The organism is Promicromonospora sp. NFX87 (genome assembly GCF_048564965.1).
Lineage (GTDB): Bacteria > Actinomycetota > Actinomycetes > Actinomycetales > Cellulomonadaceae > Promicromonospora.
This window is the reverse complement of the sequence record NZ_CP183413.1, coordinates 111,522-337,437: the sequence shown is the minus strand read 5'-3', so window position 1 is coordinate 337,437 and position 225,916 is coordinate 111,522. Positions and strand designations below refer to the sequence as shown.

Genomic DNA, 225,916 nt, shown 5'->3' with positions numbered 1-225,916 from the left:
CAGTGCGGTGGTGAGCAGGAACGGGATCGCGAGGCGGGTCAGGGCGCGGAGCACGGGGTGAATTCGACACCACGCGGCCCGAGCACACAAGCCGAGCACACGAGCCCAGGCGCCGCGCCGCTCGTCCGCCGAGCTCCTGCCGCCGTGCCAGGGCTCAGCGCAGGAACACGTGGGCGCAGATCATGACGGGCGCGGCGGGGTCCCCGCCGTCGGGCACGCAGGCGACCGCGCCCCTGGTCAGGTCGCCGTTCAGGATGTTGGCGCGGTGCCCCTCCGAGTCCATCCAGCCCTGTGCCGCCTCGGGTGGTGACCACCCACCCTTGGCCAGGTTCTCCGCGACGGCGGAGGTGGGGCAGGTCTCGAAGATCGGCTCGAGCGGCGCGTGCGCCAGCTCCTTGCCGATCAGCGCCTGTGCCCGCTCGAGCGCGACGTCGTAGGCGCAGGTGTCGTGCGCCAGGGCGGCCAGGCCGTTGGCGGTGCGATGGCCGTTGACCGCGTCCTCCAGCGCCGCCGCGTACTGCACGGCGTCGGTCAGGTCGGGTTCGGCGCCGCCGCCGGCGCCCCCGCCGGCGCCCCCGCCAGAGCCGCCACCGCCTGTTCCGTCATCGCCCCCGCCGGAACCGCCTCCGGTGCCGCCCGACCCCGCGTCGTCGTCCGACCCGGGAGCCGGCGTCCGGTCCGCGCCGCGCGACGCCGAACCGCTCGGCGCCGGCTGCACGTCCACCGCCGCGGCCTCCTGGGTGTGCTTCCCCCTGATCGGGCCCACCGAGGAGGGTCCAGGAGCAGGCGCCAGCCGGACGGGCACCGCCTCGGCGACCACCCCGGGTGCGATCCCCGGCGCGGGCATCGGCTCGGCGCCCGGGCTGAGGAGCCCCGCGCACGCCGTCAGGCAGGCGGCTACCGCGACGCCCAGGACGGCACGGGTGACTGCCCCGCGCAGGGCAGGCCCTGGCCGGGACGCGGACGACGTCGTACAGCGCGCTGGGGACACAGGTTCGGACAATAGCGGCGGACAGTCCGGAATGGCCAGAAAGTCGCCGAGATCGGGCGGGAGGAGCGGGCAGGAGGAGCGGCTCACGCCCACAGGTCGAGCGGGAAAGCGGCCAGCAAGGCGTCGCCGTCCCATACGGGTGGACGGACACCGCCCATCTCCACCGCCTCGTCGACCGAGGCCGCGACGCGGAACTCGTCGCGCCCGGTCCCGGCGTAGTAGTCGTGGTACTTGTGCATGGGCTCGGCCGACGGCGGGACCAGCCGGGCGGGGATCCCGAACGACTCGGCGAGCACTATGCCGTGCAGGGACGTCGCGACCACGAGGTCGCACCGGGCGATCTGCCCGGCGATCGTGTGCAGGTCGCCCTGCGGCGCGATCGTCCGCGGGTCGTCGCGGTGCCGCGCCCAGTCGTGCAGGTTGGGCACGAACCCGACGGCCCGCCGCTCGCCGTCGGCGTAGCTCTCCCGGGGCCAGAACCGGCTCCAGAGCAGCGCCGGGTCACCGAAGACGCGCGGGGCCGCTATGCCCGCCTCACGCAGGAGCCGGTGCGTGATGGGCCCCCGGACGGCGCGCACGTCCAGCTCCAGGCCGGGCGGCAGGTACGCCTCCTTGCCGTTGACCCCGGACCCCCAGACGACGTCGCCGGGCGCGGCCAGGTGCAGGATCGAGCCGACCGTGAGCAGCCGGCGGGCGCCTCCGCCCGCCGGATCGATGCCGCGGGCGGCGAGGACGTGCTCGACGAGCGCGGGGCCGATCAGGTCGCCGAAGTTGTTGACCCGGCGCCGGACGGGGACGAGCCTGCCGAGCTTCCCTGGCACCACCGGCCGCCGGGGGTTCCAGTGGACCACCTCGACGGTCACGCGCGTCCACCCGCCGTCAGCGCTCGACGGAGCACCGGTCCCAGCGCCCGGCGGCCCACCGTCAGCGCCGTCTCGGCCGCCGCCCGGGGGCCGACGGCGGACCACAGCGCCGCGGTCGTCCGGCGGACCGGCGGGAGGCCGAACTGCGCGGTGAACTCCGGGTCGAGCGGCCTGGCGAGCCCGCGCAGCCGCTTGCCGGAGTGGTTCTCCCCCGTGTCCACGTGGTAGACGGCACCGCGGAACGGCAGGGGTTCGAGCGTCCTGCCCTGGTGGCGGGCGTACCACTCGAGCGCGTGCCGGTGCGCGCCCATGACGTTCTCGAGCCGGTCGCCGAACCCCGCCACGACCTCGTCCTGCGTGGCGGTCACGTCGAGGTCGTCGGGTACCCCGTACGCCTCGAAGGGGACGACGAAGCTGCTGCCGCACGTCCGGTGGAAGTCGGGCTGACGCCGGTAGACCGACCGGGCCCGCGAGTACACCCAGCCCTGGTCGACCACCCAGCCGGGGTGGTCGCGGCGCCGCGCGGTGAACTCCGCGAGGCCGCGGTGCACGAAGTCGTCGGCGTCGACGATCATCACGTGGTCGGGCGCGTAGGGCCGCGCGGCCAGCAGCCCGACGCCGATCTTGCTGCCCTTGTCCCGGACGAACTGCGACCGGCCGGCGTGCGGGCCGTCCGCCGACTCCGGGGCCGCGAAGTCGACGGGCACGAACCGCACGCGCTCGGCCGGCCCCGGCTCGATCTCCGGAGCGCGGTTGCCGACCACGAACACCAGGTAGTCGTCGCTGGTCTGCGCCGTCAGCGACCCGAGCGTGAGCCGCAGCAGCTCCTCCACCCGGCCGTAGTCCGCGGAGTTGTGTGGGTGGCGCAGCGACGTCACGAACGCGAGCATCAGGTCCCCCAGAGCCGGGTGGCGAGCTCGCGTGCCTCGTCGAGACCGGACACCTGGTGGGCGGTGCTGAACTTGCCCGTGTAGTCGTCGTAGATCGCGCGCAGCTTGCCGTAGCTGTTGTCCAGCAGGATGTGCTCGATGCCCAGCAGCGTGGCCATGACGTGCGCGTGCAGGCGGTCGACGACGGCGCCGCGGGCGGGCGCGAAGAGCAGCACGCCGCTGTCGATGTTCACCGTGTTGATCGCCGCGAGCGCCGCGGCGACCGGCTTGTTCGCGGCGCCGAGTGCCGGCAGCGGCATCCGGCGGCCGACCCGGGCGCGCTGGTGGCTGAGGGTCGCGACGAGCCGTGCCGCCCTGTGCCGCCAGTCGGCGGCGGTGTCGGGCCGCCAGTCGGTCCGGTCGGCGACCAGGCCGGGCGCCCAGTCCGGGGCGACGTCCTGGAGCCCCGAGGCGTTCTCCTTGTCGGCGCGGGCGAGCACGAGCATGCGCCGGGTGCTGCCGGCGAGCTGGTCGAAGAACGGCGGCTCCCAGCCCAGGGCCATGTCGTGGCAGTACGCGGCGCGGACGCTGGGCAGCTGTTCGGCGGCGCGCGCCTGCGACGGGGTGTCCCGGACCAGGAGCGTGAAGTCGCGGTGGGCGCCGATGATCCGGTCGGCCTCGGCCGCTCGGCGCTCGGACCGGAACCAGACCGACTGGGGCAGCTGGACGATCTTGTGGCCGGGGAAGTCCTGCACTATGCGTTCCCGGTGCTCCTGGTGCCCGAGCCAGAGGTCGCCGAAGTTGCCGCCGCCGTGGATCAGGATGGTGCCGGTGGGCATGGCCGCGCGGACGTCCGCCGCGAGGTAGCCGCGCAGGTCGCTCACGTGCCGGATCTCGATGCCCAGGCGCCTCAGGTATGCCAGCTCACCGGCCCAGATGAGCGAGTCGCCGACGTTGCGCTGGTTGGGCGCGTCGAGGAGCGCTACCGGACCCGGGCCGATGGTCTCGGCCAGCACGGTGGTGGTAGCGGAGCGCAGCCCTGCGAGGTACGCGCCGTCTTCCGGACGCATCATCGGGTGCCCCCCTGGCTCGCGGTCGTGACCATCATGCGGGCAGCGCTCCGATACCGCAGGTCGGGGCCGGTCACCCCCGCAGCGCCGCCTGGATCCGCTCGACCACGTACGGGCCGAGGGTCCTGGCCCAGGTCCCGGTGATGTGCCCGCCGGTGTCGCGGTAGACCACCACGTTGCCGATCACCGACGGGCACTCGCCCGCCGCGCAGTACAGGTCGGTCAGGTCCACCACGTGCGCGCCCGGCACGTCGCGGGCAGCCGCGGCGAGCAGGTCCGGGGCGGCGAGCGCCCGGCCGGCCGGCGTGCCGCAGCCGTCGTCCACGGCGAAGGACACCGCCGCCACGCAGCGCGTGGAGCCGGCGTCGGCGTCGGGGTTGTCCTCCAGCACGACCACCTGCGTGCCGCTCCGGGCGACGGGCGCCATGGCGGCGACGTAGTCCTCGTGCGCCACCTCGCCGTGCGCCCGGGAGGCCGTCGTCACGACGACGTCGTACCCGCCTCGCTCGAGCGCCTCCTGGATCTTCGGCAGGCCGGGGCACAGCGGGTCGCGCTCCACGAGGCGCCATCGGCAGCCGTTGCCGACGTAGGTGTCGACCCGCCAGCCGGCGGCGTCGAGCTGGGGCCGCAGCATCGGCACCAGCTGAGCGGCGTGGCTGTCACCGACCACGGCGACCCGGGTCGCCGTCGGCCCGGCGCTGCCGAACGTGCAGGTCTTCATGGGTTCGCCCTGGTAGGAGTAGCAGGCGAAGGCGTCGCCGGTGTCGTACGAGGCACCGGACGGGTCGGGCGCGACGGCGGTCCCCGCGTTCAGCGCGCAGTCGTGGCGCGGGTCGAGCGCGGCCGCCCCCACGCAGTCGGACGGGTCGGCGGCGGTGCTGCCGGCCAGCACGACGTCGGGCAGCGCGAGCCGGGGTGGGGCGGCCGCCCTGGCCGCCGCGAAGCCCCCGGCCCCGAGCAGCACGACGACGACGCACGCCGCCGCGTACCGGTACCACCCCGCGCGCGGCGCGAGCCGGGCGCGAGGACCGCGGCGCCGGAACCACGCGGCGCGGCGGGCGGGCGCCTCGAGCCAGCGGTACGACGCCGCCGACAGCACGAACGTGAGCCCGAGCGCGAGCACGAGGTAGGCCGCCGAACCCTGCGGCACGAAGGCGAGCAGCAGGACCGCCACCGGAAAGTGCCACAGGTACAGGCTGTAGGAGATCTCGCCGAGGTACTGGCCCACGGGGTGCGTGAGCGGCCAGAGCGCCACCGGACCGCCCACGCCCGCCGCGATCACGAGCGCCGTGGACAGCACGGGCAGCAGTGCCCAGGGCACCGGAAAGCCCTCGCCCTCGGGCGTCACCAGGATCGCCGCGGCGATACCGGCCAGTCCCAGCCAGGCGAGCGCCGACCGCACGCGCCCCGAGCGGATGTCCAGCCGCGTCGACAGGACGGCGACGAGCGCGCCGGCGCCCAGCTCCCAGGCCCGCGACGACGTGGTGAAGTACGCCCAGGTGGGTTGCGCCGTCGTCTCGGCCAGGCCCCAGGCCAGGGACAGCAGGCAGAGCACGCCGACCGCCACCCCCGCGACCGCGCGTGCGTGCCCGCGCCGCCAGCCCGGGTGCCGCGCGCCGACGATCAGCAACCCCAGCAGGAGCCACGGCCAGACCAGGTAGAACTGCTCCTCGACCCCCAGCGACCAGTAGTGCTGGAGCGGGGACGGCGGCAGCGACTCCTGGAAGTAGTCGACGCCCTCACGTGCGAAGTGCCAGTTGCCGACGAAGAGGAACGAGTAGAGCGCGTCGCCCACGACGCTCCGGAACCGCTCGGTCCCCAGCAGGGCGGCCGATGCGCAAACCGTGACGAGCAGGACGAGGACCGCCGCCGGCAGGATCCGCTTGGCCCTGCGCACGTAGAAGGCGGAGAACGAGATGGTCCCGGTGCGCTCGTACTCCCGCAGCAGCAGCCCGGTGATGAGATACCCGGAGATCACGAAGAACACGTCGACGCCCACGAACCCGCCCCGCGGCCAGCCGATCACGTGGTCGGCGATCACCGCGAGGACCGCAACCGCCCGGAGCCCCTGGACGTCCGCGCGAAAATCCACTGCCATTTCCTTTTCCCCCGTGATATGCCCGTGTGACGGTGCGGCACCATCCTGGGGTGACAGCCGCCGTCCTGCAGTTCGTAAATGACGCGGCGACCGGACGATTCGGGTCGCACGCGGCACATTCCTCGCATATTTTTGCGGGGCACCAGCGATCCCCATTCCAGCCGACCAGCTTAGGTTTCCCGATGTCCGGTACGCGCACGAGCAGCACGCCCTGGTACGACCGTCGCATCACCTTCGTCGGTGGCCTTCACCGCAGCGGAACCGCCCTTCTCGCCCGAATAATCAGTGCGAGCCCGGACGCTTCCGGACTGACCGGAACGGGCGCCGTGATGGACGAAGGTCAGCATATCCAGGACACCTATGTCGGCGGTCTGGGCAATACGTCCGAATGGTCGTTTCACCCGCAGGCGCACCTCACCGAAGAGGACGCCCGCCGCGTGCCCGACGCCGGAGCTCGGCTCTGGGCGAGCTGGTCGCCCTACTGGGACCTCGACGCCACGGTGCTCGTCGAGAAGTCGCCGCCCAACCTGACGAAGATGCGCTACTTCCAGGAGATCTTCCCGAGGTCCCGCTTCATCGTCGTGACGCGGCACCCGATCGTGCAGGCGCTGGCCGTGCGCAAGTGGGCCACGAGCACCCGCGGGCGGTTCACCTACGGCTTTCCCAGGCTCGTCGAGCACTGGGTGCACGCGCACGACGTGTTCGCCGAGGACGCGCTGCACATCCAGAACCTGCTCGTGGTGCGGTACGAGCACCTGATGCGCGAGCCCGAGCGCGAGCTCGGCCGGGTGGCCGAGTTCCTGGGCATCGAGGTCGACACGGCCGCGATCGGCGCCGTCGACGCCGGGCGCAGCAACCGCTACGCCGAGCTGTGGCGGACCGGCGGGCGGGGGGAGCTGGCCGGACGGGTCCGGAGCCATGTCGGGAACCTCGGGTCGCGGCGCGGGACGCCCCGCGCCGACCTGCTCCGCGACGTCACCGACGCCGCCCTGCTCCCCCGTTACCGCAACGTCGTCAACGAGCACCTCGGGGACCGGATCCGCGCGCACGGGTACGACCTGAACGCACTGGACGAGGCGGCCGGGTGGGCCCCCGTGGTGCACGGCACGCCGGTGATCCTGGCGGCTGACCGCCGGTGAGCGCCCCTGTCCGTGTCGTCTACGTCACCGGCTCCGGTCGCAGCGGCACGAGCCTGCTCACCGGGGTGCTGCGCGAGTTCGGGCTGCACGTCCCGGGGCCGGAGGTCGCGTCGGACACCTCCGCCCCGCACGGCTTCTCCGAGCCGCAGTGGGTGGTGGACTTCCACAACGGCATCCTGCGGGCGGCAGGCGTCCAGACGTCGGACGCGCGGCCCATCGCCTGGCACCTCGTCGACCGGGCGAGCGTCGAGGGCGACGCGCGCGGCCAGATCCAGGAGTGGCTCACCGCCCAGGTCCGGCAGCACGGGAATCTCGTCATCAAGGACCCGAGGCTGCTCTGGTTCTTCGAGCTCTGGCAGGAGGCCGCCGTGGCGGCGGGCACCGCGGCGGCGTGCCTCACCATGCTGCGCCCGCCCGCGGAGGTGGCGGGCAGCAGGGCCGCCTTCTACAAGGGTGGCGGGCTGGTCGACCGGGTGTCGGGGTGGATCAACCTGATGCTCGGGACCGAGCTCACCACGCGGACGACTCCCCGGGCCTTCGTGCGCTACGGCGACCTGGTCCGCCGCTGGGACGAGCCGGTGTTCGCCGCGGCAGATGCTCTCGGCCTGCCGATGATCGACCCGGACGACGCGGCGGCGGTGGCCCGGGCGGACGCCTTCATCGACCCGACGCTGCACCACGCCGCCGCCACCTGGCGGGACGTGCCCGTCCCGGCGCCGCTGCGCGCGCTGGCCGATGACACGTGGGCCGCGCTCGACGCCCTCCCCGGGCACGACGACGCCGGGACGCGCGCCGAGTTCGACCGGCTCCGTGCCCTCTACCCGTACGTCCACCGCAAGGTAGCCGCGTCGCCGGCGCGGCGGATCGCGCGCATGATGCCGGCCGAGGTGGTGCCGACCGGCGTGCGGCAGAGCGTCGCGGGGATGCTCTGGGGCACGTCGACCGCCACGGGCCGACGCCACTGAGGTAGGGCGGCTCTATCGGATGGCGGCCCGGACGTCGGCTTCGACGTCGTCGTCCGGAACCTCCACGGAGGTACCGGACGCCGGAGTGTCCAGCCCACCAAAGGTCCGCGGCCGCCACAGGATGACCGCCAGCATCAGCGGCAGCATCGGCGTCAGGTGCCGCACGTACGACCCGTAGTCGGGCTCGAACACGCTCTGCACGACGGTCAGGCTCAGGACCAGCGCCACGAGCCGCGCCCAGCGCGGGTCGGTCCGCGACTCGGCGGACGACAGGTGCACCGCCCGGGCGAACATGAACCACAGCACCAGCAGGAACGCCGCGACCACCAGGTAGTACGGCGAGAGCCGTAGGAACAGCGGTAGCGGCACCGCGAACGTGACGAGCACTATCGCCGAGTTGAGGAGGCTCCCGACCGGGCCCTCCAGGTCGAAGAACGGCTCGATGAGGGTGCGCGTGTCCACGTCGCCGATCCGGACCTCGTTGACCTTCGTCCGGTAGAAGTCGAGCTCGACCCCCAGATAGTTCTGGAACACGACGGAGAGGACGACGAGCGCGGCCAGCGCGGTGCCGATCATCCTGCGCACGGAGAACCCCCGCGCCATGACCACCCGGAACCCGATGTAGCCGCCGATGACGAGGTACCAGTAGTCACGGAACTCGTGGGCGTAGTACGCCATGGCGCCGACGAGGACGAGCTCCGGCCAGAGCCCGCGGCGTCGCCACAGCGCGATCAGCGCGATCGGGAGCACGAACACGTCCTTGGAGTACGTGCCCACGTAGACGACGGCGAGGACGATCGCGCCCGCGATCAGCGCGAGCGACATGAGGCCCGCGTTGCCGATCCGCCCGCGCAGGGAGAGGAGCAGCACGGCCACGAAGAGCACGTAGCCCAGCATCGCCGCCCACATCGGCTGGTCGGCGAGGCCCAGCGCGCGGTAGATCGCGCCCACCGTGCTGAAGGACTTGTCGGAGTCGTAGCCCTGGTAGCCGCCTGCGATCGTCGCGATCTTCTTGCTGTCGTACAGGAACCGGGCCGGGATGAACGGGCTGCCCAGCAGCACGTAGCAGGCGCTGCCGACCAGGAGCAGCGCCACGAGCACCTGCTTGACGGTGCGGTCGGGGTCGACCTCGCGCACGTCCACGGCCCCACCGGCCGTCACGGCACCAGCGCCCCTCCGGTGGCCTTCGCATACGCCTCGACAACGCCGTCGTGCAGGGCCGACTCGTCCATCTCGCCGACGAGCCGGTCGCCCGACGCGATCATGCGGAGCCGCTGTTCCACGTCCGCGACGGCGGCGTAGGCGGCGAAGGCGGCCTCTGCCGGGGTCCGGGCAGTGGTGAGGCGGGTCCCCTCGAACGCCGGGATCCGGCGGACCACGGTCGGCAGCCCTACCCGGGCGGCGTCGAGCACGCTGATCGGGAACCCCTCGTACGCGGCGCAGTGCAGGTAGACGTCGGACGCCACCAGCTCGCGCATGACGTCGTCGGCGGTGAGCCAGCCGGTGACCTCGACACCCGCGTCCCGCAGCTCGCGCACGAGCGCCTTGTCACCGTCGCCCAGCCAGCGGAAGGACAGCCCGAGGCCGGACTGGTAGGCGTACCGCGCCGTCTCCGCGAAGAAGCGCGGATCCTTCTGGGCGACCACGCGGCCGACCATCGTCACCGTCCTGCGGTCCCCGGCCGGCGCGCCGGAGCGGGCCCCGGCCTCCCGGACCGCGGCCGACGAGGGCGCGTTGGGGATGCGCACGACGTCCCGCACACCCATCGACAGCGCGATGCTCTCCTCGCGGCGGCTCACAGCGGCGACCACCGAGCCGTTCGCTGCCAGCGCCCGCTCCAGGACCCGGACGGCGCCGCGCACCGGCGCCGAGAGGTCTGCCCGCTCGAAGTAGTAGCAGTGCGGCTGGTAGACGACGGGCACCGGCAGCCTCCGCAGCCGCGTGTACAGCCCGGCCCAGCTCGAGTGCGCGTGCACGACGTCGGGCGCCACCTCGTCGATGAGCCGGCGGACCGCCCGCACCCGGGCCGATATCCCGTCCGGAAGCCGGGCGGCGGTGCGGTAGACACCGCGGCCGTCAATGCTCTCGATACCGGTGGACAACAGATGATGTTCGGCCTCGGGAACCAGTTCCGTAATGCGGTCGATCGCACGGCCTACGCCGCCGGAATATCGGTCCGTGACATGCAGAATTCGCAACTGCGCCCCTCCGCTGCGTGCCATAATCCACCCCGAAAAGGACATATATCCCTGCGGGCGCGGTTCATCCGAACGTCCGTTAGATTACCAACGGAAGCGCAGGTAGGCGCGGGAACTAAGCCCGATATGCAACTCTGCCTGACCCTGTAGGACGCAAATCGGCAGGACGCAGATCGGCGCGCTTCTCGGCCGACGAAACCGAACGATCGTGCATCATCAGGGGAACGCTTTGAACGTTACCGAATACCTCCGGATCACCCGTGAGCACTGGGCTCCTGTGGCCGCTGTCGCGCTCGCCGGAATCATGTTCGCCAGCCTGTTCGCGTTGACCAGGACGCCCGCGTACACGACTTCCTCGCAGGTATTCGTGTCGTTCCACGGGGCGGAGTCGACGTCCGAGCTGGCCACGGGCACCAGCTATGTCCAGCGCCGCGTGGTGTCGTACTCCAACCTGGTGCGGAGCCCCCAGGTGCTCGACCCGGTGATCGTGGAGCTGGGCCTGAGCACGACGGCCGGCGAGCTCGGCACGCGGGTCCAGGCCGCACCGGTGACCGACACCGTGCTGATCGACATCACCGCCACCGACGCCGACCCGACGGTCGCCGCACGGATCGCGAACACCGTCGCCGAGAGCCTCGCGGAGCGCGTCGACGAGCTGGAGACGCCGCAGCAGACCGTCGACTCGCCGGTCCAGCTGCAGATGGTCCGCGAGGCCGCCCCGCCCGGCTCCGCGAGCTACCCGAACATCCCCGTCATGATCTTCGTGGGCTTCCTCCTCGGCTCGGCCGTCGGGATCGCTCTCGCCGTCCTGCGGGAGATCGCCGACACCCGGGTGCGGTCGGAGCAGGACGTGCGCGCCGTCACCGACTCGGCGGTCATCGGTGCCATCCCCGTGGACGACGAGGCGGAGAAGAACCCGCTGGTCGTCCAGACGAGCCCGTACCACACGCGGTCCGAGGCGTTCCGGAGGCTGCGGACGAACCTGCAGTTCCTCGACCTGGACGGCGGCCCGCAGGCCTTCGTCGTCACGTCGTCGGTGCCGGACGAGGGCAAGACGACGTCCGCGATCAACCTCGCCATCACGCTCGCCGACGCGGACTCGAGGGTCCTCCTGATCGATGCCGACCTGCGTCGCCCCTCGGTCGCCGGGTACCTCGGCATGGAGGGTTCGGTGGGGCTCACGACCCTCCTCATCCAGCGGGCCACGATCGACGACGTCATCCAGCCCTGGGGCTCCGCGGGCCTGTTCGTCATGCCGTCGGGCGTCGTGCCGCCGAACCCCGCCGAGCTCGTCGGCTCGAAGGCCATGGCCCGGCTGGTCCACGAGATGAGCGAGCAGTTCGACTACGTCATCATCGACACCCCGCCGCTGCTGCCCGTCACCGACGCCGCGCTGATCGCCCGGATGACCAGCGGTGTGCTCATGGTGGCCGGCGCCGGCCAGATCCGCCGCGAACAGCTGCGGCAGTCGCTCGCGAACCTGTCGACGGTCAGCGCCCGGGTGCTCGGGATAGTCCTGAACAAGGTGGGCCGCAGCGCGGACACCTACGGCGCGAGCTACGGCTACGAGTACCAGCCGCGCACCGAGGACACCGGCGGCAAGTCGGGCAAGCCCGGCAAGAAGAACCGCGGGGCCGGCAGGAAGAAGCCGGCGCGGGTGGCACACGTGGCACAGCCGGCGCAGGTGATGCGGCCCGCGCGGCCGGCACCGGTCCAGGAGCCGGCGGCGGGCGCCCGGGCGGCGGACCCCGCCCCGGCCGAGCGCACGGCGGAGCCGCTCCCGGTCGCCCAGCCGGCACAGCCCGCGGGGACCAGGCCGTCCGCCCAGCCCACGGAGCGCACCTCGGTCACCACTGCCGACGGCGGACCGACGAACGGCATCCCCCCGCGCCGGTCCACGGTGCCGCGGATCCCCCGGATCGCACCCGTCTGGGCACCGGTCCGGAGCGACGACGCGGGCTCCGGCCTCGCCCCGACGAGCAAGCTGCAGACGGTCCAGCTCTCGGACGGCTCCCTGAGCACCCAGAACGGTCCGGGAAGCCGCTGAGCTCACGGACTGATCCGACGGCCCCAGGCTCAGGACGGCCGTAACCCCCGGGGGTTACGGCCGTCCTGAGCCTTGTGGACGTGGGTCAGTGCCGGAGCACGACCGATCTCGTCAGGCGATGATCCGAGCGGGGACGCCGACGGCGGACGCGTCGTCCGGGACGTCGGTGAGCACCACCGCGTTGGCGCCGATCCGGGCCCGGTCGCCGACGCGTACCGGACCGAGGACGCGAGCACCGGCGCCGACGTAGACGCCGTCGCCGAGCACGGGGTCGCCCTCCTTCCCCGTCCGTGACCGGGCGGCGCCCAGCGTGATGCCCTGCTGCACGCGGGCGTCGCGGCCGACGACCACGCGGGGGCCGATGACGACGCCCGTGGGGTGCCACAGCACCAGCCCCGGTCCGATGCGTGCGGACCAGGCGATGTCCGCGCCGGTGATGGCGTGGTTGAGCTGCTTGAGCACCGAGCCGAGCACGGGGACGGAGCTGCCGGCTCGTGCGGAGACGCGGTACAGGAACGTCGCGAGGAAGCGCAGCGTGAGGACGGTCGGCAGCACCCCGGCGGTGCCCGGGCGGCGCGGGTCGTCGCTCGTCCGGTTGGCAGCGAGGTCGGCGAGCAGGCCGAGGGGCCGCGCGTCGTCGGCGACCCGTCCGGTGTCGCGCGCCGCGTCCCCCGTCGTCTCGTCCGTCATGTCCTTCGTCGTGTCATGCGTCATCGCGTTTCGACCAGGCCTTCCGTCGTCGAGTCGGTGGGGCGCCCCAGGCCCCAGCGGGGGCGGCCGACGGCGCGTGCGGCGGCGGCGATCACCGCGCCGAGCAGGTCGCTCCCCGCCGTCCAGTCGTAGGCCGCGACGCGCTCGACGGCGGACTGCCGCAGCCGGTCGCGGTAGCCGCCGTCCGCCATGATCCGGGCCGCCGCCGCGGCGAGGGCTGCCGGGTCGCCGGGTGGTACCACCACGCCGTTGCCGAGGTCGCGCACCACCTCAGCCTGACCTGGCACGCCGGTCGCCACCACCGGGAGGCCCGCGGCCGCTGCCTCGATCACCTTGAACGGTGAGGTGCCGCGCGCGCTCGCCGTGACGGCGCCACGAGTGGCGAGGGCGAGCGTCGCCCCGCCCAGCACGCGTGCGACGTCCGCCCGGTCGAGCGTGCCTCGCCACTCGACGCCGTCGGCCCGGGCGGCCAGGACCCGCTCGCGTTCGACGCCGTCGCCGACCACGACGAGCCGCAGCCCGTCCGGCCAGGCCGGCTGCCGGACGGCGGCCACGAGGTCGCCGATTCCCTGCCACGGCGCGAGGTTTCCCACGAAGACGCAGTAGGGCGGCTGTTCAGGGGCCCGTCGCGCGGCGGCGAACAGGCCGACGTCGGCGCCGTTCTCCAGGACCGTCACCTCGTGGGCGGGCCGGCCCGTCACCTCGACCACCCAGCGCGCGATGCCCGCGGAGGGCGCGACCACCCGGTCCGCCACGACGAGCGGGCGCAGCGCCAACCACCGCATGAGGCGGGAGCGGCCGACCCACGGGTGGACCGCCTCCACCTCGGCCAGCACCCCCTGGGCGCAGACGACGGCGGCCCCGCCCCGCAGCCGTGCCGCGACCAGCGCCGGCAGCGCGAACGGGTGCCAGCGCACGACGACGAGGCCGTGCCGCGGCTGCCGCACGGAGTCGACCAGCAGCCGGACGAGGCGGGCGAGCCGTCCACCCGATCGTCCACGCCGGGCGACCACGCGGTCGGGCTCGATACCGAGCGCGGCGAGGCGCTTCAGCGTCCCGTCCAGGTGCACGCCGGCGGCTGCCGACTCCGCCGCGCCCTCGAGCCACACCAGGGTCGTCCGGGGTACCGCGTCCATGTGCTGTCTCCTGGAGGTCTCAGGTGCGGGAAGGCTCACGGGCCGCCCCCTTCCGCGAGAGCAGGCGCGCGCCGCGCAGCAGCACGCCCAGGTCCGTCCGGAGCCTGCGCCACAGCAAGGCCTGCACCGCGACGGCGCCCGCCCAGACGAGGAGGCCCACCGCGAGGGTGGGCCACGAGCCCAGGTCCGCCAGGCGGCTCGCGACCAGCCCCGCGGCCGCGGCGCCGGCGCCGTGGCTCACGAAGGCCCGGACGCCGTTCCAGAACAGCGCCCGCGCGGGCGCCTCGGTGACCCGGCCGACCCACCACAGGCCCAGCGGCCACACCACCGCCGTCGACACCGCATAGCCGAGCGCGGCACCCGTCATGCCGAAGAAGCTGCCGCCGCCGATCGCGAGCAGCACCACGGGCCTGGTCACCAGCGTGAACCGCAGCAGCTCGCCGGTCCGGCCCGCCGATTGGAACACCCAGCCCGGCGCGAAGCCCGCGGCCTCGAACACGCCGCCGACCGCGAGGATCGCGAAGGCCGGGGCGGCCGACGACCACCGCTCGCCGAGCACCACGTCGACGACCGGTCCGGCCAGCGCCGCCGCCAGCATCAGTGCGGGGACGATCGTGTGCAGCAGGATCGTCTGACCGAACAGGAGGAACTCGCGGTAGCGCGCCGGATCGTCGTGGACGCGGGAGAGCACAGGGAGCGCCACGCGGTTGGCCGGCCAGGTGGCCTGCCGGATGGGCAGGGCCATGAGCTGGTACACGCGGCTGTAGAGGCCCGCGACGCCCGCGCCGAAGCGGACGCCGAGGATCGCGGTGTCGATGTTCCGGGTGGCGTAGCCGAGGAGCTGCGCACCCAGCAGGTTCGAGCCGTACCGCACGAACGGGCGCACGGAGACGTCCCGTCGCGGCAGGCCGGGGACCCACCGGCCGGCGGCGACCACCCCTGCCGACATCACGAACGCACCGACGAGCTGCTGCGCCACCAGGGCCCAGTAGCCGCCGCCCGCGACGGCGACCAGGATCGCCACGCACAGCCCCGCGACCGGCCCGGCGACGTCCGCGACGGCGGCCGCGCCCAGACGCATCCCGCGCACGAGGCTCGCCCGGTGCTGCGTCGCCACAGCGTTCAGCAGGAAGCTGAGCGACACCCAGCGGGTGACGTCCGCGAGCTCGGGCTGGCCGTAGAACGCCGCGACCAGCGGCGCACACGCGATGCCTGCTCCCGTGAGCACCGCACCGATCAGGGTGTTCAGCCAGAAGAGGTTGTCGCGCTCGGCGTCGGAGAGCGTCTTCGCCTGGACGGCGGCGTTGGCCAGCCCGAAGTCCCGTACCGTCTCGGCGACGCCGACCAGGGCGAGCACCATCGCCAGGTAGCCGAAGGCCTCCGGCGCCAGCAGCCGCGCGAGCACGACTATCGAGACCGCCTGGACGCCGACCTTGAGCAGCTGTCCGCCCATGGTCACGGCGCCGCCCCGGGCCGCCTGCCTGCCGAGCGGAGCCGGGTCCGTGCCCACGGGTGTCCTGCTCACAGGCGCCCGTCGGCCAGATGCGGCACTACCTTGCGGTACGCCTCCGCGTGGCGCCTGCCGACCAGCTCCCAGTCGCGCTCGTCCAGGTGGGGCCGGGTCCCTCGCTCGCGGGTCATCCGCGCGACGGCCATCGCCCGCAGCAGGTCGGCCGGCTGCAGCACGCCGTCGTACATGATGACCCAGCCCTCCCCGACCTCACGGGCGAGCCCGTCGGTCGCGGCGCCGCGCGGCACGAGCACCGGCCGGTCGAGGGACAGCGCGAGCAGGGCGGCGCCCGAGTTGTGCATCTCCTGATAGGGCAGCACCACGAGCTCCGCGCGGCGCACCTCGCGCGCCAGCAGGTCGTCGGGCACGAACTCCAGCCTGGCCGCTATCCGGTGGTCCGCCGCGGCGACCGTCCTGATGTGGTCCGCGAGCGCCGCGTCCTCGGGCCTGCCGACGATCGTCAGGCGCATCGCCGGGTCGTTGACCGCGCGGAACACGTCGAGCAGCCGTTCGATCCCCTTGTAGCGGCGGATCAGGCCGAACTGGAACAGCCGCCCCGGCTCGGGCCGGGCGCCGGGGTCGGGCGGGAAGACGGACCGGTAGTGGCCGTGCGGGATGGTCACGTTCCGCACCCCGGGCGGCAGCGGCGTCGTCGGGTTGAGCCTGATCCACAGCACCGTCCGGCGGTCGAGCGCCGCCAGGAACGACCGCTCCAGGCGGCCGCCCGACTCGTGCGGCGCGACGTTGTGCGCGGTGCGCACCACCGGCGTCTCCATGAGGTCGAGCCGCAGCAGGAGCAGGTGGGCGAGGATCGCCTTGACGAACCGGCCGACCGGCGTCCGCTGTCGCACGAGGAACTCGGGCCAGTGGACGTGCAGCACGTCGTACGCGCCGAGGATCGCGCGCGGCCACGAGAACGTGAGGATCTGGATCTCGGGCGGTGCGCCGCCGATCATGTGGTCCACGTACTGCGTGGTGCCGTTCGGGGCGGGCAGCACGTGCAGCACCCGGATCCGGACGCCGACGGCGGTCTCGACGTCCGCGGGGTCGTCACCCCTGCTCCTGCGGCTCGTTGAACGCACCATTCCCCTTTCCCGCTCAAAACAAATGCCCACTTATCACCCCAAGAAATCGGCGAACCAACCGACCGGCAATAGTTTTAAATCGTATTGCCGTGCTTAATGCCGCGCATCCGGGCGATCAGTAGGCACCGCTCGGCGCGAACACCTCGCGAGCGGTCCGCAGCATGATTCCGATGTCGCCGAGCAGGCTCCAGTTCTCCACGTAGTAGAGGTCCAGCCGCGTGCCCTGGTCGATGGTCAGGTCGTTGCGGCCGCTCACCTGCCACAGGCCCGTCAGCCCCGGCTTGACGAACAGGCGGCGCCGCAGCGCGTCGTCGTACTGGGCCACCTCGAGCGCGACCTGCGGCCGGGGGCCGACCAGGCTCATGTCGCCCTTGATGACGTTCAGCAGCTGCGGGAACTCGTCGAGGGAGTACTTGCGCAGGAACCGGCCGAGCGAGGTGACGCGCGGGTCGTCCTTGCGCTTGTAGTAGATGCCCACCTCGCCGTCGAGCACGTCGGTGAGGCTCTCCTCGGCGTCCTGCCGCATCGACCGGAGCTTGTAGAGCGTGAAGGGCTTGCCGTTCAGGCCGATCCGCTGCTGCCGGAACAGGGCCGGCCCGGGGCTGGTGAACCGCACGCAGAGCGCGAGGAGCAGCATCGGGACGGCGACCACCGCCGCGATCAGCGTCGCGACGACCAGGTCGAACACACGCTTCATCGCATGCTGGAGGCCGGTGTAGCCGGGCGGCGAGACCTGCACCACCGGGACGCCGTCCACCGGCGTGATCAGCATCCGCGGACCGGCGACGTCCGCCAGCGCGGGGACGACCACGAGCTCGGCGCCCGTGACCTCGAGGTCCCACGCGAGCTGCTTGAGCGCCGCGGGGGTCGCGCTGTCGGACGCCGTCACGGCGACGACGTCGACGTCGATCGTGCGGGCCGCCTCGGCGGCGTCCTCGACGCGGCCGAGCACCGGGACGCCGTCGACGGGCGACGGGACACCGGCCCCGCCCGGTATGCAGATGCCCACCACCAGGAAGCCCGCCTCGTGCGCGCGGTCCACGCGGCGGCAGAGGTCGAGCACCGCGTCCCGCCCGCCCACGATCAGCGTGCGGCGCTGGAAACGGCCGTGCGCGCGCTCGGCGTGCAGCCGCGCGGCGAGCACGCGCCGTCCGACGACGAGGAGCACCAGGCCGACGGGCAGGGTCACGGCCACGTACGAGCGGGCGAGGTCGAACTTGACGAGGTAGCAGACGATCGCGGCGAGGCCGAAGAGCGCGAGGGAGCCTCGCGCGACCCGTACGTACTCCTCGCGGCCCGAGCCCAGGATGCGCGGGCTGCGCGCGCCGGCGAGGCCTATCGCGATGACCCAGGCCTCGGCGAGCGCCACCGAGATGAGGACGTACTGGCCGCCGCGCGGCTCGAAGAGCTCGACCTGGACCTGCCGGTCGAAGCGGAGCACGTAGCCGAGGGTCACGGCGGCCACCACTGCCACGATGTCCACGAACAGCGCGCGATCGGTGACGATCTCCTGCCACGGAGCGGCCGGGCCCTTGCGCGGCGCCGGTGCGGTCATCGACGCGGCGAGCCGTGCCGCCTCGTCGTCCAGCTCCTTGAGCGCGGCCGCTTCACGATCGACGTCAGCGGCCTTCGGATGGTTCTCGACGGTCAAGGCACACTCCCCCTGGACAGGTACATCGAGGCTGGTGCAGTGAGTCTGGAGGACCAGCTCTGCTGGATCAGCTCTGCCGGGTCCGGATCCGGCTGACGACGATCGCGGCCACGCCGGCGACGACCAGCCCGCCGGCGATCGCGAGGTACGGGAAGCTCGTCGGGCCGGTGGCGGCGATGCCCATCCGGCCGCCCGCACCGCCGGTACCCGCACCGGCGCCCGGCCCGTCCGCGCACTCGGTGCTGACACACGGCTGCTCGCGGTGGTCGGCGCCCGCCGGGCCCGCATACGCGGCTCCGGCCGGCGCCAGCACGACCACCATGGCGATCACCAAAGCACTGATGAAGCGTCGAAGCATTGCCCTGTCCCCTGGATAGTGACTTTTGATCAGCCGGTCGGCGTCACTTTCCGACGGACACTTCAGCAGGTCGTGTACCCGGTGTCGTACGAAGAATGACATCGCCGTCCTGGTGCTTCCCAGTGATAATTGCATAGGTCACAGAAACTGTCTTGCCAGGGTGAATTTCTATGTCGTCGAATGCCCTGGACAGACCGTCGTGCTGCTGCGGAGAGATCCCGGTTTTCTCCGAGTTCTCGGACGCGTCGAGAACGGCGCCGCCCGCGGGCGCATAGACGATCGAACGGAGCCGGATCAGGCCCGGCTCGCTCGCGTCCTGACCGGCCAGGTAGTCCGGCGGCGAGCCCGCGCCGGGCTCACCGACGCGCGACGTGTAGGCGACGGTCACCTCGAGCTCCCGCGCCCCGTCGGGCCTGGCACCCCGCTCGACGACGTCGACCGCGGTGTCGAGGTAGTGGCCGACCTTGGCCGTCTGCAGGCCCTGGGTGAAGACGCCGACCACCGGCCGGGAGCCGTTCACCCCGCGCAGCCCGCCGTCGAGGACCGTGCCCTCGAGCAGGTGCGCCTCCCCCTGGTGCGCCGACCACAGGAGCAGCCGGCCCTCCCGCGCTGCCGCCGCCAGGGCGTCGACCATCCCGCCGGGCTCACCGGAGCCCTCGGACAACGACTCGAACGCCGACTCCGCGAAGTCGGCGAAGATCAGGTCGGCGCTGTCCGCCGTCTCCGTGAGGTAGATGCCGTTGACGAGGTAGCTCACCAGCTCCTCGCCCAGCAGCCCCGCCCCGGCCCCGTCCGGGGCGGACCCGTCGACCTCCAGGAGCCCGGCCAGCGCGGTGGGGTCGACGGACAGCACGCCGTCCACGAGCTGCCCCGTCTCGCTCTCCCACATCGCGCGAGCCATCTCGGCGGCCCGCGGGAAGTCCGGCGTCGACGTCACGTTCTGCATCCAGCCGCCGACCGCGTCGCCGAACATCGCCTCCTCGCCCTCCGTCAGCGTGCCGGGCGGCGGCGTGTAGGACCCCACCTGGCTGGCGTGCATCTGGTCGGTGAGCTCGATCCTGCCGCGGTCGGCGTGCAGCACCAGCACGGTGCCGACCACTCCGCCCAGCGCCCGTGGTTCCGCGTTGTTCTGCACCAGGACGAGGTAGTCCCTGGGCCCGTCGGCGCCCAGCATGGGCGGGATGAGCTGCGCCGCGCGGGCCGCCGTCGCCGTCGACATGCGCAGGTCGCCGAGCTGCCCCTCCAGGTCGGAGACGGCGGCGGACACCTGCGGCAGCATCGGCGACCGGTCGATGTCCTCGACGCGCTGCTGCGCGTACCCGACGGACTGGTCGGCGCGCCGCACGTCCGGCGCCACCCCTTCCAGGGGCGCGAGGTCCACGCGGCCGCCGTGCGGCGCGAAGGTCGCCGGGTCGGCCACCTCGACGACCGAGGCGAGCTGCGGGAGCGGACCCTGCGCGAGGCGGTCGACCACGGCGGCCATGGTCGCCACGGCTTCCACCGTCGGCCCGACGCCGGGCAGCCTGCTTGCCAGCGTCCAGTGCGGGCCCGCCGTCGCCGCCTGGGCGTCGGCGGCATGGTTCTGCAGCTGCGCCACGGTGGTGTCCAGGCTCTCGATGCGTCCGGCGACGGCATCGGCCTGCAGCGTGGAGACACCGCGGGCGGCCTGGGCCAGCGAGTCGCGGGCCCGCACGGCGTCGAACGCCACCCAGGCCATGAGGACCGCGAGGGCGACGAGCAGCCCGGTGAGGCTCAGCACGACGATCTTCAGGCTCCGGCGCCGCGACCGCGTCCAGTACACCCGTCTGGGCAGCGGCGGCTTCTTCCACGGCGCCGGTGCGGGAGGCGCGGGACGCACTCTCGTGACCGTGGCGAGACCCCCGCCCCCCGGCGGGGAAAGATCGTTCGTCCCGGGCTTTCTGAGGGGCAGGACCTTGGCGCCTTCGTCGGCACCATTGCCCACCTGCGTACTTCCCGTCCACGTACTTTGAGCAGGGCTGTTCGCAGGCGAGAACACCGGTGCGTCCGCCCACTTGTCGCCCCATCCAGGATGTGTCACCAGACCCCCTGATGGCTATGTCCGCACGATCCGCGTCACGTTACCTGCGACCCGTCAAGAGGGCACGGCAGAATTCACCCTCAGGCTTTCAGGGGCTGCATTAGGGGGTGATTTAACTCGTGAAGCAGCGACAAACCGGTCAAGGCAAAGTAATGCATGCTTAGAATGGCGCCGGACTTAACAGACTTTTCGAGAGGGGTATCCCTTATGTCGCTTACCGTGCTCGCCGTCTGCACGGGCAACATCTGCCGCTCTCCCGCCGTCGAGACCCTGCTGCGCAGCGTCCTCGACTCGTCCGTCACCGTCAGCAGCGCCGGGACGCACGCGCTGGTCGGCCAACCGATCGCCGAACCCATGGCAGAGCTCCTCACCGCCGGTGGCTTCCCGCCCACCGGGTTCGCCGCGCGGCAGCTGACCAGGGAGCTCGTCGAGCAGGCGGACCTGGTCCTCGCTCTCACCCCGGACCACCGCACCCGGGTGGTCGAGGCGGTGCCGTCCGCCGTGCACCGCACCGTCACCGTCGCCGAGCTGGGGCGGCTGTCCAGCACCCTGCCCCCGGGCACCGTCTTCGGCCAGGACGACGCCGCCCGGCTCGCCACCCTCGTACCCGCCGCGCTCCTCGAACGGCCTCACCACGTCGGCCGGCACCACGACGACGAGGTGATCGACCCCTACCGGCGCTCGGCCGACACCTATCGCCGCAGCTACGACCAGATCCTCGACGCGCTGACCCCGATGATGGCGGCGCTCCGCGCCTGACCGGCACAGTTGTCCGTAGACTGGCGAGGTGCCAACGATCCGCTCCCTGCTGGCTCATCCCGAGGAGCGCCGGCCCAGCCCGCCGGCTCCGCGTGCCGATCTCTTCCGCGTCTTCGGCGCGGGCATCGTGCTGTTCGCCATCGGGATGATCGTGACGCTGATCCTCCACCTCACCGGGCGGGGCGGCCTTGAACCCGTGTGGATCTGCGGCACGGGCATGGCGCTCGGCGGGCTGGGCCTCCTCTGGGCCCGCCGCCACCGCTGATCACTCCCAGACGCGCTCCGCGCTCAGCTCCTCCGCGCGTGCCGGGTCGCGCAGCGCGGCCTCCAGGAGGAGCGGGTCCACGCCGGTGAGCTCGGCCAGCGCTCGGGCCAGACCCTCTGGCGACGCGGCATGCGCGACGCCGACGCCGCCCACGCCGCCCGGCGTCTCAGTCACCCACCACGCGACGTTCTTTCCCTCGACGGTCAGCCCGTCGTGGCGCCGCCAGGTCGACGGCGCGTCCGGCGCGAGCGCCCGCACCCGCGGATCGAGCTCGACCGCCTCGCCGGGCTCGTCGGGGGCGATACCGGTGTCGCCCTCGAACGGGAGGTCCAGCAGCTCGGCGAGCGCCTCGGCGACGTCGGCCGGGGCGGGGACCACCGGACCGAGCTGGGCCCAGCGCGCCGAGGCGGCGACCGCGAGGTCGTCGACGCTCTCGACGGTGACTCCGGCAGGTCCCAGCGCGGGCAGCCGGGACGGGGTGATCGCCCGGGCGTCGTCGACGCGGGCGAGCGCGGCCAGCCCGGCCCAGACGGCGCGCGCGACGTCGGCGGGCACGGTCCGGCGCCCGTCGGTCTGCGACTCGGGCAACCGCTCCAGGACGGCCGGCCAGTCGTGTCCGGGCAGGTCAGCCAGGTTGTGGAGCCCGCCGAGCGCGGCCAGGACGTCGTCGTCGAGCCCGGCGGTCACGGGCGGAGCGGGCGGCAGCAGGGGCGTGTCGCCGAGCGCGAACGGCGCGCCGACCCGACGTCGCAGGAACCACGCCGTGTACGACACGGCCTGCCGGTCGGGGGCGTCCGGGGAACGCACGGGAGTCAGGAGCGTGCGGCGCAGGCCGGGGTCGGCCGACACCCTGCCGAGCGCCGCGGCGAGCGGGCCGGGTCCGGCGTCCGTCGGGTCACGCAGCGCGTCGAGGTCCGAGACCGCCTCGACGTCGCCGATCCACGCGCCCGGACCGAGCTGGTCCGCGAGGTGCTCGAGGTACTCGTCCCAGTCGGAGAGCCATCCGGCGGGGTCGTCGGGCCCGTAGTCGGCGTCGTCACCGTCGGCGGCCACGACGTCGGCGACCCGGTAGACGACCAGCTCGGCGCGGGCGCCGGCGGCGGTGAGGGCGGCGCTCCCCCAGTGTTCGACGACGTCGTCCCGCACCAGCGCGAGGTCCACGTGCTCGGCCGCCCACGTGCCGGGCAGTGCCGCCTCGCGCAACGGCACCACGTCGCCGTCCGCCACGACCGGCAACTCGCCCAGCCAGAACGGGAGGTCGGCCGAGCCGGTCTCGGCCGCCAGCCGGACCAGCTCGAGCACCGCCACGACCACCTCCGCCGCGGTCGGGTCGTCGAGCACGCCCAGGTCCGGCGCCATGTCGGACGACGACCCGCCCGCCGTGGACGCCGCCGACAGAACCGCACCGAGGTGTTCGGCGTCGCCGTCGTCCAGCACGACCTCCGCGGCGGCGAGCGCCGTCGACCGGACCGCCGGGTCCGCGAGGAGCCCTTGCGGGGTGGTGGAGGCGGCGCCGGCCCGTTCGAGCAGCGGATGCGCCACGTCCGGATGCACCACGCGGACGCCGAGCGCGCGGGCGATCCCGGCGAGGTGCGGTGCGTCGAGCAGCACGGTGCCGCGGGCGCCGCGGGTCACGCGGCCGTCGGCGAGCGGGATCGGCGCCCCGGCGACCGCCTCGACCACCGTGGGCTCGCCGGCATGCGGGGCGATGGCGTCGAGGGCCGCGCGGATCACGCCGGGTTCGGGCGGCAGCGTCTCGACCACGTCCGCGAGGCCGACGGACTCGGCACCCAGCGAGCGCGCGAGCGTCTGGTGCCGCACCGGCACGGTGACCAGGGCTGCGGAGGTACCGGCGGCGAGCGCGGAGGCGAGAGCCGGGTCCTCGCCGAGCGGTCCGGCGAGGAAGGCCGCACCCCTCGGTGCGATGCGCGGCGGGGCGCCGGGCGCACTCAGCCGGAGGAGCGGGGTGTCGCGCAGGGCCGCGTCGGCCGACGCGCGGACCGCGGCGTCGACCTCGCCGGCGGGGAGCCCGGTCGGCACGAGGCCGAGGACCTCGCGCTCGGCGCCGAGCTCGCCCAGGAACGCGGCGTAGGCGCGGCCGGCCTCGGCGGCCACCCGGTCCGACGTCGGGCCGGGGAGCACACCTCGCCGCCCGGGGTCGACGGGGAACGAGGCGATGAGCAGGGCCGGGAACGTGAGCCGGACGTCGGTGGGGGTCGGCGCGTGCAGCGCCGCGCCCTCTGCCGCGCGTCCGCCCGTGGTGGGCAGCGCCCAGAGCACCGACCAGTCCGGGCGGCGCGCCTCGGACGGCAGGCTGTCGTCGGGCCCGAGCGCGCCGGACGCGCGGTGCACGCGCCACCGCGAACCGACGTCGCGCAGCACGCGGCGGCTCGGCGACGGCGTCGCACCGTGCGGTTCAGAACCCGGCTGACCTGCGAAGTCGTCCTCGATGACCACCTCGTCGAGCGCGGGCAGGGCGAGCAGGAGCGCGTCGTCGAGCGCTGCGAGCTGAGCGCGGACGGCGGCCACGGCGTCGGCGTCGCGCAGCACGAGCTCGACCACGGTGTCCGGCTCGTCCGGCGTCGTCGCTGGCGCGGGGAACGGGAGCCGCAGCACGGGCAGCGCGTCGCCGCGGGACCGGGCCTCGCCCCTGAGCCCTACCTCACCGGCAGCACCGGGAGCGAGATCGGCACCTTGCTCGACGCCCTGCTCGAGCCCCAGCTCCGCGCGCGTACCCGAGAGCGAGAACCGCACGCCGCCGGTGCGCGAGCGGACGACCACGTCGTCGGACACCGAGCGGACGGCGGCGAACCCGACGCCGAACCGCCCCACGGCACGCAGCGCCTCGCCGGCGCCCGGATCGACGGCGGCGTCGGCATCGGCGTCGGCCGAGACCTTCGCGGAGGCGCGGAGCGACGCCAGCGACGCGACGCCGTCGGCGTCGAGCGGCGCACCTGTGTTGGCCGCGACGAGCCGCCCGCCCCCGCCGGCGTCCGGCTCCAGCCGGAACGTCAGCCGGCCGGGGACCCCGGCGCGTGCGGCGGCGTCGGCGGCGTTCTGCGCGAGCTCGACCACCACCCGGTCGCGGTAGTAGCCGCGGGCGTGGTCCTCCTCGGAGTTCGCGTCCTCGCGGAAGCGCGTGGGCGACGCATGCCACGCCTCGGTCACCGCGCGCCGCAGCGCACCGGTGCCGAAGGGGTCGCGGGTCACGCGGAGGGTTCGTCCTCGGCGGGGGTCGTCTCGACAGGCTCGACCCGCGAAGAAGGCTCGACCCGCGAACCGGGCTCGACCCGCGAGACAGGCTCGATCTCGTGCTCGTCGATCAGCGGCGCGGGCGCGGGCCAGTCGGTCGGGTGCTCCTCGACGTCGGTCTCCGAGTGCGCGCCGCAGCCGTGGTCGAGCGAGACGACCTTGCCGTCGTCGGGCGACCACTCGTTGGCGCACACCCCGAAGAGCTGCCCCATCGAACCGGACAGGGGGATGAGGAACGCGCAGCTCATGCACTCGGCCGCCGCCGCGACGGCGCCCGCCGTGGTGGGGCCGCGTGTGCCGCGGTACCAGCGCTCGGCGGCCTCGGCCCTGCCCTCCGGGGACAGCACGCGGGTGCGGGCGAGCGCCAGCTCGTCGATCGCCACCTCGTCCACCTCGGCGTCACCCGTGGGGGTGTACCCGGGCTCGAGCCGCGGGTCGTCGGCGCGGAACGGCAGCACGTCACCCGGGCCGACGTCGCCCGGGCGCAGCCGCTCGGACCACGGCAGCCAGGCCGGGGCGAGGATGGCCTCGTCGCCGGGCAGCAGCTCGACCTCGCTGATCGTGGCGGCCCGGCCGCGCGGCACGCGCGTCACGGTGACCGTCCAGTGCCAGCCGCGGTACCCCCGCATGGTCGCGTTGAAGCGGTGGGAGACCACACGCTCGTCCTCGAAGAAGGTGCCGAGGTGCTCCCCGACGTCCTCCGGTCGCTCGGCGACCTCCTGTGCGGCGGCGCGCGCGAGCTCCGCGGCACCGTTCAGCACGGCGTCTCGGCTCGAGCGTGCGGCGATCCGCCTGGTGAATGTTCGTATGGCGGGCGCGATGGTCGTGACCATGTTCCTCGGGACCTCGTGTGGTTTCAGGCGTCGAAGTCGTCTGCGACCTTGCGCAGCATCTTGGCGAGCAGCTCCGGGTTCTTCGGATAATGCCCCTTGCGCAGGTCGTTGGCCACGCGGTCCAGCATCTGCGTGAGATCGCCGACGATCACAGCCATGTCGTCGGCGGGCTTCCGCTTCGCCTTTGCGACCGACGGCGCGGCGTCCAGCACCTTGACCGCGAGCGCCTGGGGACCGCGGCGGCCGTCGGCCACCCCGAAGTCCACCCGTGCGCCCGGCTTGGGGACGACGCCGTCGGGCAGCGCGGAGGCGTGCAGAAATACCTCGCCTCCGTCCTCGTTGGCGATGAAACCGAAGCCTTTGTCGGTGTCGAACCACTTGACCTTGCCGGTGGGCACTGCGACCTTCTTCTGTGCTTGTCGGAACTGCTCATTGACTGCTCGGGTACTGCTCGGGGATCTGCCCGGACCGGCCCTGGCTGCTGCGAGCTGAGCGCGCCACCTGGACCGGAAGTACCAGGTTACCGGGCGGAACCGTGCCGCGTCGCATGCATTGGGCACTCTTCGCCCGCGCGACCTGCCCAGGGCCTCGTCCCGGAGGGCCGTTTGCCGGGTTTCAGGCCTGGATGCCCAGGTCCGCGGCGAGGCGTAGCGCCACCTCGTCCAGCCATACCTCGGGGTCCGCGATCGAGCCCACCTGGTGCCCGAACAGCTCGAACGAGATCACCCCGAACAGCTCGGTCCATGCCATGACGGCGCGCCGGACGGTCTCCGGCAGCTCGCCGTCCGCCGGGCCGGCGCTCTCGATGAGCCCGTGCTGCGTGACGAAGGCGATCGCCGGCGCGACGGTCCCCGGGTCGGCCACGGCGCCCGGCACCGCGGGCGGGCGCGCCCCGGCCGCGTAGCCGTCGCCCACTATGCGGATGAGTACGCGGACCACCCGGGTCGCCGGGTCGACAGTGTCGCGCGGGGCGGCGTAGCCGGGCACCGGCGTGCCGTAGAGCAGCCCGAACTCCCCTGGGTGCGTGACGCACCAGGTACGGACGGCGCGGAAGGTGGCGAGCCAGCGCGCGACGACGTCCGAACGGTCGGCGACGCCGGCGTCGGCGGCCTCGGCGGCGGTGCCGAGCTCGTCGTACGCCTCGATGAGCAGGGCGGTGAGCAGCGCGTCACGGCTCGGGAAGTACCGGTAGACGGCCGAGGAGACCATCTCGACGTCGCGGGCGACGGCGCGCAGCGACAACCCGGCGGCGCCGTCGGTCGTCAGCCGCGCGCGGGCCGAGTCGAGGATCTCGCGGGTGATCGTCTCGCGGGCGAGGGCACGTGCGGTTCGGGCCGGGCTCATGGGCCCAGGGTGCCACCGATGGATCACCGCACACAAACGCGAGCACTGCTCTTGCCAAGGTGCACCCGCTCGTGCCACGCTTACGACACGGAACGAGAGCACCGCTCTCAGAATGGAGCAATGATCATGACTGACCGCCACCTCATCGTCGGAGCGGGCCCCATCGGCACCCACGTCGCCGCCCTGCTGGCCGAGCGCGGTTCGCGCGTCACCGTCGCGAGCCGTTCGGGCCGCAGCACCGGGATCGACGGCGTCGAGCACCTCGCCCTCGACGCCTCGGACGCCGACGCGCTGTCCCGCGCCGCCGACGGCACCGACTACCTCTACAACTGCGCCAACCCCGGGGACTACACGCAGTGGGAGCGCGTCTGGCCCTCGCTCGCCGCGTCCCTCCTGTCGGCCGCGGAGCGCTCCGGCGCCGTCTACGCGATCACCGGCACGCTCTACCCGTACGGCCCCGTCGACGTCCCGCTCTCCGAGGACCTGCCCGACGCCGCGACCGACCACAAGGGCCGCCTCCGCGCCCGGATGTGGGCGGACGCCAAGGCCGCGCACGACGCCGGGCGGCTGCGCGCCGTCGAGATCCGCGGCTCCGACTACATGGGGCGCGGCGTCGGCGGCAACGGCCACATCTCGCGCCAGGTGCCCACCGCGCTGCACGGCAAGCGCGCCGTGATGATGGGCCGCACCGACCTGCCCCACACCTTCACCGACGTCGCGGACGCGGCCCGCACCCTGGTCGCCGCCGCCGAGGACCAGGGCGCCCACGGCAGGGTCTGGCACGTCCCGAGCAACGCGCCACGGACCCAGGCGCAGGCGCTCACCGACGTCCTGGCGAGCGTCGGCAAGCCGCCGGTGAAGGTCTCCTCCCTGCGCGGCGCCGCTCTCGGCGCCACCGCCCTGGTCTCCCCGTTCATGCGGGAGATGCGCGAGATCATCTACCAGTGGGAGCGCCCGTACGTCCTGGACGACACCGCCGCCCGCGCCCGCTTCGGCATCACCCCGACGCCGTGGGAGGAGGTCTGCCGCCGCACGGCGCAGGTCTGAGGCGGCCCCGGGCGTGGACCGGCCGAACTCCAGGCCCGGAAACCCGCGTAGCATCGTCAGGATGGCCTCCTCGCTCCCCGCAGCGCCGGCGGCGGCCACGCGGCACTTCGCCGACGACCTCCGGCAGCGCTCGGACACCGCGCTCGCCGCGCTCCTGCGCGCCCGTCCTGATCTAGCCGCACCCTCTCCCTCCACGCTGCGCTCGCTCGCGGCACGCGCCTCCAGCCGCACCTCTCTCGAGCGCGCACTCGCCCGCTCCGACGCCCTGACGCTGCAGGTGCTGGAGGCGGTGCTCGCCCTCGAGCCCGTCTTCCGCCCGCCGTCCGGCCCGCCGGAGGAGAGCTCCGCCGGGTCGCCGCTCGCCGGGCCGCTCAGCGCCGAGGTCGTCACCTGGGCGCTCGGCGGGTCGGCGGAGGACGGACCCCGGGTCGACGCGGCCGTCCGCCGCGCCGTCGAGCAGGCACTGCTCTGGGACGCGGGCGGCGAGTACGGCACGACGCTCGACCTGCGCACGGTGCCGGGCCTCGACGAGCTGCTCGGCCCGAACCCCGCGGGGCTGGGGCCGCACCTCGACCCCGTACCGGCCGGGCTGACCGAGGCGGTGGGCCACGCGCTCGGGCCGGCCGCCGGCCGGACCGGGACAGCGGCGGCGCTGGGCGCACTCCTCACCGAGGCGCCGCCCGGCGCCCGGGCGATCCTCGACGCGCTCGCGTGGGGTCCCCCGGTCGGCGTCGTGCCGCCCGCGGGCACCCGGCCGCGGGACGCCGTGAACTGGCTGGTCACCGAGCACCTGCTGGTCCGGTCGGACGCCAGGCACGTCGTGCTGCCGCGCCTGGTCGGGCTCGCGCTCCGCGACGGGCACACGCATCGTGAGCCGCGCACCCTGCCGCCCGAGCCGCGGGGCCGGGCGGTACCGACCGCGACCGCCGACGCCGAGGCCGCGAGCGCGGCGCTCGAGCTCGTCCGGCGTGTGCGGCTGCTCCGGCAGTCGTGGGACGAGAGCCCGCCGTCGGTCCTCCGCGCAGGCGGCCTGGGCGTGCGCGACCTGCGCAGGGTCGCCGCCCAGCTGGAGACGGACGAGCGGGCCACGGCGTTCGTGGTGGAGGTCGCCGCGCTGGCCGGCCTCGTCCGGGACGACGGCGAGGCGCCGCCGTCGTACGTGCCGACCGTCACCGACTGGGACGACCTGGACGACGCCGCCCGCTGGGCGCGGCTCGTCGAGGCCTGGCTGGCCTCCCGCCGGGCACCGTGGCTCGTGGGCTCCCGCGACGACAAGGGGGCGCTCCGGGCGCCGCTGTCGCCGGACCTGCAACGGCCGTGGGTGCCCCGGCTGCGCAACGGCGTGCTGGGCGTGCTCGCGGCCGAGCCGGCCGGCGGCACCGTCCTCGCGCCCGCACCCGAGGACGTGGTCGAGGTGCTGACCTGGCACACGCCGCGCTCCGTGCCGCCCGCGACCGCCGTCGAAGGTCTGCTGACCGAGGCCGAGTGGCTGGGCGTGACGGGGGCCGGCGCGCTCTCGACGCCGGGCCGCGCGCTGCTCACCGACGTGTCAGACCCACAGGTCACCCGGGTGACCCGTACGTCTGACAGGTCGGCGGGCGATCCCGCGGAGGCGCTGCGCGCCGTCCTGCCCCACGAGGTGGACGAGATCCTGCTCCAGGGCGACCTGACGGGGATAGTCCCCGGCCGCCCGTCGCGCGGGCTCGCGCGGCTGCTGGAACGGTCGACGGACATCGAGTCGCGGGGCGCCGCGACCACCGTGCGGTTCAGCCCGGCGTCCGTCACGCGCGCACTCGACCAGGGCGAGACCGCCGACGGCATGCTCGACGAGCTCGCCCACCGGTCGCCGGTGCCGGTCCCGCAGCCCCTGGAGTACCTGGTCCGGGACACCGCGCGGCGGCACGGCGCGGTGCGGGTGGGTACCGCATCGTCCTACCTGCGGGCCGCCGACGCGACGGTGCTCGCCGGCCTCGAGCACGACCCGACGCTCGTGGGCCTCGGCCTGGTGCGGCTCGCGCCGACCGTGCTCGCGGCGTCCGTCCCCGCGGCGGCGCTGCACGAGGCGCTGCGGAAGCGCGGCCTGGTCTCGGCGCTCGAGGGGCCGGACGGGCGCGTGCTCGTCGCCCGCCGGGGCGTGACCGGCCGGGCGATGCCGGCCCCCCGCTCGGCGGCCGCCATCCGGATGGGTACGAGCGCCCCGGCCGAGGTCGTCGACCGCACCCCCGACCCGGAGGCGCTGGTCGCCGACCTGCGCGCCGTGGAGGAAGCGGCGCGCGCGGGCGCCCGGGCCCGGGCCGACGCCGCGGACGTCGCCCGCTCGGTCTCGACGTCCGGCAGCGGCATCCCGCTGCGCGGGTACCGCGTCGTCAGCGCCGTGCCGCCTCGGCCGGAGCCGCCGGCGGACCGGCCGCGGCCGGGTGCGCTGGAGCCGCTCGCGGCTGCCGACGCACCGTCCCTGGACCGCCCGGTGACGTCCGCCGCGGACGTCGACGCGGGGGCCCTGGAGGAGGACGCGGGAACACAGCACCCCGCTGACGGGTTGGCACTTCTGCGCGACGCGCTCCGCGACGGCACCACGGTGATCGTCGAGGTGGCCGGCCACACCGGCCGGCTGGAGCGCCGCGAGCTGAAACCCCTGAACCTCGACGGCGGGCGGCTCCGTGCTCTCGACCCGGATCGAGAGGCCGAGCTGACGATCGCCGTCCACCGCATCGCGTCGGTCCTGCCGACGTCGTCCACGCCGTAGAACTGAGGGAGACCCCCATGCCCGACGGCCCGTTGATCGTGCAGAGCGACAAGACGCTCCTGCTGGAGGTCGACCACCCGGACGCCGAGAGGGCGCGGCGCTCGATCGCGCCGTTCGCCGAGCTGGAGCGCGCGCCCGAGCACGTGCACACCTACCGCCTGACGGCGCTGGGCCTGTGGAACGCGCGCGCCGCCGGCCACGACGCGGAGCAGGTGGTGAGCACGCTCCTCGAGTTCAGCCGCTACCCGGTGCCGCACGCGCTGCTGGTCGACGTCGCCGAGACGATGGCCCGCTACGGGCGCCTCGTGCTGTCGCAGGACCCGGCCCACGGCCTGGTGCTGCGCACCACCGACCGGGCGGTCCTCGCGGAGGTGCTGAAGTCACGGCGCACGGCCGGCCTGGTCGGCGAGCGGCTCGACGAGTCCACCGTCCTGGTGCACCCCTCCGAGCGCGGCCACCTCAAGCAGGTGCTGCTCAAGCTCGGCTGGCCCGCCGAGGACCTCGCGGGCTACGTCGACGGCGAGAAGCACCCGATCCAGCTCAGCCCGGTCACCAAGCCGCGCACGGAGCACGAGCAGGCCAAGCCGTGGGAGATGCGGCCCTACCAGGCGCAGGCCGTCGACGGGTTCTGGCACGGCGGCTCGGGCGTCGTGGTGCTGCCCTGCGGCGCCGGCAAGACGATCGTCGGCGCGGGCGCCATGGCGAAGTCCGGGACGACGACGCTGATCCTGGTGACCAACACCGTGAGCGCGCGCCAGTGGCGCGACGAGCTGGTGCGGCGCACGAGCCTCACCGAGGACGAGATCGGCGAGTACTCCGGCGCCCGCAAGGAGATCAAGCCGGTCACCATCGCGACCTACCAGGTGCTGACGACCAAGCGGAAGGGCGTCTACACGCACCTCGAGCTGCTGGACGCCCGCGACTGGGGCCTGGTCCTGTACGACGAGGTCCACCTGCTGCCGGCCCCGGTCTTCCGGATGACGGCGGACCTCCAGGCCCGGCGCCGGCTCGGCCTCACCGCGACCCTGGTGCGCGAGGACGGCCGCGAGGACGAGGTGTTCAGCCTCATCGGGCCCAAGCGGTTCGACGCGCCGTGGAAGGACATCGAGGCGCAGGGCTACATCGCGCCCGCCGACTGCGTGGAGGTGCGCCTCACGCTCCCGGAGAGCGAGCGCATGACCTATGCGACCGCCGAGATGGAGGACAAGTACCGGCTCGCCGCGTCGGCGTCGGGCAAGAAGAAGGTGGTGGAGCAGATCGTGGCGCGCCACCCCGACGACCAGGTGCTCATCATCGGGCAGTACATCGACCAGCTCGAGGAGCTGGCCGAGCACCTCGACGCGCCGATCATCACGGGCGCGACCACCAACAAGGAGCGGCAGCGGCTGTTCGGGGCGTTCCGCGAGGGCGAGATCTCGCGCCTCGTGGTGAGCAAGGTCGCCAACTACTCGGTGGACCTGCCGGAGGCCTCGGTGGCGATCCAGGTGTCGGGTTCCTTCGGGTCGCGGCAGGAGGAGGCGCAGCGCCTCGGGCGCATCATGCGGCCCAAGGCGGACGGGCGCACCGCGCACTTCTACGCGGTGGTCGCGCGGGACACCGTCGACCAGGACTTCGCGGCGCACCGGCAGCGGTTCCTGGCCGAGCAGGGTTACGCCTACCGCATAGTCGACGCCGAGGACCTGGACGGGTCACCGGCGGACTCCGCGGCTTCCTGACCGTCGGGGCGTGGGCTCGGCCCGCTGCTCAGCAGGGCCCTGACCGGGTTGTGAAAATGCGCTTCACGCTGGGCGTTTACCTGGGGATTCGTTGCAGATCTGCAACGTCACGCTCTCCGATTGCGTGGTCCTGAACCCGGGGTGACTATCAGGACGTGATCGAGTCCCCAGCTAGGCACGAGCATCAGCACGAACCCAGTACCCGGGCATCCGGGGGCTGGGCGATCGTGGCCTTCGCCGGCTTGGTCGGTGTCGTGCTGGCGGCTACCTCCCAGGCCGCCAACGCCACAGTCACCCTGCCGTCCGAGCCGGCGCCCTCCGTCTCGCCGCGGCTCTCCGCGGCGACCCAGGCGCAGCTGATGTCGGACGTGCTCCCGGCGTCGCCGCCGATCACCCTCACCGCCCAGGTGACGGACGACGCCGAGGTGCTCAGCGAGACCGAGCGCCAGGACGTCGACGCCGCCCTCGACCGGCTCGCCGACGAGTCGGACCTGCGCATGTTCGTCGTGTACATCGAGAGCTTCGACGGCACGGAGCCCGTGGACTGGGCCAACGCGAGCGCCAACCAGTCGGGCCTCGGCCCGGACGACCTGCTGCTGGCCGTTGCCACCGTCGACCACGAGTTCGGGCTGTCCGCCGACACCAACGTCCCCCTCACCCCGGCGCAGCTCCGCTCCATCGACAACGCGGTGGCATCGGCGGTCGAGGACGAGCGCTGGGCGCCCGCCGCGACGGACGCCGCGGACGCCGTCCGGCGGGCGGGCACCGGCGGGGCCAGCCCGCTCCTCGTCGTCGGTGTCGTGGTGGCCGGGGTGCTCGTGCTCGCCGTCCTCGGGTACGTCCTGTGGCGCTTCGCCCTCCCCCGGGCCCTGCCCCGCCTGCCCCGGCTCTCCGGCCGTTCCGCGGCGACCGGCGGCCCCGCGCCGGACGAGCTCGCCGACCTACCCGTCGCCGAGCTCGACGAGCGCGCGTCGGGCTCCCTGGTCCGCATCGACGACGCGCTCAAGACCTGCGAGCAGGAGCTCGGCTTCGCCCGCGCGGAGCTGGGCGCCGACGCGACGAGGGACTTCGAGCTGATCCTGGCGCGGGCCGCCGCCGACGTCCGGCAGGCCTTCGCGATCCGGCAGGAGCTGGATGTCGCCGCGCAGGCGGAGCAGGCCGACGGCGGCCCGGGGGCCGACCGTCATCAGGAGGCCGAGGAGCACCGTCCGGTGCTCGGGGACGCCGAGCGGCGCGCACGCCTGAACCAGGTCATCGCGCTGTGCGAGAGCGCCGCCGACACGCTCGACGCCCGCACCCGCGCGTTCGACGACCTGCGCCGCCTGCAGCAGCGCACGCCCGAGCTGCTGGCCGACGTCGCCGCCAGGGAGCCGGAGGTCACCGACCGCGTGACCGCGACCCGCGCGACCCTCGAGCGGCTCGGCGGGCGGTACCCGGCGGACTCGCTGGCGATGGTCTCGGGCAACCCGGAACAGGCCGAGCTGCTGCTGGTCAACGCCGAGGCCGCGGTGTCCGCCGGGCGCTCCGCCCTGGAGGCCGGGCAGAAGGCGGTGGCCGTCGCGCACGCGAGGGGCGCGCAGAACGCGCTCGGCCAGGCGGTCATGCTGCTCGACGCCGTCGATGCCACCGCCGCATACCTCGACAGGGCGGCGGGGCGGCTCGACAAGGCGATAGCGTCGCTGACCCAGGACGTGGTCGCCGCCCGGTCCGTCGAGGGCGACTTCCGGGTGACCCTCGCGCGCACCGCCGCGCAGGCCTCGCTCAAGCATGTCGAGGTCACGCGGGAGGGCGGTGACCCGCTCGCCGGGCTGCAGCGCATCGCGGCCGCTGAGGCGGCGCTCGACGCCGCCCTCGCCGGGACCCGGGACTTCACGGAGGTCGCGGCGCGGGCGTCCGCTCTGCTGCGGGACACCCTCGGCCGGGTCGACGAGCAGCTCCGGCAGACCTCCGACTTCGTCGCCACGCGCCGCGGCGCCGTCGGCTCTGCCGCACGGACGCGGCTCGCGGAGGCGGCAAGGCTGGCCGACGCCGCCCGCTCGCTCCAGCCGATCGACCCCGCCGCGGCGCTCGGGGAGGCCCAGCGCGCGAGCAAGCTCGTGCAGGAGGCCGCGCGGCTCGCCCGCGAGGACGCGGACGCCGTGGTCATCGCAGCCGCTGCCAAGGCAGAGCCCGGCGCGGACGGCTCGGACGAGAACGGCCCCATCACCGGCGGCATGATGCTCGGCGGCATCCTGCTCGACCCGAAGGTCGTGCGTTCCCGCAGGCACGCGGCCACGGCGCGGATCGGTGGCGGGTTCGGTGGCGGCGGTTTCGGCGGCGGGCGCCCTGGCACCCTCAGGCGGCTCGGCACGGTTCGTGCCTGGTGGCCGACGCCCGCGAGATAACGCGTCGTACGTCACATCCGGGGTGGGTGCCTCGGGCAAGGAGATCGGGAGTAATTTGTCCTGCCGGTCCCCTGGACCCGGGCGATCGGCTGATCCCCACGAGAGGTAGCCACATGAAGAAGCTCACCCTGCCCGCGCTCCTGCTCCTTGCCCCGCTGCTCGCGTCCTGCGCGGCGGGCGGCTCCCCCGGTGCGGCCGCGTCGTCCGCTCCGCCACCGGCCGAGCACGCCGGCGAGGTGCACTGGTCGTACGACGGCGAGGAGGGCCCGGACGAGTGGGGCCACCTGGCCAAGGACTTCACGGAGTGCGAGGCCGGCGACGCGCAGTCGCCCATCGACCTGCCCGACCACGCCGAGACGAAGCTGACGGCGCACCCGAAGATCTCGTCGTCGCCCACCGTCGGGGAGTCGGTCGACACCGGCCACACGATCCAGCTCGTACCGGACGGTGACGCGTCCGAGGTCGAGTGGAAGGACAACGAGTTCGACCTGGCCCAGGTGCACTTCCACATGCCGTCGGAGCACACCGTGGAGGGCAAGGCGCTGGACGCCGAGTTCCACTTCGTCCACACCACCGAGGACGGGCAGGCGCTGGTCCTCGGCGTCCTCGCCCAGCAGGGTGACGAGAACAAGGCGTGGCAGCCGTTCATCGACGGCGCGGCCGAGCCGGGCTCCGACGAGCTGCCGATCGACGTCGCCGCGATGCTGCCGTCCGACCCGACGTTCGAGGAGTACGCGGGCAGCCTGACGACGCCACCGTGCACCGAGGGCGTCGACTGGGTCGTCTACCACGAGCCCATAGAGCTGTCGGCGGAGCAGATAGCGGTCCTGGAGCAGACCTACGACAACAACGCCCGCCCGACCCAGCCCCAGGGCGACCGCGAGGCCTACGAGGGAACGGTCACTATCTCGAACGACTGACTGATGCGGGATAAGTCGAAGTAGAGCGCTTGTCCGGTCTCCCTGGTGCACCAGGGAGACCGGACAAGCGCTCTACTTCGACATATCCCGCATCCGGCCCCAGTTAGAGGTAGCGGAGCGGGTCGAACTCCTCGATCGGGATGATGCGGACGCGCGGCAGCATGGTGGTGAAGGCGTCGGCGTCGGCCTCCAGGTCGTACATGACCAGGCCGCGCTGCTCCAGCTCCGTGAACCGGGCGTTCACGAACTCCCGGAAGCCGAGCAGGCCCACCCGCCGGTCGTCGTCGTCGAGCAGCGCCTCGATCTGCGGCAGGAAGTCGCCGTCGTGGCTCGCGAGCAGCACGTCGCCGGGACGGTCCATCAGCGCGTCGAGCGTGCGCTGGATACCGACGTCGACCACCTTCTCCGAGCCCTGCGCCGCAAGCGGGATGGGCTTGTAGCCCATCGCGAGCAGCGCCTGCACGAACGGCATGGGCATCTGGCCGGACGTCGCGTTCAGGAAGAAGAGCGGCACGACCTCCTGCGACCACACCTTCTCCGCGAAGGCGGAGATGCGGTCCCAGCGGGGACGCTCCTCGGGTGCGGGACGGCGGTTCAGCACGTTCATGCCGAGCGTGGCGTCGATGTTCTCACCGTCGACGATGAGATACGTGCGCCGGGGCGTCTGCCCTGGAACCTGCGGGAACGGTGCTGACATGCCCCCCAGCCTAGCGGCGTGCCAGGTAGCGGGCCCTACGTGTCACCTCTTCGGGGCCCGGGCGATTTCCCGGGCGAATCTCAGGCATCGTCCAGGAACCAGTCGCACACTGGAAGCATGGCTACTCCTGAGGCGCGTCTCGTCGTGGTCGACGACGAACCGAACATTCGCGAGCTCCTGTCCACCTCCCTGCGCTTCGCGGGCTTCGAGGTGCACGCGGCAGCGGACGGCAACGGCGCGCTTCAGCTCGTCCGCGACGTCGAGCCCGACCTCGTGGTGCTCGACGTGATGCTCCCCGACATGGACGGCTTCACCGTGACCCGCCGGATGCGCGCGACCGGCCGGCACACCCCCGTCGTCTTCCTGACCGCGAAGGACGACACGCAGGACAAGGTGCAGGGCCTCACCGTCGGCGGCGACGACTACGTGACCAAGCCCTTCAGCCTCGAAGAGGTGGTGGCCCGGATCCGCGCCGTGCTGCGCCGCACCGGTGTGCCCGCCCCCGAGGAGGAGGCCGTGCTGCACGTCGGAGACCTGGAGATGGACGAGGACTCGCACGAGGTGCGGCGCGCCGGCGTCGAGGTGGACCTGTCCCCCACCGAGTTCAAGCTGCTGCGCTACCTCATGCTCAACTCCGGCCGCGTCCTGTCCAAGGCGCAGATCCTGGACCACGTGTGGCAGTACGACTGGGGCGGCGACGCGAACATCGTCGAGTCGTACATCTCCTACCTGCGGCGCAAGATCGACACGCTGGAGATCGACGGCGAGACGCTGCCGCCCCTGATCCACACGAAGCGCGGAGTGGGGTACCTGCTCCGCGCGCCGCAGCCCGCCCGTGCTTGAGCGCATCAAGGAGCGCCTGTCCGGCATCCCGCTGCGCGCGCGGCTGGTCGCGATCATCTCGCTGCTGCTCGCGGCGGGGCTGGGCATCGCTGCGGTCGCGACGACGACGGTGGTGTCGTATTTCCTCGTCCAGCAGGTGGACGGCGAACTGCGAACCGCGGCCCTCAGCCTGACCAGCGACGTCCCGCAGGGCCCCACGCAGGGCCTGCCCAGCAACTACTACGTCCAGATCACCCGCGAGAGCGGCAAGGTCGAGGCGTACGCCACCGAGGCGGTAACACGCTTCGGCAAGCCCGCCCTGCCGACCACCACGTTCGACGAGGCCTCGGACGCCGCCGTCAAGGCGTACACCGTGCCCGCCGAGACGGACACCGCGGGCAGCGAGAGCTGGCGTGCGATCACCATCGCCGCGACGGTGCGAGCGACCGGCGAGCCGGTAGTCATCAAGGTGGCACTACCAATGGTCGGCATGGACAAGACGATCTCGATCCTGACCCGCACCCTGATCCTCTCCGGCCTCGGCATCGTGCTGCTCGGCGGCCTCACCGCATGGGTCCTGGTCGAGCGGTCGCTCCGGTCGCTCCGGTCCGTCGAGCACACCGCGGCGCAGATCGCGGCGGGCGACCTCTCGCAGCGCGTTCCCGAGGCCCCGGCCGGCACGGAGATGGGCTCGCTCGCGGCGTCGCTCAACGCCATGCTGACGCAGATCGAGCGGGCCTTCGCCGCACAGGAGGCCTCCGAGGTGCGGATGCGCCAGTTCGTCTCGGACGCGTCCCACGAGCTGCGTACGCCTGTCGCGACGATCCGCGGGTACGGCGAGCTGTACCGGATGGGCGCCCTGGACAGCACGGAGAAGGTCGACGACACGATGCTCCGCATCGAGGACGCCGCGCGCCGCATGGGCACGCTGGTGAACGACCTGCTGGTGCTCGCCCGGCTCGACGAGGGCCGCCCGATCGCCCGGGCCGACGTCGACCTGGTCGCCCTCGCACGCGACTCCGTCCAGGACCTGCACGCCCTGGACCCGACGCGAGAGGTGTCCCTGGTACCGCTCGACGCGGCCGCCGCCCCGGACGACCCGGCAGGCGAGGTGCCCGGCACCCTGGTCGTGGAGGGCGACAGCGACCGCCTGCGGCAGGTGGTCACCAACCTCATCGGCAACGTCGCGCGGCACACCCCCGCGGGTACGCCCGCGGAGATCGCGCTCGGCGTCCGGAAGGACGACGGCGTGGCGGTGCTCGAGGTGCGCGACCACGGCCCCGGCCTCAGCGAGGAGCAGGGCCGCAGGATCTTCGAGCGGTTCTACCGCGCGGACTCGTCCCGCACCCGCGAGTCCGGCGGCTCGGGGCTCGGCATGGCGATCGTCGCGGCGATCGTGGGCACGCACGGCGGGCACGTAGAGGTCACGCCGACCGACGGCGGCGGCCTCACGGTCCAGGTCAGGCTGCCGCTCTGAACCACGACGCGACGTGTCGGAGTCGTGACCAGCATCCAAGACGGTGGTAGCCGCCGCTGACCCATTGGGTAATAGGCTGGCGGTGCAGTGACCGACATCGACCGTTAGGCAGAATTCACATGGGCGTGCTCACGTCTGACGCGCCGCAGTGGTTGCTCACGTCCTTCGTCCGCAGTGCGCTGGGCGCGGGAGCCACGGCGGGGACCGAGGCGATCGAGGAAGTCGGGCAGGCCCTGCTGGGCCGCTGGGCCGACGAGCACCGGGCGTTCCACAACCTGCGTCACCTCGCCGCCGTCCTGCACCGGGTGGACCAGCTGGCCGAGGAGACGCACGAACCCGACCTGGTGCGCCTCGCCGCCTGGTACCACGGCGCGGTGTTCAGCTCCGAGAAGAAGGTGGCGGAGGCCTCGCAGGGCGGCGAGCAGTCGACCGCCTCGGCCCTCCTCGCCCGCGACGAGCTGACCGGGCTCGGGGTGCCCGCACGCGCCGCCGACCGGGTGGCCGCACTGGTCAACGCCATAGTCCGGCATGCGCCGAACCCCACGGACTTCGACGCCGCGGTGCTGAACGACGCCGACCTCGCGATGCTCGCCGCCGAGCCCCAGCGCTACAAGGAGTACAAGGCGGCGGTGCGTGCGGAGTACGCGCACATCCCGGTCGAGGACTACCTCAGGGCGCGGATCCGGGTCATCGAGCGGCTGCTCGCCCGCAAGTCGCTGTTCCTGAGCCCGATGGGCGCCGCGTGGGAGGAGCCCGCGCGGCAGAACCTGGACATGGAGCTGCACCGGCTGCGCAAGGAGCAGTCGAAGCTCGACGCCGTCTGAGCCGGACCCTCCCGACGGCCGCGCAGCGGTCGGAGCACGACCACACCTCCGGCTGACGCACGCCTGTGCACAGCCGGCCCGGGACACGCCCCGCCGTCGGGCCGCACGTACCTAACGTCGGACGGACGACGCCGGACGGGCCGGCGCGCGGGAGGGATGACCATGCGGTTCGAGGTCGACAGCGACCAGGTGGAGCAGGCGGGCGCGGCAGTGGCGGGCTCGGTGGCGGCCGTGCGGACGGAGGTGGGGGCGCTGATGCGCAATCTCGACGCCCTGCAGGCGAGCTGGCAGGGTCCGGCGGCCGCCGCGTTCGGCGGTACCGTCGCGCAGTGGCGCGGCGCGCAGGCGCAGGTGGAGGGCGCCCTGGACGCGATCCAGGCGGCCCTGGCGGCCGCTGCCCGCACCTATGCGGAGGCGGAGGCGGCAGCCGTTCGCATGTTCTCCTGACGCGTTCGCACGACAAGCCTCACGAACAAATGGCCGACGCCGGCCGGTCGCCCTCCGTAGGGAGGGTGACCGACCGGCGTCGGACAGGGTGCCTGGGCCGGGGCCCGGGCGGGTCAGACCGGACTCAGAAGTCCATGCCACCCATGCCACCGGTCGGGTCGCCGCCCTGGGCGCCCGCGGGCTCCGGCTTGTCGGCGACGACTGCCTCGGTGGTGAGGAACAGCGCGGCGATCGAGGCCGCGTTCTGCAGAGCAGAACGGGTCACCTTGACCGGGTCGTTCACGCCCGCGGCGAGCAGGTCCTCGTACACACCGGTCGCGGCGTTGAGGCCCTGACCAGCGGGGAGGTTGCGCACCTTCTCCGCGACGACGCCGCCCTCGAGGCCGGCGTTGATGGCGATCTGCTTGAGCGGCGCGTCGATGGCGGCACGAACGATCGAGGCACCGATCGCCTCGTCGCCCTCGAGCTCCAGCTTCGCGAACGCGACGGCACCGGCCTGGATGAGGGCCACGCCACCACCGGCGACGATGCCCTCCTCGACGGCAGCCTTCGCGTTGCGAACGGCGTCCTCGATGCGGTGCTTGCGCTCCTTGAGCTCGACCTCGGTGGCCGCGCCGGCCTTGATGACGGCGACGCCACCGGCCAGCTTGGCGAGGCGCTCCTGCAGCTTCTCGCGGTCGTAGTCCGAGTCGGACTTGTCGATCTCGCTGCGGATCTGGTTCACGCGACCGGCGATGAGGTCGGCCTCGCCGGCACCCTCGACGATCGTGGTCTCGTCCTTGGTGACGACGACCTTGCGCGCCTGGCCGAGCTCCTCGAGCGTCGCGTTCTCCAGCTTGAGGCCCACCGTCTCGGTGATGACCTGGCCGCCGGTGAGGATCGCGATGTCCTGCAGCATGGCCTTGCGGCGGTCGCCGAAGCCCGGAGCCTTGACGGCGACGGACTTGAAGGTGCCACGGATCTTGTTCAGCACCAGGGTCGCCAGGGCCTCGCCCTCGACGTCCTCGGCGATGATGAGGAGCGACTTGCCCGACTTCATGACCTGGTCGAGCAGCGGCAGCATGTCCTTGACGTTCGAGATCTTCGACTCGACGATCAGGACGTACGGGTCCTCGAGCACGGCCTCCTGGCGCTCGGGGTCCGTCTCGAAGTAGCGCGCGAGGAAGCCCTTGTCGAAGCGCATACCCTCGGTGAGCTCGAGCTCGAGGCCGAAGGTGTTCGACTCCTCGACGGTGATGACGCCTTCCTTGCCCACCTTGTCGAGGGCCTCGGCGATGAGCTCGCCGATCGCCGGGTCACCGGCCGAGATCGCGGCCGTGGCGGCGATCTCTTCCTTGGTCTCGATGTCCTTGGCGGCGTTCAGCAGCTGCTCGGTGACGGCCTCGACGGCCTTCTCGATGCCACGCTTGATGGCGATCGGGTTGGCACCGGCGGCAACGACGCGCAGGCCCTCCTTCACGAGCGCCTGGGCGAGCACGGTGGCGGTGGTGGTGCCGTCACCCGCGACGTCGTCAGTCTTCTTGGCGACCTCCTTGACGAGCTCGGCGCCGATCCGCTCGAACGGCTCCTCGAGCTCGATCTCCTTGGCGATGGAGACACCGTCGTTCGTGATCGTGGGGGCGCCCCACTTCTTGTCAAGAACGACGTTGCGGCCCTTCGGGCCGAGCGTGACCTTCACGGTGTCGGCGAGCTGGTTGAGCCCGCGCTCCATGCTCCGACGAGCAACCTCGTCGAAAGCGATGATCTTGGCCATGGGGATGAATCCTCCGCTGGTGGCTTGTCCAGGCCGGCCGGTGCCCGCGACGGACGGCCTGCCGTCCCGACGATCATGTCTCGCCGCGACCGGAGGCCTCACCATTCGACCCTTGCTGTCACTCTCGAACGGAGAGTGCTAAGACATTATTGGCACTCGGACCATGAGAGTGCAAGGCGCGTCCGGGTCAGGTGGGTCACGGGCGGAGGTCCGGCAGCGAGCGGACGTCGAACTCCCGCAGCAGCGCCCGGCGGGCGGCGTGCCAGCCGCCCATCCCGTGCACACCCGGCCCGGGCGGGGCCGAGGCGGAGCACAGGTACAGCCCCTCGGCGACCTGGTAGGGATCGGGTGCGAGCGTCGGGCGCGCGACCATCTGCCACATCGTGGCCGCCCCCGCGGAGATGTCACCACCCGGGTAGTTCTGGTTGTGGTGCTCCATCTGCGCGGCGGGTATGCACCGCGAGCCGACGACGACGTCGCGGAAGCCGGGCGCGAACCGCTCGATCTGCCTGGTCACCGCCTCCGTGACGTCCTGCGTGGACCCCGCCGGCACGTGCGCGTACGTCCACAGGGGCCGCACGGGACCGCGCGGCCGGCTCGGGTCGGCGACGCTCGGGTCACTGACCAGGACCACCGGGTGGTCGGCATGCAGCCCGTGCGCCACGCCGTCCTCCGCGGCCACCAGCTCGGCCCGCGTCCCGCCGACATGCACGGTGGAGGCGCGCCCGACGTCCGGCACCCGCCAGGGGACCGGGCCGTCGAGGACGAAGTCGACCTTGGCCGCCGCGTTCCCGTACCGGAACCGCCGCAGCGCCGCACGGTGCCCCGGCCGGACCCGGTCCCCGGCGATCCGGAGCAGGGTGCTGGGCGTGGTGTCGAAGAAGACGGCGCGCGCGGGCGGCAGGTCGGACCAGCTCTCGACCCGGCGGCCGGTCTCGACGGTTCCTCCGTGCGCCTCGAGGTCGCGGACCATCGCGTTCACTATCGCCTGGGAGCCGCCGACCGGGATCGCCCAGCCGCTGTCGGCGTGCGCGAGCGCCGCGAGGAGCAGGGCCGTCCCCGCACCCCCGAGCGACGGGAGCGGTGTGATGTTGTGTGCCGCGACGCCGGTGAGCAGCGCCTTGGCCTCGTCCGTGAGGAACCTGCGGTCCCAGCGGGGCCCGCCCTGCTCGAGGAGCGCGGCGCCGAAGCGCAGACCGGGCCGGACCATCGAGGCGAGGGCCCGCACGGGCAGCGTGTGTCCGCCGGAACCGGGCACGCCCTCCACCATGCCGTGCACCGTCCGCTTGTCGCCCAGGGCGAGCGCCGTGACCTGCCGCCAGTGGGCGGTGAGCGGGCCCAGCAGCTCGCTCCAGGCGTCGCCGTCGGGCCCGAGCCGGTCGGCCGTTCGGGCCAGGTCGCGGAAGGCGATGCCCGCGCGGTCGCCGTCGAGCGGATGGGCGTAGGCGACGTCAGGCGCGACGAGCTCGACGCCACGTGCGGAGAGGTCGAAGGACCGGAAGAACGGCGACGCCCAGGCCATGGGGTGCACGGCGGAGCAGAGGTCGAACAGCATGCCGTCCGCGAGCTCGGGGATCGCGACGGTGCGGGCGCCGCCGCCGATCGTCGGCTGGGCCTCGAGAACCCTGACTCCTAGCCCTGCGCGGGCGAGCGTCACCGCGGCCGCCAGGCCGTTGGGTCCTGAACCCACTACAACCGCGTCGAGCAGGGTCACTCCCCCATCGAATCACGGTATCGGCCCGGACGGCCGATGGCAGGGGTAGTCCTACCGGTCGAGGCTCGCCTGGCGGGGGACCAGGTGCCAGTACGAGCAGCCGCGGTACGGGCGGCTGCTCGGCGGCGTCGGGCATCATCGTCCGGCTGCGCAACAACGACGGTCGTCGTCGACCGTCCAGTTCGGACGCCGGGGTCTGGGTCCCGGCGATCCTGGGGGGCGGCGGGCGACGGGCGGGCCCTTCCCGCCCGTCGTCCCATCGAATCAGAGTGGACGAACCTGCTCTGCCTGCGGGCCCTTCTGCCCCTGCCCCACCTCGAATTCCACTTCCTGCCCCTCGTCGAGGGACCGGTAGCCATCGGACTGGATCGCGCTGTAGTGAACAAAAAGGTCCTGGCCGCCGGCAGTCGGGGTAATAAAGCCATACCCCTTCTCGGCGTTGAACCACTTGACGGTGCCCTGGGCCATGCGTAGTTCTCCTTGTACCTCTGCACGGGACACTCGGTCGACCCGTGGTGGTTCGAGCCTAGTGGTCCGGCTCACACCAGGGAACCCTCTATGTCCCGTATGAGGTATTAAGCGGATGGCGAACGGGCAGGTCAGAGACCTGAGGCGCGGTCCGGCCAGGCGGATATCAATCTGGTGGTACGAGCCGGACGGAGAATCGGCCACACTCCGGCCCTTCCCGGGAGCCGACCAGTGGTTGACCGAAAGCCGACGACAACGCTGCCATCGGCACGCTCAACCGGCCGGCGCCGTCAGCCTGTCGGTGCCGTGAACAGGAAGACCCAGACAGCCTGGGCGGAGCTCGTCACGGCGGCGTTCTCGACGACGTTGGCCTCCGGGATGCCCAGGATCGCGGCGGCCGCCTTGGCCTCCTTGTCCCGTCCCTCGCCGTACCAGACGACGTTGGTCCCGGCCGCGGTGACGGCCGAGAGGTCGGCCTCCGGGGGTGTCGCGGTGGCTTCCGACCCACCGAGACCGCCGGAGACGAGACTGTCGCTGGAAGCGCCTGCGAGGCCCTGGACGGTCCCGAGGTTGTACACCATGTACTTCGCAGCAGGGTCGGCCGCAGCGACCAGATCTGCCACGTTCGGCTCTGACGTCTCTGCCGACGGCGAAGCGCTCGGCGAAGCACTCGGCGCCGAGGCCGAGGGCGAGCCGGACGCCGAGACCGAAGGCGACGCGCCACCCTGCGCCTCTGCAGGGTCGTCACCTCCGGACAGCAGCGTGATGCCGCCCCACGCCACGGCGGCGCACACTACAGCGACCAGCAGGAACGGCCAGGCCGAGCTCCAACCGCTTCGCGGTGCACGGTGCACACCCACAGGTGCGCCCCCGGGGACAGCGACGTCGAACTCGTCGGGCGGGTAGGGGTAGCCACTCTTCGTCACGGCAGAGAGAGTAGCGGGTCGTTGTGTCGGATCGGTGCCCGCTCAGTGGTTCTCATCGGCCAACCGTCGTGCAGAGCGTCCCCGCTGGCGGGTCGATCGGACCCTGCGCAGGCGCTTGACCAGCATCGGGTCGTGCTCGAGGGCGGCCGGAGTGTCGATCAGCGCGTTCAAAACCTGGTAGTAGCGCGTGGCCGTCAGATCGAAGAGTTCCCGTGCCGCTTCCTCTTTGGCGCCCGCATACTTCCACCAGCGGCGCTCGAACGCGAGAATCTCCCGGTCGCGGTCCGAGAGCTTGTTCTCGGCACCGTTGGCCCGCTCGACATCAGGGCTGCCGACCCCGGGAGCCAGCACCTCGCTCATCGGCTCACCGCGTACCCGAAGGACGTGACTGTTCTTCACTCTTCCCCTTTCACAGTGTCAACACGCCGACCCGCCCCTCGACGCCGAAACAGGACCCCCGCGGCGGTCCCTACGGGAGGCGCCAGTCGACCGGCTGCGCACCCTGCTGCTCGAGCAGCGCGTTGGCCCGCGAGAACGGCTTCGACCCGAAGAATCCGCTGCGCGCCGACAGCGGCGAGGGGGTGCGCGCTCTCGACGATCGGCACGTCCCCGAGCCACGGCTTCAGGTTGCGCGCCTTCGCGCCCCACAGGATCGCCACGAGCGGACCGCCCCGCGCCACGAGCGCACGGATCGCCGCCTCCGTGACCTCCTCCCAGCCCTTGCCCGCGTGGGAGTCGGAAGCGCCGGGCCTGCAGGTGAGGGTCCTGTTCAGCAGCATGACCCCCCTGATCGGCCCACGGCCGCAGGTCTCCGTTCGACGGGAGCGGGGCGCCGAGGTCGTCCTGCATCTCCTTGTAGATGTTCGCCAGCGACCGCGGCACGGGCCGCACCTCCGGCTGCACCGAGAACGACAGCCCCATAGCGTGGCCAGGCGTCGGATACGGGTCCTGGCCCACGATGAGCACGCGCACGTCCGCGAGCGGCCGCTTGAACGCCGCGAGGACGTTCTCTCCCGCGGGCACGTAGGTGCGCCCCTGGGCGACCTCGGCGCGCAGGAAGTCACCCATCGCGTGGATGCGCGGTTCGACGTCTGCCAGTGCCTCCGCCCAGTCCGGTGCTACCACCTGCGACAACGGGGGCGGGGCCGAGGCAGCGGCGGTGTCGACAGGGGGCGTCGGGTTCACGATGGTCTCCACGTCCAGGAGGTTACCGGCACCCTCTGACACTGCCAGTTTGTGCTGCCCGTCACACCCCCGAGCCCGCGAGTTCCGCGCTCCACGCGGGAGAATGGGCGCTGTGAGCGCCACGACGACCCCAGAACCGGAAGGCCCGTCCCCCGACCTCCCCACCGCCGCCCCCGTCCGCTGGGCGCGGTACATCGCCATGGGCGACTCCTTCTCGGAGGGCCTGTGGGACCCGTACCCCGACGCCCCGGACGTCCAGCGCGGCTGGGCCGACAACCTCGCCGCCATCCTCTCGGCGCGCCGCATCGCCGCGGGCGAGGCGCCGCTCGAGTACGCGAACCTCGCGATCCGTGGCCGCAAGCTGCGCCCGGTCATCGCCGAACAGCTCGACATCACCGTCGAGGCCAAGCCCGACCTGGTCTCACTCGTGGCGGGCGGTAACGACATCCTGCGCGCCTCCGCGGACGTCGACGCGCTCTCGGCAGCGCTGGAGGACGCCGTCGTCGCGCTCCGGGAGACCGGGGCCGACGTCCTGATGGGTACCGGGTTCAAGGCAGGCGCCGCGCTCAGCTGGACCAACGGCCGCACGGCGATCTTCAACTCGAACGTCTGGTCCATCGCCCGCCGGACCGGCGCGCACGTACTGGACCTGTGGGGCATGCGGGCGCTGGGCGACCTGCGCCTCTGGTCCGACGACCGCATCCACCTCACCCCGGAGGGGCACCAGCGGGTGGCGAACGCGGCGCTGGACGCGCTCGGGCTCGAACCCGACGACGCCGCCTACGACGCCCCGCTCGACGCCGCCCCGCCGGCAGCCTTCCGCGAGACGGCGCGCGCCAACGCGGCGTGGATGCGCCAGCACGTGGGTCCGTGGGTCAGGCGCCGCCTGACGGGCACCTCCAGCGGTGACGGCCGCACCGCGAAATGGCCGACGCCGCAGCAGTGGCCGCGGGCGTAACCGCGCGTCCGGCCGTAGGATCGGCGGGTGAATCTCTGAGGCTCTCCGGTGTTCGCACCGGGGAGCCTCCGCCGTTCCGGACGGCCCCTGCTCGCCGAGTAACTTAACCTTCTAGATGGTACAGTTACTCGCATGACGATGAGCCCTCCGGTCGACGCTCCCGTGTCGCTGCTCGGCCCCCGACGGCGCTGGACGCTCCTGGTGACGGTGGGCGCGGGCCTGCTGCTGATCACCCTGGACAACTCGATCCTCTACACGGCGCTGCCGACCCTCACCCGGGAGCTCGACGCGAGCTGGACCGAGAGCCTCTGGATCATCAACGCGTACCCGCTGGTGATGACCGGCCTCCTGCTGGGCACGGGAACCCTCGGCGACCGGTTCGGCCACCGGCTCATGTTCCTGGCCGGTCTCGCCGTGTTCGGGCTCGCCTCCTTCCTCGCGGCCACGGCACCGACCCCGGAGGTCCTGATCGCCGCGCGCGGCCTGCTGGCCGTCGGCGCTGCGGCGATGATGCCCGCCACGCTCGCCCTGATCCGGGTGGCCTTCGTCAACGAGCGCGAGCGCAACATCGCGATCAGCGTGTGGGGCAGCCTCTCGGTGGTGGGCGGCGCGCTCGGACCGATCGTCGGCGGCGCGCTGCTCGAGCACTTCACCTGGGGCTCGATCTTCCTGATCAACGTGCCGGTCGTCCTCGTCGCCCTGGTCCTCGGGGTCGCCGTCGCACCGCAGGACGAGCCGCACCCCGGCACGAAGTGGGACTTCATCTCCTCCGTGCAGGCCCTGATCACGCTGGTCGGCCTCGTGGTGCTGATCAAGGAGGTGGTCAAGATCGACCGCTCGGGAACGGTGCTGCTCAGCGCGGCGCTGGCGACGGTCGTCGGCTGGTGGCTCTTCGTCCGCCGGCAGCGGCGTCTGCCGTTCCCGCTGCTGGACCTGTCGATCTTCCGCAACGCCGCGTTCGCCTCCGGCGTGCTGGCCGCGGCGTTCGCCATGTTCGCGATGGGGGGCCTGCAGCTGGCCACCACCCAGCGGTTCCAGCTCGTGGCGGGCTTCTCGCCCCTGGAGTCGGGAATGCTGGTGGCCGCCGTCGCGATCGGCTCCCTGCCGTCGTCGATCCTCGGTGGCGCCTTCCTGCACGTCGTCGGCCTGCGGCTCCTGATCGGCGGGGGCCTCGGCGTAGGCGCCGTCGGAGTGGCCTGGACCCTGGTCGCGATCCCGCACGGGATGGGGTGGCTGCTCGGTGGCCTGCTCGTCACGGGCCTCGGCCTGGGCGCGGCGATGTCCGTGGCCTCGACGGCGATCATCGGGAACGCACCCGCCCGCCGGGCGGGCATGGCCTCCTCGGTCGAAGAGGTCTCCTACGAGTTCGGCAGCCTCGCCGCGGTCGCACTACTCGGCTCGCTGCTGACCACCATCTACACCCTCACCGTCCGCCTGCCGGTCGGGGCCCCGATCGAGGCCCGCCGGTCCCTGACCGACGCCCTGGCCGCACCCGGCAGCGGGCCAGAGGTCCTCGACGCCGCGTTCCGCGCGTTCGGCAACAGCTACTCGACGGTCATGGTGGTCTGCGCGGGGGTCCTCACGGTCGGCGCGATCATCACGACCACGCTGCTCCGCGCCTACGGGCCCGGATCGGCGTCCTCCGCCTACGGCTCCGGCCACTGACCCCCGACCGAGCACCCCGGAGAACCCGTGCGACCGAGCAACCGCGACCGCATCCTCGACGCCGCAGTCCGCGTCATCCAGCGTGAGGGCGTCACCGCCGTCACCTTCGACTCCGTGGCGGCCGAGGCAGAGCTGACGCGCGGCGGGATCATGTACCACTTCCCGTCCCGCGAGGGCCTGCTCGTGGCCATCCACCAGCACCTCGCCGACAGCTGGGAGGCTTCCCTCCTGGCCGAGGCCGGCCGGCCCGTCGACGAGCTCACCGCCGACGAGCGCCTGTCCGCCTACATCCGCGTGAACGCCCGGTCCGCGACCCGCGCCGAGCTGCAGCTCATGCTGGAGTCGGCCACGCACCCCGAGTGGGCAGCGCCGTGGAACGGCGTCCTGGAGCGCTGGGCGCCCGTTCCCACCGATGTCGGGACCGACGCCGCGTCCATGGCCCGGCTGGTCACCAGGCTCGCCGCCGACGGGCTGTGGATGTTCGAGGCGCTCGCCTACCGCGATCTGCCGGAGGCGCAGCGCCGCGCGGTGGCGGAGCATCTGGTGCGAACGATCGCCGGCTGATCAGCAGACGACCGGGTCTCGCGAGTTCGGTCGCTTGCTGGTTCCCGCGGCGTGAGATCGGTCAATTGCCATGAGATCGGTCGGTTGATTGACCGATCTCATGGCAAAGGACCGAAGTCGCTGAGTTCGGTCAATTGCCAGGCGCGAGGCTCTGGGGGTCGGGGTCACAGCCAGGCACTTTGTCAGGCAGAGTCCAGCTCGCCGACCTGGAAACGACAGCAGGCCAGCACCGGAATGGTGCTGACCTGCTGGAACGTCTGGAGCCGCCTGTCGGGTTCGAACCGACGACCTTCCGCTTACCGAACGACCGTACTCGTCGGATAACCGCCGGGTCTCGACATGTGCCAATCAGTACAGCGGTGCGGCTGGCGCCGGTGCTGTAGACATACGTACATGCTCATCGATTGCCGCTCATTCCGCCGGATAACCGCCGGGAATCGACTACGCGCGGGGCAGTAGGCGTGCCACGCTGTCAGCAAGGCTGACCCACCATCCGGGTCACCTGTCCGGCTTAGGCACCGGGACGCTGCTGGCCTCGGCGTCGGGGCGAGGGCGTACGAACCTCAGCAGGTGCCGGAACGAGCTCCCGTCCCAAGCCGCATCGGCAATCACCTCGACAACGATCGGCTCGACCAGAGTCAGGTCTATCTCCCCTCGGGCAGCACCGAAGCGACCCAGCATTGTCGTCGTCACCGTGCTCGGCCATGGATGTGTGCCGGCCGGTGGCACTAGCCACGGCGCCAACGCTCTGCGGCCCGATGGTGACAGGGGCGCCGTGCGACCCACGATGCGCAAGGCGCCGCCGACCGGCAGCCCTGCCACCACTTCCTGAGGAGCCGAGCGCGTACCGATCACCGCGCCGCACACCACGTCCAGCGTCGTGCGGCGCTTGACCTTGAGCCACCCGCGCAGGCCCGCCGGGTAAGTTTGAGCGCCGCCTTTGACGACAAGCCCTTCGATACCTGCCGCGCCGTAGATCTCGAACCACTCAGCCGCGATGTCCCGGTTGCTGGTCACCGGTGAGAGGTTGAGCGGCGGCCGCCATGCACTGGAGAGCTGTTCAAGGAGGCCACGTCGCTCGTCGTACGGCAGTCGACGGGTGTCCCGGCCCGCCCGAGCCAGGATGTCGAACGCTGCGTACGACGCCGGATGCGTGCGCCGCGGCGCTGCGCGGTCCACGGCCCATGCGTGTTTGGAGTGCCGCGAAATCCAGACGGCTGCCCGACCAGATGACGAGCTCGCCGTCCAGCACCGTTCCGGTTGGGAGCTGGGCAGCGGTGGCCGCCGTGATCTCGGGGAACGTCCCGGTGAGCTCGGTACCTCGACGTGACCACAAGTGGACACCCGACCGGTCACGTGTCACGACGGCGCGGAAGCCATCCCACTTCAGCTCGTACCTGCACCCACCCGGCAGGGCACCCGCTTGCGGGATCTCCCCGACAGCGCGAGCGAGGGCGACTTGGACCGGGCCGTTCAGCCCGGAAGGCAACGTCGTTGGCATGCCGGGGCCTCCGTTCGGAGACTTCCACGATCGCCCCCCGCCGAACTTCCTGCATCTGCATGGAAGACGCGCCGCGCCACCGACCCGGGCATATCCGGAGTTATCCACAGCGGTTATCCACACTGTGGAACACGTGTTCGAAGGCCACCCATACTGGTCTCATGAGCAACGAGACGAACGCTCCGGGAGTTAAGCCGTCGGAGCTGAGCCCGATGCAGGAGGCGCTGCGGGAGGAGGTCAAGAAGCTGGCAGCGGCGCGCGGGAAGCTCATCCAACACCAGACCACCGGCCGTCGTTCGAGGAAGCTGCCAAGGTCGATCTCAACGCGCTGTACGGCCCTGGCCTACGACGGCACTGTGGTGACGATGGTGGGCGAGGTGACCAGCATCAGCGGCCCGTGGCGCTGGTTCGTTGCCAACTATCCCGGGTGGGGCGAGTGGGTCGCCGTCGTGCACGTCAACGCCTGCGAATACCTCGACCGGTGACGCTTGCTGGGCTGGTCAAGGAATCCGACATGCATCGAGTGGACAGCAGCACTAGGGCGAGTCGTTAGGCCCGTCGCTGTCCTCGTCGCTTTCATCACCAGTGTCAACCGGATCCTCGGCGACGCTCTTCGGCTCGTCGAGTGCGTCGAGTGCGGCGATGAGCTTCCTCCCGCGTGCCGCGTCGAGGGCGTCCAGGATGTCCTGGTCCGTTGTGGGCATGAGCGGCGTTCGCCAATGGAAACTTCCCGATATCTTTTCCAGTGAACTATTCACCTCGGCCGACAGTTGGACTCTTTCGAGCCAGGCCTTGGTTTGCAACAATTCGCTCAGAACATGCTCCGCTTGGGACTCGTAATCCTGCGTCTCCTTGTTAACCGCCACGATTTCATTGAGCGTGCTCTGCTTGGCCCCGGCCCCCGCTGCCTCGGTTGCCAAGCGCACGAAGGTCTCCATGCCCACCTGGTGATAGCGCCGGCCAGGGCCGGTGGCACGTTGAAACTCCAGCACCAGGGAACGATGGGGACGCCGCTGACCGTCGACAGTTTCCCACCAGTCGTCCTTCCCATCCTCCGTGACAAACAGAATGTCAAGATTGTTCGCGGCGGCGTGCTCAAGAATCTCCGCCCAGATGAGGAAGTCTCCGGCCGACTGGGCCTCTCCCGGCTTACCGGCGTCTTCGAAGCCTGGCGGGATGAGGCTGGGAACGCGCCAGTTCACGAAATCATCGGTTCGAAGGCGGATAGTCGCCGGATCCGGAGCTGCGGCTGCCCGTCCGGCGAACGCGGCCTCGATCCGTTCAAGCACGTCGTCGGCGCTGGGTGTGGTGATGGCGGTGTCTGCGAGCTGAAGCTGCTCGATCCCCTTTTTGATGCCGCTGACGGCATCTCGGACAACACGCGCGACGTCTTTGCGCAGATCCTCGTGCATCGTTCCCTTGCCGAGGTGCTTGGTGACGAGCTGCTCGAACTGATCCGTCGGCTTGGCCGCAGCCTCGTAGGCCTTGGAGCGCAGGTCTCGGTTGGAGGCATGGTTGCGGTAGAACTCCACGCCGACCTGATGAGGGAGCCACAAACGTTCTGCGCTGAGCTCGATCGCGCGCAGCACATCTTCGCGCGCCGTCACGGACAGCTTGTAAGGAGCCAGCAGCACGTTCGTGTCCAAGACGACCGTGGCGCCTCGAAGGAAGGCGGCCTCGTCGGCTGGTAGGGGCGGAATGAAGTCATCGCGGCGCACGATTGCACCGTATCGCTCGAAACGGACCTACGCCCGCGAGGCCACTCGATGCCTGGACCATCGGGCGAGGGGTGATGTGATGGGCTTGGCTGAGGGCGCGCATTGGAACGCGGGCTTGCTTCACGTACGGCTACGCGATCCGCGCGGTCGGTACCCGGGTGAAGTGCCGGTGGGCGACACCCTTCCACTCCGCCACGCGTTGCCGCATCCTGTCTACATGTCCGCAGAGCCAACCTCACGCAAGATACCCGCAGAGGTGAAGCGCGCTGTCCGGCAACGGTGTGGTTTTGGATGCGTTGCGTGTGGGATGCCGCTCTTCGAATATGAGCACATGCTCGAATTTGCAACTGTCCAGAGACATGTTGCTGAGGAGATCACTCTGCTATGTCCTGACCATCATGCTGAAAAGACGCGCGGTGGAATAACGGCCGATCTGGTTCGCGAGTGGAACGCGTCCCCCTTCAATCTGAGAACCGAAATGTCGAAGCCCCGTCCACTGTATTTCCACGGGAATTCATGCATCTTCACTTTAGGCTCCATCTCGATACGCAATGAGATGGAGGAGTCGCATCCCCATTTCCAAGCCATCACGGTTGATGGAAAGGAACTCCTCGGCTTTGAGTTCGATGGAGGGCGACCACTGCTCAATCTTTCCCTCTACGACCACCAAGATCAGCCGCTCGTCCAGGTCGAAAATAGTGAGCTTATGTATAGGACTGACCAGTGGGACGTGGAGTGGGTGGGCCAGACCCTAACCGTCAGGAGGGCGCAGCGGCAGCCAACCATCGAGATCGACTTCGTGGTCCCTGACCAAGTGGTCATTCGACGGGCCCAGTTCCGCTATCGGGGCATTGAGTTCTGCGTCGAGCCAACCTTCGCCGTGATTACCAACACGGGAGGCCTGATCGTCAATAGTTATATCAAGCAAGCATGGACCGCTATCGCAATAGGGCACGACTCCGAGTCTGCTGGGCCAGGAGGTTTCCGATTCACCGACGTGCCACGCCATGTTCCCTCTGCGGTCCGTGCGCAGCATCTGCAGGAGGCTAGGGCCACCGCAGCGCTATTTAGTGCTTAATGCTCGAAAGAACGGGGCACCGGAGAAGATCTCGACAGATGAGGCCCGTTCATGACTGGGCAATCTCTGCCGCGAGGCTCATCGGGTCCGTGAGGTCGTCACCGTCGATCCCTCGCGCGATGATGCCGGTCTGAACGGTCTCGTCCTTGGACCTCCAAGAGGCTTGCCCGCCCGCAGCTGTTCTCGTCTTGCAGCTCGCTGAGATGATGTGGGCAGTGCGGCACTAGCGCAGAAGAGGCCCCCCACCCGATCAGGTGGGGGGCCTCTCGGCTTGAGTGCACATTGTTAGTTCAGATCCCCAGTTCGCACAAGACGCAACATGCTCTCGATGACGGCGTCGGCACCCGCCTCGCGCAGCTCGGTCCCGCGCTGTTGTGTCGTGGCGTAGCCGATGGATTGGACGTCGGCCGCTCGCGCCACCTCGATATCGGACACCGAGTCTCCGATGAGAACGGCATCCTGGGCAGCGACCCCCGCCATCTCCAGGGCACGCCGGACGGTGTGCGGGTGCGGCTTCATGAGGTCTGGACGCATGAACGGGCGCCCGACAACGTCGCGCACGTACCCCATCAAGCCGTGACGTCCGAGATATACGCGGATCGGTTCAGCGGCGTTGTTGCTGACGATGACGACCGGCGTTCCTGCGGCGTGGAGAGCAGCGAGGAGTGCGTGTGCGCCAGGGGTGGGTGTGCAGGTTCGCGCGGACTCGATTTCCGCCGCGGTGCATGCGTTTTCGACGTCGGCGAGATCGCTCGGTGCGTATGTTCCGGTCCAGCGGATGACGGCTAGGTGGTCCGACGTCGTGGCGATGTCGTTGGGTGGAGTGGCCCCGTGGGCGGTGAGCGCCTGCCGACCGGCGTCGGCGGCGTGCATGTTGGCCGGCGCTGGCATGAGCGGCGTGACAGGGCCGTCGAAGTCGAGGAGTACGGCGGCCGACTCGTTGAGGAGCTGCGCGGCGTCGGTCACGGAGCCACCTCGGTCGCCACGCTGTTCCAGACGCTGTCGAACCACTGGCGCACCTGCACGACGAAGGTTGATTCAATGGACTCGGGGTCGCCGTCGTCTGTGTAGTGGAAGAGGACAGCATCCTTGCCCATCGGGTCGTAGATGCTGACCTTCTCGCCGTTGACCCTGACGTCGTGCGTAACGACTGGGTAGAAGCCGAAGAAGACGAGAGTTCCGTTGATGACGTACGCCTTGAAGACCGGAGCGGACCCGAACGAGCGGGCCTCAACCGTGACCGTAGGTACGAGTTCGAGGTCTGCGAGTTCGAGTACCGAGTCCCTGACGGCGTTGATGTGCCGGTGCCCGATGTCTGCCATCCGCTGCCGGGTACCGGCGTTGTCGTCGTCGTCGCCGCTGACGGCGGCTGGTAGCGCAAGCGGCTTACTCATGTCCGACATGAGTAGCCGGATGTGGATCGACTGGGGCGTGAGTCGACCGGTCCGGATCTTGTCGAGCGGCTCGGCGATCGCACCGTGGAGCGTCTCGGCGGTGTAGCCCACCACGTCGATCCTGACGTCATCCGCTTCGAAGGCCATTTCGAGATGTGGACGGAGCCCAACGGGTCGTTCGGTCCGCTCGCGTGCGTACATCCCGCTCCCCTGCCGAGATGTCACGAGCCCATCGTCTTTGAGGATGCGTAGTGCCTGCTGAACGGTCATGCGGGCGACGCCGTAGTGCTCTCCTAGTTCCTTCTGGGAGGGCAGCTTGTCGCCTGGCGCGATGGTGCGCGTGAGGATCGCGGCACGGAGTGCTGCCGCGACTTGCTGGTAGGGCGGACGCGGGTCGTCAGGGTCGAGGGCGCTCATGCCCTCAACAGTACCCGCATGGATAGCCAAGTCAGCCAACTTTCGTTCATCTGTTGACATGGCTAGCCAGCCTGTGCAAGTCTCCAACCACACGGTCAGATGGCTAGCCAGGCTAGCCCAATCGAGAGGCGAGACATGTCGATCTACCGCACCGGGGCGCTGAGCGAAGCACGCCGCTACCTGTTTGAGGCGGCACTGGCCCTGGCCGGGGCCGCCCGCACGCTCGTCACAGACGGCCACGGCCGCCAGCACGACGGCACCGCCCACGTCGGCCAGGAGGCGCAGGACATGTCCGAGCGCGTCAAGGAGATGAAGGAGACCGTCGCCACGGCTCACAGCGCGGCGCTCGACGCCGAGGCCCAGAACGACGAGAACACCGGGGGCAACCGATGAGCACCTACACCACCCTTGCCGCCGCGTTCGACGACGAGCCGACGCCGAGCGAGCTCGCGGCCATCGCCGCTGAGGAACCCGTGATCGACGCCGAGGTCGCTGTGGTGGACGCCGAGTGCGCCCTCGCCATGTCGCCCGACGAGGTCACGATCCGCCGTCACCGCCGCGCCGTCGTCGCTCTCGGCGTCGTCCTGCGTACGGCGGTCGAGAGCAGCACCAACCGTGCCACGTCCACGGCCCCGACGTACACCGCCGGTAGCCCGCTCTCGACGGCCCGCCGGGTCGTCATCCGTCCCGCCACCCGCACCGCCTGAAAAAGGGAGTAACCGCCATGGTCACCATGCCCCTGTTCTTCATCATGTTCGTCCTCGTCGTCGCGGGCCTCGCGTTCAAGAAGACGTCGAACGGGTCCCTGATCCTGGGGATGCTGTTCGGTCTGACGCTGGCCACCACGGCATTCGGCGCCCCCCTCTTGAGCGCGCTCGGGTCCTTCCTCGACGGGCTCGTGTCCGCCGCCTCCTCTGTGGCGGGTGCCTGATGACGACGCCGAACGACGAGCACACGCCGTCCGGGCGCACCCCGGACGATGACGAGCTGCAAGCCATGTTCGACCGTCCCGCCGCCGACCTCACGGTCCGTTCCGCCGGGCTGCTGAACCAGAGCACGGTCACGGCCGCCGAGAACAACTCGCTCACCGGCGAGGTCATCGACGCCCCCACCGCACCCGAGGCCGACGCCGCCCCGCGTGCGCCGCGTGTGGTCGAGCACCGCGGGGACCACGAGCCGCTGACGATCCTGCCCGAGTGGGCCAAGTCGCCCGAGGTGTTCGTCGGCGCGGTCCGTCGCGAGAGCGCGTTCCTGGCGTCATGGGTCGGGCACCACGGCATCCGACTGCCGTTCGTCTACCTGCCCAAGTTCCTGGCCCGCGCCGGGCTCGGGTTCGGACTGTGCGTGCGGGACCTGGCCCGGTGGGTGACCGACGCCGAGAACAAGACCACCCGCGCCGCGCTCATGCTCGGCGTCAAGGGCACCGCCGAGTGGAAGACCCTGCGCAAGGAGCACGCCGACGGCGTCCGCGCCCGGCTCGGTGGCCTGGCCGCCGCCGGGTTCACCTCCGGTGTCGCCGGGGTCACCCTCTACACCTACACCGGCCCGGAGGGCCTGACCGCTGCTGCCATCGCGACCGGTACCGCAGCGCTCACCGCGTTCGGTGTCGTCGGCACCCGCCACGCCGCCACCCCGATCGCCGAGACCCACAAGAGCGACGTCCCCAAGCTCACCGTGGACGTCGTCACGGACGCGCTGCTCACGCTCGGGCTGGGTTCGATGGGCGAGGCCAAGCGCGGCAACGCCGAGATCAAGGTGCTGCGGATCTTCCCGACCACGGGCGGCGTCGAGATCCACATCGACCTCCCGCCCGGCGCGACCGCTGCGGACGTGATCGAGCGCAAGGACCGTCTCGCCTCGGCGCTGCGCCGCCCGGAAGACACGGTCTGGCCCGAGGGGAACCCCAAGGCTCACCCCTCGCGGCTGAACCTGTTCATCGCGGACAAGGGCCTTTCCGAGCGGGACGTCGCCCAGTGGAAGTACCGCAACAAGGGCACGGTCAACGTGTTCGAGCCGTTCGTCATCGGCGAGGACCAGCGCGGGCGGCACGTCTCGACGAACCTCATGTACAACAACGGGATCGTTGGCGGCCTGCCTGGCATGGGCAAGACGTTCCTGCTCCGCGTGCTGATCCTGGGTGCCGCTCTGGACCCGCGCACGGAGCTGCACATCCACGAGCTCAAGGGCACCGGCGACCTCATGCCGTTCGCCCCCATCGCCCACGTGTGCAACGCCGGTGACGACCCGGAAGATCTCCAGGCCCTGCGGGCCGACCTCCTCGCGGTCAAGGCCGAGATGCGCCGCCGGGCACGGATCATCCGCGAGCTGCCCCGTGACGTGGCTGCCGAGTCCAAGGTCACCGACGAGCTCGCCGCGGTCGGTAACCCGTACGGGTTCAAGCCGCTGCTGTTCGTCATCGACGAGTCACAGCTCGCGTTCACCGACGGCGACTACGGCGACGAGATCACCGCCGCCGTCGAGGACATCACCCGACGCGGCCGCGCCCTGGGCATCATGATGTGGCTCGCCACCCAGCGCCCCAACAAGGACGCCATCCCCACCGGCATCTCCGCGCTGCTGTCGCTGCGCATGTGCCTGCGCGTGGGGGACCAGACGACCAATGACATGGTCCTGGGTACCTCGATGTACAAGGCGGGGCACCGGGCCACGATCTTCTCCCAGGAGGACAAGGGCATCGCCCTGCTCGCCGGTGAGAAGTCGGACCCGCAGCTCGTCCGGGGCGCGTTCATCGACGGTTCCATGGCCGACAAGATCGTCGAGCGCGCCCGCGCCATCCGCGAGGCCAAGGGCCTGCTCACGGGCATGGCCGCCGGCGACGAGCCCGCCGACACGGACCACTCCACGATCCTGGACCACCTGCTCGCGGTGTGGCCCGAGAACGACCCGGAGTGGGCCAACGGGAAGATCTGGTCCGACGTCCTGGCCGAACGCCTGGCCGAGTCCAAGCCCGCCCTGTACGCGGGCTGGACCGCCGCCCAGGTCAACGCCGCCGCCAAGCGCCACGGCGTCACCTCCAAGAACGTCAAGCGCGGCACCAACGTCCGCAAGGGCCTGGTCCGCGCCGACGTCACCGCCGCCGCCGGCGACGTCATCGCACTGCCCGACACCACCACCGAGGAGGACTGAACCATGAGCACCCACACCACCCGACCGGGCTCGCGTCGCCTGGTCCTCGCCGGAGCAATCTCCGTCGCCCTCATCTCCACCGGCTCCGCCTACCTCGCGATGGTCTCGTTCGGCATCGACGTCCTGGGCATGAACCAGGGCACCGCGTACACCACGGCGGGCGTGTTCGAGCTCTCGCTCATCACCGTCGCGCTGCTGGCCCGCGAGGCAGCGCGCGACAACCGCCCCGGCGGAGTCCTGCTGTCCCTCACGTGGGCGCTGTCGTCCGCGTCCGGCGTGTTCGCCGCATGGCACGAGCTCTACATGGGCCACCCCGCCGGCGCGGTCCTGTTCCGGTTCATCGTGCCGCTGCTCGCGGCCCTGATGTGGCACCTGGCCCTGATCGGTGACCGCCACCTCGCGTCCGGCGCGACCTGGTCCGGCATCCGGCAGTCCATGCGGATGCACGCCCTGTTCCTCACCACCGAGGACGCTGTCCGGGCGCACGCCGCCGACGACGGCACCCCCGCAGCCCGGCGCGCCATCGACAAGGCCGAGGCCCGACGCCGGGCCGCCCGGGCGGTCGCGCTCAAGTCCGTACCCCCGGCCGAGATGCGCACCCGGACCGCCGAGTGGCTGGACTCCCTGTCCGCCGTCGCCGACGCCGTGACCGACGTCGCCCGCCTGCACATCGAGGCCAACAACCGCGTCGCTGGGCTCGCCGCCCCGGTCCTGTCCGGGCCGGACTACACCGAGCGCGTCGACGACGCTGTCCGGGCAGAGCTGGCGGATATGGCCGGACTGTCCGCCACCCCGGCGGCCGGACAGGCCACGTCCGCTGTCCGGGCCGCTGTCCGCCCCGCGCCGCGCCGGACTGTCCGCCCCGTGTCGAACGGTGACCGGGCTGTCCGCCTGAACATCGTGTCCGGGCTGCTGTCCACCAACCCGGACGCCACCGCCCGCGACGCACTGTCCGCCCTGGCCGACGCCGGGCACCACGTGACCGACCGGACCGCGCGCCGCCTGCTGTCCGAGGCACGCCCTGCGACCACCGCCACCGCCATGGACGCCGACTCCGAGGCCGACGCCGCATAGCCGACCGAGCACACCACCGCCCGACCCACACCGCCCGCCGATCGTAGGAGGAACCGTGAACCGCAACGACAACCTCAGCCCGACCGAGTACGCCGAGCTCGTGCGCGACGCTCGTGCGCTCGTGGCCGCCGTCGAGCGCGCCGTCCGCCGCACCGGAGCCGTGTTCGTCGTGACGATGGGCCTCAGCGTCGCCGCCACGGCCCTCGGCCTGGACCTGATCGCCTCCCTCACCGCAGTGATCACAGTCATCGCGTTCACTGCCGCGCTGGTCTCGCTCATGGCCCGCATCGCGATCGGTCCGATGCCCGCCGAGGTAGCCACCACCACCCCCGCCGAGGCACCGCCGAGCCCGGCGAACGGTAGCGCAGGCCCCGCTACCGGTAGCGGCACCGCTACCGCCACAAACCGCAGAATCCTGCGGAAGTAGCGGGGTAGCGCCCCCACACGGCGCACCCCGAAACCCCCACCTCACGCACTGCTGAGGGCACGGCCGGCCGCTACCGCTACCGCCGCGCCCCTACCCCACCCATGCCAAAAACAGGCCGCCCAGCGGCCCAGGAGGAACCCACCATGACCAGCCTCACGTTCAACACGACCACCCCGAACGGCCCCGACACCACCGACCCGCGTGACATCGACTGGGCCGAGCGTCAGGCCCGCGCCGTCGTCCCGTTCGACGTCGTGGACGGCCTGCCGGTCAACCCGATCACGGGCGGCCTGCCCGAGGGTCGTAACGGCCTGTGGCACTGGGGCGAGGCGGTCGCCGCCGATGCCATCGTGCTCGCGTTCGACATCAACAACCGCCGCCGCGTGCTGCTCGTCGAGCGCGAGGACGGCCACGGCTGGGCACTGCCCGGCGGGATGCTCGACCCCGGCGAGACCCCCAAGGCCGCCGCCGTCCGCGAGCTCGCCGAGGAGACCGGCCTGGTCCGGTATCCGGGCGAGTTCTACATGCTCCCCGCCCGGGGCGTGAACGACCCCCGCGCCGGAGCCAACGCCTGGATGGTCACCGTCCCCGCCGTCCTGACCATGCGGTGCCTGCCCTTGCCCGAGGTCCACGGCATGGACGACGCCCGCTACGCCGGCTGGTTCCCCGCCGACTCGTACGCCGAGCTCACCACCGCCCTGGAAGGCGAGGTGTTCCCCGCTCACGTCGCGCTGCTGCGCGAGGTCCTGGACGCCTGACACCCGCACCGCTGCCCGGCCCACGGGCCGGGCAGCACCACCCCCGCTAGCTCGCACCAGGAAGGGACCCGTCATGGACCGCACCCACTCCCGCCAGGTCATGGCCGCGTGGCTGCACGGCTACGAGACCGGCCACGCCGACGGCCGCACCGACGGCCGTGTCGCCTGGTTCGCCGAGGGGTACGACGTCGGGCACGCCGATGGCGTCTCCGTGGGCCGACGCCTGGCCGACGACGAGGCCGCCGCGCGGTGGCGCGCCTACCGCGCCATGTCCGACGCCGTCCGCCCGAACCTCGCCCGCCCCCGCCCGTGGGGCGAGGCCAAGCCGCTCCCGACGCCTGCCGACTGCCTGGCCACCTGGCCTGCCACGCCCGCCCTGTCCTGCGTCCGCGACGCCGCCTGACCCCGAGGGAGACACGACCATGAAGCACACCACCCGCCACCTGACCGCCGTGCCGGCAAAGCCTGCCCACCGCGTCGAGGCGTTCGTTCTCGAGGTACACCGCACGCACACGAGCTGGTGCTACTGGCCCGCCCTGCCCGGACAGCGCGAACGGTTGGAGGACTCCGAGGCCCAGGCCGGGACCTACCCGGTGCGCGCCGAGACCAGCCCCGACGGCGAACAGCTCGCCGTCGTTGACCTGGACACGCTCGTCACACGCCGCACCACCTGGTGGTGGATCTTCCCCCGGATCGAGCGGCCCTACGCCCGCACGGTGTCCGACGTCGCTTGGAGCGCCGACGAGGTAGCCGATGGCATGGCCGCGATGACCGACGACGACGGCACGCCCCTTGCCACCTGGCGTCGCCTCAACACCGAGGAAGCGACCCGATGACGCCCGCCATTGCCCTGCCCCTGGGCCGACCGCTGCGGGCCGGTGGACTGTTCGCCGGATACGGCGGGCTGGAGCTCGCTCTGCAGCTCGTGTTCGGTGCCGTGGACCTGGCGTGGGTGTCCGAGGTCGATCCCGCGGCCTGCCGAATCCTCTCCACCCGGTTCCCCGGCGTCCCGAACCTCGGCGACGTCACCGCCGTCGACTGGGCCGCCGCGGCGCCGATCGACCTCCTCGCGGGTGGGTCGCCGTGCCAGGACCTGTCCCAGGCCGGCAAGCGCGCCGGCATGACCGAGGGCACCCGCTCCAACCTCTGGGTCGCGATGCGTGAGGCCATCGCGATCACCCGTCCCCGACTCGTCATATGGGAGAACGTCCGTGGAGCCTATTCAGCCTGCGCCCAGTCAGAGGTCGATCGCGAGCTGGGATCCTGCCCGCGATGCGTGGACCCGGACACCTCAGCAAGACATGCTCCCCATCTTCGAGCCCTCGGACGTGTACTCGGAGACCTTTCCAGTCTCGGGTATGACGCTGCGTGGACAGGCCTACGCGCTGCCGACGTCGGCGCCCCGCACGGCCGCTTCCGTGTCTTCGTCCTCGCCTGGGACACCCGCACCGCCGATCCCGCCTGGATGGGCTGGGGAGCCGCTGCTGCCGACGCCGAAGACCACCGACTCCAAGGGAGCCTCGCCGGGCGACCTGCGCCGCTCCGAACCGGGACTGCGGGCGCTGCCGCTGCTGCTGGCCACTCCGACCGCGCAGCTCGCGACGAACGGTGGGAGCCAGGCACCGGCGAAGCGCCGGCGGGGCGGACATCAGCCGACGCTGGCCGACCAGATGGAGCACCTGTAGCGCTGCTGCCCACGCCGCGCGCCACGGACGGCACCAAGGGTGGACCGAACCAGCGCGGTTCCTCCGGGGACCTGATGCTGCCCAGCGCGGTCACGCTGCTGCCGACGCCGAAGGCGAGCAACAACGAGAACCGCCAGAGCGCCGACCGGTACGGCCCAAACCTCGGCACGGCCCTCGGGACTACGCCGGGCTGGGACGACCGGCCCGTGTTCGGGACCTACACCCCGGCGATCGAGCGGTGGGAACCGATCCTCGGACGTCTCGCGCCTGCGCCCACCGAGCCGACCGGCCGCGGTGGTGCGCAGCGCCTGGCCCCACGGTTCGTGGAGTGGATGCAGGGCCTACCCGCGGGATGGGTCACCGACACCGACACGACCCGCAACGAACAGCTCCAAGCCCTAGGCAACGGAGTCGTCCCGCAGCAAGCCGCCCACGCGCTGCACCGCCTCCTGGCCGTCCGCGCCTCGGTCCTGCCCGCTACCTCGGTCGCATCACCACGCGACATGGCCGCATGACCTCGCCCGCCCAACCACGACCACTCACGCCGCAGAGGGAGACCGCCATGACCCCGAACACCACAGCCGCAGTCGCTCACGTGCTGCTCACGCCGCAGGAGGTGGCCGACATGCTCCGCATCCCGGTCCGCAGCCTGTACGTGCAGCGCTCCGCCGGTCGCCCGACGCCGCCCGGCGTCAAGATCGGCCGCCACCTGCGCTACCGCCTCGCTGACGTCGAGGCATGGGTCGAGGAGCAGTTCACCCGGAGCGCGGCAGCATGAGCACCCCGCAGCCGAACGAGACGGCCCCTGACGCCCCGACACCCGACCCGGCAACCGCCGCCGTGTCAGCTGACGGGGCACCGGAGAAGAAGACCGCCGCGGCGATCCTGGTGGACCTCGCGTTGGAGCGGTACGACCTCGGATGCACGCCCGACGGTGACGCCTACGCCGTGCCGCGTACGGGCGGGAACGTGGTGCGGATGCTGCGCGGTGGGCGGTCCTCACTGCGTGGCGAGCTGGCCAAGGCGTACCGGGAACGCACCGGGGCAATCGCGGGACAGCAGGCGCTGGCTGACGCGCTGCTCGTGCTGCAAGGCACCGCGACCGAGTCCGAGCCGGTAGAGGTTCACGTGCGCGTCGCCGAGCACGCCGGCGCGACGTGGATCGACCTGGGCGACGCCGCCGAACACGTCGTGCGCGTCGGCATCGACGGGTGGTCCGTCGTCACCGAGGCACCCGTCCTGTTCCGCCGCTCCGCCTTGACCGGCGCTCTGCCGATGCCCGAGGAAGGCGGGAGCCTGGAAGACCTGTGGGCGCTGCTGAACGTCACCGAGGCTGACCGGCCGCTCGTGCTGGGCTGGCTCGTCGCAGCCCTGGGTTGGGCGCACATCCCGCACCCGATGTTGGCGCTGCTGGGTGAGCAGGGCACCGGGAAGTCGTCCGCGACGAAGAACCTGGTGCAGCTCGTTGACCCGTCCCCGGTGCCGCTCCGCAAACCGCCACGCGACGCTGACGGGTGGGTCACCGCGGCGTCGGGTTCGTGGGTGGTCGGGCTGGACAACCTCTCCACGATCCCGCCGTGGCTGTCCGACTCGCTGTGCCGGGCCGTGACCGGTGACGGCGACGTGCGCCGCGAGCTGTACTCCGACGACGGGCTGTCCGTGTTCGCGTTCCGCCGCGTGATCCTCATGAACGGGATCGACGTCGGCGCCATGGCCCCCGACCTCGCCGACCGTTCTATCGTCGTCAACCTCGACCGGATCACCGAGGACCGACGCCGCCCGGAATCACAGCTCGCCACCGCCTGGGAATCAGCGCACCCACGCGTGTTCGGCGCCCTGCTCGAACAGGTCCGGGTCTGCAAGACGCGGATGCCCTCGGTCCGTCTCGACACGATGCCGCGCATGGCGGACTTCGCCATGGTGCTGGGAGCGCTGGACCAGGTGCACGGCACCGACTCCCTGACTGCGTACAGCGATCAGGCGAACAGTCTGGCGCTGGATGCGGTGACCTCTGACCCGTTCCTCGCCGCCCTCACCGAGACCCTGACGGAGCCGTGGCAGGGCACCGCTGCCGACCTCCACTCCCTGGTCCAGCCCGACGGACTGCCGCCGCGCACGTGGCCTCGCAGCGTGCGGGCCGTGGCAGGTGTGCTCAAGCGGAACGCCCCGGCGCTGCGGTCGGCGGGCTGGACCGTGGACGACCTCGGAGCCCGCAACCGGCAGAAGGTCACCGTCTGGGCGATCACTCCCCCTGAGGTGGTCCGTATCCAACCCCCGCAACACCCGCAACCCCCGTCATCGCAGGTCACAGCGATTTCGGATGCGGGGGTAGGCGGGGGTACGCGGGTCAAGCGCGGGGGTTCAACCCCCGCATACCCCCGCCAACACCCGCGTACCCCCGCACGATCCGACGCTCTGACCAGCGCAAACGGGGGTGCGGGTGTTGCGGGGGACGAATACGGGCCGTCTCAGGTCGTCGCCTGCGACGACTGCGGTGAACCCCTAACTGGCCCGGGCTATACCGCCCGCTGCCGCCTCAACCACGAAGTAACCGCCACCCTGGAGGTCACCAACCATGTCGCGTAAGCCAATGCCCGTGGGATCCCACGGCAATGTCACCCGCACCCCGTACTACAACGGCGTCCGGCTCGTTCGGGTGGGCAAGTCCTGGAACACGCCGGATGGCAAGGACGTGCCTCCCAAGAAGATTCGGTGGGCAGCGCGTGCCCGGTTCCGCGACAACGACGGCCGCACCCGCAAGGTCGAGGCGTGGGGTGGCTCAGGTGCGGAGGCGGAGCGCCGCCTGAGGGACGACCTGACCATCCGTAAGCGCACATCGTCGGACACGATCACGGCAGACACGCGGCTGGAAGTCCTCGCGGACTACTGGCTTCGAACCAAGATCGACCCGAGCGCCCTCGCCGTGAACACGCGGCAGCGGTACCGGTACACCACAGAGCAGTACGTGGTTCCGGGTCTGGGCGGGCTGATGTTGCGCGAGTGCACGGTGTCACGCCTGGAAGCCTGGGTGGCCGGAGAGGTGGAGAAGCACGCGGCAAACGCGCGAGTGTCGCTGACGTGCTTGAAGGGCATGCTCGACGTCGCCGTACGTGAGGACGCTCTTACGGCGAACCCCGCCCGCTCAGTTACCCCGGTACCGGCGACCATGAGCGAGGACGTGCGGGCGCTCGGCGTGCCGGATGTCATCGAGCTCCGGGCGGCACTCGCCACCGACGAGAAGGCGACCGTGATCGACCTTCACGATCTGGTGGACGTCATGCTCGCTACGGGGTGCCGTCCCGGCGAAGCCCTCGCGCTCCGGTGGGATGAGGTCGACCTCACCAAGCACGTTGTCTACCTCACCGGGACTGTGGTTCGTGAGAAAGGCGTGGGCCTGTTTCGACAGGACACCACCAAGGGCAAAAAGCCACGCGGGCACCTGGTGCCGGAGTTCGCGGTGCGGATGCTCGAAAGGCGGGCTGCCGAGGCGTCCCCGGGAGAACTCAACCTCGTGTTTCCCTCGGAGCGCGGTGGGCTGCGCGAGGTGACGACCGTTGACCGGCAGTGGCGTACCTTCCGCGAGCGGCACCCGGAGTGGACGTGGATCACTCCGAAGACGTTCCGCAAGAGCGTCGGCACGGCGGTCGAGCGCGGTGCCGATATCGAGGCCGCCGCGGCACAGCTCGGGCACTCGCACTCGGCTGTGACGGCGAAGCACTATGTGGTGAGGCCTGCCGTCGGTCCCGACCACCGCGACATCCTGGAGCGCTTCGGCGCCTAAGTAGGGATCAATGCGGGGCTCTGGCGACCCATTCGTCAGGGTCCCGCTTGCTCCTCGCCGTACTCAGAATCTGCCGGACACCACCTCGGTGGGACAGGAACCGTCTCGCATTTCCGTATGTCGAGCAGAGCGTCAAAGCCCACCGAGAATAGTTCGGTATCGGGCATCTCCTCGACGGGAAACCCAAGTTCGTAGAGTGTGGGAGGCAACGCTGATGCGACGGTGCGCATCGCAGCTATACCGTCTTCGGAGCCGACTCGGTGCACCTCGTTGATGGCGCTCTGAACGTCGTAGCGCGAGCCCTCGTAGGTGGAAAGCAACGGCACAACACACGGCTGGTCTTTACTCAGTGGTTCGTCCGTGCCGGGCTTGCATGTTGCGATTCGGGCGATCGCATTCCTTTCATGCGCCTGTGATGCATCGAGGAATGCCTTGTATGCGTCCTCCCGCAAGGCCGCCTGCTCGTCACGGTTTTCCTCCGCGAGCCGCGCAATCTGACGCTCGGTCTCGCCGTCTTGCTGCATGTCACCGACCCAAATCGTCGTACCGCCGGTGATGACACCGCCGACGATGGCGCCAAGAAGTGCAGCGGCACCGCCGTTACCGACGATGCGCTGAACCCAGTTTCCGCGTGGAGCTTCGCGACGCCGCCGCTGGCGACTGCTACCAGCAACTCGCAGGTGCCGATCCATAGCCGGAAGCTACACCCGGATCCGATAGCGCCACGCAGTGAGCGGGCTCCGAGTCTGGGTGAAGAATCCTCGGTATAGATTCCCGGCATTCCGTATTCGCTGACGCATCAGGCATCCGTGAGCCGACTGCGACCTCCAAGGCGGAGGGTGAATCTTACGGATGACGCCCACCGTGTGGGGCAAATGAGCGAAGATGCCGTAATGCCCGTCCCACAGACCTGCTCCAGCGACGGCTGCACAAACCTCGCGGCCTTCACAACTCGCACCCGCCCCGCCTGGTGCGAGTCCTGCATCGCCGAGCTCTATCGCGTCGGGGGCATGGAGCCGCTCGAACCGTTCACTACAACCAAGGCGCACCGGCGCGCACGCTGCCTCGAGTGCGGGCAAATCACTACGGCTCGGTTCGAATACGTCCTGGACAAGAACGGTTGGGCCGAGCCCGTCTGCCGGGTCTGCCACTGGGAGTCATGGGCCGAGCTGGGCTTGCGCGCCCACCACACCGATCTAGACCGCGCAGTCTGGGCAGCACTTGCCGCGAACCCTGCCGATCCGGAGCTCGCGCGCCTCATTGAAACCGAATCCACGGTGCGGGAGGCCGTGGCACGCGTGTGGTGGCCCACTGTTCGAACAGAGGCGATGTTCGACAAACTCCACCACGACGTCTTGGTCGACACCGTCGAGCACAACGATGGGACCCACCCCGTCATTACCCGTTGCCGATTGTGTGGACACATCTCCGTGCAACTGCCCGCCCGGATGGGTTCAGAGCTTGCCGGGCGTTGGTGCGCCTGCCAGGTCTGCCATCAACGTAACGGCGGCTCGTGCGCACAGGATGTCGCGATGGGCTTCGAGTCTCACGGGATGCACGTCGCTGACCCGTTGGCGAAAGTCGACCGCGAGCAGGAGGCGACGTGTGCGCGGTGTAGTTCCCCACGCCTGGTGAGCCTGCGCCAACTCAACCTTGGCCAGGTGCCGTGCTACGTCTGCGACGGGGCCGCGGATCCATACGCCGAGCACCGCGTGTATCTGTTCCACTTCCCCAGATGGGGCTGTTTCAAGGTCGGAATCACCAACACGGGCAACGACGCCCGCCTGGTCGCCCACCAGCGCAACGGCGGCGAGCTCGTCGAGCTCATAACCGTGTTGAACCGTGCCGCGGCCCTATGGGTAGAGGCTCGCTCGCTCTCGATGGTGACGGCTTGGCCAGCCACGGGTGAGCCTGTCGAACGACGAGTCGTGGGCTGGACGGAGATGTGGGACCAGGCCGCCCCGGTCAACATTCGGCTCCAGCAGATCGCCGCCCAGCTGCCGCCCGAGTTCGCGCCGAAATCTGCACCTGCACGGTCAGGGCCAATCGAGCTCGCCGATCGAGTCGTACTCGCGGAGGGAGGGACTGTCTGCTTCACCGGTGCAGGTCCGGGGCGCACGCGTACCGAATGGGTGCAGGCGGCTGAGGCGGTCGGCCTGGTGGCAGTCGGGTCAGTCAGTGAACGGCTCGGCATACTCGTCGTGCCTGATGCCACCACGCACACGTCCAAAACCCGCAAGGCCGCCGCAGCCGGCATCCCAATCGTCGACTACTACCGGTTCGCGCAAGCGCTCGGAGCCACGGGCACCCAGCGTGCGGTCAAACCGCCGTCATAGCTCAGTGGGGTCAGCCTCACGCCGACGCCTGCCGAAAGTAGGTTCCGACACCACCACGTCGGTGCAACCCTGCTGGCAGCAGGCTCGCCCTCCGTCAGGTTCCGCGGGAACTTGCACCAGTCAGTGACGCACGGCATAGGCGCGATAGCGGTGGGTTTCCGCTCGGTCGGGACCGTGTAAGGGGAGCGGCAAGGCCCGGGATCATTGGGATCCCGGGCCTCTGGAGCCGCCTGTCGGGTTCGAACCGACGACCTTCCGCTTACAAGGCGGGAGCTCTACCAGCTGAGCTAAGGCGGCGGGCGGGGACCAGCCTAACGGGTCCGGACACCAGAATCCGAGTCGAGGACACAGGCAGGCCGGAAACATACGGCGGGGCCCCGGGCCGCAGCCCGGGACCCCGCCGTCCACACCCTGTGGATTACTCGGATGGCTCCGCGGACGGCTCCGCGGAAGGCGCCTCACCGGTGATGGCCTCGGTCAGCCCGCCGGGGACCTGCCAGTTCTCGAACCGCTCGCCGTCGATCACCACGGTCGGCGTACCGAAGCCGCCCTCGGCGTTCAGGAGGGACTTGGTGCTGCCCGCGACCTCCGACGAAGCGGTGACCCACTCCTCGTAGGTCTCGTGCGCCTCGCCGCTGGCGATCCCGGCGGCGACATCGGCGGGTACGCCGGCCTGCTCCGCGACCTGGGCGAGCTGCTCGTCGGACAGGCCGGGGGTGTTCTCCTCCGGCTGGCTCGCGAACAGCGCCTCGTGGAACGCGTTGAACTGCTCCGGCGCCTGGTCGGCGACCCACGCGGCAGCCGACGCCGCACGCGTCGAGTACTCGGTGCCCTGCGACACACGGTTCAGGATCGAGACCGGGTGCACGACCAGCGTGAGGTCACCGGCCTCGCGCATCTCGGTAATGCTTGCGTTGTTCAGCGACTCGAACTGGCCGCAGATCGGGCACATGTAGTCCACGTACACGTCGAGCGTCTTGGCGCCCTCGTTCTCGGTACCCGCGACGCCGTCGGCACCGACCGGGATGCCGGTCTGCTCGACGACACCGGCCGGGAAGCTGTCGACCTTCTCCATGGGCGTCTTCTGGCCCTCGAGGAAGATCAGCACCACGGCCACGACCAGGACGACGAGTCCGAGTCCGAGCGCGCTCAGCACGATCAGGCGGCTGCGCTTCTCGCGCGCCTGCTGCTTCTTCTGGAGTGCAAGGGCCTCGGCACGCGCGGCGTCTCGACGCTGTGCCTTGGTCTGATTCGTCGACATCGGGGTCCTTCGAGATGCGGGCCAATGGGGCGAGGCGCCGCAGGCGCCCAGCGCAAGACTACAAGTCCTCGCTGGGAGACGGCTGGACGTTTCGTTACGATCCCGACACCCGGCCTGTGGATCACCAGACGACGTCGGGCCGGTCTCCCAAGGGCCACCACAGCACGTCCACCGAGCCGTCGAACAACGGTTGCGCCGCGATCACCGCGAGCGCCAGCACGACCACGACGAGGATGACCTTGGGCCCCTGGCCCGGTGCGATCCGGCGCAGCAGCGGCCCGGCGCCGACGCGCGTCCCGTACGACGCCGGCCCGAACCACGCGACGACCACGGTGACCAGCATCGCGATACCGAGCACGAGGCTGTCGACGATGGGCTCGTTCATGCCGCCCACCGAACGCGCCTCGACGGTCTGGATCGGGGCGATGATCACGTTGCCGGGCGCGAACACGATGAGCCCGAGCAGCACGATGATGACGTCCGCGCAGATGGCGACCGCCGCGGCGGGCAGCACGCCGAGCACCGCGCGCAGGAGGTGCCACGGCGACAGGAGGGTCGCCACCAGCGCGTCGGCCCGGCTCGGGCCGCGTCGCGCACGGCGGTTGCGGAACTCGTCGACGGCGATCCCCGCCAGGCGGGACACGATCATCAGTGCGACGAGCAGGACGACGGCGATCCCTGGCCGGGTGGTGGCGAGCGCGACCAGCGCGAGCCCCACGACGACGAACAGCCCCCGGTAGCCGGTGACGTGCGTGGGATTCGTCTGCGCCGGGGTGAGCACCGGTTCGACGGACGGCGGAGCCGGGCGTGAGGCGCCGACCGCCCGTCCGGTGACCGACCGGCCTCTGGCAGCGCCCGCGACGGCGGCCGCACCTGCCGCGGCACCGACCCCCACGCCCCCGGCGGCCTCGGACACCGGGTGCGACAGGAGGCCCTGCGGCATGACCCGCGTCGAGCCGAGGTCGGCGGGTGTCGAGGCGGTGCGGCCGTCACTGGAGGCGGAGCCGAGCACCACCGTCGCGCCGCCCGAACCGTCGGAACCCCTCGTCGCGGCGACGAACGCCGCCGACTCGGCCTTGAGCGCTCTGGCCACCTCGTCGGGCCCCCAGCGCTCGACGGGCACTGCCCGGAGCGCCGCCCCCAGTGCTCGGGCCGTGCGCGGGGACAGTCCGTCCAGGTCCGCCTGGCCCTGCCGCGAGCGCCGCAGCACGAGCTCGGTGGGCCGGACGCCGAACGGTGCGCGGCCGGTGCCGGAGAACGCGAGCACGGCGGCCCAGGACCACCAGTCGGTGTCGGGTCCGGGCTCCGCGCCGTCGAGCAGCTCAGGGGCGAGGTAGCCGGGGGTGCCCATGACGAACCCGGTCCGGGTCGCCCGGACGTCGCCCGGTCCCTGGGCGAGCCCGAAGTCGATGAGGACCGGCCCGCTGCGCGCGATGAGGACGTTGGACGGCGTGAGGTCGCGGTGCACGACGCCGGTGCCGTGCACGGCCTCCAGCGCGTCGGCGAGCTGGTCGGCGAGCTCGAAGAGGTCGCGGGAGTCCAGCGGACCGCGTTCGTCGATCTCCTCCTCGAGCGTGGGCCCCTCGACGAGCTCGGTGACGATGAAGGCCTCGGGCCCCTCGAGCTCGGCGTCCAGCACGCGGGCCACGGCGGGATGCCGCAGGCCCTGGAGCGCGGCGGCCTCCCGGCGGAGGCGTTCGCGGGCGGCGGGGTCGTCGAGGTGGCGGTGCAGCACCTTGAGCGCGACGGGGTGCCCGCCGTCGTCCTCGGCGCGGTAGACGGCGCCCATGGCGCCCGACCCGATCTCGCGCACGACCGTGTAACCACCGAGCTTCGAGCCGGCCGCAGGGCCGGCGCCGTTCGGGATCGAGATCGAGGCCTTCACCTCCTTCATGAGGCACACCGTAGTCGTCGCGGGCAGCCGACGCCCGGCATTCCCGTGCACGCGTGCGGCGAGTGAACAGGCCGCTCGTTACCCTGAGCAGGCAAGAGGCGCCGCTACTCTTGGCACTGGACAGCGAGACTCTTCTACAACTAAGGAGCAGTACATTGCCGGGTAAAGACGGGTACGATCTGGTCGTCGTCGCGAACCGACTTCCAGTTGACTTCTCGGTCGGCCCAGACGGCGATCTCACCTGGCAGAGGTCTCCTGGTGGCCTCGTCACCGCGCTGGAACCCGTGATGCAGGACGCCGACGGCGCCTGGGTCGGCTGGTCGGGCGCCCCCGACCTCGCGCACGAGCCGTTCGAGGCGGACGGCATGCTGCTGGTCCCGGTGACGCTGACCGCGGTCGAGATCGAGCGCTACTACGAGGGCTTCTCCAACGGCACGCTCTGGCCGCTGTACCACGACGTCATCGAACGCCCCGACTACCACCGCCAGTGGTGGGACGCGTACCGCCGGGTCAACCAGCGCTTCGCCGACGCCGCCGCCGAGCAGGCGGCCGAGGGCGGCGTCGTGTGGGTGCACGACTACCAGCTCCAGCTCGTCCCCCGCATGCTGCGCGACCTGCGCCCCGACCTCCGCATCGGGTTCTTCGACCACATCCCGTTCCCGCCGGTCGAGCTGTTCGCGCAGCTCCCGTGGCGCCGGCAGATCATCGACGGCCTGCTGGGAGCCGACCTCGTCGGGTTCCAGCGCACCGGCGACGCCGCGAACTTCGTGCGGTCCGCACGCCGCCTCACCGGCTACACCACGCGCGGCCCGGTCATCACGATCCCGGACGCCGACGGGCGCCCCGGCCGGCACGTGCGCGCGTCGTCGTTCCCCATCTCGATCGACTCCCACCGGTTCGACACCCTGGCCCGCACGCCCGAGGTGCAGGCGCGCGCCAAGGAGATCAAGGCCGACCTCGGCAATCCCGAGACGCTGATGCTCGGCGTCGACCGCCTCGACTACACCAAGGGCATCCGGCACCGCATCAAGGCGTACGGCGAGCTGCTCGACGACGGCCGCCTCGACGTCGAGCACGCCACGCTCGTGCAGGTGGCGAGCCCGAGCCGCGAGAACGTCGGCGCCTACCAGGAGCTCCGCGAGCACGTCGAGGTCCTGGTGGGCCGGATCAACGGCGAGTACGGCGAGCTGGGGCACTCCGCCATCCACTACCTGCACCACTCCTACCCGCCGGAGGAGATGGCGGCGCTCTACCTGGCAGCGGACGTGTTGCTCGTGACGTCGCTGCGCGACGGCATGAACCTGGTCGCCAAGGAGTACATCGCAGCCCGCTCCGACGAGCGCGGCGCCCTGGTGCTGAGCGAGTTCACCGGCGCGGCCGACGAGCTCTCCCCCGGCCCGCTGCTGGTCAACCCGCACGACATCGACGGCATGAAGGACATCATCGTCGCCGCCGCGACCATGGACCCGAAGGAACAGCGGCGGCGCATGCGCCGCCTGCGCCGCAAGGTCCTGTCCGACGACGTCGCGAAGTGGTCGGAGACCTTCCTCGGCGTGCTCACCGCCGTGCCGCCCCGGCCGCTCACGGTGGACCCGCGCTCCGCGGAGCCGCGCCACCACAACCTCAGCGACGCGCTGACGGCGTTCACCACCGTGCCCGACGGCGCACCCGTGCGCGGCCGGCTCGCCCGCATGGGCAACGGGAACGGACGGCGCAGGAAGCCGACCACCGGCTGGCTGCTCGCGTGCGACTTCGACGGGACCCTCGCGCCTCTGGTCGACGACCCGAAGGCGTCCACCATGACGCACGCCGCGCGCGCCGCCATCGAGCAGCTGCACGCGCTCGCCCAGGACGCCCCGGTGCGCCTGGCCTTCATCTCGGGTCGGGACCTGTCCGACCTCGCGGAGCGGACCGTCGCCCCCGACGGCACGTTCCTGGTCGGCAGCCACGGCGCGGAGGCCGGCCGGGCCACCGCCACCGGCGTCGAGCAGGTGCCGTTCCACCTGAGCACCGTCCAGTCCGGGCAGCTCGACGCGCTGGTCGCGGGGTTCGAGTCGGCGGTCTCGGGCCGGGAGGGCGCGTGGGTGCAGGTCAAGCCCGCCGCCGCCGTCGTGCACACGCGCCTGGCGAGCGTGGACGACACCACCGCCATCACCGTGGCCGCCGAGGAGGTGGCGGCCAACCTGGGCCTGCCCCCGATGCACGGCAAGGACGTGGTGGAGGTGTCGGTGGTGCCGACCAGCAAGGGCGAGGCCCTGCGCCGGCTGCGGGGCACCGTCGCGGCCGAGCTCGGGGTCGAGAAGGTGCGCGTCCTGTACGCGGGCGACGACACCACCGACGAGCACGCCTTCGGCGCGCTCGAGTCCGGCGACCTGTCGATCAAGGTGGGCACCGGCGACACGCTCGCCTCGCACCGCGTCCCGGACCCGGACGCACTGGCCGCCGTCCTCGCCGACCTCTCGCGCACGCTGCGCGCCGATGGGTGAGTCGGAGGGCTGACCCGATCGTGACCTGGTCGATACCGCGGCCTTGACGAACCGGGGTACGATCGCGCTGCAAGTGTCACAGCCGACACGTGAGTGGAAGCAACGACACCCGACCACAACGGATCGTCCGGCACGTACCTGCCGGTGGAGGGATGTACTAGTCATGGCTACGGTCACTTTCGATCACGCGACTCGCGTCTACCCGGGCACTGAGCGCCCGGCTGTGGACCAGCTGAACCTGGAGATCGAGGACGGCGAGTTCCTCGTCCTCGTCGGCCCGTCCGGCTGCGGTAAGTCCACCTCGCTGCGGATGCTCGCAGGCCTCGAGGACGTCAACGGCGGGCACATCTTCATCGGTGACCGCGACGTCACCGACGTGCAGCCCAAGGACCGCGACATCGCGATGGTCTTCCAGAACTACGCGCTGTACCCCCACATGTCGGTGGCGGACAACATGGGCTTCGCCCTGAAGATCGCGGGCACGCCCAAGGCGGAGATCCGCCAGCGCGTCGAGGAAGCCGCAAAGATCCTCGACCTCACCGAGTACCTGGACCGCAAGCCGAAGGCCCTCTCGGGTGGCCAGCGTCAGCGTGTCGCCATGGGCCGCGCCATCGTGCGTCAGCCCCAGGTGTTCCTCATGGACGAGCCGCTGTCGAACCTCGACGCCAAGCTCCGTGTCCAGACCCGTACGCAGATCGCGTCGCTGCAGCGTCGCCTGGGCGTCACCACGGTCTACGTGACCCACGACCAGACCGAGGCGCTCACCATGGGTGACCGCATCGCCGTCCTGAACCACGGTGTCCTCCAGCAGGTCGGTACGCCGCGCGAGATGTACGACCGCCCGAACAACGTGTTCGTCGCCGGCTTCATCGGCTCGCCCGCCATGAACATCGGCACGTTCGACGTCAAGGACGGCGTCGTCAAGGTCGGCTCCGCCGACGTCCCGCTCGAGCGTTCCATCGCGAGCGAGCTCACCGAGGCCGACGGCGGCAAGGTGACCCTGGGCTTCCGGCCCGAGGCCCTCGACGTCGTCTCGGTCGGCACCCCCGGCTCGTTCGACGTCGAGGTCAACCTCGTCGAGGAGCTCGGCTCGGACGCGTTCGTCTACGGCACCCTCAAGGGCGACACGGAGCTGAACCTCACCGCCGGTGAGACCAACCAGCTCATCGTGCGCATCGACCCGCGCAGCGTCCCCGACAAGGGCGACGTCATCGCCGTCGCGATCGAGGCCGGCCACTCGCACATCTTCTCCGCGAACACGGGTGAGCGTCTCGGCTGATCCTCAGCCACCGTCGCCGAGGTAGAACCGTGGCGAAGTAGAACCACAGCGAAGTAGAACGTCAGCGCGAGCCGGCGTTCTACCTCGCCACGGTTCTACTTCGCCACAGTTCTACCTCGGCGTTTCCGTCAGTCAGAATGGTGCCCATGCCCCAGCAGAACCTCCAGATCACCGCGGTCGCACCCGACCCCGCTCTGCTGGATCTCCCGTGGGACGTGCCCCTGGTCGACTGGCCGGAGGACGTCCTCGCCGCGCTGCCCCAGGGCATCTCGCGGCACATCGTCCGCTTCGTCAACCACGAGGGCCGGGTGCTCGCGATCAAGGAGATCGGCGAGACCGTCGCCTACCGTGAGTACGAGCTGCTGCGCCAGCTGCACCGCATCGAGGTGCCCTCGGTGGTCCCGGTCGGCGTCATCACCGGCCGCAGGGCGCCCGACGGCGAGCGGCTCGAGGCGGTGCTCGTCACCGAGCACCTCCAGTTCTCCCTGCCGTACCGCGCGCTGTTCAGCCAGGACCTGCGCCCCGACACCGCCACGCGCCTCATCGACGCCCTCGCGGTGCTCCTGGTGCGGCTCCACCTCGTGGGCTTCTACTGGGGCGACGTGTCGCTCTCGAACACCCTGTTCCGGCGCGACGCCGAGACGTTCGCGGCCTACCTCGTCGATGCAGAGACCGGCGACATCCACCGCACGCTGACCGACGGCCAGCGCAACTACGACGTCGACCTGGCACGCACCAACATCATCGGCGAGCTCATGGACCTCTCGGCGGGCGAGCTGCTCGACGAGGACGTCGACGAGGTGGCCATCGGTGACGCCCTCGTCGAGCGCTACCAGGAGCTGTGGAACGCCCTCACCGGCTCCGAGGCCTTCGACTCCGGCGACCGCTGGCGCGTCGCCGCGCGCATCGAGCGGCTCAACGACCTCGGCTTCGACGTGGGCGAGCTCGAGATCACCACCGACATCGACGGCACCAAGGTCCGCATCCAGCCCAAGGTGGTCGACGCCGGGCACCACTCCCGCCGTCTGCTCCGCCTCACCGGGCTGGACGTGCAGGAGAACCAGGCCCGGCGCATGCTCAACGACCTCGACAGCTACCGCGCGGCGACGGACCGGCAGAACGACCAGGAGCAGATCGTGGCGCACGCCTGGGTCCGCCAGGTCTTCCGCCCGACCATCGACGCCATCCCGCGCGAGATGCGCCGCAAGCTGGAGCCGGCGCAGCTCTTCCACGAGATCCTCGACCACCGCTGGTTCATCTCGCAGCAGGCGCAGCGGGACATCCCGCTGCCCGAGGCCGCGGAGTCGTACGTGGAGAACGTGCTCCGGCACCGCCCGGACGAGGACGCCCTGCTCGGCCTGCCGCCGGGCGAGGCCGAGCAGGAGTAGCGACCCGGCCGGGCCGTGGTACTAGCTGGCCGGCGTCGACCGCTGCTTCGCGACCTCGTACAGGGTGATCCCCGCCGCGACCGCCGCGTTCAGCGACTCGGTGGTCGTGGCGATCGGGATGGAAACGATCGCGTCGCACGCCTCGCGCACCAGGCGGGACAGCCCCTTGCCCTCCGAGCCGATGACCAGCACCAGCGGGTCGGTGGCGTAGGCGAGCTCGCCCACCTGCATGTCGCCCCCGGCGTCGAGCCCGACCACGAAGCAGCCGGACTTCTTCAGCTCGGCGAGCTCGCGGGCCAGGTTCGTCGCACGCGCGACGGGGACACGGGCCGCCGCGCCCGCCGAGACCTTCCAGGCCGACGCCGTCACGCCCGCGGCGCGCCGCTCCGGGACCAGCACGCCGTGCGCGCCGAACGCGCCGGCGGACCGCAGCACCGCGCCGAGGTTGCGCGGGTCCGTGATGTTGTCCAGCGCCACGATGAGCGGCGGCTCGCCGGCCTCCGCCGCGGCGTCGAGCAGGTCCTCGGCGTCCTTGTAGTCGTACGGCGGCACCTTCATGGCCACGCCCTGGTGCACCGCGCCCTCGGTGATCTTGTCGAGGTCGAGCCGCGAGGCCTCGAACATCGGGAGGCTGCGCGCGTGCGCGATCTCCAGGATCTCCTGGGTGCGGTCGTCCGCGTCCAGGTGGGTGGCCAGGTAGATGCCCTCGACGGGCATCTCGGCGCGCAGCGCCTCCAGCACCGCGTTGCGGCCGGTGACGACCTCGGTCGCCCCGGCGGCCTTGCGGCCCGCGGTGCGGCCGCCCGGCCGCCGTCCGGCCGCCGCCGCGCGCCGCTCGGCCGCCAGCTTGCGCTCGTGCGCCGGGTGGTAGGTACGGTCCTCCGCCTTGGGCGTCGGCCCCTTGCCCTGCAGCGCCTTGCGGCTGTGACCGCCGGTGCCTACCTGGGCGCCCTTCTTGGAGCCTGCCTTGCGTACCGCACCGGCGCGCTTCGAGTTTCCTGCCATGGTGTGTCTCGTCTCTCAGCCGGTGGTCGAGCTTGTCGCGACCACCGCGGGTTCGGTAGTGGTGGTCATGACAAGCTCGACCACCAGGGAAAAGATCAGGACAGCGTCCAGCGGGCGCCGTCGGCGGAGTCCTGTACCTCGATGCCGGCGGCCGCGAGGCGGTCCCGGATCGCGTCGGAAGTGGCCCAGTCCTTGGCCTCGCGCGCTTCGGCGCGGGCCTTGAGCTCCGCCGTGACGAGCCCGTCGAGCGCCTTGGCGTACCGGTCGTCGGTGGACGTCGCCGCCCACTGCGGGTCCGCCGGGTCGAGCCCCAGTACGTCGAGCATCGCACGCAACGTCACCAGCTCGGTACGCACCGCGGCATCGGCCCCGGACGCGAGCGCCGTGTTCCCGGCCCGCAGGTGCTCGTGCACGACGGCGAGCGCCTGCGGCACGTTCAGGTCGTCGTCCATCGCGGCGGCGAACGCCTCGGGGACGTCGGCCTTGGCGACCTCCTCGGCCGGGACGTCGCCGACCCGCTCCGAGGCGCGCGCCACGAAGCCCGACAGGCGCTCCCACGTGGTGCGCGCCTCGTCGAGCGTGTCGGGCGCCCACTCGAGCATCGACCGGTACTGCACGGCGGCCAGCGCGTAGCGCACGACGGGCGCGGGTGCCTCGTTCAGCAGCTCGCTGACGAGGAGGCCGTTGCCCAGGGACTTGGACATCTTCACGCCGGACTGCGTGACCCACGCGACGTGCATCCAGCGGTTCGCGAAGCCGTAGCCCGCCGCCCGGGACTGCGCCTGCTCGTTCTCGTGGTGCGGGAACCGCAGGTCGAGGCCGCCGCCGTGGATGTCGAACGTGTCGCCCAGGTAGCGGCGGGCCATCGCCGAGCACTCCAGGTGCCAGCCGGGGCGCCCGCGCCCGTACGGGGTGTCCCACGACGCCGACTCGGGCTCGCCGGGCTTGGGGGCCTTCCACAGCGCGAAGTCGTGCGGGTTCTTCTTGGCGTCGCTCGCCGTGCCCGTCGTGGGTTCGCCGCCCTCCTCGGGGCTGAGGTCCTCGACCTTCTGCCGCGTGAGCCCCCCGTAGGCGGGCCAGGAGTGGACGTCGAACCAGACGTTGCCCTCGCCGGTGCTGTAGGCGTGGCCCTTCTCGACCAGGCGTTCCATGAGCGCGACCATCTCCGGCACGCTGCCGGTGGCGCGCGGCTCGTAGGTGGGCGGGAGGACGCCGAGCGCGTCGTACGCCTGCGTGAACACGCGCTCGTACAGCGCGGCGTGCGCCCACCACTCGCGGCCGGCGGCGGCCGACTTGGCCAGCACCTTGTCGTCGATGTCGGTGACGTTCCGGATCAGGGTGACCGTCAGGCCCCGCCGCGTGAGCCAGCGTCGCAGCACGTCGAACGCGACGGCCGGGCGCAGATGGCCGACATGCGGGGGTGCCTGCACCGTGGCGCCACACAGGTAGATGCCGACCTCGCCCGGGGTGATGGGGTTGAGGTCGCGCACCTCGCGCGTAGCGGTGTCAAACAGGCGGATGGTCACCTGTCAAGGGTACCGGCGCTTGCGCTCCCCGCCTCGACAACTGCCCTGGCCCGTTCCAGGGTCTGGCGCATCCCGCGCACGTTGACCCGACGGCGGTGCCAGCCGGCCAGCGCCCAGTACACGCGGGCGACGCCGCGCTGCTCCAGCTCGAACGACTCGGTGACGTCGCACCCGCCGTCCGCGGGCACCAGCTGGTAGCGCCAGTTGTTCAGCCGCTTTCCGCCCATGTACACGGTGAAGCCGAAGTCCCGGCCGGGTTCGCAGTGGGTCACCTTGCACTGCGACCAGTACACGGGGCCCACCCCGTTGCGCCGGACATGGCCCCGGAAGTGCGCCCCCACGGCGGGGCCGGTGGACCCGTCGGTCCACTCCGCCTCGAACGTCTCCGGGCTCAGCTCACCCACCCGGGTGACGTCGCTGAGCAGGTCCCAGACCACAGCCGGGTCCGCCTTCATGTGCACCGTCACTGCTGCTCGCATCCCAGCAGGCTACTGCCTCGGAGTCAGTAGCTCGTCTCCCGGCCCGGGCTCGCTCTCGAGCAGACGGGCCACGTGCCGGTGGCCCCGCACCTCGTAGCCGACGATCGTCACGACCGGCGCGAGCGCCACCAGGAGCAGCGACCAGGCCATGTGGAAACCGGCCGCGGCCGTAGCCACGGATGCGGCGAGCACCACGACGGTCCCGGTGACCAGGAGCAGGTGCAGCCCGTCGAACGACCGGGTCAGCACCCAGAACAGCGTGTAGTCGGCCAGCACGGCCACGAGCACCGGCACGGCGACGGCCAGCACGGTCCCGACGGCGCCGATGTGGGCGTCGCCCTTCAGGTAGTACGCCGCCACGTGCAGCCCGGCGCCCACGCCCGCGAGTCCCGCGAAGACCAGGATGTTCCCGTAGCCCCAGATGTACGACCGCTCCCGGTGCCGGTGCAGCATCTCGGCGTCCGGCGTGAGGTAGTACGTCCACCAGAGCCCGAACGTGATGCCCATACCAGCGAGCGCCACGAGAGCGGCGTCGAGCGTCCAGCCGGACTCCCCCGTGACGGCGGACAGGGTCGCGACCGTGCCGATCACGCCCTCGCCGAGGGTGATGATGGCCAGCAGCCCGTACCGCTCGGCCATGTGGTGGGCGTGCCACGGGGTGCTCCGCGCACCGGGGCGGTCGGCGCGGAACCGCTCCGACAGGTAGGGACCCGTCATCTCCGCGACGCCCAGCAGCGCACCGCACACGAAGAAGACCGCCACGCTCACGGGCGCGACGGCGAGGACGATCCACCCGATCTGCGTGACGACGAGCGTCCCCACGTACCCCATGCAGGTCGCCCGGTACTCGGGCGCCTGCCTGGCCGCGCGCAGCCACTGCACGAGCATGGCCAGGCGCATCACGATGTAGCCGGCGACCATCACCTCGTTGTCCACCCGGTCGCCGGCGACTACGGAATGAAACATGTCCGGCAGGCCGAGCGCCAGCACCACGACGCCGATCATCTGCACCATCGTGGTGACGCGGTAGAACCAGTCGTCGGTGTCGAAGGCCGAGGCGAACCAGGTGAAGTTGATCCACGCCCAGCAGATGGCGAACATCGAGAACGCGAACCCGATCACGCCGGCGGCGGCGTGCCCGTCCGCGACCAGGTGGGCGGCCTGCTCCGCGGCCACGCCGAACCCGACGACGAACGCCAGGTCGAACAGCAGCTCCAGCGGGGTCGCGGTGCGCGCAGGCTCGTGGGGGTCGCGGCCCGTCATGAGGCGGCGGTGGTGGTGATGTGTCACGGGCATGGCCCTGTTCTACCCGATTTCTACCCGACGGGCCGCCGCACGCCCTACCCGAAGTTCTTCTGCTCGCCCCGGTAGGTCGGCACCGTCTCCACGACCTCGTCGCCCCGGACGAGGTGCACCTGGTCGAACCGCTCCATCATCTCGCCCGCCTTGGCGTGCCGGAGCCAGACGCGGTCGCCGATGCGCAGCCCCGCGCCGGACGCCCCACGGGTCGCCCGCAGCGGCGTCTGCACCTCGCCGACGCCCTCGGGACCGTTCAGGGCGTAGCCAGGCGTGAACAGGCGGGGCACCCGCGCCGCTCCCGCCTTGCCGGACGCCACGTACCCGCCAGCGAACGCGGTCACCCAGCCGGGTGCGGGCTCGCGTACGACGTCGAGCCCGAAGAACGACGCCGGACGAGGCCGGAACGAGCGGTAGCCGTCGAACAGGCCGGGCGTGTACAGGCCGGAGCCCGCGGTGACCTCGGTGACGCCGGGCGCACTGCCGCTCACCTCTATCGACCCGGTACCGCCCGCGTTGACCAGCTCGACCTCCTGCCCGACGGCGTCGCGCACCGCCGCGAGGATTCGCACCCGGCGGTCGTTCACCTCGCGCATCGTCAGGTGCTTGACCAGCCGGACGGCGGGGCTCGTGTCGGGCAGGCCGGCCACCTGGGCCTCGTAGAACATGAGGCCGCGCACGGCCAGCCCTCTCGCCTGGGCCACCGTCGCGAGGGCGGCGACGTCGCCCGGCTCGCGCAGCGGCGACCGCCGCGTGCCGAGGTGGGCGGTCAGCGCCCCGGCGCCGACCCGCAGCGAGCAGTCGACGTCCAGGCACACCTGGAGGGGGTGGGCACTCGCCGGGCCGCTCGCGCCGGCGGCCTGGTCGGCGTCCGCGATCAGGCCGAGATGGACGACGTCGTCGACCATCAGGGTGATCTCCGCGCGGGCCGTGGCGTCTGTCGCGAGGGCGGCCAGCGACTCCTTGTCCACGGTCGGATAGCCGACCAGCACGTCGCGCACACCCTCGCTGACCAGCCACAACGCCTCGCGTACCGAGTACGCCATGACGCCCGCGAACCCGTGCCCGGCGGCACGCGCGACCAGCGAGCGCACGCGCACGGACTTCGACGCGACGCGGACCGGCACGCCGTCGGCGCGCTTGAGGAGGTCGAGCGCGTTGGCGTCGAACGCGTCCAGGTCGACGACGGCGAGGGGGGCGGGCAGCCCGGACGTGGCGGCGGTCAGCCGCGCGACGGTGTCTGCTGCGGAGCTCATGTCCGAACGCTACTCCCCGGCCCCACCCTGCGACAGAGGTCTAGTTAACGGGCACGGCGCCGTGGGATAGTGCATCCGTGATCTGGACGAACTGGGCACGCAACGTCAGCGTGACGCCCGCGCGGCAGGAGCAGCCGGCCTCGGAGGACGAGCTGTCCGACGCCGTGCGCCGTGCCGTCAAGGACGGCCACACCGTCCGGGTGGTCGGCGGTGGACACTCCTTCACCCCGGCCGCGGCCACCGAGGGCGTACAGCTCAGCCTGGATCGCCTCAACGCCTTGCACCGCGTGGAGCGTGACCCGGACACCGGGCACGCCCTCGTGACGGTGGGGGCGGGCATGCGCCTGCACCAGCTCAACCAGGTCCTCGCCGAGCGCGGCCTCGCGATGCAGAACCTCGGCGACATCGACAGGCAGTCGATCGCCGGCGCCATCTCCACGGGCACGCACGGCACCGGCGCCAAGTTCGGCGGGCTCGCCACGCGCGTCCGCGCCCTGACGGTCGTGGGACCCGACGGCGAGGTCACGCACGCCTCGCCCACCGAGCAGCACGACCTGTTCGAGGCCTCGCGGCTCGGCCTCGGCGCCACCGGCGTACTCAGCACCGTGACGATCGAGGCGGTCCCCGCCTTCGACCTGCACGCCGTCGAGGAGCCCTGGCCGCTGGACCGCGTCCTGGAGGGCGTGCACGACCTGGTCGCCGACCACGACCACTTCGAGTTCTACTGGTTCCCCACCACGCGCCGGGCGCTCACCCTGCGCAATACGCGCGTCGACGCGGGCACGAGCGCCGGCTCAGGCGTCGCCCACCGCGCACGCAAGGCCGCGGGGGCGGCCCGCTCCTTCCTCGACGAGGAGGTGCTGTCCAACGGGCTCTTCGAGGCGGTGAACCGGGTCGCGACGGCGCTGCCCGCGTCGACGCCCACCCTGAACGCCGTCGCGGCCCGCGCCCTGAGCGCCCGCCGGTACACGGCGCCGTCGCACGAGGTGTTCTGCACCAACCGGCGGGTGCGGTTCCGCGAGATGGAGTACGCGGTGCCGCGCGACGCCGTCGTCGGGGTGCTGGGAGAGATCGACGCCTGGCAGCGGTCCACCGGTGAGAACGTCCCGTTCCCGATCGAGGTGCGTTTCGCACCCGCCGACGACGTGTGGCTCTCCACCGCGTACGGCCGCGAGACCGCGTACGTGGCCGTCCACCAGTACTGGCGCCTGCCGTACGCGCGGTACTTCGACGCCGCCGAGCAGATCCTCACCGCGGCGGGCGGGCGACCCCACTGGGGCAAGCTGCACACCCGCGACGCCGAGTACCTCGAGGGCCAGTACCGGCGGCTCCCGGACTTCCGCCGGGTCCGCGATGCCGCGGACCCCGAGGGCGTGTTCGCGAACCCGTACACCCAGCGGGTCTTCGGCTGAGGCTCTTCGCCTGAGCCTCAGAGCTCCTGGGCGAGCTCCAGCTCGTCCGCGGGCTCCATGTCACCCCAGACGGCGGCCGCGAGGTCCGCGAACCCCCCACGCGCTGCCTCGTCGTCCTGGTCCACCATCCACGCGAGCTCGATGCCGTCGATGCGGAGCGCCGTCATCCGCGCCAGCGCCCCGATATCCGTGCGGAACCTGACGTTCGCGACGTCGGCGAGCCGCTGCAGGTACTCGCGCGTCATCGCGATGCTCTGCTTCAGGTGGGCCTGCGCCACCTCGCGCAGCACCGGGGTACGCGCGCCCGAGACCGCGAACTCGAAGGTCAGCAGCCGCATCTCCTGGTGCTGCTTGAGGCCGCCCAGCATCGCGTCGACGGTGGCCTCGAGCAGGGCCGTCCGGTCCGGACCCGCGTCGAGCGCCGCCAGCACCTGCTCCGACGCACGCATCGCGATGGCGCGGCCCATGGCGCGCAGCATCGCGTCCTTGTCGTCGAAGCAGTAGTGCACGGTACCCAGCGAGATCCCGGCCTCCTGCGCCACGCGGCGCACGGTCACCGACTCGACACCCTCGCGCATCGCCACGCTCAGGCCCGCCTCGACGATCTCGGCGCGCCGCTCGTCGAGCGGCTTCCGCTTGTTCATGCCGCGCTCCCGGACTCGGGCACGACGAGCGCCGTCGCGATCGCCGCGACGCCCTCACCGCGGCCGGTCAGGCCGAGCGCATCGGTGGTGGTCGCGGTGAGGGACACGGGCGCGCCGGCGGCGGCGGACAGCGCCGCCTGTGCCTCGTCGCGCCGGGTGCCGACCCGCGGATGGTTTCCGATCACCTGAACTGCCACGTTACCGATCATGTACCCAGCAGCCCGAACGCGCCTCGCGGCTTCGGCGAGCAGGGTGGTCCCGGACGCGCCCGCCCACTCGGGACGGCCGGTCCCGAAGTGCGAGCCGAGGTCTCCCAGGGTGGCCGCGGAGAACAGTGCGTCCGCTGCCGCGTGCGCCGCGACGTCGGCGTCGGAGTGGCCCGCCAGGCCGCGCTCCCCCGGCCAGTGCAGGCCCCCGAGCCACATCTCACGGTCCGAGCCGTCCGGCGCGAACGCGTGCACGTCGACCCCGATGCCCGTGCGCGGCAGGAGGTACACGGCCGGAGCCGGTCGCGCGGGCTCCGGGGTGCTGGACGGGTCGGTCATGCGATGGTCTCCTGCAGCACGAGGGACGCGAGCCACAAGTCGCGTTCGGTGGTGATCTTGAAGGCTGCCGCGTCGCCGGGGACTATGTGGACCGGCTCGCCGAGAGCCTCGACGAGGCCCGCGTCGTCAGTGGCGGCGAGGTGTTCCGCGGCGGCACGCTCTGCACCCGTGTGGTGCGCGCGCACGAGCAGGTCGCGGGCGAACCCCTGGGGTGTCTGCACGGCCCGCAGCATCGAGCGGTCGGGCGTGCCCGTGACCAGCTCAGCGGAGCCGTCGGGACGCACCTGCTTCACCGTGTCGGTGACCGGCAGTCCGGGGACGACGGCGCCGTGACCGCTGCGTACGGCGCTCACGACCCGCTGGACGAGCTCTGGCGGGACCAGCGGACGCGCGGCGTCGTGCACCAGCACCACGTCGTCCTCAGGACGCGCGAGAGCGAGGCCCGCGGCGACGGACGCCTGCCGGGTGGGCCCGCCGTCGGTCACCCGGACGGGGATCCCCACGTGCGGGTCGCCTGCCATGAGATCGGCCATGACGCCGACCAGGCCGTCAGGCGCGGTCACCACTATCGAGTCCACGACGCCCGACGCCGCGAGGCGTCGCGCGGCGTGCAGCACCAGTGGAAAGCCGTCCAGCTCCACCAGAGCCTTCGGCAGGTCGCGCCCTAGACGGGATCCCGAACCAGCGGCCGTCAGGATTGCAAGGGTCGTCATCTGGTCGGGGTCCCCACAGGATCATGATTGAAGCGAAGGATCCCGTGGGGCGCGAGCACCGGGTCCTGACAGTGACGTCAGACGGATCCTGTGGGTAAGTCAGGAAGCGAGAACCTCGTCGAGGATCGCTTCCGCCTTCTCCTCTTCGGTGTGCTCGGCCAGAGCGAGCTCGGACACGAGGATCTGGCGAGCCTTGGCGAGCATTCGCTTCTCACCTGCGGAAAGACCGCGGTCGGCGTCTCGGCGGGACAGGTCGCGAACGACCTCGGCCACCTTGATGACATCGCCGGACGCAAGCTTCTCGAGGTTCGCCTTGTACCGGCGCGACCAGTTGGTGGGCTCTTCGGTGTACGGCGCACGCAGCACCTCGAACACGCGGTCGAGGCCCTCCTGGCCGACGACGTCGCGCACGCCAACCAGGTCGACGTTCTCCGCCGGGACCTCGATGGTGAGGTCGCCCTGAGCGACCTTGAGCTTGAGGTACATCTTCTCTTCGCCGCGAATCTTGCGGACCTTGATCTCTTCGATCAGCGCCGCGCCATGGTGCGGGTAGACAACCGTCTCGCCTACTGTGAACGTCATCTGCAGATGTCCCCTTTCCCTGAAACCAGGTTACCACGGCGTAATCAGGAGAACTTGCGCCCTTGGGGTTGTCCTGGAGTCATTCCGATAGGCGTTTCCGCAGGTCAGAGCGCTGCGGCGGGTGAATGTTCGGACGCTTACCACCTGGTCCGGCACTATCGGATCGTTCCGGAGACGTGACCCTCGCCACGCCCTGACCGGGCATTTCGCCTGTGGTCGCGATGCGCGGGCATACCCCGAGGCCCACTAGGATATGGCGGGGATCCGCCCCCGCCCGAACCAGACGAACATCAGGGAGTTCACCGTGTCCCGTCGCGCCACCGCCGCTCGAGGCGCCCGCACCATCGCCCTCGCAGCGGTCTCCGCAACGGGAGCCCTGCTCCTCGCGGCCTGCGCCCCGACCACCACGGACCTGAACTACGACCCGTCCGACGGCGTCGGTATCTCCGTGCTCGGCGAGGAGAACAGGGACCTGCGCGGCATCAACCTCATGGTCGTGTCGGCCGCCGAGGGCGAGGCAGGCAACGTCCTCGGCGCGCTCGCCAACGAGACGGCGGACGACGCGTCGTTCACCCTCGAGGCTCCTGGCGCCGCTCCCGTCACCGTGGACGTCCCGGCCGGCGGCACCGTCTACCTGGGCACGGAGACCGGCGAGGCGGTCCAGCTCGACACCGTGGGCGCGGCGCCCGGCGAGTACGTCGACGCGACGCTCACCGTCGGCGGCGACTCCAAGGAGTTCCAGCTCCCGGTGTTCGACGGCACGCTGCCGGAGTACGCCGACTACCTGCCGGTGGCTGCCATGCCGTCGCCGTCGGGTTCGCCGTCCGCCTCGCCGTCGCCGTCCGCCTCCCCCACGGAGTGACCACGCCGCCGAGATAGAACCTTGGCGAGATAGAACTCTGGCGAGGTAGAACCGCAGCTGCGGTTCCGCCTCGCCAGAGTTCTATCTCGCCAGAGTTCTACTTCGCCAGGGTTCTACCTCGGCGAAGGGGTGAGCGTCACCCGAAGCGGCCCGAGACGTAGTCCTCGGTGGCCTTCTCGGCGGGCGACGAGAAGATCGCCGCGGTGTCGTTCATCTCGATGAGGCGGCCGGGCTTGCCGGTGCCCGCGATGTTGAAGAACGCCGTCCGGTCGCTCACGCGCGCGGCCTGCTGCATGTTGTGCGTGACGATGACGATCGTGTAGTCCTTCTTGAGCTCCTGGATGAGGTCCTCGATCGCCAGGGTGGAGATCGGGTCCAGGGCCGAGCACGGCTCGTCCATCAGGATCACCTGCGGCCGCACCGCGATGGCGCGGGCGATGCAGAGGCGCTGCTGCTGGCCGCCCGAGAGGCCCGAGCCCGGCCGCTCCAGGCGGTCCTTGACCTCGTTCCAGAGGTTGGCGCCCCGCAGCGACTTCTCGACCAGGTCGTCCGCCTCGGGCTTCGCCATCTTGCGGTTGTTCAGCTTCACGCCCGCCAGCACGTTGTCGCGGATGGACATCGTCGGGAACGGGTTGGGGCGCTGGAACACCATGCCGACGGTGCGGCGCACGGCCACGGGGTCGACGTCGTCGCCGTAGAGGTCGACGCCCTCGAGCTCGACTGAACCCTCGACGCGCCCGCCCGGGGTCACCTCGTGCATCCGGTTCAGGGTGCGCAGGAACGTCGTCTTCCCGCAGCCGGACGGACCGATGAAGGCCGTGACGGACTTCGGGTCGATCGTCATGGAGACGTCCTGCACGGCGAGGAAGTCGCCGTAGTAGATGTTCAGGTCCTTCACGTCGATGCGCTGTGCCATCGGATCATTCCTTCGTGTGAGCTGCGGCTGAGCCGGACTGCAGGTGGCGGTCTGCGCGTCAGCGCAGCTTCGGGGAGAACCATCGGGTCACGAGGCGCCCGATCAGGTTCAGGATCATGACGATCAGGATGAGCAGCAGTGCCGCGGCCCAGGCCCGGTCGAAGTTGATGTCGATCAGACAGTCGAGCGCGTTCTCCTGACACGGCACGGGGCCCTGCCGGTACTGGCTGAAGATGTAGACAGGCAGCGTCATCATGCGTCCGTCGAACGGGTTGAAGTTGATCGAGTCGGAGACGCCGGCCGTGATGAGGATCGGCGCCGTCTCGCCGATCACGCGGGCGACGGCGAGCAGCACACCCGTCGTCAGGCCTGCGACGGAGGTGCGGAGCACCACCCTGATGATCGTGAGCCACTTCGGCACACCCAAAGCGTAGGACGCCTCGCGCAGCTCGTTCGGGACGAGCTTGAGCATCTCCTCGCACGAGCGCACCACGACCGGGATCATCAGCACGCTCAGCGCGACCGAGGCGATGATGCCGAGCTTCGCGCCCGGCCCCAGGAAGATGCTGAACAGCGCGAAGGCGAAGAGGCCGGCCACGATCGACGGGATACCCGTCATGACGTCCACGAAGAACGTCGTGGCCCGGGCCAGCGCGCCGCGTCCGTACTCGACGAGGTAGATGGCCACGAGCAGGCCGAGCGGCACCGAGATGATCGTGGCGCCCAGCGTGATCATCAGGGTGCCGATCGCGGCGTGGTAGGCGCCGCCCATGTCCATGCCGCCGAAGACGCCGCGCATGGAGGTGAACAGGAAGTCGCTGTTGAACCGCTCGGCGCCGCGGAGCGCGACGGTCCACAGCAGCGACACGAGCGGGATGACCGCCAGTGCGAACGCGCCGTAGATCAGCACGGTCATGACGGTGTCGGTGCGCCTGCGCCCACCGTCAGCCGTGGTCAGCAGGGCGCGCGTCCGCTCGACGGCGTCGGAGGTCCCCGCGGTCGGAGTCGTGGCGCTCATCAGTTGGCTCCCGAGAATTCCTTGCGGCGCGCGACGATCGCGCGAGCGGCCATGTTGACGATCATGGTGATGACGAACAGCGACAGGCCGGTCGCGATCAGCGTGTTCACCGCGAGGCCGCTGGCCTCGGCGAACCGTGACGCGATGTACGCGGCGATGGTCTGCTGCTGGCCGGAGTCGAAGATCTGGAACGAGTAGAGCAGGCCCGGCGACAGGATCATGAGCACCGCCATGGTCTCGCCGAGGGCCCTGCCGAGGCCGAGCATCGCGGCGGAGATGACACCGGAGCGCCCGAAGGGGAGCACCGCGGTGCGGACCATCTCCCAGCGGGTGGCGCCCAGGGCGAGCGCCGCCTCCTCGTGCAGCTTGGGGGTCTGCAGGAAGACCTCGCGGGAGACCGCGGTGATGATCGGCAGGATCATCACGGCGAGCACCACCGACGCGGTGGCCAGCGAGCGGCCTGTGTTGGTCACGTTCACGGTCCAGAACGGCAGGAAGTCGAGCACACCGCCGAGCCAGACCCAGAAGACGCTGATGACCGGGGCCAGCGTGCTGCCACCCCACAGGCCGAACACCACGGACGGGATGGCCGCGAGCAGGTCGATCACGTAGCCGATCACCGACGCGGCGCGCCGAGGCGCGTAGTGCGAGATGAACAGCGCGATGCCGATCGCCACCGGCGTGGCGAGGAGCAGTGCCATGGCCGCGGCGAGCAGCGTGCCGAAGACGAGCGGGCCCACGAGGTCCCACAGCGAGTCCATGCCCGCCGGCAGGCCGCCGTTCGTCGTGAGCTCCTCGGGTGATGCCGTGAGCGCCGGCAGGCCGCGCACGATCAGGAACACTGCGACGGCCGCCAGGACCACCAGCAGGAAAGCGCCCGCACCCGTGGAGATCCAGCGGAACACCCGGCTGAATCCCCGCTCGGTGTCGGTACGGCGCCGCCTGGTGATCGGCTTCGCCCGGCCGGGTGAAGTCTCAGGCGGGCTGTCGGTCGTGGTCACAAGAGCTCCTCGATGCTCATCGCTCGGTGTGGGGGTTGTGGCTGACACGGCTGTGCCGGTGGCCGGACCTGCCGGCGCTCGTCGCGCCGTCGGCCCGGCCACCGGCCGGAGTCAGAAGCTCGGTCAGCCGACCGTGATCGAGTCGATCGCGGCAGCGACCTGCTCGGCCGTCTGTGCGGAGATCGGCGAGCTGCCCGCGGCGGATGCCGCGGCCTGCTGGCCCTCGTCCGACGCCTGGTAGGCGAGGAACGCCTTGACGAAGTTACCGGTGGCCTCGTCCGAGTAGTTGGTGCAGGCGATGGCGTACGACACCAGCACGAGCGGGTAGGTGGCCGGGTCGGTCAGCGTACGGTCGACCTCGATCGCGAAGTCGTGGTCGGCACGGCCCTCGACGCGCGGGGAGGCGTCGACGACGGCGGCAGCACCCTCGGGCGAGTGTGCCACCCACTCCTCGCCGACCTTGATGGCGGCGGTGCCCAGCGTGCCGACCTTGGAGGCGTCCGCGTAGGTGACGGCGCCCTCGGTCTCGGTCACGACGCCGACGACGCCGGACGTGCCCTCGGCGGAGTCGCCGCCCTCGAGCGGCCAGACACCGTCGGGCTCGTCCGTCCAGGCCTCGGGGGCCGTCGCGGAGAGGTACTCGGTGAAGTTCTCGGTGGTGCCCGAGTCGTCGAGGCGGTGCACCGGCGTGACGGCCAGGTCAGGGAGGTCGGCGTCGGGGTTGTCGGCGGCGATCGCCTCGTCGTTCCACTTCTTGATCTCGCCCTTGAAGATGGCGGCGATGACCTCGGAGGAGAGGTTCAGCGAGTCGATCTCCGGGAGGTTGAAGGTCACGGCGATCGGGCTCACGTAGATCGGCAGGTCGATCGCGCCGTCGGGGCCGCACACCTCGACCGAGGAGGCGAGCTCCTCGTCGTCCAGTGCCGAGTCGGAACCGGCCCAGGCCACGCCACCGGCGAGGAACTGGTCACGGCCCGCGCCCGAACCGGCGGGGTCGTAGTTGATCGTCACGTCCGGGTTCGCGCCCTGGAAGCCGGCGACCCAGGCCTCCATCGCGGACTCCTGGGAGGACGCGCCGGCACCGGCGAAGTCGCCGGAGATGGCCTCGCCGCCGCCCTCGGTCTCGGGGGTCTCGCCACCGGTCGTCGGGTCAGATCCGCAGGCTGCGAGGCTCAGCGCGAGCGCGCCCACCATGACAGCGGAGCCAACGCGGGGGAATCGGCTGATCTTCACGTGTCGTTCCATCCTGTTCAAGTCGTACGCGCGGCGATCGCCGGCGCGTCAGTTGGGACGCTAGGCAGGTGGAGTGACCTGCTCACCAGATATAGGTAAACGGAGGGTGAACAAGGCCGCGTAGAGCGGGTGATCCGCAACACGCCCACCATGGCACGGCCTGGCATTCTTCACCCGTCGGTCCGCTGCTGGGTCAGATAGATGGCGTCCGCCGCCTCGGCGATCCACAGCTGGAGGTCGCTGGAGATGACCGCGCTGCCCGCGGCCGCCGCGGCCCGCTCCTGCCCCGCGGAGGACGCCACGTACTCGACGAACTCCTTGACGAAGGTTCCCTTGGCCCGGTCCTCGTACCGCGAGCAGACGACGAGGTACGAGACGAGCACCATCGGGTAGGCGAAGGGCTTGTCGATCTTCCGGTCGAGCACGAACGAGAGGTCGTGCTCGTAGCGGTTCTCGATCCGCGGCGAGACGTCGACGACGGCGGCCGCGGCGTCAGCGCTGTAGGGCACGTACTCCTTGCCCACCTTGATGGCGGCGCGCCCGAGGTCGGTGGTCGCCGAGGCGTCCGCGTAGGTGACGCTGCCCGGCGTGGACCGGACGGTCTCGGTGACGCCGCTCGTCCCCTCCGCCGCGAAGCCTCCGGTCAGCGGCCACAGGCCGTCCGGCTCGTGCGGCCACGCCCGCGGCGCGGTCTCGTGGAGGTAGTCGGTGAAGTTCTCGGTGGTGCCCGAGTCGTCGGACCGGTGCACGGGCGTGATGCCCAGCGCGGGCAGCTTCGCCTCGGGGTTGGCCTCGACGATCGCTGGGTCGTCCCAGCGCGTGATCTGGCCCGTGAAGATCCGTGCGATCACGTCGGACGACAGGTTCAGCTGGTCGATGCCGTCGAGGTTGAAGGCCACGGCGATGGGGCTGATGTAGACCGGCAGGTCGATGGCGTTCCCGCCGTCGCAGGCCGGGCCGGAGGCCGCCATCTCCTCGTCGCTGAGCGCGACGTCAGAGGCGCCGAACGACGTGTCACCCGTGAGGAAGGCCTCCCGGCCGTCGCCGGAGCCGGCCGGGTCGTAGCTGATCGCCGCCTCGGGGTGCTGCTCCCGGAAACCGGAGATCCACGCCTTCATCGCCGACTCCTGGGACGAGGCGCCCACCCCGTGGAACTCCCCTGAGACCACGGGCCCGGGCTCGGTGCTCGGCTCGCTCTCCGCCCCGGGACCCGGCAGCCCGACGGCCGCGCAGCCCGCCAGCGGCACGAGAAGTGCGCCTGCGGTGGCGGCAGCGACGAGACGGGTGTAGGGGGAGGTGCTCACGGATCGCGAAACTACTCAGGGACGCGGTCTCGCGAGCAAACGTCAGGTGAACGGAAGGTGACCAGACTCCCGATCACCCGGTGACGTGCGACACCGACGGCCGCACGCCCGTGCGGCTCACGCCTCGTCGTCGGCCAGCTTGTAGCCCAGGCCACGCACCGTGAGGAGGTGCTTGGGCGTACCCGGGTCGGGCTCGATCTTCGACCGGATGCGCTTCACGTGGACGTCGAGGGTCTTGGTGTCGCCCACGTAGTCGGCGCCCCAGACCCGGTCGATGAGCTGGCCACGGGTCAGCACCCGGCCCGCGTTCCGCATCAGCAGCTCGAGCAGGTCGAACTCCTTGAGCGGCAGGGCCACCAGCTCCCCGGACACGGTGACGGTGTGCCGCTCCACGTCCATCCGGACCGGCCCGACCTCGAGGACGCCGTCCTCGTCGTGGTCGGCCGAGTCGTTGGGCTGCCGGCGGCGGAGCACGGCCCGCACCCGGGCCAGGAGCTCGCGGTAGGAGTACGGCTTGGTCACGTAGTCGTCGGCGCCGAGCTCCAGGCCGACCACCTTGTCGATCTCCGAGTCCTTCGCCGTCAGCATGATCACCGGCACGTCACCGCGCGACCGCAGCTCCCGGCACACCTCGGTGCCGGACAGCCCGGGCAGCATCAGGTCGAGAAGCACCAGGTCCGCCCCCTCCGCGTCGTACGCGGCCAGCGCCGAGTGGCCGTCGGCGGCCTCGATCACCTCGAAGCCCTCGCGGGTCAGCTGGTACGTCAGCGGATCCCGGTACGACTCCTCGTCCTCGACCACCAGGATGCGCGTCACGCGCCTACCTCCTCGTTCTTGGCGGCCACGTCGTCCGTGGCCTTGTGCTGACCCTGCCGGCTCTGCTCGTCCTGCTGTTCCGCATCCTGTTCCGCGTCCTTGCGCGGGGCACCACGGTTCCCGGCGTCGGGCCGGTCCGCGGACGGGATGCGCAGGGTGAAGGTGGAGCCCCGACCGGGCTCCGACCACATCGTGACGTCGCCCCCGTGGTCGGCGGCGACGTGCTTGACGATACTCAACCCGAGTCCGGTGCCACCGGTGTCGCGTGAGCGCGCCGGATCCACGCGGTAGAAGCGTTCGAAGACCCGGTCCTGCGCGTCCTCGGCGATGCCGACGCCCTGGTCCACCACGGCGATCTCGACCAGGCCGGCCCGCTCGTTGACCCCCACGCCCACGCGGCTGGCGGGCCCGGAGTAGGCGACGGCGTTGTCCACGAGGTTGCGGACCGCGGTGACCAGGAGGTTGTGGTCGCCGTAGACCTCGGTGTCCAGGTCGCCGCCCATGGTGATGGCGATGTTCTTGGAGTGCGCGGTGGTGCGGGCCCGGTCGACGGCCTCCTCCACCACCTCGCGGATCGGGACGGGGGTCAGCTTCGGCATCGCGCCGGCGCCCTGCAGGCGCGACAGCTCGATGATCTCCTGCACCAGGGCGGACAGCCGGACCGCCTCGCGCTGCATCCGTTCGGTGAACCGGCGGACGGCGACCGGGTCGTCCGCGGCGTCGGCCACGGTCTCGGCCAGCAGCGCCAGCGCGCCCACCGGCGTCTTGAGCTCGTGGGACACGTTGACGACGAAGTCGCGGCGGATCGCCTCGACGCGGCGCGCCTCCGTGCGGTCCTCGGCGAGCACCAGCACCCGTTCGAGGCCCAGCGGAGCCACGCGCACCTGCAGGAGCACCGTGCCCTGGCCCACCGGGCCGCGGGGCAGCTCCAGCTCCTGCTCGCGGATCACGCCGTCACGCCGCACGAGGGCCACGAGATCGGTGATCGCTGGGTGCACCAGGGCGTCGTTGCGCACCACGCCCAGCGCGTAGGCGGGCGGCGACGCGCGGATGACCTCGTCCTCGCCGTCGAGCACGACGGCGGCGGAGCGCAGCACGGAGAGCACACGGACGAGACCAGCGTCGAGCTCGTCGGGTTCGGCCTGGGCAAGGGCGTGCTGCTGCCGCTCGGAGACGCGGAATGCCACTGTGGCAACCACGCCGACGATCACGCCGAAGATTCCGGCGGCCAGCACCGGTACCCCGGAGATGATTCCGTCCACGCCTCCAGGGTAGGTCGACGTTTCAACCGCAGGACGACGTCGGTGGGCGCTCGGACGATCGTGTCGCCTACTGTTCATGTCAGGGAGGAAGAGCGTTAACCTCCCGGTACATCGCGGCGCCGAACCTTGGCGGGTGCGGGCGGTAGCTGTGCCGTGCGCCGTTCGGGACTTGTCCGGACGGGCGGCCCGGCCGCGCGTCAGCCCTGCCCCGCCCTCCTCGGCGGCGCGACAGCGGACGCGTAACCGCCCGTGCGCCCCGAGTGCGAGAGGAAACCGATGCGACAGATCTTCGAAGCTGAGCTCCAGCAGGTCGGAGACGACCTGACCGAGATGAGCAGGCTCGTCGAGTCCGCCATCACCCGTGCCGGGACGGCGCTGTTGGAGGCCGACCTCCAGCTGGCACAGGAGGTGATCGCCTCCGACAAGACCATCGACGCCATCGAGGACTCCCTCGACGAGCGGTGCATCCACCTGCTCGCGCAGCAGGCGCCCGTCGCGACCGACCTGCGGGTGGTCGTGAGCGCCCTGCGGATGAGCGCCTCCCTGGAGCGGATGGGCGACCTCGCCCGGCACGTGGCCCAGGTGGCGCGCGGGCGCTACCCGGCGCAGGCGATCGTGCCGGAGGCGCGGGACACCTTCGCGAAGATGCACGAGGCCGCCGTCCGCGTGGCCCAGCGCACCACCAAGCTGCTCGCGACCCGCGACCTCACGGTGGCCGAGGCGCTCGAGCGGGACGACGACATCATCGACGCGCTGCACCAGGAGACGTTCAACCTGCTCCTGGCGCCCGAGTGGCAGGGCACCGTCCAGGAGTCGGTCGACGTGACCCTGGTCGGCCGCTACTACGAGCGGTTCGGCGACCACGGCGTGTCGGTCGCCCGCCGCGTGACGTTCCTCGTCACCGGCGACTTCCCGGAGGCGTAGGGCTCGCGCCCGCTCTGCCGTCGTACACGTTGTTGCCGCTTCCACGGTGTGGAGGCGGCAACAACTGTCTCCGCGCCGATGGCAGGATGGGAACCATGACCTACACCCTCGTGCTGCTCCGCCACGGCGAGAGCGAGTGGAACGCCAAGAACCTGTTCACCGGCTGGGTGGACGTCGCCCTCTCCGAGAAGGGCGTGGAGGAGGCCAAGCGCGGTGGCGCGCTCCTCAAGGAGGCCGGCGTGAACCCGGACATCCTGCACACCTCCCTGCTGCGCCGCGCGATCATGACGGCGAACCTGGCGCTCGACGTCGCCGACCGGCACTGGATCCCGGTCAAGCGCAGCTGGCGCCTCAACGAGCGCCACTACGGCGCGCTGCAGGGCAAGGACAAGAAGCAGACGCTCGCCGAGTTCGGCGAGGAGCAGTTCATGCTGTGGCGCCGCTCCTACGACGTGCCGCCGCCGGAGATCGAGCTGGGCTCCGAGTTCAGCCAGGACGCCGACCCGCGCTACGCCGACGCCCCCGTCATCCGCACGGAGGCCCTCAACCTCGTGCTCGAGCGCGCCCTGCCGTACTGGGAGAGCGAGATCGTGCCCGACCTGAAGGCCGGCAAGACGGTGCTGGTCGCCGCGCACGGCAACTCGCTGCGCGCGCTCGTGAAGCACCTCGACGGCGTCTCGGACGAGGCGATCGCCGGGCTGAACATCCCGACGGGTATCCCGCTGGTGTACGAGCTGGACGAGGAGACCCTCGCCCCGGTGAAGCCGGGTGGCACCTACCTGGACCCGGAGGCCGCGAAGGACGCGATCGCCGCGGTGGCCAACCAGGGCCGCTGACCTCGAGCACGCCTCTGGCGAGGAGGTCTCGACAAGTTCGACCACCGGTGGTCGAGCTTGTCGAGACCTCCTCGCCAGAGTTCTATCTCGCCAGGGTCGGTTGTCTTGTCGCGTGGTGCTTGCGCGCCTGCTCGTAGACGTCCAGGATCTCGTCGGCGGCGCGGTCCCAGCCGAACCTCGTCGAGGAGGCGCGAGCGCCCACGGCCAGGCGGGCACGGAGCGCGTCGTCGTCCAGGAGGCTCTTGAGGACCAGCGCCCAGCTCTCGGGCTCGTGGTCGGGTACGAGGACCCCCGAGACGCCGTCCTCGACCACCGTGCGCAGCCCGCCCACCGCGGCCGCGACGACCGGGGTGCCCGTCGCCTGCGCCTCCGCCGCGACGAGGCCGAACGACTCGCTGTGCGACGGCACGGCCACCACGTCCGCGGCCCGGAAGTAGTCGGCGAGCACCTGCTGCGGCACCGGGGGCCGCACGAGCACGTGGGCGGCCACCCCTTCCTGGTAGGCGAGCGCCTCGAGCTCGCGGACGGCCGTCGGCCTGCCCGACGCCCCGCCCAGGACTACGAGCAGGGGCGGCTGGCCGTCGCCCTCCTCCCATACCCGCTCCCCCAGTGCCCGGACCAGCACGTCGGGGCCCTTGAGCAGCTGCACGCGCCCCGCGAACAGCACGATCTTCCGGTCCACCGGTAGCGCGAGGCGCTCCCGCAGCCCGGCCCGTTGCGCGGCCCGACGGCGGTCCCGCTCCGCCGGGTCTCCCCCGGCCACGTCGGGCGGCGGGGAGAACACGCCGAGGTCCACGCCGGGCTGCACCACGCGCACCCGGCCGGGGTCGGCGCGGTAGTCGCGCACCAGGTCGGTCGCCTCCTGCTCGGTGTTCGCGACGAGGACGTCGGACTCCGCGACCACCTGCTCCTCCCCGATGATCCGGCCGTGCGGTTCGGGGGCGTCCCCCGGTGCGAGGGAGGCGTTCTTCACGCGCGCCATGGTGTGCATGGTGTGCACCAGCGGGACGTCCCAGCGCTCGGCGGCGAGCCAGCCGACCTGGCCCGAGAGCCAGTAGTGCGTGTGCAGCACGTCGTACCAGCCCTCCGGCCGGTGCGCCTCGGCGCGCAGCACGCCCGCCGCGAACGCGCACAGCTGGCCGGGCAGGTCGTTCTTGTCCAGCCCCTCGTACGGCCCGGCCGAGACGTGGATGACGCGGATCCCCGGTTCGGCGTCGGTCACCTTGGGCTGGGCGGACGTCGTCGCGCGCGTGTAGATCTCAACCTGCGCCCCGCGCCGGGCGAGCGCCCGGGACAGCTCCAGCACGTACACGTTCATGCCGCCCGCGTCGCCCGTCCCGGGCTGCTCCAACGGCGATGTGTGCACGGAGACCATCGCGACCCGCAGCGGGCGGTTCGCGCCGGTCTCGCCGAGGCCGGGAGGCAGGCTGTCCCGCATCATGCCTCCAGGACGCACGCAGGCACGGGCAGCTCCAGTCGGTCCGTGATCTCGCCCTTGCCCGACGCGCGGTCGAGCCGGACGGCGATCAGCTCGTCGGTGAGCTGCGCGGCCACCACCACGATGCCGCCGTCGGCCAGGACCGCGTGGTGGCGCGGCCAGGCGCCCGCGCCGAGGTCGACGTCGGCGACGTTCTCGACGACCAGGTGCCCGACGGCGCCCGGCACGGCGTCGTCGAAGCCCTCCGTCGTCGCGGCCGCGTCGTGGATGCGGAGCACCGACAGGACGTCCGGGCCGCGCACGCCCACGTGCACCAGGTCGCCGGCGACGGTGATGTGCGAGGGGTAGCCCGCGGCGCCGTCGGGCGTGGTGCGCGCGGTGATGGCCACCGAGCCGACGTGCTCGAGGCGACCGGGGCCGGCGGGGACCAGGACGTGCAGCCGGCAGTCCAGCTCGCCCGCGACGAGGATCGTGCCGTCGGCGAGCTCCACGAGGTGGCGCGGGCCCGTGCCCGGCGGCAGGACGGCGGCGACGGTGCCCGACGGTTCGCCGTCCGCTCCCGACCCGTCGAGCGGGTAGGTGCGCAGCTCGTCGGTGCCGAGGTCGGACACGAGGACACGGTCCCCCCACACGTGCACGAAGTGCGCGTGCGGGCCCTCCTGCCGGTCCGCGACCGGACCGGTCCCCTCGTGCGGGAACGTGCGCGGCTCGCCAAGAGCGCCGTCGGCGTCGAGCGGCACGACGGCGGCGACGCCGTCACCGTAGTTGGCCACCCAGGCGGCGGAGTCGGTGGCCACGACGTGGCACGGGCCCGAACCGCCCGAGGTGACAGTGGCCGCGGGCGTGAGCGCGCCGGCGTCGGACACGTGGAAGGAGGTGAGCCTGCCGGGCCCGGCCTCGCCCACCGCCAGGAGCGTGCGCCCCGACGGGTGGAGCGCGAGGAACGACGGCGAAGGGACCTCTGCGACGAGCTCGCCACCGGCGAACTTTCCGCCCGGGCCGATACCGACGCGCCAGATGCCCTCACCGGTCCCCGGCTCGGTCTCGGCCTTCGGGTAGGTGCCGATCCACAGGGCAGCAGCGGTAGGGGTGCTCATGCAGCCAGCCTAATGACGTTTCGCCCGTGCTCCCGCCGGAGATGCACGACGCCCCGGCCGCCCCGTTCAGGGGCGCCGGGGCGCAATATGCCGTCGTGCAGGCGACGCGTCAGCCGTTGGCCTTCGCGTATGCCTCCTGGACCTCTGCCGCGATGCGGCCACGGTCGCTGACGGTGTAGCCGTTGACCTTGGCCCATTCGCGGACCGCCGCCGTGTCGCTGCCCGAACGCGACCGACGCGTGGTGCCGGCAGCGCGCGCGACCGGCGACTTCACCTTGCGTGCGTGGCCGACCCACGAAGCGAGCGCGTCACGCAGCTCGGCCGCGTGCTTGGCATTGAGGTCGATCTCGTAGGAGACGCCGTCGAGGCCGAAGTTCACGGTCTCGTCGGCGGCACCGCCATCGATGTCATCTTCGAGAACAAGCTGAACCTTCTGAACCATGCGGGTACTTCCCTTCGAGCCACAATTTCCGGGGTTAGTTCGTGAGCATGCCGCACTCAATATTGACATGTCAATAATGGTCGTGTGACACCGATCACCAAAACTTCACCCGGCGCAGTTGAACTGCGTGGATTTTGATCCGGAAGGCCACCAGGGATAACCTCGGCCGCGCGGATCAGCGCGAAGGGGAATTCTCCGTGTTTTCTGCTGCCGCCACCATGCCCTCGCGATCCATTCGCTCGAGGGCCTCTCGTTCGTGACGGTCCGCGCGAAGGATCTTGCGCATGGCAAACCAGAACAACAGGCCGACGCCCACCGAGGGCGTCAGCCCCGCGAGCACCGCAAGTGTCGTATCCATCACAAGATCCTCACAAACTCATCGGGTGGTTCGAATTCCTCAGGCCTGCGGCTTCACCAGCGGGAAAAGGATGGTCTCGCGGATGCCCTGACCGGTCAGAGCCATGAGCAGACGGTCGATGCCCATGCCCATTCCGCCCGAAGGGGGCATCGCGAATTCCATCGCGGTCAGGAAATCCTCGTCGAGCAGCATCGCCTCGGCGTCGCCGGCCGCGGCCATCCTGGCCTGCGCCTCGAAGCGCTGCCGCTGGATCACCGGGTCGACCAGCTCTGAATAGCCGGTAGCCAGCTCGAAGCCACGGATGTACAGGTCCCACTTCTCGACCTGTCCCTTTTCCGTGCGGTGGTCCCGCGTGAGCGGCGACGTCTCCACGGGAAAGTCGCGCACGAACGTCGGTGCGGACAGGTGGTCGCCCACCCGGTGCTCCCAGAGCGTCTCGACGAGCTTTCCGTGATTCAGGATCTTCTTGTTGCCGACCTCGACATCAAGACGCCCCGCGATCTTCTCGAGCTCCTCCACCGACGTGTCGGCCGTGATCTCCTCGCCCAGGCTTTCGGAGAGCGAGTCGTACATACGCAGGTTTGCCCATTCCCCGCCGAGCTCGTACTCGGAGTCGTCAGGAAGGGTCACGAGCGTGGTGCCGAGAACGTCCTGTGCGGCCGTCTGCACCAGATCCTTGGTGAGTGCGCCGATGGTGTTGTAATCGCCGTAGGCCTCGTACGCCTCGAGCATCGCGAACTCGGGCGAGTGCGACGAGTCGGCGCCCTCGTTCCGGAAGTTCCGGTTGATCTCGAAGACCTTCTCGACGCCGCCGACGACTGCCTTCTTGAGGAAGATCTCCGGCGCGATACGCAGGAAGAGGTCCAGGTCGTACGCATTCATGTGCGTCGAGAAAGGCCGCGCGGACGCGCCGGACGCAATGGTCTGCAGCATCGGCGTCTCGACCTCGAGAAAGCTGCGGCGGTGGAAGTTCTCACGCAGGGACCGCACCACGCCGGCGCGCAGGCGCACCATGTCGCGCGCGGCGGGGCGCGCGATGAGGTCCACGTAGCGCTGCCGGACGCGCGCCTCCTCGGACAGGTCCTTGTGCAGCACCGGGAGCGGGCGCAGCGACTTGGCCGCCATCTGCCACTCGTCGGCGAAGACGCTCAGCTCGCCCCGTCGCGACGCGCCGACGCGGCCGTGCAGGAAGAGGTGGTCGCCCAGGTCGACGTCGGTCTTGAAGGCGGCGAGCGCCTCCTCGCCGAGCACGGCGAGGCTCAGCATGCCCTGGAGGCGGTTGCCCTCGCCGTCCTGCAGCGTGACGAAGCAGAGCTTGCCGCCGATGCGGACGAAGACCACCCGGCCGGCGATGCCCACGAGGTCGTCGGTCTCCTGGCCGGCCTCGAGGTGGCCGTACGTCGCGCGGACCTCGGAGATGGTGTGCGTGACCGGGACGCTGACGGGGTACGCCTCCGTGCCTTGTGCCAGGAGGCGCTCCCGCTTCTCGCGCCGGATCCGCAGCTGCTCGGGCAGGTCGTCGGTCGGCGGGGTCGCGGCGTTCTCGGCAGCGGGGTTCTGGCTCACGGACCCGATTCTATCGGTGCCGATCACCCGCTGAGTGCGGGATTTTCGCCCGGTTGGCCACACCTGAGGGGCGAATATCCCGCACTCAACGACAGGAAGTCAGTGGCGGAGGTCCAGGGCCAGGTCCAGGATGGGGGCGCTGTGCGTGAGGGCTCCCACCGAGAGGAAGTCCACACCCGTGGCCGCGACCTTCTGCGCCTTCTCGAGCGTCAGGTTGCCGGTCGCCTCGAGCTCGACGTGCGCGGGGACGCCGTCGTGCCCCTCCCGCTCGCGGACGGCGGCCACGGTCTCGGCGAGCAGCGCCGGCTCCATGTTGTCCAGCAGCAGGAAGTCCGCGCCCGAGGCCAGGGCCTCCAGGGCCTGGTCGGTCGTGTCGGCCTCCACCTGGATCTGCACGTCCGGGAACCTCTCGCGGACGGCGGCGACCGCGGCGGCGACCGACCCGGCGGCGACCACGTGGTTGTCCTTGACCATGGCGACGTCGTACAGGCCCATGCGCTTGTTCGTGCCGCCGCCGGCGCGCACCGCGTACTTCTCCAGGGCACGCAGGCCGGGCGTCGTCTTGCGGGTGTCGAGGACCTGCGCGCCCGTGCCCGCCAGCTCCCGGGCGAAGGCGCGGGTCGCCGTCGCGACGCCGGAGGCGCGGCTCGCCAGGTTGAGCAGGGTCCGCTCGGCGACCAGCAGCACCTGGGTGGGGCCCTCCAGCATCGCCAGGACCTGGCCGGCGGTGACGGCGTCGCCGTCCTGCGCGTGGAACGTGGCGCGCGGGCTCGCCAGGCCCAGGCGGGACGCCACCTGGTCGAGGACCTCCCGCACCACCACGAGGCCCGCGACGACGCCGTCCGCGCGCGCCACCAGCTCGGCAACCCCGGTGGCCGACGGCGGGATGGTCGCCTGCGAGGTCACGTCACGGCCCGGAGCGGGCCCGAGGTCCTCGTCGAGGGCGATGCGCACGGTCCGGGCGACCCAGGCGGCGTCGAGCCCCGGGTTGACCGTGCTGGGGGTGCCGAAGACGGGGAGAGTGCTCACGGGCTCACCGTATCCGCCGCGCCGGGCACCCCCGCGCCGTCGACGATGTCCTGGAGCATGCGCTCCGAGTCCGTGAGGTACCGGTTGAGGTCGGCCGCCGCGCCGTCGGCGTCGCCCGACAGGAACCGGCGCAGGAGGCTCGCGTTCCGGTCGACGAAACCGTCGAAGAACGCGCCGTTCTCGCCCAGCAGGCCGAACGACAGGCGGAGCTCGGCGGAGAGGTTCGCGTGCACGCGGTCGAGACGCGGGCTGCTCGCGAGAGAGACGATCCCCGAGTGGAACCGCATGTTCGCCGCGGCGATGTCGCGCCAGTCGCCGCCGAGCCGGGCGGCGAGGGCCGCGTCGACGGCGTCGCGCATGGTGCGGGCGCCGGGATGTGCGGGATCGCCCGCCGCGAGCGCCGGGACCTCGATGAGCCGCCGGACCCGGTAGATGTCGACGACGTCGGCGAGGGTGGGACGGGCCACGGCGACGCCCGCGTTGGGGCGGCGGACCAGGAGGCCCTCGTGGACCAGGATGCGGAAGGCCTCGCGCAGGGTGTTGCGGGAGACGTCGAGCGTCTCGCTGACCGCCTGCTCCGAGAGCCGCTGCCCGGGCGTCAGCCGCCCCGTGACGATCAGCTCGCGGATGGCGTCCGCACTCCGCTCTGCCCGATCCGTCGTCACGCACTCATCCTACGGATTCGCCGAAGTAGAGCGCTTGTCCGCCTTGTTTGCCGGTTTGGTCCGGCTGTGGGGCGGACAAGCGCTCTACTTCGGCGATCCTGGGTTAGTCGACCGTGTCCAGGACCGACTGGATCAGGTTGCGGGACTGGGCGGCTATCGACGTGCGCCAGGCGTCGAAGGTTGGGTCGCTTACCGCGAAGGTGGTCTCGAAGTGCTGCATGTCCGGGGTGTGGATGTGCCCGGCCGGGATGTCGAGCCCGGCGCGGTCACGCAGCAGCGTGTTGCGGTAGGCGCTCTCGTTCGAGAGGTAGTTGCCACCACCCCCGCTGTACGAGCACGAGCCGTCGGCCGGCGGTACCGGCGGTGTCGCGGGCGGGTAGGTGACGGACGGCGGGCTGTTGAAGGTCTGGCGCACGGGCGACGCGCAGTCGGGGAACTGCGTGTAGCTGGTGTTCCAGACGACGCCGAAGGCCACCGACGGGTCGGGCCAGGTGTCGCCCGGCGGGCGCGGGACGTCGGCCCCGGTGTCGGCGGCGATCATCTCCGCGATCGGCAGGCTCGCCGTGGTCCACTGCGGCGGGTCCGTGAGCCCGTCGCCGCCGCCCCAGCGGTCGACGACCTGGATGTTGCACCCCGGGTTGTTGATCGCGAGCTGCGGTACGCCGCCCACGGCGGGGCATGGCAGCCCCCGGTCGTTGCCCGCGAAGGTGCCGTGGTAGCGGGCGTTCCACTGCTCCAGGTTGAACTGCGACCCGCCGGCCTGGCTCACGGTGATCGACGCGTCGACCTGGCGCGGCCCGGGCTCCATGAACGGCCCGACGGTGTCCTCGAGGTAGCCCCGCTCGAACTCCGGGTAGCTCACCGGCAGCGTGTACGCCTCGACGTGGGCGAGCGTGCCGTCGTCGGTGCGGTAGGTGGTGCCGTCCAGCGAGAGCGCCGTCGCGCCGGACGGGTTGCCGTGCCGGATGTTGTTGCCGACGGTGCCCGGCGCCGAGGAGGTCGTGCCGCCGTCGAGCGTGTAGACGTCGAACCCGCTGACGATCACGCGCAGGACGTCGTCGCCGGGCGGCAGGTCGATGTCGAACATGCCGCGCGCGGCCTTGTCGAACGTCTCGATCAGGTCGGCCCGCTCGGCGTGGGTGAGGCCGCCGCGCGGCGCCCACTGGCGCAGCACCGACATGGCCTCGACGCGGGTCCAGTACAGCGGCCGGTCGTCGCTCGCGGGCAGGTCACCGCGCACGTGGCCGTCGCTCTGGGCCCGGCGGACGGCGGCGTCCCACAGGGCCTCACCCGAGCGCTCGACCAGCGCGGTCGCGGCGTCCGGCGTGCGCGTGCGGCACAGGGCCGCCGTGAGGGCTGCCGTGTATCCGCCGAACCCGCCGCCCTCGATGACGGTGCGGGCATAGGTCTTCTCGGCGGGGACGGTCGGGTCGGCGGCGTCGGGCAGGCGGGCCGCCAGGCGGCTCTCCTCGACCGAGAGCTGGCGGCTCGGATCGAGGCAGCCCGCTCCGGAGCCGGACCCTGGCGCGGCCTGGGCCGCGACCGGAGCCGCCAGTGCGGTGGAAGCACACAGTGCGAGGGCGACGGCGCCTGCTCGCACCCTGACGGCGGTACGTGGTCTGAACATTCTCGACATGATGAAGTCACTTCTCCCCTCGGAGGTGGTCGTCACGACCGTAGGGGTTCGTTGAACAATCCAACAGGGTTCGCCACGTAAATATCTGGTGTCCCGGACTGTTCCCGAGCACTGGAGCCGTGTCATGATCGACAATGTTCCGCAATGCGGCGGAAACATCCGACGAGGAACATCCTGACTGTTGAACAATCCGGCTCAACACATCGACCAGGAGGACGCCATGTCCGACACGAGCCACGAGCCCGCCACTTCGCCGGCAGAGACGCCGACGACCCCACCGGCCGCCAGAGTCAGGCGGTTCGCCTCAGCGCGCAGCCGCTCCCTGCTGGGCGCGCTCTTCCTCATGGCGACCTCCGCCATCGGCCCCGGCTTCATCACGCAGACCGCCACCTTCACGCAACAGCTCGGTGCCGCCTTCGCGTTCGGCATCCTCGTCTCGATCCTGCTGGACCTCGCAGTCCAGATGAACGTCTGGCGCATGATCACGCTGACCGGCAAGCGTGCGAGCGTGCTGGCCAACGACGCCCTGCCGGGCAGCGGCTACGTGCTGGCCGTGCTCATCGTGCTCGGCGGGCTCGTCTTCAACATCGGCAACACCGCGGGCGCGGGCCTGGGCCTGAACGCCCTGTTCGGCCTCGACCCCCGCCTCGGCGGGGCCATCAGCGCGGTCATCGCCATCGCGATCTTCCTCGCCAAGCGCGCCGGGGCCGTCGTGGACCGGGTGGTCATCGTGGCCGGCGTGGTGATGATCGTGCTCACCGTGATCGTCGCGATCCTGTCCGACCCGCCCGTCGGCGAGGCACTGAAGCAGACCGTGCTGCCCGACACCATCAACTTCGCGACCATCACCACCATCGTGGGCGGCACCGTCGGCGGGTACATCACGTACGCCGGCGCGCACAAGCTCCTCGACTCCGGCACCGCCGGACCCGAGCACATCCGCGAGGTCAACCGGGCCGCCGTCAGCGGCATCATCGTCACGGGCGTCATGCGGTACGTGCTGTTCCTGGCGGTCCTCGGCGTCGTCGCCTCCGGCGTCGTGCTCGACGTCGCGGGCAACCCCGGTGCCGACGCGTTCTCCGCCGCCGCCGGCGAGGCCGGGCTGCGCATCTTCGGCGCGGTGTTCTGGATCGCCGCGATCACCAGCGTCATCGGCGCCGCCTACACGTCCGTCTCGTTCCTGCCCGTGTTCTCCGCGAAGATCGTGGGCCGCACCGCAGACCTGTGGACCGTGGGCTTCATCGTCGTCTCGCTGGCGGTCTTCCTGGCCCTCGGCACCGCGCCCGCCACCCTGCTCGTGTTCGTGGGCGGCGTGAACGGCCTCATCCTGCCCATGGGCCTGACCCTGTTCATGTACATCGGCTGGTTCCGCGGCTCGCTGCTGGGCAGCGTCCGCTACCCGCGGTGGCTCCTGGTGGTCGGCACCCTGGCCGCCGTGGTCACCTGGTACATGGCGGTCAACGCGGTGGGCCCGATCTTCGACCTGCTGTCCGCCTGAGCCTCTGGCTCGGCACCTCGCACCACCGAAAGGACACCCGCACCATGAGCGCCGTCGACCTGAACAGCGACCTCGGGGAGGGCTTCGGCCGCTGGACCCTCGGCGACGACGAGCAGATGCTCGGCATCGTCTCCAGCGCCAACGTCGCCTGCGGCTTCCACGCCGGGGACCCGGCGTCCATCCGCCGCACCGTGCGCTCCGCCGTGGCGCGTGGCGTCACGATCGGCGCGCACGTCGGATACCGCGACCTGGCCGGGTTCGGCCGCCGCAACATGGACGTGCCGGACGACGAGCTCGAGGCCGACGTCGCCTACCAGATCGGCGCGCTCCGCGGCCTGGCCGACGCCGAGGGTGGCGTCGTCACCTACGTGAAGCCGCACGGCGCGCTGTACAACACGGCACAGGTGGACGAGCGGGTGGCCCGGGCGGTCGCGGCGGCGGTCGCCGCGGTCGACCCGGGCCTCGTCCTGCTCGGCCTGCCCGGCAGCGTGGCCCTCGCCGCGGCGGCCGAGGCGGGGCTCGCGACCGCCACCGAGGCGTTCGCGGACCGCGCCTACACGCCGGAGGGCCGCCTGGTCTCCCGGCGTGAGCCCGGTGCGGTGCTGCACGACGCCGACGACGTCGCCCGCCGCATGCTGCGCCTGGTCACCGAGGGCGTCGTGACCGCGGTGGACGGGTCCGACGTCGCCGTGCGCGCCGACTCGGTGTGCGTGCACGGCGACTCCCCCGGCGCCGTCGCCATGGCCCGGCGGATCCGCGAGGTGTTCGACGCCGAGGGCATAGAGCTCACGGCCTTCGCCCCGGCGGGCGGCGGCTCCGCAGCGTGATGCGGGTACTGACCGCCCGCGACGACGCTCTCCTGGTCGAGCTCGACGACCTGGACCAGGCGGTCGCGCTGTACGAGTCCCTCCTGAGCGATCCCGTGCGGGGCGTCGGCGTGCCCGTGCCCGGCGCGCGGACGCTGCTGGTGCCGTTCCGGCCCTCGGCCGTGTCCGCGTCGGCCCTGGCCGCGGAGCTGCGGGGACGACCGCTGGACCGCCGCGCCACCTCCGCCGCGCGCACCGTCGAGATCCCCGTGCTGTACGACGGCGCCGACCTCACCGAGGCGGCCGACCTGCTGGGCTGGAGCCCCGAGGAGCTGGTCCGGCGGCACACCGCGGCGGCCTGGACGGTGGGCTTCGTCGGGTTCGCGCCCGGCTTCGCCTACCTGACCAGCGACGACCCCGAGCTGGTGGTCCCCCGGCGACCGACTCCACGCACCCGGGTGCCGGCCGGGTCGGTCGCGCTGGCCGGGCCGTACAGCGGCGTCTACCCGCGGGAGAGCCCCGGCGGCTGGCAGCTCCTCGGCCGCACCGACGCGCCCGTGTGGGACGTGACGCGCGAGCGCCCGGCCCTCCTCCTCCCGGGCGACGAGGTCCGCTTCACGGCGGTGCGCGCGCTGGCGGCCGCGACGGTCCGCCACGAGCAAGCGGTTGAGCATGCTTCCCCGGTCGAAACCATGCGCGATCGCTTGGTCGCGGCGGACCTTCGCGGGACGCGAGGGCTTGAGGTGGTCGGGGCCGGGGTGTCGGCGCTGGTGCAGGATCTTGGGCGGCCCGGGTCCGAGGGGGCCGGGGTTTCTGCGTCCGGTGCGCTGGACCGGCCTAGCCTGCGGGCGGCCAATCGCGCGGTCGGCAATCCGTCAGGGGCCGCCGTCGTCGAGTCCGTGGGCGGACTGCGGCTGCGCGCCCACGGCCCACAGGTGCTCGCGGTGACGGGGGCGGTGGGCGAGATCGCGGTGCGGCCGGGCGACGGCGAACCGCGCCCCGACCGCCGTCCGCTGCCGGGCGAACCCTTCGCGCTGGACGACGGCGACGAGCTGCGCCTCGCACCGCCCGCCCGGGGCGTGCGCGCCTACGTCGCGGTGCGCGGGGGGATCGACGTGCCGCCCGTGCTGGGCAGTCGCGCCACGGACGTGCTGGCCGGGCTGGGGCCCGAACCGCTCGGGTCGGGCGACATCCTTCCCGTCGGGGCTCCGGAACGCGGACTCTCCACTGTCGAACCATGCGGAGCCGAACGACCCCGCGCGCGAGCCGCCCAGGACCCGGCGAACCCGGCAGAGGCGCCGTCGTCCGACAGCCACGATCGCCTGCCCGCACCCGGCGAGGTGACGGTGCTGCCGATAGTCCTGGGGCCGCGCGACGACTGGTTCGACGCCGCGACCATCGCGCGGCTGACCGGCCAGGACTGGCTGGTCACCCCGCGCTCCAACCGGATAGGCCTGCGTCTGGACGGCGATCCCCTCGTCCGAATCCCCGAACGCGAGGGCGCCGAGCTGCCGAGCGAGGGCTGCGTCACCGGCGCGATCCAGGTTCCGCCGGACGGTCAGCCGGTCCTCTTCCTCGCCGACCACCCGCTGACCGGCGGGTACCCGGTGGTCGGGGCGGTCGTCGCCGACCACGTGCCGCTCGCCGGACAGCTCCCCGCGGGCGCACGCGTCCGCTTCACCATCCAGAACCACCCAGGCCAGAACCACCCAGGAGGCACCCCATGATCCGCACCGTGCTCGTCGCGAACCGGGGCGAGATAGCGGTCCGTATCGTCCGTGCATGCGCTGACCTGGGGATCCGCTCCGTCGCCGTGTACGCCGACGGCGACGCCGACGCCCCGCACGTCCGCCTCGCCGACGAGGCCTGGGCCCTGGACGGCCGCACCGCCGCCGAGACGTACCTGTCGGTCGAGAAGCTGATCGACGTCGCCCGCCGGTCGGGCGCGGACGCCGTCCACCCCGGCTACGGCTTCCTTTCCGAGCGGGCGTCCGCCGCGCGGGCCGTCGAGGAGGCGGGGCTCGTGTGGGTCGGACCCACATCGGCCACGATCGAGCTGCTCGGCGACAAGATCGCCGCCCGCGACCTGGCCCGGACGGTCGGCGCGCCCCTGGTGCCCGGCTCGGACGGCCCGGTGCCCGACGCCGCCGCGGCGCTCGCCTTCGCCGAGGAGCACGGCCTGCCGCTCGCCATCAAGGCGGCGCACGGCGGCGGCGGGCGCGGCATGCGCGTGGCCAGGACCCTGGAGGAGGTACCCGAGCTGTTCGAGGCCGCGCGCCGCGAGGCGGAGGCCGCCTTCGGGCGCGGCGAGTGCTTCGTCGAACGGTTCCTGGAGCGGCCCCGGCACGTGGAGGCGCAGATCATCGCCGACGACCACGGGCACGTGGTCGTGGCGGGCACGCGGGACTGCTCGCTGCAGCGGCGCAACCAGAAGCTGGTCGAGGAGGCGCCCGCGCCGTTCCTCGACCCCGCGGTGCGCAAGCGGATCCACGAGTCCGCGCGGGATCTGTGCGCCGCCGCCGGGTACCGCGGCGCGGGAACCGTCGAGTTCCTGCTCGGCGCGGACGGCACCCTGTCGTTCCTGGAGGTCAACACCCGGCTCCAGGTCGAGCACCCCGTCACGGAGGAGACCACGGGGCTGGACCTCGTCGTCGAACAGCTCCGCGTCGCGAGCGGCCTGCCGCTGTCCGTGACGGAGGACCCCACCCCGCGCGGCCACGCCGTCGAGCTGCGGCTCAACGCCGAGGACCCGGCGCGCGGCTTCCTGCCGGGCCCCGGACGCATCGACCGGTTCGTGCCGCCCTCCGGTCCGGGCGTCCGGGTCGACGCCGGGGTGGAGTCCGGGTCGGTGATCCCCGGCGAGTTCGACTCGCTGTTCGCCAAGATCGTCGTGTGGGGCCCCACCCGGGAGGCCGCGCTCGCGCGGGCGCGGCGGGCCGCGGCCGAGGCCGTGGTCGAAGGCGTGCCGACGGTGCTGCCGTTCCACCGCGCGGTCCTGGCCGACCCGGCGTTCACGGGGTCGGGCGGCGGTTCGGGCGGGCCCGGCTTCGCCGTCCACACCCAGTGGATAGAGACCGAGCTCCTCGCCGCGCTGGACCCGCAAGCGCTCGCCGCGCCGGTCGTCGAGCCCGGGGTCGTGGAGACGTGGGTCGAGATCGACGGGAAGCGGCACAAGGTGCGCACGCCGGGCGGCATCGGGTTCGCAGGCTCCGGGCTGCCCGCCGGCACGACGGCGCAGGCCGCGCCACCGGCGTCAGGCTCTGAGACGGGCGACGGACGGGTACCGCTCCTCCCCGCGATGCCCGGCACCCTGGTCCGCTGGCTGGTGGCCGACGGCGAGACCGTTGCCGACGGCCAGCCCGTCGCCGTCGTCGAGGCGATGAAGATGGAGTCGCAGCTCGTCGCGGAGTCGGCGGGAACCCTGGAGCACACGACAGCGGAAGGCACCCAGATCACGGCGGGCGAGCCGATCGGCTACGTCAGGCGCTGACCGGCCACGACGTCGTGGCCGAGTTCGGTCAGTTGCTCGCCCGCGCTCACGACTTCGGTCGCTTACCTTGAGATCGGTCCATTAAATGACCGATCTCAAGGCAACCGACCGATCTCACCGCGGGGCCGCGTGCAAGCGACCGAAGTCGCTGCCACCTTCGAACCCGGACCGGTCAGCGGGCCTGCAACACCCCGTCGTCGTCCAGCCAGATCTCGACCCGGCGCTTCCACGCCTCCTCCGGCTTCGGGAAGTCCGTGCGGTAGTGGCCGCCACGGGTCTCCTCGCGCAGCGTGGCCGCCCGGGTCAGGGCGCGGGCCACCTGGTAGACGTTGGTGGTCTCCCACTCGGCGGCCTGAGGTTCGGCCACGACCTCGGCCGCCAGGTGCGCGTCGGCGCGGACGGCGGCGAGCCGCTCGTCGACCTCGGCGAGCGAGCGCGCCGACCGGATCACCCCGGACCCGGCGGACGTCACCTTCTGGATCCGTGACCGGGCGGCGGCCGCGACCAGCCCTGATCCGCCGGAACGCTCGGCGGGCTCTCCCGGCTTGAGCTCGCCGGCGTCGAACCGGGCAGCGACGTCGCGCGCCGCGCGGAAGGCGAACACCAGGCCCTCGAGCAGCGAGTTCGACGCGAGCCGGTTCGCCCCGTGCACGCCGGTGCACGCCACCTCGCCGACCGCGTACAACCCGTCCACCGAGGACCGCCCGTCGAGGTCGGTCACGACGCCGCCCGAGTGGTAATGCTGGGCGGGCGCCACGGGTACCGGCTCCTCGGACCAGTCGATGCCGGCCTCCAGCAGCCGCGCGTTGATCGTCGGGAACCGCGTCCGCAGGAACTCGCGGCCCAGGTGGCGGGCGTCGAGCAGCACGTTGTCGGCCCCGGTCGCGGCCATCTGCCGCACTATGGCGTGCGCGACGACGTCCCGCGGCGCCAGCTCCGCCATCTCGTGCACCGCGGGCATGAACCGGTGCCCGTCGATGTCGAGCAGGAGGGCGCCCTCGCCGCGCACGGCCTCCGAGATGAGGGGCACCTGGCCCTTCGCGCCGGTACCCAGCCACAGGACCGTCGGGTGGAACTGGACGAACTCCAGGTCGCCCAGCACCGCGCCGGCCCGGAGCGCCGCGGCGATGCCGTCGCCCGTCGCGCCCGCAGGGTTGGTGGAGGACCGGAACACCTGCCCGATCCCGCCGGTCGCCAGCACGACGGCGGGAGCCAGTACCGCGCCGACGCCGTCCCGCGAGCCCTCGCCCCGCACGTGCAGGGTCACGCCGCACGCCCGGCCGTCCACGGTGGTCAGCACGTCCAGCACCAAGGCGTTCTCCACGACCTCGATGCCCGGGTCGTGCCGGACCGCCTCGATCTGCGCCACGAGCGCCCGGGAGATCTCGGCGCCGGTGGCGTCCCCGCCCGCGTGCGCGATCCGGTCGGCGCGGTGGCCGCCCTCGCGGGTGAGCGCGATGTCGCCGTCGGCCGCCTTGTCGAAGACCGCGCCGCGCGCCACGAGCTCGCGCACGCGCTCCGGACCCTCGGTGACCAGCACCTGCACCGCGTCCGGGTCCGACAGGCCGCCGCCCGCCGCGAGCGTGTCCGCGAGGTGCGCCTCCGGCGAGTCCGACGGGTCGAGCGCGGCGGCGATCCCGCCCTGCGCCCACACCGTCGACCCCGACAGGAGGCGGCCCTTCGTCACGAGCAGCACCCGCGGTACGTGCGTGCGCAGCTCGAGCGCCGCCGTCAGCCCGGCGATGCCGGAGCCGACGACTATCGCGTCGGCCTCCGCGGTCCAGCCGGGGGCCGGGGCGGCGAGGGAGCGGAAGAGGCGCGGTCCAGGTCCGGCAGCGCCGCTCACGCTCGGCCCGACGCCGTGCGCACCAGGCCGGCCTGCTGGAAGGGCTCGATCGGCAGGCCGCTCTCCTCCAGGCCGTACCCGTCGGGTACGAGCCCGGGCTCGTCGCTCAGCTCGACGATGCGGTTCTGCTCGTCGACGAACACGACGTTCGGCAGGAAGGTCCGCGCGTCGTGGTCCGAGAGCATGCCGTACGCGATCAGGATGACGACGTCGCCCGGGCTGACCAGGTGAGCGGCGGCGCCGTTGATGCAGATCTGGCCCGAGCCCGGCTCGCCGGGGATCACGTAGGTGGTCAGCCGGGCCCCGTTGGTCACGTCGACGACGTCGACCTGCTGGCCGGGGATCAGGTCGGCGGCGTCGAGCAGGTCGGCGTCGACGGTGATGGACCCGACGTAGTGCAGGTCCGCCTGCGTCACGGTGGCGCGGTGGATCTTCGCGATCATCATCGGCCGCTGCAACGATGCGGGGCGGCCGACGGGCGGGCGGTGCTCGGTGGAGCTCATGGCGTTACCTCTGGTCTGGCGAGACCTCGACGGCCTGGTTGTCGATCAGGCGGGTGGTACCCACCCGTGCGGCCACGAGCAGCAGCGCATGGCCGGAGAAGTCGTCGGTCACCGCGTCCACGGTCACCGGATCGACGAGCGCGAGGTAGTCGATCACGACGCCGTCGGCCTCGTCCAGCACCTGGCGGGCGGCGTTGATCACACCCGCCGCTCCGCGGCCGGCGGCCGCCGCGCCCGCCCCCAGCGCGCGCGACAGCGCCAGGGCCCGCTCGCGCTCGTCGGCGGACAGGTAGGCGTTGCGCGAGGACATCGCGAGGCCGTCGCCCTCGCGCACCGTCGGCACGCCCACCACCTCTACCGACACCTCCAGGTCGCGCACCATGCGGCGCACCGCGAGCAGCTGCTGGGCGTCCTTCTCGCCGAACAGCGCGACGTCGGGCCGCACCAGGTGCATCAGCTTGAGCACCACGGTCAGCACCCCGTCGAGGTGCCCGGGGCGGTGCTCACCCTCCAGCACGTCGCCGATGCGCCCGGCGGAGACCCGCACCACGGGGTCGCCGTCCGGGTAGACGACGTCGGGCGTCGGCGCGAAGACGAGGTCGGCCCCGACGCCGGCGAGCTTGGCGACGTCGCCGTCCAGGTCACGCGGGTAGGTCTCCAGGTCCTCGCCCGCGCCGAACTGCAGCGGGTTCACGAAGATCGTGACGATGACCTGGCCGTTCGGGCCGGCCTCCGCGCGCGCCCGGCGCACGAGCTCCAGGTGCCCGTCGTGCAGCGCGCCCATGGTCATGACCACCGCTCGCCTGCCGGGTTCGGCGTCGAGCCCGGACGGCTCCAGCGGGCCCGCGATCGCCCAGCGCATCTGCGCGTCCCGCAGCTCGGAGCGGGTGCGGACCACGAGCGGCGTGCGCCGCGTGGACCCCGTGCTGGTCTGGGCGCCGAGCGGGGTGTCGGTCGGGGTGATGGCCTCGGTGCTCACTGCGTGTTCCTTTCTGCGCGCGACTCTCCCGTCGCACTGTCCAGCGCGTCCAGCAGGTTCTGTGCGGTGGAGTCGTTGATGCGGTGGCTCGCGAGCGCGCGGCGGGTGGCCCCGCGGGCGAGCTCTGTGTAGCTGTCCGGCACGTCGGTGGCGCCGCTCGCGGCGGCGAGTGCGCTGAGCTCGGTCAGGTGGCGGCGCACGGTACCGACGTCGCCCCGCGAGACCGGCCCGGTGAGTGCGGCGATGGCCCCGGGCCCCATACCGTCACGCGCGTCGGCCGACCGCGTGGCCGACTCCAGCGCCGCCGTGAGCAGCGGTGCCAGCACCCTGCCGGGCGCCTCGATGCCCGCGGCCTCCAGCGCCTGTGCGGCCTGCGCGACGAGCACCACCAGGTGGTTCGCGCCGTGCGAGAGGCCCGCGTGGTACAGCCCGCGGAGCTGCTCGTCGACGATCACGGGCTCGCCGCCGATCTCGACCACCAGCGCCTGCCCGATCGGCAGCACCGGCGCCGGGCCGGTCACGGCGAACGTGCAGCCTTCCAGGCGGGCCAGGTCGAGCGACGTACCCGAGAACGTCATCGCGGGATGCACCGCGAGCGGGATCGCGCCGCCCAGGCGGGCGGGCTCCAGGACGGAGGTCCCGTAGCGGCCCGACGTGTGGATCGCGAGCTGGCCGGGCTGCCACGCCCCGGTCTCGGCGAGGCCTGCGACCAGGGGGCCCAGGGCGTCGTCGGGCACCGCGAGGAGCACGAGCTCGGCGCGCTCGACGACGTCGGGCACCTCAAGGTTGGGGACGCCCGGCAGGAGCATGTCGATGCGCTCCCGGGAGTCCTCGGAGATCCCGCTCGCGCCGACGACGGCGTGGCCCGCGGCGCGCAGGGCGCTGCCGAGCACGGCACCGACGCGTCCTGCGCCGACCACACCGACGCCGAGCCTGCCGGGCCGTCGGCCCGGATCTGCGGATTCAGTCACGGGACATCACCGGTCACTCACTCTGTCTCTCCATCCATCGTTCCGGACCGGCGGCCGCACGCGCCGTGCGGGCCCGCATGGCCTGCTCGGCCATGAGCTGCGCGGCGTCGGCGGCGTCGAGGTGCGGCACCTCAGGCTGCACCGGACCCTGCGTGGAGTGCACCTGGAACGACGCGACACCCAGCCTGCGCTGCCACGGGCCCTGGCTCAGGCCCAGCGACTGCGTCCGCTCGTGCGGCACCACGTCGAGGATCTTCACCATGCGGCCCCGGCGCATCAGGAGGGCGCGACCGGTCACGGCGAACCCGTTGCGACGCCAGGCCACCGGATCCAGTATGCGCGTCCGCCGGGATGCCGTGACGTACGAGCTCTCGGTCCGGGAGTCGCCGTCCAGCCCCGCGTCGAGGATCCGGCGCGGCTCGTCGACGCCCAGGTCGGGCAGCACCAGGGACAGCACCGTCAGCGCCTCCTCACGGGTGCCGACCGGCAGGAGCACGCTGTTCTTCTCCTCGCTCTCGCCGCCGTAGCCCGCGACGTTCACCTGCACCCGCCACCAGTCGCGCCCGCGCCACAGCACGCTCTGCACGAGGCGTACCGCCTGCACGCGGCCGGGCGGGATGGTCTGGGAGCGCGTCTCCAGCATCCCGTGCCGCAGCCGGACGCCGTCGGGCGAGATGGCCACGCGGAAGTCGAACTCGCCCGTGAGACGGCCGAACAGGTAGCCGCCGGCGCCCAGGACCGCGGGCAGCGACGCGGACATGACGGCGAACTCGCCGGTGGCGATCATGACGACCAGCACGGCCAGTGCCCACAGCACCAGCGTGATCATGGCCCCCGACCGCACGACCGAGGCGATCAGCCGGCCCAGTGGCACGCTGAGCACCGGGACCTGGGGCGCCTCGAGGCTCACCGGTGCCGTCGGTCCGTACGGCGACGCCTCCGGCCCTTCTGCGGGTGCGGCGGCATCCTGGGTCGCGTCGTGCGGGCCGACGTCGGAGGCCTCGCCCTGCGGAGCGGTCCCGGCCGGAGCGGTCACCGCACCCGGCACCGGCTGGGTGCGGGCGGCCGAGCCGGTCCTGGCCACCTTGAGGCCCGCCGCGCGGGCGAGGAGCTCGGCGCGGAGCTCGTCGGCGTCGGACCCTTTGAGGAAACCGATGGCGATGCCGGAGTCGGTGCCGCCCGCGGTCTCCAGGGTGAGCTCGCACAGGCCGAAGAAGCGCGCCACGAGGGGCTGCCGGATGTCCACCGACTGGAGCCGGTCCAGGCGGGCGTGCCGCTGCTGGCGGAACAGGATGCCGCGCCGCAGGTGCACGGTCTCCTCGCCGATGGCGTAGGTGGTCATGCGCCAGGCCAGCACCGAGTAGCCCCACCCCACCAGCGCGATGGCGGCGAGCGCGACGAAGAGGGTCCACCAGTACTCGCTGGAGATGAGGGCGATGAGGCCGCCGCGCGGCCCGCCGTCGAGGCTCTGCTGGCCGAGGATCACGATGGCCGCACCGACCACCGCCCAGCCCCGGACCAGTGGCGTGACCGGGTGCACGCGCCGCCAGTCCAGGTCCTCGGCCTCGGGCTGGCCGGAGCCGTCCTGCCGGCCGGCGGCCGCGCCGCGCTGGTCGATCTTGTCGAGGCCGCCCTCGGGCGTGCTCACAGCCCCGCCAGACGGGCCTCACCACGGGACGCAAGACGGTCGCGCAGGCGCGCCGCCTCGTCCGGCGGCAGACCAGGGATCTGGGCGTCCGTACCGACGGACGCCGTGTGGAGCTGGACCTTCGCCAGGCCCAGCTTGCGGTCCAGGGGGCCCGCCTCGACGTCCACGTACTGCATGCGGCCGTACGGCACCACGACCATCGACCTGAACATGACGCCCTTGCGGATCAGGAGATCGTTGTCGCGCTCGGCGTAGCCGATGGCCCTGACCTGGCGCGGCACCAGGAGGATCGACCACACCAGGAACAGGGCAGGGATGCCTGCGAGGAGCCAGAACCAGGGACTGACCGTCACGGCGAGCACTACGCCGACGATCGCGGGTATGCCGAGGGTGATGGTGGCCGGCACCAACATGGCCGTCACGAGACGCGGGGACACGCGGCTCCAGGTCACGTCGTGCGGTTCGAAGGGGCTGGTCATGATGGCCATTGTTCCGCAGAGGGCAAGCCCTCGACACCGTTACGTCAGGCCGGGGCCGGAGACTCGCCTTCGTCGGAGCTGGCACGGTCCTTGTCGGACGGCGGCAGCTCGCAGAACTTCTCCACGACCAGACCCACCACGGAGAGCCCCACCGAGCACAGCACCGCGATACCGGCGGCCACTGCACGGTCGCGCCGGGGCTCGATGGCAAGGTCTCCCAGCACCACCAGGACCTGCGCCAGGTACCAGCCGCCGAGCAGCGCACCCGTCAGCGCGGCGGCCTTGGCCAGGACGAGCGTCCGCGCGGCCCGGAGCCCGTCGAGCGACGGCCGCTTGCCCTTCTGGTACGACCGCACGGTCCAGCCCGACCAGAACACGGCGCCGGCCAGCGCGAGGATCGCCACGTCGACCAGCCACGGCACGACCGGCAGGTACACGCTGCGCGCCTCGAGGGCGCGCAGCACGAGCCAGCCGACGATCGCGACGGCGACGAGAACTGCGATCAGGGACCCGATCGGGGTTCTGCGCATGTCAGGCGTCGCGCCCCCGCTCGTCCCTCACCGGAACCCACGAGGGGACCGAGTCGATCGGGCCGTCCGACGCGGTGGCCCGCTGTTCGGCCACGAACCCCGGCACCCGGATCACCGTGTGGTCGTTGTCGTAGGCGTCCTGCTGACCGTTGGCGTGCCCGTTCGGGTGCCCGTTGGCTTGCCCGTTCGGCACCTGGTCGGACACCCCGTTCGGCGGCACGCCGACCGGGGCGAAGAGCGGGTTGGCCGGCTCCTGGGGCGCGCCGTTCGAGGGCGGGAACACACCGCTCTGCTGACGCGACGGGTTCACCGGTGCGAACACCGGCTTGGCCTGCGACGACGCCGGCGGCAGCAGCTCGTGCGCCGGGGTCTCGTGGGCGGTGTCCCGCACCGCGCGCGGTGCGATGGGTGCCTGCGGCGCGGGGACGAGGGCCTCCTCCGGCGGAGGGACCACCGAACCGTTGACCGGCATCCCGGCCGGCGGCGCGCCGAACGGCCCGGCGGACGCCGCCTGCGGGATCGGCACCGAGCCGCCCCCGCCGGGCACCGGTCCGCTGGAGTAGCTCTGCGGATGCGGCGCGGCCGGGTAGGCCTCCTGCTGCGGAGCAGCGGGCTGTGGCTGACGATCGAGCTCGACCGGACCGCTGTGGTGCCCCTGCGGGTGCCCACCGCCCGGGACCTCGACCACGGGGCCCGCCGGAAGGACCGGCGGCCGGCCGCTCGGCGGGACCGAGGGCGGCAGGGCCGGCGGCATCTCGGCGGGGTGGGAGTCCTGGCCGGTGCTGCCACCGTCGTCGGACACCGCAGGATGGTTCGAGCCGGTGGTTCCGCCACCCTGCTCCGGCTCCGGGTCGGTCAGCCAGTCGAGCGCGAGCCAGCGGATGCCGGCCCGGTCGGGCGCCGTGGCCGCGAGCTGGGCCACCGGGCCACCACCCAGGCCGGGCAGCACCGCGTCGGGCGCGATCTGCGACCACGGCTCGAGGACGAACGCCCGCTCGTGCGCGCGGGGGTGGGGCACCTCGAGGTCCTCGGCGGCATCGGTCAGGTTGCCGTACGTGATCACATCGACGTCCAGTGTGCGCGGGCCCCAGCGCTCCTCACGGGTACGGCCGTGCACGTTCTCGACCTCCTGGCAGAGGTGCAGCAGCCCACGCGCCGAGAGCGTCGTGCGGGCCAGCAGCACCGCGTTGAGGTAGTCGGGCTGCTCCTCGGGTCCGCCGACGGCGGCCGTGCGGGCCAGCGGCGACACGTCGGTGATCTGCAGGCCGGACATGCGGTCCAGCTCGGCGACCGCGGACCGCATGGTCGCCTGCGGGTCACCCAGGTTGGCGCCGATCGCGATGACGACGTCCACGTACCCGGCGGGAACCTCGTCGAACCGGTCGCGCGGCTCCGCCTGGTACTGCTCGGACGCGTACTGCTCCGGCTGCTCGACGGCGGAGTCGGGGACCGCCGCCGACACGCGGGTGGTCTCCGTCCCGCCCTGGTCGTACTGCTGCTGCTCGAACAGCTGGTCGTACTGGTTCGGCTGCGGTTCGACGCGCTGCGGCTGCTCGAACGGCTTCGGCTGCTCGTAGCCCTGGGGCTCGTAGCCGGCCTGCTCGAACGGCTGCGCCTGCTCGAACGGCTTCGGCTGCTCGAACGACTGCGGCGGGTCGAAGGACTGGGCCGGCTCGAACGGCTGGGCCTGCTCGAACGGCTTCGGCTCGGGCTGGGCCGGCTCCGGCTGCGGCGTGAACTGGTCGTACTGCTGCTGCTCGAAGCCCATCGGCTGGTCGCGCCTCTGGTCGAGGCCCTGGACCGACTCGTACTGCTGGACCGGCTCGAAGGCCTGCTCCGGCAGGAACTGCTCGTCCGGCCGGAACGCCGGCTCCTGGCCGAGCTGGTCCCGCTGCTCGGCCTGCGCCGGGGCCTCGGGCTGCAGCTCCCACGCGGCGGGGATGACCTGGAGCGGCTCGGGTGCGATGAGCTCGGGGACCGGGAGCGGCTCGGGGGCCTCGCCGACCGGTGCGGCGGGCGCAATCGAGGACGGAACCCGCGACACGAGTGGCTCCGGCTCGAACGCCTCGGCCCGGAGCGGCGCCGCCTCGGCGGGCTCGGGCTGGTAGGGCTCGTACGGCTCGCGCTCGAACGGCGCGGGCTCGTCGCGCGCCGGGCGGCTGACGGGTTCGAGGTCCTGGGGCTCGGGCTCGCCGACGTACGGCGCGCTGTCCGAGTCGCTGCGTGCCTGCTCGGCCGCGTCGTTCCACGAGTCGATGGGTGAGCTCGCCGGGAACGTCTCCCGCGGCTCGGCCTCGTAGCCGAGGAGGTCCGCGGACACGGCGACCGATCCCGGACCGGTCATGAGCAACGTGTCGGCGGAGTCGGCCGGCGTCGCGGGCGCGGCCACGACGGGCATGCGGACGCGGTCGCGCCGGATCGCCACCTCGACGTCGGCGAACGGCACCGGGATGGGCGCCTGCGGCTTGTGGACACGAACGTCCACGGCCTCGACCTGCGGCCGGGCCATCACCACCGCGGCGATTCGTTCGGCAACCGTCTCGACGAGGTCCGCGGGCTCACCCGCCAGGATGTCGTGGACGTCCTGGGCCACGTCCGCATAGCTCACCGTCTGCGCGAGGTCGTCGCCGGCGGCAGCCGGGCGGGTGTCGAGGTAGAGCACGACGTCGGCCCGGAACTCCTGGCCGGTCTGTCGTTCCGACGGCAGCACACCGTGGTACCCCCGCGCGCTCACGCCTGTCAGCTGGACCTGGTCCAGCGACCGGCCGTCCGGGCCTGTGACGCCCGTTCCGAACGCTGTGGTCACCGTGGTCTCCTCCCGTCGTCTTCGTGTGCACCGGAATCCTGCCAGGCCGGTATGTCCTGTTCCCCGACCGTCCACGATTCTGTGGTCAAGGCCACGGTGGAAGTCAATGCTTCCGGTGCGGATCGGGGAGAGGTACCCGGTGACCCTACCCGGGGCACGTCGCTCGCTGCCGTCCAAGCAGCCGCGACCTTGACGGCATCGGCACTCGCCCGGACGGTGTGCACGCGGACGCACCAGGCGCCCGCGGCCGCCGACAGGGCGGAGATCGCGGCGGTCGCGTCGTCCCGCGCACGCGGCGGCGCCATGTGCCCGGCCGAGTCGGCGAGCAGGTGGCCGAGGAACCGCTTGCGGGACGCGCCCACGAGCACCGGGCGGCCCAGCTCGTACAGGGCGTCGAGGTGGGCCAGCAGCGGCCAGTTCAGCACCCCTGCCTTGGCGAAGCCGAGCCCCGGGTCGAGGATCAGCTGCTCGGGCCGCACGCCGTCGTCGTGCAGGGCGGCCATGCGGGCGGCGAGCTCGTCCCGGACGTCGGCCACGACGTCGTCGTACTCCTGCCGGTCGTCCATGACGTCGGCGTGCCCTCGCCAGTGCATCGCCACGTACGCGGCGCCGGTCTCGGCGACCGCGCGGCCCATCTCCGGGTCGGCAAGGCCGCCGGAGACGTCGTTCACCACGCGGGCCCCCGCCGCCACCGCCCGTTCGGCGACGGCCGCCCGCGTGGTGTCCACGCTCACGACCGCACCGCGCGCGGCGAGCTGTTCGATCACGGGGAGCACACGGGCCAGCTCCTGCTCCTGCGGGACCCGCACCGCGCCCGGCCGCGTGGACTCCCCGCCCACGTCCAGGATGTCCGCACCCTCGCCGAGCAGCTCCAGCCCGTGCGCGACGGCGGCCGACGGCTCGAACCACTCCCCACCGTCCGAGAACGAGTCCGGGGTGACATTCACGACACCCATCACCAGGGTCCGGCCCACGCCGGAGAGCTCCGGCAGGCCGAGCACCTGGGCATCCCGGGTCGGGTGACGCACGGTGGGAACCGTCACTTCCCGAGGATGAGGCTCATCGCCTCGGCTCGGGTCGCGCCGTCACGCATGACTCCGCGGACCGCGGAGGTGATGGTTCGCGAGCCGGGCTTGCGCACGCCGCGCATGGACATGCACAGGTGCTCGCACTGGACCACCACGAGCACCCCCCGCGGCTCGAGGATCTCGACCAGGGAGTCCGCGATCTGGGTGGTCATCCGCTCCTGCACCTGGGGACGGCGCGCGAAGACCTCGACCAGCCGGGCCAGCTTGCTCAGGCCCGTGATGCGGCCGTCCACGTTGGGGATGTACCCGACGTGCGCCACACCGTGGAACGGCACGAGGTGGTGCTCGCAGGTCGAGTACACCTCGATGTCCTTGACCAGCACCATCTCCTCGTGCCCGAGGTCGAAGGTGGTGGTCAGGACGTCCTCGGGCTCCTGCCGCAGGCCGGCGAAGATCTCCTTGTACGCCCGCGCGACGCGGGCCGGCGTCTCCCGCAGGCCCTCGCGCTCGGGGTCCTCGCCGACGGCGAGGAGCAGCTCCCGCACGGCCGCCTCGGCCCGTGCGGCGTCGTACGGCGGGACGTCCGCCGCGCGCCGCACGGGCGTAACCACAGGGGTCATCGACCTGTCGGTCATGGTGGTGCTCCGGTCTCAGTTCGGCGGGTCCATGGGTGCCGGCGGTGTCGGGTCCAGCACCGCCTCGTCCTGCGGGACGACGGAGTGCCCGTTCTGGGCCGCCAGCTCCTTGGGCGTCAGCACGGGGCCGCGCGTGTGCACCGAACGCTGCTCGCTGGACAGCCAGACGTCGCGTGCGGGGCGCTTCTCGACGGCGCGGAAGACCTCGGCGAGCTCCTTCTGGTTCAGCGTCTCCTTCTCGAGCAGACCCAGCACCAGCTCGTCGAGCACGTCGCGGTACTGGCTCAGTACCTCCCACGCCTCGTCGTGCGCCGCGTCGACGAGCTTGCGGACCTCGTCGTCGATGGTGCTCGCGACCGACTCCGAGTAGTCCCGCTCGTGCCCGTAGTCACGGCCCAGGAACGGCTCACCGGCGCTCGTGCCGAGCTTGATGGCGCCGACCCGCTCGCTCATGCCGTACTCGGTGACCATCTTGCGAGCGATGGCCGAGGCCTTCTCGATGTCGTTCGAGGCACCGGTGGTGGGGTCGTGGAAGACGATCTCCTCGGCCACGCGGCCACCCATGGCGTACGCGAGCTGGTCGAGCAGCTCGTTACGGGTGGTCGAGTACTTGTCCTCGAGCGGCATGACCATGGTGTAGCCCAGCGCACGACCGCGCGGCAGGATCGTCACCTTGGTCACGGGGTCCGTGTACCGCATCGCCGCGGCGACCAGGGCGTGCCCGCCCTCGTGGTACGCGGTGATCTTCTGCTCCTTGACGTTCATGACGCGCGTGCGCTTCTGCGGGCCGGCCACCACGCGGTCGATGGCCTCGTCCAGGGCACGGTCGTCGATGAGCTGTGCGCCGCTGCGGGCGGTGAGCAGCGCGGCCTCGTTGAGCACGTTCGCCAGGTCCGCACCCGTGAAGCCGGGCGTGCGGCGCGCGACGGCCTCGAGGTCGACCTCGGGGACCATCGGCTTGCCCTGGGCGTGCACGTTGAGGATCGCCTCGCGGCCCTTGAGGTCCGGGGCCTCCACGGCGACCTGACGGTCGAAGCGGCCCGGGCGCAGCAGGGCGGGGTCGAGGATGTCGGGACGGTTGGTCGCGGCGATCAGGATGACGTTCGTCTTGACGTCGAAGCCGTCCATCTCGACGAGCATCTGGTTCAGCGTCTGCTCGCGCTCGTCGTGCCCGCCGCCCATGCCAGCACCGCGGTGCCGGCCTACCGCGTCGATCTCGTCGACAAAGATGATCGCCGGCGAGTTCTGCTTGGCCTGCTCGAAGAGGTCGCGCACGCGGCTCGCGCCCACGCCGACGAACATCTCGACGAAGTCGGAGCCGGAGATCGAGTAGAACGGCACGCCGGCCTCACCGGCGACGGCACGCGCGATGAGCGTCTTACCCGTACCGGGCGGGCCGTACAGCAGCACGCCCTTGGGGATCTTGGCGCCCACGGCCTGGAACTTGGCCGGCTCGGCGAGGAACTCCTTGATCTCCTGGAGCTCCTCGACCGCCTCGTCGGCGCCCGCGACGTCCGCGAAGGTCACCTGCGGGGTGTCCTTGCTGGCCAGCTTGGCCTTGGACTTGCCGAAGCCCATGACCCGGTTGCCGCCGCCCTGGGCCCGCGAGAGCAGGAACCAGAACACGACACCGATCAGGAGGAACGGGATCAGCACCGACAGCATGGAGGACCAGAAGCTGGGCTGCGGCACCTCCGAGTCGAACCCGTCGGCGGGGTCGGACTTCACGATGGCGTCCTCTACCCGGTCGCCCTGGGGCAGGGTGTAGAAGAACTCGACGGTCTTGCCGTGGTCGACCTCCTCGGCGGCGTCGCCCTCACCCTCGGTCGACTTGTACGCCTTGGAGAGCTTGAGCTCGACCCGCTGCTCGCCGTCCACCATGAGGGCGTGCTCGACCGTGCTGCCGCTCAGCAGATCGATGCCCTGTGATGTCTCGATTCGCGAGACATTGGGCTGGTTCAGTGCCGAGATGGCCAGTGTCACCACGACCAGTGCGACCAGGATCCAGATGACAGGCCCGCTCAGAAGCTTCTTGATGTTCTTCATCGGCGACGGGGACCGAGCCCCGTTTCCCTCCGCTCGCGCAGTATGTTTCCGTCGAAACTACATGGTCTCCCTGACAGGAGCCCCGAGTGTTCGCCCAGAGCATGTGATGCCTGGGCCACACCTCGCCCAGACGTGACGAACCGCCCGGGATGGGCATCCGCGGAGTCGAGCGGCGCTGAGTGGATCAGCCTCCGTAGACGTGCGGTGCCAGGGTGGCAACGAACGGCAGGTTGCGATAGTTCTCCGCGTAGTCGAGGCCGTAGCCGACGACGAACTCGTTGGGGATGTCGTAGCCCAGGTACTTCACGTCGACGTCGGCCTGTGCGGCGTCCGGCTTGCGCAGCATGGCGGCGATCTCGACGGACTCCGGGCCCCGCGAGCGCAGGTTCGACACGAGCCAGGACAGGGTCAGGCCCGAGTCGATGATGTCCTCGACGATGATCACGTTGCGGCCCGTCAGGTCCGCGTCGAGGTCCTTGAGGATGCGGACGACGCCGGAGGACTTGGTGCCCGAGCCGTACGACGACACCGCCATCCAGTCCATCTGGACCTTGTGGTGCAGGCGGCGCGACAGGTCCGCCATCACCATCACCGCGCCCTTGAGCACGCCGACGAGGAGCAGGTCCTTGCCCGCGTAGTCCGCGTCGATCTGGGCTGCCAGCTCGTCGAGCTTCTTGGTGAGCTGCTCCTCGGAGAGCAGGATCTCTGCGAGGTCGGGTCCGACGTCGGACTGGTCCACGAGTTACTCCTGAGTTGTGCTGGGGGGCCGGGCGCCGGTCCCACCGTCCGAGATACCGGTCGGCGCGGCGCGCAGGAAAAGACTGCCACACGCACGACGGGCTCGTGCGCCGCCCGGGAGGTGGACCGAGCCTTGACCGCTCCATGACACGACGAGTGCGTCCAGCGCGTCGACGTGCCGCGCGGTGGTGTCCGTCGGCTTGCAGCCGATCGCGAGGGCGGCGAGCCGGAGGACCCGCCGCCGGAGCGCCGGATGGGCCCGCTCCAGGACGGCGGCGTCGAGGGCGAGCCCGGCGTCGCCCTCCCCCGCCGTCGGCCCGCCGGGGGCGCCCACGCCCTGTGCCGCCTGGGCTGCCGGGCCCGTCCGGGCCTCGTCGAGGAGCTCCGCGGCGAGGGCGTCCAGCAGGTCGGCGTCGTCGCGCAGCTGGTCCGCGCTGCGCCCCAGGGCCTCGACGACACCGGGGCCCAGGGTGTCCTCGAGGACCGGCAGCACGCGTCCGCGTACCTGCGAGCGCAGCGGCGTGAACGGCCCGGGAGACCGGCCCGTTGCCCCGTGCTGAACCCGGGTTGGCGAGGTGGGGTCGTCGGGCGGCAGCAGGTTGGTGGGGTCGGTCCAGAACTCCAGGCCCGACGCCGCGCACACCGCCTCGGTCTGCGCCCGCCGAAGCCCGAGGAACGGCCGGTGAAAGATCCCCCGCTCGCCCGGCATGCCGGCGAGCGACCGGGCACCGGCGCCCCGGGCGAGCCCGAGCAGGACCTGTTCCGCCTGGTCGTCGAGGGTGTGCCCCAGCAGCACCCGGGCCGCGCCGGTCTCGGCGGCGTACGCCTCCAGTGCGGCATACCGGGCGTCCCGGGCCGCGGCCTCGGGCCCGCCCGCGCCGCCCGACCAGTCGGCGTCCCGGACCACCACGGGGTCGAGACCCAGGGCGCGGCACTGCTCGGCCGCCCGCGCCGCCACCTGGGCGGACCCGGCCTGGAGCCCGTGGTCGACCACCACGGCCCCCGCCCGCACCGCGTACCCGCGGGACCGCACCGAGCGCCCGACCCGCCGGGCCTCGGACGCCACGGATGCGGCGAGCGCGAGGCTGTCGGCGCCACCGGAGCAGGCGACGAGCACGAGGTCGTCCGGCCCGAGCGGCGCCAGCACCGCGCGGACCGCGTTGCGCGCCGCGGCGACGGCGGGATCGACGCGGGCCACGCTCAGCAGCTCCCGGCGTCCGGGGGCGTGAGCAGCGCGCCGGCCGTCGTCCTCATCCGTGCACCCGGCGCACCCACGCGCGCGCGTCGGCGATCTCCCGCGCGGTGGGCAGGTTCTCCGGGGCGGCCCACACCGCGTTGAGCCCGTCGCGTCCCACCGACCGCTCGACGGCGCGCACGAACGTCGCACCGTCGCGGTACTGGGCGAGCTTGGCGTCCATGCCCAGCAGCTTCTGCACCACCACGTCGAAGGTGCCCAGCCCCTCGCCGTCCCGCCGCCGCTCGAACCGTGCGCGGATGCGGCGCACCGACGGCACGACCCGCGGCCCGACGGCGTCCATCATCACGTCCGCATGCCCCTCCAGGAGCGCCATGACCGCGGTGATGTCGGCCAGCTCGTCCTTCTGCTCGTGCGTGAGCATGCCGTCGATGATGGTGCTGTTCTCGCCGCGCAGCGTGGCGAGCACGTTCCGGCCGACAGCCACGACCTTCTTGTCGAACCGGGCCTTGGCCAGCTCGGCAGAGGTCCGCGCCATGCCGGTGATCAGGTGCTGCGTGCGCCCGCTGAGGTGCCCGGCGAGCCACGGTGCCGCGGCGAACTGCAGGGCGTGGGTCTGCTCGTGCAGGCAGACCCACAGGCGGAAGTCGCGCACCGGGACGCGCAGGGCCGCCTCGGCCTGCAGCACGTTGGGGGCCACCAGGAGGAGCCGGCCCGGAGCGGAGTACGGGTCGAACTGGCCCAGCACCCGCCCGCTGAGGAGCGCGAGGACCGCACCGATCTCGGCGGCGCCGGCCAGCTGCGCGCCGGGCGACGTGGCGCCCTTGGAGATCTCGGCGACGGCCGCCCCGATCCCCTCGGTCATGGCGGCCATGGACTGCGTGTTCGCGCGCGCCCAGGTCGCGCGGTCCACGACCACGACGGGGCTCAGCGTCGACCCGCCACCGTGCGGCACCATCCGCGTGGTCTCCAGCACGTGCCCGACGGCGTCTCCTGCCGCGGCGCGCAGGCCGCTCACTAGGGAGTCGAGCTCGTCCCGTGGCGCCTGCGGCCCGGGCGCGGCGAGCCGCCCGGCGATCTGTGCTGCGGCCGACCAGTCGACGACCTGCGGGGCGGTGGATGCCTGGGTCACCGGACCACGGTAACGGTCCCGGTGGACGGGGCGTCAGCCCTGGACCGAGTACGCGGCGAGGTCACCGACGAAGCTGTCGTAGATCCACGTGGCGCCGACCGTCTTGTTCGCGGGGATCGAGTCGGCGAGGACCGTGAAGACGAGCAGCCGGTCGTCGGCGGTGACCACCGTGCCGGAGAGCGCCCGCACCTTGGGCAGGCTGCCGGTCTTGGCACGTGCCACGCCGCGGGCCGAGTTGGTCCCGGTGAACCGGCCGTGGCTGCTGTCGAGCGTGCCCGTCAGGCCCGCGATCGGCATGCCCACCGCCTCGCTGCGCAGCGTCGGGTTCGCGGGGTCGACCATCACGCCGAGCAGGTCCACGAGCTGCTGCGGGCTCAGGTACGAACCGTCGGCGAGCCCGGAGCAGTCGCGCAGGCGGGCCCCGGTCATGTCGACACCGAGCTCCTTCGCACGTGCGATCACCGCCTGCGTGGCGCCGTCGTTCGAGCCGGGCAGGCCAGCGTCCACCGCGACGAGACGTCCGAGCACCTCGGTGATCGTGTTGTCCGAGTACTGCATGGCGAACCCGACGACCTCCGCCAGCGGCGCGGAGCTGACCTGGCCGAGCACGCGGGCGTCGTCCGGGGCGGTCGCGTCGATCACGGCACCGGCGGTCTTGAGGCCCTCCTTCTCCAGCGCCGCGGAGAACGCCTCTGCCGCGTACTTACCGGGGTCGGACGCACGGGGCCCGTTGTCGCCGTACCCGTCGGACAGCAGGCCGACGTTGATGCCGACCGACGAGACGGGCGCCACGTAGCCGGCCGCGATGTCCGGACTGGCCACGGTCGGGGCGATGTCGTCACCGGTGAAGAGGGTGTCGTCGAGCGCGACGCGGACCTCGGTGGTGCCGTCGACCTTCACCTTGGCCGCGACCTGCTGGGCGAGGTCGGCGAGGCCCGCACGCCCGTTCACCACGTCGGGATCGCCCTTGCCCGCCGAGAGCATCATGTCGCCGGCGCCCACCAGGACGACCGTGTCGTCGTCGACGAGGACCGCCTTGGTGTCGAGCGTGGAGCTCGCGATGCCCGACGAGAGCGCGGCGACGCCCGTGAAGAGCTTCTGGGTGGACGCGGGGGTCATGAGCTTGTCCGGGCTCGACGAGCCGAGCACGTCGCCCGACAGGCCGTCCGCCACCACCACGCCGACCCGGGACCCGAGCCGCTTGTCCTTGGCCAGGCCGGTCACGAGGCGCTGCATCTCGACGCTGTCCGGGACGGGTGCGTCCTCGGGGAGGCTCTCCAGGAGCGCCGCGGGTGCGGGCCCCTCGACGGCACCGGGCGCGGACGGGAAGGGGCTCGGCTCGGGCCAGGGCTCGGCCATGGTGAGCATGCCGGGAACGACGTCGTACGCGTCGGCGACCAGGTACCCACCGAACAGTGCGACGACCGCGGCGACGGCAGCGCCGGAGCGCAACCCCCACTCCATGGGCATCCTCTCGATCGTCATGTAAAAGCCATAGCCAACTCTAGTGGCGGCAAACCATGCGGCGGGTACGGCAACGGCGATCCATGGGAAATTTCACCCGCTCGCCTGGCCGGTTCGCGCGCGCTGTGCGCACGCTGCGAATTATGCCGAACACGGAGAGTGGTGCTGACCACAGGTAACGGTCGCGACACGGGACACATGGCACACTGGACAGGCGCAAGGCCGCCGCCGCGGTAAGACACTTCGGCGACCATCTTCGAGAACTGGAGCACATCGGCGTGGAGTTCGACGTCACGATCGAGATCCCCAAGGGTCAGCGGAACAAGTACGAGGTGGATCACGAGACCGGACGCATCCGCCTCGACCGCATGCTCTTCACCTCGACGCGCTACCCGGACGACTACGGCTTCATCGAGGGCACCCTCGGCGAAGACGGGGACCCCCTGGACGCACTGGTGCTCCTGGAGGAACCCACGTTCCCCGGCTGCCTGATCAAGTGCCGCGCACTCGGCATGTTCCGCATGCGCGACGAGGCGGGCGGTGACGACAAGGTGCTCTGCGTGCCGACGGGCGACCAGCGCGCGGCGTGGCGCCAGGACATCGACGACGTCTCGGACTTCCACCGCCTGGAGATCCAGCACTTCTTCGAGGTCTACAAGGACCTCGAGCCGGGCAAGTCCGTCGAGGGCGCCCACTGGGTGGGCCGCTCCGACGCCGAGGCCGAGATCGTTCGCTCGATCCAGCGCGCCAAGGACACGGGCTACTACGACAAGCACTGACCGCCCGGCCGCGAAGTAGAGCGCCTGTCCGAGTCTCCCGGCTTCACCGAGGAGACTCGGACAGGCGCTCTACTTCGCGGTCTAGGGGCGGCCCGCGTAGGGCATCGCGTTCGCCAGGCGGAGCGGGTTCTCCGACAGCGGGTGTCCGGGCAGCGTCGCCTCGATCATCATGCCGCCGCCCGTGTACATCGCCACGTGGTAGATCGACGCCGGGTCGCCCGGGTCCGAACCGTAGAAGACGAGGTCGCCCGGCCGGAGCGAGCCGTAGTCCACCTTGCCGACGGCGAGGTACTGCGACCGCGACGTGCGGGTGATGTTCACGCCCTGGCTCGCCCACGACATCATCGTCAGCCCCGAGCAGTCGTACGCGGACGGCCCCTCGGCGCCGAGCAGGTACGGCGCGCCGAGCCTGGTCCGCGCCCAGGCCACCGCGCCGATCCCCAGCCCCTCCGAGCCCGTCGTCACGCCCGACGTGGGCGGGCCGGCGGGTGCCGGCCGAGGGGCGGGGGCGGGTGCGGGCTCGGCCTCCGGACCGGCGCTCCCGCCGTCCGCCGACCCGCCGCCGGGCCGCTCCGTGCGCACCGGAGCCACGGCGGCCGCCTCGGCCCGGGCCTCCTGCTGCCGTTCGAGCTCCGCCTTCGCCGCGGCCTCGCGGGCGGCCTCCGCCGCGGCAGCCCGCGCCGCCTCCCGCTCGTTCTCGATCTCGACGCTGGTCTGCCGCAGCTGCGCGAGGCGTTCGACCAGCGCCTGGCGTTCCACCTCGGCCGCCTGGGTGCGCGCCGCGAGGTCGGCCGCGGCGGCCTGGGCGGCGTCGAACGCCGTCCGCGCCTGCTCGGCAGCCGCGTCGCGCTGCTTCTTCGCCGCGCTCCACCGGGCGTCCGCGGACTCCGACGACGCGCGCGCCTGCTGATACTCGGCCATGGCCCCGCCGAGCTTGCGCTGGACCGCGCGCTCCACGGCGCTGCGACCCACCATGTCCGGAACCGAGGCGGCCTGGAAGGCGATGTCCAGGGATCCCAGGTCGGCGTCCCGCGCCGACGCCCGGTACACCTCCGCCAGACCTGACCGCGCCGCCAGCTCACCCTTGTGCGCCTTCCTGGCGGCGGTACGGGCGACGGCCACCGCCTGCTCGGCCTGCTCGACGGCCTGCTGCGCCTCCGCGTAGTCGGCGGCCGCCACCTGGACGCGGACCTGGGCCGCCGCGAGCTCCGTACGGAGCGTGCCGAGCGCGGCCTCCGCCTGCCGGACGCTCAGCGTGCCTGCCGCTACCGCGTCACGGGCCGCCTGGGCCTCCTCGGCGGACGGCGGATCGGCGGGCGGGTTCGCATCCGCGGTAGGCCCCCACGGGATGACCAGACCGAGCGCGAGCACCGCGGCCCCCAGCGCACGGAGCGCCAGTATCCCGCCGTGCCCGTGCCTCTCCTCGTCCAGACCTCGGATCCGCCCCATGATCACCTTCCTGATCAGCGCTGTTCCGGCGTGTCGCCTTGCGCAGACCTCGTGAATCACTCCCGTGCCACGCTCCAATGTGGCTCACGGCGCAGATTCGCGCTACCGGAGGGCATTCAAGGCCCGTCTCATTTTCGAATCTCATCATCTAAGACACGACTATCGGCGCGGCCCGACGCCGTCTACGGTCACAACATGACTCGTCGAATGTGTTGTTGCTGAACCAGCGCACGTTCGCCTGCCCTCGGCCATTTCCGGCCGACTCCCGCGTGCGCGCCTCCCCCGCCGCGGACCACCTCTTGATGCGCAGGCCCCTCGGGGCACGCCGCGGCACCTCTCGGTCAGATCCGCCAGATGTTCGCCACCAGCACCAGGAAGCAGGAGAGCCATGACTCAGCCCCAGTGGTCGTTCGAGACCCGCCAGATCCACGCCGGCCAGGAGCCGGACCCCACCACGGGCGCCCGCGCCCTGCCGATCTACCAGACGACGTCGTTCGTGTTCCCCGACGCCGGGGTAGCCGCCGACCGGTTCGCGCTCAAGGACCTCGGCCCCATCTACACGCGCATCGGCAACCCGACGCAGCAGGTCGTGGAGGACCGGCTCGCAAGCCTCGAGGGTGGCGTCGGCGCCCTCCTCGTCGCCTCCGGCCAGGCCGCGGAGTCGCTCGCGATCCTCAACCTCGCCGAGGCGGGCGACCACATCGTCGCCTCCGCCAGCCTCTACGGCGGCACGTACAACCTGCTCCACCACACGCTGCCGAAGTTCGGCATCGAGACCACGTTCGTGGACGACCCGCACGACCTCGACGCGTGGCGCGCCGCCGTCCGCCCGAACACCAAGGCGTTCTTCGGGGAGACCATCCCGAACCCGCGTGCCGACGTGCTCGACATCGAGGGTGTCGCGGCGGCCGCGCACGAGGCGGGCGTCCCGCTGATCGTCGACAACACCGTCGCGACCCCGTACCTGATCCGCCCGTTCGAGCACGGCGCCGACATCGTGGTGCACTCGGCGACCAAGTACCTGGGCGGCCACGGCAGCGCCATCGGCGGCGTGATCATCGACGGCGGCCGGTTCGACTTCGCCGCCGACCCGGAGCGCTTCCCCGGTTTCAACACGCCGGACCCGAGCTACAACGGCCTGGTCTTCGCGCGCGACCTCGGCGTCGGCTCCGCGCTCGGGGCGAACCTCGCGTTCGTCCTCAAGGCGCGGGTCCAGCTCCTGCGCGACCTCGGTGCGGCGGTCTCGCCGTTCAACGCGTTCCTCCTCGCCCAGGGCATCGAGACGCTGTCGCTGCGGATCGAGCGGCACGTCGCCAACGCGCAGCACGTCGCGCAGTGGCTGGAGGCCCGGGACGACGTCCGCGCGGTCCACTACGCGGGCCTGCCGAGCTCGCCGTGGCACGCGAACGCCCAGAAGTACGCGCCCAAGGGCGCCGGGGCGGTGCTCGCCTTCGAGCTCGACGGCGGCGCCGAGGCCGGCCAGGCGTTCGTGTCCGCCCTGGAGCTGCACTCCAACGTGGCGAACATCGGCGACGTCCGGTCGCTCGTGATCCACCCGGCCTCCACCACGCACTCGCAGCTCACGCCCCAGGAGCAGGCGCTGTCGGGGGTCACCCCCGGCCTCGTCAGGCTCGCCGTCGGCCTGGAGAACGTGGAGGACGTCCTGGCCGACCTCGAGCTGGGCTTCACGGCGGCCAAGAGCAAGCTGGGCCAGGAGACGAAGTAGCAGCGATGTGACGACGCCGTCCGCGCCGGGGCCCACCACCCCGAGCTCAGCACCCAGAGCCGCAGGAGAGAACATGGCCATCACCACCCCGAAGGCCGCGCACGACGTCCCGGACCAACAGGTCCGCTCGACGCTCGTGCCCTTCCCGGCGCCGGACGGCGCACTCGTCCCCGCGCAGGTCGGCGCAGCGCTCGGCAGGGACGGCGGAGTTCCGCCGAGCCCCGCCGAGCCCGTCCAGGACTCGCGTTCCCGCAGCAAGCCCCCGGTACCGGCGAGCGGCGCGTGGCGCGAGGGCGACGACCCCGGGGACCGGCTGTTCGCCGACCTCGGCGCGTTCGACCTGGAGGCCGGCGGGCGGCTGCCCGCCGTCCGCGTGGCCTACGAGACGTGGGGCACGCTGAACGCCGACGGCTCCAACGCCGTGCTGGTGCTGCACGCCCTCACCGGCGACTCGCACGTCACCGGCGAGGCCGGGCCGGGGCATGTGACCGGCGGCTGGTGGGGCGACATGGTGGGCCCCGGCAAGCCCATCGACACCGACCGGTACTTCGTGGTGGCGCCCAACGCGCTCGGCGGCTGTCAGGGCACCACCGGCCCGTCGTCCCTCGCGCACGACGGGCGTCCCTGGGGCGGGCGGTTCCCGTACATCACGACACGCGACCAGGTCGCCGTCGAGATCGCCCTGACCCGCGAGCTCGGGATCCGGTCCTGGGACCTCGTGGTCGGCGCGTCCATGGGCGGCCTGCGAGTGCTGGAGTGGGCGCTGCTGGGGCCGGAGGCGGGCATCGAGGTGCGGAACGTCGGTGCCATCGCCACGACCGCCCAGACCGGCGGCGACCAGATCGCGTGGTCCCACCCGCAGCTCGCCGCGATCCGGATGGACCCCCGCTTCCGCGACGGGGACTACTACTTCGCCGCCGACGACGACGGCCCGCACACCGGCCTCGGCATCGCACGCCAGATCGCGCACACGACGTACCGGACGGGCTACGAGCTGGACCGGCGGTTCGGCCGGCTGCCGCAGGGCGGGGAGGACCCGTTCGCGGGCGGCCGGTTCGCCGTGCAGTCGTACCTGGAGCACCAGGGCGACAAGCTGGCGCGCCGGTTCGACGCCAACTCCTACGTGGTGCTCACCGAGTCGATGCTGTCGCACGACCTGGGCCGCGACCGTGGCGGCGTCGAGGCGGCGCTCAGCCAGATCACCGCGCGGACCCTGGTGGTGGCCGTGGACAGCGACCGCCTCTTCCCGCCCGCGCAGTCCGCACGGCTCGCCCGGTGGATCCCGAACGCGGAGCCGCTGCGGATCGTCACGAGCGACGTGGGCCATGACGGGTTCCTGGTCGAGGCCGACCAGATCGGCCCGATGGTCAGTGAGTTCCTCGGGTAACCATCGAGCAGGCCGCCGGTCCCAGGCTTAGCGTGGCCGTATGGCAAAGCTCAACCCGTACCTCAGCTTCCGGTCCGAGGCGAAGGCTGCCCTGGACTTCTACCAGTCAGTGCTCGGCGGCGAGCTCGACGTCAGCACCTTCGGTGGGACCCCGATGGAGGGGATGCCCACTCCCGACGAGGACAAGGACCTCGTCATGCACGGGCAGCTCGACACCCCGGGCGGCCTCACGATCATGGCGTCGGACACGCCGTCGTTCATGGAGTACGTGGCGCCCTCCGCGGGTGTCACCGTCGCCCTGACCGGCGGGCCCGAGGACCACGACTACATCAGGAGCGCCTACGAGAAGCTGTCCGACGGCGCGACGCCGGGCGAGCCGTTCGAGCTGGCACCGTGGGGCGACTACTACGGCCAGCTCACCGACAAGTTCGGCATCTCCTGGATGTTCGACGTCGCCGCCAGCTGATCGCCGGGTGATCTTTCCTTACTGAACCCGCCTCCAGTAACCTTCGTCGAGCTGATCACCGCGGATCAGCTCGACGAAGAGGAGCGTTCAGTGACGTCTCGCCGTGCTCTCTCCATCCTGGCTTCGCTCGGCCTCATGGCGTCCGGCGCGGCCGTCGCCGCGCCCGCGCAGGCCGGCTCCGCCCCGCAAGAGGTCCTGTTCGTCGCCAACAACTGGGACGGCACCGCGTCCGTGCTGTCCGCGGGCGCCGACCTCGCGCCGGTCGGCGAGATCGACGTGATCCCCGACCGCGAGCAGCGGATGCGCGAGATCTACCGCGACCCGATCCGGCTCGCGGCCTTCCTGGTCATCCGCCAGACCGTCGGTGAGGGTCACGACCAGTTCGCCGACGACATGTACACCACGCCCGACGGCTCGTCGCTGGTGGTGTCCCGGCCGAGCTTCGCCGACGTCGTCTCGATCAGCCTCGCCACCGGAGAGGTCGAGTGGCGGTTCCAGGTCGCGGGCGTGCGGGCCGACCACATGGCGGTCTCCCCCGACGGCACGCAGGTCGCCGTGTCGGCGTCGACCGGCAACCGCGTGCACGTGCTGGACATCGAGACCGGCGTGGAGGCCGGGTCGTTCCCGACCGGCGACAAGCCGCACGAGAACGTCTACACGTCCGACGGCCTGCTCTGGAACATGTCGATCGGCGAGGTCAACAACGGCCTCGACGACCCCGTGCTCGACTTCCTCAAGGGCGACCGGGTGATCACGGTCGCCGACGCCGAGACGTTCGAGGTGGTGCGCGAGATCGATATGCGCGACAGGCTCGACGACGCCGGCCTGGAGCACCTCTCCGACGCCGTACGCCCCGCCACGTTCAGCCCGGACGAGTCGAAGCTGTACTTCCAGGTGTCGTTCTTCGGCGGGTTCCTGGAGTACGACGTCGCGACCGACCGGATCACGCGGACCAAGACGCTGCCCGGCGTGTTCGACGGGCCACGCACCGACATGGTCAACGACTCGAGGCACCACGGCCTGACCATGCAGCCGTCGGGCGAGCACCTGTGCGTGGCCGGGACCATGGACGACTACGCGGTGGTCGTGGACCGGGCGACGCTCGAGACGGGGCCGCTGGTCGACGTCGACAAGCCGTACTGGTCGACCGTGACCGGCGACGGCCAGGCGTGCGTCGTGTCCGAGTCCGGGTCCGACCAGGTGACGTCCATCGACTTCGGGACCGGGCAGAAGATCACGTCGGTGCCGGTGGGCGACCACCCCCAGCGCGTACGGCTGGGCACCGTCCCGGCCGGCTGGTCGGGCGTCGGCTAGGGTCGCCGCATGCTTGCCGCCTACGTGACCAGCTTCTCGCCCGACAGCCCGCTCGACGGCCTGGAGGTGGGTGACCGCCCCGAGCCCGAGGCCGCCGAGCACTGGACCACCGTGGAGGTCCGGGCCGCGAGCCTGAACCACCACGACCTGTGGTCGCTGCGCGGTGTGGGCCTGCGGGAGCAGCAGCTGCCGATGATCCTCGGCACCGACGCCGCCGGCGTGACGCCGGACGGCGCGGAGGTGCTCGTGCACGGCGTCATCGGTGCCGACGGGCACGGCGTCGGGCCGAAGGAGCCGCGGTCGCTCCTCTCCGAGCGCTACCCCGGAACCCTCGCCGAGCGCGTCTCGGTGCCGACGGCGAACCTCGTGCCCAAGCCCGCCGAGCTGTCGTTCGAGGAGGCGGCGTGCCTGCCGACGGCGTGGCTCACCGCGTACAACATGCTCTTCACGGCGGGCGGGCTCAAGCCGGGTAACAGCGTGCTCGTGCAGGGCGCCGGCGGCGGCCTCGCGACCGCGGCGATCACGCTCGGGGCGGCTGCCGGCCTGGAGGTCTGGGTGACCTCCCGCTCCGCGGAGAAGCGCGAGCGGGCCGTCGGGCTGGGCGCGGCGGGTGCGGTGGAGACGGGCGCGCGCCTGCCCGCGCGCGTCGACGCCGTGCTGGAGTCGGTGGGTCAGGCGACGTGGGCCCACTCGATCCGCTCGGTGCGGCCCGGCGGCTCGGTGCTGGTCTGCGGGGCGACGTCCGGCGACGCTCCCCCCGCCGAGCTGACCCGCGTCTTCTTCCAGGAGATCCGGGTGCAGGGCGTCACCATGGGTTCGCGCGACGACCTGGGCGCGCTCGCCCGGTTCTGCGCCCGCACCGGAGTGCGCCCCGTGATCGACGCCGAGGTGCCGCTCGCGAAGGCCGCCGACGGCCTGGCCCGGCTGCACGAGGGCGCCCAGTTCGGCAAGGTCGTCGTCCGCCCGTAACCCGCCACCTGTCAGACACATCCGGCGGTTACCGCTTACAGGGCTGTCAGCAAGTTTCGGCGAAACCCTTGACCTCGGGTCGCCGCGTCCGCGACAGTGTCCGAGAGAGCGCTCTCTCGCGCTCGATCCGTGCACGTCCGACGTTCGAAGGAGCACGTCAAATGCGCAGACAACTACGCCTGCTCGCGGCCGCGGCATCCGCCACGGCTCTGCTGGCCCTGGGTGCGCTCACCCAGGTACCGGTCGCGGCAGCCGCCGACGAGCCGCTCTCCCAGGGCCGGCCCGTCACCACGTCCAGCAACGAGTTCGCCTGGAGCACCGGGGCCAACGCCGTCGACGGCGATCCGGGCACCCGCTGGTCCAGCTCCGCCGCCGACAACCAGTGGATCCGAGTCGACCTGGGCTCCGTCCAGGCGATCGACCACGTGGTCCTCGACTGGGAGACGGCGTACGCGTCCGGCTTCCGCGTCGAGGTCTCGAACGACGGCGGCTCCTGGTCCACCCTCTACTCGACCACCACCGGCACGGGCGGGGACCAGAACCTCGACGTCGACGGCAGCGGCCGCTACCTGCGCCTGTGGGTCACGCAGCGCGCCACGCAGTGGGGCGTGTCTCTGTGGGAGCTGCAGGTGCTCGGCGCCGACGGCGTCGGGCAGCCCGGCGACGCGACGCTCCTCTCGTACAACAAGGCCGGCAGCGCCTCCAGCTCGCAGAACGACGGCACGTGCTGGCTCTGCGGCCCGGACAAGGCGTTCGACCTCGACCCGGCCAGCCGCTGGGCCGTCAACCCCGACACGGGCTGGGTCGACGACGGCTGGATCGCCGTGGACCTCGGCGCCGCCGCGCGGATCAGCAGCGTGGTGCTGCAGTGGGACCCCGCGTTCGCCACCGTCTTCGACATCGAGGTGTCCGACAACGGCAGCACCTGGCGCACCGTGCACACCACCACCGGCGGCACGGGCTTCAAGCAGACCATCCCGCTCGACACGACCGGCCGGCACGTGCGCGTGCACATGCGGGACCGCAGCGGCCCGTACGGCTACTCGCTGTGGGAGTTCCAGGTCTACGGCACGGGCGGCGCGCCCACCGCTCCCCCGGCCGAGCCCGCCGACCCGAACTTCGACGACCTCGACCTCGTGTGGAGCGACGAGTTCGACGGCGCGGCGGGTACCCCCGCCAACGCCTCCCGCTGGACGATCGACCCCGGCCTGCCCGCGAACAACGAGCTGGAGGTCTACACCCCGAGCGGCAACGGGTTCCACGACGGCCAGGGCAACTTCGTGCTCGAGGCGCGCCGCGAGGACCGTGACGGCCGGCAGTACACGTCGCACCGCATGAACACCTCGGGCACGTTCAACACCCAGTACGGCCGGTTCGAGGCGCGCGTGAAGGTGCCCGAGGGCCGCGGTCTGTGGCCGGCGTTCTGGATGATGGGCTCCGACTTCCTGGACGGCCGCCCGTGGCCGTACAACGGCGAGATCGACATCATGGAGTTCATCGGCCAGGACCCGACCCGCGCCCACTCGACCCTGCACGCCCCGGCGTACAACGGTGGCGGCGGCTACGGCGGCGGGTACACCCTGCCGGACGGCTCGAAGATCTCGGCGGGCTTCCACACCTGGGCCGCCGAGTGGGACAGCGAGGGCATCCAGTTCTCCCTGGACGGCCGCGACGTCTTCTACGCCGACCGGGACACCGTGGAGTCCACGCGCGGGCCGTGGGTCTACGACCACGACTTCTACATGATCCTCAACCTCGCCGTCGGCGGTGACTGGCCCGGTCCGCCGGACGCGAGCACGCCGTTCCCGTCGCGGATGCTGGTCGACTACGTCCGCGTCTACCAGTAACCCCTGGTTGAGTGCTGGATCTTCGCCCTTCTGGCGCACGAAGGAGGGCGAGAATCCAGCACTCAACACCGGCGGGGTATAAAGGGCGCGTGGCGTCTCGTCCTACGTTGGAGGTTGTGGCCTCCGTTGCCGGGGTCTCCCGCGCGACCGTGTCCCGGGTGATCAACGAGGTGCCCACCGTCGACCCGGAGATCGTCGAGATCGTGCGCCGGGCGATCGACGAGACCGGCTACGTGCCCAACCTCGCCGCCCGGTCGCTCGTGACGCGGCGCACCGGGTCGGTGGCGCTCGTGGTGTCGGAGCCGCCGGAACAGCGCTCCCCGCTCCCGTTCCTGGAACGCCTCTTCACCGACCCCTACGTGGGGCGGGTGACCGCCGGCGCGCAGACGGTGCTGCGCCCGCGCGACATCCACCTCGCGATCATCCCTGCCGACCCGCCCGCGCACGACCAGGTGGTGCGGTACGTGCGGCAGGGGCACGTGGACGGGGTGCTGCTCATCACGTCCAGCTCCGCCGACCCGCTGCCCGCCCGGCTGGCCGCGCTCGCCGTGCCGCTGGTGCTGTCGACCCGCACGACCCTGCCGGGCGTCGCCTGGGTCGACCTGGACCAGGCCGCGGGGGGCCGCCTCGCCGCCGAGCACCTCATCCGGTCCGGGCGCACCCGGCTCGCGGTCGTCGGCGGCCCGTCCGACGCGCCGTTCGGGCACGCACGGCTCCAGGGTTTCCTCGACGGGGTGCGGGAGGCCGGGCTGCCCGAGCCCGAGGTGGTCACCGCCGACTTCACCCGCCCGGGCGGCGAGGCAGCGGTCCGGACGCTGCTGGCCGCCAGGCCGGACGTCGACGGCGTCTTCGCCGCGAACGACCTCATGGCCGACGGCGTGTCGACGGCGCTCCGCACCGCCGGCCGGGACGTACCGCGCGACGTCGCGGTCGTCGGGTTCGACGACTCGAGCGTCGCCGCCCAGGCCCACCCGCCGCTGACGACGGTGCGTCAGCCCGTCGAGGACATGGCGGAGGCCATGGCGCGGCTGCTGCTGGCCGCCCTCCGGCAGGCCCAGGAGCCGGACGACGGCGCGGCGCCGGGCGGCTCCGAGACGTTCGTGCCGGAGCTCGTCGTGCGCGCGTCGGCCTGAGCTCAGGCGAACCGGCGGGAGAACTCCTCGACCAGCGTGGGACCGGTGTCGCCGAGGCGCCACACGCTCCACCCGTCGGCCGTGTACGAGCCCGACGCCGCCGTGGCGGCCGAGTCCGGGTGCCGGTAACGGGCGCCGTTGGCCAGCTCGATGGCGCCGTCCGGCAGGAGCAGCGCCTCGAAGTGCTGGTTGCGGCGCGGGCGCGACCACACGATCCGCGTGGGGGTGCCGATGCTGCGGGCCAGCGCCTCCAGGTCGGGGTCGTCCTCCTCCTCGAACAGCATCGGGGTGCTGGCCCGGATGCTCTCGCCCGGCGGCACCGGCCGGGCCGGTGCCTCGGGGGCGCTCGACGGGTAGGGGTCCGCCGCGAACGCCGTCTGCCCGTAGCCGTCGTCCGGGCCGGCCATGTAGCCGCCGGACTCCCACGGGTTCTGCTCGGTGACGACCGGGGCCGTGCTGTCGACGTAGGGCGCCTCGTACCCGGGCTGCTCGCCGTAGGCGTAGCCGCTCTGGTCGCCGTAGCCGGCGGCCGGCTCCGGCGTGTAGTCGTACGCCGGCGCGAAGGTCGACTCCGCGCTGTAGCCGGGCTCCTGGGGGTAACGCGGCTGGGTGATGTCGAAGTCGGCAGGCTCGTTCGAGCCCGTGCCGGGGTAGGCGGGAGCGCTGTCGTACGACGGCGGCTGCCACAGGTTCTCGTCGGCCGACGGCGGCTGCGGCACGGGCGGCGGCGGGTAGGTCGGTCCGGCGGCCGGCGTGGGGTCCGACGGCGGATAGACCGTCGTCGACTCGTCGGGCTGGGCGGACGCCGAGAACCGGTCGGTGCGCGAGCGGCGGCGCACGGACGGCGTCGGCTCCGCGACCGGCTCGGCCTGCGGCGGGGCGGCGACCTCGCCGAGCGAGGAACGGCTGGCCGCCAGCCGCGGCGGGGCGCTCGGCGTCGGGCGCGACTCGGTGCCGGGCCGTACGGAGGAGACCGGCGCGCTCGGTGCGCTGCCGGCGCCGGTACCGCTGGTGGTCGGCGGCGTGGTCTCGGGCGAGGTGGCGGCGGCCTGCGCGCGGCGGCCTGCCCGGGTGCCGGCCACTCGCTCGGACTTGCCTGCGGCCGCGGCGCGCTCGGTCGAGCCGCCCCGCGTGGCGCCTCCGCGGAGGCTCGACCGGAGCCCGGTCGCCGCGTTGGTCGGGACGGAGGCCGGGTTGTCGGCGAGCGGCGTCGGGTTGTCCGCGCGGACGGGTGTCTGCCGCGCGGCGCGCTCGGCGCGGGACTGCGGCGCCTGCTGCCCGCGGGCCTGCGGCGCCTGGGCGACGACCGGCATCTTGCCCGTGAGCGCGTAGCCGACCTTGACGCCCTCCTCGAACGCGTCCTTGGGCGCGGCCGAGCCGCCGGCGACCCCGCCGGTGACACCCGTGTCCATGGAGCTGCTGACCGAGCTGTCCATGGAGCTGGTGATGGCCCCGCCGATCGGCGCGGACTTGGGCGCGGGCAGGCCCGGCGGAAGGTGCACCACGAGCGGCGAGACGTCGAGGAACTTGCGGCCGTCGTTCGAGTTCACGACGCCCATCTTCAGCACCTCGACGGGCATCGTGGGCTGGCGCAGGAAGTCGACGGCGTTCAGGATCTCGTCGGGCGCGTTCTGGCAGATGATGATGAGCCGCGCGCCGTTGCCGCTGTTCTTGCCCGCCTGCGTGCGGGTGATGGGCACGCTGTCGTAGAACGCCGCGACGTCGTGCTGGAAGGAGCTCGCGCCGCCGCTGTAGCGCGCCGCGAGGTCGGACCGCGTCAGCCGGCCGGCCGCTCCGGCGTGGTCGAGGGCCTTGGCGAGGTTCTCGCGGTCGAGGTCCGCGACCAGCTCCACGACGACCGGCGAGCCCGACGCGTCGAGCGCGAGCAGGTGCGGCTCGTCCGGGCCGGAGCCCTGCGCGATCGGGAACACCTCTTCACCGAGGAGCCCGTCGATGTGCGAGTCGACCACCTGGTTGGCCGTGGTCTTGAGTCCTGGTTCCGCACCGTTCACGCCGTTCGCGGACGTCACGAGGAGGGGCCGCTGGGTATCGACCTCGAACAGTGGCATCTCGTGATCTCCCGGGGTCCTGCGGCATTGGTCCGCCTTAGCCTAAAGGCCGGGGGCAAGAGACCGGAAACACGCCGGTGAAGGTGTCGTGACAGTTATCACGAGCGCGGTGCGGTTCCCGGCGTCCGCGGCGCCGTCCTGAAGCGGGTTCAGGACGGCGCCGCGGGGTCGGCGTCAGAGCTGGACGACGATGCTGCCGCCCAGGTAGGACGCACGCGCCGGACGGCCGTCGACCAGCACCTGGGCGAACCTGCCGGCCACCCGGAACGCGCGCAGGACGGTGTGGCGGCCGCCCTGTCGGCTCCCGTCTCCGGTCAGCTCGAGAGTCGTACCGGGGGCGATCTCGACGGTGCCCCGCACCTCGACGGTCGTCGCGAGGCTCGAGCGCAGGGTCGTCCCCTGCTCGAGGGCCACCGCGCCCCGGCCCAGGCTGTCGGCCGAGCCCGCCACCAAGGTGCCGCCCCGGACCACCGTGCCGCCGCGGTAGGTGTTGCGGCCGGCGAGCGTGAGGACGCCCGTGCCGGTCTTGACCAGGCCGCCACGGCCGTCGATGTCGTTGCGCCACGTGTCCTGCGCGGCCAGGCCGCCCTGGGCCGTGTCGAGCCCGACGGTGACCGTCCGGTCGAACCGGGCGTACCCGTCGGCGGCGGCGAACAGGTCGAGGCGCCCCCACTGCTCGGGACCGTCCAGGATCGGGTAGCCGGAGGGCAGCGCGGTGGTGCGCAGCACGTCGCGCACCTGGGCCGGGGTCAGGTACGGGAAGCGCGTCTCGAGCAGGACCTCCGCACCCTTCGGCACCTCGAGGTCGGTGGAGTACCCGCCCTGGCGGCGCAGGACGTAGGTCAGCGACGAACGGATCTGCTTCTGGTTCGCCGCCCGGTCGCCGTACTCGTCCGGTCCGGTGTGGGCGGCGGTGTACAGGTCGCTGGTACCCGTGACGGCCGTGAAGTACTCGACGGCCCGGGAGCGGGCGGCGGCCTTCAGCTCGGCGTTGACCGGGTCGGCGAGGATCGCGGCGGCCAGCGCGGTGGCCATGACCCGGCCGCCCATGACGTCCACCGGCGAGTGCATGCCCGCGGTGATCCGGCTGTCGCCGAGCACCGCCGCCATGACCATCAGCTCGGAGAACCGCTCGGGGACCGCGTACGCGAAGCCGAGCGCGGCCAGCCAGGCGGCGTTGGTGTGGCCGCTGGGGAAGCCGCCGTCCGTCGTCGGATCGGTGCTGCGCTGCCGGAGGAGCTGCGGCGCGACCACCACGCGGGACTCGTAGACCGGGTAGCCGAGGTCGTCGACCCGACCCGTGTCCACGACGGTGCTCCGGTCCGTCATCCGCCACGGACGCGGGTACTGGAAGGCCGCCTTGGCGGGGTTGCCGGACGAGAAGTTGCCGCGCACGGTGTTCACGAGCCGGACGATCTCGCCGAGCTCGGAGGTGTCCGAGCCCGCACCGAGCGCCGAGCCCGCCGGCGCGCCGGCCGGCACCGCGTCGCTGACGGTGGTGGGCGGTGTCCCGTCCGGGGCGGTGGTGATCGAGGTGACGGCGAGCGAGCCCGCCCGGTACGCCTCGGCGAACGGGCCGAGACCGGCGATGACCGAGTAGCTCTGGTGCCTGCGGTCGTAGACGAAGGACTGCTTGGCTTCCTCGTCGGTACGGCGCCCGGTCACGTCCGCGACGTACCGGACGTTGTCCTGCAGCACCCTCGGGGACAGGGCGAACCCGGTGTTCCACTCACCACCGGTCCGCCACAGGTCCGACATCCCGGACAGTGCCTGGACGACGGCGTTGGTGTCGGCGGTGCCGTTGGCCGGGACGTTCGAGGTGTACCAGTCGACGAACGGCGTCCAGGCAGCGCTGCCTGTCGCCGGGACGGTAGCTGCCTGCGCCGAGGGCAGGCCGACGACGGCCGGGCCGGCGGCGAGCGCGCCGGCACCGAAGGCCGCGCCGCGCAGGAAGCTCCGTCTGTTGACGTTAACTTCTGTCAGAGTCATAGGCACAAGGGTCCCGGAAACCCGGGGCTTGTCAATAACTCCTGACAAATGTTCACGCGGGGTTGGCGAACCGGACCACCGGGATCAGGAGTGCCCGGTCTCCGACTGGTCGGCCGCGAGCCGCTCCTCGACGCGGGCGATCTTGCTGTTGATCTGCCCGTCGGCCGCACCGGGGCGGATATCGGCCTTGATCACGAGCGACACCCGGTGCCCGCCGCGGCCCACCGCGTCGGTGGCGCGCTGGATCACCGGCATCACCTCGTCCCAGGAGCCTTCTATCTCGGTGAACATCGAGGTGGTCCGGTTCGGGAGGCCGGACTCCCTGACGATGCGCACGGCTTCGGCGACCTGGTCGGCGACGGACTCGCCTGCGGTCATGGGGGCGACGGAGAACGCGAAGACAGCCATGTACCCAGTCTGCCCCCACACGTAGGCTCGACGCGTGAACGTCACCCTTCTCGCGGGCGGGGTCGGCGGTGCGCGGCTCGCGCACGGCCTCGATCTCGCGCTCGGCGCGGCCCCCACCAGCACACCAGCCCAGACCGGCGCCTCGCCGCACGCCCTCACCGTCGTCGTGAACGTCGGCGACGACACCGAGCTGCACGGCCTCGCCATCTCCCCCGACATCGACACGGTCGTCTACACCCTCGCCGGGCTGAACGACGAGGACCGCGGCTGGGGGCTGCGCGGCGAGTCGTACGCGACCCTGTCGGCGCTGAAGGACCTCGGTGAGGACACCTGGTTCACGCTCGGCGACCGCGACCTGGCCACCCACATCGTGCGCACCCAGCGTCTGCGGCGCGGCGAGCCGCTGTCGGCGGTCACCGCACACCTCGCCGCCGCGATGGGGGTCGGGCCGCGGATCGTGCCCGTCACCGACGACCACCTCGCGACCCTCGTCGACACCCCGTCGGGCCGACTGGGGTTCCAGGAGTACTTCGTGGGCAGGCAGCACGCCGACGCGGTCCTCGGCCTGCACTTCGAGGGGGCCGACGCCGCCCGCCCGGCCCCCGGCGTGCTCGACGCGCTGGCGGCTCAGCTGGTGGTGCTCGCACCGTCGAACCCGTTCCTGTCGATCGAGCCGCTGCTCGCGGTGCAGGGGGTCCGCGAGGCGCTGGCCACCGCGCCCGGCCGCCGCGTGGCGGTGAGCCCCATCGTGGGCGGACAGGCGATCAAGGGCCCGGCCGCCCAGATCCTGGAGACCCTCGGCCACGAGGTGTCGGCACTCGGCGTGGCCCGGATCTACGCGGACCTCGTCGACGTCATGGTCATCGACGAGCGGGACGCGGGCCTCGCCGGCCCCGTCGCCGACCTCGGCCTGACCGTGCACGTCACCGACACCGTCATGGGCGGCCCACCCGGCCGCGAGCGCCTGGCCCGCGAGCTGCTGGCCCTGGTGTGACCGGCGTCCGGCGGTCTGGCGGCGGCACGACGGCGGTGGTGCCGCTCCGCGACGGTGTCTCCGGCAAGTCGCGGCTGGCCGCGGTGCTCGACGGCGGCTCGCGGCGGCGGCTCGTCCGGGTGCTCGCCCGGCACGTGGTGACGACGCTGCTCGCGTCCGACGGGATCGGGCGGGTGGTCGTGGTGACCGCCGACCCGGTCTTCACGCGCGAGACGCTGGCCGGACTGGAGGTCGAGGTGCTGGAGCAGCCTGCCGGCCGGCCGGGCCTGAACGGGGCGCTCGAGCACGCGCGCGAGGTGCTCGCGGCGCGTGGTTCCGGGCCGCTCCTCGTGGCGCACGCCGACCTGCCCGCGCTCACCCCGGAGGATGTCGCGGCTCTCCTGGCCGAGGACGCGCCGGTGGTGATCGCGACGGACCGCTACCGGTCCGGGACCAACCTCCTGCTCCTCGCCCCGGAGGTCTCAGAGGTCTCCGAGGCCTCCGGGGCGGGCGGCTTCCGGTTCCGGTTCGGGGTCGGTTCGCTCGCCGCGCACGTCGCGGAGGCAGAGGCGCACGGGCTGGAGGTGACGGTGGTGCACCGGCCCGGCACCGCCGTCGACCTGGACACCGCCGACGACTGGTCGCAGCTCCCGGACGAGGTACGCGCCGCAGTCGGTCAGCAGGTGCCCGGCCTGCTGTGACCCGGCCTGCTGGATCCGCTCAGCGCGCGGCGGCCTCGACCGCCGCGCGCAGGCTCCGGACCGCCTCCTCCAGGCGCGCGTCCGCCAGGTTGCCGTAGCCGATCACGAGCACCGTCGACCTGGCCGACGGCGTGGCCTGGTACCGGCGGAGGTCGACCAGCGCGACGTCCCTGGCGGCGCCCTCGCGGGCGACGGCGGCGGCGTCGATGTCTCGCGGATCCACCCCGGGCAGGTCGAGGCCGGCCAGGTCCACGGTCACGTGCATCCCGGCGGCGATCCCGCCGACCCGCGCCCCGGGCAGCTGGTCGTCGAGGGCGGTCAGGAGGGCGGACCGGCGTCGGGCGTAGCGGCCACGGGCCGCACGCAGGTGCCGCGCGTACGCGCCGTCCGCGACGAACCGGGCGAGCGTCAGCTGGTCCAGCGTCGCCGGGCCGGGCGTGGGCCCACGGCGGACGGAGACGCCCAGCACCGCGGCGCGCCACCGTTCCGGCACCACCATCCAGCCGATCCCGAACGCCGGTGACAGCGTCTTGCTCGTCGCGCCGAGCAGTACCACGCGCTCCTCGTCCAGGCCTTGCAGGGCGGGCACCGGCCGGCGGTCGTAGCGGAACTCGGCGTCGTAGTCGTCCTCGATCACGAGCCCGTCCACCTCCCGCACCCACGCGAGGACCGCGGCGCGGCGGGCGTCGGACAGCGCCGCGCCCAGCGGGAACTGGTGCGCGGGGGTGAGCAGCACCGCCCGGGCACCCGTGCGGGCGGCCTCCGTGCGGAGCAGGTCGGTGGAGATGCCGTCGTCGTCGACCGGGACGGGGACCGGTACGAGTCCGGCGGCCGCGGCGACGTCGCGCAGCGGGGCCCAGCTCGGGTCCTCGACGAGCAGGTGGGTGTGGCCGGCGTCGGCCAGCGCGGCGGCGATCCGCGACATCCCGTCGGTGGCGCTCCGGGTGAGCAGGACCGCGCGGTCCGGCCCCGCGGTCATGCGCGCACGCCGCAGGTGGGCCGCCACCGCCTCGCGCGCTGCCGGGTGACCGCCGGCCGGCTGCCCGCCCAGGTCCTCGTTGGTCGCTGCCGCGAGCGCGTCGCGCGCGGCCCTCAGCCAGGCCTCGCGGGGAACGTGCCGCAGGTCGGGCACCCCGGGTGCGAGGTCGTGCGTCGCCCGGCGCGGGGCACGTTCGGGCCTGATCACTCCACCCGTTGGTTGAGCTTGTCGAAACCTGGTCTCGACAAGCTCGACCAACGGTGCCTCAACACCCCCCGCCGATACCGCGACCCGCGTCGCCGAACCCGTCCGCGCGTCGAGGACCCCCTTGTTCACCAGGTGCCCGTACGTCTCGGTGACCACCCAGCGCGAGATCCCGAGGGTGTCGGCGAGCGCCCGGCTGGGCGGCAGCGCCGTGCCTGGTGCGAGCCGGCCGGACGCGATGCTCTCGAGGATCGCCTGCTCCAGCCGGTGCCGCAGCGCACCGGGGCCGGGCGGCAGCGCGATCAGCACGTCGGACGCGGAATTGGTCTGGTCTGCGGCCATGGCATTGGACCGTAGCACCAGACCGATTGCTGCCTAGCGTGGTGAGCACCGGGCGGGAGCGCCCGGGGACGAAGCAGATCGAGGGAGCACACCATGCAGTACCGCACGCTGGACAACGGGCACACCGCGTTCGAGGTGTCGACGCTGTGCCTCGGCACGATGTTCATGGGGACGCGGACCGACGAGGAGACCTCGTTCGCGATCCTGGACCGGTTCGTCGAGGCCGGGGGCACGTTCCTCGACACGGCGAACAACTACAACGCGTGGGCCGGCGGGCACGGCCGCGACTCCGAGGACGTGCTCGGCCGCTGGCTGGCCTCGCGGGGCAACCGCGACGACCTGCGGATCGCGACCAAGCTGGGGGCGGCGAAGAAGGACCCGAACCTGCCGCTGTCGAACACGCCGCCCACCAACTACCAGGGGCTCGGCGCCTCGACCGTCGACCGGGAGGCACGCGAGAGCCTGCGCCACCTCGGCATCGAGCACATCGACGTGCTGTACGGGCACGTCGACGATCTCGAGACGCCGCTCGAGGAGACGGTCGGCGCGTTCGGCAAGCTGGTCGAGGAGGGGATCGTCGGTATCCCGGGCATCTCGAACGTGGCGCTGTGGCGCGTGGTCGAGGCGCGGGAGACCGCCGCACGGCTCGGCGTCGCGCCCTACGGCGCCGTCCAGCAGTCCTACAGCTACGTGTACCCGCGGCCGCAGCCGATCCGGGGCAACTGGGCGTCACCCGAGCTGCTGGACTACGCGCGGTCCACGGGTGCGGCCGACCGCCCCGGGCTCACCGTCATGGCGTACTCCCCGCTGCACCAGGGCGTGTTCACGCGGGACGACAAGCCGATCCGTGACGGCGCGGACCATGCCGGGTCGCGAGCCCGGATCGCCGTGCTGCGCACCGTCGCCGCCGAGATCGGCGCGACGCCGAACCAGGTGGCGCTCGCCTGGCTGCTGGGCGGCGAGGTGCCGGTGATCCCGGTGTTCGGCGCGAGCAGCGTGGCGCAGCTCGACGAGGCCCTCGGCGCGGCGGACCTGGTCCTCGACGAGGAGACCCGCGCCCGCCTCGATGCCGCCTGACCCACCGGCGTGTCAGACGCAGAGGTCACTCGGGTGACCTGTGTGTCTGACAGGTCGGCCGTCTAGCTCACCAGCCGCCTCGGTGGATCACCTCGGCCTCGGGCTTCCGGCGGCGGCGGGTGGGCGAGCCCTTCGCCCCGCCGTCGGCCGGATGCCCGACCGCGACGACACCGGTGATCTCGAACTCGTCAGGGATGCCGAGCTCGACCCGGACCGCCGCCACGTGCTCGGGCGGCACGCCGAAGAAGCAGGCGCCCAGCCCCTCGTCGACGGCGGTCTGCAGCATGAGCAGCGAGGCCATACCGACGTCGACGTGCCAGAACGGGACCGGCCACCGCGCCTCGTCGAGGTCCTCCCAGCCCTTGTCCTTCTCCGCGTACCGCCGCAGGTAGGCGGCCTTGGACGCGAGCGCGAGGACGACCACCGGGGCCGTCCGCATCCCCGCGAGCCAGGCCGACATGTCACGCTCCGACCGCTCCGAGGTGTCCGGTGTCGACGCCGCCCAGAACCGGTCACGATCCTCCGGCGTCTCCAGCACCACGAACGCCCACCCCTGGCTGAACCCCGCGCTGGGGGCGCGGACGGCGTTGCGGGTGATCCGGTCGACGGCCTCCGCCGACACGGGCTCGGCGGTGAACTTGCGGTGCATCCGGCGCTTGCGGACGACGTCCTGGAATTCCATGAGGCCCATTCTCGACCTTCGGCCAGGGACCTTCGGCGGAACACGAACCCCGTTGCCCGACGGCGGCGTGCCCGCCAGCCTGGACGCATGACTCTCCAGGCGATCGAGCAGGCGACGCTGCCGCACAGCAACTTCGAGGGATACCTCCACGGTTCGGAGGTGTCCGTCATCTTCGAGCGCGTGACCCAGGACGGCTTCGGGCCACGCCTGCACCGGCACCCCTACTCCGAGACGTTCGTGATCCGGTCCGGCCGGGTGCTGTTCACCGTGGCCGGCGAGGAGATCCAGGCCGTCGGCGGCCAGATCCTCGTGGTCGAGGCGATGGTGCCGCACAAGTTCAAGACCCTGGGCGCGGACCTCTACGAGGCGGTCCACATCCACGCGAACGACCGGTTCGAGACCGAGTGGCTGGAGTGAGCCGTCAGCAGGTGGCCCGCATCATCCCCACCAGGAGCTCGCTCGGGTCGTACAGCGGCTCGTCCGTCAGCACCGGGTAGACGAGGTCCCGCCCGGTGATGCCGACGGACACCTGCCGCTCACCGTCGGGCGAGGTCAGGTTGACCGAGATGGTGCCGTACGAACCGCCGTCGTGGCCGTAGAGCCAGCCGCCCGGGACGCACGGGTCGGGGAGCCGGTAGACGCCCAGGCCGTAGTCGGGGAACGCCTCCTGGCCCACGGTGCGGGGCTCCAGCATGTCGGCCGCGGTCTCCGCGTCGACCAGCCGGCCCGTGACCAGCGCCTCGGTGAAGTCGGCGAGGTCCTCGGTGGTGCCGGTGACGGCACCCGCGGCGGCGAACAGGCTCGGGTCCCAGTGGTCGAGGTCGTACCAGCCGGCCTCCACCGGGCCCGTGTACGCCGACTCGTGAAGGAACGGCCCGCGCACGCCCGGGTCGTCCGGGTAGGCGCTCTGCCACATCCGGGCCGGGGCGAACACCCGGCGCTCCAGCAGGTGCTCGACGCTGCGCCCGGTGACCTCCTCCAGCATCATGCCGAGCACCACGTAGCCGGCGTTCGAGTAGGAGAAGCCCTCTCCCGGCTCGTTCATCCACGGCGCGGACCGCAGCGCCTCGATGTGGTCGGCATCCGTGACCTCCTGGCCCATCACCGCGAAGACCGAGTCGAACGACGACGGGTCGGCCGCGCGCGAGGCGAGGATCCAGTCGGTGGCGGTAGGAGCGCCCGAGCGGTGGCTCAGCAGCTGCTCGATGGTCACGCCGGCGGGCATGACGCCGGGCAGCACCTCCTCGACGGGCGTGTCGAGGGTCCAGGTGCCCTTCTCGACCTCCTGCATGACGAGCGTCGCGATCATCGGCTTGGTGTTGCTCGCCACGCGGAACCGGTCGTACGGCCTGGCCTTCGCCCGGCCCTCGCGCTCGCGGGTACCCGCTGCCCCGCTCCAGGTCCGCGCGCCCTTCTCGACCCGCGCGGTCACGGCGATCGCCCCGTCCGCCACGAGGTCGTCAAGAGCGGCGTCGAGCGCGGCGCCGGTCGGCGCGTTCGCGCCGCGCGCAAGGGTCCGGTTCGTGGCGACCTCGCGCTGGGCCTGGCGGGCGGCGTCGGCCACCATCGCGGACACGGTGTCGGGAGCGGCGACGGCAGGGGCCGGCCGGGCCGTGCCTGCCGCGTGCGCGGAGCCTGCGACGACCAGCGGGGCCGCGAGCGCCAGCGCCGCGCTCAGGGCGAGCGCCGCCCGGCGGGTTGTGCGTTCCATGGGAGTCTCCTTCGTCTGGGCTGTGCTCCCATCCTGTCGACGGACCCCTTCGCGCGGATCACCCGCCGGGTGGATATGGGTCCTACCTGGGGCGGAGTGCCTAAAGCGGACACCGACCGGGCAGCCGTGCCAGACTCCGGGCGTGACCGAACCAGCCGCCCCTGTCTCGTCCCGACGTGTCTTCGAGGCCGACCTGCACCTGACGACGGCGGACTACCGCGAGGGCCTGCTGCGGCTCCCCCTCCTGCGGGCGTTCCACGGGCTCGCCGCGGTGATCCTGCTGGCTGGTCTCGCGCTGACCTACCTCGACAGCGGGTCCACGGCCGACGAGTACCTGGTCGCGACCGGATGGCTGCCCCTCATCGGGCTGAGCATCGTGATCGGGTGGATCCCGGACCTGTTCGCCTGGCACATGGCCCGCACCTCCCCGTTCCGGCAGGGTGCCACGGTCCGGATCGACGACGAGCGGATCACCTGCACCGGCCAGGAGACGTCGGTGTCCTACGGCTGGCCGCTGGTCCGGAGCGCCGTCGAGACCCGGTCGAGGTTCCATCTCGTGGCCGGCCGGGGCCTGTCGACGGCGGTCTGCGTCCTGCCGAAGCAGCTGTTCCCGCTCGAGGACCACGAGGCGATCCGCGAGCTCGTCCGGGAGAAGGTCGGCAGCCTCCGCCAGCGCTGACCTCTTACAACCGGTCCGCGATGACCTCCAGCAGGGACTTGCCCTCCACACCCATCAGGTCCAGCGCCTGCGTGCGGCAGGAGAAGCCGTCGGCAAGGTAGGTGGTCCCGGGGGCGGCGTCGCGCAGCGCCGGCAGCAGCGCGTTCTCCGCGACCGCCACCGACGTCTCGTAGTGGCCCTTCTGCATGCCGAAGTTGCCGGCCAGGCCGCAGCAGCCCGCGAGGACCTCGACCTTCGCCCCGCCCTTCTCGAGCAGGTTCCGGTCGGCCTCGAACCCCATCACCGAGTGCTGGTGGCAGTGCGGCTGCACGACGGCGGACACATCCGCCAGCGACGGCATCTCCCACTGGTCCGGCACGTCGTCGGAGGTCAGCAGCTCCGCCGCCGTCCGCGTCATGCGGGCGACCGCCTGGGCGCGCGGGTCGTCCGGGAACAGGTCGAGCAGGTCGGAGCGCAGCACCGCCGTGCAGGACGGCTCCAGCCCCATGATCGGGATGCCGTTCACCGCGTACGGCCCGAGCACCTCGAGCAGCTTGAGCAGCCGGCGCCGGGCGCCGTCGAGCTGACCGGTCGAGATCCAGGTGAGGCCGCAGCACGCCTGCTCGTCCGGGACGATCACGGAGTACCCGGCCTTGGTCAGCACCTTCACGGCGGCCTGCGGCACCGAGGGCGACAGCGCGTCGCTGAACGAGTCGGTCCAGAGCACCACCTTGGGCTTGGTGGCGAGCCGCGCCGCCGTGGCGCCCTCGCGGCCCGGCACGCCGAGCCCGTCGTCGTCGGCCACCACCGGCAGCCCCGGGACGCCGTGCGTCGCGCCGCCGCGTGCCCACCACTGCCGGAACGGGACCTCGGCGAACTTCGGCATCGACCGCCGCGTGTCCATGCCGCCGGCCCACAGCACCGCCTTGCCGATCCACCTCACGCCCAGCAGGCCGTTGACCAGCTCGGGGACCGCCCCGGCCAGGCGGGCCCAGCGCGGCAGCCAGCCCAGCGCGTAGTGGTCGACCGGCCGCAGCTTGCCGCGGTAGGTCCGGTACAGGACCTCCGACTTGTACTGCGCCATGTCGACGCCGGCCGGGCAGTCGCTCGAGCACGCCTTGCAGGACAGGCACAGGTCCAGCGACTCCCGGACCTCGGGCGCCGCCAGGCCGCCGACGAGGGTCCCGTTCACCGCCTCCTGCAGCACACGGGCGCGCCCGCGGGTCACGTCCTTCTCGTCCTTGGTCGCCTGGTAGCTCGGGCACATGAAGCCGCCCGACGCCGAGGTGTCCGCCCGGCACTTGCCCACGCCCACGCAGCGGTGCACGGCGGTCGACAGGTCGTTGTGGTCGTGCGCGAACGAGAACCCCTCGTACCCGGCCTTGCGCCGGACGCCGTGCCCCGAACCCTTGCCCGCCAGCGGCAGCTTGGTCCGCACCGGCGCGGCCTGGGGGCGGCGCAGGTCGTCGTCCACGGCCCGCGGCCGCACGACGACGCCCGGGTTGAGCAGGTCCTTCGGGTCGAACAGCGCCTTGAACCGCTCCATCAGCGCGATCGCCTCGGGCGAGTAGATGAGCGGCAGCAGCTCGGACCGGGCGCGGCCGTCGCCGTGCTCGCCGGACAGGGACCCGCCGTAGCCGGCGACGAGCTCCGCCGCCTCGATCATGAAGGTGCGCAGCACCGATCCCGACGTCTCCAGCGGGATGTCGATCCGCAGGTGCACGCAGCCGTCGCCGAAGTGGCCGTACGGCAGGCCGTCCACGCCGTACCGGTCCATGAGCGCCTGCAGGTCGCGCAGGTACGGGCCCAGCTTCTCGGGCGGTACCGCCGAGTCCTCCCAGCCGGGCCAGGCCTGCTCCCCCGCGGGCGTGCGGCCGGCGAGCCCGGCGCCGTCGGCCCGGATCTGCCACATCTTCGTGGCGTCCGAACCCGCGGGCAGCACCACGGAGTCCAGCGCCGTCGCGGACGCGACGATGGCGTCCGCGCGCCCCAGGGCCTCGGCCTGCGACGAGCCGCCGACCTCGATCATGAGCCACCCCGCGCCGTCGGGCAGCGCAGGGACGGACTCCGCGCCCTTGGCGCGCCGGACGACGTCGACGAGGCGCGCGTCCAGCCCCTCGATCGCGAGCGGCTTGTGGCGGAGGAGCCGCGGGACGTCGTCCGCGGCGGTGGGCATGTCGGGATAGCCGAGGACAACGAGGGTGGGCGCGCCCGGCGTCTCCACCAGGTTGAGCTCTGCCTCCAGGACGGTGACGAGCGTGCCCTCCGTGCCCACCAGGGCGCGGGCGAGGTTCGAGCCGTTCTCGGGCAGGAGGTGCTCCAGCGAGTAGCCCGAGACCTGCCGGCCGAACCGGCCGAACTCCGTGCGGATCAGCGCGAGGTTGTCCCGGACGAGCTCCTTGAGGCCGGGGACGTCGGCGAACTCCGGGTCGCCGGAGCCCGCGGTGAACCGGCGTCCGGCGCCGTCGATCACGTCGAGCGCGACCACGTTGTCGGCGGTGCGCCCGTAGGCGACGGCGTGCGGGCCGCACGCGTTGTTGCCGATCATGCCGCCGAGCGTCGCGCGGTTCTGGGTGCTCGGGTCGGGGCCGAAGCGCAGGCCGTGCGGCTTGGCCTCCGCCTGGAGGGTCGACATGATCGTGCCCGGCTGGACCCGGGCCGTGCGGTGCTTCGGGTCGATGCTCAGCACCCGGTTGAGGTTGCGCCCCAGGTCGAGCACGACACCGGGCCCCACCGAGTTGCCCGCGACGGACGTGCCCGCGCCGCGTGCCGTGATCGGGACCTTGAGCTCGCGCAGCACCTCGAGCGCCGCGACGACGTCGTCGGCCGTCTCCGGGAAGACCACACCCTCGGGGACCACCCGGTAGTTGGACGCGTCGGTGGAGTACTCGGCGCGCCGGCGCGTGCTGGTGTCGACGACGCCGGTCATGGCGGTGCGCAGCGCGTCGGCGACCGCCTCGCGCGCGGCCTCGGCGGCGTGGTCCGCCTCGCGACGAGCGGCCTTGCGCCGCTCCTCGCTCGCGGCGCGACGGCGTTCCGCCTCCTCGGCGGCACGGGCCTCGGCCTTCTCGCGGGCCGCGCGGGCGGCCTCGGCGACGTCAGCGGTGTGGCCCGTCGAGCGGTGCGCGGCGCGGTCGTCGTCGTTCATACCGTTCCGGGACGGGGCGTCGTGGGTCTGCGAGGGCACCTCGCGATTCTCGCACCACGAGGCGGCGGATCGCGCCAGGCGTTCACAGGCGAGACTCCCGCCGGTCGAGCTTGTCGAGACCTGATTGGTCTCGACAAGCTCGACCAGCGTGGAGGCTCGACCAACGAGGGCTCGAGAAGGGCGGTCAGCCCTCGAAGGTGACGTCGATCGTGATCGCGTCGACGCCCGTGAGGGCCTTCGAGATCGGGCAGCCGGCCTTGGCGGCCTCGGCGGCGGCCTTGAAGCCCGCCTCGTCGATGCCCGTCGCGAAACCGCGCACCGTCAGGGCGCTCTTGGTGATGCGGACGCCGCCTGCCGGGTCCGGCCCGAGGGTCACGTCGGCCGTGACCTCGATCTGCTCCGGCGTGGCACCGGCCCCGCCCAGCTCGTTCGTGAACGCCATGGTGAAGCACGACGAGTGCGACGCCGCGAGGAGCTCCTCGGGGCTGGTGACGCCGGCGGCCTGGTCGGCGATGCGCGCCGGCCAGGAGACGTCGTACGTCCCTACGCCCGACGACGACAGCTCGACCTGCCCCGACCCCTCCGTGAAGGTGCCGTTCCAGGCGGTGCGGGCAGTACGTGTTGCCATGGTTGCACTCCTTGTGAAGTTCAGGATGTGGGGTTTCGGATCCCTGCGTCCCCGACCCTATGACGCCCGGAGTGCGGTCGCGTCACGGTGCGAGGTCGAGCAGCTCCTCGTCCACCGCCATGACGGTCCAGCTGTTGCCCTCGACGTCGGTGAGGTCGTAGGCGGGCACGAGCAGCACGGTGCCGTCGGGCAGCGTGTAGCGCACCTCGACGAGGGCCGCGGAGCGGATGGTCACGTCCTCGACCGGCCAGGCGAGCGGCCCACCGGGCACAGGCGCGGGCAACGGCCCGGCCTTCTCCTGCGACGGCGGATCCTGCTGGGTACTGCCCAGCACCGCGCCGGCGAACCGCGGGTCGCCCAGCCGCTCGACGGCCTCCACCTCGCTGATCACGGGGTAGGAGCCGAGGCTCTCGCCGGGCTTCCCGGCAACGCGCACCTCGGCCGCCGTCGGCGCGTCCGACAGCCCGGCGCCGGCGTGGAAGACGAGCCCGGTCGCCGTCGGCAGGTCACCGCCGGCGTCGAGCGACTCCAAGGTCCCTGATCCCGCCTCGCTCTCATCCCGGGCCGTGCCCTCGTCCGGCCCGGCCATGACCGACGGCCCGTCGGCGGACTCGTCCGTGACGCCGCTCTCTGGCGCCATCTCCGGCGCCATCTCCGACGCCGCGGTGGGACCGGCCCCCGACTCCCCGGCCACGTAACCGCCCCCGCCCGCCGCGACGATGCCGGCCACCGCGGCCGCGACCAGCCACGACGTCCGGCGCCGGTAGCGTCGCAGCGCGAGCTCGTCCGCCTGCTCATGCCCTGCGGTCCCTGTCGGAGTCGCCCCGGGCTGAGCGCCCCCGGGCTGCTCCGCGATCAGCGCCTCCACCTTGGCCCGGAGCACGCCCTGGACCGGATCGGGCGCATGCCTCGCGGGGTCCGCCGCCATCAGGCGGTCGAACGCCGGGTCCGCCTGCCGTTCGTGCTCGTTCATCGCCGTCCCTCCGTGCCGTGCTCGGCTGCGCACCGCGCACACCCTCTACATGTGCTCATGCGTCCACCGCTTGCTCGTGGGCGTCCCACGCGTCGCGAAGCCGCGCCCGCGCGCGGGACAACGCCGCATCGGCACCGCCGCGGGAGACCCCGAGCACCCCGGCGAGATCGTCCCCGGACAGCCCGTCCCAGGCGACGAGCAGCAGGATGCGCCGGTCGCGCGGGGAGAGCCTGGACAGGACCTGCCGGACGGCGTCGTCCGTGGCTGCGAAGGTCGCGGGGTCCACGTCGTCCGGCTCGTCGGGGACTATCGCGACGGGCAGCGCCCGCATCTTGCGCCGGTGGTTCGCCAGCACGAAGCCGGCCGTCCGGTACATCCACGGCAGCTCGGCGCCGTCCGGAACGTCGTCGCGACGGCGCCACGCGGTGGCGAGCACCTCGGCGGCGAGGTCCTCGGCGTCGGAGGCACGACCGCCGTCGGGCAGCCTGCGCACGAAGTAGGAGTAGAGGGCGCGCGAGTGCGCGTCGAAGAGCGCACTGAACCAGGCCTCGTCGTGCTCGAGCCGTTCGTGCGGCAGATCGTCCTGCGGGGCGCCGGGGCTGTCGTCCACCCCCACACTCTGTCGTGGCTGGCGGGGTCCTTGCACCCGTGCCGCACAACAAAACGGTCTCGGCAGGCTCGACCTGCGCACGTGTCAGACGCGTGCGCACGTGTCAGACCCCCAGGTCACCCGAGTGACCTGGGGGTCTGACAACTGCGGGAGCGTCTGACAGCTCAGCTCAGCAGGCGCCCAGGTCCTGCCACACCCCCCACTCGGACGGCGCGGGCGTCTCGCCCTGCGTCCACCACTTGGCGCGCCACTCGTGGCCGTTGTGCGAGACGGTGTTCCCGCCCACGTAGACGGCCGACGCGCTCCAGGCTGCCGCCGTGCACTCCTCGACCGGCGGGTCGGTCGGGTCCGGCGGGTCCGTCGGGTCCGGGGGATCGGTCGGGTCCGTCGGACCGCCACCCTCCACCGGTCCCGGCGTACCGGTGCCGAGCACACCCTGCAGCGCGCCGGTCAGCGTGCCGGACCGGTCACCCGACAGGTCCCACCACATGGCCCCGCCCAGGCCCTCTGCCCGGATGAAGTTGGCCTTGGCCCGGACGGACTGCTCGTTGTCGTACGACCACCAGGTGCTGCCGTCGTGCCGCCAGGCAGCCCCGAGGGCGGCGTCGTAGTACCCGGTCCCGACGTTCTTGATCACGTCGTAGTCGTTGATGCCCGCCTCCCACTGCCCGGAGGCCGGGCCGGTCGCGGTACCCCACGCGTCGGACGACGGGGCGCCGGTCCAGCCGCGCCCGTACATCGCGAGGCCGAGGCCGAGCTGTGCGGGGTCGATCCCCGCGTCCGTGTACGACCGCACCGCGAGGTCGACGCTGAACTGCCGTGCGGCCTCCCGCGGGTCCTCCGGGTCGTGGTACAGGTTGCCCTGGTGTCCGGTCAGGTCCGCGTCCCACGCACCGTGCAGGTCGTAGCCCTGGACGTTGCCGAAGTCGAGGTAGTTGAAGATCTCGGGGTCGTTCCAGCCGCCCGCCGTGATGTCCGCGGGGTTGGCGGGCAGGAACGCGGAGAGCTCGTAGTCCTTGCCCGTCTGAGCGCTGAGCGCGTCGAGCTGCTCGCGGAACTCGGCGAGCAGAAGCTTGAAGTTGCGCTTGTCGTTCACCGGATCGACGTGGTTGCCCTCGGCGCCGTTCGGCGAGCCCGGCCACTCCCAGTCGATGTCGAACCCGTCGAAGACTCCTGCGGCGGCACCGGCGCCGCCGCGGCCGTCGATGACCGGCAGGTTGCCCTTGATGAACATGTTGATGCAGCTCGACACGAGCTTCTCGCGCGAGGCGTCGGTCTTGGCCGCCAGCGAGAAGTTCTTGGACCAGGTCCACCCGCCGATCGACATCATGACCTTGAGGTCGGGGTGCTTGGCCTTGAGCTGCTTGAGCTGGTTGAACGACCCGGCCAGCGGCTGGTCCCAGGAGTCGGCGGCGCCGGAGACCGAGTTGGCCGCCGTGTAGCCCATGCCGTAGTCGGCCCAGGCGTCGCCCGCGCCGTCGGAGCCGTTGGGCCCAGGGCTCTGCGCCTTGTTCGCCTCGAAGCACTCGAGGTTCTGGTGGTGGATGTTCGCGAAGGCGTAGTTGATGTGGGTCAGCTCGTCGGCCACGCCTGACGTGTCGATCTGCTTGACCTGGTAGCCGCGCCCGTACACACCCCACTGGGCGAAGTAGCCGACGCTGCGGAAGCCGTTGATGGCGGAGGTGCCGGCAGCGGAGGCGGCCTCGCTCTCCGCCGCGTTCGCGTCCCGGAGGCCGATGCCCGTCACGGCGGCGGAGGCCGCCACGGCGAGCGCGGCCACCCCCGCGAGGATTCGTCGGCCTGTCTTGCTGATGCCTGACGGCGGTTCGTACGTCGAGTCCATCGTCTTCCCTCTCTGGTCCGGTCGTGCTGCGCCGGTAGCGGTGGGTAGCGCTGGGTCACGCTCCGCTAAAAGTAAGGAAACCTGCGTTAATGGGAAATAAGGGAATTCCACACGATGGGACTACGTAGTGGAACCGCGCGATCCGCACGTGGTTGTTACGGGGTGAAACCTTCGCCTCCGAAACAACCTCGTGCGGTATCAGGCACCTCGCCCTCGGGACGGGGCAGCATGGCAGGTCAGACGGCGGTTCGCAGCAAAAGTCGTGACCTCAGGTTGATGCGGGTGAAACGTTCGGAGGCCATACTTGCGAGCACCTTGAACGAATCCGGGAGGGTGTCGACGATGACCGCGCTGCCGCAGCAAGTCGTATTTCCGCTCCCCCTTGGCGACCGCACCGTGGCACCTCACGTCGCGTGCGAGCTCAGCCGAGTGGTGGGTGACGAACCTGGATGTGTGGACCAGACAGCCCGGATGCTCGACGACGAGCATCTCCTCGGGACGGCGCTGATGCCGGACCCGCTACCTGCCGCGCGCGCTGTCCGCGAGGCGGTCGGCCCGCTCGGCCTCGACGAGGACGCACGCCGCGTGCTGCTCGTCGCCGCCGTCGCCGTGGTGGACCGCACCGAGGTGCTGCTCGCCGCGTCGGGCACCGACATAGACACGCTCATGGCCGGACCGGCCGGCCGGCACCTGCACCTGGTGGGCGGCCGGTTCCGGTTCCACCATCCCCGCATCCGCTCGATAGTCCACGAGGACGCCGACCTCGCCACCCGCACCGCCGCCCACGGGGCCCTCGCGGAGGTGCACCGCAGGGCCGACGAACCGCTCGTCGCCATGTGGCACACGGCGCTCAGCACGCTCGCGGGCGACCCCCTGCTCGCGGACGGGCTGGTCGAGCTCGCCGAGCAGCACCTCGCGCGCGGCGACGTCCACCGCGCGCACGAGGTGGCCCGCGAGGCCGCCAGCCACGGCACCGACCAGGTGCGCGCACGCGCGTTCGCGGTGGCCGGCCGGGCGGCGCTCTGGGCGGGGCACGTGCACGACGCCGTCATGCACCTCCGCCGTGCCGCCCATGCCGCAGGCACCGGCTCCCCCGCCGACGGAGCGCCCGACGCCGCGCGCCCGCTCGGCATCGCGCTCGCGCTCCTGGACGGCCGGCCCGACGCGGTGGTCCCTGGCGACGCCTGCGGCGCCGACCGTGCGGCGCTCGCCGCCGCGCGCAAGATGATGCGCATGCTCGACGGCGCCCCCGGTGAGGCCGCGGCCGTCCTCGCCGAGGTCGCGGAGCTGGCTCCCGCACGCCCGCCCAGCTGGTGGTTCGACGGCCCCTCCGACGCCATGACGCCGCTCGCGGAGGCGCACCTGCGCGTCGCCCAGTCGTACCTCGCGCTGCGCCTCGGCGACATCACCGGCGCGGCATCGGTGCTCGACGACGCCGTCGAGCGCCTGCCCGTCGCCCTCGCCTTCGGCGGGCTCGGCATAGCGCTCGCGCGGCGCCTCGACCTGGTCCGGGAGGGGCACCTGAGCCGCCCGACCGCCGCGCTCGAGGCCTCGGTGCCTGGGCAGGTGGCGCCCGTGGTCCGGGCCGCGACGCTGGGCGACCGCGCCCAGACCGCGGTGTTCAACGGCCGCTGGGTCGAGGCGGCCACGCTGCTAGGGCTCGCGGCCGAACGCGGCGGGGACGAGCTGCGCAGGCTCTGGCTGCCCACCCCCGACCCGGTGGAGCTGCTCGTGCTCGCCGGCCAGGACCGGGCTGCCCGGCACTCGCACGAACGCCTTCGGCTCCACGTCCTGCCGACAGCGGGTCCGGACTCGGCGGGCGGTTTCTCCGGCGGTCCGACGCGGCGGCGTCGGCTCGACCTGGCGCGGGCCGAGCTCGCCCTCGCGGACGCCTCTGGCGTCAACCGGGCACGCGAACGGGCCGTCGAAGCGTCGCTGCGGGTGGGCTCGACGTTCGAGCGCGGCCTCACCGAGCTGGTCGCGGCCCGCGCGTACGCGCGCCTCGGCCTGCCCGGGGACGCCGCGGCGCACCTGCTCGGGGCGCACGAGCTGTTCGAGGAGTCCGGGGCGAAGGCCTGGGAGCACATCGCCGAACAGGCGCTCAAGACGCCGGGCTTCGTGCCCGCCGGTGCGGGCGGGACGGGCGGCCGGGCGCCGGACGAGCCCGGGGACGAACCCGCCGGCGGCGGGCAGGCCGGCCTCGGGCAGGCTGCCGGCGGGCAGGCTGCCGCCGCGCAAGAGGATCTGTGCGGGCAGTGGGACGGCCTGCTCACCGAACGCGAGCTCGACGTCGCGCGGCTGGTGGTGCAGGGCCGGACGAACCGGCAGGTCGCCGCGAACCTCTACGTGTCGGTCCGCACCGTCGAGGTGCACCTGGGGCGGGTCTTCCGCAAGCTCGGGGTGCGCTCCCGGACGGAGCTGGCGGTGCTGGCGCTCAGGGGGTGAGCCGGTACGCCCGGTCAGGCCTCGACGAGGATCGTCACCGGGCCGTCGTTGACCAGCTCCACCTGCATGTCGGCACCGAACCGTCCGGTCTCGACGGTCAGGCCGCGCTCGCGCAGCGCGGCGACGACGGCGTCCACGAGGGGCTCGGCGACCGGCCCCGGCGCCGCCTGGACCCAGGTCGGGCGGCGCCCCTTGCGGGCGTCGCCGTAGAGCGTGAACTGGCTGACGACGAGCACGGGCGCGCCGACGTCGGCCACTGACTTCTCGTCGTGCAGGATCCTGAGCTCGGCGATCTTGCGGGCGATCGTCTCGACCTGGGCGGGACCGTCGTCGTGCGTGACACCGACCAGCGCCATGACGCCGGGCTTGTCGATGGCGCCGACAACCTCGCCGTCGACGGTCACCGAGGCGCGCGTGACGCGCTGCAGGACCGCCCTCATCGGCGGACCTCGTACGCATCGGCGAAGACCGCCCGGACCTCTCCGACCGGCCGGCCGCCGCCGAGCACCGGCACGCGGCCCAGCCCGTCGAGGCCACCCGGGTACACACCGGGCAGGCCTGCCGCACCCGCGGCGCGCAGGGCGGCGGCGAGGATCGCCGGACGGGCCCGTGCGGACCCGTCGAGCACCTTGAACGCGATGGCGGAGCCGTCGGGCAGCCCGGCGGCGTAGACGCCCTCGGCGCCGTCCTTCGCGACGAGGCCCGGCACCGCCTCCATCGCGAGCGTGGCGTCGCGGCCGGTGCCGCCCACCATGTCGGGGTGCGCGGAGAGCGCACGGCCGACGCGCGCCTCGTGTGAGATGACGTCGACGGTGGGCGCGGCGCCCAGGGTCGAGAACGCGCGGGCCAGGCCGAGCAGCGTCGTCGAGAACAGGGGTGCGCCGCAGCCGTCGACCGTGGTGTGCATGACCACCTCGGCGTCGCCGGTCAGCTCGAGGACGGTCGCGCGGACGGCCCGCTGCAGCGGATGCTCGGGCGACAGGTAGGTCTCGATGTCCCAGCCCTGCGTGAGGCAGGTGACGAGCATCGCGGCGTGCTTGCCCGAACAGTTCTGCGCGAGCGACGCCGGACCCGGTCCGCCGCTCAGCGGCGCCATGTGCCACTCGAGCGCGGCCGGCGGGTAGAGCGGCAGGTCAGGCGTGTTCTGCAGCGCGCCGGTGCCGAGGCCCCTGGAGGCGAGGATCTGCAGCACGCCCTCGAGGTGGAACTGCTCGCCGTTGTGGCTGGCCGCGGCCAGCGCCAGCAGGCGGTCCGGCAGCTCCAGGCCGGCGCGCAGCATCGCCACGAGCTGCAGCGGCTTGAGCGACGACCGCGCCCAGATCTGCGTGGTCGGGTTGCCCACCTGGATCACCGGCCGGCCGGCCGGGTCGAGCACCACGAGGTGCCCCAGGTGCACGGACTCGACGAGATCGCCGCGGATCACCTCGGCCAGCGGCGCGGCGTCGTCGAACACGCTGCCCGACGCCGTCCGCCCGGTCCGGGTCATCGGTGACCCTGCTCGCCCGGTCTCCATCGGCGCGGTCACCAGCCGCCCTGCGGTCCACGCGGCCGGTTGCGCGAGCTGTACGGCAGCAGACGAGGACGCAGGCTCACCCAGTAGATGATCGCCGGCGCCACCGCGATGATGTTGAGGAACGAGCCGAACATGAACCCGCCCTGGAGCCAGCCCTGCGGCAGCCCCAGGAAGCCGAGCGCGGCGGCGACGCCAAGGATCGCCAGCCAGCCGACCTTGGGCAACCGCCCTTCGGCCCGGAAGCCCTTGTCGGGTCGGCGTGCGGCGTCGATCAGTGCGACGACCTGCACGACAAAGACCACCAGCGCGAGTGCGGCCATGACGAACCACTGCAAGAATCCCACGCCGCGAGCCTACGGCACTGGCTACAGCTCCGGCAGCGCGTCCCTGGCCTCGCCCGGGGAGGCGCCCGCGGCCTCCAGCGTGTCGACGACGGGCGAGCGCAGCAGCATCACCAGCGACTGCACCTGCCAGTCGCCCTCGCCGACGGTCCGCGGGTCCACCCGCGCCGCGACGGCGGTCAGGGCGTCGCGTCCGCGCCTGCCGTCACCCCCGGAGCCGACGTCGGACGCGAGCTGCCGCACACCGGTCGCGAAGCCCTCGACGAGCTCCGCCACCGGCTCGACGTCGTGGTCGGCCTGGATGACAGGGAGCACGCGGCGGGCCATGACCCGTACCGAACGCATGGTCCGGTCCACGAGCACCGCCTGCTCCTCCAGCCGGGCGAGCTCCGCGCGATACATCCGCCCCACGGAGATCCGCGCGAGCTCGCGCGCCCCGCGTGCGGCCTCCTGCCACTCGGCGAGCACGGGCTCGGAGGCCCGGCCGCGCACGAGGGCGGCCTGGACGTCGTCGACGTCCCGCGAGCGCAGGCCACGGGCGAGCGTCTCCAGGGTCTGGGCGAGCTCGGTCACCGCCTGCTCGGCGAGGGCCCTCGGACGACGCCGGGTGTCACCGGGCGTGAGCAGCGCGACGAGGAGGGCGATGGCACCGCCGACCAGGGCGTCCGTCCACCGCCCGAGCGGCCCGCCGGAGACCGACGGCAGGCCCACCACGATGATCGCCTGCACCCCGGCCTGCGTGACGAGGAGGGCGCCGCGGTCGATGAACCGGGCGGCGATCGCGGAGATGAAGAGCACCAGGGAGAGCTGCCACCAGCCGGACCCGATGAGGTGCACGATCAGGTCGCCCATGGCGACGCCGACCGCGACGCCCACGGCCATCTCGGAGACCCGGCGGACGTCCCGCTGCGCGGAGAACCCGAGCAGGACCCACGCCGCGACGGGCGCGAAGAAGGGCTGCTCGTGCCCCAGCAGGTACCGCGCGACCAGGTAGGCGGCGCCGGCGGCGAGCGAGGCCTGGGCGATCGGGATCAGGCCCGCCCGCGCGCGTGTCCAGCCCTGGCGCAACCGGGTGCGCAGCATGAGCGTGCGCATGGCCTTGCGCCACATCTCGTCGGCCGAGCCGGACAGTGAGCTCACGGGTGCATCCTCGCATCCACCCGCCCGGGCCCCGAGACCGTGTCAGACGTACAGGTCAACGGAGTGACCTGTACGTCTGACACATGCGTGCGCGTCTGACAGGTTCGCGGTCAGATCAGGCTGCCCGGACCGCGCAGGCCACGGGTCAGCGGACCGTGCGACTCCGGGCGGTCGACCGAGACACCGTCGCCGGGAACCACTACCTCCTGGGCCGCGGACACCTCGAGGACCTGACCGGAGACCTCCCCCGCCACCATGAGCTCCTGGTCCTCGGGCACGTTGCGCTTGAGCACGGCCAGGCCGATGGGACCCAGCTCGTGGTGCCGGGCCATCGAGGTCAGCGTGCCCACCACCTTGCCGGCCCCGCCGTCCGGCGCCGGGAGGCGCACCTCCGCGCCGGGCTCGGGGAGCAGGTGCTGGGAGCCGTCGAGGTGCAGCATGACCAGCCGGCGCGGCGGCCGGCCGAGGTTGTGCACGCGGGCGACGGTCTCCTGGCCGCGGTAGCAGCCCTTGTTGATGTGGACGGCGGTCCGCAGCCAGTCCAGCTCGTGCGGGATGCTGCGGGCGTCGACGTCGCGCGCGTACCGCGGGCGCCACGCCTCGACCCGGAGGGCCTCGGTGGCCCAGGTGCCGGCGAGGGGCCAGCCGGCCGCCTCACGTGCCGAGACCTCGGCCTCCAGGTCCGCACGCGGCACCAGCACGAGCCGCCACGGGCGGGTAGTACCGGGGTGCTCGGACTCGGGCGGGCCGTAGCGCGTGCCGCCGGGCAGGACGTTCGGCCAGGCATCGTGCCAGGTCACAGGCTCGCCCTCGACGCCCTCCGCGGCGACGGGCTCGCCGATCGCCGCCCACTCGTCGGTGACGTCGGCGACCTCGACACGGAGCGTGAACCGCATCCGGTCGAGCCAGCCGGCCAGGCCGGGCGCCGACTCACGCTCGGTGATCAGCCACGTGGCCTCGCCGTCGTCCACGACGCCCGCCGCATGCTCGATGTGGCCCTGCGGCGAGAGGACCAGCAGCTCCGTGCTGGTCCGGGGCGCCAGGCCGTCGAGCTGCTGCGAGGTGATCGAGTGCAGCCAGCTCAGCCGGTCCGGGCCGGCGACCCGGACGATCCCGAGGTGCGACTGGTCGACCACCGCCCCGCCGCGCGACAGCGCGCGCTGCTCGGCCGTCGGGTCGCCGTAGTGCCAGGCGATCCCGGCGTCGGGACCGGACGCGGCGACCGCGCCGTGGCGGCTCAACAGGGGGCTCTCGTAATCCATGCTCACCTCAGGTGCAGCGTTGTGGGCGGGCGGGGCATTCCCCGCCTGCGTTGTCTCTGCGGGTTACGACTGCCGGTCCAGCTCCGCCGACGCGTAAGAGCGCATGGGCTCGCCGAACGCGGCGAGCTCCTCCACCCAGAGCAGGCGGCCCTGCACCAGTCCGTACAGCCGCTTCGACGCCCGCACCTCGGACGCCGTCGACGTCCGCGCGATGGCGTCCGAAGCCAGGTCGATCCGCCCGTTGCCCGCGGCGCCGACGTAGACCGTGATGCGCCCGGAGGCGTCGGCGACGAGCACCTCGAGCGCGTGCTTCTCGTCCTCGAGGCCGTCGGGGCGGTCGGTGGACACCCGCCAGTAGCCGGTCTCGGTGGACCAGACGGTGCCGGCCGGGTCCGGCACGGGGGCCGGCCACTCGCCGTCGTCGGGCAGCTTGTCGGGGACCGTCTCGTCCAGTACCCGCAGCGTGGACTCGAAGCGCACGTACGGGCCGCCGTCGTGGTCGAAGACAAGGTCCTGCACGAACGTCTTCTTGCCGATGCTCGGGTACTCGATCACGCCCTCGCCGCGCCACCGGCCGACCAGCCAGGCCAGCGGGTACACGTCGGGCGAGAGGCCGTCAGGGAACGTGAACGTCATCAGCGCTGGCCCGTGTACAGCTTGTAGACGACGTAGCCGGCGAACCAGGTGACCGCGACGGCGACGGCGACGATGAGGCCGGTGAAGATGAGCTCAAGGGCATGGATCGACATGCTGTCGATCCTAACGGTCGAGCGCTTACAGTCAGCGGCATGCGCCAGCTCGTGATCAAGACCACTGCGGGCCTGGATCGGCCCGAGGCCACCAACCAGGCATTCACCGTCGCGGCCGCCGCCGTGGCTTCCGGGGCAGAGGTGAGCCTCTGGCTCACCGGGGAGTCGGCGTGGTTCGCGCTGCCCGGCCGCGCGGCCGACCTCACGCTCGAGCACGCGACGCCGCTGCCCGACCTGCTGGAGGCCGTCCTGGCCGCGGGAACCGTCACGCTCTGCACCCAGTGCGCCGCGCGCAGGGACATCACCGAGGCGGACGTGCTGCCCGGCGTCCGGATCGCGGGCGCGGCCCTCTTCACGGAGGAGATCCTGCGCGACGGAGCCCAGGCGCTCGTCTACTGAACCAGTACGCCGAGATAGAACTGTGGCGAGATAGAACGCCGGCTCGGCCGGGGTTCTATCTCGCCCTGGTTCTACCTCGGCAGCGTGGTGCTCAGGCGCGGACCAGGCCCGTCCGACGCAGCAGCAGGTACATCTCGCACCCGAGGCACAGGCCGACGACGGCGTTGAGCGCCGCTGCGACGAACGCCACCGCTGCCGCGATCGGCACCGCCGGAAGCACGCCGAAGAACCCGAGGATCACGCCGACCGCGGTGACGAAGAGGCCGACTCCCTGCGCGAAGCGCGGCGGACGCCGGTCCTCCATCTCCGCGGGCGGGCCCAGCCGGGGCCGGACGAACTTCTTGAACAGCATGCCCTGCCACGAGCCCTCGGCTCCGCGCAGCGTGCCGAGCAGGAAGCTCAGCATGATGAACGTGAGCAGCCACAGTCCGGCGGTGCTCGCGCCGAGCAGCACCACGGCTGCCAGCAGCACCGCCGTGATGCTTGCCCCGACGCGCGGTCCGCGCGGGTCGATCCCCTTGTTCACGCTCATGACTGCCCTTCCCCGTCCGCTTCGGCCGCCGCAGTGGGGACCCGGTTGAGTGCCTGTCGTGCCTGCGTGTCGGAGACTACGCCGCTCATGCGGGCCACCTCGCGACCGCCGCCGTCGACCACGAGCACGGTGGGCGTGCGGAGCACGCCCAGGCTGCGCACGAGGTCGAGGTGGTCGTCCACGAGCAGCTCGCGGTGCCCGACGCCGGAGCTCGAGCCGGTGAGCCCGCCGAGCACCCGTGAGGTGGACCGGCACGCGGCGCACACCTCGGCAGAGAACTGCACGAACGTCACCCGGTCCGCGAGCGCGATCCCGGCCGACGCCCAGTCGATGCCGGCCGGCGCCTGCCGGGGCGCGCGCACGGCACCCTGACGTGCCGACCACCACACTCCGAGAGCTGCGGTACCCAGCACGAGCACGACCAGCGCGACCACTTGTCCCAACAACATTTAACCCACGATGCCGTGTGTTGCTCGTCCAGACAAGTCCTCACCTGCAATGACGCCTGTCACATTGCACGCCTGCTCGCTTCTCGCAGGATCGCGCGCGTGATTTCCTTGGCACCACCCCCGCCCGAAGCAGTATTTCTCGTGCCGAAATGCCTACCAAGCCGATGTCGCCCCGGTGGTAACGTGCATGCATCCGCATATATGGGAGAATTTGCTAAGATGGAAGTTTTGCCTACCCGCACCTGGAACGGAATCACCATCCCGGCGGCCGGGAAGTACGCGCTCGACCAGAACCACAAACGGCTCGGCTTTCTCGCCATGCACATGATGGTCAGCCCTGTCCGCGGTGAGTTCGCCGAGGGCGAGGCGTCGGTGCTCGTCGCCGACGACCCCCTGATGTCCCAGGTCAGCTGCACGATCCAGGCGGCGTCCATCGGCACCCACGTGCCCGACCGCGACGCGCACCTGTCCGGCCCCGACTTCCTGGACGTCGAGAACCATCCCACCATCGAGTTCCGCAGCACCGGCTTCCGGATGCGGACGCAGGTGGACCCGATCTTCTCGTGGGCGCGGCTCAAGGCGGGCACCGCGGGACGCCGTCCGCACGACCCGGACCAGCCCGACGGCTCCTTCACGAAGTTCGTCATGGACGGCCTGCTCACGGTCCGCGGCGTCACGCGCCCGGTCTCGCTCGACTGCGAGTTCGGCGGCGTGGGGCACGACCCCTACGGCCAGGACATCTTCGGGTTCCACGGCAGCTGCGACATCGACCGCGAGGAGTGGGGCCTGCTCTGGAACGTCGCGCTCGAGGCCGGCGGCGTCCTGGTCGCGAAGAAGGTCCGCATCGAGATCGCCGGCGAGATGATCCGCCAGTCCTGATCCGTCGGGCCGGATCCGTCGGTCCGGATCCGCAGGTCCCGATCCGTCGGTCCTAGAGGATCACCATCCGGCCCACGACGAACACGAAGATGCCGCAGACCGCCACGGGCAGCGCGGCCGCCGTGAGCCCGGCGAGCCGCGCTCCGCGGGCGGGCAGCCGTTCCAGCAGCAGGTGCAGCGCACCGACCACGACACCGGCGACGAGCCCGCACCACAGGCCGCTCACGGTGTCGATGTCCGGCAGCAGCGTCGCCGCGGCCCCGCCCACCAGCACGGCGGCGACCGCGGAGATCCCCAGCGCCACCCAGCCGCGGACCGGCAGCGCCGCCACGGCAGCGGCGACCGCCAGCGCGACGGCGCTCGTCACCACCAGCGTGGCGCCGGCGTCGGACCGTGCGGCGGCGATCCAGCCGGAGGTCGCGATGGCGGCGACGACACCCGCGACCGTGCCGGATACCGACTCCGTCAGCTGCGGACGGCCGTCGCGGCGCAGCATCTGTGCGATGAACGAGAGCACCACCGCACCGGCCAGGACCGTCGGCAGGTTTCGCAGCACCGGCTCGCCCTGGGTGAAGTACGTGGCGGCCGCCCCGCCGATACCGCAGAGCGCCACGACCAGCCGCGTGCTCCCTGCCGCGGGCAGCCGCAGCAGGGACGGCCAGCCCAGCGCGACGAGAACCACCAGGACCACCACCGCCGCCACGAGGGGCAGCGGCCGGGGCTGGACGTAGGACGCAGCGGCGACGAGGGCTGCGAGGGCAGCGGTCGTCACGGCGCGGGTGGAGACGGACACGACACCGAGTTTTCCAGAGTCTGTCCGAGTTCCTTCAATCTGGGTCCGGGAGAGTGTCCGAAAGAGCCTCCGGACGGGCCGCCGTACCGCCTGATCAGAGGCCTGTGAGAGTCGGGCAACGCGCGTGTCATGTGAGTGTCACGTGTCCTGACCAGCATGGTGGTGTCCAGGAAAAGGGCGTGTAACATGCACGCAACAAGCAACAGGGCAGACTTCCGCAGAGCCAGTTGGACGCGACGGGACGTCTCGCTACAGCGAGACCCGAGCCAGGGACGGTTGCAAGACGCCGGTTCCGAGAGGAGGTGCGTCAATGGCAGAGCTGTTGATCCTCACACCCGCCACCGGTGGGTCTGCCGAGGTACTGCCCGCACTAGGACTGCTTTCGCATCGGGTCCGAGTGCTTCCGATGGAGCCGTCGGCGCTCGTCGACGCCCCGGATGCGGACGTCGTCCTGCTGGATGCCCGCCGTGACCTGGTCGCCGCCCGCACCACCTGCCGGCTGCTGCACGCGACGGGCCTGACCGTGCCGCTCGTGCTGATCCTCACCGAGGGCGGCCTGACCGTGGTGACCCACGAGTGGGGCGCCAACGACCTGCTGCTGGAGACCGCCTCGCCCGCCGAGGTCGAGGCCCGCCTGCGCCTGGTGATCGAGCGCTCGGCGCGCGGCCCGGCCGAGGAGTCGCAGCAGGAGATCTCGGCAGGCGAGCTCGCCATCGACGCCGGCGGGTACACCGCCAGGCTGCGCGGTCGCCCGATCGACCTGACCTACAAGGAGTTCGAGCTCCTCAAGTACCTCGTGCAGCATCCGGGCCGCGTGTTCACGCGTGCGCAGCTGCTGCAGGAGGTCTGGGGCTACGACTACTACGGCGGCACGCGCACCGTCGACGTCCACGTGCGGCGGCTCCGGGCCAAGCTCGGACCTGAGCACGAGCAGCTCATCGGCACGGTCCGCAACGTCGGCTACCGGTTCGACCCGCCGAAGGAACGGCCGATCGAGGAGCTCCCTGCTCCGCCGCCCTCCGCGGCGCTCCCGCCCGCACCGGCGGACGCCGCGACGGCCGGCACGGACGACCCCAACGCGGGGCCGGCCGGGAGACAGGTCGCCCAGACCGGCCACTGAACGGTGGCCGGTAGCCGGGCGCGCGCGGCAGCGACCGCGTAGGTTCGTACCTGTGACCGCACTCTCGGCCCGACCGGCCGTCCGCACGGCAGCCACCAGCGACTACACGTGCGCCCTGGTCGAGGGTCCGTGGCAGCACGAGTTCGTGTCGTCGGGCGGCTCACGCTTCCACGTGGCGGTCGCCGGGACCGAGAGCCGTTCGGCGCCGCTGGTCGTCCTCCTGCACGGTTACCCCGAGTTCTGGTGGGCGTGGCGCGCGCAGATCCCCGCCCTGGCCGACGCCGGCTACCGGGTCGCCGCGATGGACGTGCGCGGTGTGGGCGGGTCGGACAAGCCGCCGTCGGGCTACGGGGTACCCGCGCGGGCGGCGGACGTCGCGGGCGTCGTCCGCTCCCTCGGGCGCGAGCGCGCCGTGGTGGTGGGGCACGGCACGGGCGGCACGCTCGCCTGGGCGATGGGTGCTCTGCACCCCGGTACGACGACGGCGGTCGCCGTGCTGGCCAGCCCGCACCCGGCCCGGGTGCGCCTGCGCAGCCGGGCCGCTTTCACGACGGCGGCCCTGCGCGAGATCGCGTACCTGCAGGTCCCGACCCTGCCTGAGCGGGCACTGGCCCAGGGCGACCTCGTGGAGCGCACGCTCGCGCTGGGCGCGGCCACCCCGCTGCCCGACGACGTGGTCGACCTGTACAAGGCCGTCATGCGGATCCCGTTCGCCGCGCACTCGGCAGCCGAGGCGCTGCGCTGGGCCGTGCGGTCCACACCCCGGATGGACGGCCGCCGGTTCGGTACCGCGCTGCGCCGTCCGCTCGGTGTGCCGACGCTGCAGCTGCAGGGCGGCCGGGACGGCATCGTGCGGCCCGAGCGTGCCGACCTCGATGCCATAGCCCTCGCGCCGGACCTCCACTACGAGCTGATCCCGGGCGCCGGCCACTTCCTGCCCGAGGAAGCCCCGGACGAGGTCAACCGGATCCTGCTGAGGTGGCTGGCCCGGGTGAGTCCCGCGCCGAGCTAGCACTGCTCGGGACGGCACTACTTGAGGGGCAGGCCCGCCGACTCCGAGCGCTCCGGCGCCGGGCGCACCAGCTTCGCCGCCTTGTCGGGGTCCGTCTCACCCGCCCCGTAGGAGGGGCACAGGTCGGCGATGCTGCACGCCCCGCACGCCGGGTTGCGCGCGATGCACACCCGTCGCCCGTGCCAGACGAGGTGGTGGCTGAGCATGGTCCAGTCCTTCTTGGGGAACAGCTCCCCCACCTCGGTCTCGACCTTCACCGGATCCTCCTCGGTGGTGAAGCCGAGCCGTCTCGCCACCCGCCCGAAGTGCGTGTCGACCGTGATCCCCGGGACGCCGAAGGCGTTGCCGAGCACCACGTTCGCCGTCTTGCGCCCGACGCCCGGGAGCGTGACCAGGTCCTTCAGCCGGCCAGGGACCTCGCCGTCGTACCGCTCGACCAGCGCCTGGCCCAGGCCGATCACCGCCCGCGCCTTGGCCCGGAAGAAGCCGAGGGGCCGCAGGATGTCCTCGAGCTCGTCCGGGTCCGCCTCGGCGTAAGCCTGGGCGTCCGGATACATCACGAAGAGCTCCGGCGTGGTCTGGTTGACCCGGACGTCGGTGGTCTGGGCGCTGAGCACGGTCGCGATCAGCAGCTCCAGCGGCGTCGTGAAGTCCAGCTCCGCCCGGGCATCGGGGTAGGTCTCCGCGAGCAGGCGATTGACACGCCGCGCTCTGCGCACGAGCGCCAGCCTGCTCTCCGCCGTGCCCTTCGCCGCGTTCTCGGGTTCGCGTTCCCTGACTGTGGTCACATCGGCCAGACTAACGATCCCCACTGACATAGGCCCCAGACATCGGCCCCTGAGCTCGGCCGCCCGGTTTGGCGCCATGTACCTAGGACGCGGAGTATGAGAAGGTCGAGCACGCATATCTGAGGGCCCCACGAGGGTCCACGTGAATCGAGGAAGAGTCACCATGCCGTACACGCACCACCTGCGCGTCTACCCGTCTGCCGAGCCGCTCAAGCGCACCGACCAGCTCGCCTGGAAGCTCGCGGAGCTCGCCACGGACACCGTCGAACCCACCGCTGAGGTCACCGACATGGTGATCAACCGGGTGATCGACAACGCCGCCGTCGCGGCGGCCAGCCTCACCCGCGGGCCCGCCGTCGCCGCCCGCTCGCAGGCCCAGGCGCACCCGTACCGTCCCGGGTCCACCGTGTTCGGCCTCGCGCCCGAGGCGACGAGCAGCCCCGAGTGGGCGGCGTGGGCCAACGGCGTCGCGGTGCGCGAGCTCGACTTCCACGACACGTTCCTCGCGGCCGAGTACTCCCACCCGGGTGACAACATCCCGCCGATCCTCGCGGTGGCCCAGCACGCGGGCTGCACCGGCAAGGACCTGGTCCGGGGCATCGTGACCGGCTACGAGATCCAGGTGGACCTGGTCCGCACGATCAGCCTGCACAAGCACAAGATCGACCACGTGGCGCACCTCGGCCCGTCGGCGGCGGCCGGCATCGGCACGCTGCTCGGCCTGGACACCGAGACCGTGTTCCAGGCGATCGGCCAGGCCCTGCACACCACCACGGCCACGCGGCAGAGCCGCAAGGGCCAGATCTCCACGTGGAAGGCGCACGCCCCGGCGTTCGCGGGCAAGCTCGCCGTCGAGGCGGTGGACCGTGCGCTGCGCGGCCAGACCTCCCCCGAGCCCATCTACGAGGGTGAGGACGGCGTCGTCGCCTGGCTCCTCGACGGGCCCGACGCCGCCTACGACGTCGTGCTGCCCGAGGCCGGCGAGCCGCGCACCGGCATCCTCGACACGTACACCAAGGAGCACTCCGCGGAGTACCAGGCGCAGGCCGTCATCGACATGGCCCGCGCCCTCGGCAACGAGCGGCCGGAGCTGCGGGACCCCCGGAACATCCAGGGCATCGTGCTGCACACCAGCCACCACACGCACTACGTGATCGGCTCGGGCGCCAACGACCCGCAGAAGTACGACCCGACGGCGTCCCGCGAGACGCTCGACCACTCCGTGCCGTACATCTTCGCCGTCGCGCTGCAGGACGGCGGCTGGCACCACGTCGACTCCTACGCCCCCGAGCGCGCGCAGCGGCCCGACACGGTCGAGCTGTGGCGCAAGGTGACCACCGCCGAGGACGCGGAGTGGACGCGCCGCTACCACTCGACGGACCCCGCCGAGAAGGCGTTCGGCGGCCGCGTGGAGATCACGCTCACCTCGGGCGAGGTCGTGACGCGCGAGATCGCCGTCGCCGACGCCCACCCGCTGGGCGCGCGCCCGTTCGCCCGCGCGAACTACGTCGGCAAGTTCCGCACGCTCGCCGCCGGGATCCTGACGGACGCGGAGATCGAGCGCTTCCTCGGCCTCGCCGAGCGGCTGCCCGAGCTGACGCCCGCCGAGGTCCGTGAGCTCACGATCGTCGCGGCACCCGGTGTGCTGGAGACGGTCAAGTCCCCGACGGGCCTCTTCGAGCTGGGGCAGGCCTGATGCTCTACTCCCACCTCACCGCCGCGGCCAAGCGCCGGGCGTTCCGCGAGGCCCTCGCCGGGCCGGACATCCTTCGCCTCCCCGGCGCGTTCAACCCGCTCAGCGCCAAGCTGATCCAGGACAAGGGGTTCGACGGCGTCTACGTCTCCGGCGCCGTCCTCTCCGCCGACCTCGGCCTGCCCGACATCGGCCTGACCACGCTGACCGAGGTCGCCGGCCGGTCCGGCCAGATCGCCCGGGTCACCGACCTGCCCGTGCTGGCCGACGCCGACACCGGCTTCGGCGAGCCCATGAACGTGGCACGCACGGTCCAGACCATGGAGGACGCCGGCGTGGCCGGCATCCACATCGAGGACCAGGTCAACCCCAAGCGCTGCGGACACCTGGACGGCAAGGAGGTCGTCGGGCTCGACGACGCCGTCCGGCGCATCCGGGCCGCCGTCGACGGCCGCCGCGACCCCGACTTCCTCATCATGGCCCGCACCGACGTGCGCGGCACGGAGCCGGGCGAGCGGGGGCTCAGGCTCGCGATCGACCGCGCCAAGGCCCTGGTCGACGCCGGCGCCGACGCGATCTTCCCGGAGGCGATGAAGGACCTCGCGGAGTTCGAGGCCGTCGCCTCGGCCCTCGACGTCCCGGTGCTCGCCAACATGACGGAGTTCGGCAAGTCCGAGCTCTTCACGGCCAAGCAGCTGCACGACGCCGGAGCCCAGCTCGTGATCTACCCCGTCACCCTGCTGCGGATAGCGATGGGCGCCGCCGAGCGCGCGCTGGAGGAGATCTCGGCGTCCGGCACCCAGGACGCCCTGGTGCCCCAGATGCAGACGCGCGCGCGGCTGTACGAGCTCACCGACTACGCGGCCTACAACCACTTCGACTCGAACGTCTTCACCTACAAGCCCTGATTTCCAAGTCCCGATCTCGAAAACACAACCCTGACTTAGTCTCGACACGAAGGAGTGCTCATGACCGAGACCACGGAGATCCGTAAGGGTCTGGCCGGCGTCGTCGCCGACACGTCGGCGATCTCGAAGGTCAATCCCGAGACCAACTCGCTGCTGTACCGGGGCTATCCGGTGCAGGAGCTGGCCGCGAGGAAGAGCTTCGAGGAGGTCGCCTACCTGCTGTGGCACGGCGAGCTCCCGACGTCGGCCCAGCTGGCCGAGCAGACGGCGACCGAGCGCGTGCACCGCGAGCTCCCGGACAATGTCCGCGACGCCATCCTCGAGCTGCCCACCGACTGCCACCCCATGGACGTGTGCCGCACCGCGGTCTCGATCCTGGGTGCCCACGACCCGGCGGCCGAGGACTCGTCCGTCGAGGCCGAGCTCGCCAAGTCCGTCCGCCTGTGGGCGGTCCTGCCCGCCGTCGTCGCACTGGACCAGCGCCGTCGGCACGGCCAGGAGCTCGTGCACCCGCGCGAGGACCTCGGCTACTCCGCGAACTTCCTGTGGATGGCGTTCGGCAAGGAGGCGGAGCCCGCCGTCGTGCAGGCCTTCGAGGCCTCGATGGTGCTGTACGCGGAGCACTCGTTCAACGCCTCCACGTTCACCGCCCGCGTCATCACCTCGACGCTCGCCGACCTGCACTCCGCCGTCACCGGCGCCATCGGCGCCCTCAAGGGCCCGCTGCACGGCGGTGCCAACGAGGCGGTGCAGGCGACCTTCGAGGAGATCGGCACCGCCGACCGGGCCGAGGCCTGGCTCGAGGACGCCCTGGCGAACAAGAAGAAGATCATGGGTTTCGGCCACCGGGTCTACAAGAACGGCGACTCGCGCGTGCCGACCATGCGCGCCGTGCTCGGCGACCTGGCCGAGCACTACGGCGACACCGCGGTGCTCGACCTGTACGACACCCTCGAGAACGCCATGGGCAGCCGGAAGAACATCAAGCCGAACCTGGACTACCCGGCCGGCCCGGCGTACCACCTGATGGGGTTCGACACGAACATCTTCACGCCGCTGTTCGTGGCCTCGCGCATCACCGGCTGGACCGCGCACATCATGGAGCAGCGAGCGGCCAACGCGCTGATCCGGCCGGTGTGCGAGTACGTGGGCCCGGAGCAGCGCGACGTTCCCTGAGAGGCCCCTGGGACGCCCGTTCCAAACTCCCAGGTGAAACCCCCTAGGATTTATGGACGGGCGTCCTACTTCGCGCCGAGCAAAGCCGACATCCCGCACCTGGCGGACGATCACGTCGGGCTGCACGCCACGCGGACGCCGCGAGAAACCCGATGACCCGGCAATCTCGTGACATTGAGGCAGACTGAGAGGTGGAAAAGACTGATGGACGAAAGTCCCCGACACGTGAGGACACCACTGGTGGACGACGAAGTCGTACTCTCTGCCCCCCTCTTCGCGGACATGGAAGGCGAGGAGACGCGCGCGCTCTTCGAGTCCATGGTGCCCGTGGAGCTGGTCCGGGGTGACGTGCTCTTCCGCGAGGGCGAACCGGGTGACCGGCTCTATGTCATCGCGCAGGGCAAGATCAAGCTGGGTCGCCGGTCGAGTGACGGCCGCGAGAACCTGCTGTCGATCCTCGGCCCTGGTGAGATGTTCGGGGAGCTCTCCCTGTTCGACCCGGGCCCCCGCACCGCCTCCGCCTCCTCCGTGTCGGACTCCGTGGTCTACGAGCTGCGCCACGAGTCGCTCGTGCGCTGGATCGCCGACCACCCGGGTGTCGCCACCCAGCTGCTCGGCGCGTTGGCGCGCCGGCTGCGCCGCACCAACGAGACCCTCGCGGACCTCGTCTTCTCCGATGTGCCCGGCCGTGTGGCCAAGGCGCTGCTGGACCTCTCGACCCGTTTCGGCGAGCCGAACGACGACGGCATCCGCGTCGCGCACGACCTCACCCAGGAGGAGCTGGCGCAGCTCGTCGGCGCCTCCCGCGAGACCGTGAACAAGGCCCTTGCCGACTTCGCGACCCGCGGCTGGGTCCGCCGTGAGGGCCGGGCGGTGGTCCTGCTGGACCTCGACCGCCTGGAGCGGCGGGCGCGCTGAGGCGCCGTCATCTCGTGTGATCGGCAAAAGGTCAGGTGATCGGCAGCTCGGACTGCCGATCACCTGACCTTTTGCCGATCACAGCGGACTGCGGCCGCAGCTACACCGCGCGGGCCGTCAGGGTCATCAGTGTCGCCTCCGGGCGGCACGCGAAGCGGACCTGCGCGTACGGCGACGTCCCGGCCCCCGCCGAGACGTGCAGCCAGGTCGAGCCCTCGCCGCCGTCACGGTCGGGCCGGGCACCGGGCCAGCCGTGCAGGCCGGACGCCCGCGTACGGTCCAGGTCGCAGTTCGTCACGAGCGCGCCGTAGAACGGCAGGCAGAGCTGCCCGCCGTGCGTGTGGCCGGCGATGATCGCGTCGACGCCGTCGGCCCTCAGCTGGTTCAGCACGCGCTTGTACGGCGCGTGCACGACGCCGAGGCGCAGCACCGCGTCCTCCTCACCGGGCACGCGGCCCGGCTCCGGCATGACGTCGCGGTCGAGGTGCGGGTCGTCCATGCCGACCAGCCCGACGGTGCGACCGTCGCGCAGCTCGACCAGGCCCCTGCTGTTGTTCAGGTCCACCCAGCCGGCTTCGGTGAACGCCTTGGTGAGCGACTCCGTGGGCAGCGCCACCTTGTTGCCCGCACCCGGGATGCGAGCATCGGGCAGCAGATACCGCGCCGGATTCTTGAACGACGGCGCGTGGTAGTCGTTCGAACCCATCACGAACGCGCCGGGCACGTCCATGAGCTGGCCGAAGACGTCGAGCAGCGGGGCCAGCGCGTCGGTGTGCCCGAAGTTGTCACCGGTGTTGATCACCAGGTCTGGCTCGAGTGCGGCCAGCGAGCGGACCCAGGCCTGCTTCGTCCGCTGGCTCGGCGTCAGGTGCAGGTCGGAGACGTGGAGCACCCGGATCGGCCGTTGCCCCGGGGGCAGCAGGGGCACGGTCACCCGCCGCACCCGGAAGAGCTTCGTCTCCACGTGCGCATACGCGATTCCTGCGGCTACCACGCCCCCGACGATCCCGAGCGCCTTGCCGACGTTACCCAGCGTTCCCATAGAGATCAGTCGTCCCCGTTGTTGCCGCCGTTGCCGTTCCCGGGGCCGCCACCGTCACCGGCGTCACCACCGCCACCGGTGTCTCCGGAGCCGCCACCCTCGGCCCCACCCTCGTCCCCGGAGCCGCCGCCGTTCGAGCCGCCCTCTTCGTTGTCGTTGTTGTTCGGCTTGGGCGGGGCAGCTCGCTGCCCGACGAGCCTCGGGTCGGGTGCCGGGAAGCTCTGGACGGGCAGGCCGACGACCGCCTGGTCCATGTACGTCTTCCATGTCGGCGCGGCGATCTCACCGCCGTAGAGGGCGTCGTAGTGCTGGCCCTTCACGTAGAAGTTGAAATGCTTGAAGTTGCCGTTGGCCTCCCCGACCCAGACAGAGGTCGAGAGGTTGGGCGTGTAACCCGTGAACCAGCTCTGGTACGCGTCGTTCGTCGTGCCGGTCTTACCAGCCACGTCGCGGCCATCGCTCAGGCCACCGCCGAGCTTCCAGGCCGTTCCCCTGGAGCCGAAGACCTTGGTCATCGCGAAGGCGACGGTGTTCGCCACCTCGGGCTCGAGCGTCTGCTTGCAGTCGCTGCCGGGCACCTTCATCTTTGCGCCGTCCCGCTCCCGCACCTCGAGGATCGCGATCGGCGCGCAGTAGGTGCCGCCGCTGGCGAACGTCGCGTACGAGGCCGCCTGGTAGACCGGCGTCGTCGACTGGGTACCCAGCACCATCGGGGCGAAGACGTCGATGTCCGTCTCCTTGGGGACGTCGATGAGCCGCGGCGACGGGTCGGACGACGTGGTCGGCCGGAAGCCCGCGTCCCAGGCCGTACCGGCCACGTTGCACAGGTTGAGCTCGTGCGACATGCGGGCGTAGACGGTGTTGAGCGACTGGAACGTGCCGGTGAGCACGTCCGTCATGCCGCTGGTCGAGCCCTCGACGTTCCCGACGTTCCAGACGTCTCCACCGAGACCCCGCTTGCAGGGCTGAACCTGGAAGGACGAGACCTGCGCCGAGTACGCGCTCGCGCTGATGGGGTCGTACAGCTGCCGGCCGGAGCGCAGCCACTCCGCGAGGATGTACGGCTTGAAGTTCGAGCCGGCCTGGAAACCGCGCGACCCACCGTGCGAGATGTCCGCCGAGTAGTTCAGCGAGGTGTGCCGGGGTGCAGGCTCGGCACCCGCGTCGTAAGGGATGTTCTGGGCCATGGCCAGGATCTTCCCGGTGCCGGGCTCGACCGAGGTGATCGCGGCCTCGAGCTGGCTCGGGTCGTTGGCCGGGACCGCGTCGTTGATCGTCGCCTCGGCCGCACGCTGCTTCTTGATGTCCAGCGTGGTGGTGATCTTGAGGCCACCGCGGTACAGCAGGCTGGAGCGCTCGTCCCTGGTCTTCCCGAACTCCGGGCTGGACATGACTTCCTTGATCACGTAGTCGCAGAAGAACGCCGCGCCCTTCGCGGACTCGCAGCCGACGTCGAGCGGCTGGACGTCGAGGGTGTCCGCCAGCGGCGTCCCCAGCGCCTTGTCGCGCTCCTCGGTGGTGATGTAGCCGAGCTGCCACATCTTGCCGATGACGAGGTCACGCCGCACCTCGGCGTTCTCGGGGTTCTCCAGCGGGTCGAACTGGTTCGGCGCCTTGGTGATACCGGCGATCGTCGCCGCCTCGACCACGGACAGCTTGCTCGACGACTTGTTGAAGTAGTGCCGCGAGGCCGTCTCGACGCCGTAGACACTTGCGCCGAACTGCGCGATGTTCAGATAGCCCTGCAGGATCTCGTCCTTGGACATCTCCTTCTCGAGCGCGATCGCCAGCTTCGCCTCGCGAAGCTTTCGCGTCAGCGAGTCCTCGCGAGCCTCCAGGATGCCGAAGGCGTCGCCCGACCGGTCGGCCTCCTCGATCAGGACGTTCTTCACGTACTGCTGGGTGAGCGTCGAGGCGCCCTGGGTGTCGCCGCCGCCGAAGTTCTTGAGCGCAGCGCGCGAGATGCCCTCGGGGTCCACGCCGCCGTGGTTGTAGAAGCGCTCGTCCTCGATGGAGATCACGGCGTTCTTCATGTGATCCGACACCTTGTCGAGCGGCACGACGATGCGGTTCTGCTCGTAGAACGTCGCCAGCTTCGTCTTGCCGTCGCTCGCGTAGATCTGGGACTGCTCCGACAGCGGTCCCGGAACCAGCTCGGCAGGCACCTCCTCGAACACTTCGACGCCCGTGTCGACGGCGGTGTTCACGCCGGACGCCAGCGGGATCACGAGCCCGGCCGCGATCACGCCACCAGCGCCTGCGGTGAGCACGAATGCGAGAAGGAGTCCGATGAGCTGCGCGGCGGGGATGGTTCGGGTGATCCGGCGCGGCTCGCGAGGGTTCGCCATGGCCATGGGCCCAGGTTACGGGGTGTCCCTGACAGGGCGCGTCCAAACCGGACTCGCCCGTGTGCAGGTCTCGTAGGGAATCGCCGCCGCCGTTCGCGGGCTAGCATCGTCGCCATGGCAACGAAGTGGGAGTACGCGACGATCCCCCTCCTCATTCACAACACCAAGGCGATCCTCGACCAGTGGGGCTCGGACGGCTGGGAGCTCGTGCAGGTGGTCCCCGGACCCGACGGCACCGGTCTCGTCGCCTATCTGAAGCGGCCCGGCGGTGACGCATGAGCTTTGAGAAGCGTCTCGCCGAGCTCGGCATCACGCTCCCCGAGGTAGCGGCTCCGGTCGCGGCGTACGTCCCGGCGGTGCAGACCGGCAGCTACATCTACACGTCCGGCCAGCTGCCCTTCGTCGAGGGCAAGCTGCCCGCGACCGGCAAGGTGGGCGAGGGCGAGGGCCTGGTCTCCGCCGACGACGCCGCGGTCTACGCACGCACCTGTGCGCTCAACGCGCTCGCCGCGGTCCGGTCGGTCACGGGCTCGCTCGACTCGATCTCACGGATCGTGAAGGTCGTCGGGTTCGTCGCGAGCGACCCGTCGTTCACCGGTCAGCCCGGGGTCATCAACGGCGCCAGCTCGGTGCTCGGCGAGATCTTCGGCGACGCCGGTGTGCACGCCCGCTCCGCCGTCGGCGTGGCAGTACTTCCGCTGGACTCGCCGGTCGAGGTAGAGCTCGTCGTCGAGCTGGTTTAGCGCTTCCGCAGCGGCCCGGAACGGGCGTGATCGGACCCACTCCGGATTCGGTTTCCGTTCCGGGCCCTGCGTCGGCTATCCTGAGCAGGCTCCCGCGGAAAGGCTTCGTGCCTGTCGTGCGGTGAACTCAATCGGGGTGTGGCGCAGCTTGGTAGCGCGCTTCGTTCGGGACGAAGAGGTCGCAGGTTCAAATCCTGTCACCCCGACCATGTGAAAGACCCTCTGGCCAGCAGAAATGCTTGGTCAGGGGGTCTTTCTCATTGCGCGGCGAGGGCAGATGCCGGAATCCGGTGCCCGCCTCGAGTCGACGACCTCGGGCCGACGTCTCCTGGGCGCATACCCGCTGAACCGGCCGCCGTCGGGCGCTCGTGCCTGCCCAGCGCACCGGTGCAAGACTTGGGACCAACCCAGCACGGGAGGCCTCGATGGATCCGTATGTCCTCGTCGGTGGCGGGCTGACCACAGCCCGCGCCGCAGAAGCGCTTCGCACCGGTGGTTACGACGGCGACCTGGTGGTCGTCACGGCCGAACCCCACCATCCGTACGAGCGCCCGCCGCTGAGCAAGGACTACCTACGCGGCGAGTCGGAGCGGGACGTCGTCTTCCCGCTGGACGAGGCCTGGTACGCCGAGCACGACGTCACCGTCCAGGTCAACGAGACGGTGGTCGGGCTGGACGCGGTCGGACACACCCTGACCCTGTCCGACGGCGGCACGCTCGCCTTCGCGAAGGCGCTCCTCGCCCCCGGGTCCACGCCGCGGGCGCTCGGCCTGCCCGGTGCGGATCTCGCCGGAGTGCACTACCTCCGCACCATCGACGACTCGGACCGCATCTCCAGCACGCTGCTCGAGGCGTCCCTGGAGGGCGTGGGCCGCCTCGTCGTGATCGGCGACGGGTGGATCGGGCTCGAGGTGGCCGCATCGGCACGGTCCCTGGGCCTGGACGTCACCGTGGTCGGTCGGGGCTCCCACCCCCTCGGACGGGTGCTCGGGCCCGAGATGAGCGACTTCTACGCGGGTGTGCACGCCGAGCACGAGGTCCACCTGCTCCGCAACGCCTCCGTCACGCGGATCCACGGCGCCGACGGCCGCGTCACCGGCGTCGACCTGTCGGACGGAAGGCACGTCGGAGCCGATGTCGTCGTGATCGGCGTGGGTGCCACGCCGAATGTCGGGCTCGCAGAGGTCGCGGGCCTCGACGTCCGTCCGGCGGCGCAGGGCGGAGGCGTCGTCGTGGACGGCACGCTGGCGACGTCACACCCCGACGTGTTCGCTGGAGGTGACGTGGCCAGCATTCCGTCGCCCCACTACGGGCGTCCGCTCCGGGTGGAGCACTGGGCCACCGCCCAGCGGACCGGCTCGCATGCGGGCCGGGCCATGCTCGGGGCTACCGACCAGTACGACAAGCTGCCCTACTTCTACAGCGACCAGTACGACGTCGGCATGGAGTACACCGGCTGGGTGGATGTCGAGGCCGGTTACGACGACGTAGTGATCTCCGGCGACGCCGGCTCACGAGAGTTCGTGGCGTTCTGGCGCGTCGACGGGCAGGTGGCGGCCGGCATGGCGGTGAACGTGTGGGAGCAGATGGGGCGTGTGGAGGAACTGATCAGGTCCCGGAAGAAGGTGTCGACGGCCGAGCTGGAGGGCTTCGTCGGCTGATCACGGGTGGCACCATTCCCGTGTGTCGCCACTCCACCGGGCCCTCGTGCTCGCCGCCGTCTCCGCTCTCGTGCTCGCCGGCTGCGCCCCGGGCACGGGGCAGCCCCCGGCCGAGATCCGGACGGCCGCCGACTCGGTGCGCGACCTGGACGGCGTGGTCGCCGTCGAGGTCACCAGGAGCAGCCCGATCGAGCCCCCCAGCGGCAACTTCGGGCAGCGTGAGCAGGCCGCGCCGAGCACGGTGAGCGTGAGGGTCAGGCTGGACGAGACGCTCGGGGCGGACGGCGCCGGGGCGGTCACCGCAGAGGCACAGTCGCTCCTCGCGGCCGACGCCGACCTGCTGGAGAGCCGTGACCAGGTCTCGCTGTCCGTGGAGTACTACACGGAGACCGAGGGGTCGGGCGCCACGCAGGGCGGGTACGGCGAAGGCCCGTCGCTGCACGTCACCACAGGTGCCGGTCCCACGACGAAGGTGGTGCGCGACGCCGCGACGGACGCCTTCCACCTGCGAGAGGCGGGTGCCGTCTCGGTGACGATCAGCCTCGGTGACGGCCCCGGCACCTGGGAGGACGACCCGAGCGCAGCGACGGCCCAGGTCCGTGCCCTGTCCGTCGATGCCCTGCCGGGCCTGGCCGGCACCGCCGTCGAGCTCGACCGCTCCGCCGATCTCTCCGCGTCCGGCGCCGACTTCCGGTCGGCGGGCCGGGTGCCCGACGTCGGCGCCGTGGCCCTGCTGGTCGCCGCCGCCGAGCGTCCGGACGTCAGTAGCGCGACGTACCTGACCCAGGAGCGGCGGCTGACCGTACGGGCCGACACGACGTCGCCCGCGTAGGACCTCACCGCGCTCCACCGGTGGCTCGACCGACAGGAGTACGCACGAGCGAGCGGGAACCACGTGGCCTACACGGTTGTCGACGCCGAACAGACCGAGACGACCGGCTGGGTCTCTGGTCTCGAACCGCGCGCCCGGGACACCGACGCCCTCCCGCTACCCGAAGGCGCCGCGCCGTGGCCGGCCGACCCCGCCGCCCCCGACTGCACCGGCGACGACCTCGAGGTCACCTTCGGCGTCGTGGACTCCTCGCTCGGCACGCGTGCGGCGCACGTGCGCGCCCGCAACATGTCGGGCGCGCCGTGCGCGATCGAGGACGTCCCGGACCTGATCTTCCGCAACGAGGCCGGTCAGGCGCAGGAGAACGTCACTATCACCCTGGGCGACGTCGGACCCGCCCGCGTGGTGGTGCCCGACGGCGAGTACGTCCTGTCCGCCTTCCTGTGGCGCGCGATGTCCACGGTCAACGACCCGGACACGACCACGACGGTCGAGGTCACCCCCGTCGCCGGCGCCGAGCCGGTCCGGCTCGACGCCACCACGGACGGCACGCGGGCGTCGGGCCTCGACGTCCTCGACGGTGCCGAGGTGCGCCAGAGCCCGTGGACCCAGGCCGGCCCGCCGCCCGAGGACCCCCTGACGGCCGGCTGACCCCTGCCGCCTCAAACCGCGAACAGCAGCCCCGCGCTCACGAGCACGACGACGGCTGTGGCGAAGTGGACCCCGAACGCGACGGCCTTGCTCCCACCGTGGCGGAGCACGATCACCGTGTCGCCGAGCGGGGCTATCGCCACGGCGAGCATGAACCAGGCCCCGGCGAGCGGCCCCGCGAAGGCAAGCAGCGCGAGACCGACGATGCCGAAGGTGGCATCGCGAAGCCCCTTGATCTCGAGGTAGGCCCGGTCCTGCGTCGCGGGGACGCCGTAGCCGGCGGCGGCGGGGAAGGGCTGGAGCAGGAACCGCGCCCCGATGAACAGGATGAACAGGTTCAGGACTACGGCCAGGCTGTACGCAACAACGGTCATGACAACTCCTTGCTAGCGCTGATAGTTGATGTAGCAACGCTAGCAGAGCGAGAGCAGATTGCCTAGCAGCGCTAGGATCTGCTCATGACGATTGAGACGCGCCGTGAGCGCGAGCGGGCGCAGCGGGAACAGATGATCGTCACCGCTGCCCGGGAGCTGGCCGAGGCCGAGGGGTGGGAGGCGGTCACCACCCGGCGGCTCGCCGCAGAGATCGAGTACAGCCAGCCTGTTCTCTACAGCCACTTCAAGGGCAAGGGCGCCATCATGACGGCGGTCGCCGTCCAGGGCTTCGAGGAGCTGGCGGTCGAGGTGCGCGCCGCTCGGACCGCAGCCCGGGGAACGCGCGAGGCCCTCGCCGCCGTGGCGGCGGCCTACACCGACTTCGCCCAGAAGCGGCCCGCGCTCTACGACGCGATGTTCACGCACGCCGTCGATCTGACGTTCGCCAGCCCCGACGGGCCGGCGTACCTACGCGACGGCTTCGACGAGCTGCTTCAGGCAGTCCGGCCGCTGGCCGGGGACGACGATCCCGGCATCCTCACCGAGACCTTCTGGGCCGGTCTGCACGGCATCGCGATGCTGGAACGCAGCGGCCGGCTGCCTGCCGAGGCACACGACCACCGGCTGGACCTGCTGGTCGGCCGCTTCGCGCCGGCCGCGGGCTGACGACGCCGCTGGTCGAGCTCGCCGAGACGGGTCTCGACAAGCTCGACCAGCGGATGGGCAAGCTCGACCAACGGATCAGCGGGCTCGACCAGCGAGCCCAGCGAATCTCAGCCGCGACGCTCGCGGACGGCCTTCGCCAGCTCACGGAGGAGGTCCTCCGTGGTGTCCCAGTCCATGCACTTGTCGGTGACCGACTGGCCGTAGACGAGCTCGGACAGCGGGGCGGGCTTCTGCGCGCCGGCCTCGATGAAGCTCTCCATCATGAGACCGGTGATGCCCCGCTCGCCGTCGGCGATGCGGTTGGCGATCTCGTGCACGACGCCGGCCTGGCGCACGTGGTCCTTGCCCGAGTTGCCGTGGCTCGCGTCCACGATCACGCCGTTCTCGACGGGGCCGCCCAGCCCGGAGGTGCGTGCCACGCGCAGCGCGGCGGCGACGTCCTCGGTCGAGTAGTTGGGGCCCGAGCGGCCACCACGCAGGATCACGTGGCAGTCCGGGTTACCGGTGGTCTCGACGGCGGCGGCACGGCCCTCGCCGTCAGCCCCGAAGAAGGTGTGCTCGCTCGCGGCGGTGATGCAGCCGTCGACGGCGATCTGCACGTCGCCGTCCGTCGCGTTCTTGAACCCGACAGGCATCGACAGGCCCGAGGCGAGCTGCCGGTGCACCTGCGACTCGACGTTGCGGGCACCGATGGCGCCCCAGGTCACGGCGTCGGCGATGTACTGAGGGCTGGTCGGCTCGAGGAACTCGGCCCCGGCCGGGACGCCGGCGTCGAGCACGCCGAGCAGGACCTCGCGGGCGAGGCTCAGGCCGTGCCGCACGTCGTGCGAGCCGTCCAGGTGCGGGTCGTTGATGAGGCCCTTCCACCCGACCGTGGTGCGCGGCTTCTCGAAGTACACTCGCATGACGACGACCAGGTCGTCGGACAGCTCGCGCCGGAGCGTGGCGAGCCGTGCCGCGTAGTCGAGCGCGGCGACCGGGTCGTGCACGGAGCACGGGCCGACGATCGTCAGCAGGCGGTCGTCGTCGCCGGTCAGGACGTCGCGCACCTCGCGGCGGGACGTCGTGACGAGGTCGCTGCGGGCGGTGCCGAGCGGCATCGACTCCAGCAGGCTGTTCGGCGCGGGGAGCGGGTCGAGAGCGCGGATGCGCAGGTCGGAGGTGCGGGTACCGAGCTCAGTGGTCTCGGTGCTGGGTTCCGCAGGCGTGATGCTCATCGGGATCGGGGCTCCTGGTAGGCGGGTCTGGTTCGAAGGAACCGGACGGCCCGCCACCGACTCCTGGTCCGGAGCGGTCCGTCTGGCAAAGACGAAGGGCCTGGACGCGATCGGCGTCCCAGGCCCTGGCTCCGGGTGGAAAGTTGGTCAGGCGTGCGCCCGCCGAGCCCCACCAGGAGCCGACGTAAAGCGCCAATACCAACGGATGTCCACAGCGAAAACGGTAGCCCCACCCCCACAGGCTGTCCACCTGGTTCCAGGATGCGGTCGGTCACAGTTACGCCTGGCCACACCACTAACGGGAGTAACGCTCCACGAACGCCCGCAGGATGCGCATCGGCTCGGTGATGGTCACGGCGACCGCCCGTGCGCGGACGAGCTCCGCCTCGTCCCGCGGGAAGTAGCCGTAGTCGCGGTAGACGGCGATCCGCTGGGCCATGCCCATGCCGTCCAGCTCCGGGTGGAACTGCGTCGCGTAGAGGTTCTGCTTGATCCGGAACATCTGCACCGGGCAGCCCGCCGACGAGGCGAGCAGCACCGCGTGGTCCGGCAGCTTGCGTACCGCTTCCTTGTGGCCGACGTACGCGGAGAAGCTCTGCGGCATGCCCGCCAGCAGCGGGTCCGACGCCGCGTCCGGCGTCAGCTCCACGACCACCGGGCCCACCGGCTCCGAGTACGTCCCGTCGATGACGGCGCCCTGGTGCGCACCGAGCGTGCCGACGCCGTAGCAGGCGCCGAGGAAGGGAAAGTCGCGGGCGACCAGCTCGTCGAGCAGCGCAGCGAGCTGCGCCTCGACACGGACCTGCACCGGGCCCTTCTTCTCCGACGGGTCCGAGGAGTTGAACGGTCCCCCGCCGACGAGCACACCCGAGTAGTCGTAGAGGTCGACGGGCGGCAGCGGGTCGCGCTCCAGGCGCACCCGGTGCAGCTGCTCCGGCGCGAGGCCGCCATAGCGGCAGAACGCCTCGTACTCACCGTCGGCGGCCACGTCTTCTCCGCGCGTCGCCAGCAGCAGAAACGGCTTCATGACAAGAGAGTAGGGGAGATCAGCGCGTCCCGGGACGGCGCGCCCACCACGTCGCCAGGGCCGCTCCCGACAGGTTGTGCCACACCGAGAAGAGCGCGGCGGGCAGCGCGGCGGCGGGCGTGAAGTGGGTGGCCGCGAGGCTCGCGGCGAGGCCCGAGTTCTGCATGCCGACCTCGATGCTGACCGCGCGGCGCGCCGGCCGGTCCAGGCGCGCCAGCTTCGCCGCTCCGTACCCGAGCAGCAGCCCGAGCAGGTTGTGCGTGATGACCGCGAGCGCCAGGAGCAGCCCGGTGGAGAGCACCGTCTGGGCGTTGGCCGCGACCACGCCGAGCACGACGAGGACGATGCCGCCCACGGAGACGATGGGCAGGTAGGGCAGCAGCTTCTCGACGAGCCTCCCGGCGATTGCGCGCACGACGATGCCGGCGAGCACCGGGACGAGCACCACCTGGAGGATCGAGCCGAACAGGTCCATGAAGCTGATGTCCAGGGCCTCGTCGGCGAGCCACAGGATGAGCAGGGGCGTGAGGAACGGCGCGAGCAGCGTGGAGATGGCGGTCATCGTCACCGACAGGGCGGTGTCGCCCTTGCCGAGGTACACGATCACGTTGGAGGCGGTGCCGCCAGGGGCGGCCCCGACGAGGACCATGCCGAGCATCGCCATGCCGGTGAGGCCGTAGAGCCCGCCCACTGCCCAGGCGAGCGAGGGCATGATGACGAACTGGGCCACGACGCCGATCAGCACCGCCCACGGGCGCTTGGCCACGAGGGCGAAGTCCCCGCCGCGCAGGGTCAGCCCCATGCCGAACATGACGATTCCGAGGAAGAGCGGGATGTGTCCCGCGAGGGGCGCGAGCTGGGTCGGGGCGAGCAGCCCCGCGACTCCGGCCAGCAGCACCAGTACGGCGAACCAGCGCCCGACCAGCTCTGCGATCTTCCGCAACGTTCCCACGTGTTCCTCCCGGGTGTCGGCCTCGACATCGGCCGGGTCACCCTAGACCCGGCCCGGGTGAATTCCGGGCCGGGTCCGTCAGGTGGTCATTCCCAGCGGAACAGCTTCACGCCGAGCGGGAAGAGCACGAGCGTCCACGCGGCCAGCACCATGACCTGCGCCAGCGGGAAGCCCTCGTTGCCGAACCAGCCGACCGTCAGCCCCTGGGCCGAGGCGCCGAGCGGCAGGTAGAGACCGATGTTCTGCATCCACTCGGGCATGATCGGCAGCGGCACCCACACCCCGGAGAACATCAGGGACGGGAAGTAGATGAGCATCCCCAGGCCGGACGCCGTCTGGCCCTTCTCCGCGCGTGCCGCGACGAGCAGCCCGAGCGAGAACATGGCGGTCGTCGAGAGCACGAGGACGAGCAGGACGACCAGCGGGTCGGCCGCGAACGGCACGCCGAGCACCACCATGCCGCCGACCACCGCCGCTCCGGCCGAGACGATCAGCGCCAGCACGTTGATCATCATGTGTGCGCCGATCAGGTTCTGCGGCGGCATCGGTGTGGTCGACAGCCGCTTCAGGATGCCCTTCTCCCGGAAGGTCGCGAACTGCACGGGCATGGTCGTCAGCGAGATCGTCCCGACGGCCAGTGCGATGACCGTGGGCAGGTAGCCGGTGATTCCCGGCGCCTCGTTCCAGGGCGGCGGCGCGTCGGTCATCGGCTCCTGGAAGCCCGGGATGGCCAGGCCGAGGCCGAGGAGCAGCATGCTCGGGAAGACCAGCGCGAAGAACACGCCGCTCGGTTCACGCAGCCACACCTTGAGCTCGGTGCGGAACAGCGTCCCGAAGCCGCGAACCTGCGTTCCGCCACGGCCCGCCCGTGCGGGCACAGTGGTCTCGACGGCGGTCATGCCGCCACCTCCTCGTTCTCGTTCGCCCGGTACTCCCGGCCGGTGACCTGGACGAACACGTCCTCGAGGGTGCGCTCGAGCGTGCGCACGTCGTCGGGGACGACGTCGGCGGCGGCGAGCGCCTGCACGACGGCGAACAGCACCTTGCGGGTGCCGGTCACCTCGATCTCGTCCCCGACGGGTACGGCGGCGCTGACGTCGTCGTCCCGCTCGGCGAGCGTGGTGAGGAGCTGGGTGGCCCGAGCGCGGGCGCCGTCGTCGGCGAAGCGGAGCCGGACTCCCCTGTCGCCCTCCAGCCCTTCGATCAGGGCCGACGGCGTTCCCTCGGCGACGACGCGGCCGCCGTCGATCACGACGAGCCGGTCGCAGAGCCGTTCGGCCTCGTCCATGAAGTGGGTGACCAGCAGGACCGTGACCCCGGAGTCCCGGACGCGCTCCACGAGCTCCCAGGTGGCGCGGCGGGCCGCCGGGTCGAGTCCGGTGGTGAGCTCGTCGAGTATGGCCACCTGCGGCTTGCCGACCAGCGCGAGCGCGATGGACAACCGCTGCTTCTGGCCGCCGGACAGCTTGCCGAACTGCTGGTGGCGGTGCGCGGTCAGGTCGAGCAGGTCGAGGAGCTCCGCCGAGTCCGCGCGCTGGGAGTAGAACGAGCCGAAGACCTCGAGCGCCTCGGCGACGGTGATCTTGTCGTGCAGCGCGGCCTCCTGGAGCTGCACGCCGACGTGCTCGCGGATCAGTCCGGGATCGGCCTGGGTGTCGTGCCCCAGGACGCGGACGGTGCCGCCGTCGGCGTGCCGGATCCCGGCGACGCACTCGACGGTGGTGGTCTTGCCTGCGCCGTTGGGGCCGAGGATCCCGAAGATCTCACCTCGGGCGACCTGGAAGGACACGTCGACGACGGCGGTCTTGGGGGTGCCGCCGCGTTTGGCCGCGGGATAGGTCTTGCGGAGTTGACTGACTTCGACGACTGGGGACGTCATAAGTGCTCCTTGGTCAGATCTCAGCGGGGACGCACGGGTGCCGTGCGCAGCAGGGCATAGAGCAGGACGGCGGCCAGGGCGACGGCGAGCGCCGCTCCGCCGAGGCCGATGAGCATGGTCAGCAGTCCCTCGGAGGCGGGCACCTCGGCGTGGTCGAGGTCGGGCCGGAGCTCGACGTTGGCGATCGTGCCGACCACGCCGGTCCGGGTCGCGAGGTCGACGAGGACGGCGGGTACGGCGAGCGGGAGCATCAGGAGCGTGCCCCAGGCCTTGGAGTGCGTGAAGCCGATTGCGATGCACGAACCGACGAGGACGTAGGTGATCAGGACGAGGGACTCGGCGACGGCGGTGCCGACCACCGTGGCGGGCGAGTCGAAGGGCAGGGCGCCGAGCCTGCGCCAGGTCATCCCGAGCGAGGTGCTCAGGAGGCGTTCGCCCAGCAGGGCGAGCGTGGTGACGACGCCAAGGAGCACGCCGACGACGACCGCGCCGCGGACCACGCCCCCGAAGAGGGACCGGCGGCTGCCGCCGGCGGCCACGTGCAGCGTCAGGATCGCGGACGACGCGAGGACGCCGAGCGTGATCATGGGCCAGCGGGACGCGCCGAGCGTGGCGTCGAGCGCGCTGATCTCCAGGTCGTTGCCTGCCACGGCGTTGCCGACGGTGATCCCGGCGGCGTAGAGCGCGTAGACGGCCCAGAACCAGATCCCGATGGTGAGGCCGGAGCGACGGAGCCGCCCGCTCGCGGCCGCGAAGCCGCGCAGGTGCGCGGCCCGGTCGAGGGCCCTCATGGCGTGGGCCGCAGGGCGACGGAGCGCAGCGGGACGCTGAGCAGCCAGGCGGCGAGCCCGATGGCGACCGCGCCGCCCGCAAAGCCCAGCAGCACGCCGGGTCCGCCGTCCGGCAGGTTGTCGAGGCCCACGATCAGGGACATGACGCCGGTGTGCGACGCCAGGTCGACGAGCGCCGCCGGGACGAGCGCCGCGAGGACGTAGACCGTGCCCCGCACCATGCCGAGGCGGTAGTAGCCGGCGGCGACAGCGGCACCCACCAGGTAGTAGGTGGCGGCGACCAGCGCCTCGGTGAGGAGCGTCAGCGCGATGCCCGCGTAGCCGTCCACCGGCAGCCCGTACTCGCGCGACCAGGTCAGGCCGAGCGCCCCGAACAGCGCGCGCTCGCCGACCATGTACACCGCGGTGACCAGGCCGATCAGCGCGCCGCCGACGATGCCGCCCCGGACGGTCCCGGTCACGAGCGACCGGCGGGTGCCGCCCGCCGCGACGTGCAGCCGGAGGTACGCGGCGGGGACGATGGTGCCGAGCACCATCATGAACCACCGGGACGAGCCGCCTATCTGGGCATCGACGACGCCCTGGTCCAGGCCCGAGCCGAACTGCACGCTGCCCACGACGACCGACACGGCGACGACCGTGAAGATCGCCCAGTACCACCCGCCGACGACGCTGACGACCCGCACGCTGACCGCGGCGGCCTGACGGGCGCCGCGCCGCTCGGCCGCGCGGACCAGCTCCTCCCTGCCGGTAGCGGCGGTGACGGGGTGGGTCGTCCCGGCGCTCATGACTGCACGCTCCCCTGGCCGGTGAGCCGGACGAAGAGGTCCTGCACCGGCACGGCGCCCACCTCGACGCCCGCGGCGCGGGCCGCCGTCAGCTCGTCGGCCTCGAGTGCTCCCTCCAGCGTGACCTGGACGGTCGTGCCGAGCTGCTGGCGGTGCAGCACCCGGCGTCCGCCGGCGATCCGCTCGACGGCGTCCTTGGTGCCGGTGAGGCTGAACCCGCGCGCCCGCATCTCGTCGGCGGACTCGGCCAGGAGCACGCGCCCGCGGTCGATGACCACGACGTCCTCGAACAGCCGCTCGACCTCCTCGACCAGGTGGCTGGAGAGGAGGATCGTGCGCGGGTGCTCCGCGTAGTCGGCGAGGAGCTCGTCGTAGAACGCGTACCGCGTGGGCGCGTCCATGCCGAGGTACACCTCGTCGAAGATCGTCAGCGGTGCGCGCGCGGCCAGACCGAGGGTCGCCCCGACCGCCGACCGCTTGCCGCGCGACAGCGCGGACGGGTTCTTGCGGACGTCGACCTCGAACAGGTCCAGCAGGCGCCCGGCCGTCTCGGCGCTCCACTCGGGCCGCATGTCGGCGTAGTACTTGAGCGACGTGGCGACCTTCTCCTCGGTCATGAGGTCACCGCTCTCGCGGACGAGCTGCGTGCCCGAGGTGATCCAGGGGTTCTCCCACGGGTCCTCCTGAGCGCCCTCCGGCCCGACGACGACGGCGCCGCTCGTCGGGCGGGTGAACGCCGCCAGCAGCGAGAGCATCGTCGTCTTGCCCGCGCCGTTGCGGCCGAGCACCCCGGTGATGACCCCGGGTCGGATGGTGAGCGTGGCGCCGTCGAGCGCGGTGCTCGCGTCGTCCTTGATCGGGATGCCGTTCTGCTGCATCCGGTAGCTCGTGCCGAAGTGGACGACGACGTCGTCCAGGCGGGCGCCGAACGGTGCCGTGGTCATGACTCCTCCGTGGTTGGCTTGCGCCGGCCGTTCGCGCCGAGCACGTAGGCGACCACCTCGTCGGTGGAGATCCCGAGGATGTCCGCCTGCTGCAGGGCCGGCGCCAGGACCTCCTCGAAGTAGCTCTTGCGGTAGTCGTCGAGCAGGCGCTCCCTGGCGCCCGGCGCGACGAACATCCCGAGACCCCGGCGCTTGTAGAGCACGCCTTCGTCGACCAGTCCCGCGAACGCCTTCTGCGCGGTCGCCGGGTTGATGCGGAACGTCGTCGCGAACTGTGTGGTGGACATGACCTGCTCCTCCTCCTTCAGCTCACCGGCGAGCACCTGCGCGCGGATCATCTGCGCGATCTGGAGATAGATCGGCTCGGGACCGTCGAACACCGGCTCACCCCCTTCGTTGGTTCGTTACTTGACTAATGAACCATACGTCATGACTGCGCGCAAGGCCCTGTGCGGAGGAAGAAAGAACGAGGGGCGGGGAAGCATGCGCGATGTGCGCACGCTCCCCCGCCCCTCGTGGCGGCCGGTCGTCGGTCAGGCGTCGTCAGCGGCGTCCAGGGTCTGGAGCTCGGCCAGGTCGGCCGCTATGAGCTCGGCGATCTGGATCGTGTTCAGGGCTGCGCCCTTGCGGAGGTTGTCGTTGCTGACGAACAGGACCAGGCCGCGACCGTCCGGGACGGACTGGTCCTGCCTGATGCGGCCCACCAGGGACGGGTCGACGCCGGCCGCCGCGAGCGGCGTCGGGACGTCGGCCAGCTGGACGCCGGGTGCGCCGGCCAGGAGCTCGCGGGCCTCGTCCGGGGTGATCGGACGCGCGAACTCCGCGTGGATCGACAGCGAGTGCCCCGTGAACACCGGGACGCGCACGCAGGTGCCTGCGACGGCCAGGCCGGGCAGGCCCAGGATCTTGCGGGACTCGTTGCGGAGCTTCTGCTCCTCGTCGGTCTCGCCCGAACCGTCGTCGACCAGATTGCCCGCCAGCGGGAGCACGTTGAACGCGATGGGCGCCACGTACTGCTTGGGGGCGGGCAGGTCGACGGACCCGCCGTCGTGCACCAGGCCCTCGAGGTCCTGCCCGACGGCGGACCGCACCTGCCCCGCCAGCTCCTCCACCCCGGAGAGCCCGGAACCGGACACCGCCTGGTAGGTCGCCACGCGCAGCCGCTCCAGCCCGGCCGCCTGCGCCAGCGGCGAGAGCACCGGCATCGCGGCCATCGTGGTGCAGTTCGGGTTGGCCACGATGCCCTTGGCCGCCTCGCTGATCGCCTCCGGGTTCACCTCGGACACGACGAGCGGCACCTCGGGGTCGAGCCGCCACGCAGACGAGTTGTCGACGACGAGGGCGCCCGCCTCGGCGAACCGTGGCGCGTGCTCGCGCGACGTGCCACCGCCCGCGGAGAAGAGGGCGATGTCGATGTCGGCGAGGTCGTCCGTCGCGGTCGCGGCGAGGTCCTCCACCGGGACGTCGAACCCGGCGAACGGCAGGGTGCTGCCCGCGGAACGCGCGGACGCGAAGAACCGGACGGAGGCGACGGGGAACTCCCGCTCCTCCAGCAGGCGGCGCATCACGGCGCCGACCTGGCCGGTGGCCCCGACGACTGCGACGTGCACGCCGTGATCGTTGATCTGTGCCATGTCAGCGCCCCGTTCCCGCGTAGACGACCGCTTCGCCGTCGACGCCGTCGAGCTCGAACGCGGTGTGGACGGCGCGCACGGCGTCGTCCAGCGAGTCCTCACGAGTGACCACCGAGATGCGGATCTCCGAGGTGGAGATCATCTCGATGTTGATACCGGCGTCACGCAGCGCGCCGAACAGCCGCGCCGAGACACCGGGGTGCGACTTCATGCCGGCGCCCACGAGCGAGAGCTTGCCGATCTGGTCGTCGAACTGCAGGGAGTCGAAGCCCACCTCGCCCTGCACCGCGGTGAGGGCCGCCATGGTGGCCGGGCCGTCACCGTCGGGCAGCGTGAACGAGATGTCGGTGAGGCCCGTCGCGGCAGCGGACACGTTCTGCACGATCATGTCGATGTTCGCGCCCGCCCCGGCCACCACCTCGAAGATGCGGGCGGCCATGCCCGGCACGTCCGGCACGCCGATGACGGTGATCTTGGACTCGGAACGGTCGTGCGCCACGCCGGAGATGATCGGTGCTTCCATGGGGTTCTCCTTCGACTTCTTCTCTGCCGCGACCACGAGCGTGCCGTCGTGGGCGCTGAACGAGCTGCGGACGTGCACCGGCACGTTGTACCGGCGCGCGTACTCGACGCTGCGCAGCGCCAGCACCTTCGCCCCGCAGGCCGCGAGCTCCAGCATCTCCTCGTAGCTGACCTGGTCGATCTTGCGGGCGGCGGGCACGATGCGCGGGTCGGCGGTGAATATGCCGTCGACGTCGGTGTAGATCTCGCAGACGTCGGCGTTCAGACCGGCCGCGAGCGCCACCGCGGTGGTGTCGGAGCCGCCGCGGCCGAGCGTGGTGACGTCGTTCGTGGACTCGGTGACGCCCTGGAAGCCGGCCACGATGGCGACCTGCCCCCTGTCGAGCGTCTCGCGGATGCGGTGGGGCACGACGTCGACGATCCGTGCCCGGCCGTGCACCGCGTCGGTGATGACGCCGGCCTGCTGGCCCGTGTAGGACTTGGCCTTCACGCCCAGGTTGGTGATCGCCATCGCCAGGAGCGACATCGAGATGCGCTCGCCGGCGGTGAGGAGGATGTCGAGCTCCCGCTTGGGCGGGAGCGGGGTGATCTGCTGCGCGAGGTCGAGGAGCTCGTCGGTGGTGTCGCCCATGGCGCTCACCACGACCACCACGTCGTTGCCCGCTCGCTTCGCCTCGGCGATCCGCTTCGCGACGCGCTTCACGCTGCGCGCGTCCCCGACCGAGGATCCGCCGTACTTCTGCACGACAAGAGCCATGCGCCTGCCTTCCGTTGCCGGCCTCCGTCTCTTTCAACGGCCCGCCGGGTGGTTGGGTTTGCGAATCGATGGTACGACGGCGGGCATCCCGGGCGGATGTGATGTTCACCGTGCGGGACGGACGGCCCTATCCGGCGAAGACGTCCCAGGCCAGGCGGGCGATCAGGGCGCCGACCACGACGACGAACACCACGCGGACGAACTTCGAGCCCTTGGCCACGGCCATCCGGGCGCCGATGTAGGCCCCGATCAGGTTGGCCACGCCGAGCCCGAGGCCGAGGCTCCAGATGACGGCTCCGCTCGGCACGAAGAAGATCAGGGCGCCCGCGTTGGTCGCGAAGTTCACGATCTTCGCGATGGCCGACGCCGGGAGGAACGAGTACCCGAGGGCGCTCACGAGGCTGATGACCAGGAACGTGCCCGTCCCGGGGCCGAGCAGCCCGTCGTACGCGCCGATCAGCAGGCCGATCACGGCGGCGATGCGCTTGTGCCCGTTGCCGACCCACCGCAGGTTGTCGTGCTGGCCGACGTTCGGCTTGAGCAGGGTCCATGCCAGCACCCCGACGAGCACGACGAGGATCATGGGCTTGAAGAGCTGCTCCGGGATGTACGAGGCGCCGATCGCGCCGCCGAACGCTCCGGCCAGGGCCGCGAGCGCCATCGGGCCGGCGGTACGCAGGTCGGGCTGGACCCGCCGGTAGTAGGTGATGGCACTGGTGGACGTGCCCATGATGCTGCCGAGCTTGTTCGTCGCCAGGGCCTGCACGGGGCTGATGCCCGGGACGAGCAGCAGCGCGGGCAGCTGGATCAGCCCGCCTCCGCCGACTACGGCGTCGACCCACCCGGCGGCGAGGCCGGCGAGCAGGAGGAGGACGATGGTGAGGAGATCGAGTTCGGGCACGGGTGCATTGTGCTCGAACGGCGGCTCGTCCTACAGCGGCGTACCACGCCGGACGACGACCGGAGAGCCGTCGGCGACGAAGGCCGAGACCGGTTCGGCGGCGAGGCTCTCGACGAACGCCCGGCCGTACACCTGCTCGACGTCGCAGTCGAGGCCCGGCTCGGTGGCCTGCCAGACGTGCCAGCTCGGGTGCTCGACGCGGTACTCGACGGTGCCGCCGCCCCGCTGCGCGGCGTAGCCCCAGTAGTGCTCGGTGATGAACTGCTCCTGGGAGCCCTCGACGAGCGGCTGCGCGGTGCCCTGGGTGGTGGCCCGGACGTGGTGCCAGGCCCCGGCGTCGCGCCACGAGTACTCCACGACGCCGTCCGGGGTGTCGCGGTCGGGGGCGAGGTCGATCCGGTGCCGCATCGGCCGCGCCACGTACTTCTCGCCGTAGACGGCGCGGGCCACGGCGGCCAGCGCCGGGCGCGGCACGATCTCCTTGACGAAGACGACGCCGCGCCGCCAGCCGTCGTCCGCCCGGCGGCGCACGTAGAACCGCAGGTTGATCTCGTCGAAGTCCCGGTGGAACGGGACCGGGACGCCGAGCAGTCGGGTGTCGAGGAACTGGAACCCGACCACGCTGACGAAGTGCCTGCCGCCCCACGTGTCGAGCTCGACGCCACGCGGCACGAGCGGCCGCAGGACGGCGGGATCCACCTCGTAGTTGAGCATCACCAGGCGGCGCCACTGCGCCGCGAGGAACTTCCCGGTCCGCGCCTCGGGGTCTGTCACGCGGGGAACGTACCAGTCTCGCCGTCCGGATGTCGGTGCCGACCCGTAGGGTGACCTCTTGTGTACGAAGGCGCGGTCCAAGACCTGATCGACGAGCTCGGCCGGCTTCCCGGCGTCGGGCCCAAGAGCGCGCAACGCATCGCGTTCCACCTGCTCGCGACCGACAACGAGGAGGTCAAGCGGCTGGTCGACGCGCTCACCGAGGTGAAGCTGCGCGTCCGGTTCTGCGAGCTCTGCGGCAACGTCGCGGAGTCGGAGCGCTGCCGCATCTGCCTCGACCCGCGGCGCAGCGACGACGTGATCTGCGTCGTGGAGGAGCCCAAGGACGTGGTCGCGATCGAGCGCACCCGGGAGTTCCGCGGGCGCTACCACGTGCTCGGCGGGGCCATCAATCCCATCGAGAACGTCGGGCCGGACGACCTGCGCATCAGCGAGCTCCTGGCCCGGCTCGCGGACGGGACGGTGCAGGAGGTCATCCTCGCGACCGACCCGAACGTCGAGGGAGAGGCCACGGCGACCTATCTTTCCCGACTGATGGCCCACATGGGTATCACTGTCTCGCGGCTGGCCTCGGGTCTCCCCGTGGGTGGAGACTTGGAGTACGCGGACGAGGTGACGCTCGGTCGCGCGTTCGAAGGCCGCCGCGTCATCGCCAACAAGTAGAGCATCGGCAACGACAAGTAGGTGGGATCACGATGAGTGAGATAACCCCTGGATCAGACCTCGGCGAGGTCGCAGACCAGGTGTCCGCACAGGCACGGACGTTCCTCTCGACGGTGACCCAGGTGGCGTCCGGAGGGATGCCGGGGGCGGAGCTCTCGCTGCTCGTGCTGGCGTCGTCCGACCTGCTGGCCGCGGGGGCGCGGCTTGCCGCGATCGTGGACGTGGTGCCCAAGGAACGCTACGAGCCCGACGCCGGGCCCGACACCGACCTCGACCCGTTGCGCGAGGCCCTGTCCAAGATGTTCGACGGGTTCGACGACTACACCGAGGTCGTGGACCCGGTGCTCAGCGAGGACATCGGTTCGGCGTCGCTGTCCGGCGACCTCGCGTGCGTCGCCGAGGCGCTGGCCAAGGGCCTGCAGCACTTCGACAGCGGCCATGAGCTCGAGGCCCTGTGGTGGTGGCAGTTCTCCTACTTCTCGCTGTGGGGCGAGCGCGCGGCGTCCGCCCTGCGCGTGCTGCAGGGGCTGCTGGCGCACGTGCGCCTCGATGTGGAGGACGACGTAGCCGCCGAGGCGGAGTACGACGCCCTCCACTCCTGACGAGAACGTTGGTCGAGCTTGTCGAGACCTCGCCAGGTCTCGACAAGCTCGACCAACGGTGTGTCAGGCGACCCGGGTGCCCTGCGGCAGCTCGGCCGTCGGGATCCGCAGGCGGTTGACCGCCACGAGGACGCCCGCCGCGCCGAGCAGCAGGTCGAACCCGAGGCCCCACGGCCACACGAGCTGGTCGGTGACCTGGACCGGCTCCACCGGGGAGTCCGGCCGGACCTCTCGGCCGTTCTCGTACACGAAGTCGCTGCACCAGTCCTGCGGGCCCGTGTTACCGGTCCGCGCGTACCGGACGCCGTACTGGAGCGTCGCGAGCATGTTCCCCTCGTTGGCCAGCGTCTCGACGTCGCCCCGGAGGGGCTGCGCGTCGGCGACCACGACGAACGGGTTCGGGGCCAGCAGCCACCAGGTGCGCTCGCTGTGCCACACGGGCAGCTCGTGCGTCCGCCACTCGCACTCGGGTGCGGTGGTCTCCTCCCAGTCGTAACCGGCCTCGACGTCCCAGACCCTGACCTCCTCGGTGGTGCTGGTGACGGGTACCAGCAGGCCGAACAGGATCGGCAGCGCCACGGTGATCGCGCCGATGGTCAGGTACGTCAGCACGGCCGACCCCGACGTCTTGCTCACCAGGGCCGAGAAGCCCAGCCCGATGGCGCACACGACGCCCAGCACCAGCGCCAGCATGAGCACGGTGGTCAGCAGCGCGAGCCAGTGCACGCCGCCCCCGAGCAGCGCCCAGACGAGGAACGGGACGCTCGCGACGAGGAACGCGAGCGCCGCGATCCAGGCGGCCGCGAGCTTGCCGAGCACGATCTCGGCGGGCGACAGCAGCGTGACCTGCAGCGTCGCGAGGGTGCCCGCGTTCCGGTCGCCGTTGATCGCACCCGACGACAGGGTCGGCGCCACCAGCAGGCCCAGGAACAGCACGAAGCCGACGACGATGCTGTAGACCGTCCCGCCGTACGAGACGCCACCGGACATGGCCGAGTCGCCGGAGAGCATCCGGAACGCACCCGTGGTCAGGAGGGTGATCAGGCCGACCACCACGAACCAGACGATCAGCGCGGTCTTCCACCGTGTCGAGCGGACGCGCTGCCGCAGCTCCAGCACCGTCACGGTCCGCAGGCCGTGCCAGGACAGGGACCAGGTGCCGCGCCCGCGGGGTGCTCCGCCGGCGGCCGGCGCGGATCCGACGACCTCTACGTCAACGCTCATCGTCGCTCCTCCTCGAGGGCCAGGTAGGCCTGTTCCAGCACGCCGCCGGCCGGGGCGAGGCTCGACACCGCGACCCCGCCCTCGACCGCGGACCGCAGCAGCGCGGCGGCTGCCACGTCCCCGGCCAGGTCGACGAGGACGCCGGGCCCGTCGGCCTCCTTGCGATAGGCGGGACCGTTCTCGTCCAGCCAGGTCGCGAGGGCTGCGGGGTCCAGGCCGGTCAGGCGCCACGCCCGCGGGCGGTCGCCGTCGGCGACGGACCGGGTGTCGACGGTGCGGCCGCGCGAGATGAACACCGCGTCGTCGGCCATCTCGTCGAGCTCGGTGAGCACGTGCGAGGAGACCAGGATCGTCTTGCCCTCGGCCGCGAGCTGCCGGAGCAGTACGCGCAGGTCCACCCGGGAGCGCGGGTCCAGGCCCGAGGCGGGCTCGTCGAGGAGCAGGACGTCCGGGTCGTGCACCAGCGCGCGGGCCAGGCCGAGCCGCTGCTTCTGGCCGCGGGACAGGACGTGCGCGGGCTGGTCGGCCAGCTCGGAGAGGTGCACCAGCGCGAGCAGCTCGCTCGCGCGGTCCCGGCCGGCGGCGGCGTCGAGCCGGTACGCCGCCGCGACGGTCGTCAGCATCTCACGCGCCGTGAGGGAGTCCCAGGTGCCGAACACGTCGGGCATCCAGCCGGTCCGCGAGCGGGCCGCGTAGTTCTCCGCGACCGGGTCCGCACCGGCGATGCGGATGCTCCCCGCATCGGGCGCCAGGAGACCGGCGAGCATGAGCAGAAGGGTCGTCTTGCCCGACCCGTTGGGTCCGATGAGCGCGGTGACCCGACCGGGTGCGGCGACCAGGTCGACGTCGGCCACCGCGTGCACCGGACCGAACGAACGCCGCACGCCGTGCGCGTGGATACCACCGTCTGGTGTCATGACGGGACACTAGCGCGGCCGAGGCCCCACGGCCGTCAGCCCCGGGGATGACTCCGGTGTCAGGTCCGGCGCGCCTTGCCGGAAACGTCCAGCACGCCCCGGTCACCGAAGGCGACGTTCTGGTCGACCAGCACGGCCACGTCCTCGCCGGAGAACCGCAGCTCCAGGCGCAGCTCGAACGGTGTACCGAGGAAGATCATGCGGCCGCGCAGCGTCAGCTCGTCGGTCCAGGCCGCCGCGGTCGCCACGTCGGCCGGTGCGCCCAGGAACGAGGAGGTTCCCGGGCTCCACTCCTCGTAGCCGAACGGCACCACGAGGTCCACGCCGTCGACGGTGAAGGCCACCTCGGTCCGCCCGTCCGCGCCGCGGCCGAGAGCGAGGGCGCTGAAGCCTCGCGGGTTCGGCTCGAGGTCGTAGGTCACGCCGAGGAGCGAGTCCTCGACCGGGGTCGACTCCGCCCCTACCGGCGTGCGCAGCGCGAGCTCCAGCGGGGCCTCTCCCTCTGGCTTCGCGGCGTCGGCGTCCGTCGGCGTGGCCCAGGCGTCGTCGCGCAGGAACGCGTCCCATACCGCCTGCGGTACCGACGGCAGGTCCGACAGGCCCGAGGTCGTGGTGATCACCATGTCCTTCTCCGGCCAGACCAGGATGTACTGCCCGAAGGCGCCGTCGGCCCGGTAGGCGCCATGCCGGCACTGCCAGAACTGGTAGCCGTAGCCCTCGTTCCAGTCGAGCCAGTCGCTCGGGCCGTTCTCGACCTGCTTCGCCGTCGCCTCCGCCACCCACTCGGCCGGGACGAGCTGCTTCCCCTCCCAGACACCGCCCCGCAGGTAGAGCTGGCCGAACGCGGCCATCTCCTCGATGGTGATCGAGAGGCCGAACCCGCCCGTGTCGATGCCGTCCGGGTCCTGCTCCCACTCGGCGTGCGTGATGCCCAGCGGAGCCAGCAGGCGAGGCGTCAGGTAGTCGAGCAGGCGCTCGCCCGTGAGCCGGTGCAGGATCGCCGACAGCAGGTAGGTCGCCCCGGTGTTGTAGACGAAGCGCGTGCCCGGCTGGTGCTCCACCGGCTGCGCCAGGATCGCGCGGGCCCAGCCGGCACCGGGCAGCGAGATCGTGCGGTTGATGCCCTCCATGGTCGAGGCGCTGTGGCCCGTCGTCATGGTCAGCAGGTCGCGTACGCGCATGGCGCGGAGGTGCTCGCCCGGGTCGGCAGGAGCGTCGTCCGGCAGGAGGTCGAGCACGTGGTCGTCCACCGTCAGGAGCCCCTCGTGGACCGCGATCCCGACCGCCGTCGACGTGAAGCTCTTGCTCACCGAGAACATCGTGTGCGGCCGATCGGCGGTGTGCGGATGCCACCCGCCCTCCGCGATGACGCGTCCGTGCCGCAGCACCAGCACGCCGTGCACGTCCTCGATACGGTCGAGACTGTCGATCAGGCGCCGCACCGCTGCGGGCTCGACGCCCTCGGCCAGCGGGGTGGACCGGGGCAGGATCCGAGACATGCCGGGCACGATACCCGGGCCGGGCGTCAGGCCAGCAACCAGCTCGGGTTGCGGAGGTAGGACTCGGCCACCTCGAGCGTGCCGGGCACCTGCGCGGACCAGAGGTCCGGCGGCAGGGCGTCGGCGCGGTGGGTGGTGGTCCAGCCCAGCATCTGCAGGCGGCGCACCATGGACAGCGCACACCCGAGCTCGACGGCGTCCCGCGCCAGCGGCCGCACGGACGTGTACCCGGCGAGCCATTCCACGGCCATGGTCGGCGCCTCCGGCGTGTGCTCCAGGAAGCTCAGCGCGGCCGCGAAGTCGTACTGGAACCAGGTGTGGCCGCAGTCGTCGAAGTCGATGACGGTCAGCCCGCCGCCTCCTGAGCCGGCCGAAGGGTCGATCATGATGTTCGACGGCCGCAGGTCCGCATGCACCAGCCCCCAGGCGGCGGTGTCGCGCGGGGCCCGGCCGACGACCTCGAGCGCCGCCGCCTGGGCCTCCTCCAGCAGGGTGCGCTCCGCGCCGTCGTCGACGGCGTCCTCCCAGCGTCCCCAGCGCGCCGTCGGCCCGAGCATGTCCGGGACGTCCCACGAGTGGCGGGCGAAGCCGGCCGGCGGGACCCAGGCGAGCGCGTGCTCGTGCAGCCGGGCGTTGATGGCGCCGATCTCGCGGCAGTACGACGTCGGGTCGGCGGCCGCGCCGCTCGCGCCGGAACCGGCGTCGCTGAACAGGTCCTCCAGGATGCGCCCGGAGACGTAGCCGTAGGCGACGCACCACCAGTCCGTGCCGTCGTCGGAGGCCAGGGCCGCGCAGAACGTGCCGGACCGCGTGCGCAGCGCGGCGGGCACCTGGCAGACGCCGTCGGCGGCGAGCGCAGCGACCCAGGCGACCTCGGACTCGAACGCTTCGGCCCCGGCCAGGTACCCGGGACGGGCGACCCGCACGACGGCGGCCGGCTCGCCGTCGGCGGTCACGAGGAACGTCGCGTTCTCGGAGACGGTGATGAGGCGCATGGCGACCTCGCCGCCGGGGACGGACCCGAACTGCCAGGACGCGGTCACGCCGTCGCGGAGCCAGCCGGGCGCCAGGTCCCCGGGGACCAGCGCGTCGAACGCGGCGAGCGCCGCAGGCGGGGTGGGTGGCTGCGGACCTGGTGCGGACTGCGCTGCGGCGGTGGCGGGCATGTGGTTGCTCCTCAGGCTGGGAGCGGAGGCGGGCGGCCGCTGCCATGGTGCTCCGCCGGGCGGCGGCGGACAAGGGGCGCAACGGGGAATTCACGCAAGTCACCGGCACGAAACAAGCCGGGCGGGTATTGCGCCGAACGGTTACGCGACCGTCATCGCCAGGCTGCGCCCGGGGTACACGCCGCCGCCACGATGGGGACCGTCCCGCGGACGGCCGGGCGGCCGTGGATCCCTCCTGGGACGCGAGGTGGGACGCAACGTGAGGAGCACTGCCGTGGCGACTCGGTCGACGATCATGGACACCAACGCCTTCCGGCCCGGTGACCCCACCGGCGGCCTGCCGCCCCGGACCGCTGAGCTGGTGGACCGGCGGTCGGGCGTCCTGGGCTCGGCCTACCGGCTCTTCTACCGCGAGCCCGTGCACCTGGTGCGGGGCAGCGGCGCCCACGTCTTCGACGCCGACGGCAACGACTACCTCGACGTGTACAACAACGTGGCCTCGGTGGGGCACGGGCACCCCCGGGTCGTGGACGCGATCGCGAAGCAGGCCGCGGCCCTGAACACGCACACGCGGTACGTGCACGAGCGGATCGTCGACTACTCCGAGGCGCTGCTGGCCACGATGCCGGCCGAGGACTACCGGGTCATGTACCTGTGCACGGGCTCGGAGGCCAACGACCTCGCCGTCCGCGTGGCCCGCGCGCACACCGGCGGTACCGGCGTCATCGTCAGCGCCGAGGCCTACCACGGCAACACCGAGCTGACGTCGTCGCTGTCGCCCGCCCTGGGCTCCGGGCAGGACCTGGCGCTCGACGTGCGGACCGTCCCGGCCCCCGACCCGTACCGGGCGCCCGTCGCCGCCGAGGACCTGGGCCGGTGGTTCGCCGACCAGGTGGCCCGGCAGGTGGCCGACCTGGAGCGGCGTGGCGTACGTCTGGCCGCTTTCCTGGCCGACTCGATCTTCTCGTCCGACGGCGTGTTCACCGATCCCGCGGGCGACGCCGGCTTCCTGGCGCCCGCGATCGAGGTGGTGCGGCGCGCCGGCGGTGTGTTCATCGCCGACGAGGTGCAGCCGGGGTTCGGCCGCACGGGCGACGCGATGTGGGGGTTCGCGCGCCACGGCGTCGTGCCCGAGATCGTGACCCTCGGCAAGCCGATGGCCGCGGGCATCCCGGTCAGCGCGGTGGTCGCGCAGGCCGACGTGCTGGCCTCGTTCGGCGACCACATCCCGTACTTCAACACCTTCGGCGGCAACCCCGTGTCGATGGCGGCCGCGCAGGCCGTGCTCGACGTGCTCCAGGAGGACAGGCTCCAGGAGCACGCGGCCCGCGTCGGCGCACGGATGCTCGCCGCCCTGCGCGAGGCCGCCGCGGACCATCCGCGCGTCGGCGACGTGCGCGGCGCGGGCCTCTACGTCGGCGTCGACATGGTCACCGACCCCGAGACCAGGGCGCCCGACGTCGCGGCCGCCCTCGACGTCGTCGAGGCGCTGCGCGAGCGCCGGATCCTCACCTCCGTCTGCGGGCCGGGCAACGTGCTCAAGCTGCGCCCGCCCCTCGTGTTCGACGACCAGGACCTCGACCGCCTGATCGACGGCTTCACCGACGCGCTCACGGCGCTCGGCCACTGACTCCCGGTCACTGAACTCACTGGAGGACCGCATGGCAACCACCGGAACGACGCCCGGAACCGCGGGCGTCACCTACACCCAGGCCGACGGCCAGTACTTCGAGAAGCGGCAGCTCCGGCGCAGCGCCGGGTTCTGGGGCCTGTGGGGCATCGGGATCGCCGCGGTGATCTCCGGTCAGTTCTCCGGCTGGAACGTGGGTCTCGGCACCACGGGCTGGGTCCCGATGCTCGTCGCCATGGTCCTCGTGACGGTCATGTACTTCACGATGATCTTCTCGATCGGCGAGATGTCCGCGGCCATGCCGCACACCGGCGGCGCGTACTCGTTCGCGCGCGCCGCGATGGGGCCGTGGGGCGGGTTCGTCACCGGGTTCGCCGAGACCATCGAGTACGTCGTGACCACCGCCGTCATCGTCTGGTTCTCCGGTGTGTACGCGGACGCCGCACTGAGCGCCTTCATGGGGCAGTCGCTGCTGCCGCAGTGGGCGTGGTGGATCGTGCTGTACGTGGCCTTCGTGGCGATCAACGCCCTCGGTGCGCACGTCGGCTTCCGGCTGGCCGTGGTGGTCGCCGTCGTCTCGCTCGCGGTGCTGGCGTTCTTCGCGGTGGCCGCCCTCGCGTCCGGCGCCGTCGGCTTCTCCCGCCTGAACGACATAGTGCCCGCCGACGGCGGTACCGAGCTGTTCCCGTTCGGCACCATCGGGATCCTCTACGCGCTGCCGTTCGCCATCTGGTTCTTCCTCGGGATCGAGGAGCTGCCGCTCGCCGCCGAGGAGGCACACGACCCGGCCCGCGACATCCCCAAGGCCTCGGTCTGGGGCGTCGTCACGCTCGCGGTCTTCGGCCTGATGGTGCTGTTCCTCAACCCCGCGGTGACGGGTTCGGCCGCCATCACCGTGTCACCCGGCGACGGCGACGAGCCGCTGCTGGCCGGCTTCCGGGCGTTCCTGCCCGAGGAGGTGGCAGGCGTGCTGGCGCTGCTCGCGCTCGTGGCGCTGCTCGCGTCGCTCCAGGGCATCCTGTTCGCCGCCGGGCGCAACCTGTACTCGCTCTCGCGGGCGGGCTACTACCCGACGTTCCTCTCGCTCACCGGCGCCAAGCACAGGACGCCCTGGGTGGCGCTGGTCGCGACGGCGGTGCTCGGCCTCGTGATCCTGACCCTGGTGCTCCTCGTGGTCCCGGCGATCAGCCCGGAGTCGGCGGGGGCGGCGTCGGGCGTGATCCTGTTCATCGCGGTGTTCGGCGCGGTGATCTCGTACGTCATGCAGATGGTGTCGTTCGTGCTGCTGCGCCGTAAGTTCCCCGACGCCGTGCGGCCCTACCGGAGCCCGACCGGTATCTGGGGCGCCGTCGTGGCCGGTGTGATCTCCGTGGCGGCGTTCCTCGGCATCGTGCTGAACAGCGCGTTCCAGGTGGCGGTGGTGACGTTCCTGGTCGTCTTCGTGGTGGGGCTCGTCATGTTCGCGCTGGTGGGGCGCAAGCGGCTGGTGCTGTCGCCCGAGGAGGAGTACGCGATGTCGGGCGGGCTCTCGGCGGCCGGCGGTGTCTCCGGGACGAGCAGCGAGGACGCCGACGGCGCCACTGAGCCGAAGGCCGCAGCAGCCGACGTCAGCGCATGAGATGACCATGCATCTGCTGCCAGGCTCAGCACCATCCTGGCAGCAGGTGCATGGTCATCCCGTGCCAGACTCCCTGGCATGCCCCGCGACCTGCGCGCGCTGCCCAAGGCCAACCTGCACCTGCACCTGACGGGGTCGATGCGGCCGTCGACCGCCGCTGAGCTGGCCGCCGGCTACGGCCTCCCGCCGCTCCCCACCGTGGCGATCGAGCCCGGCGTGGTGCACGGCTGGGACGCGTTCCAGGCCCGGTACGACACCGCCCGCGCGGCGGTCCGCTCGGCCGGCGACATCGCGCGCGTGGTCCGTGAGGCCGTGGAACAGGACGCCGCCGACGGCGTCGGCTGGACCGAGCTGCAGGTCGACCCGACGTCGTACGCGGGCCGGCTCGGGTCGCTGGAGGCCGTGGTCGAGGCCCTGCTCGACGCCGCTCGCGGCCTGCCGGTCGGCGTGATCCTCGCGGCGAGCTGGGGCGCGGAGCCTGCGCACGCGGAGCGGATCGCCGGCCTCGCGGTGCGGTACGCGCCCGACGGCGTGCTGGGCTTCGGGCTCTCGAACGACGAGCGGCGTGGCCGCGTCAGCGACTTCGTCCCGGCGTACCGGACGGTGGCCGACGCCGGGCTGGCCCGCGTACCGCACGCCGGGTTCTACGAGGGCGCGTGGCACGTGCGCGACTGCGTCGAGCTGCTGGGCGCCACCCGCATCGGACACGGGCTGACGGCGCTCGAGGACCCGTCGGTGGTCGCGCTCCTCGCCGAGCGCCAGGTGACGCTCGAGGTCTGCCCGACGTCGTACCCGCCGTTCGGCGTCACGCCCGCCCTGACCACGGTGCCGGTGCTGCTGGCCGGCGGCGTTCCCGTCGCCCTCGCGAGCGACGACCCGCTGCTGTTCGGGATCGGGGTGCTGGGCCAGTACGAGATCGTGCGAGAGGTCTGCTCCGACTCGGAGCTGGCGGCGATCGCCGCCGCCTCGATCCGGGCGTCGCACGCGCCGGCCGGTCTGCGGCGGCAGATGCTCGACGGCGTCCAGGACTGGCTGGCTGGGTAGCTGTCTCAGAGCAGCAGCTCTCCCACCACCTCGTCGAACAGGAGGTTCCCCGTCTTGCGGAAGCCGCAGCGCAGGTAGAACTCCTCGGGCCCGTCCGCACCCGGGACCCACAGGACGGTGATGCGGTCGAGCCCGCGACGCCGAGCCTCCTCGGCGACCTGCTCCACCGCGAACCGGCCCACCCCGCGCTTGCGCGCCTCGCGTGCCACGTTGAGCCGCCAGATCCCGGCCCGGAACTCGGGGATCTCCTCGTCCGGGTTCCAGTTCGCCATCACGAAGCCGACCACGTCGTCGCCGTCGAGAACCACTCTTGGCCATGCGGTGGGATTGACGTACGCCTCGGCGACCGACCAGGCGACCGGCGCCACGGGCTCCTTGTCGGGCGGCTGAGGTGGCAGCTGGATGGCCGCGAAGAGATTGTCCGTCGTGAGCTCGGCGAGCTGGAGATTGGCCATGGACCGACTGTGCCACGAGCCACTGACAACGACCCGTCGGAGGCCGCCGCCTGTCCGGCCGGCGTCTCAGCCCCGAAGCCGGTCCCGGGCCTCCATCAGAGCGAAGCCGAGCAGGTTGAGACCACGCCATGCGGCCGGGTTCTCCGCGTTCTCGTTCTTGGCGCCCATCCCGATACCCCAGATGCGGTCTCGTGGGCTCGCCTCCACGAGGACACGCGAGCCGGTGCGCAGCAGGTACTCACGCATCTCGGGGTGCGCCGCGAACTTGTGCACGTTGCCGCGCACGACGATCTCGAATCGCTCGCGCTCCCACACGGTGTCGTCGAAGTCGCGGACGGTACGCCCCGCTGCCTTGGCCAGCGCGGGGTTGGCGGCGTCGATCGCCGCGGCCTCCGCGTCCGCGTCGCCGAACAAGCGCGCCTTCTCCGCCGTCATCCAGTGCTCGGCGGTGCGATAGCGGTGGCCGTCCACGACGAACGACGCCTCGAACCACTGGCTCAGACCGCCCTTGCCGGGGCTCCCGTCGGGCTCGGGCGCGTGACCCCAGAAGTGGAGGTACTTGACGGCGGCTCCCGCCTCGACCAGCGCCCGAAGCTCCCTCACGGAACGGGCGGACGCGGGCGCACAGATGACGTCGTCGGGCATGGACGGAAGTGTGCCAGGAGCCTCTGACACGCCTACACGACCGATGGTCAGCCCGCGACGACCTCGACCTCGTAGCCGTCGCCGTTCTCCAGGTAGGCCGCGTAGTGGTCCGGTCCGCCGGCACGCGGGTGCCGGTCGGGGAACAGGAGAACCCAGCCGTGTTCCGGTGCCGCCTCAACCAGCCGGTCGACCTCCTCGCGGGTGCCGCCGTGGAACGCGAGGTGGTTGAGGCCTGGAGCGAGCCGGTCGTGGGTGTCGGCGGCGAGGGCAGGGCTCTGCTCGACGACGACGTAGGTGCCGTCGAGGATCCAGCTCAGACCTGCCTCCCACCGCTGGTGCTCCGTGTAGCCGAGCGTCGTGAGGAGCCAGCCCCAGGACCGCTCCGCGCGGTCGAGGGACGGGACCCACAGCTCGACGTGGTGCAGGCGGCCACGACTCACGGGGCGGCCGCCGCGATGACCCGGGTGAGACTGCTGTGCAGCGCCTGGAGTTCCTCGGCGGACATGCCCAGCCGCGCCATGATCGCCGGCGGCACGAGCAGCGCCTGCTCGCGCAGCGCGCGGCCCTCCTCCGTGAGCTCGACGGCGAGCGCCCGCTCGTCACGGGGATCGCGGCGGCGCGTCACGTAGCCGATCGCCTCGAGCCGCTTGAGCAGGGGAGACAGGGTGCCGGGGTCGAGCTGCAGCAGCCCGCTGAGCTGTTTGACGGACAGGGGCGACCGCTCCCACAGGGCGAGCATGACCAGGTACTGCGGGTGCGTGATGCCCATCGGTTCGAGCAGCGGCCGGTACAGCGCGATGACGCTGCGTGACGCGACGGCGAGCGCGAAGCAGACCTGGCGGTCGAGAGCCAGGAGGTCGTCGGCAGCCGCGGCGTCGGGCCGTGATGTGGTGGTCATGTCACTCCTCTCGGATCTCTCCTCGGATATTGACCAGACTAACAGTTTGTGTGCAAACTATTGGTACACCAAGCAACTGGAGGAACGAGATGCGCAACCGCGACGGCCTGACCCTCGGATACCGCTTCAAGTGGCGGCTCAACTGGCTGCTCCTGACCGTAGCCGGGCCTGCCCAGCAGGCAGACGACACCGACCCCCGGCGTCGCATGGAGCGTGAGCGTGCCGCACTCGTGGCGCGGCTCCAGGCCGAGCGGTCCTGACTCAGTGCCCTATGGCGATCAGCAGATCCCGGGTGAGCGGCGCAAGGGGGTAGCTCGCGACCGGGTCCGCAGGATCGATCCACACCAGCTCCTCGATCTCTGCCCGGACGGCGACCTCGGTGCCTGGCCGTAGACGCACCCGGTAGGCGTGCGCGTCGACGATGTGGTCGGGCTCGTTCGCGGCCGCCGCCTCGAACCTGCCGAGGCTCTCGATGTCGGTTGGCTCGAGCCGCAGGCCGACCTCTTCCTCGACCTCCCGAACGAGCGCGGCCAGGGGCTCTTCACCCGGCTCGATCTTGCCGCCCACCTGCATGAAAGCCTGTGTGCCTCGTTTGCGGACGAGCAGATGCCGCCCGTCGGAGCGCTCGACGACGACCGCGACGATGCGCAGCGTCGTGATCGGACCGACAGCGCCGTCCCTGCTCATGACTGCTCCAGGATCTCTTCGATCACCGTTCCGCCCAGCACCTGCACGACGAGTGGGACGCCGACCATGCCGGCCGACGTGATGTCCGGGTCGTCGGCGGACGGCTCGTCGTAGAAGTCAGGCTCACCTGCTGGGGCAACCGCCGTACGGGGCGCGCTCGCGCCCGCGTCCGCGGCGGTCCCGCGACGGGGCTCGGGGGCGGCACCGCTCGCCGCTCGCGCCCGGCGCTCGTTCGCCTGCCGCAGGGCCTCGCGCGCACTGCCCGCCCCGGACATGGGGGCCGACGCCGGCGCTGAAGTCTGCGCCGGCGCCTGGTCCTCGTAGACCGGCTCAGGCTCCGGCATGTCGTAGTCTGCGGGAGGTTCGGTCGCGCTGGCCCCCGAGAGCCAGGCCTCGTCGGCCGCGCTCGCCGCCGCCCGGGGACGGGCGGCAGGCCTGGAAGGCTCCGGACGACCAGCCTCCGGACCGGTCGGCCGGGACCGAGAAGACTCGGGACGCTCGGCGACCGCGACACTCCCCTGGGCCGACGCCGGAGCCACCGCTACCGACCCACCCGAAGAACCGCCACCCACCGCACTCATCGTGGCAGCACCTACGACTGCTGCCGCGTCCGCCGAGGCCGGCGGCGCGGATACCGTGGCCACGGCCCCGCCGGGCGGCGGCACGTCGGGCCAGTCGGGCGCCGGAGCAGTATCGGGTGCCGGCGCCTCGCTGCGGGGCTCGTCCGACACCGGACCGACGCCGCCTGACGCCGGACCGCCGCCCGACGACGCTCCGGCCGAGGGGCCTCCGCCGGAGGTCCCGCCGCCAGACGCCGCACCACCGCCGGACGGCCCCTCGTCGAGAGTCGCCTCGACCCGGACCCGGATGCCGAGCGTCTGGTAGACCGCCTCTTCCACCGCGCTGGTGTGCCGTGCGTTCGAGAACGTGCGGGCCAGGCCGGGGGCCGCGAAGCCGAGCTTCAGCGTGTTGCCCTCCAGCGAGGCGACCTGCGCGTTGGGGCCGACGAGCGACCATGTCACGCGCGCGGCGGCGAGCGAGCCGAGCACCTCTGGCCAGCGCCGTCGGACCGTCTCCGTCGTGACAGCCGACTCCGCCGGGGATGCGGCGGCCGGGGCAGGGGCAGGCTCCGGCGTGGAACGCTCCGGGGCAGGCTGGGCCGGCGCCTCCTGAACGGGTGCCGCCTCGACCACCTGCTCGGGTTCTACGGACGCCACCGGCGAGGGTGCGTCCTCGGCCGTCGGCTCGGGCTCGGGTGCTGCGGCGGCAGCCGCCGGCGCAGCCTCGGGCGCGGGCCGAGCAGGCTGCGCCGTAGCGGACTGGCCTGGTTCACCCCGCTTCTTGCGCGCGTCGAGCACCGCACGTGCGGCGGCCGCCCCGGCGAGCCCGCCCGCCGTCGGCTCCTGCGGAGGCGTTCCGACAGGTGCCGCTCCGCTCGGTGCCGTGCTCTGTCCCGGTCCAGGTGCGGCCGGCGCTCCGGTAGCGACGATCCCGCCGCGCTCGAGCCGGTCGATACGCGCCGCGAAGCCCGCGGCACCGTCGTCGGCTCCGGGCAGGAGCAAGCGAGCGCACAGCAGCTCCAGGTGCAGGCGTGGTGACGTCGCACCCGTCATCTCGGTGAGGGCCGCGTTCACGAGGTCGGCGGCCCGGGAGAGTTCGGCGACCCCGAGGCGTCCGGCCTGGGTTCGCATGCGGTCGAGCTGGTCGGTCGGGATGCCCCGGAGCACAGCGCTGGCAGCGTCCCCCGAGACCCCGATGACGATGAGGTCGCGCAGGCGCTCCAGCACGTCCTCGACGAACCGGCGCGGTTCGTGCCCCGTCACGATGACCTGGTCGACCACCCGGAAGATCGAACCGCCGTCGCGCGCCGCGAGCGCGTCGACCACGTCGTCCAGCAGGGTCGCGTGCGTGAAGCCGAGCAGGCCGACCGCGAGGTCGTAGTCGACGACCGCGTCCGGGGCGCCGGCGATGAGCTGGTCCATCACGGACAGGGAGTCGCGTACCGAACCGCCGCCCGCGCGCGTGACCAGCGGGAGCACTCCGCTGGTCACCTCTACCTGCTCAGCGGCGCAGAGCTGCTCGAGGTACGGGGACAGCACGTCCGGCGGCACGAGCCGGAACGGGTAGTGGTGCGTCCGCGACCGGATGGTGCCGATCACCTTGTCCGGCTCCGTGGTCGCGAAGATGAACTTGATGTGCGGCGGCGGCTCCTCGACGATCTTCAGCAGCGCGTTGAAGCCCTGCGGCGTCACCATGTGCGCCTCGTCGAGGATGAAGATCTTGTACCGGTCGCGAGCAGGCGCGAACGTGGCGCGTTCGCGCAGGTCGCGTGCGTCGTCCACACCGTTGTGCGACGCCGCGTCGATCTCCACCACGTCGAGCGAGCCGGACCCGCCGCGCGCCAGCTCGACGCACGAGGGGCACTCGCCGCACGGGGTGTCGATCGGCGACTCGGGCGTGTTCTTCGCGCAGTTGAGCGTGCGGGCGAGGATGCGTGCCGACGTCGTCTTTCCACAGCCTCGTGGACCGCTGAAGAGGTAGGCGTGGTTCACCCGCCCGCTGCGCAGGGCCTGCATGAGGGGGCCCGTGACGTGGTCCTGGCCGATCACCTCGGCGAACGTCTCGGGCCTGTAGCGGCGGTATAGGGCGGTGCTCACCCCCGCAACGATAGACGGCCTCACTGACACGTGGAGGACAGCCCTCCACAGGTTCGATCAGGGGCCGTCACCGACCGGCTGACGCCCGGTCCTGCTGCCGCACGCGCAGCTTCATGACCAGCCCGGGGATGCCCACTCCCAGCAGGACCGGGATGGCCGCGAAGATCCCGACCCAGAGGACGATGGCGAGGTAGCCGAGAGCCGAGTTGGACGAGTCGGCGTCCGCCTGGGCAAGGAACACGACGCTCACCACGGCCGCGACCACCACGAACACCGCGATGGCCACTGCGGCCCAGACCAGGATGTTGGCCCATCGCCGGTAGCTGACGGTGACCTCGCGGGCCTGCGGTGCTACGTACCCCTGAGGGGCGCCGTGCGTCTGGGCGGGGTAGGGGCCCGGCTGCTGATCCGTCATGGGTGCACTTCTACCACCACGCGGACCAGCAGCCACCCCCTCATCGCCTGAGCGCCCGGCGCGCCAGCCCGTTCCCCAGCCACTGCACGGCCTGGACGATCACCACGATGATCACCACGACGACGGCGGTCACCGCCCAGTCGTACTGCCGGTAGCCCTGGACGATCGCGAAGTCGCCCAGCCCGCCGGCCCCCAGGTAACCGCCGATCGCGGACATGTCGAGCACGCCCACGAACAGGAACGTGTAGCCCAGGATCAGCGGCGCGAGCGCCTCGGGAACCAGCACCGTCCGAACGATCCGGAACGGCGAGGCCCCCATGGCCCGGGCAGCCTCGACCACTCCGGGGTCGATCGAGACGAGGTTCTGTTCCACGAGCCGCGCGAAGACGAACGTCGCCATGAAGCACATCGCGAAGGTGAACGCCTCGATGCCGATCGTGGAGCCGATGACGGCGCGGGTCAGCGGCCCGAGCGCCACCAGGAAGATGATGAACGGTATGGGCCGCACCACGTTGACGGCGAGGTTCAGCACCGCGAACACGACCCGGTTGCCGAGCAGGTTCCCCGGCCGGGTCAGGTACAGCCCGAGGCCGAGGGCCAGCCCGAGGAAGCCGCCGACGAGCAGCGTGATCAGCACCATGTACGCGGTCTGGCCGGCTGCCTCCCAGAGCAGCGGCGTCAACTGGTCCCAGCTCACAGTTCGTTCCCCTCCGTATAACCGGTCGGCCCGCCGAACGGCCCACCACCGAGCCGGAGATGCCCGGGCACACGCGGATCTGGTGCGTCACGCCGGTCGGTGTCCGGCACTTCTTCCTGTCGGACGACGACGCCCGTGGTCACCTCGCGCGGACTCGCGGCGGTCCCGTAGTCGTCCACCCAGGTGACGTCGCGCAGCGCGGCCACTGCCGCTTCGACGGCGTCCGCCTCTCCGACGAGCTCCACGGTCAGCGATCCGTACGGCCGCTCCGCGACCTCGGTGATGCCGCCGAAGACGACGGTCCCGTCGACGCCGTGCTCGCGCAGCGTGCGCGTGAGCACCGCCGACGACCCCGCCACCTCGTCCACTCCCACCGTCACGATGTGCCCGGCGTGCCGCGTGCGCAGCCGCGCCAGCACCTCCGGCGACGGCCGGTCACGCAGCGCGGTGGCGACGAACCGCCGGGTCACGTCGTGCGCGGGCGCGCTGAACACCTGGTACGCCTCGCCCACCTCGACGACGCGCCCCCGGTCCATCACGGCAACGCGGTGACAGATCGAGCGCACCACGTCCATCTCGTGCGTGATCACGACGACCGTGACGCCGAGCTCGCGGTTGACGCGCTGGAGCAGGTCCAGCACGTCGCGCGTCGTCTCGGGATCGAGGGCCGACGTCGCCTCGTCCGCCAGCAGGATGCGCGGGTTCGTGGCGAGGGCCCGGGCGATGCCGACCCGCTGCTTCTGCCCGCCCGACAGCGCGGACGGATGCACGCCCGACTTCTCGGAGAGACCGACGAAGGCGAGCAGCTCGGCCACGCGCGCCTCCCGCCGCGAACGTGTCCAACCGGCCACCTCGAGCGGATACGCGACGTTCCCGGCGACCGTCCGGGAGGCGAGCAAGTTGAACTGCTGGAACACCATGCCGATCCCGGCGCGCACCGGGCGCAGCCGGGCCTCGTTGAGCGCACCGAGCGCGACGCCGTCGACCACGACGTCGCCCCCGGTGGTGCGCTCCAGCGCGTTGATCAGCCTGACCAGGGTGGACTTGCCCGCCCCCGACTGACCGATGACGCCGAAGATCTCGCCCTCGCGGATCTCGAGGGTGACATCGTCGACGGCGCGCACCTCGGCGCCTCGCCCGCGGCCCGGGAACACCTTGGAGGCGCCCTCGAACCGCACGATGCTGCTGGTCGCAGCGTCGGTCACGGCAGACATCAGGACGCGTCCGCCTCGATGCCGGCCAGGATCTCCTGCAGCTCGGCGGCCGGGTTGTCCTTGATGACGCCGGTGCCGCCCGAGGCCTCGAGCACGCCCTCCTCGACCTCCGGGGAGTGGTAGATCTCGATGAGCTGCTGGAACACCTCGTTGTCGGCGTCGCCCGCCCGCGCCACCCACACGTTGATGTACGGCTCGGCCGCGGAGGAGTCCGGGTCGTCCGAGAAGATGGCGTCCTCGGCGGTCAGGTCGGCGTCGCCCACGAAGTCGTTGTTGATGATCGAGGCGTCGACGTCCTGCAGCGCGAGCGCCGTCTGGGCGGCGTCGACGGGGGTAACGGTCACGCGCGACTCGTCCTCGAGGATGTCGGCCGGCGTGGAGAACGCGCTGCCGCCGTCGCGCAGGGCGACGAGCCCGGCCTCCTGGAGCACGAGCAGCGCCCGGGCCTGGTTGGTGTCGTCGTTGGGGATGGCGATCTCGCCGCCGTCGGGGATGGCCTCGACGCTGTCGTGCTTCTGGGAGTAGAGGCCCAGCGGGTAGACGGCGGTCGCGCCGATCGGCGTGAGGTCCTGCCCCGAAGCCGTGTTGTAGCCCGCGAGGAACTGCAGGTGCTGGAACTGGTTGAGGTCCAGGTCACCGTCGGTCAAGCCCTGGTTGGGGAGCTGGTAGTCGCTGAAGTTCACCAGCTCGACGGTGATGCCCTCCTCCTCGGCCAGGTCGGTGAAGGTGTTCCAGTAGTCGTCACCGGAGTTGACGACGCCGATGCGTACCGGGTCCTCGGCGGTGCCGGCGGCCGCCGTGGCGTCCTCCCCCGCTCCGCAGGCGCTCAGGGCGAGGGCGGTGGCGGCAGCGAGGCCGGTGGCCAGGACAGAGGTGAAGCGAGACATGGGTGGTCCTCTCAAGGGCGCACTGGCGCGGGTATGCCTGTGCTCAGGATGCGTGGGGTCTGCGTCTGACGCAGGCCGAGGTATGACGGCGGGCCACGGCCATCAGCAACGTGGCGAGCTCGGAGGAGTTCGAACGGCCCTCAGCGGGCCGCGGGACAGAGCGGCGCTCTCAGCGCTCGCACATTCGCTCGCCGCGCACGTGAGCGCGACACATGGCGTCGCGACACGTACGCGACGTCGGTGCGGCGGTCCAGGTGCGGGTCATACGGACATCGTGCGGCACTGCACGACGTCGAGGCGAATCGCCTGGGGGTAAATCCCACGATGCGGAACGAATACCATCCACATGGTGGATGAGCCGCGGAATTCCGGGCGCTAAAGGACCCCTCGCACACCCACCAGAGCTCACTTACCCTTGCTGCCTTCCGGCCCTGGGGGAGTTCGGCGAGGTGGTGCCGCACGAGGGGTCTGCCCCCAGCCTAACCGATCCGAACACCCCGGCCCAACCAGGCAGAACCCGCTGTACGCGACCTCACAGCCGCGCCGCGCGCTCCGATTCGTTGTCCGAGCATGGCGTCCGGTATCCTCGACAGGCCGCGCCAGACTCCGGTCCTGTGGCCGCGCGCCGCCTCGGCGAGCGCGAGGAGGATTCGCCTAGTGGCCTATGGCGCACGCTTGGAAAGCGTGTTGGGTTAACGCCCTCGGGGGTTCGAATCCCCCATCCTCCGCAGTGCGCAAGGGCCCGGAGTCGTTGGAATTCCAACGGCTCCGGGCCCTTCGTCATGTCAGACGGCGTCCCGCGCCCGGTCGGTTGACCACGTCACGACCGCCATTCCGCGCGGTAGTCCGGGTGGTCGGCGAACACCATGGCGTGGGCCAGGACCGCGACCTGGAGTCCGGCGAACAGATTCCTGGTAACGGCCGCTTCGTCCGCGCGTCCGCTGTCCGACGCCTTGGCCAGGACCCGGCCAAGCTCCTCGTACGTCTCCACGATGGTCCGCTTGGCCGCGATGTCGACGAGGACTCGCGTCGGGCTCCAGCGATCGATGTGCCGCTGCTGCTGCGGAAGTAACGGGGCGGCCACCGCGGGCTCGCCTTCGGCCTCGCCCGGATGTGACGAGGCGCTGTCGGCCATTCGTGCGATCGACTCGTCCTCGTCCAGTCGTGCAGTCAGGAACTCGGTGATGGTCATGCGGCCGATCCTTCCACGCGGCCCCCGGCTTGAAGCCGTCGCCCTCATCTCAGGGCGAGTCTGCACCGGGCTCGTCGTAGCGCCGGTAGCTCTCCGCCATCGGCCCCACCGGGGCGATGCTCCCGAGGATCGCGTCGCTGATCGCCGTGAGCTGGGTTACCTGTTCTGGGGTGAGCACGTCGATCACGTGCCGCCGGACCGTCGCCACGTGTCCCGGCGCTGCGGCACGCATCTTCTCCCGGCCACCCTCGGTGAGCCGCGCATCGGTGGCCCTGCCGTTCTCGGCGGACGGCGAACGCTCGACGTAGCCCCGGTCCTCCAGGCGCGCCACCACGTGCGAGAGCCGCGACAGGGTCGCGTTCGTCGCGCCGGCCAGCTCGGCCATCCGCATGGATCCGCCGGGTGTCTCCGACAGCACGGCCATGACGAAGTACTCGAAGTGGGTGACGCCGGAGTCGTGGCGCAGCTGACTGTCGAGCAACCCGGGAACCAGCTCCAGCACCGCTACGAACCGGACCCACGCCGCCATCTGGCCGCGGTCGAGCCACCGAGTGTCGTCCACGCCGTCAGGTTCCCACGGGACGGTTGAAGCTTCAACTCACCGCATGCTAGCGTGCCGCGAAAGTTGAAGCGTCAACTTGATTCACCCCCAGCCCCGTTGCTCATCAGCCAGCAAGCCAGCACAAGCACAGGGAGATGCCCATGAAGTTTCCGTGGACCAAGGACCTCGCAGTACTCGTCGCCCGCGTAGCGATCGGTGTGGTGCTCGTCGCGCACGGCGCCCAGAAGTTCTTCACGTACGGGATCGCCGGGACTAGCGACTCCTTCGCCGGCATGGGCATCCCCGTGCCCCAGGCCGCCGCCCTGTTCGCGGCAGTGGTCGAGCTCGTGGGCGGCGCCGCGCTGATCCTCGGCGCCGCGACCTCGATCGCCGGCATCCTGGTGGTCCTGAACATGCTCGGGGCGCTCGTGCTCGTCCACCTCGGCAACGGCGTGTTCGTCGACCAGGGCGGCTTCGAGCTGGTGGCCGCGCTCGGCGCCGGCGCGCTCCTCCTGGCAGCCACCGGCCCCGGCGCCTGGAGCGTGGACCACCTGGTCGGGCGCACGGTGACGGCCCGACGCACGCAGGCGACGTCCGCGAAGTAGAGCGTCTGTCCGGCCCCGCCGATGCCGTTCGCGGACAGGGCCGGACAGACGCTCTACCTCGGCGTCGAAGTGCGCGCGAGGTAGAGCGTGTGTCGGTCTACTTCGTGGAGCTGCGGCGCATGAAGAGCGCCGCGCCGAGGCCCGCCGCGCCGACCACGATCCCGGCCACGCCGAGCCAGCGGCCCACGGGGTCCACGGCCGGGGCGTCGTCCGCGACGGCGGCCTCACCGGAGGCGTCGCCGCGCGCAGAGTCAGCGCCCGCGACGTCGGCACCAGCGGCGTCGTCCGACGCCGTCCCGTGGTGCCCACCCTCAGCCTCTGCGGCGGTCGTCGTGAACACCGGCGCAGGGGCCTCCGGCTCCTTGCCGTCGTCAGTGGCGAGGTCGTCCCAGTCGACGACCGTGCCATCGGTGTACGTCTGGTGGGCGGGGAGCACGATCTCCGTGCCCTCCTCCGGCAGCGCCCCGACCCGGACGGCGAACTCCTGGTACTCGTGCGGCGGAACCTCGTTGCCCTTCTCGGCGGTCCAGGTGATCCGCGCCGGCGCCTCGTCGACCGTCGCTCCCTCGACCTCGAACGGCTCGTCGAGGGGCCGCACCTCGACCTCCACGTCCCAGCCGGGCAGGGAACGCGGGGTGACGCTCAGGAACGGGGTGTCGGTGGGCAGGTCCACCACGAGCTTCTCGGTCGACGCGTCGTCCGACTCCGTCGGCACGCGGAACGTGAGGCTCGCGTAGCTCTCGGCGGCGGTCGTGTCGGGGTTCACCGTCACGTGGGCGTAGGCCACGGTGGGCAGCAGCACCAGGACGGCGGTTGCGGGGACTGCCGCGAGGGCGCAGCGGGCGGGCATGCTGAAGCGAGTCATGTTCTTGTTCCTTCGAGGTGCGGCGGGTGGCATGAGCGGGGCGTGCGGCGACGCACCACCCGCCCGACACCGTCAGGCCGCGAGGTACGTCAACCGGGCCGACGACGGCGGCCCGCGCTCCGGCGCCACGTGCACGTCCACGAGCGCACGGGGACGCTCGGGGACCACCGGCACCGGGACCCGCCGGGCCACCGGCAACCAGAGCGGCGCCACCGAGAGCGGCCGGACCAGCCACGACGCGAGCAGCCAGACACCACGCTCGACACCCACGAGCAGCCCGACGGACACGACCGTCGCCAGGGCGTGCCAGGCGAGCATCCCGGGCTCCATCCCCGCGGGCGCTGCACCGACGCACGGCCCGTGCGTGAGCGGCCCGGTGAGCGAGCCCGCCAGGTGGGCGTGCGCCGCGACGTCGGGCAGCGTGGACAGCGCACACGCGCCGCCGAGGAACGAGAGGGTCTGGTGCAGGGCGTACTGCCCGAGACCCGCGAGGGCGAGGCCGCCCCGCCAGCGGATCTGCCGCCGCACGGCCAGCGTGGACACGACGAGCAGCAGGGCGCCGAGCAGGGTGACCAGCTCGGCGGGCGGGAGGTGGCCGCCTGCCTCGAAGTGCGCGGTCAGCGCCAGGGCGAGCACGACCACGGTCCACAGGAGCGCACGGCCGAGGCCCACGGCACCTGAGGACGGGTTCAGCACAGCAAGGACCCTAGCCCGTTCGCTCAGCGAGCAGGCGTGGCCGACTCCTCGTCGGTGGACTCCCGGACACCGATCCTGGGCTGCGGCTCGATCTCCGCCGTCGGCACGCATCCTTCGGCGTTGGTCAGCGGCGTGTCCGCCGAGATGTCGACGTCAGCGATGTCCAGAGGGGGCTCGAACTCGGACCCGATCAGCAGATCGACCGTACGGTCACTGCTCTTCCGATCGTCGAGGACGAGCCGGACGTCCGGGAAGTGCGCCGCGACGGTGTACGCCGCGACGATCCCGCCCTTGCCGAACCGCAGCTCGGAGTAGGTGACGTTCTTGGCGGCGTTGGTCACCTCGCTGACCTCGAAACCCCGCTCCGTGAGCGCATTCCCGTACGCGCCCCCGAGGCCGGTCTGGCCGATGCCGCCGGGGCCCTCGCCCGAGGCGTTCAACACCTTGACCTTGACCTCCGAGTACGCGACCGGCAGGGCGCCGTCCGGCTGGCCCTCCACCGCGGGAAGGCACGGCACCGGGTAGGTCTCCTGCTGCGCCACGCCCACCGTGTTGAACGGACGGTTGAACGGCGAGCTGATGGCGCCCGAATAGACCGCGAGCGCGAAGATGCCGCAGACCGCCAGGAACGCGATGAGCACGCCGAAGACCACTGCCTGGCGCTCGTGCTCTCGGCGACGGCGCTCCACGCGTGCCTGGTCCAACCCGGGGGATGTCACTCTTGGAACCTACCTGAGGTCAGCGGATGGTGAGCACGCGAGCGTGCAGTACTGGACGTTGTTGCAGGGCGGCGCGCACCGCGCGGTGCAGGCCGTCCTCGAGATACAGGGTGCCCTCGTACTCGACGACGTGCGCGAACAGGTCACCGTAGAACGTGGAGTCCTCGGCGAGCAGCGTATCGAGGTCGAGCGTCCGCTTGGTGGTCACGAGCTCGTCGAGCCGCACCTGGCGTGGCGGCACGTCTACCCAGTCACGTGTGCGCGAGCGCCCGTGCTCGGGGTACGGGCGGCCGTCACCTACGGCCTTGAAGATCATCGGTCCATCCTCACTGGACTCGGCGGAGCACGGTCCGGGAGCGGCGGTGAGAACCTGCCTGCTGACGCCGAACGGCGCCTCGAACCCTACCGGACGGAGCGTACGGAAGACAGCAGCACGCTCCGCCCGGCAGGTCAGCCGTTCTGCAGGTCACGCCGCCGGAAACCGGTGAAGGCCAGCAGGAACAGCAGCGCGGCGACACCGCACAGACCCCACAGGTGAGCCGCGTCGACGCCGTCGGCCATCGGGTTGCCCACCCACCAGAAGGGCGAGATCCCCCGCGCCCAGTCCGGCAGGTCGAACAGGTCAGCGAACATCCCGACGACGAACATGTAGCCGAACAGCACCCAGGCGAGGCCGGTGGCCTTGGGCACCCAGGCGTAGAGCACGGCCGCGAACGCGACGACGACCGCGAGACCAGGCAGGTAGGCGAGGGCGAGCTCCAGGTAGTCGCCGAAGCCGGGCTCGTCGAGGCCCGACGACGCTGCGCCCGCCCACAGGGCGAGCACGCCGGTCACCTGCACGACGGCCGCACCCACCAGTGCGAGGACCAGGCCGGAGGCGAACCACCGCGCGCGGCTCACCGGCTTGGTGAGGACGAGCCCGGCACGGCCGCTCTCCTCCTCGCCCTTGGCCCGGAGCGCCATGGCCACCCCGAACGCCGCCGCACCGGAGCCGGCGTACAGGCCGAACACCCCGAGGAACGTCCGGATCAGGTCGTCGCCCTCGCCCAGGATCGCGGAGTACACGGGGTTGTCGGCCGCGGACTCGACGAGATCGGGCACCGCCTCGACCACACCGCCCGAGGCGAACCACATGAGGCCGAGCCCGAGGCTGGTCCACAGCAGGGCCATCCGCTGCTGGACCCACGCCAGGGCGAAGGGCCCGGTCAGTGCGGGAGCGGCGTCGGACCGGCCCGCTCGGACGGCGACCAGACCCGCGCCGAAGTCACGGCGCGAGCCCAGCACGGCGGCCAGCGCGATGAGGAGGACGATCGCGGCGGCGCACAGGCCGAGCGGCCACCAGCGCATGTCCACGAACACCCGGGTCTGCTGCACCCAGCCGATCGGGGACAGCCAGGACAGCCAGCTCCCGTGCTCCTCCTGGATGTCGCCGACGGCCCGGAGCGAGTACGCCGCGCCGAGCACGGCGAGCGAGGCTCCCGTGGCCCCGCGCCCGTGCTCCATGGCCTGCGCGGCCACCAGTGCGACGGCGCCGAACACGAGCGCGCCCAGCGCGATCGAGAACGTCATGGTGAACGACTCGGCCGCGTCGAAGTCATAGGCCACCAGCACCAGGCCCGAGACGACGGCGACCAGCACGTTGGCGATCACCACCTGCAGCAGCGCCGCCACGGACGAGGCGTGGCGGCCCACCGCGCCGGCACGCACCAGCTCGGACCGGCTGCTCTCCTCCTCGGCGCGCGTGTGGCGCACGACCTGGAGGATGCTCATCACGGCGAGCGTGAGCACCAGCCACAGGATCAGCTCGTTCGCCACGGCCGCACCTGGCGTGTAGTCGTCCACGCCGTAGCCGGGGCCTGCCATCGAGATCATGGCGGGGGTACGCATGAGGGTCGCCCGGACCGACATCGCCTCCGGGTCGTCGCCGAGGATCACGTACTCGCCGAGCGAACCCGCGTAGAGCAGCGCGACACCGAGCGGCCAGACGAGCAGCCGCAGCCGGTCCCGGCGCAGCATGAAGCGCAGCAGGCGGCCGGTGCCCGCGAGCGTGGAGCCGAAGGCCGGCTCACGCACCGCAGCAGGTGCGGCCGGCGCGGTAGCGAGGGCGGTCATCGTGCATCCGCCAGCACGTCGCCGTAGTGGCGCATGAACAGCTCCTCCAGCGACGGCGGGGTCGCGGTGAGGCTGTGCACGTCGAGCGCGGCGACGGCGGACAGGACGGCGCCGATCTGCGCGTTGTCGACGTCGAACGTGACCCGGGTCCCGCCGTCCGAGGCGGTCGTGACCAGGTCGTGCACGCCCGGCAGCTCCGCGACGGCCGACGGGTCGCCGGCCACCACCGCGGTCACGCTCGTGCGCGTGAGGTGCCGCAGCTCGTCGAGCGTGCCGGACTCGACGTCGGTCCCGTTGCGGATGATCGTGACGGTGTCGCACACCTTCTCGACCTCGGACAGGATGTGGCTGCTGAGCAGCACCGACCGGCCGGCGTCCTTGGCCTCGCGGACGTACTCGGTGAACACGGCCTCCATGAGGGGGTCGAGGCCGGACGTCGGCTCGTCGAGCACGTACAGCTCCGCGTCGGTCAGGAACGCCGCGACCAGGGCGACCTTCTGCCGGTTGCCCTTGGAGTAGGTGCGCGACTTCTTGCGCGGGTCGAGCTCGAAGCGTTCCAGCAGCTCGGCCTTGCGCGCCGCGAGCCGCTTCTTGTCGTGGCGGCCGCTGAGCCGGGCGAGGTAGTCGATGCACTCGCCGCCGGTCAGGTTGGGCCACAGGCTCACGTCGCCGGGCACGTACGTGATGCGCTTGTGCAGCTCGACGGCGTCGCGCCACACGTCCCCGCCGAACAGGCGGGCGGAGCCGGAGTCGGTCCGCAGGAGGCCCAGCAGGACGCGGATGGTCGTGGACTTGCCCGCCCCGTTGGGGCCCAGGAAGCCGCGGATCTCGCCGGGCTGGACGGTCAGGTCCAGGCCGTCGAGGGCCTGGACGGTGCCGAAGGTCTTGCGCAGGTCGTGGATCTCTATCGCTGGTGTGGCGGTCATGGCTTGCTCGCTCTCGGACGTCGGAAGAGGGATGTGGCAGGCGCTACTCCTCTCCCGACGGCGGGTCAGGCACGTACATCAGGTACTCGTCGAGCATGCGGCGAGACGTGAGGAAGCCCTCGGTGAACAGCTCCATCATCGGCAGGTAGCTGTTCGTGAAATAGCCGCGGACGATGCCCGCGAGGTCGCTCGGGTCCGACGGCGGGCTGAGCGTCACCTCGAGCAGCAGCGCGCCGAGCGACGAGAGGGTGAGGTAGCGGGCCCGCGCCACCTCGTCCCGGCTGGGCACGATCACGCCCGCCGCCACGCCGTCCTTGGTGTAGCCCACCGCGTCGTCGACCATGTGGCCGATGAAGGCCTGGGCGAGCGCGCTGCCGTCCTGCATGGACCGCAGGACGTACCCGACGACGGGCGCGTTCTCCTCGGCGGCCGCGAACTTGTGGAAGAAACTCTGGCCCGCGGCTGCCGCGGCCACGTTCTCACGCTTGAGCCTGCCGATCGTGGCCAGCAGGTGTGCGTCGCACTCGGCGCGCAGCTTGTCCTTCGAGCCGAAGTGGTGCATCACGAGGCCGGCGCTCACGCCGGCGTCGGCCGCGATGGCGCGCACCGAGGCGCCGAAGCCCTCCACCGCGAACCGGTTGATCGCGGCGTCGCGGATCCGGGCGCGGGCGGTGAGGTCGCTCGTGCTCGTCTCTCTGCTGCCCGCTTCTCCAGCCTTGGCTGAACGCATGTTCAACATGCTAACCACGCGTTCAGCCCGGTGTCCAGACATGAGTCAGGCGCACGGATCACCCGGTGCGATCCGTGCGCCTGATGCCCGCGTGGTCAGCCCCGGGCGGTACCCCGCCAGCGGCCGATGACCCCCATGACGTGGTAGATCACCAGGGCAGACGCGGTGCCGAGGGCAATGGCGCCGAACTCCAGGTCGCCTGCGGTCCACGTGAAGCCCGCGATACCGATGACGAGCGGCACGGCGGCCGTCGCCAGGTTGACCGGGTCGGAGAAGTCGACCTTGGCCTGCACCCAGATGCGCGCGCCCAGGATGCCGATCATGCCGTAGAGCATGGTCGTGACCCCGCCGAGGACGCCCTCGGGGACGCTCGCGATCAGCGCGCCGAACTTGGGCGAGAGGCTCAGCACCAGCGCGCCGAACGCGGCGACCCAGTACGCCGCCGTCGAGTACACCCGGGACGCCGCCATGACGCCGATGTTCTCGGCGTACGTGGTGGTGCCCGAGCCGCCGCCGAGGCCGGCGAGGGTGGTGGCGACGCCGTCGGCCAGGAGCGCCCGCCCGGTCAGCGGGTCGTAGTTGCGGCCGGTCATCGCGGCCACCGACTTCACGTGGCCCACGTTCTCGGCGATGAGCACCAGCACCACCGGGAGGAACAGGCCGAGCACGTTCGGGTCGAACGACGGCGCGACGAAGTGCGGCAGGCCTACCCAGGCCGCATCCCCCACCTTCGAGAAGTCGACCTCGCCGCGCACCGTGGCGACGGCGTACCCGATGACGACGCCGAGCAGGATCGCCAGGCGGCCGACAAGACCGCGGAACAGGACCTGGATCAGGAGGATCGAGGCGAGGGTGATCACCGCGGTCACCGGGGAGGCCTGGAAGTTCTGCCACGCTACCGGCGCCAGGTTGAGGCCGATCAGGGCCACGATCACGCCCGTCACCACCGGCGGCATGGCGACCTGGATCCAGCGCGGCCCCGCGAAGTGCACCACCACACCGACGAGCGCCAGCAGCAGGCCGGTGGCGAGGATGCCGCCGATCGCCGCCGACTGCCCGCTCGACGCCGTGGCCGCCAGGATCGGCGCGATGAACGCGAAGCTGGACCCGAGGTAGCTCGGCAGCTTGTTTCC

213 protein-coding genes, 3 tRNA genes, 1 other RNA gene and 1 pseudogene (2 of these 218 only partly in view) are annotated in these 225,916 nt (G+C 71.8%); 81 read left to right on the top strand and 137 right to left on the bottom strand.

Annotated elements, in window-relative coordinates:
- The 6 genes from ACNYC2_RS01625 to ACNYC2_RS01600 all read right to left on the bottom strand — a co-directional run.
- Positions 1–54, bottom strand: partial view of a CAP domain-containing protein gene (locus tag ACNYC2_RS01625; protein ID WP_419705380.1) — the start only. 483 nt of this gene lie to the left of the window's left edge; only the first 54 of its 537 coding nucleotides appear in the window; it begins with the start codon at positions 52–54; its stop codon lies off the left edge, out of view.
- Between the two features lie 100 nt (positions 55–154).
- Positions 155–991 (bottom strand): CAP domain-containing protein, encoded by an 837-nt coding sequence (locus ACNYC2_RS01620; protein WP_419705379.1) that lies wholly within the window; start codon positions 989–991, stop codon positions 155–157.
- 83 nt (positions 992–1,074) lie between these two features.
- Positions 1,075–1,854, bottom strand: a complete 780-nt coding sequence (locus ACNYC2_RS01615) for a polysaccharide pyruvyl transferase family protein (protein ID WP_419705378.1) — start codon at positions 1,852–1,854, stop codon at positions 1,075–1,077.
- Positions 1,851–2,744, bottom strand: coding sequence for a glycosyltransferase family A protein (locus tag ACNYC2_RS01610; protein ID WP_419705377.1), 894 nt, complete (start codon positions 2,742–2,744; stop codon positions 1,851–1,853). Before ACNYC2_RS01610 ends, ACNYC2_RS01615 begins: the two co-directional genes overlap by 4 nt.
- Positions 2,744–3,796 (bottom strand): polysaccharide pyruvyl transferase family protein, encoded by a 1,053-nt coding sequence (locus tag ACNYC2_RS01605; RefSeq protein ID WP_419705376.1) that lies wholly within the window; start codon positions 3,794–3,796, stop codon positions 2,744–2,746. Before ACNYC2_RS01605 ends, ACNYC2_RS01610 begins: the two co-directional genes overlap by 1 nt.
- Before the next feature lie 70 nt (positions 3,797–3,866).
- Positions 3,867–5,885, bottom strand: a complete 2,019-nt coding sequence (locus ACNYC2_RS01600) for an acyltransferase family protein (RefSeq protein WP_419705375.1) — start codon at positions 5,883–5,885, stop codon at positions 3,867–3,869.
- Between the two features lie 188 nt (positions 5,886–6,073).
- Here ACNYC2_RS01600 and ACNYC2_RS01595 point away from each other — a divergent pair, with 188 nt between their 5' ends.
- Both ACNYC2_RS01595 and ACNYC2_RS01590 read left to right on the top strand, forming a co-directional pair.
- Entirely contained in the window at positions 6,074–7,030 is a 957-nt protein-coding gene (locus tag ACNYC2_RS01595) for a sulfotransferase family protein (RefSeq protein ID WP_419705374.1), read from the top strand.
- Positions 7,027–7,995: a sulfotransferase family protein gene (locus ACNYC2_RS01590; RefSeq protein ID WP_419705373.1), complete on the top strand. Its 969-nt coding sequence runs from the start codon at positions 7,027–7,029 to the stop codon at positions 7,993–7,995. The genes ACNYC2_RS01595 and ACNYC2_RS01590 overlap by 4 nt, the downstream gene beginning before the upstream one ends.
- Before the next feature lie 12 nt (positions 7,996–8,007).
- On the opposite strand, the gene ACNYC2_RS01585 is transcribed toward ACNYC2_RS01590, so the two are convergent.
- Both ACNYC2_RS01585 and ACNYC2_RS01580 read right to left on the bottom strand, forming a co-directional pair.
- On the bottom strand, positions 8,008–9,156 hold the full coding sequence (locus tag ACNYC2_RS01585) for a hypothetical protein (RefSeq protein ID WP_419705372.1): 1,149 nt from the start codon (positions 9,154–9,156) through the stop codon (positions 8,008–8,010).
- Positions 9,153–10,097, bottom strand: a complete 945-nt coding sequence (locus ACNYC2_RS01580) for a glycosyltransferase (protein ID WP_419705371.1) — start codon at positions 10,095–10,097, stop codon at positions 9,153–9,155. The genes ACNYC2_RS01585 and ACNYC2_RS01580 overlap by 4 nt, the downstream gene beginning before the upstream one ends.
- A 325-nt stretch (positions 10,098–10,422) precedes the next feature.
- On the opposite strand from ACNYC2_RS01580, the gene ACNYC2_RS01575 reads away from it, so the two are divergent.
- Positions 10,423–12,240 carry a polysaccharide biosynthesis tyrosine autokinase gene (locus ACNYC2_RS01575; protein WP_419705370.1) on the top strand — a complete coding sequence of 606 codons (1,818 nt, stop codon included), beginning with the start codon at positions 10,423–10,425 and terminating at the stop codon, positions 12,238–12,240.
- A 111-nt stretch (positions 12,241–12,351) separates the two neighbouring features.
- On the opposite strand, the gene ACNYC2_RS01570 is transcribed toward ACNYC2_RS01575, so the two are convergent.
- The 7 genes from ACNYC2_RS01570 to ACNYC2_RS01540 all read right to left on the bottom strand — a co-directional run bounded on the left by ACNYC2_RS01570 (position 12,352) and on the right by ACNYC2_RS01540 (position 20,549).
- Positions 12,352–12,954, bottom strand: coding sequence for a serine O-acetyltransferase (locus ACNYC2_RS01570; protein ID WP_419705369.1), 603 nt, complete (start codon positions 12,952–12,954; stop codon positions 12,352–12,354).
- A complete protein-coding gene (locus tag ACNYC2_RS01565; protein WP_419705368.1) occupies positions 12,951–14,087 on the bottom strand; it encodes a glycosyltransferase family 4 protein in 1,137 nt (378 codons plus the stop codon). The genes ACNYC2_RS01570 and ACNYC2_RS01565 overlap by 4 nt, the downstream gene beginning before the upstream one ends.
- Before the next feature lie 19 nt (positions 14,088–14,106).
- Positions 14,107–15,612: a lipopolysaccharide biosynthesis protein gene (locus ACNYC2_RS01560; protein ID WP_419705367.1), complete on the bottom strand. Its 1,506-nt coding sequence runs from the start codon at positions 15,610–15,612 to the stop codon at positions 14,107–14,109.
- Positions 15,609–16,682, bottom strand: coding sequence for a glycosyltransferase (locus ACNYC2_RS01555; protein ID WP_419705366.1), 1,074 nt, complete (start codon positions 16,680–16,682; stop codon positions 15,609–15,611). The genes ACNYC2_RS01560 and ACNYC2_RS01555 overlap by 4 nt, the downstream gene beginning before the upstream one ends.
- A 115-nt stretch (positions 16,683–16,797) precedes the next feature.
- On the bottom strand, positions 16,798–18,333 hold the full coding sequence (locus tag ACNYC2_RS01550; RefSeq protein ID WP_419705365.1) for a sugar transferase: 1,536 nt from the start codon (positions 18,331–18,333) through the stop codon (positions 16,798–16,800).
- Positions 18,334–18,400: 67 nt separating this feature from the next.
- Positions 18,401–18,691 carry a hypothetical protein gene (locus ACNYC2_RS01545; RefSeq protein WP_419705364.1) on the bottom strand — a complete coding sequence of 97 codons (291 nt, stop codon included), beginning with the start codon at positions 18,689–18,691 and terminating at the stop codon, positions 18,401–18,403.
- A gap of 43 nt (positions 18,692–18,734) precedes the next feature.
- Complete coding sequence (locus ACNYC2_RS01540; protein ID WP_419705363.1) at positions 18,735–20,549, bottom strand: DUF4012 domain-containing protein; 1,815 nt, start codon at positions 20,547–20,549, stop codon at positions 18,735–18,737.
- A gap of 408 nt (positions 20,550–20,957) precedes the next feature.
- Here ACNYC2_RS01540 and ACNYC2_RS01535 point away from each other — a divergent pair, with 408 nt between their 5' ends.
- Both ACNYC2_RS01535 and ACNYC2_RS01530 read left to right on the top strand, forming a co-directional pair.
- Positions 20,958–21,509 (top strand): low molecular weight phosphatase family protein, encoded by a 552-nt coding sequence (locus tag ACNYC2_RS01535; RefSeq protein WP_419705362.1) that lies wholly within the window; start codon positions 20,958–20,960, stop codon positions 21,507–21,509.
- Between the two features lie 28 nt (positions 21,510–21,537).
- A complete protein-coding gene (locus ACNYC2_RS01530) occupies positions 21,538–21,774 on the top strand; it encodes a DUF2530 domain-containing protein (RefSeq protein WP_419705361.1) in 237 nt (78 codons plus the stop codon).
- Here the strand turns inward: ACNYC2_RS01530 and ACNYC2_RS01525 are convergent, their stop codons facing one another.
- The 4 genes from ACNYC2_RS01525 to ACNYC2_RS01510 all read right to left on the bottom strand — a co-directional run bounded on the left by ACNYC2_RS01525 (position 21,775) and on the right by ACNYC2_RS01510 (position 27,203).
- Positions 21,775–24,984 (bottom strand): sacsin N-terminal ATP-binding-like domain-containing protein, encoded by a 3,210-nt coding sequence (locus ACNYC2_RS01525; RefSeq protein WP_419705360.1) that lies wholly within the window; start codon positions 24,982–24,984, stop codon positions 21,775–21,777. It abuts the gene before it with no gap.
- A complete protein-coding gene (locus ACNYC2_RS01520; RefSeq protein WP_419705359.1) occupies positions 24,981–25,859 on the bottom strand; it encodes a DUF3027 domain-containing protein in 879 nt (292 codons plus the stop codon). The genes ACNYC2_RS01525 and ACNYC2_RS01520 overlap by 4 nt, the downstream gene beginning before the upstream one ends.
- A 23-nt stretch (positions 25,860–25,882) precedes the next feature.
- Entirely contained in the window at positions 25,883–26,257 is a 375-nt protein-coding gene (locus tag ACNYC2_RS01515; RefSeq protein WP_116676985.1) for a cold-shock protein, read from the bottom strand.
- Between the two features lie 217 nt (positions 26,258–26,474).
- The gene (locus ACNYC2_RS01510) at positions 26,475–27,203 is read right to left on the bottom strand and encodes a TetR/AcrR family transcriptional regulator (protein WP_419705358.1); all 729 of its coding nucleotides are present in this window, start codon (positions 27,201–27,203) and stop codon (positions 26,475–26,477) included.
- Between the two features lie 126 nt (positions 27,204–27,329).
- Between ACNYC2_RS01510 and ACNYC2_RS01505 the strand changes: the two genes are divergently transcribed.
- From ACNYC2_RS01505 to ACNYC2_RS01485, 5 genes are all read left to right on the top strand, one after another.
- A complete protein-coding gene (locus ACNYC2_RS01505) occupies positions 27,330–28,250 on the top strand; it encodes an NAD-dependent epimerase/dehydratase family protein (protein ID WP_419705357.1) in 921 nt (306 codons plus the stop codon).
- A 61-nt stretch (positions 28,251–28,311) separates the two neighbouring features.
- A complete protein-coding gene (locus tag ACNYC2_RS01500; protein WP_419705356.1) occupies positions 28,312–30,996 on the top strand; it encodes a helicase-associated domain-containing protein in 2,685 nt (894 codons plus the stop codon).
- 17 nt (positions 30,997–31,013) lie between these two features.
- A complete protein-coding gene (locus tag ACNYC2_RS01495) occupies positions 31,014–32,711 on the top strand; it encodes a DNA repair helicase XPB (RefSeq protein WP_419705355.1) in 1,698 nt (565 codons plus the stop codon).
- A gap of 155 nt (positions 32,712–32,866) precedes the next feature.
- Entirely contained in the window at positions 32,867–35,095 is a 2,229-nt protein-coding gene (locus tag ACNYC2_RS01490; RefSeq protein WP_419705354.1) for a TPM domain-containing protein, read from the top strand.
- A gap of 113 nt (positions 35,096–35,208) precedes the next feature.
- Positions 35,209–36,015 (top strand): carbonic anhydrase, encoded by an 807-nt coding sequence (locus ACNYC2_RS01485; RefSeq protein ID WP_419705353.1) that lies wholly within the window; start codon positions 35,209–35,211, stop codon positions 36,013–36,015.
- A gap of 103 nt (positions 36,016–36,118) precedes the next feature.
- Here ACNYC2_RS01485 and ACNYC2_RS01480 read toward each other — a convergent pair whose 3' ends face one another.
- On the bottom strand, positions 36,119–36,712 hold the full coding sequence (locus ACNYC2_RS01480) for an NYN domain-containing protein (RefSeq protein WP_357452441.1): 594 nt from the start codon (positions 36,710–36,712) through the stop codon (positions 36,119–36,121).
- Positions 36,713–36,829: 117 nt separating this feature from the next.
- On the opposite strand from ACNYC2_RS01480, the gene ACNYC2_RS01475 reads away from it, so the two are divergent.
- The 4 genes from ACNYC2_RS01475 to ACNYC2_RS01460 all read left to right on the top strand — a co-directional run bounded on the left by ACNYC2_RS01475 (position 36,830) and on the right by ACNYC2_RS01460 (position 40,282).
- Complete coding sequence (locus ACNYC2_RS01475) at positions 36,830–37,555, top strand: response regulator transcription factor (protein ID WP_116676991.1); 726 nt, start codon at positions 36,830–36,832, stop codon at positions 37,553–37,555.
- Complete coding sequence (locus ACNYC2_RS01470; protein ID WP_419705352.1) at positions 37,548–39,011, top strand: sensor histidine kinase; 1,464 nt, start codon at positions 37,548–37,550, stop codon at positions 39,009–39,011. The genes ACNYC2_RS01475 and ACNYC2_RS01470 overlap by 8 nt, the downstream gene beginning before the upstream one ends.
- A 119-nt stretch (positions 39,012–39,130) precedes the next feature.
- Entirely contained in the window at positions 39,131–39,835 is a 705-nt protein-coding gene (locus ACNYC2_RS01465) for a hypothetical protein (RefSeq protein WP_419705351.1), read from the top strand.
- A 156-nt stretch (positions 39,836–39,991) separates the two neighbouring features.
- Positions 39,992–40,282 (top strand): WXG100 family type VII secretion target, encoded by a 291-nt coding sequence (locus ACNYC2_RS01460; RefSeq protein ID WP_419705350.1) that lies wholly within the window; start codon positions 39,992–39,994, stop codon positions 40,280–40,282.
- Between the two features lie 124 nt (positions 40,283–40,406).
- Here ACNYC2_RS01460 and groL read toward each other — a convergent pair whose 3' ends face one another.
- From groL to ACNYC2_RS01430, 6 genes and pseudogenes are all read right to left on the bottom strand, one after another.
- On the bottom strand, positions 40,407–42,035 hold the full coding sequence (gene groL, locus ACNYC2_RS01455) for a chaperonin GroEL (protein WP_419705349.1): 1,629 nt from the start codon (positions 42,033–42,035) through the stop codon (positions 40,407–40,409).
- Between the two features lie 196 nt (positions 42,036–42,231).
- Positions 42,232–43,749 carry a phytoene desaturase family protein gene (locus tag ACNYC2_RS01450; RefSeq protein ID WP_419705348.1) on the bottom strand — a complete coding sequence of 506 codons (1,518 nt, stop codon included), beginning with the start codon at positions 43,747–43,749 and terminating at the stop codon, positions 42,232–42,234.
- Positions 43,750–44,013: 264 nt separating this feature from the next.
- A complete protein-coding gene (locus ACNYC2_RS01445; protein WP_108493306.1) occupies positions 44,014–44,217 on the bottom strand; it encodes a cold-shock protein in 204 nt (67 codons plus the stop codon).
- A gap of 290 nt (positions 44,218–44,507) precedes the next feature.
- A complete protein-coding gene (locus tag ACNYC2_RS01440) occupies positions 44,508–45,143 on the bottom strand; it encodes a hypothetical protein (protein WP_419705347.1) in 636 nt (211 codons plus the stop codon).
- A gap of 42 nt (positions 45,144–45,185) precedes the next feature.
- The gene (locus ACNYC2_RS01435) at positions 45,186–45,503 is read right to left on the bottom strand and encodes a DUF3263 domain-containing protein (protein WP_419705346.1); all 318 of its coding nucleotides are present in this window, start codon (positions 45,501–45,503) and stop codon (positions 45,186–45,188) included.
- 109 nt (positions 45,504–45,612) lie between these two features.
- A pseudogene (locus tag ACNYC2_RS01430) lies at positions 45,613–46,277 on the bottom strand (uracil-DNA glycosylase).
- 154 nt (positions 46,278–46,431) lie between these two features.
- Between ACNYC2_RS01430 and ACNYC2_RS01425 the strand changes: the two are divergent.
- The 3 genes from ACNYC2_RS01425 to ACNYC2_RS01415 all read left to right on the top strand — a co-directional run bounded on the left by ACNYC2_RS01425 (position 46,432) and on the right by ACNYC2_RS01415 (position 49,515).
- Positions 46,432–47,286: an SGNH/GDSL hydrolase family protein gene (locus ACNYC2_RS01425; RefSeq protein ID WP_419705345.1), complete on the top strand. Its 855-nt coding sequence runs from the start codon at positions 46,432–46,434 to the stop codon at positions 47,284–47,286.
- 132 nt (positions 47,287–47,418) lie between these two features.
- A complete protein-coding gene (locus tag ACNYC2_RS01420; RefSeq protein ID WP_419705344.1) occupies positions 47,419–48,951 on the top strand; it encodes an MFS transporter in 1,533 nt (510 codons plus the stop codon).
- A gap of 27 nt (positions 48,952–48,978) precedes the next feature.
- Positions 48,979–49,515 carry a TetR/AcrR family transcriptional regulator gene (locus ACNYC2_RS01415; RefSeq protein ID WP_419705343.1) on the top strand — a complete coding sequence of 179 codons (537 nt, stop codon included), beginning with the start codon at positions 48,979–48,981 and terminating at the stop codon, positions 49,513–49,515.
- A gap of 498 nt (positions 49,516–50,013) precedes the next feature.
- Here ACNYC2_RS01415 and ACNYC2_RS01410 read toward each other — a convergent pair whose 3' ends face one another.
- On the bottom strand, positions 50,014–50,694 hold the full coding sequence (locus ACNYC2_RS01410; protein WP_419705342.1) for a hypothetical protein: 681 nt from the start codon (positions 50,692–50,694) through the stop codon (positions 50,014–50,016).
- Positions 50,576–51,016, bottom strand: coding sequence for a hypothetical protein (locus ACNYC2_RS01405; protein ID WP_419705341.1), 441 nt, complete (start codon positions 51,014–51,016; stop codon positions 50,576–50,578). Before ACNYC2_RS01405 ends, ACNYC2_RS01410 begins: the two co-directional genes overlap by 119 nt.
- Positions 51,017–51,177: 161 nt before the next feature.
- Here ACNYC2_RS01405 and ACNYC2_RS01400 point away from each other — a divergent pair, with 161 nt between their 5' ends.
- The gene (locus ACNYC2_RS01400) at positions 51,178–51,501 is read left to right on the top strand and encodes a hypothetical protein (protein WP_419705340.1); all 324 of its coding nucleotides are present in this window, start codon (positions 51,178–51,180) and stop codon (positions 51,499–51,501) included.
- 51 nt (positions 51,502–51,552) lie between these two features.
- Here the strand turns inward: ACNYC2_RS01400 and ACNYC2_RS01395 are convergent, their stop codons facing one another.
- On the bottom strand, positions 51,553–52,734 hold the full coding sequence (locus ACNYC2_RS01395; protein ID WP_419705339.1) for a PIN-like domain-containing protein: 1,182 nt from the start codon (positions 52,732–52,734) through the stop codon (positions 51,553–51,555).
- Positions 52,735–52,951: 217 nt separating this feature from the next.
- Between ACNYC2_RS01395 and ACNYC2_RS01390 the strand changes: the two genes are divergently transcribed.
- Positions 52,952–53,812 carry a hypothetical protein gene (locus ACNYC2_RS01390; RefSeq protein WP_419705338.1) on the top strand — a complete coding sequence of 287 codons (861 nt, stop codon included), beginning with the start codon at positions 52,952–52,954 and terminating at the stop codon, positions 53,810–53,812.
- 285 nt (positions 53,813–54,097) lie between these two features.
- On the opposite strand, the gene ACNYC2_RS01385 is transcribed toward ACNYC2_RS01390, so the two are convergent.
- Positions 54,098–54,778, bottom strand: coding sequence for an HAD family hydrolase (locus ACNYC2_RS01385; protein ID WP_419705337.1), 681 nt, complete (start codon positions 54,776–54,778; stop codon positions 54,098–54,100).
- Complete coding sequence (locus tag ACNYC2_RS01380; RefSeq protein ID WP_419705336.1) at positions 54,775–55,623, bottom strand: GntR family transcriptional regulator; 849 nt, start codon at positions 55,621–55,623, stop codon at positions 54,775–54,777. The genes ACNYC2_RS01385 and ACNYC2_RS01380 overlap by 4 nt, the downstream gene beginning before the upstream one ends.
- 135 nt (positions 55,624–55,758) lie before the next feature.
- On the opposite strand from ACNYC2_RS01380, the gene ACNYC2_RS01375 reads away from it, so the two are divergent.
- The 13 genes from ACNYC2_RS01375 to ACNYC2_RS01315 all read left to right on the top strand — a co-directional run bounded on the left by ACNYC2_RS01375 (position 55,759) and on the right by ACNYC2_RS01315 (position 66,495).
- Positions 55,759–56,016, top strand: a complete 258-nt coding sequence (locus ACNYC2_RS01375; protein WP_419705335.1) for a hypothetical protein — start codon at positions 55,759–55,761, stop codon at positions 56,014–56,016.
- Entirely contained in the window at positions 56,013–56,330 is a 318-nt protein-coding gene (locus ACNYC2_RS01370; RefSeq protein ID WP_419705334.1) for a DUF6284 family protein, read from the top strand. Before ACNYC2_RS01375 ends, ACNYC2_RS01370 begins: the two co-directional genes overlap by 4 nt.
- A 17-nt stretch (positions 56,331–56,347) precedes the next feature.
- On the top strand, positions 56,348–56,554 hold the full coding sequence (locus ACNYC2_RS01365; protein ID WP_419705333.1) for a hypothetical protein: 207 nt from the start codon (positions 56,348–56,350) through the stop codon (positions 56,552–56,554).
- Positions 56,554–58,770: an FtsK/SpoIIIE domain-containing protein gene (locus ACNYC2_RS01360; protein ID WP_419705332.1), complete on the top strand. Its 2,217-nt coding sequence runs from the start codon at positions 56,554–56,556 to the stop codon at positions 58,768–58,770. Before ACNYC2_RS01365 ends, ACNYC2_RS01360 begins: the two co-directional genes overlap by 1 nt.
- Before the next feature lie 3 nt (positions 58,771–58,773).
- A complete protein-coding gene (locus ACNYC2_RS01355) occupies positions 58,774–59,844 on the top strand; it encodes a hypothetical protein (protein WP_419705331.1) in 1,071 nt (356 codons plus the stop codon).
- 55 nt (positions 59,845–59,899) lie between these two features.
- Positions 59,900–60,271 carry a hypothetical protein gene (locus tag ACNYC2_RS01350; RefSeq protein WP_419705330.1) on the top strand — a complete coding sequence of 124 codons (372 nt, stop codon included), beginning with the start codon at positions 59,900–59,902 and terminating at the stop codon, positions 60,269–60,271.
- Between the two features lie 143 nt (positions 60,272–60,414).
- On the top strand, positions 60,415–61,029 hold the full coding sequence (locus tag ACNYC2_RS01345; RefSeq protein WP_419705329.1) for an NUDIX domain-containing protein: 615 nt from the start codon (positions 60,415–60,417) through the stop codon (positions 61,027–61,029).
- 73 nt (positions 61,030–61,102) lie between these two features.
- The gene (locus ACNYC2_RS01340; protein ID WP_419705328.1) at positions 61,103–61,432 is read left to right on the top strand and encodes a hypothetical protein; all 330 of its coding nucleotides are present in this window, start codon (positions 61,103–61,105) and stop codon (positions 61,430–61,432) included.
- Positions 61,433–61,451: 19 nt separating this feature from the next.
- A complete protein-coding gene (locus tag ACNYC2_RS01335) occupies positions 61,452–61,865 on the top strand; it encodes a hypothetical protein (protein ID WP_419705327.1) in 414 nt (137 codons plus the stop codon).
- Positions 61,862–63,229: a DNA cytosine methyltransferase gene (locus ACNYC2_RS01330; RefSeq protein ID WP_419705326.1), complete on the top strand. Its 1,368-nt coding sequence runs from the start codon at positions 61,862–61,864 to the stop codon at positions 63,227–63,229. The genes ACNYC2_RS01335 and ACNYC2_RS01330 overlap by 4 nt, the downstream gene beginning before the upstream one ends.
- Positions 63,230–63,276: 47 nt before the next feature.
- Positions 63,277–63,492, top strand: coding sequence for a helix-turn-helix domain-containing protein (locus ACNYC2_RS01325; protein WP_419705325.1), 216 nt, complete (start codon positions 63,277–63,279; stop codon positions 63,490–63,492).
- Positions 63,489–65,300: a hypothetical protein gene (locus tag ACNYC2_RS01320; RefSeq protein WP_419705324.1), complete on the top strand. Its 1,812-nt coding sequence runs from the start codon at positions 63,489–63,491 to the stop codon at positions 65,298–65,300. The genes ACNYC2_RS01325 and ACNYC2_RS01320 overlap by 4 nt, the downstream gene beginning before the upstream one ends.
- Before the next feature lie 70 nt (positions 65,301–65,370).
- Positions 65,371–66,495, top strand: coding sequence for a tyrosine-type recombinase/integrase (locus tag ACNYC2_RS01315; protein WP_419705323.1), 1,125 nt, complete (start codon positions 65,371–65,373; stop codon positions 66,493–66,495).
- A 35-nt stretch (positions 66,496–66,530) separates the two neighbouring features.
- On the opposite strand, the gene ACNYC2_RS01310 is transcribed toward ACNYC2_RS01315, so the two are convergent.
- Positions 66,531–67,187: a hypothetical protein gene (locus ACNYC2_RS01310; protein ID WP_419705322.1), complete on the bottom strand. Its 657-nt coding sequence runs from the start codon at positions 67,185–67,187 to the stop codon at positions 66,531–66,533.
- Positions 67,188–67,370: 183 nt separating this feature from the next.
- Between ACNYC2_RS01310 and ACNYC2_RS01305 the strand changes: the two genes are divergently transcribed.
- Complete coding sequence (locus tag ACNYC2_RS01305; protein ID WP_419705321.1) at positions 67,371–68,831, top strand: hypothetical protein; 1,461 nt, start codon at positions 67,371–67,373, stop codon at positions 68,829–68,831.
- Positions 68,832–69,052: 221 nt separating this feature from the next.
- On the opposite strand, the gene ACNYC2_RS01300 is transcribed toward ACNYC2_RS01305, so the two are convergent.
- The 3 genes from ACNYC2_RS01300 to ACNYC2_RS01290 all read right to left on the bottom strand — a co-directional run bounded on the left by ACNYC2_RS01300 (position 69,053) and on the right by ACNYC2_RS01290 (position 71,986).
- A tRNA-Thr gene (locus ACNYC2_RS01300) sits at positions 69,053–69,128 on the bottom strand.
- Positions 69,129–69,249: 121 nt separating this feature from the next.
- Positions 69,250–70,092 carry a DsbA family protein gene (locus ACNYC2_RS01295; protein WP_419705320.1) on the bottom strand — a complete coding sequence of 281 codons (843 nt, stop codon included), beginning with the start codon at positions 70,090–70,092 and terminating at the stop codon, positions 69,250–69,252.
- A gap of 121 nt (positions 70,093–70,213) precedes the next feature.
- On the bottom strand, positions 70,214–71,986 hold the full coding sequence (locus tag ACNYC2_RS01290; protein ID WP_419705319.1) for a protein kinase domain-containing protein: 1,773 nt from the start codon (positions 71,984–71,986) through the stop codon (positions 70,214–70,216).
- Between the two features lie 110 nt (positions 71,987–72,096).
- Here ACNYC2_RS01290 and otsB point away from each other — a divergent pair, with 110 nt between their 5' ends.
- From otsB to ACNYC2_RS01275, 3 genes are all read left to right on the top strand, one after another.
- Positions 72,097–74,472, top strand: coding sequence for a trehalose-phosphatase (gene otsB / locus ACNYC2_RS01285; RefSeq protein WP_419705318.1), 2,376 nt, complete (start codon positions 72,097–72,099; stop codon positions 74,470–74,472).
- Between the two features lie 163 nt (positions 74,473–74,635).
- Positions 74,636–75,751 (top strand): ABC transporter ATP-binding protein, encoded by a 1,116-nt coding sequence (locus ACNYC2_RS01280; RefSeq protein WP_419705317.1) that lies wholly within the window; start codon positions 74,636–74,638, stop codon positions 75,749–75,751.
- 137 nt (positions 75,752–75,888) lie between these two features.
- Positions 75,889–77,139, top strand: a complete 1,251-nt coding sequence (locus tag ACNYC2_RS01275; RefSeq protein ID WP_419705316.1) for a DUF4032 domain-containing protein — start codon at positions 75,889–75,891, stop codon at positions 77,137–77,139.
- Between the two features lie 21 nt (positions 77,140–77,160).
- Here ACNYC2_RS01275 and rlmB read toward each other — a convergent pair whose 3' ends face one another.
- From rlmB to ACNYC2_RS01250, 5 genes are all read right to left on the bottom strand, one after another.
- Positions 77,161–78,144 (bottom strand): 23S rRNA (guanosine(2251)-2'-O)-methyltransferase RlmB, encoded by a 984-nt coding sequence (gene rlmB / locus ACNYC2_RS01270; RefSeq protein ID WP_419705315.1) that lies wholly within the window; start codon positions 78,142–78,144, stop codon positions 77,161–77,163.
- Positions 78,145–78,239: 95 nt separating this feature from the next.
- Complete coding sequence (gene cysS, locus ACNYC2_RS01265) at positions 78,240–79,670, bottom strand: cysteine--tRNA ligase (protein WP_419705314.1); 1,431 nt, start codon at positions 79,668–79,670, stop codon at positions 78,240–78,242.
- A complete protein-coding gene (locus ACNYC2_RS01260; RefSeq protein ID WP_419705313.1) occupies positions 79,667–80,149 on the bottom strand; it encodes an SRPBCC family protein in 483 nt (160 codons plus the stop codon). The genes cysS and ACNYC2_RS01260 overlap by 4 nt, the downstream gene beginning before the upstream one ends.
- 9 nt (positions 80,150–80,158) lie before the next feature.
- Positions 80,159–81,445 carry a low temperature requirement protein A gene (locus tag ACNYC2_RS01255; RefSeq protein WP_419705312.1) on the bottom strand — a complete coding sequence of 429 codons (1,287 nt, stop codon included), beginning with the start codon at positions 81,443–81,445 and terminating at the stop codon, positions 80,159–80,161.
- A 44-nt stretch (positions 81,446–81,489) separates the two neighbouring features.
- Entirely contained in the window at positions 81,490–82,701 is a 1,212-nt protein-coding gene (locus tag ACNYC2_RS01250; RefSeq protein ID WP_419705311.1) for an amino acid deaminase/aldolase, read from the bottom strand.
- Positions 82,702–82,778: 77 nt separating this feature from the next.
- Here ACNYC2_RS01250 and ACNYC2_RS01245 point away from each other — a divergent pair, with 77 nt between their 5' ends.
- Positions 82,779–84,113, top strand: a complete 1,335-nt coding sequence (locus tag ACNYC2_RS01245) for a D-arabinono-1,4-lactone oxidase (protein ID WP_419705310.1) — start codon at positions 82,779–82,781, stop codon at positions 84,111–84,113.
- Between the two features lie 17 nt (positions 84,114–84,130).
- Here the strand turns inward: ACNYC2_RS01245 and ACNYC2_RS01240 are convergent, their stop codons facing one another.
- From ACNYC2_RS01240 to ACNYC2_RS01225, 4 genes are all read right to left on the bottom strand, one after another.
- Positions 84,131–84,757 carry a TetR/AcrR family transcriptional regulator gene (locus ACNYC2_RS01240; RefSeq protein ID WP_419705309.1) on the bottom strand — a complete coding sequence of 209 codons (627 nt, stop codon included), beginning with the start codon at positions 84,755–84,757 and terminating at the stop codon, positions 84,131–84,133.
- Entirely contained in the window at positions 84,754–85,302 is a 549-nt protein-coding gene (ispF, locus tag ACNYC2_RS01235; protein ID WP_419705308.1) for a 2-C-methyl-D-erythritol 2,4-cyclodiphosphate synthase, read from the bottom strand. Before ispF ends, ACNYC2_RS01240 begins: the two co-directional genes overlap by 4 nt.
- A complete protein-coding gene (ispD, locus tag ACNYC2_RS01230; protein WP_419705307.1) occupies positions 85,299–86,015 on the bottom strand; it encodes a 2-C-methyl-D-erythritol 4-phosphate cytidylyltransferase in 717 nt (238 codons plus the stop codon). Before ispD ends, ispF begins: the two co-directional genes overlap by 4 nt.
- A 99-nt stretch (positions 86,016–86,114) precedes the next feature.
- On the bottom strand, positions 86,115–86,597 hold the full coding sequence (locus ACNYC2_RS01225) for a CarD family transcriptional regulator (protein WP_116677014.1): 483 nt from the start codon (positions 86,595–86,597) through the stop codon (positions 86,115–86,117).
- Positions 86,598–86,901: 304 nt separating this feature from the next.
- On the opposite strand from ACNYC2_RS01225, the gene ACNYC2_RS01220 reads away from it, so the two are divergent.
- The gene (locus tag ACNYC2_RS01220) at positions 86,902–87,459 is read left to right on the top strand and encodes a hypothetical protein (RefSeq protein ID WP_419705306.1); all 558 of its coding nucleotides are present in this window, start codon (positions 86,902–86,904) and stop codon (positions 87,457–87,459) included.
- Positions 87,460–87,595: 136 nt separating this feature from the next.
- On the opposite strand, the gene pstB is transcribed toward ACNYC2_RS01220, so the two are convergent.
- The 7 genes from pstB to ACNYC2_RS01185 all read right to left on the bottom strand — a co-directional run bounded on the left by pstB (position 87,596) and on the right by ACNYC2_RS01185 (position 95,009).
- A complete protein-coding gene (gene pstB / locus ACNYC2_RS01215) occupies positions 87,596–88,375 on the bottom strand; it encodes a phosphate ABC transporter ATP-binding protein PstB (protein ID WP_419705305.1) in 780 nt (259 codons plus the stop codon).
- Between the two features lie 58 nt (positions 88,376–88,433).
- The gene (pstA, locus tag ACNYC2_RS01210; protein WP_419705304.1) at positions 88,434–89,393 is read right to left on the bottom strand and encodes a phosphate ABC transporter permease PstA; all 960 of its coding nucleotides are present in this window, start codon (positions 89,391–89,393) and stop codon (positions 88,434–88,436) included.
- Positions 89,393–90,394, bottom strand: a complete 1,002-nt coding sequence (gene pstC / locus ACNYC2_RS01205) for a phosphate ABC transporter permease subunit PstC (RefSeq protein ID WP_419705303.1) — start codon at positions 90,392–90,394, stop codon at positions 89,393–89,395. Before pstC ends, pstA begins: the two co-directional genes overlap by 1 nt.
- A 123-nt stretch (positions 90,395–90,517) precedes the next feature.
- Complete coding sequence (gene pstS / locus ACNYC2_RS01200) at positions 90,518–91,627, bottom strand: phosphate ABC transporter substrate-binding protein PstS (protein WP_419705302.1); 1,110 nt, start codon at positions 91,625–91,627, stop codon at positions 90,518–90,520.
- Positions 91,628–91,797: 170 nt separating this feature from the next.
- Positions 91,798–92,931 carry a phosphate ABC transporter substrate-binding protein PstS gene (gene pstS / locus ACNYC2_RS01195; RefSeq protein ID WP_419705301.1) on the bottom strand — a complete coding sequence of 378 codons (1,134 nt, stop codon included), beginning with the start codon at positions 92,929–92,931 and terminating at the stop codon, positions 91,798–91,800.
- Positions 92,932–93,048: 117 nt separating this feature from the next.
- Entirely contained in the window at positions 93,049–93,747 is a 699-nt protein-coding gene (locus tag ACNYC2_RS01190; protein ID WP_419705300.1) for a response regulator transcription factor, read from the bottom strand.
- Entirely contained in the window at positions 93,744–95,009 is a 1,266-nt protein-coding gene (locus tag ACNYC2_RS01185) for a sensor histidine kinase (protein ID WP_419705299.1), read from the bottom strand. Before ACNYC2_RS01185 ends, ACNYC2_RS01190 begins: the two co-directional genes overlap by 4 nt.
- 276 nt (positions 95,010–95,285) lie before the next feature.
- Between ACNYC2_RS01185 and phoU the strand changes: the two genes are divergently transcribed.
- Entirely contained in the window at positions 95,286–95,933 is a 648-nt protein-coding gene (gene phoU / locus ACNYC2_RS01180) for a phosphate signaling complex protein PhoU (RefSeq protein ID WP_419705298.1), read from the top strand.
- Between the two features lie 95 nt (positions 95,934–96,028).
- The gene (locus ACNYC2_RS01175) at positions 96,029–96,769 is read left to right on the top strand and encodes a phosphoglyceromutase (protein ID WP_377140273.1); all 741 of its coding nucleotides are present in this window, start codon (positions 96,029–96,031) and stop codon (positions 96,767–96,769) included.
- Between the two features lie 82 nt (positions 96,770–96,851).
- Here the strand turns inward: ACNYC2_RS01175 and mshA are convergent, their stop codons facing one another.
- The 8 genes from mshA to ACNYC2_RS01135 form a co-directional block, all read right to left on the bottom strand.
- Complete coding sequence (gene mshA / locus ACNYC2_RS01170) at positions 96,852–98,207, bottom strand: D-inositol-3-phosphate glycosyltransferase (protein ID WP_419707752.1); 1,356 nt, start codon at positions 98,205–98,207, stop codon at positions 96,852–96,854.
- Positions 98,207–99,304 carry a lactonase family protein gene (locus ACNYC2_RS01165; RefSeq protein WP_419705297.1) on the bottom strand — a complete coding sequence of 366 codons (1,098 nt, stop codon included), beginning with the start codon at positions 99,302–99,304 and terminating at the stop codon, positions 98,207–98,209. The genes mshA and ACNYC2_RS01165 overlap by 1 nt, the downstream gene beginning before the upstream one ends.
- A 109-nt stretch (positions 99,305–99,413) precedes the next feature.
- Positions 99,414–99,746, bottom strand: a complete 333-nt coding sequence (locus ACNYC2_RS01160; RefSeq protein WP_419705296.1) for a histone-like nucleoid-structuring protein Lsr2 — start codon at positions 99,744–99,746, stop codon at positions 99,414–99,416.
- Between the two features lie 175 nt (positions 99,747–99,921).
- Positions 99,922–100,104 (bottom strand): hypothetical protein, encoded by a 183-nt coding sequence (locus tag ACNYC2_RS01155; protein WP_116677027.1) that lies wholly within the window; start codon positions 100,102–100,104, stop codon positions 99,922–99,924.
- Between the two features lie 39 nt (positions 100,105–100,143).
- Positions 100,144–101,670, bottom strand: coding sequence for a lysine--tRNA ligase (lysS, locus tag ACNYC2_RS01150; RefSeq protein ID WP_419705295.1), 1,527 nt, complete (start codon positions 101,668–101,670; stop codon positions 100,144–100,146).
- Positions 101,671–101,769: 99 nt separating this feature from the next.
- A complete protein-coding gene (gene nadC, locus ACNYC2_RS01145; protein ID WP_419705294.1) occupies positions 101,770–102,699 on the bottom strand; it encodes a carboxylating nicotinate-nucleotide diphosphorylase in 930 nt (309 codons plus the stop codon).
- Complete coding sequence (locus tag ACNYC2_RS01140; RefSeq protein ID WP_419705293.1) at positions 102,696–103,364, bottom strand: GntR family transcriptional regulator; 669 nt, start codon at positions 103,362–103,364, stop codon at positions 102,696–102,698. The genes nadC and ACNYC2_RS01140 overlap by 4 nt, the downstream gene beginning before the upstream one ends.
- A 103-nt stretch (positions 103,365–103,467) precedes the next feature.
- The gene (locus ACNYC2_RS01135) at positions 103,468–104,991 is read right to left on the bottom strand and encodes a hypothetical protein (protein WP_419705292.1); all 1,524 of its coding nucleotides are present in this window, start codon (positions 104,989–104,991) and stop codon (positions 103,468–103,470) included.
- Positions 104,992–105,220: 229 nt separating this feature from the next.
- On the opposite strand from ACNYC2_RS01135, the gene ACNYC2_RS01130 reads away from it, so the two are divergent.
- Genes ACNYC2_RS01130 through ACNYC2_RS01115 form a run of 4 tightly spaced genes read left to right on the top strand, consistent with a single transcriptional unit; the run spans position 105,221 to position 110,794 of the window.
- On the top strand, positions 105,221–106,498 hold the full coding sequence (locus tag ACNYC2_RS01130; protein WP_419705291.1) for an NRAMP family divalent metal transporter: 1,278 nt from the start codon (positions 105,221–105,223) through the stop codon (positions 106,496–106,498).
- 44 nt (positions 106,499–106,542) lie between these two features.
- Positions 106,543–107,325, top strand: coding sequence for a LamB/YcsF family protein (locus ACNYC2_RS01125; protein WP_419705290.1), 783 nt, complete (start codon positions 106,543–106,545; stop codon positions 107,323–107,325).
- Entirely contained in the window at positions 107,325–109,031 is a 1,707-nt protein-coding gene (locus ACNYC2_RS01120) for a carboxyltransferase domain-containing protein (RefSeq protein ID WP_419707751.1), read from the top strand. Before ACNYC2_RS01125 ends, ACNYC2_RS01120 begins: the two co-directional genes overlap by 1 nt.
- Positions 109,028–110,794, top strand: coding sequence for an acetyl/propionyl/methylcrotonyl-CoA carboxylase subunit alpha (locus ACNYC2_RS01115; protein ID WP_419705289.1), 1,767 nt, complete (start codon positions 109,028–109,030; stop codon positions 110,792–110,794). The genes ACNYC2_RS01120 and ACNYC2_RS01115 overlap by 4 nt, the downstream gene beginning before the upstream one ends.
- Positions 110,795–110,966: 172 nt before the next feature.
- Here ACNYC2_RS01115 and ACNYC2_RS01110 read toward each other — a convergent pair whose 3' ends face one another.
- The 15 genes from ACNYC2_RS01110 to dacB all read right to left on the bottom strand — a co-directional run bounded on the left by ACNYC2_RS01110 (position 110,967) and on the right by dacB (position 128,815).
- On the bottom strand, positions 110,967–112,640 hold the full coding sequence (locus ACNYC2_RS01110) for an L-aspartate oxidase (RefSeq protein WP_419705288.1): 1,674 nt from the start codon (positions 112,638–112,640) through the stop codon (positions 110,967–110,969).
- Positions 112,637–113,143: an aspartate 1-decarboxylase gene (gene panD / locus ACNYC2_RS01105; protein WP_419705287.1), complete on the bottom strand. Its 507-nt coding sequence runs from the start codon at positions 113,141–113,143 to the stop codon at positions 112,637–112,639. The genes ACNYC2_RS01110 and panD overlap by 4 nt, the downstream gene beginning before the upstream one ends.
- Positions 113,144–113,147: 4 nt before the next feature.
- On the bottom strand, positions 113,148–114,122 hold the full coding sequence (gene panC / locus ACNYC2_RS01100) for a pantoate--beta-alanine ligase (protein ID WP_419705286.1): 975 nt from the start codon (positions 114,120–114,122) through the stop codon (positions 113,148–113,150).
- Positions 114,119–115,093: a Rossmann-like and DUF2520 domain-containing protein gene (locus tag ACNYC2_RS01095; RefSeq protein ID WP_419705285.1), complete on the bottom strand. Its 975-nt coding sequence runs from the start codon at positions 115,091–115,093 to the stop codon at positions 114,119–114,121. Before ACNYC2_RS01095 ends, panC begins: the two co-directional genes overlap by 4 nt.
- Positions 115,094–115,106: 13 nt before the next feature.
- The gene (locus tag ACNYC2_RS01090; RefSeq protein ID WP_419705284.1) at positions 115,107–116,741 is read right to left on the bottom strand and encodes a PH domain-containing protein; all 1,635 of its coding nucleotides are present in this window, start codon (positions 116,739–116,741) and stop codon (positions 115,107–115,109) included.
- Complete coding sequence (locus ACNYC2_RS01085; protein WP_419705283.1) at positions 116,738–117,229, bottom strand: PH domain-containing protein; 492 nt, start codon at positions 117,227–117,229, stop codon at positions 116,738–116,740. The genes ACNYC2_RS01090 and ACNYC2_RS01085 overlap by 4 nt, the downstream gene beginning before the upstream one ends.
- 35 nt (positions 117,230–117,264) lie before the next feature.
- Entirely contained in the window at positions 117,265–117,750 is a 486-nt protein-coding gene (locus tag ACNYC2_RS01080) for a DUF3180 domain-containing protein (protein ID WP_377140226.1), read from the bottom strand.
- Position 117,751: 1 nt separating this feature from the next.
- Positions 117,752–120,556 (bottom strand): 2-amino-4-hydroxy-6-hydroxymethyldihydropteridine diphosphokinase, encoded by a 2,805-nt coding sequence (folK, locus tag ACNYC2_RS01075; protein ID WP_419705282.1) that lies wholly within the window; start codon positions 120,554–120,556, stop codon positions 117,752–117,754.
- Positions 120,553–121,512 carry a dihydropteroate synthase gene (folP, locus tag ACNYC2_RS01070; protein ID WP_419707750.1) on the bottom strand — a complete coding sequence of 320 codons (960 nt, stop codon included), beginning with the start codon at positions 121,510–121,512 and terminating at the stop codon, positions 120,553–120,555. The genes folK and folP overlap by 4 nt, the downstream gene beginning before the upstream one ends.
- Before the next feature lie 83 nt (positions 121,513–121,595).
- Positions 121,596–122,204 (bottom strand): GTP cyclohydrolase I FolE, encoded by a 609-nt coding sequence (gene folE / locus ACNYC2_RS01065; RefSeq protein ID WP_357504807.1) that lies wholly within the window; start codon positions 122,202–122,204, stop codon positions 121,596–121,598.
- A gap of 30 nt (positions 122,205–122,234) precedes the next feature.
- Positions 122,235–124,265, bottom strand: a complete 2,031-nt coding sequence (gene ftsH, locus ACNYC2_RS01060; protein ID WP_419705281.1) for an ATP-dependent zinc metalloprotease FtsH — start codon at positions 124,263–124,265, stop codon at positions 122,235–122,237.
- Positions 124,266–124,449: 184 nt separating this feature from the next.
- Positions 124,450–125,004 (bottom strand): hypoxanthine phosphoribosyltransferase, encoded by a 555-nt coding sequence (gene hpt, locus ACNYC2_RS01055; protein WP_116677043.1) that lies wholly within the window; start codon positions 125,002–125,004, stop codon positions 124,450–124,452.
- A gap of 3 nt (positions 125,005–125,007) precedes the next feature.
- Positions 125,008–126,201, bottom strand: coding sequence for a tRNA lysidine(34) synthetase TilS (tilS, locus tag ACNYC2_RS01050; RefSeq protein ID WP_419705280.1), 1,194 nt, complete (start codon positions 126,199–126,201; stop codon positions 125,008–125,010).
- A gap of 52 nt (positions 126,202–126,253) precedes the next feature.
- Positions 126,254–127,330: a zinc-dependent metalloprotease gene (locus ACNYC2_RS01045; protein WP_419705279.1), complete on the bottom strand. Its 1,077-nt coding sequence runs from the start codon at positions 127,328–127,330 to the stop codon at positions 126,254–126,256.
- A gap of 33 nt (positions 127,331–127,363) precedes the next feature.
- Positions 127,364–128,815, bottom strand: coding sequence for a D-alanyl-D-alanine carboxypeptidase/D-alanyl-D-alanine-endopeptidase (gene dacB, locus ACNYC2_RS01040; RefSeq protein WP_419705278.1), 1,452 nt, complete (start codon positions 128,813–128,815; stop codon positions 127,364–127,366).
- A gap of 257 nt (positions 128,816–129,072) precedes the next feature.
- Between dacB and ACNYC2_RS01035 the strand changes: the two genes are divergently transcribed.
- Positions 129,073–129,573, top strand: coding sequence for an inorganic diphosphatase (locus ACNYC2_RS01035; RefSeq protein WP_108493354.1), 501 nt, complete (start codon positions 129,073–129,075; stop codon positions 129,571–129,573).
- Positions 129,574–129,654: 81 nt separating this feature from the next.
- Here ACNYC2_RS01035 and ACNYC2_RS01030 read toward each other — a convergent pair whose 3' ends face one another.
- On the bottom strand, positions 129,655–131,022 hold the full coding sequence (locus ACNYC2_RS01030) for an NlpC/P60 family protein (RefSeq protein ID WP_419705277.1): 1,368 nt from the start codon (positions 131,020–131,022) through the stop codon (positions 129,655–129,657).
- Between the two features lie 388 nt (positions 131,023–131,410).
- Here ACNYC2_RS01030 and ACNYC2_RS01025 point away from each other — a divergent pair, with 388 nt between their 5' ends.
- The 7 genes from ACNYC2_RS01025 (at position 131,411) to ACNYC2_RS00995 (ending at position 139,864) form a co-directional block, all read left to right on the top strand.
- Complete coding sequence (locus tag ACNYC2_RS01025; protein WP_419705276.1) at positions 131,411–132,748, top strand: bifunctional o-acetylhomoserine/o-acetylserine sulfhydrylase; 1,338 nt, start codon at positions 131,411–131,413, stop codon at positions 132,746–132,748.
- A gap of 73 nt (positions 132,749–132,821) precedes the next feature.
- Positions 132,822–134,135 (top strand): homoserine O-acetyltransferase MetX, encoded by a 1,314-nt coding sequence (gene metX / locus ACNYC2_RS01020; RefSeq protein WP_419705275.1) that lies wholly within the window; start codon positions 132,822–132,824, stop codon positions 134,133–134,135.
- Positions 134,136–134,175: 40 nt separating this feature from the next.
- Entirely contained in the window at positions 134,176–134,601 is a 426-nt protein-coding gene (locus ACNYC2_RS01015) for a VOC family protein (RefSeq protein ID WP_419705274.1), read from the top strand.
- 90 nt (positions 134,602–134,691) lie between these two features.
- On the top strand, positions 134,692–135,915 hold the full coding sequence (locus ACNYC2_RS01010; RefSeq protein WP_419705273.1) for a YncE family protein: 1,224 nt from the start codon (positions 134,692–134,694) through the stop codon (positions 135,913–135,915).
- 9 nt (positions 135,916–135,924) lie between these two features.
- A complete protein-coding gene (locus ACNYC2_RS01005) occupies positions 135,925–136,884 on the top strand; it encodes a zinc-binding dehydrogenase (RefSeq protein WP_419705272.1) in 960 nt (319 codons plus the stop codon).
- Positions 136,885–137,045: 161 nt separating this feature from the next.
- Positions 137,046–138,731: a discoidin domain-containing protein gene (locus tag ACNYC2_RS01000; protein ID WP_419705271.1), complete on the top strand. Its 1,686-nt coding sequence runs from the start codon at positions 137,046–137,048 to the stop codon at positions 138,729–138,731.
- A 116-nt stretch (positions 138,732–138,847) separates the two neighbouring features.
- The gene (locus ACNYC2_RS00995; protein WP_419705270.1) at positions 138,848–139,864 is read left to right on the top strand and encodes a LacI family DNA-binding transcriptional regulator; all 1,017 of its coding nucleotides are present in this window, start codon (positions 138,848–138,850) and stop codon (positions 139,862–139,864) included.
- Positions 139,865–139,866: 2 nt separating this feature from the next.
- Here ACNYC2_RS00995 and ACNYC2_RS00990 read toward each other — a convergent pair whose 3' ends face one another.
- The 3 genes from ACNYC2_RS00990 to ACNYC2_RS00980 form a co-directional block, all read right to left on the bottom strand.
- Positions 139,867–141,933: a hypothetical protein gene (locus ACNYC2_RS00990; RefSeq protein WP_419705269.1), complete on the bottom strand. Its 2,067-nt coding sequence runs from the start codon at positions 141,931–141,933 to the stop codon at positions 139,867–139,869.
- 174 nt (positions 141,934–142,107) lie between these two features.
- The gene (locus tag ACNYC2_RS00985; protein WP_419705268.1) at positions 142,108–143,922 is read right to left on the bottom strand and encodes a phosphatase PAP2 family protein; all 1,815 of its coding nucleotides are present in this window, start codon (positions 143,920–143,922) and stop codon (positions 142,108–142,110) included.
- An 84-nt stretch (positions 143,923–144,006) separates the two neighbouring features.
- Complete coding sequence (locus ACNYC2_RS00980; RefSeq protein WP_357450655.1) at positions 144,007–144,330, bottom strand: thiamine-binding protein; 324 nt, start codon at positions 144,328–144,330, stop codon at positions 144,007–144,009.
- 34 nt (positions 144,331–144,364) lie between these two features.
- Between ACNYC2_RS00980 and cofD the strand changes: the two genes are divergently transcribed.
- Together cofD and cofC are read left to right on the top strand one after the other, a co-directional pair.
- Positions 144,365–145,324, top strand: coding sequence for a 2-phospho-L-lactate transferase (gene cofD, locus ACNYC2_RS00975; RefSeq protein WP_419705267.1), 960 nt, complete (start codon positions 144,365–144,367; stop codon positions 145,322–145,324).
- A complete protein-coding gene (gene cofC, locus ACNYC2_RS00970; protein WP_419705266.1) occupies positions 145,321–146,004 on the top strand; it encodes a 2-phospho-L-lactate guanylyltransferase in 684 nt (227 codons plus the stop codon). The genes cofD and cofC overlap by 4 nt, the downstream gene beginning before the upstream one ends.
- Before the next feature lie 19 nt (positions 146,005–146,023).
- Here the strand turns inward: cofC and ACNYC2_RS00965 are convergent, their stop codons facing one another.
- Positions 146,024–147,529 (bottom strand): PLP-dependent aminotransferase family protein, encoded by a 1,506-nt coding sequence (locus ACNYC2_RS00965; RefSeq protein WP_419705265.1) that lies wholly within the window; start codon positions 147,527–147,529, stop codon positions 146,024–146,026.
- Between the two features lie 93 nt (positions 147,530–147,622).
- Between ACNYC2_RS00965 and ACNYC2_RS00960 the strand changes: the two genes are divergently transcribed.
- A complete protein-coding gene (locus ACNYC2_RS00960) occupies positions 147,623–148,606 on the top strand; it encodes an aldo/keto reductase (protein ID WP_419705264.1) in 984 nt (327 codons plus the stop codon).
- 67 nt (positions 148,607–148,673) lie between these two features.
- Here the strand turns inward: ACNYC2_RS00960 and ACNYC2_RS00955 are convergent, their stop codons facing one another.
- Complete coding sequence (locus tag ACNYC2_RS00955; RefSeq protein ID WP_419705263.1) at positions 148,674–149,288, bottom strand: nitroreductase family protein; 615 nt, start codon at positions 149,286–149,288, stop codon at positions 148,674–148,676.
- Between the two features lie 87 nt (positions 149,289–149,375).
- Between ACNYC2_RS00955 and ACNYC2_RS00950 the strand changes: the two genes are divergently transcribed.
- Complete coding sequence (locus ACNYC2_RS00950) at positions 149,376–149,705, top strand: cupin domain-containing protein (protein WP_419705262.1); 330 nt, start codon at positions 149,376–149,378, stop codon at positions 149,703–149,705.
- A 4-nt stretch (positions 149,706–149,709) separates the two neighbouring features.
- Here the strand turns inward: ACNYC2_RS00950 and ACNYC2_RS00945 are convergent, their stop codons facing one another.
- Positions 149,710–150,999, bottom strand: coding sequence for a serine hydrolase domain-containing protein (locus ACNYC2_RS00945; RefSeq protein WP_419705261.1), 1,290 nt, complete (start codon positions 150,997–150,999; stop codon positions 149,710–149,712).
- Positions 151,000–151,141: 142 nt separating this feature from the next.
- Between ACNYC2_RS00945 and ACNYC2_RS00940 the strand changes: the two genes are divergently transcribed.
- Positions 151,142–151,678, top strand: coding sequence for a hypothetical protein (locus tag ACNYC2_RS00940; protein ID WP_419705260.1), 537 nt, complete (start codon positions 151,142–151,144; stop codon positions 151,676–151,678).
- A gap of 4 nt (positions 151,679–151,682) precedes the next feature.
- Here ACNYC2_RS00940 and ACNYC2_RS00935 read toward each other — a convergent pair whose 3' ends face one another.
- From ACNYC2_RS00935 to ACNYC2_RS00915, 5 genes are all read right to left on the bottom strand, one after another.
- Positions 151,683–154,586, bottom strand: coding sequence for an FAD-binding and (Fe-S)-binding domain-containing protein (locus ACNYC2_RS00935; RefSeq protein ID WP_419707749.1), 2,904 nt, complete (start codon positions 154,584–154,586; stop codon positions 151,683–151,685).
- A gap of 403 nt (positions 154,587–154,989) precedes the next feature.
- A complete protein-coding gene (locus ACNYC2_RS00930) occupies positions 154,990–155,433 on the bottom strand; it encodes an OsmC family peroxiredoxin (RefSeq protein ID WP_357450614.1) in 444 nt (147 codons plus the stop codon).
- An 82-nt stretch (positions 155,434–155,515) separates the two neighbouring features.
- Positions 155,516–156,406 carry a hypothetical protein gene (locus ACNYC2_RS00925; RefSeq protein ID WP_419705259.1) on the bottom strand — a complete coding sequence of 297 codons (891 nt, stop codon included), beginning with the start codon at positions 156,404–156,406 and terminating at the stop codon, positions 155,516–155,518.
- Between the two features lie 55 nt (positions 156,407–156,461).
- Positions 156,462–157,016 (bottom strand): RNA polymerase sigma factor, encoded by a 555-nt coding sequence (locus ACNYC2_RS00920; RefSeq protein ID WP_419705258.1) that lies wholly within the window; start codon positions 157,014–157,016, stop codon positions 156,462–156,464.
- A 169-nt stretch (positions 157,017–157,185) separates the two neighbouring features.
- Positions 157,186–158,859 carry a glycosyl hydrolase family 18 protein gene (locus tag ACNYC2_RS00915; protein ID WP_419705257.1) on the bottom strand — a complete coding sequence of 558 codons (1,674 nt, stop codon included), beginning with the start codon at positions 158,857–158,859 and terminating at the stop codon, positions 157,186–157,188.
- 453 nt (positions 158,860–159,312) lie between these two features.
- Between ACNYC2_RS00915 and ACNYC2_RS00910 the strand changes: the two genes are divergently transcribed.
- Positions 159,313–161,304 carry a LuxR C-terminal-related transcriptional regulator gene (locus ACNYC2_RS00910; protein ID WP_419705256.1) on the top strand — a complete coding sequence of 664 codons (1,992 nt, stop codon included), beginning with the start codon at positions 159,313–159,315 and terminating at the stop codon, positions 161,302–161,304.
- 14 nt (positions 161,305–161,318) lie between these two features.
- Here ACNYC2_RS00910 and dtd read toward each other — a convergent pair whose 3' ends face one another.
- From dtd to ACNYC2_RS00880, 6 genes are all read right to left on the bottom strand, one after another.
- Complete coding sequence (gene dtd, locus ACNYC2_RS00905) at positions 161,319–161,744, bottom strand: D-aminoacyl-tRNA deacylase (RefSeq protein WP_419705255.1); 426 nt, start codon at positions 161,742–161,744, stop codon at positions 161,319–161,321.
- Complete coding sequence (locus tag ACNYC2_RS00900; protein WP_419705254.1) at positions 161,741–162,790, bottom strand: asparaginase; 1,050 nt, start codon at positions 162,788–162,790, stop codon at positions 161,741–161,743. Before ACNYC2_RS00900 ends, dtd begins: the two co-directional genes overlap by 4 nt.
- Positions 162,791–162,825: 35 nt before the next feature.
- Positions 162,826–163,161 carry a DUF2516 family protein gene (locus ACNYC2_RS00895; protein ID WP_419705253.1) on the bottom strand — a complete coding sequence of 112 codons (336 nt, stop codon included), beginning with the start codon at positions 163,159–163,161 and terminating at the stop codon, positions 162,826–162,828.
- 21 nt (positions 163,162–163,182) lie between these two features.
- Positions 163,183–164,298, bottom strand: coding sequence for an FUSC family protein (locus tag ACNYC2_RS00890; RefSeq protein WP_419705252.1), 1,116 nt, complete (start codon positions 164,296–164,298; stop codon positions 163,183–163,185).
- Positions 164,299–164,408: 110 nt separating this feature from the next.
- Positions 164,409–165,560, bottom strand: a complete 1,152-nt coding sequence (locus tag ACNYC2_RS00885; RefSeq protein ID WP_419705251.1) for a YgfZ/GcvT domain-containing protein — start codon at positions 165,558–165,560, stop codon at positions 164,409–164,411.
- A gap of 63 nt (positions 165,561–165,623) precedes the next feature.
- The gene (locus ACNYC2_RS00880; RefSeq protein ID WP_377224008.1) at positions 165,624–166,196 is read right to left on the bottom strand and encodes an FABP family protein; all 573 of its coding nucleotides are present in this window, start codon (positions 166,194–166,196) and stop codon (positions 165,624–165,626) included.
- Between the two features lie 152 nt (positions 166,197–166,348).
- On the opposite strand from ACNYC2_RS00880, the gene ACNYC2_RS00875 reads away from it, so the two are divergent.
- Positions 166,349–166,708: a DsrE family protein gene (locus ACNYC2_RS00875; RefSeq protein ID WP_419705250.1), complete on the top strand. Its 360-nt coding sequence runs from the start codon at positions 166,349–166,351 to the stop codon at positions 166,706–166,708.
- Between the two features lie 91 nt (positions 166,709–166,799).
- Here the strand turns inward: ACNYC2_RS00875 and ACNYC2_RS00870 are convergent, their stop codons facing one another.
- On the bottom strand, positions 166,800–167,240 hold the full coding sequence (locus ACNYC2_RS00870) for a DUF4395 domain-containing protein (RefSeq protein WP_377140117.1): 441 nt from the start codon (positions 167,238–167,240) through the stop codon (positions 166,800–166,802).
- Positions 167,237–167,689, bottom strand: coding sequence for a thioredoxin family protein (locus ACNYC2_RS00865; RefSeq protein WP_377140115.1), 453 nt, complete (start codon positions 167,687–167,689; stop codon positions 167,237–167,239). The genes ACNYC2_RS00870 and ACNYC2_RS00865 overlap by 4 nt, the downstream gene beginning before the upstream one ends.
- Positions 167,690–167,908: 219 nt before the next feature.
- Here ACNYC2_RS00865 and ACNYC2_RS00860 point away from each other — a divergent pair, with 219 nt between their 5' ends.
- Positions 167,909–168,568: a YceI family protein gene (locus ACNYC2_RS00860; protein WP_419705249.1), complete on the top strand. Its 660-nt coding sequence runs from the start codon at positions 167,909–167,911 to the stop codon at positions 168,566–168,568.
- Positions 168,569–168,620: 52 nt separating this feature from the next.
- On the opposite strand, the gene ACNYC2_RS00855 is transcribed toward ACNYC2_RS00860, so the two are convergent.
- Positions 168,621–169,361 carry a hypothetical protein gene (locus tag ACNYC2_RS00855; RefSeq protein ID WP_419705248.1) on the bottom strand — a complete coding sequence of 247 codons (741 nt, stop codon included), beginning with the start codon at positions 169,359–169,361 and terminating at the stop codon, positions 168,621–168,623.
- 310 nt (positions 169,362–169,671) lie between these two features.
- On the opposite strand from ACNYC2_RS00855, the gene ACNYC2_RS00850 reads away from it, so the two are divergent.
- Both ACNYC2_RS00850 and ACNYC2_RS00845 read left to right on the top strand, forming a co-directional pair.
- Positions 169,672–170,481, top strand: coding sequence for a winged helix-turn-helix transcriptional regulator (locus ACNYC2_RS00850; protein WP_419705247.1), 810 nt, complete (start codon positions 169,672–169,674; stop codon positions 170,479–170,481).
- 52 nt (positions 170,482–170,533) lie between these two features.
- Positions 170,534–171,493 carry an alpha/beta fold hydrolase gene (locus ACNYC2_RS00845; RefSeq protein WP_419705246.1) on the top strand — a complete coding sequence of 320 codons (960 nt, stop codon included), beginning with the start codon at positions 170,534–170,536 and terminating at the stop codon, positions 171,491–171,493.
- Positions 171,494–171,510: 17 nt separating this feature from the next.
- Here ACNYC2_RS00845 and nth read toward each other — a convergent pair whose 3' ends face one another.
- Positions 171,511–172,281 (bottom strand): endonuclease III, encoded by a 771-nt coding sequence (gene nth / locus ACNYC2_RS00840; RefSeq protein ID WP_419705245.1) that lies wholly within the window; start codon positions 172,279–172,281, stop codon positions 171,511–171,513.
- A 163-nt stretch (positions 172,282–172,444) separates the two neighbouring features.
- Between nth and ACNYC2_RS00835 the strand changes: the two genes are divergently transcribed.
- From ACNYC2_RS00835 to ACNYC2_RS00820, 4 genes are all read left to right on the top strand, one after another.
- Complete coding sequence (locus tag ACNYC2_RS00835; protein ID WP_419705244.1) at positions 172,445–173,977, top strand: MmgE/PrpD family protein; 1,533 nt, start codon at positions 172,445–172,447, stop codon at positions 173,975–173,977.
- The gene (gene prpB / locus ACNYC2_RS00830; protein ID WP_419705243.1) at positions 173,977–174,882 is read left to right on the top strand and encodes a methylisocitrate lyase; all 906 of its coding nucleotides are present in this window, start codon (positions 173,977–173,979) and stop codon (positions 174,880–174,882) included. The genes ACNYC2_RS00835 and prpB overlap by 1 nt, the downstream gene beginning before the upstream one ends.
- A gap of 60 nt (positions 174,883–174,942) precedes the next feature.
- Positions 174,943–176,058 carry a bifunctional 2-methylcitrate synthase/citrate synthase gene (locus tag ACNYC2_RS00825; protein ID WP_377140097.1) on the top strand — a complete coding sequence of 372 codons (1,116 nt, stop codon included), beginning with the start codon at positions 174,943–174,945 and terminating at the stop codon, positions 176,056–176,058.
- 240 nt (positions 176,059–176,298) lie between these two features.
- Complete coding sequence (locus ACNYC2_RS00820; protein ID WP_116677089.1) at positions 176,299–176,976, top strand: Crp/Fnr family transcriptional regulator; 678 nt, start codon at positions 176,299–176,301, stop codon at positions 176,974–176,976.
- A 100-nt stretch (positions 176,977–177,076) separates the two neighbouring features.
- On the opposite strand, the gene ACNYC2_RS00815 is transcribed toward ACNYC2_RS00820, so the two are convergent.
- Both ACNYC2_RS00815 and ACNYC2_RS00810 read right to left on the bottom strand, forming a co-directional pair.
- Positions 177,077–178,018, bottom strand: coding sequence for a metallophosphoesterase (locus tag ACNYC2_RS00815; protein ID WP_419705242.1), 942 nt, complete (start codon positions 178,016–178,018; stop codon positions 177,077–177,079).
- 5 nt (positions 178,019–178,023) lie between these two features.
- Positions 178,024–180,372, bottom strand: coding sequence for a transglycosylase domain-containing protein (locus ACNYC2_RS00810; protein ID WP_419705241.1), 2,349 nt, complete (start codon positions 180,370–180,372; stop codon positions 178,024–178,026).
- Between the two features lie 108 nt (positions 180,373–180,480).
- Here ACNYC2_RS00810 and ACNYC2_RS00805 point away from each other — a divergent pair, with 108 nt between their 5' ends.
- From ACNYC2_RS00805 to ACNYC2_RS00780, 6 genes are all read left to right on the top strand, one after another.
- Positions 180,481–180,645 (top strand): DUF4177 domain-containing protein, encoded by a 165-nt coding sequence (locus ACNYC2_RS00805; protein ID WP_116677091.1) that lies wholly within the window; start codon positions 180,481–180,483, stop codon positions 180,643–180,645.
- Positions 180,642–181,109, top strand: coding sequence for a RidA family protein (locus ACNYC2_RS00800; protein WP_419705240.1), 468 nt, complete (start codon positions 180,642–180,644; stop codon positions 181,107–181,109). Before ACNYC2_RS00805 ends, ACNYC2_RS00800 begins: the two co-directional genes overlap by 4 nt.
- A 132-nt stretch (positions 181,110–181,241) precedes the next feature.
- Positions 181,242–181,318 (top strand) — tRNA-Pro (locus ACNYC2_RS00795).
- A gap of 216 nt (positions 181,319–181,534) precedes the next feature.
- The gene (locus ACNYC2_RS00790; RefSeq protein WP_419705239.1) at positions 181,535–182,770 is read left to right on the top strand and encodes an NAD(P)/FAD-dependent oxidoreductase; all 1,236 of its coding nucleotides are present in this window, start codon (positions 181,535–181,537) and stop codon (positions 182,768–182,770) included.
- Positions 182,771–182,792: 22 nt separating this feature from the next.
- Positions 182,793–183,602, top strand: a complete 810-nt coding sequence (locus tag ACNYC2_RS00785) for a hypothetical protein (RefSeq protein WP_419705238.1) — start codon at positions 182,793–182,795, stop codon at positions 183,600–183,602.
- Between the two features lie 63 nt (positions 183,603–183,665).
- Positions 183,666–184,253 (top strand): DUF4232 domain-containing protein, encoded by a 588-nt coding sequence (locus ACNYC2_RS00780; RefSeq protein ID WP_419705237.1) that lies wholly within the window; start codon positions 183,666–183,668, stop codon positions 184,251–184,253.
- 11 nt (positions 184,254–184,264) lie between these two features.
- Here the strand turns inward: ACNYC2_RS00780 and ACNYC2_RS00775 are convergent, their stop codons facing one another.
- Entirely contained in the window at positions 184,265–184,627 is a 363-nt protein-coding gene (locus tag ACNYC2_RS00775; protein ID WP_419705236.1) for a DUF4267 domain-containing protein, read from the bottom strand.
- Between the two features lie 84 nt (positions 184,628–184,711).
- Between ACNYC2_RS00775 and ACNYC2_RS00770 the strand changes: the two genes are divergently transcribed.
- Positions 184,712–185,293: a TetR/AcrR family transcriptional regulator gene (locus tag ACNYC2_RS00770; RefSeq protein WP_419705235.1), complete on the top strand. Its 582-nt coding sequence runs from the start codon at positions 184,712–184,714 to the stop codon at positions 185,291–185,293.
- A gap of 107 nt (positions 185,294–185,400) precedes the next feature.
- Here the strand turns inward: ACNYC2_RS00770 and ACNYC2_RS00765 are convergent, their stop codons facing one another.
- From ACNYC2_RS00765 to ACNYC2_RS00705, 13 genes are all read right to left on the bottom strand, one after another.
- Positions 185,401–186,510: a 3-deoxy-7-phosphoheptulonate synthase gene (locus ACNYC2_RS00765; RefSeq protein WP_419705234.1), complete on the bottom strand. Its 1,110-nt coding sequence runs from the start codon at positions 186,508–186,510 to the stop codon at positions 185,401–185,403.
- A gap of 295 nt (positions 186,511–186,805) precedes the next feature.
- The gene (locus tag ACNYC2_RS00760; RefSeq protein ID WP_419705233.1) at positions 186,806–187,537 is read right to left on the bottom strand and encodes a glutamine amidotransferase; all 732 of its coding nucleotides are present in this window, start codon (positions 187,535–187,537) and stop codon (positions 186,806–186,808) included.
- Positions 187,538–187,556: 19 nt separating this feature from the next.
- Positions 187,557–188,489 carry a bile acid:sodium symporter family protein gene (locus ACNYC2_RS00755; RefSeq protein ID WP_419705232.1) on the bottom strand — a complete coding sequence of 311 codons (933 nt, stop codon included), beginning with the start codon at positions 188,487–188,489 and terminating at the stop codon, positions 187,557–187,559.
- 86 nt (positions 188,490–188,575) lie between these two features.
- The gene (locus ACNYC2_RS00750) at positions 188,576–189,388 is read right to left on the bottom strand and encodes an ABC transporter permease (protein WP_419705231.1); all 813 of its coding nucleotides are present in this window, start codon (positions 189,386–189,388) and stop codon (positions 188,576–188,578) included.
- Entirely contained in the window at positions 189,385–190,368 is a 984-nt protein-coding gene (locus ACNYC2_RS00745; protein ID WP_419705230.1) for an ABC transporter ATP-binding protein, read from the bottom strand. Before ACNYC2_RS00745 ends, ACNYC2_RS00750 begins: the two co-directional genes overlap by 4 nt.
- 20 nt (positions 190,369–190,388) lie before the next feature.
- Positions 190,389–191,159, bottom strand: coding sequence for a hypothetical protein (locus ACNYC2_RS00740; RefSeq protein ID WP_419705229.1), 771 nt, complete (start codon positions 191,157–191,159; stop codon positions 190,389–190,391).
- Positions 191,156–191,947 (bottom strand): hypothetical protein, encoded by a 792-nt coding sequence (locus tag ACNYC2_RS00735; protein WP_419705228.1) that lies wholly within the window; start codon positions 191,945–191,947, stop codon positions 191,156–191,158. Before ACNYC2_RS00735 ends, ACNYC2_RS00740 begins: the two co-directional genes overlap by 4 nt.
- The gene (locus tag ACNYC2_RS00730; RefSeq protein ID WP_419705227.1) at positions 191,944–192,891 is read right to left on the bottom strand and encodes an ATP-binding cassette domain-containing protein; all 948 of its coding nucleotides are present in this window, start codon (positions 192,889–192,891) and stop codon (positions 191,944–191,946) included. Before ACNYC2_RS00730 ends, ACNYC2_RS00735 begins: the two co-directional genes overlap by 4 nt.
- Positions 192,888–193,271 carry a GntR family transcriptional regulator gene (locus tag ACNYC2_RS00725; RefSeq protein WP_377140047.1) on the bottom strand — a complete coding sequence of 128 codons (384 nt, stop codon included), beginning with the start codon at positions 193,269–193,271 and terminating at the stop codon, positions 192,888–192,890. Before ACNYC2_RS00725 ends, ACNYC2_RS00730 begins: the two co-directional genes overlap by 4 nt.
- Positions 193,272–193,424: 153 nt before the next feature.
- Positions 193,425–194,525, bottom strand: coding sequence for an aspartate-semialdehyde dehydrogenase (locus ACNYC2_RS00720; protein ID WP_419705226.1), 1,101 nt, complete (start codon positions 194,523–194,525; stop codon positions 193,425–193,427).
- Position 194,526: 1 nt separating this feature from the next.
- Positions 194,527–195,804 (bottom strand): aspartate kinase, encoded by a 1,278-nt coding sequence (locus ACNYC2_RS00715; protein ID WP_377140041.1) that lies wholly within the window; start codon positions 195,802–195,804, stop codon positions 194,527–194,529.
- Positions 195,805–195,931: 127 nt separating this feature from the next.
- Positions 195,932–196,705: a TSUP family transporter gene (locus ACNYC2_RS00710; RefSeq protein ID WP_116677108.1), complete on the bottom strand. Its 774-nt coding sequence runs from the start codon at positions 196,703–196,705 to the stop codon at positions 195,932–195,934.
- Positions 196,706–196,735: 30 nt separating this feature from the next.
- On the bottom strand, positions 196,736–197,479 hold the full coding sequence (locus ACNYC2_RS00705; RefSeq protein WP_419705225.1) for a YqjF family protein: 744 nt from the start codon (positions 197,477–197,479) through the stop codon (positions 196,736–196,738).
- Positions 197,480–197,539: 60 nt separating this feature from the next.
- On the opposite strand from ACNYC2_RS00705, the gene recR reads away from it, so the two are divergent.
- Both recR and ACNYC2_RS00695 read left to right on the top strand, forming a co-directional pair.
- Positions 197,540–198,142, top strand: a complete 603-nt coding sequence (gene recR, locus ACNYC2_RS00700) for a recombination mediator RecR (protein WP_419705224.1) — start codon at positions 197,540–197,542, stop codon at positions 198,140–198,142.
- Positions 198,143–198,174: 32 nt separating this feature from the next.
- Positions 198,175–198,744, top strand: a complete 570-nt coding sequence (locus tag ACNYC2_RS00695; protein WP_419705223.1) for a DUF5063 domain-containing protein — start codon at positions 198,175–198,177, stop codon at positions 198,742–198,744.
- Between the two features lie 63 nt (positions 198,745–198,807).
- Here ACNYC2_RS00695 and ACNYC2_RS00690 read toward each other — a convergent pair whose 3' ends face one another.
- From ACNYC2_RS00690 to ACNYC2_RS00675, 4 genes are read right to left on the bottom strand one after another with little or no spacing between them, the layout of a single operon-like run.
- Entirely contained in the window at positions 198,808–199,968 is a 1,161-nt protein-coding gene (locus ACNYC2_RS00690; protein WP_419705222.1) for an ABC transporter permease, read from the bottom strand.
- Positions 199,965–200,885: an ABC transporter ATP-binding protein gene (locus ACNYC2_RS00685; RefSeq protein ID WP_419705221.1), complete on the bottom strand. Its 921-nt coding sequence runs from the start codon at positions 200,883–200,885 to the stop codon at positions 199,965–199,967. The genes ACNYC2_RS00690 and ACNYC2_RS00685 overlap by 4 nt, the downstream gene beginning before the upstream one ends.
- A 59-nt stretch (positions 200,886–200,944) precedes the next feature.
- The gene (locus tag ACNYC2_RS00680) at positions 200,945–202,384 is read right to left on the bottom strand and encodes a serine hydrolase domain-containing protein (RefSeq protein WP_419705220.1); all 1,440 of its coding nucleotides are present in this window, start codon (positions 202,382–202,384) and stop codon (positions 200,945–200,947) included.
- 26 nt (positions 202,385–202,410) lie between these two features.
- Positions 202,411–203,550 (bottom strand): phosphotransferase enzyme family protein, encoded by a 1,140-nt coding sequence (locus ACNYC2_RS00675; protein ID WP_419705219.1) that lies wholly within the window; start codon positions 203,548–203,550, stop codon positions 202,411–202,413.
- Between the two features lie 274 nt (positions 203,551–203,824).
- On the opposite strand from ACNYC2_RS00675, the gene ACNYC2_RS00670 reads away from it, so the two are divergent.
- From ACNYC2_RS00670 to add, 3 genes are all read left to right on the top strand, one after another.
- Positions 203,825–205,180: an aspartate aminotransferase family protein gene (locus ACNYC2_RS00670; protein ID WP_419705218.1), complete on the top strand. Its 1,356-nt coding sequence runs from the start codon at positions 203,825–203,827 to the stop codon at positions 205,178–205,180.
- 31 nt (positions 205,181–205,211) lie between these two features.
- Positions 205,212–206,798, top strand: coding sequence for an amino acid permease (locus ACNYC2_RS00665; protein WP_419705217.1), 1,587 nt, complete (start codon positions 205,212–205,214; stop codon positions 206,796–206,798).
- Between the two features lie 78 nt (positions 206,799–206,876).
- Complete coding sequence (add, locus tag ACNYC2_RS00660; protein ID WP_419705216.1) at positions 206,877–207,842, top strand: adenosine deaminase; 966 nt, start codon at positions 206,877–206,879, stop codon at positions 207,840–207,842.
- Between the two features lie 5 nt (positions 207,843–207,847).
- On the opposite strand, the gene ACNYC2_RS00655 is transcribed toward add, so the two are convergent.
- The 4 genes from ACNYC2_RS00655 to ACNYC2_RS00640 form a co-directional block, all read right to left on the bottom strand.
- A complete protein-coding gene (locus tag ACNYC2_RS00655; protein WP_419705215.1) occupies positions 207,848–208,297 on the bottom strand; it encodes a GNAT family N-acetyltransferase in 450 nt (149 codons plus the stop codon).
- A 66-nt stretch (positions 208,298–208,363) separates the two neighbouring features.
- Positions 208,364–208,942, bottom strand: a complete 579-nt coding sequence (locus ACNYC2_RS00650) for an NADAR family protein (protein WP_419705214.1) — start codon at positions 208,940–208,942, stop codon at positions 208,364–208,366.
- A 47-nt stretch (positions 208,943–208,989) separates the two neighbouring features.
- Positions 208,990–209,382: a VOC family protein gene (locus ACNYC2_RS00645; protein ID WP_419705213.1), complete on the bottom strand. Its 393-nt coding sequence runs from the start codon at positions 209,380–209,382 to the stop codon at positions 208,990–208,992.
- Positions 209,379–209,840: a MarR family winged helix-turn-helix transcriptional regulator gene (locus ACNYC2_RS00640; protein ID WP_419705212.1), complete on the bottom strand. Its 462-nt coding sequence runs from the start codon at positions 209,838–209,840 to the stop codon at positions 209,379–209,381. The genes ACNYC2_RS00645 and ACNYC2_RS00640 overlap by 4 nt, the downstream gene beginning before the upstream one ends.
- Positions 209,841–209,929: 89 nt before the next feature.
- Here ACNYC2_RS00640 and ACNYC2_RS00635 point away from each other — a divergent pair, with 89 nt between their 5' ends.
- Positions 209,930–210,100, top strand: a complete 171-nt coding sequence (locus ACNYC2_RS00635; protein WP_419705211.1) for a hypothetical protein — start codon at positions 209,930–209,932, stop codon at positions 210,098–210,100.
- 1 nt (position 210,101) lies between these two features.
- Here ACNYC2_RS00635 and ACNYC2_RS00630 read toward each other — a convergent pair whose 3' ends face one another.
- From ACNYC2_RS00630 to ffs, 7 genes are all read right to left on the bottom strand, one after another.
- The gene (locus ACNYC2_RS00630; RefSeq protein ID WP_419705210.1) at positions 210,102–210,527 is read right to left on the bottom strand and encodes an NUDIX hydrolase; all 426 of its coding nucleotides are present in this window, start codon (positions 210,525–210,527) and stop codon (positions 210,102–210,104) included.
- Positions 210,524–213,184, bottom strand: coding sequence for a DNA polymerase III subunit gamma and tau (locus ACNYC2_RS00625; protein ID WP_419705209.1), 2,661 nt, complete (start codon positions 213,182–213,184; stop codon positions 210,524–210,526). Before ACNYC2_RS00625 ends, ACNYC2_RS00630 begins: the two co-directional genes overlap by 4 nt.
- A 67-nt stretch (positions 213,185–213,251) precedes the next feature.
- A complete protein-coding gene (locus ACNYC2_RS00620) occupies positions 213,252–213,599 on the bottom strand; it encodes a hypothetical protein (RefSeq protein WP_419705208.1) in 348 nt (115 codons plus the stop codon).
- Between the two features lie 40 nt (positions 213,600–213,639).
- Positions 213,640–214,296, bottom strand: a complete 657-nt coding sequence (locus tag ACNYC2_RS00615) for a methionine ABC transporter permease (protein WP_419705207.1) — start codon at positions 214,294–214,296, stop codon at positions 213,640–213,642.
- The gene (locus ACNYC2_RS00610) at positions 214,293–215,510 is read right to left on the bottom strand and encodes a methionine ABC transporter ATP-binding protein (protein ID WP_419705206.1); all 1,218 of its coding nucleotides are present in this window, start codon (positions 215,508–215,510) and stop codon (positions 214,293–214,295) included. The genes ACNYC2_RS00615 and ACNYC2_RS00610 overlap by 4 nt, the downstream gene beginning before the upstream one ends.
- Complete coding sequence (locus ACNYC2_RS00605; RefSeq protein WP_419705205.1) at positions 215,510–216,397, bottom strand: MetQ/NlpA family ABC transporter substrate-binding protein; 888 nt, start codon at positions 216,395–216,397, stop codon at positions 215,510–215,512. Before ACNYC2_RS00605 ends, ACNYC2_RS00610 begins: the two co-directional genes overlap by 1 nt.
- A 375-nt stretch (positions 216,398–216,772) precedes the next feature.
- Positions 216,773–216,869: signal recognition particle sRNA small type (ffs, locus tag ACNYC2_RS00600), an RNA gene on the bottom strand.
- A gap of 171 nt (positions 216,870–217,040) precedes the next feature.
- Between ffs and ACNYC2_RS00595 the strand changes: the two genes are divergently transcribed.
- Positions 217,041–217,125: transfer RNA gene (locus tag ACNYC2_RS00595), tRNA-Ser, on the top strand.
- 92 nt (positions 217,126–217,217) lie between these two features.
- On the opposite strand, the gene ACNYC2_RS00590 is transcribed toward ACNYC2_RS00595, so the two are convergent.
- Together ACNYC2_RS00590 and ACNYC2_RS00585 are read right to left on the bottom strand one after the other, a co-directional pair.
- A complete protein-coding gene (locus ACNYC2_RS00590) occupies positions 217,218–217,589 on the bottom strand; it encodes a DUF6221 family protein (RefSeq protein ID WP_419705204.1) in 372 nt (123 codons plus the stop codon).
- Between the two features lie 49 nt (positions 217,590–217,638).
- On the bottom strand, positions 217,639–218,151 hold the full coding sequence (locus ACNYC2_RS00585; protein ID WP_419705203.1) for a MarR family winged helix-turn-helix transcriptional regulator: 513 nt from the start codon (positions 218,149–218,151) through the stop codon (positions 217,639–217,641).
- Positions 218,152–218,291: 140 nt separating this feature from the next.
- Here ACNYC2_RS00585 and ACNYC2_RS00580 point away from each other — a divergent pair, with 140 nt between their 5' ends.
- A complete protein-coding gene (locus tag ACNYC2_RS00580; RefSeq protein WP_419705202.1) occupies positions 218,292–218,735 on the top strand; it encodes a DoxX family protein in 444 nt (147 codons plus the stop codon).
- Between the two features lie 97 nt (positions 218,736–218,832).
- Here the strand turns inward: ACNYC2_RS00580 and ACNYC2_RS00575 are convergent, their stop codons facing one another.
- From ACNYC2_RS00575 to ACNYC2_RS00540, 8 genes are all read right to left on the bottom strand, one after another.
- Positions 218,833–219,600, bottom strand: coding sequence for a YcnI family protein (locus tag ACNYC2_RS00575; protein ID WP_419705201.1), 768 nt, complete (start codon positions 219,598–219,600; stop codon positions 218,833–218,835).
- Positions 219,601–219,672: 72 nt separating this feature from the next.
- A complete protein-coding gene (locus ACNYC2_RS00570; RefSeq protein ID WP_419705200.1) occupies positions 219,673–220,296 on the bottom strand; it encodes a hypothetical protein in 624 nt (207 codons plus the stop codon).
- 23 nt (positions 220,297–220,319) lie between these two features.
- Positions 220,320–221,015, bottom strand: a complete 696-nt coding sequence (locus ACNYC2_RS00565; RefSeq protein ID WP_419705199.1) for a LytR C-terminal domain-containing protein — start codon at positions 221,013–221,015, stop codon at positions 220,320–220,322.
- Positions 221,016–221,034: 19 nt separating this feature from the next.
- Entirely contained in the window at positions 221,035–221,331 is a 297-nt protein-coding gene (locus tag ACNYC2_RS00560; protein WP_108493446.1) for a type II toxin-antitoxin system VapB family antitoxin, read from the bottom strand.
- A gap of 134 nt (positions 221,332–221,465) precedes the next feature.
- Entirely contained in the window at positions 221,466–223,127 is a 1,662-nt protein-coding gene (locus ACNYC2_RS00555) for an ABC transporter permease (protein WP_419705198.1), read from the bottom strand.
- Complete coding sequence (locus tag ACNYC2_RS00550) at positions 223,124–224,053, bottom strand: ATP-binding cassette domain-containing protein (protein WP_419705197.1); 930 nt, start codon at positions 224,051–224,053, stop codon at positions 223,124–223,126. Before ACNYC2_RS00550 ends, ACNYC2_RS00555 begins: the two co-directional genes overlap by 4 nt.
- Before the next feature lie 43 nt (positions 224,054–224,096).
- Positions 224,097–224,783 (bottom strand): TetR family transcriptional regulator, encoded by a 687-nt coding sequence (locus tag ACNYC2_RS00545; RefSeq protein WP_419705196.1) that lies wholly within the window; start codon positions 224,781–224,783, stop codon positions 224,097–224,099.
- Between the two features lie 95 nt (positions 224,784–224,878).
- Positions 224,879–225,916, bottom strand: the 3' portion of a protein-coding gene (locus ACNYC2_RS00540; protein WP_419705195.1) for a uracil-xanthine permease family protein. The gene runs 225 nt beyond the window's last position; only the last 1,038 of its 1,263 coding nucleotides appear in the window; its start codon lies off the right edge, out of view; its stop codon occupies positions 224,879–224,881.

What these genes read in the sequence shown, in the direction of transcription:
- ACNYC2_RS01535 (WP_419705362.1), top strand. Translation starts at nt 20,958, where the DNA reads ATGTCGCTTACCGTGCTCGCCGTCTGCACGGGCAACATCTGCCGCTCT.
- ACNYC2_RS01325 (WP_419705325.1), top strand. Translation starts at nt 63,277, where the DNA reads ATGACCCCGAACACCACAGCCGCAGTCGCTCACGTGCTGCTCACGCCG.
- ftsH (WP_419705281.1), bottom strand. Translation starts at nt 124,265, where the DNA reads ATGAAGAACATCAAGAAGCTTCTGAGCGGGCCTGTCATCTGGATCCTG.
- ACNYC2_RS01570 (WP_419705369.1), bottom strand. Translation starts at nt 12,954, where the DNA reads ATGACGCATGACACGACGAAGGACATGACGGACGAGACGACGGGGGAC.
- ACNYC2_RS01160 (WP_419705296.1), bottom strand. Translation starts at nt 99,746, where the DNA reads ATGGTTCAGAAGGTTCAGCTTGTTCTCGAAGATGACATCGATGGCGGT.
- ACNYC2_RS01085 (WP_419705283.1), bottom strand. Translation starts at nt 117,229, where the DNA reads ATGGCCATCATGACCAGCCCCTTCGAACCGCACGACGTGACCTGGAGC.
- ACNYC2_RS01250 (WP_419705311.1), bottom strand. Translation starts at nt 82,701, where the DNA reads ATGAGCTCCGCAGCAGACACCGTCGCGCGGCTGACCGCCGCCACGTCC.
- folP (WP_419707750.1), bottom strand. Translation starts at nt 121,512, where the DNA reads ATGGGTGTCGTGAATGTCACCCCGGACTCGTTCTCGGACGGTGGGGAG.
- dacB (WP_419705278.1), bottom strand. Translation starts at nt 128,815, where the DNA reads ATGACGATCGAGAGGATGCCCATGGAGTGGGGGTTGCGCTCCGGCGCT.
- ACNYC2_RS01400 (WP_419705340.1), top strand. Translation starts at nt 51,178, where the DNA reads ATGAGCAACGAGACGAACGCTCCGGGAGTTAAGCCGTCGGAGCTGAGC.
- ACNYC2_RS00945 (WP_419705261.1), bottom strand. Translation starts at nt 150,999, where the DNA reads ATGGAACGCACAACCCGCCGGGCGGCGCTCGCCCTGAGCGCGGCGCTG.
- ACNYC2_RS01475 (WP_116676991.1), top strand. Translation starts at nt 36,830, where the DNA reads ATGGCTACTCCTGAGGCGCGTCTCGTCGTGGTCGACGACGAACCGAAC.
- ACNYC2_RS01360 (WP_419705332.1), top strand. Translation starts at nt 56,554, where the DNA reads ATGACGACGCCGAACGACGAGCACACGCCGTCCGGGCGCACCCCGGAC.
- ACNYC2_RS00765 (WP_419705234.1), bottom strand. Translation starts at nt 186,510, where the DNA reads ATGAGCATCACGCCTGCGGAACCCAGCACCGAGACCACTGAGCTCGGT.
- ACNYC2_RS01445 (WP_108493306.1), bottom strand. Translation starts at nt 44,217, where the DNA reads ATGGCCCAGGGCACCGTCAAGTGGTTCAACGCCGAGAAGGGGTATGGC.
- ACNYC2_RS00815 (WP_419705242.1), bottom strand. Translation starts at nt 178,018, where the DNA reads ATGGGAACGCTGGGTAACGTCGGCAAGGCGCTCGGGATCGTCGGGGGC.
- ACNYC2_RS01595 (WP_419705374.1), top strand. Translation starts at nt 6,074, where the DNA reads ATGTCCGGTACGCGCACGAGCAGCACGCCCTGGTACGACCGTCGCATC.
- ACNYC2_RS00635 (WP_419705211.1), top strand. Translation starts at nt 209,930, where the DNA reads ATGCGCAACCGCGACGGCCTGACCCTCGGATACCGCTTCAAGTGGCGG.
- ACNYC2_RS00735 (WP_419705228.1), bottom strand. Translation starts at nt 191,947, where the DNA reads ATGAGCGCCGGGACGACCCACCCCGTCACCGCCGCTACCGGCAGGGAG.
- ACNYC2_RS00810 (WP_419705241.1), bottom strand. Translation starts at nt 180,372, where the DNA reads ATGGCCATGGCGAACCCTCGCGAGCCGCGCCGGATCACCCGAACCATC.
- ACNYC2_RS00630 (WP_419705210.1), bottom strand. Translation starts at nt 210,527, where the DNA reads ATGAGCAGGGACGGCGCTGTCGGTCCGATCACGACGCTGCGCATCGTC.
- ACNYC2_RS01420 (WP_419705344.1), top strand. Translation starts at nt 47,419, where the DNA reads ATGACGATGAGCCCTCCGGTCGACGCTCCCGTGTCGCTGCTCGGCCCC.
- ACNYC2_RS01135 (WP_419705292.1), bottom strand. Translation starts at nt 104,991, where the DNA reads ATGTTCAGACCACGTACCGCCGTCAGGGTGCGAGCAGGCGCCGTCGCC.
- ACNYC2_RS00760 (WP_419705233.1), bottom strand. Translation starts at nt 187,537, where the DNA reads ATGAAGCCGTTTCTGCTGCTGGCGACGCGCGGAGAAGACGTGGCCGCC.
- ACNYC2_RS01465 (WP_419705351.1), top strand. Translation starts at nt 39,131, where the DNA reads ATGGGCGTGCTCACGTCTGACGCGCCGCAGTGGTTGCTCACGTCCTTC.
- ACNYC2_RS01370 (WP_419705334.1), top strand. Translation starts at nt 56,013, where the DNA reads ATGAGCACCTACACCACCCTTGCCGCCGCGTTCGACGACGAGCCGACG.
- ACNYC2_RS01280 (WP_419705317.1), top strand. Translation starts at nt 74,636, where the DNA reads ATGGCTACGGTCACTTTCGATCACGCGACTCGCGTCTACCCGGGCACT.
- ACNYC2_RS01355 (WP_419705331.1), top strand. Translation starts at nt 58,774, where the DNA reads ATGAGCACCCACACCACCCGACCGGGCTCGCGTCGCCTGGTCCTCGCC.
- ACNYC2_RS00925 (WP_419705259.1), bottom strand. Translation starts at nt 156,406, where the DNA reads ATGAACGAGCACGAACGGCAGGCGGACCCGGCGTTCGACCGCCTGATG.
- ACNYC2_RS00800 (WP_419705240.1), top strand. Translation starts at nt 180,642, where the DNA reads ATGAGCTTTGAGAAGCGTCTCGCCGAGCTCGGCATCACGCTCCCCGAG.
- ACNYC2_RS01485 (WP_419705353.1), top strand. Translation starts at nt 35,209, where the DNA reads ATGAAGAAGCTCACCCTGCCCGCGCTCCTGCTCCTTGCCCCGCTGCTC.
- ACNYC2_RS01240 (WP_419705309.1), bottom strand. Translation starts at nt 84,757, where the DNA reads ATGAACAAGCGGAAGCCGCTCGACGAGCGGCGCGCCGAGATCGTCGAG.
- ACNYC2_RS01545 (WP_419705364.1), bottom strand. Translation starts at nt 18,691, where the DNA reads ATGCTTCGACGCTTCATCAGTGCTTTGGTGATCGCCATGGTGGTCGTG.
- ACNYC2_RS00875 (WP_419705250.1), top strand. Translation starts at nt 166,349, where the DNA reads ATGCGCCAGCTCGTGATCAAGACCACTGCGGGCCTGGATCGGCCCGAG.
- ACNYC2_RS00860 (WP_419705249.1), top strand. Translation starts at nt 167,909, where the DNA reads ATGGAAGTTTTGCCTACCCGCACCTGGAACGGAATCACCATCCCGGCG.
- ACNYC2_RS01380 (WP_419705336.1), bottom strand. Translation starts at nt 55,623, where the DNA reads ATGAGCGCCCTCGACCCTGACGACCCGCGTCCGCCCTACCAGCAAGTC.
- ACNYC2_RS00935 (WP_419707749.1), bottom strand. Translation starts at nt 154,586, where the DNA reads ATGACCGGCGTCGTCGACACCAGCACGCGCCGGCGCGCCGAGTACTCC.
- ACNYC2_RS00990 (WP_419705269.1), bottom strand. Translation starts at nt 141,933, where the DNA reads ATGCCACTGTTCGAGGTCGATACCCAGCGGCCCCTCCTCGTGACGTCC.
- ACNYC2_RS00900 (WP_419705254.1), bottom strand. Translation starts at nt 162,790, where the DNA reads ATGACCCGGACCGGGCGGACGGCGTCGGGCAGCGTGTTCGACGACGCC.
- ACNYC2_RS01480 (WP_357452441.1), bottom strand. Translation starts at nt 36,712, where the DNA reads ATGTCAGCACCGTTCCCGCAGGTTCCAGGGCAGACGCCCCGGCGCACG.
- ACNYC2_RS01025 (WP_419705276.1), top strand. Translation starts at nt 131,411, where the DNA reads ATGACTCAGCCCCAGTGGTCGTTCGAGACCCGCCAGATCCACGCCGGC.
- ACNYC2_RS00825 (WP_377140097.1), top strand. Translation starts at nt 174,943, where the DNA reads ATGACCGAGACCACGGAGATCCGTAAGGGTCTGGCCGGCGTCGTCGCC.
- ACNYC2_RS00715 (WP_377140041.1), bottom strand. Translation starts at nt 195,804, where the DNA reads ATGGCTCTTGTCGTGCAGAAGTACGGCGGATCCTCGGTCGGGGACGCG.
- ACNYC2_RS00850 (WP_419705247.1), top strand. Translation starts at nt 169,672, where the DNA reads ATGGCAGAGCTGTTGATCCTCACACCCGCCACCGGTGGGTCTGCCGAG.
- ACNYC2_RS01610 (WP_419705377.1), bottom strand. Translation starts at nt 2,744, where the DNA reads ATGCTCGCGTTCGTGACGTCGCTGCGCCACCCACACAACTCCGCGGAC.
- ACNYC2_RS00775 (WP_419705236.1), bottom strand. Translation starts at nt 184,627, where the DNA reads ATGACCGTTGTTGCGTACAGCCTGGCCGTAGTCCTGAACCTGTTCATC.
- ACNYC2_RS01165 (WP_419705297.1), bottom strand. Translation starts at nt 99,304, where the DNA reads ATGAGCACCCCTACCGCTGCTGCCCTGTGGATCGGCACCTACCCGAAG.
- ACNYC2_RS01390 (WP_419705338.1), top strand. Translation starts at nt 52,952, where the DNA reads ATGTCCGCAGAGCCAACCTCACGCAAGATACCCGCAGAGGTGAAGCGC.
- ispD (WP_419705307.1), bottom strand. Translation starts at nt 86,015, where the DNA reads ATGACGACCCTTGCAATCCTGACGGCCGCTGGTTCGGGATCCCGTCTA.
- ACNYC2_RS01365 (WP_419705333.1), top strand. Translation starts at nt 56,348, where the DNA reads ATGGTCACCATGCCCCTGTTCTTCATCATGTTCGTCCTCGTCGTCGCG.
- ACNYC2_RS00560 (WP_108493446.1), bottom strand. Translation starts at nt 221,331, where the DNA reads ATGATCTTCAAGGCCGTAGGTGACGGCCGCCCGTACCCCGAGCACGGG.
- ACNYC2_RS00835 (WP_419705244.1), top strand. Translation starts at nt 172,445, where the DNA reads ATGCCGTACACGCACCACCTGCGCGTCTACCCGTCTGCCGAGCCGCTC.
- ACNYC2_RS01520 (WP_419705359.1), bottom strand. Translation starts at nt 25,859, where the DNA reads ATGGTCACGACCATCGCGCCCGCCATACGAACATTCACCAGGCGGATC.
- dtd (WP_419705255.1), bottom strand. Translation starts at nt 161,744, where the DNA reads ATGAGGGCGGTCCTGCAGCGCGTCACGCGCGCCTCGGTGACCGTCGAC.
- phoU (WP_419705298.1), top strand. Translation starts at nt 95,286, where the DNA reads ATGCGACAGATCTTCGAAGCTGAGCTCCAGCAGGTCGGAGACGACCTG.
- ACNYC2_RS01115 (WP_419705289.1), top strand. Translation starts at nt 109,028, where the DNA reads ATGATCCGCACCGTGCTCGTCGCGAACCGGGGCGAGATAGCGGTCCGT.
- ACNYC2_RS00770 (WP_419705235.1), top strand. Translation starts at nt 184,712, where the DNA reads ATGACGATTGAGACGCGCCGTGAGCGCGAGCGGGCGCAGCGGGAACAG.
- rlmB (WP_419705315.1), bottom strand. Translation starts at nt 78,144, where the DNA reads ATGGCAGGAAACTCGAAGCGCGCCGGTGCGGTACGCAAGGCAGGCTCC.
- ACNYC2_RS00580 (WP_419705202.1), top strand. Translation starts at nt 218,292, where the DNA reads ATGAAGTTTCCGTGGACCAAGGACCTCGCAGTACTCGTCGCCCGCGTA.
- ACNYC2_RS01495 (WP_419705355.1), top strand. Translation starts at nt 31,014, where the DNA reads ATGCCCGACGGCCCGTTGATCGTGCAGAGCGACAAGACGCTCCTGCTG.
- metX (WP_419705275.1), top strand. Translation starts at nt 132,822, where the DNA reads ATGGCCATCACCACCCCGAAGGCCGCGCACGACGTCCCGGACCAACAG.
- ACNYC2_RS01290 (WP_419705319.1), bottom strand. Translation starts at nt 71,986, where the DNA reads ATGAAGGAGGTGAAGGCCTCGATCTCGATCCCGAACGGCGCCGGCCCT.
- ACNYC2_RS00740 (WP_419705229.1), bottom strand. Translation starts at nt 191,159, where the DNA reads ATGAGGGCCCTCGACCGGGCCGCGCACCTGCGCGGCTTCGCGGCCGCG.
- ACNYC2_RS00950 (WP_419705262.1), top strand. Translation starts at nt 149,376, where the DNA reads ATGACTCTCCAGGCGATCGAGCAGGCGACGCTGCCGCACAGCAACTTC.
- ACNYC2_RS00720 (WP_419705226.1), bottom strand. Translation starts at nt 194,525, where the DNA reads ATGGCACAGATCAACGATCACGGCGTGCACGTCGCAGTCGTCGGGGCC.
- ACNYC2_RS01405 (WP_419705341.1), bottom strand. Translation starts at nt 51,016, where the DNA reads ATGCCAACGACGTTGCCTTCCGGGCTGAACGGCCCGGTCCAAGTCGCC.
- ACNYC2_RS00610 (WP_419705206.1), bottom strand. Translation starts at nt 215,510, where the DNA reads ATGTCTGCCGTGACCGACGCTGCGACCAGCAGCATCGTGCGGTTCGAG.
- ACNYC2_RS01320 (WP_419705324.1), top strand. Translation starts at nt 63,489, where the DNA reads ATGAGCACCCCGCAGCCGAACGAGACGGCCCCTGACGCCCCGACACCC.
- ACNYC2_RS00545 (WP_419705196.1), bottom strand. Translation starts at nt 224,783, where the DNA reads ATGCGTTCAGCCAAGGCTGGAGAAGCGGGCAGCAGAGAGACGAGCACG.
- ACNYC2_RS01175 (WP_377140273.1), top strand. Translation starts at nt 96,029, where the DNA reads ATGACCTACACCCTCGTGCTGCTCCGCCACGGCGAGAGCGAGTGGAAC.
- ACNYC2_RS01305 (WP_419705321.1), top strand. Translation starts at nt 67,371, where the DNA reads ATGAGCGAAGATGCCGTAATGCCCGTCCCACAGACCTGCTCCAGCGAC.
- panD (WP_419705287.1), bottom strand. Translation starts at nt 113,143, where the DNA reads ATGAGCTCCACCGAGCACCGCCCGCCCGTCGGCCGCCCCGCATCGTTG.
- ACNYC2_RS01015 (WP_419705274.1), top strand. Translation starts at nt 134,176, where the DNA reads ATGGCAAAGCTCAACCCGTACCTCAGCTTCCGGTCCGAGGCGAAGGCT.
- ACNYC2_RS01295 (WP_419705320.1), bottom strand. Translation starts at nt 70,092, where the DNA reads ATGTCGACGAATCAGACCAAGGCACAGCGTCGAGACGCCGCGCGTGCC.
- pstA (WP_419705304.1), bottom strand. Translation starts at nt 89,393, where the DNA reads ATGAGCGCCACGACTCCGACCGCGGGGACCTCCGACGCCGTCGAGCGG.
- ACNYC2_RS01335 (WP_419705327.1), top strand. Translation starts at nt 61,452, where the DNA reads ATGAAGCACACCACCCGCCACCTGACCGCCGTGCCGGCAAAGCCTGCC.
- ACNYC2_RS00655 (WP_419705215.1), bottom strand. Translation starts at nt 208,297, where the DNA reads ATGGCCAATCTCCAGCTCGCCGAGCTCACGACGGACAATCTCTTCGCG.
- ACNYC2_RS00730 (WP_419705227.1), bottom strand. Translation starts at nt 192,891, where the DNA reads ATGACCACGGCACCGTTCGGCGCCCGCCTGGACGACGTCGTCGTCCAC.
- ACNYC2_RS01310 (WP_419705322.1), bottom strand. Translation starts at nt 67,187, where the DNA reads ATGGATCGGCACCTGCGAGTTGCTGGTAGCAGTCGCCAGCGGCGGCGT.
- ACNYC2_RS01255 (WP_419705312.1), bottom strand. Translation starts at nt 81,445, where the DNA reads ATGCCCGTGACACATCACCACCACCGCCGCCTCATGACGGGCCGCGAC.
- ACNYC2_RS00985 (WP_419705268.1), bottom strand. Translation starts at nt 143,922, where the DNA reads ATGACTCTGACAGAAGTTAACGTCAACAGACGGAGCTTCCTGCGCGGC.
- prpB (WP_419705243.1), top strand. Translation starts at nt 173,977, where the DNA reads ATGCTCTACTCCCACCTCACCGCCGCGGCCAAGCGCCGGGCGTTCCGC.
- ACNYC2_RS01225 (WP_116677014.1), bottom strand. Translation starts at nt 86,597, where the DNA reads ATGACGTTCACAGTAGGCGAGACGGTTGTCTACCCGCACCATGGCGCG.
- ACNYC2_RS00865 (WP_377140115.1), bottom strand. Translation starts at nt 167,689, where the DNA reads ATGTTGTTGGGACAAGTGGTCGCGCTGGTCGTGCTCGTGCTGGGTACC.
- ACNYC2_RS01260 (WP_419705313.1), bottom strand. Translation starts at nt 80,149, where the DNA reads ATGCGAGCAGCAGTGACGGTGCACATGAAGGCGGACCCGGCTGTGGTC.
- ACNYC2_RS00680 (WP_419705220.1), bottom strand. Translation starts at nt 202,384, where the DNA reads ATGTCTCGGATCCTGCCCCGGTCCACCCCGCTGGCCGAGGGCGTCGAG.
- ACNYC2_RS00650 (WP_419705214.1), bottom strand. Translation starts at nt 208,942, where the DNA reads ATGCCCGACGACGTCATCTGTGCGCCCGCGTCCGCCCGTTCCGTGAGG.
- ACNYC2_RS01345 (WP_419705329.1), top strand. Translation starts at nt 60,415, where the DNA reads ATGACCAGCCTCACGTTCAACACGACCACCCCGAACGGCCCCGACACC.
- ACNYC2_RS00555 (WP_419705198.1), bottom strand. Translation starts at nt 223,127, where the DNA reads ATGACCGCCCTCGCTACCGCGCCGGCCGCACCTGCTGCGGTGCGTGAG.
- ACNYC2_RS00980 (WP_357450655.1), bottom strand. Translation starts at nt 144,330, where the DNA reads ATGGCTGTCTTCGCGTTCTCCGTCGCCCCCATGACCGCAGGCGAGTCC.
- ACNYC2_RS00930 (WP_357450614.1), bottom strand. Translation starts at nt 155,433, where the DNA reads ATGGCAACACGTACTGCCCGCACCGCCTGGAACGGCACCTTCACGGAG.
- add (WP_419705216.1), top strand. Translation starts at nt 206,877, where the DNA reads ATGCCCCGCGACCTGCGCGCGCTGCCCAAGGCCAACCTGCACCTGCAC.
- mshA (WP_419707752.1), bottom strand. Translation starts at nt 98,207, where the DNA reads ATGCGGGACAGCCTGCCTCCCGGCCTCGGCGAGACCGGCGCGAACCGC.
- ACNYC2_RS01555 (WP_419705366.1), bottom strand. Translation starts at nt 16,682, where the DNA reads ATGGTGCGTTCAACGAGCCGCAGGAGCAGGGGTGACGACCCCGCGGAC.
- ACNYC2_RS00690 (WP_419705222.1), bottom strand. Translation starts at nt 199,968, where the DNA reads ATGAGCGTTGACGTAGAGGTCGTCGGATCCGCGCCGGCCGCCGGCGGA.
- ACNYC2_RS01510 (WP_419705358.1), bottom strand. Translation starts at nt 27,203, where the DNA reads ATGAGCCCGGCCCGAACCGCACGTGCCCTCGCCCGCGAGACGATCACC.
- ACNYC2_RS01460 (WP_419705350.1), top strand. Translation starts at nt 39,992, where the DNA reads ATGACCATGCGGTTCGAGGTCGACAGCGACCAGGTGGAGCAGGCGGGC.
- ACNYC2_RS01130 (WP_419705291.1), top strand. Translation starts at nt 105,221, where the DNA reads ATGTCCGACACGAGCCACGAGCCCGCCACTTCGCCGGCAGAGACGCCG.
- ACNYC2_RS01500 (WP_419705356.1), top strand. Translation starts at nt 28,312, where the DNA reads ATGGCCTCCTCGCTCCCCGCAGCGCCGGCGGCGGCCACGCGGCACTTC.
- ACNYC2_RS00675 (WP_419705219.1), bottom strand. Translation starts at nt 203,550, where the DNA reads ATGCCCGCCACCGCCGCAGCGCAGTCCGCACCAGGTCCGCAGCCACCC.
- ACNYC2_RS01435 (WP_419705346.1), bottom strand. Translation starts at nt 45,503, where the DNA reads ATGAGCGAGGTGCTGGCTCCCGGGGTCGGCAGCCCTGATGTCGAGCGG.
- ACNYC2_RS00640 (WP_419705212.1), bottom strand. Translation starts at nt 209,840, where the DNA reads ATGACCACCACATCACGGCCCGACGCCGCGGCTGCCGACGACCTCCTG.
- ACNYC2_RS00590 (WP_419705204.1), bottom strand. Translation starts at nt 217,589, where the DNA reads ATGACCATCACCGAGTTCCTGACTGCACGACTGGACGAGGACGAGTCG.
- ACNYC2_RS01005 (WP_419705272.1), top strand. Translation starts at nt 135,925, where the DNA reads ATGCTTGCCGCCTACGTGACCAGCTTCTCGCCCGACAGCCCGCTCGAC.
- ACNYC2_RS00620 (WP_419705208.1), bottom strand. Translation starts at nt 213,599, where the DNA reads ATGACGGATCAGCAGCCGGGCCCCTACCCCGCCCAGACGCACGGCGCC.
- ACNYC2_RS00750 (WP_419705231.1), bottom strand. Translation starts at nt 189,388, where the DNA reads ATGACCGCCGTCGAGACCACTGTGCCCGCACGGGCGGGCCGTGGCGGA.
- ACNYC2_RS00665 (WP_419705217.1), top strand. Translation starts at nt 205,212, where the DNA reads ATGGCAACCACCGGAACGACGCCCGGAACCGCGGGCGTCACCTACACC.
- ACNYC2_RS00955 (WP_419705263.1), bottom strand. Translation starts at nt 149,288, where the DNA reads ATGGAATTCCAGGACGTCGTCCGCAAGCGCCGGATGCACCGCAAGTTC.
- ACNYC2_RS00965 (WP_419705265.1), bottom strand. Translation starts at nt 147,529, where the DNA reads ATGGCCGCAGACCAGACCAATTCCGCGTCCGACGTGCTGATCGCGCTG.
- ACNYC2_RS00805 (WP_116677091.1), top strand. Translation starts at nt 180,481, where the DNA reads ATGGCAACGAAGTGGGAGTACGCGACGATCCCCCTCCTCATTCACAAC.
- ACNYC2_RS00575 (WP_419705201.1), bottom strand. Translation starts at nt 219,600, where the DNA reads ATGACTCGCTTCAGCATGCCCGCCCGCTGCGCCCTCGCGGCAGTCCCC.
- folE (WP_357504807.1), bottom strand. Translation starts at nt 122,204, where the DNA reads ATGACCCCTGTGGTTACGCCCGTGCGGCGCGCGGCGGACGTCCCGCCG.
- ACNYC2_RS00880 (WP_377224008.1), bottom strand. Translation starts at nt 166,196, where the DNA reads ATGACGTTCACGTTCCCTGACGGCCTCTCGCCCGACGTGTACCCGCTG.
- ACNYC2_RS01340 (WP_419705328.1), top strand. Translation starts at nt 61,103, where the DNA reads ATGGACCGCACCCACTCCCGCCAGGTCATGGCCGCGTGGCTGCACGGC.
- ACNYC2_RS00695 (WP_419705223.1), top strand. Translation starts at nt 198,175, where the DNA reads ATGAGTGAGATAACCCCTGGATCAGACCTCGGCGAGGTCGCAGACCAG.
- ACNYC2_RS00745 (WP_419705230.1), bottom strand. Translation starts at nt 190,368, where the DNA reads ATGACGTCCCCAGTCGTCGAAGTCAGTCAACTCCGCAAGACCTATCCC.
- ACNYC2_RS01125 (WP_419705290.1), top strand. Translation starts at nt 106,543, where the DNA reads ATGAGCGCCGTCGACCTGAACAGCGACCTCGGGGAGGGCTTCGGCCGC.
- ACNYC2_RS00605 (WP_419705205.1), bottom strand. Translation starts at nt 216,397, where the DNA reads ATGTCTCGCTTCACCTCTGTCCTGGCCACCGGCCTCGCTGCCGCCACC.
- groL (WP_419705349.1), bottom strand. Translation starts at nt 42,035, where the DNA reads ATGGCCAAGATCATCGCTTTCGACGAGGTTGCTCGTCGGAGCATGGAG.
- ACNYC2_RS01330 (WP_419705326.1), top strand. Translation starts at nt 61,862, where the DNA reads ATGACGCCCGCCATTGCCCTGCCCCTGGGCCGACCGCTGCGGGCCGGT.
- ACNYC2_RS01275 (WP_419705316.1), top strand. Translation starts at nt 75,889, where the DNA reads ATGGTGCCCATGCCCCAGCAGAACCTCCAGATCACCGCGGTCGCACCC.
- ACNYC2_RS00915 (WP_419705257.1), bottom strand. Translation starts at nt 158,859, where the DNA reads ATGGACTCGACGTACGAACCGCCGTCAGGCATCAGCAAGACAGGCCGA.
- ACNYC2_RS01000 (WP_419705271.1), top strand. Translation starts at nt 137,046, where the DNA reads ATGCGCAGACAACTACGCCTGCTCGCGGCCGCGGCATCCGCCACGGCT.
- ACNYC2_RS01080 (WP_377140226.1), bottom strand. Translation starts at nt 117,750, where the DNA reads ATGCGCAGAACCCCGATCGGGTCCCTGATCGCAGTTCTCGTCGCCGTC.
- ACNYC2_RS00885 (WP_419705251.1), bottom strand. Translation starts at nt 165,560, where the DNA reads ATGGATTACGAGAGCCCCCTGTTGAGCCGCCACGGCGCGGTCGCCGCG.
- ACNYC2_RS01565 (WP_419705368.1), bottom strand. Translation starts at nt 14,087, where the DNA reads ATGGACGCGGTACCCCGGACGACCCTGGTGTGGCTCGAGGGCGCGGCG.
- pstB (WP_419705305.1), bottom strand. Translation starts at nt 88,375, where the DNA reads ATGGCACAGCGCATCGACGTGAAGGACCTGAACATCTACTACGGCGAC.
- ACNYC2_RS01030 (WP_419705277.1), bottom strand. Translation starts at nt 131,022, where the DNA reads ATGGGGCGGATCCGAGGTCTGGACGAGGAGAGGCACGGGCACGGCGGG.
- ispF (WP_419705308.1), bottom strand. Translation starts at nt 85,302, where the DNA reads ATGACCGACCCGTCCAGCACCCCGGAGCCCGCGCGACCGGCTCCGGCC.
- ACNYC2_RS01375 (WP_419705335.1), top strand. Translation starts at nt 55,759, where the DNA reads ATGTCGATCTACCGCACCGGGGCGCTGAGCGAAGCACGCCGCTACCTG.
- ACNYC2_RS01120 (WP_419707751.1), top strand. Translation starts at nt 107,325, where the DNA reads ATGCGGGTACTGACCGCCCGCGACGACGCTCTCCTGGTCGAGCTCGAC.
- ACNYC2_RS01505 (WP_419705357.1), top strand. Translation starts at nt 27,330, where the DNA reads ATGACTGACCGCCACCTCATCGTCGGAGCGGGCCCCATCGGCACCCAC.
- ACNYC2_RS01425 (WP_419705345.1), top strand. Translation starts at nt 46,432, where the DNA reads ATGGGCGCTGTGAGCGCCACGACGACCCCAGAACCGGAAGGCCCGTCC.
- ACNYC2_RS00550 (WP_419705197.1), bottom strand. Translation starts at nt 224,053, where the DNA reads ATGACCGCCACACCAGCGATAGAGATCCACGACCTGCGCAAGACCTTC.
- ACNYC2_RS01155 (WP_116677027.1), bottom strand. Translation starts at nt 100,104, where the DNA reads ATGGATACGACACTTGCGGTGCTCGCGGGGCTGACGCCCTCGGTGGGC.
- ACNYC2_RS00960 (WP_419705264.1), top strand. Translation starts at nt 147,623, where the DNA reads ATGCAGTACCGCACGCTGGACAACGGGCACACCGCGTTCGAGGTGTCG.
- ACNYC2_RS01605 (WP_419705376.1), bottom strand. Translation starts at nt 3,796, where the DNA reads ATGATGCGTCCGGAAGACGGCGCGTACCTCGCAGGGCTGCGCTCCGCT.
- ACNYC2_RS00870 (WP_377140117.1), bottom strand. Translation starts at nt 167,240, where the DNA reads ATGAGCGTGAACAAGGGGATCGACCCGCGCGGACCGCGCGTCGGGGCA.
- ACNYC2_RS00790 (WP_419705239.1), top strand. Translation starts at nt 181,535, where the DNA reads ATGGATCCGTATGTCCTCGTCGGTGGCGGGCTGACCACAGCCCGCGCC.
- ACNYC2_RS00685 (WP_419705221.1), bottom strand. Translation starts at nt 200,885, where the DNA reads ATGACACCAGACGGTGGTATCCACGCGCACGGCGTGCGGCGTTCGTTC.